This is a genomic window from uncultured Pseudomonas sp. (assembly GCF_913774235.1).
In the GTDB taxonomy this organism is placed as follows: domain Bacteria; phylum Pseudomonadota; class Gammaproteobacteria; order Pseudomonadales; family Pseudomonadaceae; genus Chryseomonas.
On sequence record NZ_CAJYDW010000019.1, the window covers coordinates 282,384 to 508,861 of the forward strand.

The 226,478-nt window shown below is 64.4% G+C and carries 205 protein-coding genes, 5 tRNA genes, 1 other RNA gene, 1 pseudogene and 1 riboswitch (2 of these 213 cut by a window edge); of the genes and pseudogenes, 123 read left to right on the forward strand and 89 right to left on the reverse strand.

What is annotated here, in order from left to right:
• Window positions 1-735, forward strand: the 3' portion of a protein-coding gene (locus QZ471_RS21845; RefSeq protein ID WP_295467807.1) for a RimK family protein. Its footprint begins 843 nt before the window's first position; the window shows 735 of its 1,578 coding nt (coding positions 844-1,578); its start codon lies beyond the left edge, outside the window; it ends in the stop codon at window positions 733-735.
• Between the two features lie 218 nt (window positions 736-953).
• On the opposite strand, the gene QZ471_RS21850 is transcribed toward QZ471_RS21845, so the two are convergent.
• From QZ471_RS21850 to QZ471_RS21860, 3 genes are read right to left on the reverse strand one after another with little or no spacing between them, the layout of a single operon-like run.
• The gene (locus tag QZ471_RS21850; RefSeq protein WP_295467809.1) at window positions 954-1,511 is read right to left on the reverse strand and encodes a DNA-3-methyladenine glycosylase; all 558 of its coding nucleotides are present in this window, start codon (window positions 1,509-1,511) and stop codon (window positions 954-956) included.
• A complete protein-coding gene (locus QZ471_RS21855) occupies window positions 1,508-1,933 on the reverse strand; it encodes a hypothetical protein (protein WP_295467811.1) in 426 nt (141 codons plus the stop codon). The genes QZ471_RS21850 and QZ471_RS21855 overlap by 4 nt, the downstream gene beginning before the upstream one ends.
• 5 nt (window positions 1,934-1,938) lie before the next feature.
• Entirely contained in the window at window positions 1,939-2,832 is an 894-nt protein-coding gene (locus QZ471_RS21860; protein ID WP_295467813.1) for an SDR family oxidoreductase, read from the reverse strand.
• Between the two features lie 222 nt (window positions 2,833-3,054).
• Here QZ471_RS21860 and QZ471_RS21865 point away from each other — a divergent pair, with 222 nt between their 5' ends.
• Window positions 3,055-3,219 carry a hypothetical protein gene (locus QZ471_RS21865; protein ID WP_295467814.1) on the forward strand — a complete coding sequence of 55 codons (165 nt, stop codon included), beginning with the start codon at window positions 3,055-3,057 and terminating at the stop codon, window positions 3,217-3,219.
• Here the strand turns inward: QZ471_RS21865 and QZ471_RS21870 are convergent.
• From QZ471_RS21870 to QZ471_RS21890, 5 genes are all read right to left on the reverse strand, one after another.
• A complete protein-coding gene (locus tag QZ471_RS21870) occupies window positions 3,216-3,470 on the reverse strand; it encodes a hypothetical protein (protein WP_295467815.1) in 255 nt (84 codons plus the stop codon). The genes QZ471_RS21865 and QZ471_RS21870 overlap by 4 nt on opposite strands.
• A 102-nt stretch (window positions 3,471-3,572) precedes the next feature.
• Window positions 3,573-5,213: a methyl-accepting chemotaxis protein gene (locus tag QZ471_RS21875; protein ID WP_295467817.1), complete on the reverse strand. Its 1,641-nt coding sequence runs from the start codon at window positions 5,211-5,213 to the stop codon at window positions 3,573-3,575.
• A 116-nt stretch (window positions 5,214-5,329) separates the two neighbouring features.
• Window positions 5,330-6,271 carry a Gfo/Idh/MocA family oxidoreductase gene (locus QZ471_RS21880; protein ID WP_295467819.1) on the reverse strand — a complete coding sequence of 314 codons (942 nt, stop codon included), beginning with the start codon at window positions 6,269-6,271 and terminating at the stop codon, window positions 5,330-5,332.
• Window positions 6,272-6,337: 66 nt separating this feature from the next.
• Entirely contained in the window at window positions 6,338-7,411 is a 1,074-nt protein-coding gene (locus QZ471_RS21885; RefSeq protein WP_295467821.1) for a saccharopine dehydrogenase C-terminal domain-containing protein, read from the reverse strand.
• A gap of 257 nt (window positions 7,412-7,668) precedes the next feature.
• Window positions 7,669-8,751: a PQQ-dependent sugar dehydrogenase gene (locus tag QZ471_RS21890; RefSeq protein ID WP_295468305.1), complete on the reverse strand. Its 1,083-nt coding sequence runs from the start codon at window positions 8,749-8,751 to the stop codon at window positions 7,669-7,671.
• A gap of 109 nt (window positions 8,752-8,860) precedes the next feature.
• On the opposite strand from QZ471_RS21890, the gene QZ471_RS21895 reads away from it, so the two are divergent.
• Window positions 8,861-9,352: a hypothetical protein gene (locus tag QZ471_RS21895; RefSeq protein WP_295467825.1), complete on the forward strand. Its 492-nt coding sequence runs from the start codon at window positions 8,861-8,863 to the stop codon at window positions 9,350-9,352.
• A gap of 6 nt (window positions 9,353-9,358) precedes the next feature.
• Here the strand turns inward: QZ471_RS21895 and sugE are convergent, their stop codons facing one another.
• The 3 genes from sugE to QZ471_RS21910 form a co-directional block, all read right to left on the reverse strand.
• A complete protein-coding gene (sugE, locus tag QZ471_RS21900) occupies window positions 9,359-9,676 on the reverse strand; it encodes a quaternary ammonium compound efflux SMR transporter SugE (protein ID WP_295467826.1) in 318 nt (105 codons plus the stop codon).
• Window positions 9,677-9,835: 159 nt separating this feature from the next.
• Window positions 9,836-10,222, reverse strand: a complete 387-nt coding sequence (locus QZ471_RS21905) for a hypothetical protein (protein ID WP_295467828.1) — start codon at window positions 10,220-10,222, stop codon at window positions 9,836-9,838.
• A 135-nt stretch (window positions 10,223-10,357) separates the two neighbouring features.
• Window positions 10,358-10,434 (reverse strand) — tRNA-Arg (locus QZ471_RS21910).
• A 340-nt stretch (window positions 10,435-10,774) separates the two neighbouring features.
• Here QZ471_RS21910 and gabD point away from each other — a divergent pair.
• The 3 genes from gabD to QZ471_RS21925 all read left to right on the forward strand — a co-directional run bounded on the left by gabD (window position 10,775) and on the right by QZ471_RS21925 (window position 14,982).
• Window positions 10,775-12,223, forward strand: a complete 1,449-nt coding sequence (gene gabD, locus QZ471_RS21915; RefSeq protein WP_295467830.1) for an NADP-dependent succinate-semialdehyde dehydrogenase — start codon at window positions 10,775-10,777, stop codon at window positions 12,221-12,223.
• 167 nt (window positions 12,224-12,390) lie between these two features.
• Window positions 12,391-13,671 (forward strand): 4-aminobutyrate--2-oxoglutarate transaminase, encoded by a 1,281-nt coding sequence (gene gabT, locus QZ471_RS21920; protein ID WP_295467832.1) that lies wholly within the window; start codon window positions 12,391-12,393, stop codon window positions 13,669-13,671.
• 114 nt (window positions 13,672-13,785) lie between these two features.
• Window positions 13,786-14,982, forward strand: coding sequence for an HDOD domain-containing protein (locus QZ471_RS21925; RefSeq protein WP_295467834.1), 1,197 nt, complete (start codon window positions 13,786-13,788; stop codon window positions 14,980-14,982).
• On the opposite strand, the gene QZ471_RS21930 is transcribed toward QZ471_RS21925, so the two are convergent.
• The 6 genes from QZ471_RS21930 to oscA form a co-directional block, all read right to left on the reverse strand.
• Window positions 14,979-16,532, reverse strand: coding sequence for a methyl-accepting chemotaxis protein (locus QZ471_RS21930; RefSeq protein WP_295467836.1), 1,554 nt, complete (start codon window positions 16,530-16,532; stop codon window positions 14,979-14,981). The two genes, QZ471_RS21925 and QZ471_RS21930, sit on opposite strands and share 4 nt — an antisense overlap.
• Window positions 16,533-16,676: 144 nt before the next feature.
• Complete coding sequence (locus QZ471_RS21935; RefSeq protein WP_295467839.1) at window positions 16,677-17,645, reverse strand: sulfate ABC transporter ATP-binding protein; 969 nt, start codon at window positions 17,643-17,645, stop codon at window positions 16,677-16,679.
• A 6-nt stretch (window positions 17,646-17,651) separates the two neighbouring features.
• Window positions 17,652-18,509 (reverse strand): sulfate ABC transporter permease subunit CysW, encoded by an 858-nt coding sequence (gene cysW / locus QZ471_RS21940; protein ID WP_295468307.1) that lies wholly within the window; start codon window positions 18,507-18,509, stop codon window positions 17,652-17,654.
• A 19-nt stretch (window positions 18,510-18,528) separates the two neighbouring features.
• Entirely contained in the window at window positions 18,529-19,341 is an 813-nt protein-coding gene (cysT, locus tag QZ471_RS21945) for a sulfate ABC transporter permease subunit CysT (protein WP_295467843.1), read from the reverse strand.
• Window positions 19,342-19,446: 105 nt separating this feature from the next.
• The gene (locus tag QZ471_RS21950; protein WP_295467844.1) at window positions 19,447-20,448 is read right to left on the reverse strand and encodes a sulfate ABC transporter substrate-binding protein; all 1,002 of its coding nucleotides are present in this window, start codon (window positions 20,446-20,448) and stop codon (window positions 19,447-19,449) included.
• A 77-nt stretch (window positions 20,449-20,525) separates the two neighbouring features.
• Window positions 20,526-20,711 (reverse strand): sulfur starvation response protein OscA, encoded by a 186-nt coding sequence (gene oscA / locus QZ471_RS21955; protein ID WP_295467846.1) that lies wholly within the window; start codon window positions 20,709-20,711, stop codon window positions 20,526-20,528.
• A gap of 252 nt (window positions 20,712-20,963) precedes the next feature.
• On the opposite strand from oscA, the gene desA reads away from it, so the two are divergent.
• The 3 genes from desA (at window position 20,964) to QZ471_RS21970 (ending at window position 24,833) form a co-directional block, all read left to right on the forward strand.
• Entirely contained in the window at window positions 20,964-22,157 is a 1,194-nt protein-coding gene (gene desA, locus QZ471_RS21960; protein WP_295467848.1) for a delta-9 fatty acid desaturase DesA, read from the forward strand.
• Window positions 22,158-22,271: 114 nt separating this feature from the next.
• Complete coding sequence (locus QZ471_RS21965) at window positions 22,272-23,249, forward strand: sensor domain-containing diguanylate cyclase (protein WP_295467849.1); 978 nt, start codon at window positions 22,272-22,274, stop codon at window positions 23,247-23,249.
• Between the two features lie 219 nt (window positions 23,250-23,468).
• Entirely contained in the window at window positions 23,469-24,833 is a 1,365-nt protein-coding gene (locus QZ471_RS21970) for an OprD family porin (protein WP_295467852.1), read from the forward strand.
• Between the two features lie 62 nt (window positions 24,834-24,895).
• Here QZ471_RS21970 and aguA read toward each other — a convergent pair whose 3' ends face one another.
• Window positions 24,896-25,993 (reverse strand): agmatine deiminase, encoded by a 1,098-nt coding sequence (aguA, locus tag QZ471_RS21975; RefSeq protein ID WP_295467855.1) that lies wholly within the window; start codon window positions 25,991-25,993, stop codon window positions 24,896-24,898.
• Window positions 25,994-26,213: 220 nt separating this feature from the next.
• Complete coding sequence (locus QZ471_RS21980) at window positions 26,214-27,590, reverse strand: glutamine synthetase family protein (protein ID WP_295467857.1); 1,377 nt, start codon at window positions 27,588-27,590, stop codon at window positions 26,214-26,216.
• A 406-nt stretch (window positions 27,591-27,996) separates the two neighbouring features.
• On the opposite strand from QZ471_RS21980, the gene QZ471_RS21985 reads away from it, so the two are divergent.
• From QZ471_RS21985 to QZ471_RS22025, 9 genes are all read left to right on the forward strand, one after another.
• On the forward strand, window positions 27,997-28,746 hold the full coding sequence (locus QZ471_RS21985; RefSeq protein WP_295467859.1) for a gamma-glutamyl-gamma-aminobutyrate hydrolase family protein: 750 nt from the start codon (window positions 27,997-27,999) through the stop codon (window positions 28,744-28,746).
• A 32-nt stretch (window positions 28,747-28,778) separates the two neighbouring features.
• Complete coding sequence (locus tag QZ471_RS21990; RefSeq protein WP_295467861.1) at window positions 28,779-30,137, forward strand: glutamine synthetase family protein; 1,359 nt, start codon at window positions 28,779-28,781, stop codon at window positions 30,135-30,137.
• 22 nt (window positions 30,138-30,159) lie between these two features.
• A complete protein-coding gene (locus QZ471_RS21995) occupies window positions 30,160-31,518 on the forward strand; it encodes an aspartate aminotransferase family protein (RefSeq protein WP_295467864.1) in 1,359 nt (452 codons plus the stop codon).
• 106 nt (window positions 31,519-31,624) lie between these two features.
• Window positions 31,625-32,722 (forward strand): polyamine ABC transporter substrate-binding protein, encoded by a 1,098-nt coding sequence (locus QZ471_RS22000; protein ID WP_295467866.1) that lies wholly within the window; start codon window positions 31,625-31,627, stop codon window positions 32,720-32,722.
• 167 nt (window positions 32,723-32,889) lie between these two features.
• Window positions 32,890-33,930 (forward strand): polyamine ABC transporter substrate-binding protein, encoded by a 1,041-nt coding sequence (locus QZ471_RS22005; protein WP_295468309.1) that lies wholly within the window; start codon window positions 32,890-32,892, stop codon window positions 33,928-33,930.
• Between the two features lie 55 nt (window positions 33,931-33,985).
• The gene (gene potA, locus QZ471_RS22010; protein WP_295467868.1) at window positions 33,986-35,140 is read left to right on the forward strand and encodes a polyamine ABC transporter ATP-binding protein; all 1,155 of its coding nucleotides are present in this window, start codon (window positions 33,986-33,988) and stop codon (window positions 35,138-35,140) included.
• Complete coding sequence (locus QZ471_RS22015; RefSeq protein ID WP_295467870.1) at window positions 35,137-36,045, forward strand: ABC transporter permease subunit; 909 nt, start codon at window positions 35,137-35,139, stop codon at window positions 36,043-36,045. The genes potA and QZ471_RS22015 overlap by 4 nt, the downstream gene beginning before the upstream one ends.
• Window positions 36,042-36,938, forward strand: coding sequence for an ABC transporter permease subunit (locus QZ471_RS22020; protein ID WP_295467873.1), 897 nt, complete (start codon window positions 36,042-36,044; stop codon window positions 36,936-36,938). Before QZ471_RS22015 ends, QZ471_RS22020 begins: the two co-directional genes overlap by 4 nt.
• Window positions 36,939-37,159: 221 nt before the next feature.
• Window positions 37,160-37,954, forward strand: a complete 795-nt coding sequence (locus QZ471_RS22025; protein WP_295467875.1) for a thymidylate synthase — start codon at window positions 37,160-37,162, stop codon at window positions 37,952-37,954.
• A gap of 18 nt (window positions 37,955-37,972) precedes the next feature.
• On the opposite strand, the gene QZ471_RS22030 is transcribed toward QZ471_RS22025, so the two are convergent.
• From QZ471_RS22030 to QZ471_RS22040, 3 genes are all read right to left on the reverse strand, one after another.
• The gene (locus QZ471_RS22030) at window positions 37,973-38,467 is read right to left on the reverse strand and encodes a gluconokinase (RefSeq protein ID WP_295467877.1); all 495 of its coding nucleotides are present in this window, start codon (window positions 38,465-38,467) and stop codon (window positions 37,973-37,975) included.
• A 41-nt stretch (window positions 38,468-38,508) separates the two neighbouring features.
• Window positions 38,509-39,372 carry an EamA family transporter gene (locus tag QZ471_RS22035; protein WP_295467879.1) on the reverse strand — a complete coding sequence of 288 codons (864 nt, stop codon included), beginning with the start codon at window positions 39,370-39,372 and terminating at the stop codon, window positions 38,509-38,511.
• Window positions 39,373-39,441: 69 nt separating this feature from the next.
• Complete coding sequence (locus QZ471_RS22040; protein ID WP_295467881.1) at window positions 39,442-39,786, reverse strand: hypothetical protein; 345 nt, start codon at window positions 39,784-39,786, stop codon at window positions 39,442-39,444.
• A gap of 216 nt (window positions 39,787-40,002) precedes the next feature.
• Here QZ471_RS22040 and QZ471_RS22045 point away from each other — a divergent pair, with 216 nt between their 5' ends.
• The 7 genes from QZ471_RS22045 to QZ471_RS22075 all read left to right on the forward strand — a co-directional run bounded on the left by QZ471_RS22045 (window position 40,003) and on the right by QZ471_RS22075 (window position 46,326).
• Window positions 40,003-42,441, forward strand: coding sequence for an ATP-binding protein (locus QZ471_RS22045; protein ID WP_295467884.1), 2,439 nt, complete (start codon window positions 40,003-40,005; stop codon window positions 42,439-42,441).
• Window positions 42,442-42,609: 168 nt separating this feature from the next.
• Window positions 42,610-42,951: a hypothetical protein gene (locus QZ471_RS22050; RefSeq protein WP_295467886.1), complete on the forward strand. Its 342-nt coding sequence runs from the start codon at window positions 42,610-42,612 to the stop codon at window positions 42,949-42,951.
• An 80-nt stretch (window positions 42,952-43,031) separates the two neighbouring features.
• Window positions 43,032-43,520: a TIGR00645 family protein gene (locus QZ471_RS22055; RefSeq protein WP_295467888.1), complete on the forward strand. Its 489-nt coding sequence runs from the start codon at window positions 43,032-43,034 to the stop codon at window positions 43,518-43,520.
• A gap of 141 nt (window positions 43,521-43,661) precedes the next feature.
• Window positions 43,662-43,967 (forward strand): DUF6482 family protein, encoded by a 306-nt coding sequence (locus QZ471_RS22060; protein WP_295467890.1) that lies wholly within the window; start codon window positions 43,662-43,664, stop codon window positions 43,965-43,967.
• On the forward strand, window positions 43,964-45,514 hold the full coding sequence (locus QZ471_RS22065) for a cryptochrome/photolyase family protein (RefSeq protein WP_295467892.1): 1,551 nt from the start codon (window positions 43,964-43,966) through the stop codon (window positions 45,512-45,514). The genes QZ471_RS22060 and QZ471_RS22065 overlap by 4 nt, the downstream gene beginning before the upstream one ends.
• Complete coding sequence (locus QZ471_RS22070) at window positions 45,511-45,666, forward strand: DUF2256 domain-containing protein (RefSeq protein WP_295467895.1); 156 nt, start codon at window positions 45,511-45,513, stop codon at window positions 45,664-45,666. Before QZ471_RS22065 ends, QZ471_RS22070 begins: the two co-directional genes overlap by 4 nt.
• Window positions 45,667-45,708: 42 nt before the next feature.
• On the forward strand, window positions 45,709-46,326 hold the full coding sequence (locus tag QZ471_RS22075) for an FKBP-type peptidyl-prolyl cis-trans isomerase (RefSeq protein WP_295467897.1): 618 nt from the start codon (window positions 45,709-45,711) through the stop codon (window positions 46,324-46,326).
• Window positions 46,327-46,330: 4 nt separating this feature from the next.
• Here the strand turns inward: QZ471_RS22075 and QZ471_RS22080 are convergent, their stop codons facing one another.
• Together QZ471_RS22080 and QZ471_RS22085 are read right to left on the reverse strand one after the other, a co-directional pair.
• Window positions 46,331-46,585, reverse strand: coding sequence for a hypothetical protein (locus QZ471_RS22080; protein WP_295467901.1), 255 nt, complete (start codon window positions 46,583-46,585; stop codon window positions 46,331-46,333).
• Window positions 46,586-46,720: 135 nt separating this feature from the next.
• The gene (locus QZ471_RS22085; RefSeq protein ID WP_295467905.1) at window positions 46,721-47,695 is read right to left on the reverse strand and encodes a polyprenyl synthetase family protein; all 975 of its coding nucleotides are present in this window, start codon (window positions 47,693-47,695) and stop codon (window positions 46,721-46,723) included.
• Window positions 47,696-48,086: 391 nt separating this feature from the next.
• Here QZ471_RS22085 and rplU point away from each other — a divergent pair, with 391 nt between their 5' ends.
• From rplU to proB, 4 genes are all read left to right on the forward strand, one after another.
• Entirely contained in the window at window positions 48,087-48,401 is a 315-nt protein-coding gene (gene rplU, locus QZ471_RS22090) for a 50S ribosomal protein L21 (protein WP_295467909.1), read from the forward strand.
• 26 nt (window positions 48,402-48,427) lie between these two features.
• A complete protein-coding gene (gene rpmA, locus QZ471_RS22095) occupies window positions 48,428-48,688 on the forward strand; it encodes a 50S ribosomal protein L27 (RefSeq protein WP_007160792.1) in 261 nt (86 codons plus the stop codon).
• 265 nt (window positions 48,689-48,953) lie between these two features.
• Window positions 48,954-50,165, forward strand: a complete 1,212-nt coding sequence (gene cgtA / locus QZ471_RS22100; protein WP_295467915.1) for an Obg family GTPase CgtA — start codon at window positions 48,954-48,956, stop codon at window positions 50,163-50,165.
• 15 nt (window positions 50,166-50,180) lie between these two features.
• On the forward strand, window positions 50,181-51,299 hold the full coding sequence (proB, locus tag QZ471_RS22105; RefSeq protein WP_295467916.1) for a glutamate 5-kinase: 1,119 nt from the start codon (window positions 50,181-50,183) through the stop codon (window positions 51,297-51,299).
• Window positions 51,300-51,394: 95 nt separating this feature from the next.
• Here the strand turns inward: proB and rpsT are convergent, their stop codons facing one another.
• Window positions 51,395-51,673 carry a 30S ribosomal protein S20 gene (rpsT, locus tag QZ471_RS22110; RefSeq protein ID WP_007160795.1) on the reverse strand — a complete coding sequence of 93 codons (279 nt, stop codon included), beginning with the start codon at window positions 51,671-51,673 and terminating at the stop codon, window positions 51,395-51,397.
• 243 nt (window positions 51,674-51,916) lie between these two features.
• Between rpsT and murJ the strand changes: the two genes are divergently transcribed.
• The 6 genes from murJ to ispH all read left to right on the forward strand — a co-directional run bounded on the left by murJ (window position 51,917) and on the right by ispH (window position 59,260).
• Window positions 51,917-53,455, forward strand: coding sequence for a murein biosynthesis integral membrane protein MurJ (gene murJ, locus QZ471_RS22115; RefSeq protein ID WP_295467919.1), 1,539 nt, complete (start codon window positions 51,917-51,919; stop codon window positions 53,453-53,455).
• A gap of 92 nt (window positions 53,456-53,547) precedes the next feature.
• Window positions 53,548-54,495, forward strand: coding sequence for a bifunctional riboflavin kinase/FAD synthetase (ribF, locus tag QZ471_RS22120; RefSeq protein WP_295467921.1), 948 nt, complete (start codon window positions 53,548-53,550; stop codon window positions 54,493-54,495).
• Window position 54,496: 1 nt separating this feature from the next.
• Window positions 54,497-57,346, forward strand: coding sequence for an isoleucine--tRNA ligase (gene ileS / locus QZ471_RS22125; protein WP_295467924.1), 2,850 nt, complete (start codon window positions 54,497-54,499; stop codon window positions 57,344-57,346).
• A complete protein-coding gene (gene lspA / locus QZ471_RS22130; RefSeq protein ID WP_017640851.1) occupies window positions 57,339-57,842 on the forward strand; it encodes a signal peptidase II in 504 nt (167 codons plus the stop codon). The genes ileS and lspA overlap by 8 nt, the downstream gene beginning before the upstream one ends.
• A complete protein-coding gene (gene fkpB, locus QZ471_RS22135) occupies window positions 57,835-58,281 on the forward strand; it encodes an FKBP-type peptidyl-prolyl cis-trans isomerase (protein WP_295467928.1) in 447 nt (148 codons plus the stop codon). Before lspA ends, fkpB begins: the two co-directional genes overlap by 8 nt.
• 34 nt (window positions 58,282-58,315) lie before the next feature.
• The gene (gene ispH, locus QZ471_RS22140; protein WP_295467930.1) at window positions 58,316-59,260 is read left to right on the forward strand and encodes a 4-hydroxy-3-methylbut-2-enyl diphosphate reductase; all 945 of its coding nucleotides are present in this window, start codon (window positions 58,316-58,318) and stop codon (window positions 59,258-59,260) included.
• Window positions 59,261-59,275: 15 nt separating this feature from the next.
• Here ispH and QZ471_RS22145 read toward each other — a convergent pair whose 3' ends face one another.
• The 7 genes from QZ471_RS22145 to QZ471_RS22175 form a co-directional block, all read right to left on the reverse strand.
• Window positions 59,276-59,719, reverse strand: coding sequence for a type IV pilin protein (locus tag QZ471_RS22145; protein WP_295467932.1), 444 nt, complete (start codon window positions 59,717-59,719; stop codon window positions 59,276-59,278).
• A 2-nt stretch (window positions 59,720-59,721) separates the two neighbouring features.
• Window positions 59,722-63,597 carry a PilC/PilY family type IV pilus protein gene (locus tag QZ471_RS22150; protein WP_295467934.1) on the reverse strand — a complete coding sequence of 1,292 codons (3,876 nt, stop codon included), beginning with the start codon at window positions 63,595-63,597 and terminating at the stop codon, window positions 59,722-59,724.
• Window positions 63,598-63,614: 17 nt separating this feature from the next.
• Window positions 63,615-64,091 carry a PilX N-terminal domain-containing pilus assembly protein gene (locus QZ471_RS22155; protein WP_295467936.1) on the reverse strand — a complete coding sequence of 159 codons (477 nt, stop codon included), beginning with the start codon at window positions 64,089-64,091 and terminating at the stop codon, window positions 63,615-63,617.
• On the reverse strand, window positions 64,088-65,113 hold the full coding sequence (locus QZ471_RS22160) for a PilW family protein (RefSeq protein WP_295467938.1): 1,026 nt from the start codon (window positions 65,111-65,113) through the stop codon (window positions 64,088-64,090). The genes QZ471_RS22155 and QZ471_RS22160 overlap by 4 nt, the downstream gene beginning before the upstream one ends.
• The gene (pilV, locus tag QZ471_RS22165) at window positions 65,110-65,613 is read right to left on the reverse strand and encodes a type IV pilus modification protein PilV (RefSeq protein WP_295467940.1); all 504 of its coding nucleotides are present in this window, start codon (window positions 65,611-65,613) and stop codon (window positions 65,110-65,112) included. The genes QZ471_RS22160 and pilV (QZ471_RS22165) overlap by 4 nt, the downstream gene beginning before the upstream one ends.
• The gene (locus QZ471_RS22170) at window positions 65,610-66,104 is read right to left on the reverse strand and encodes a GspH/FimT family pseudopilin (RefSeq protein WP_295467942.1); all 495 of its coding nucleotides are present in this window, start codon (window positions 66,102-66,104) and stop codon (window positions 65,610-65,612) included. Before QZ471_RS22170 ends, pilV (QZ471_RS22165) begins: the two co-directional genes overlap by 4 nt.
• A 90-nt stretch (window positions 66,105-66,194) precedes the next feature.
• On the reverse strand, window positions 66,195-66,719 hold the full coding sequence (locus QZ471_RS22175; RefSeq protein ID WP_295467944.1) for a GspH/FimT family pseudopilin: 525 nt from the start codon (window positions 66,717-66,719) through the stop codon (window positions 66,195-66,197).
• Between the two features lie 97 nt (window positions 66,720-66,816).
• Between QZ471_RS22175 and thiO the strand changes: the two genes are divergently transcribed.
• Window positions 66,817-67,920 (forward strand): glycine oxidase ThiO, encoded by a 1,104-nt coding sequence (gene thiO / locus QZ471_RS22180; RefSeq protein ID WP_295467946.1) that lies wholly within the window; start codon window positions 66,817-66,819, stop codon window positions 67,918-67,920.
• Here the strand turns inward: thiO and QZ471_RS22185 are convergent, their stop codons facing one another.
• Genes QZ471_RS22185 through QZ471_RS22195 form a run of 3 tightly spaced genes read right to left on the reverse strand, consistent with a single transcriptional unit; the run spans window position 67,921 to window position 71,058 of the window.
• Window positions 67,921-69,261: a sigma-54 dependent transcriptional regulator gene (locus QZ471_RS22185; RefSeq protein WP_295467948.1), complete on the reverse strand. Its 1,341-nt coding sequence runs from the start codon at window positions 69,259-69,261 to the stop codon at window positions 67,921-67,923. It abuts the gene before it with no gap.
• A 2-nt stretch (window positions 69,262-69,263) separates the two neighbouring features.
• On the reverse strand, window positions 69,264-70,826 hold the full coding sequence (locus QZ471_RS22190) for an ATP-binding protein (protein WP_295467950.1): 1,563 nt from the start codon (window positions 70,824-70,826) through the stop codon (window positions 69,264-69,266).
• The gene (locus QZ471_RS22195) at window positions 70,810-71,058 is read right to left on the reverse strand and encodes a PP0621 family protein (RefSeq protein ID WP_295467952.1); all 249 of its coding nucleotides are present in this window, start codon (window positions 71,056-71,058) and stop codon (window positions 70,810-70,812) included. The genes QZ471_RS22190 and QZ471_RS22195 overlap by 17 nt, the downstream gene beginning before the upstream one ends.
• 134 nt (window positions 71,059-71,192) lie before the next feature.
• On the opposite strand from QZ471_RS22195, the gene QZ471_RS22200 reads away from it, so the two are divergent.
• The gene (locus QZ471_RS22200; protein WP_295467954.1) at window positions 71,193-72,815 is read left to right on the forward strand and encodes an NAD+ synthase; all 1,623 of its coding nucleotides are present in this window, start codon (window positions 71,193-71,195) and stop codon (window positions 72,813-72,815) included.
• Between the two features lie 94 nt (window positions 72,816-72,909).
• On the opposite strand, the gene QZ471_RS22205 is transcribed toward QZ471_RS22200, so the two are convergent.
• Window positions 72,910-73,935 (reverse strand): outer membrane protein assembly factor BamD, encoded by a 1,026-nt coding sequence (locus QZ471_RS22205; RefSeq protein WP_295467956.1) that lies wholly within the window; start codon window positions 73,933-73,935, stop codon window positions 72,910-72,912.
• A 188-nt stretch (window positions 73,936-74,123) separates the two neighbouring features.
• On the opposite strand from QZ471_RS22205, the gene rluD reads away from it, so the two are divergent.
• The 6 genes from rluD to QZ471_RS22235 all read left to right on the forward strand — a co-directional run bounded on the left by rluD (window position 74,124) and on the right by QZ471_RS22235 (window position 78,912).
• Window positions 74,124-75,083 (forward strand): 23S rRNA pseudouridine(1911/1915/1917) synthase RluD, encoded by a 960-nt coding sequence (rluD, locus tag QZ471_RS22210; RefSeq protein ID WP_295467958.1) that lies wholly within the window; start codon window positions 74,124-74,126, stop codon window positions 75,081-75,083.
• On the forward strand, window positions 75,080-75,811 hold the full coding sequence (pgeF, locus tag QZ471_RS22215; protein ID WP_295467960.1) for a peptidoglycan editing factor PgeF: 732 nt from the start codon (window positions 75,080-75,082) through the stop codon (window positions 75,809-75,811). Before rluD ends, pgeF begins: the two co-directional genes overlap by 4 nt.
• A 129-nt stretch (window positions 75,812-75,940) precedes the next feature.
• On the forward strand, window positions 75,941-78,505 hold the full coding sequence (clpB, locus tag QZ471_RS22220) for an ATP-dependent chaperone ClpB (protein ID WP_295467962.1): 2,565 nt from the start codon (window positions 75,941-75,943) through the stop codon (window positions 78,503-78,505).
• A gap of 162 nt (window positions 78,506-78,667) precedes the next feature.
• Window positions 78,668-78,743: transfer RNA gene (locus QZ471_RS22225), tRNA-Asn, on the forward strand.
• 10 nt (window positions 78,744-78,753) lie between these two features.
• Window positions 78,754-78,830 (forward strand) — tRNA-Pro (locus QZ471_RS22230).
• Window positions 78,831-78,836: 6 nt separating this feature from the next.
• A tRNA-Lys gene (locus tag QZ471_RS22235) sits at window positions 78,837-78,912 on the forward strand.
• 415 nt (window positions 78,913-79,327) lie between these two features.
• Here QZ471_RS22235 and QZ471_RS22240 read toward each other — a convergent pair.
• Window positions 79,328-80,848 (reverse strand): carboxylesterase family protein, encoded by a 1,521-nt coding sequence (locus tag QZ471_RS22240; protein ID WP_295467964.1) that lies wholly within the window; start codon window positions 80,846-80,848, stop codon window positions 79,328-79,330.
• Window positions 80,849-81,555: 707 nt separating this feature from the next.
• On the opposite strand from QZ471_RS22240, the gene QZ471_RS22245 reads away from it, so the two are divergent.
• From QZ471_RS22245 to QZ471_RS22265, 5 genes are read left to right on the forward strand one after another with little or no spacing between them, the layout of a single operon-like run.
• Window positions 81,556-82,089 (forward strand): GspH/FimT family pseudopilin, encoded by a 534-nt coding sequence (locus QZ471_RS22245; protein WP_295467966.1) that lies wholly within the window; start codon window positions 81,556-81,558, stop codon window positions 82,087-82,089.
• On the forward strand, window positions 82,090-82,686 hold the full coding sequence (gene pilV / locus QZ471_RS22250; protein ID WP_295467968.1) for a type IV pilus modification protein PilV: 597 nt from the start codon (window positions 82,090-82,092) through the stop codon (window positions 82,684-82,686). It begins immediately after the preceding gene.
• 2 nt (window positions 82,687-82,688) lie between these two features.
• Entirely contained in the window at window positions 82,689-83,483 is a 795-nt protein-coding gene (locus QZ471_RS22255; protein ID WP_295467970.1) for a prepilin-type N-terminal cleavage/methylation domain-containing protein, read from the forward strand.
• The gene (locus QZ471_RS22260) at window positions 83,480-84,085 is read left to right on the forward strand and encodes a PilX N-terminal domain-containing pilus assembly protein (RefSeq protein WP_295467972.1); all 606 of its coding nucleotides are present in this window, start codon (window positions 83,480-83,482) and stop codon (window positions 84,083-84,085) included. Before QZ471_RS22255 ends, QZ471_RS22260 begins: the two co-directional genes overlap by 4 nt.
• A complete protein-coding gene (locus QZ471_RS22265; protein ID WP_295467974.1) occupies window positions 84,082-87,990 on the forward strand; it encodes a PilC/PilY family type IV pilus protein in 3,909 nt (1,302 codons plus the stop codon). Before QZ471_RS22260 ends, QZ471_RS22265 begins: the two co-directional genes overlap by 4 nt.
• Window positions 87,991-88,064: 74 nt before the next feature.
• On the opposite strand, the gene cyoE is transcribed toward QZ471_RS22265, so the two are convergent.
• The 6 genes from cyoE to QZ471_RS22295 all read right to left on the reverse strand — a co-directional run bounded on the left by cyoE (window position 88,065) and on the right by QZ471_RS22295 (window position 93,320).
• Window positions 88,065-88,952, reverse strand: a complete 888-nt coding sequence (gene cyoE / locus QZ471_RS22270) for a heme o synthase (RefSeq protein WP_295467976.1) — start codon at window positions 88,950-88,952, stop codon at window positions 88,065-88,067.
• A gap of 11 nt (window positions 88,953-88,963) precedes the next feature.
• Complete coding sequence (cyoD, locus tag QZ471_RS22275) at window positions 88,964-89,302, reverse strand: cytochrome o ubiquinol oxidase subunit IV (RefSeq protein WP_059226334.1); 339 nt, start codon at window positions 89,300-89,302, stop codon at window positions 88,964-88,966.
• Complete coding sequence (locus QZ471_RS22280; protein ID WP_059226333.1) at window positions 89,302-89,916, reverse strand: cytochrome o ubiquinol oxidase subunit III; 615 nt, start codon at window positions 89,914-89,916, stop codon at window positions 89,302-89,304. Before QZ471_RS22280 ends, cyoD begins: the two co-directional genes overlap by 1 nt.
• A gap of 4 nt (window positions 89,917-89,920) precedes the next feature.
• A complete protein-coding gene (cyoB, locus tag QZ471_RS22285; protein ID WP_295467979.1) occupies window positions 89,921-91,909 on the reverse strand; it encodes a cytochrome o ubiquinol oxidase subunit I in 1,989 nt (662 codons plus the stop codon).
• A gap of 3 nt (window positions 91,910-91,912) precedes the next feature.
• Window positions 91,913-92,836 carry a ubiquinol oxidase subunit II gene (cyoA, locus tag QZ471_RS22290; RefSeq protein WP_295467981.1) on the reverse strand — a complete coding sequence of 308 codons (924 nt, stop codon included), beginning with the start codon at window positions 92,834-92,836 and terminating at the stop codon, window positions 91,913-91,915.
• Between the two features lie 408 nt (window positions 92,837-93,244).
• A tRNA-Thr gene (locus QZ471_RS22295) sits at window positions 93,245-93,320 on the reverse strand.
• Between the two features lie 277 nt (window positions 93,321-93,597).
• Here QZ471_RS22295 and QZ471_RS22300 point away from each other — a divergent pair.
• Window positions 93,598-94,577 (forward strand): annotated as a pseudogene (locus tag QZ471_RS22300) (SDR family oxidoreductase).
• An 852-nt stretch (window positions 94,578-95,429) separates the two neighbouring features.
• Here the strand turns inward: QZ471_RS22300 and QZ471_RS22305 are convergent.
• The 3 genes from QZ471_RS22305 to QZ471_RS22315 form a co-directional block, all read right to left on the reverse strand.
• On the reverse strand, window positions 95,430-96,932 hold the full coding sequence (locus QZ471_RS22305) for a hypothetical protein (RefSeq protein ID WP_295467983.1): 1,503 nt from the start codon (window positions 96,930-96,932) through the stop codon (window positions 95,430-95,432).
• Window positions 96,933-97,041: 109 nt separating this feature from the next.
• Window positions 97,042-98,895, reverse strand: a complete 1,854-nt coding sequence (locus tag QZ471_RS22310) for a hypothetical protein (RefSeq protein WP_295467985.1) — start codon at window positions 98,893-98,895, stop codon at window positions 97,042-97,044.
• A gap of 38 nt (window positions 98,896-98,933) precedes the next feature.
• Entirely contained in the window at window positions 98,934-99,362 is a 429-nt protein-coding gene (locus tag QZ471_RS22315) for a pilin (RefSeq protein ID WP_295467987.1), read from the reverse strand.
• Window positions 99,363-99,573: 211 nt separating this feature from the next.
• Here QZ471_RS22315 and pilB point away from each other — a divergent pair, with 211 nt between their 5' ends.
• The 5 genes from pilB to yacG all read left to right on the forward strand — a co-directional run bounded on the left by pilB (window position 99,574) and on the right by yacG (window position 104,369).
• On the forward strand, window positions 99,574-101,268 hold the full coding sequence (gene pilB / locus QZ471_RS22320; RefSeq protein ID WP_295467989.1) for a type IV-A pilus assembly ATPase PilB: 1,695 nt from the start codon (window positions 99,574-99,576) through the stop codon (window positions 101,266-101,268).
• A 209-nt stretch (window positions 101,269-101,477) separates the two neighbouring features.
• Complete coding sequence (locus tag QZ471_RS22325) at window positions 101,478-102,695, forward strand: type II secretion system F family protein (RefSeq protein ID WP_295467991.1); 1,218 nt, start codon at window positions 101,478-101,480, stop codon at window positions 102,693-102,695.
• Window positions 102,695-103,567, forward strand: coding sequence for an A24 family peptidase (locus QZ471_RS22330; protein ID WP_295467993.1), 873 nt, complete (start codon window positions 102,695-102,697; stop codon window positions 103,565-103,567). The genes QZ471_RS22325 and QZ471_RS22330 overlap by 1 nt, the downstream gene beginning before the upstream one ends.
• Entirely contained in the window at window positions 103,564-104,175 is a 612-nt protein-coding gene (gene coaE / locus QZ471_RS22335; RefSeq protein ID WP_295467995.1) for a dephospho-CoA kinase, read from the forward strand. The genes QZ471_RS22330 and coaE overlap by 4 nt, the downstream gene beginning before the upstream one ends.
• Window positions 104,172-104,369 (forward strand): DNA gyrase inhibitor YacG, encoded by a 198-nt coding sequence (gene yacG / locus QZ471_RS22340; protein WP_058767413.1) that lies wholly within the window; start codon window positions 104,172-104,174, stop codon window positions 104,367-104,369. The genes coaE and yacG overlap by 4 nt, the downstream gene beginning before the upstream one ends.
• 14 nt (window positions 104,370-104,383) lie before the next feature.
• On the opposite strand, the gene QZ471_RS22345 is transcribed toward yacG, so the two are convergent.
• Window positions 104,384-104,884 (reverse strand): hypothetical protein, encoded by a 501-nt coding sequence (locus QZ471_RS22345; protein WP_295467999.1) that lies wholly within the window; start codon window positions 104,882-104,884, stop codon window positions 104,384-104,386.
• Window positions 104,885-105,065: 181 nt separating this feature from the next.
• On the opposite strand from QZ471_RS22345, the gene recC reads away from it, so the two are divergent.
• The 4 genes from recC to rmuC all read left to right on the forward strand — a co-directional run bounded on the left by recC (window position 105,066) and on the right by rmuC (window position 115,888).
• Window positions 105,066-108,497 carry an exodeoxyribonuclease V subunit gamma gene (recC, locus tag QZ471_RS22350; protein ID WP_295468001.1) on the forward strand — a complete coding sequence of 1,144 codons (3,432 nt, stop codon included), beginning with the start codon at window positions 105,066-105,068 and terminating at the stop codon, window positions 108,495-108,497.
• On the forward strand, window positions 108,494-112,156 hold the full coding sequence (recB, locus tag QZ471_RS22355; protein ID WP_295468003.1) for an exodeoxyribonuclease V subunit beta: 3,663 nt from the start codon (window positions 108,494-108,496) through the stop codon (window positions 112,154-112,156). Before recC ends, recB begins: the two co-directional genes overlap by 4 nt.
• Window positions 112,149-114,230, forward strand: a complete 2,082-nt coding sequence (gene recD, locus QZ471_RS22360; RefSeq protein ID WP_295468005.1) for an exodeoxyribonuclease V subunit alpha — start codon at window positions 112,149-112,151, stop codon at window positions 114,228-114,230. Before recB ends, recD begins: the two co-directional genes overlap by 8 nt.
• 74 nt (window positions 114,231-114,304) lie before the next feature.
• Entirely contained in the window at window positions 114,305-115,888 is a 1,584-nt protein-coding gene (gene rmuC, locus QZ471_RS22365; protein ID WP_295468007.1) for a DNA recombination protein RmuC, read from the forward strand.
• Window positions 115,889-115,963: 75 nt separating this feature from the next.
• Here rmuC and QZ471_RS22370 read toward each other — a convergent pair whose 3' ends face one another.
• From QZ471_RS22370 to QZ471_RS22395, 6 genes are all read right to left on the reverse strand, one after another.
• The gene (locus QZ471_RS22370; RefSeq protein WP_295468009.1) at window positions 115,964-117,547 is read right to left on the reverse strand and encodes a peptide chain release factor 3; all 1,584 of its coding nucleotides are present in this window, start codon (window positions 117,545-117,547) and stop codon (window positions 115,964-115,966) included.
• A gap of 110 nt (window positions 117,548-117,657) precedes the next feature.
• Window positions 117,658-118,404: a hypothetical protein gene (locus tag QZ471_RS22375; protein ID WP_295468011.1), complete on the reverse strand. Its 747-nt coding sequence runs from the start codon at window positions 118,402-118,404 to the stop codon at window positions 117,658-117,660.
• A 265-nt stretch (window positions 118,405-118,669) separates the two neighbouring features.
• The gene (locus QZ471_RS22380) at window positions 118,670-119,752 is read right to left on the reverse strand and encodes a helix-turn-helix transcriptional regulator (protein WP_295468012.1); all 1,083 of its coding nucleotides are present in this window, start codon (window positions 119,750-119,752) and stop codon (window positions 118,670-118,672) included.
• Window positions 119,753-119,892: 140 nt separating this feature from the next.
• Complete coding sequence (locus QZ471_RS22385; RefSeq protein ID WP_295468014.1) at window positions 119,893-121,068, reverse strand: acyltransferase; 1,176 nt, start codon at window positions 121,066-121,068, stop codon at window positions 119,893-119,895.
• Window positions 121,069-121,369: 301 nt separating this feature from the next.
• A complete protein-coding gene (locus tag QZ471_RS22390; RefSeq protein ID WP_295468016.1) occupies window positions 121,370-122,416 on the reverse strand; it encodes a glycoside hydrolase family 5 protein in 1,047 nt (348 codons plus the stop codon).
• 309 nt (window positions 122,417-122,725) lie between these two features.
• Window positions 122,726-122,917 carry a hypothetical protein gene (locus QZ471_RS22395; protein WP_295468018.1) on the reverse strand — a complete coding sequence of 64 codons (192 nt, stop codon included), beginning with the start codon at window positions 122,915-122,917 and terminating at the stop codon, window positions 122,726-122,728.
• A 724-nt stretch (window positions 122,918-123,641) separates the two neighbouring features.
• On the opposite strand from QZ471_RS22395, the gene QZ471_RS22400 reads away from it, so the two are divergent.
• Genes QZ471_RS22400 through QZ471_RS22415 form a run of 4 tightly spaced genes read left to right on the forward strand, consistent with a single transcriptional unit; the run spans window position 123,642 to window position 127,092 of the window.
• Entirely contained in the window at window positions 123,642-124,352 is a 711-nt protein-coding gene (locus tag QZ471_RS22400; protein WP_295468020.1) for an ABC transporter permease, read from the forward strand.
• Between the two features lie 9 nt (window positions 124,353-124,361).
• Window positions 124,362-125,264: a glycine betaine ABC transporter substrate-binding protein gene (locus QZ471_RS22405; RefSeq protein ID WP_288479564.1), complete on the forward strand. Its 903-nt coding sequence runs from the start codon at window positions 124,362-124,364 to the stop codon at window positions 125,262-125,264.
• Between the two features lie 3 nt (window positions 125,265-125,267).
• Window positions 125,268-125,927: an ABC transporter permease gene (locus tag QZ471_RS22410; protein ID WP_295468023.1), complete on the forward strand. Its 660-nt coding sequence runs from the start codon at window positions 125,268-125,270 to the stop codon at window positions 125,925-125,927.
• Window positions 125,928-125,937: 10 nt separating this feature from the next.
• The gene (locus QZ471_RS22415) at window positions 125,938-127,092 is read left to right on the forward strand and encodes an ABC transporter ATP-binding protein (protein WP_295468025.1); all 1,155 of its coding nucleotides are present in this window, start codon (window positions 125,938-125,940) and stop codon (window positions 127,090-127,092) included.
• 223 nt (window positions 127,093-127,315) lie between these two features.
• On the opposite strand, the gene QZ471_RS22420 is transcribed toward QZ471_RS22415, so the two are convergent.
• Window positions 127,316-127,852 carry a L,D-transpeptidase family protein gene (locus QZ471_RS22420; RefSeq protein ID WP_295468027.1) on the reverse strand — a complete coding sequence of 179 codons (537 nt, stop codon included), beginning with the start codon at window positions 127,850-127,852 and terminating at the stop codon, window positions 127,316-127,318.
• Window positions 127,853-127,875: 23 nt separating this feature from the next.
• Window positions 127,876-128,430, reverse strand: coding sequence for an NUDIX hydrolase (locus QZ471_RS22425; protein WP_295468029.1), 555 nt, complete (start codon window positions 128,428-128,430; stop codon window positions 127,876-127,878).
• Window positions 128,431-128,557: 127 nt separating this feature from the next.
• On the opposite strand from QZ471_RS22425, the gene QZ471_RS22430 reads away from it, so the two are divergent.
• The 3 genes from QZ471_RS22430 to purT all read left to right on the forward strand — a co-directional run bounded on the left by QZ471_RS22430 (window position 128,558) and on the right by purT (window position 130,624).
• Window positions 128,558-129,145: a CoA pyrophosphatase gene (locus tag QZ471_RS22430; RefSeq protein WP_295468031.1), complete on the forward strand. Its 588-nt coding sequence runs from the start codon at window positions 128,558-128,560 to the stop codon at window positions 129,143-129,145.
• Window positions 129,146-129,223: 78 nt separating this feature from the next.
• Window positions 129,224-129,421: a DUF1289 domain-containing protein gene (locus QZ471_RS22435; RefSeq protein ID WP_295468033.1), complete on the forward strand. Its 198-nt coding sequence runs from the start codon at window positions 129,224-129,226 to the stop codon at window positions 129,419-129,421.
• A 21-nt stretch (window positions 129,422-129,442) separates the two neighbouring features.
• Entirely contained in the window at window positions 129,443-130,624 is a 1,182-nt protein-coding gene (purT, locus tag QZ471_RS22440; RefSeq protein WP_295468035.1) for a formate-dependent phosphoribosylglycinamide formyltransferase, read from the forward strand.
• Window positions 130,625-130,685: 61 nt separating this feature from the next.
• On the opposite strand, the gene QZ471_RS22445 is transcribed toward purT, so the two are convergent.
• Window positions 130,686-131,990 carry an MFS transporter gene (locus tag QZ471_RS22445; RefSeq protein ID WP_295468037.1) on the reverse strand — a complete coding sequence of 435 codons (1,305 nt, stop codon included), beginning with the start codon at window positions 131,988-131,990 and terminating at the stop codon, window positions 130,686-130,688.
• Between the two features lie 189 nt (window positions 131,991-132,179).
• Window positions 132,180-132,980 (reverse strand): cytochrome c biogenesis protein CcsA, encoded by an 801-nt coding sequence (gene ccsA, locus QZ471_RS22450; protein WP_295468039.1) that lies wholly within the window; start codon window positions 132,978-132,980, stop codon window positions 132,180-132,182.
• A 136-nt stretch (window positions 132,981-133,116) separates the two neighbouring features.
• Between ccsA and ffh the strand changes: the two genes are divergently transcribed.
• The 13 genes from ffh to QZ471_RS22515 all read left to right on the forward strand — a co-directional run bounded on the left by ffh (window position 133,117) and on the right by QZ471_RS22515 (window position 145,481).
• Window positions 133,117-134,496, forward strand: a complete 1,380-nt coding sequence (gene ffh, locus QZ471_RS22455; protein WP_295468041.1) for a signal recognition particle protein — start codon at window positions 133,117-133,119, stop codon at window positions 134,494-134,496.
• 250 nt (window positions 134,497-134,746) lie between these two features.
• A complete protein-coding gene (rpsP, locus tag QZ471_RS22460) occupies window positions 134,747-134,995 on the forward strand; it encodes a 30S ribosomal protein S16 (RefSeq protein WP_059230136.1) in 249 nt (82 codons plus the stop codon).
• Window positions 134,996-135,000: 5 nt separating this feature from the next.
• A complete protein-coding gene (rimM, locus tag QZ471_RS22465) occupies window positions 135,001-135,537 on the forward strand; it encodes a ribosome maturation factor RimM (protein ID WP_295468044.1) in 537 nt (178 codons plus the stop codon).
• Between the two features lie 3 nt (window positions 135,538-135,540).
• Window positions 135,541-136,281: a tRNA (guanosine(37)-N1)-methyltransferase TrmD gene (gene trmD / locus QZ471_RS22470; RefSeq protein WP_295468046.1), complete on the forward strand. Its 741-nt coding sequence runs from the start codon at window positions 135,541-135,543 to the stop codon at window positions 136,279-136,281.
• A 42-nt stretch (window positions 136,282-136,323) separates the two neighbouring features.
• Window positions 136,324-136,674 carry a 50S ribosomal protein L19 gene (gene rplS, locus QZ471_RS22475; protein WP_059230133.1) on the forward strand — a complete coding sequence of 117 codons (351 nt, stop codon included), beginning with the start codon at window positions 136,324-136,326 and terminating at the stop codon, window positions 136,672-136,674.
• 65 nt (window positions 136,675-136,739) lie between these two features.
• Complete coding sequence (locus QZ471_RS22480; protein ID WP_295468048.1) at window positions 136,740-137,153, forward strand: acyl-CoA thioesterase; 414 nt, start codon at window positions 136,740-136,742, stop codon at window positions 137,151-137,153.
• The gene (gene xerD, locus QZ471_RS22485) at window positions 137,150-138,040 is read left to right on the forward strand and encodes a site-specific tyrosine recombinase XerD (protein WP_058768639.1); all 891 of its coding nucleotides are present in this window, start codon (window positions 137,150-137,152) and stop codon (window positions 138,038-138,040) included. The genes QZ471_RS22480 and xerD overlap by 4 nt, the downstream gene beginning before the upstream one ends.
• A 206-nt stretch (window positions 138,041-138,246) precedes the next feature.
• A complete protein-coding gene (locus tag QZ471_RS22490; protein ID WP_295468050.1) occupies window positions 138,247-138,972 on the forward strand; it encodes a thioredoxin fold domain-containing protein in 726 nt (241 codons plus the stop codon).
• Window positions 138,973-139,036: 64 nt separating this feature from the next.
• Window positions 139,037-140,341: a homoserine dehydrogenase gene (locus QZ471_RS22495; RefSeq protein ID WP_295468051.1), complete on the forward strand. Its 1,305-nt coding sequence runs from the start codon at window positions 139,037-139,039 to the stop codon at window positions 140,339-140,341.
• Window positions 140,342-140,387: 46 nt separating this feature from the next.
• Window positions 140,388-141,797 carry a threonine synthase gene (gene thrC / locus QZ471_RS22500; protein WP_295468053.1) on the forward strand — a complete coding sequence of 470 codons (1,410 nt, stop codon included), beginning with the start codon at window positions 140,388-140,390 and terminating at the stop codon, window positions 141,795-141,797.
• Between the two features lie 193 nt (window positions 141,798-141,990).
• The gene (locus tag QZ471_RS22505; protein WP_295468055.1) at window positions 141,991-142,530 is read left to right on the forward strand and encodes a YaeQ family protein; all 540 of its coding nucleotides are present in this window, start codon (window positions 141,991-141,993) and stop codon (window positions 142,528-142,530) included.
• The gene (recJ, locus tag QZ471_RS22510; protein ID WP_295468057.1) at window positions 142,530-144,251 is read left to right on the forward strand and encodes a single-stranded-DNA-specific exonuclease RecJ; all 1,722 of its coding nucleotides are present in this window, start codon (window positions 142,530-142,532) and stop codon (window positions 144,249-144,251) included. The genes QZ471_RS22505 and recJ overlap by 1 nt, the downstream gene beginning before the upstream one ends.
• Window positions 144,252-144,377: 126 nt before the next feature.
• Complete coding sequence (locus tag QZ471_RS22515; RefSeq protein ID WP_295468059.1) at window positions 144,378-145,481, forward strand: NADH:flavin oxidoreductase/NADH oxidase; 1,104 nt, start codon at window positions 144,378-144,380, stop codon at window positions 145,479-145,481.
• A gap of 37 nt (window positions 145,482-145,518) precedes the next feature.
• Here QZ471_RS22515 and QZ471_RS22520 read toward each other — a convergent pair whose 3' ends face one another.
• Entirely contained in the window at window positions 145,519-145,989 is a 471-nt protein-coding gene (locus QZ471_RS22520; protein WP_295468061.1) for a nuclear transport factor 2 family protein, read from the reverse strand.
• Between the two features lie 191 nt (window positions 145,990-146,180).
• Here QZ471_RS22520 and QZ471_RS22525 point away from each other — a divergent pair, with 191 nt between their 5' ends.
• The gene (locus QZ471_RS22525) at window positions 146,181-146,882 is read left to right on the forward strand and encodes a tellurite resistance TerB family protein (protein WP_295468063.1); all 702 of its coding nucleotides are present in this window, start codon (window positions 146,181-146,183) and stop codon (window positions 146,880-146,882) included.
• A gap of 3 nt (window positions 146,883-146,885) precedes the next feature.
• Here QZ471_RS22525 and QZ471_RS22530 read toward each other — a convergent pair whose 3' ends face one another.
• A complete protein-coding gene (locus tag QZ471_RS22530; RefSeq protein WP_295468065.1) occupies window positions 146,886-147,806 on the reverse strand; it encodes a LysR family transcriptional regulator in 921 nt (306 codons plus the stop codon).
• A gap of 143 nt (window positions 147,807-147,949) precedes the next feature.
• Here QZ471_RS22530 and QZ471_RS22535 point away from each other — a divergent pair, with 143 nt between their 5' ends.
• The 8 genes from QZ471_RS22535 to QZ471_RS22570 all read left to right on the forward strand — a co-directional run bounded on the left by QZ471_RS22535 (window position 147,950) and on the right by QZ471_RS22570 (window position 157,653).
• Window positions 147,950-149,623 (forward strand): GMC family oxidoreductase, encoded by a 1,674-nt coding sequence (locus QZ471_RS22535; protein ID WP_295468067.1) that lies wholly within the window; start codon window positions 147,950-147,952, stop codon window positions 149,621-149,623.
• Window positions 149,624-149,718: 95 nt separating this feature from the next.
• On the forward strand, window positions 149,719-151,341 hold the full coding sequence (locus tag QZ471_RS22540) for an MFS transporter (RefSeq protein WP_295468069.1): 1,623 nt from the start codon (window positions 149,719-149,721) through the stop codon (window positions 151,339-151,341).
• 100 nt (window positions 151,342-151,441) lie between these two features.
• A protein-coding gene (gene prfB, locus QZ471_RS22545; protein ID WP_295468071.1) for a peptide chain release factor 2 occupies window positions 151,442-152,537 on the forward strand; the annotation gives its coding sequence in 2 pieces (ribosomal slippage) (window positions 151,442-151,513 and window positions 151,515-152,537; 1,095 coding nt in all).
• 114 nt (window positions 152,538-152,651) lie between these two features.
• Window positions 152,652-154,154 (forward strand): lysine--tRNA ligase, encoded by a 1,503-nt coding sequence (gene lysS, locus QZ471_RS22550; RefSeq protein WP_058783524.1) that lies wholly within the window; start codon window positions 152,652-152,654, stop codon window positions 154,152-154,154.
• Window positions 154,155-154,270: 116 nt separating this feature from the next.
• Complete coding sequence (locus QZ471_RS22555; RefSeq protein ID WP_059230118.1) at window positions 154,271-155,278, forward strand: transporter; 1,008 nt, start codon at window positions 154,271-154,273, stop codon at window positions 155,276-155,278.
• 64 nt (window positions 155,279-155,342) lie between these two features.
• Window positions 155,343-156,287, forward strand: a complete 945-nt coding sequence (gene cbpA / locus QZ471_RS22560; RefSeq protein WP_295468075.1) for a curved DNA-binding protein — start codon at window positions 155,343-155,345, stop codon at window positions 156,285-156,287.
• The gene (locus QZ471_RS22565) at window positions 156,287-156,595 is read left to right on the forward strand and encodes a chaperone modulator CbpM (RefSeq protein WP_295468077.1); all 309 of its coding nucleotides are present in this window, start codon (window positions 156,287-156,289) and stop codon (window positions 156,593-156,595) included. The genes cbpA and QZ471_RS22565 overlap by 1 nt, the downstream gene beginning before the upstream one ends.
• Window positions 156,596-156,909: 314 nt before the next feature.
• Entirely contained in the window at window positions 156,910-157,653 is a 744-nt protein-coding gene (locus tag QZ471_RS22570; protein ID WP_295468079.1) for a TIGR00266 family protein, read from the forward strand.
• Window positions 157,654-157,657: 4 nt separating this feature from the next.
• Here QZ471_RS22570 and QZ471_RS22575 read toward each other — a convergent pair whose 3' ends face one another.
• The 4 genes from QZ471_RS22575 to QZ471_RS22590 all read right to left on the reverse strand — a co-directional run bounded on the left by QZ471_RS22575 (window position 157,658) and on the right by QZ471_RS22590 (window position 161,069).
• Window positions 157,658-158,554 carry a metal ABC transporter ATPase gene (locus QZ471_RS22575; protein WP_295468081.1) on the reverse strand — a complete coding sequence of 299 codons (897 nt, stop codon included), beginning with the start codon at window positions 158,552-158,554 and terminating at the stop codon, window positions 157,658-157,660.
• Window positions 158,555-158,653: 99 nt separating this feature from the next.
• The gene (locus QZ471_RS22580) at window positions 158,654-159,469 is read right to left on the reverse strand and encodes an aldo/keto reductase (protein ID WP_295468082.1); all 816 of its coding nucleotides are present in this window, start codon (window positions 159,467-159,469) and stop codon (window positions 158,654-158,656) included.
• Window positions 159,466-160,641 carry an FAD-dependent oxidoreductase gene (locus QZ471_RS22585; RefSeq protein ID WP_295468084.1) on the reverse strand — a complete coding sequence of 392 codons (1,176 nt, stop codon included), beginning with the start codon at window positions 160,639-160,641 and terminating at the stop codon, window positions 159,466-159,468. The genes QZ471_RS22580 and QZ471_RS22585 overlap by 4 nt, the downstream gene beginning before the upstream one ends.
• A gap of 95 nt (window positions 160,642-160,736) precedes the next feature.
• Window positions 160,737-161,069 (reverse strand): SMR family transporter, encoded by a 333-nt coding sequence (locus tag QZ471_RS22590; RefSeq protein ID WP_295468086.1) that lies wholly within the window; start codon window positions 161,067-161,069, stop codon window positions 160,737-160,739.
• A gap of 84 nt (window positions 161,070-161,153) precedes the next feature.
• On the opposite strand from QZ471_RS22590, the gene QZ471_RS22595 reads away from it, so the two are divergent.
• Both QZ471_RS22595 and QZ471_RS22600 read left to right on the forward strand, forming a co-directional pair.
• Window positions 161,154-162,038 (forward strand): LysR family transcriptional regulator, encoded by an 885-nt coding sequence (locus tag QZ471_RS22595; RefSeq protein WP_295468088.1) that lies wholly within the window; start codon window positions 161,154-161,156, stop codon window positions 162,036-162,038.
• Between the two features lie 140 nt (window positions 162,039-162,178).
• A complete protein-coding gene (locus QZ471_RS22600; protein ID WP_295468090.1) occupies window positions 162,179-163,456 on the forward strand; it encodes an MFS transporter in 1,278 nt (425 codons plus the stop codon).
• Here the strand turns inward: QZ471_RS22600 and QZ471_RS22605 are convergent.
• From QZ471_RS22605 to QZ471_RS22620, 4 genes are all read right to left on the reverse strand, one after another.
• Window positions 163,444-164,292, reverse strand: coding sequence for an ureidoglycolate lyase (locus tag QZ471_RS22605; RefSeq protein ID WP_295468093.1), 849 nt, complete (start codon window positions 164,290-164,292; stop codon window positions 163,444-163,446). The two genes, QZ471_RS22600 and QZ471_RS22605, sit on opposite strands and share 13 nt — an antisense overlap.
• Before the next feature lie 26 nt (window positions 164,293-164,318).
• The gene (locus tag QZ471_RS22610; RefSeq protein WP_295468095.1) at window positions 164,319-165,059 is read right to left on the reverse strand and encodes an SDR family oxidoreductase; all 741 of its coding nucleotides are present in this window, start codon (window positions 165,057-165,059) and stop codon (window positions 164,319-164,321) included.
• Window positions 165,056-166,429, reverse strand: coding sequence for an MFS transporter (locus QZ471_RS22615; RefSeq protein WP_295468097.1), 1,374 nt, complete (start codon window positions 166,427-166,429; stop codon window positions 165,056-165,058). The genes QZ471_RS22610 and QZ471_RS22615 overlap by 4 nt, the downstream gene beginning before the upstream one ends.
• Before the next feature lie 166 nt (window positions 166,430-166,595).
• Window positions 166,596-167,543, reverse strand: a complete 948-nt coding sequence (locus QZ471_RS22620) for a LysR family transcriptional regulator (RefSeq protein WP_295468099.1) — start codon at window positions 167,541-167,543, stop codon at window positions 166,596-166,598.
• Between the two features lie 109 nt (window positions 167,544-167,652).
• Here QZ471_RS22620 and QZ471_RS22625 point away from each other — a divergent pair, with 109 nt between their 5' ends.
• The 3 genes from QZ471_RS22625 to waaA are packed head-to-tail and all read left to right on the forward strand — an operon-like array spanning window position 167,653 to window position 171,966.
• Window positions 167,653-168,834, forward strand: a complete 1,182-nt coding sequence (locus tag QZ471_RS22625; protein ID WP_295468102.1) for a fumarylacetoacetate hydrolase family protein — start codon at window positions 167,653-167,655, stop codon at window positions 168,832-168,834.
• Window positions 168,835-168,867: 33 nt separating this feature from the next.
• Window positions 168,868-170,652 carry an IlvD/Edd family dehydratase gene (locus QZ471_RS22630; protein ID WP_295468104.1) on the forward strand — a complete coding sequence of 595 codons (1,785 nt, stop codon included), beginning with the start codon at window positions 168,868-168,870 and terminating at the stop codon, window positions 170,650-170,652.
• A gap of 48 nt (window positions 170,653-170,700) precedes the next feature.
• Window positions 170,701-171,966 (forward strand): lipid IV(A) 3-deoxy-D-manno-octulosonic acid transferase, encoded by a 1,266-nt coding sequence (gene waaA / locus QZ471_RS22635; protein WP_295468106.1) that lies wholly within the window; start codon window positions 170,701-170,703, stop codon window positions 171,964-171,966.
• Here waaA and QZ471_RS22640 read toward each other — a convergent pair.
• Entirely contained in the window at window positions 171,912-173,408 is a 1,497-nt protein-coding gene (locus QZ471_RS22640) for a TolC family outer membrane protein (RefSeq protein ID WP_295468108.1), read from the reverse strand. The two genes, waaA and QZ471_RS22640, sit on opposite strands and share 55 nt — an antisense overlap.
• Window positions 173,409-173,517: 109 nt before the next feature.
• Window positions 173,518-173,644: riboswitch (TPP riboswitch) on the forward strand.
• Window positions 173,645-173,746: 102 nt separating this feature from the next.
• On the opposite strand from QZ471_RS22640, the gene thiC reads away from it, so the two are divergent.
• Window positions 173,747-175,624 carry a phosphomethylpyrimidine synthase ThiC gene (gene thiC, locus QZ471_RS22645; RefSeq protein ID WP_295468110.1) on the forward strand — a complete coding sequence of 626 codons (1,878 nt, stop codon included), beginning with the start codon at window positions 173,747-173,749 and terminating at the stop codon, window positions 175,622-175,624.
• A 204-nt stretch (window positions 175,625-175,828) separates the two neighbouring features.
• A complete protein-coding gene (gene cytX, locus QZ471_RS22650) occupies window positions 175,829-177,091 on the forward strand; it encodes a putative hydroxymethylpyrimidine transporter CytX (RefSeq protein WP_295468112.1) in 1,263 nt (420 codons plus the stop codon).
• Window positions 177,092-177,377: 286 nt separating this feature from the next.
• On the opposite strand, the gene QZ471_RS22655 is transcribed toward cytX, so the two are convergent.
• On the reverse strand, window positions 177,378-178,127 hold the full coding sequence (locus QZ471_RS22655; RefSeq protein ID WP_295468114.1) for an RsiV family protein: 750 nt from the start codon (window positions 178,125-178,127) through the stop codon (window positions 177,378-177,380).
• Window positions 178,128-178,328: 201 nt separating this feature from the next.
• On the opposite strand from QZ471_RS22655, the gene QZ471_RS22660 reads away from it, so the two are divergent.
• From QZ471_RS22660 to QZ471_RS22695, 8 genes are all read left to right on the forward strand, one after another.
• A complete protein-coding gene (locus QZ471_RS22660) occupies window positions 178,329-178,949 on the forward strand; it encodes an NUDIX domain-containing protein (protein ID WP_295468116.1) in 621 nt (206 codons plus the stop codon).
• Entirely contained in the window at window positions 178,940-179,395 is a 456-nt protein-coding gene (locus QZ471_RS22665; RefSeq protein WP_059230096.1) for a DUF1249 domain-containing protein, read from the forward strand. The genes QZ471_RS22660 and QZ471_RS22665 overlap by 10 nt, the downstream gene beginning before the upstream one ends.
• 138 nt (window positions 179,396-179,533) lie before the next feature.
• Window positions 179,534-180,340, forward strand: coding sequence for a 3',5'-cyclic-AMP phosphodiesterase (gene cpdA, locus QZ471_RS22670; RefSeq protein WP_295468119.1), 807 nt, complete (start codon window positions 179,534-179,536; stop codon window positions 180,338-180,340).
• Window positions 180,341-180,455: 115 nt separating this feature from the next.
• Window positions 180,456-181,064, forward strand: coding sequence for a YqiA/YcfP family alpha/beta fold hydrolase (locus tag QZ471_RS22675; protein ID WP_295468121.1), 609 nt, complete (start codon window positions 180,456-180,458; stop codon window positions 181,062-181,064).
• Between the two features lie 7 nt (window positions 181,065-181,071).
• Entirely contained in the window at window positions 181,072-182,970 is a 1,899-nt protein-coding gene (gene parE, locus QZ471_RS22680; RefSeq protein WP_058788934.1) for a DNA topoisomerase IV subunit B, read from the forward strand.
• A 115-nt stretch (window positions 182,971-183,085) separates the two neighbouring features.
• Window positions 183,086-185,338 carry a DNA topoisomerase IV subunit A gene (gene parC, locus QZ471_RS22685; protein ID WP_295468124.1) on the forward strand — a complete coding sequence of 751 codons (2,253 nt, stop codon included), beginning with the start codon at window positions 183,086-183,088 and terminating at the stop codon, window positions 185,336-185,338.
• A gap of 85 nt (window positions 185,339-185,423) precedes the next feature.
• The gene (lptE, locus tag QZ471_RS22690) at window positions 185,424-186,131 is read left to right on the forward strand and encodes an LPS assembly lipoprotein LptE (RefSeq protein ID WP_295468126.1); all 708 of its coding nucleotides are present in this window, start codon (window positions 185,424-185,426) and stop codon (window positions 186,129-186,131) included.
• 87 nt (window positions 186,132-186,218) lie between these two features.
• On the forward strand, window positions 186,219-186,809 hold the full coding sequence (locus QZ471_RS22695; protein ID WP_295468128.1) for an LON peptidase substrate-binding domain-containing protein: 591 nt from the start codon (window positions 186,219-186,221) through the stop codon (window positions 186,807-186,809).
• A 301-nt stretch (window positions 186,810-187,110) separates the two neighbouring features.
• On the opposite strand, the gene QZ471_RS22700 is transcribed toward QZ471_RS22695, so the two are convergent.
• Window positions 187,111-187,650 carry a type 1 glutamine amidotransferase domain-containing protein gene (locus QZ471_RS22700; RefSeq protein WP_295468130.1) on the reverse strand — a complete coding sequence of 180 codons (540 nt, stop codon included), beginning with the start codon at window positions 187,648-187,650 and terminating at the stop codon, window positions 187,111-187,113.
• 223 nt (window positions 187,651-187,873) lie between these two features.
• Between QZ471_RS22700 and QZ471_RS22705 the strand changes: the two genes are divergently transcribed.
• The 3 genes from QZ471_RS22705 to QZ471_RS22715 all read left to right on the forward strand — a co-directional run bounded on the left by QZ471_RS22705 (window position 187,874) and on the right by QZ471_RS22715 (window position 190,132).
• Window positions 187,874-188,698, forward strand: a complete 825-nt coding sequence (locus tag QZ471_RS22705) for an HDOD domain-containing protein (RefSeq protein ID WP_295468311.1) — start codon at window positions 187,874-187,876, stop codon at window positions 188,696-188,698.
• A gap of 250 nt (window positions 188,699-188,948) precedes the next feature.
• On the forward strand, window positions 188,949-189,761 hold the full coding sequence (gene mutM / locus QZ471_RS22710) for a bifunctional DNA-formamidopyrimidine glycosylase/DNA-(apurinic or apyrimidinic site) lyase (RefSeq protein WP_295468132.1): 813 nt from the start codon (window positions 188,949-188,951) through the stop codon (window positions 189,759-189,761).
• Window positions 189,749-190,132 (forward strand): c-type cytochrome, encoded by a 384-nt coding sequence (locus QZ471_RS22715; RefSeq protein WP_295468134.1) that lies wholly within the window; start codon window positions 189,749-189,751, stop codon window positions 190,130-190,132. The genes mutM and QZ471_RS22715 overlap by 13 nt, the downstream gene beginning before the upstream one ends.
• An 8-nt stretch (window positions 190,133-190,140) precedes the next feature.
• Here the strand turns inward: QZ471_RS22715 and QZ471_RS22720 are convergent, their stop codons facing one another.
• Genes QZ471_RS22720 through QZ471_RS22735 form a run of 4 tightly spaced genes read right to left on the reverse strand, consistent with a single transcriptional unit; the run spans window position 190,141 to window position 194,879 of the window.
• On the reverse strand, window positions 190,141-191,667 hold the full coding sequence (locus tag QZ471_RS22720) for a DHA2 family efflux MFS transporter permease subunit (RefSeq protein ID WP_295468136.1): 1,527 nt from the start codon (window positions 191,665-191,667) through the stop codon (window positions 190,141-190,143).
• 55 nt (window positions 191,668-191,722) lie between these two features.
• Window positions 191,723-192,934 carry an efflux RND transporter periplasmic adaptor subunit gene (locus tag QZ471_RS22725; RefSeq protein WP_295468138.1) on the reverse strand — a complete coding sequence of 404 codons (1,212 nt, stop codon included), beginning with the start codon at window positions 192,932-192,934 and terminating at the stop codon, window positions 191,723-191,725.
• Window positions 192,935-192,950: 16 nt separating this feature from the next.
• Window positions 192,951-194,405, reverse strand: a complete 1,455-nt coding sequence (locus tag QZ471_RS22730) for an efflux transporter outer membrane subunit (RefSeq protein ID WP_295468140.1) — start codon at window positions 194,403-194,405, stop codon at window positions 192,951-192,953.
• A gap of 3 nt (window positions 194,406-194,408) precedes the next feature.
• A complete protein-coding gene (locus tag QZ471_RS22735) occupies window positions 194,409-194,879 on the reverse strand; it encodes a MarR family transcriptional regulator (RefSeq protein WP_295468142.1) in 471 nt (156 codons plus the stop codon).
• Between the two features lie 184 nt (window positions 194,880-195,063).
• Between QZ471_RS22735 and QZ471_RS22740 the strand changes: the two genes are divergently transcribed.
• Window positions 195,064-196,002 (forward strand): alpha/beta hydrolase, encoded by a 939-nt coding sequence (locus QZ471_RS22740; protein WP_295468144.1) that lies wholly within the window; start codon window positions 195,064-195,066, stop codon window positions 196,000-196,002.
• 6 nt (window positions 196,003-196,008) lie between these two features.
• Here QZ471_RS22740 and QZ471_RS22745 read toward each other — a convergent pair whose 3' ends face one another.
• Window positions 196,009-196,746: a DUF2059 domain-containing protein gene (locus tag QZ471_RS22745; RefSeq protein WP_295468146.1), complete on the reverse strand. Its 738-nt coding sequence runs from the start codon at window positions 196,744-196,746 to the stop codon at window positions 196,009-196,011.
• Between the two features lie 179 nt (window positions 196,747-196,925).
• On the opposite strand from QZ471_RS22745, the gene QZ471_RS22750 reads away from it, so the two are divergent.
• Both QZ471_RS22750 and QZ471_RS22755 read left to right on the forward strand, forming a co-directional pair.
• On the forward strand, window positions 196,926-197,558 hold the full coding sequence (locus QZ471_RS22750) for a 2OG-Fe(II) oxygenase (protein ID WP_295468148.1): 633 nt from the start codon (window positions 196,926-196,928) through the stop codon (window positions 197,556-197,558).
• A 32-nt stretch (window positions 197,559-197,590) separates the two neighbouring features.
• Window positions 197,591-198,085 (forward strand): DUF523 domain-containing protein, encoded by a 495-nt coding sequence (locus QZ471_RS22755; RefSeq protein WP_295468150.1) that lies wholly within the window; start codon window positions 197,591-197,593, stop codon window positions 198,083-198,085.
• On the opposite strand, the gene QZ471_RS22760 is transcribed toward QZ471_RS22755, so the two are convergent.
• The 9 genes from QZ471_RS22760 to osmE all read right to left on the reverse strand — a co-directional run bounded on the left by QZ471_RS22760 (window position 198,082) and on the right by osmE (window position 207,620).
• Window positions 198,082-198,282 carry a hypothetical protein gene (locus tag QZ471_RS22760; RefSeq protein ID WP_295468152.1) on the reverse strand — a complete coding sequence of 67 codons (201 nt, stop codon included), beginning with the start codon at window positions 198,280-198,282 and terminating at the stop codon, window positions 198,082-198,084. The genes QZ471_RS22755 and QZ471_RS22760 overlap by 4 nt on opposite strands.
• Window positions 198,283-198,404: 122 nt before the next feature.
• Window positions 198,405-199,763, reverse strand: coding sequence for a uracil-xanthine permease family protein (locus QZ471_RS22765; protein ID WP_295468154.1), 1,359 nt, complete (start codon window positions 199,761-199,763; stop codon window positions 198,405-198,407).
• 84 nt (window positions 199,764-199,847) lie between these two features.
• The gene (locus QZ471_RS22770; RefSeq protein ID WP_295468156.1) at window positions 199,848-200,615 is read right to left on the reverse strand and encodes an ATP-binding cassette domain-containing protein; all 768 of its coding nucleotides are present in this window, start codon (window positions 200,613-200,615) and stop codon (window positions 199,848-199,850) included.
• Window positions 200,615-201,697 carry an ABC transporter permease gene (locus tag QZ471_RS22775; protein ID WP_295468158.1) on the reverse strand — a complete coding sequence of 361 codons (1,083 nt, stop codon included), beginning with the start codon at window positions 201,695-201,697 and terminating at the stop codon, window positions 200,615-200,617. Before QZ471_RS22775 ends, QZ471_RS22770 begins: the two co-directional genes overlap by 1 nt.
• A 106-nt stretch (window positions 201,698-201,803) precedes the next feature.
• Window positions 201,804-202,832 (reverse strand): sugar ABC transporter substrate-binding protein, encoded by a 1,029-nt coding sequence (locus tag QZ471_RS22780; RefSeq protein WP_295468159.1) that lies wholly within the window; start codon window positions 202,830-202,832, stop codon window positions 201,804-201,806.
• A 64-nt stretch (window positions 202,833-202,896) separates the two neighbouring features.
• Window positions 202,897-204,141, reverse strand: a complete 1,245-nt coding sequence (locus tag QZ471_RS22785) for a carbohydrate porin (protein ID WP_295468161.1) — start codon at window positions 204,139-204,141, stop codon at window positions 202,897-202,899.
• A gap of 358 nt (window positions 204,142-204,499) precedes the next feature.
• The gene (ilvD, locus tag QZ471_RS22790; RefSeq protein ID WP_295468163.1) at window positions 204,500-206,335 is read right to left on the reverse strand and encodes a dihydroxy-acid dehydratase; all 1,836 of its coding nucleotides are present in this window, start codon (window positions 206,333-206,335) and stop codon (window positions 204,500-204,502) included.
• 232 nt (window positions 206,336-206,567) lie between these two features.
• Window positions 206,568-207,089, reverse strand: a complete 522-nt coding sequence (locus QZ471_RS22795; protein ID WP_295468165.1) for a hypothetical protein — start codon at window positions 207,087-207,089, stop codon at window positions 206,568-206,570.
• A 192-nt stretch (window positions 207,090-207,281) separates the two neighbouring features.
• Window positions 207,282-207,620 carry an osmotically-inducible lipoprotein OsmE gene (osmE, locus tag QZ471_RS22800; RefSeq protein ID WP_295468166.1) on the reverse strand — a complete coding sequence of 113 codons (339 nt, stop codon included), beginning with the start codon at window positions 207,618-207,620 and terminating at the stop codon, window positions 207,282-207,284.
• A 280-nt stretch (window positions 207,621-207,900) separates the two neighbouring features.
• On the opposite strand from osmE, the gene QZ471_RS22805 reads away from it, so the two are divergent.
• Together QZ471_RS22805 and QZ471_RS22810 are read left to right on the forward strand one after the other, a co-directional pair.
• Window positions 207,901-209,121, forward strand: coding sequence for an N-acetylmuramoyl-L-alanine amidase (locus QZ471_RS22805; RefSeq protein ID WP_295468168.1), 1,221 nt, complete (start codon window positions 207,901-207,903; stop codon window positions 209,119-209,121).
• Complete coding sequence (locus QZ471_RS22810; RefSeq protein ID WP_295468170.1) at window positions 209,118-209,522, forward strand: hypothetical protein; 405 nt, start codon at window positions 209,118-209,120, stop codon at window positions 209,520-209,522. Before QZ471_RS22805 ends, QZ471_RS22810 begins: the two co-directional genes overlap by 4 nt.
• A gap of 87 nt (window positions 209,523-209,609) precedes the next feature.
• On the opposite strand, the gene QZ471_RS22815 is transcribed toward QZ471_RS22810, so the two are convergent.
• Window positions 209,610-210,263: a sulfite oxidase-like oxidoreductase gene (locus QZ471_RS22815; RefSeq protein WP_295468172.1), complete on the reverse strand. Its 654-nt coding sequence runs from the start codon at window positions 210,261-210,263 to the stop codon at window positions 209,610-209,612.
• Between the two features lie 146 nt (window positions 210,264-210,409).
• Here QZ471_RS22815 and QZ471_RS22820 point away from each other — a divergent pair, with 146 nt between their 5' ends.
• A complete protein-coding gene (locus tag QZ471_RS22820) occupies window positions 210,410-210,646 on the forward strand; it encodes a DUF2171 domain-containing protein (protein ID WP_059230310.1) in 237 nt (78 codons plus the stop codon).
• 65 nt (window positions 210,647-210,711) lie between these two features.
• On the opposite strand, the gene QZ471_RS22825 is transcribed toward QZ471_RS22820, so the two are convergent.
• The 4 genes from QZ471_RS22825 to QZ471_RS22840 are packed head-to-tail and all read right to left on the reverse strand — an operon-like array spanning window position 210,712 to window position 214,065.
• A complete protein-coding gene (locus tag QZ471_RS22825) occupies window positions 210,712-211,284 on the reverse strand; it encodes a BON domain-containing protein (RefSeq protein WP_059230309.1) in 573 nt (190 codons plus the stop codon).
• The gene (locus tag QZ471_RS22830; protein ID WP_058763660.1) at window positions 211,281-211,874 is read right to left on the reverse strand and encodes a phosphoheptose isomerase; all 594 of its coding nucleotides are present in this window, start codon (window positions 211,872-211,874) and stop codon (window positions 211,281-211,283) included. Before QZ471_RS22830 ends, QZ471_RS22825 begins: the two co-directional genes overlap by 4 nt.
• Before the next feature lie 32 nt (window positions 211,875-211,906).
• Window positions 211,907-212,281 carry a YraN family protein gene (locus QZ471_RS22835; protein ID WP_295468177.1) on the reverse strand — a complete coding sequence of 125 codons (375 nt, stop codon included), beginning with the start codon at window positions 212,279-212,281 and terminating at the stop codon, window positions 211,907-211,909.
• Window positions 212,278-214,065 carry a penicillin-binding protein activator gene (locus tag QZ471_RS22840; RefSeq protein ID WP_295468179.1) on the reverse strand — a complete coding sequence of 596 codons (1,788 nt, stop codon included), beginning with the start codon at window positions 214,063-214,065 and terminating at the stop codon, window positions 212,278-212,280. Before QZ471_RS22840 ends, QZ471_RS22835 begins: the two co-directional genes overlap by 4 nt.
• 126 nt (window positions 214,066-214,191) lie before the next feature.
• Between QZ471_RS22840 and rsmI the strand changes: the two genes are divergently transcribed.
• From rsmI to murG, 12 genes are all read left to right on the forward strand, one after another.
• Window positions 214,192-215,034, forward strand: coding sequence for a 16S rRNA (cytidine(1402)-2'-O)-methyltransferase (rsmI, locus tag QZ471_RS22845; RefSeq protein WP_295468313.1), 843 nt, complete (start codon window positions 214,192-214,194; stop codon window positions 215,032-215,034).
• A 62-nt stretch (window positions 215,035-215,096) separates the two neighbouring features.
• Window positions 215,097-215,452, forward strand: an RNA gene (gene rnpB / locus QZ471_RS22850) — RNase P RNA component class A.
• Window positions 215,453-215,739: 287 nt separating this feature from the next.
• Entirely contained in the window at window positions 215,740-216,195 is a 456-nt protein-coding gene (gene mraZ, locus QZ471_RS22855; RefSeq protein ID WP_058763651.1) for a division/cell wall cluster transcriptional repressor MraZ, read from the forward strand.
• Between the two features lie 2 nt (window positions 216,196-216,197).
• Entirely contained in the window at window positions 216,198-217,139 is a 942-nt protein-coding gene (rsmH, locus tag QZ471_RS22860; RefSeq protein ID WP_295468181.1) for a 16S rRNA (cytosine(1402)-N(4))-methyltransferase RsmH, read from the forward strand.
• Window positions 217,136-217,429, forward strand: coding sequence for a cell division protein FtsL (gene ftsL / locus QZ471_RS22865; protein ID WP_059230304.1), 294 nt, complete (start codon window positions 217,136-217,138; stop codon window positions 217,427-217,429). The genes rsmH and ftsL overlap by 4 nt, the downstream gene beginning before the upstream one ends.
• Window positions 217,426-219,183 carry a penicillin-binding transpeptidase domain-containing protein gene (locus tag QZ471_RS22870; protein ID WP_295468184.1) on the forward strand — a complete coding sequence of 586 codons (1,758 nt, stop codon included), beginning with the start codon at window positions 217,426-217,428 and terminating at the stop codon, window positions 219,181-219,183. Before ftsL ends, QZ471_RS22870 begins: the two co-directional genes overlap by 4 nt.
• Window positions 219,180-220,649 (forward strand): UDP-N-acetylmuramoyl-L-alanyl-D-glutamate--2,6-diaminopimelate ligase, encoded by a 1,470-nt coding sequence (locus tag QZ471_RS22875; protein ID WP_295468186.1) that lies wholly within the window; start codon window positions 219,180-219,182, stop codon window positions 220,647-220,649. The genes QZ471_RS22870 and QZ471_RS22875 overlap by 4 nt, the downstream gene beginning before the upstream one ends.
• Window positions 220,642-222,009, forward strand: a complete 1,368-nt coding sequence (gene murF, locus QZ471_RS22880; protein ID WP_295468188.1) for a UDP-N-acetylmuramoyl-tripeptide--D-alanyl-D-alanine ligase — start codon at window positions 220,642-220,644, stop codon at window positions 222,007-222,009. Before QZ471_RS22875 ends, murF begins: the two co-directional genes overlap by 8 nt.
• Window positions 222,009-223,091, forward strand: coding sequence for a phospho-N-acetylmuramoyl-pentapeptide-transferase (mraY, locus tag QZ471_RS22885; protein WP_286734395.1), 1,083 nt, complete (start codon window positions 222,009-222,011; stop codon window positions 223,089-223,091). The genes murF and mraY overlap by 1 nt, the downstream gene beginning before the upstream one ends.
• Window positions 223,092-223,096: 5 nt before the next feature.
• A complete protein-coding gene (murD, locus tag QZ471_RS22890) occupies window positions 223,097-224,440 on the forward strand; it encodes a UDP-N-acetylmuramoyl-L-alanine--D-glutamate ligase (protein WP_295468192.1) in 1,344 nt (447 codons plus the stop codon).
• Complete coding sequence (gene ftsW, locus QZ471_RS22895) at window positions 224,440-225,639, forward strand: putative lipid II flippase FtsW (protein ID WP_295468315.1); 1,200 nt, start codon at window positions 224,440-224,442, stop codon at window positions 225,637-225,639. The genes murD and ftsW overlap by 1 nt, the downstream gene beginning before the upstream one ends.
• On the forward strand, window positions 225,629-226,478 hold the 5' portion of the coding sequence (murG, locus tag QZ471_RS22900; RefSeq protein ID WP_295468193.1) for an undecaprenyldiphospho-muramoylpentapeptide beta-N-acetylglucosaminyltransferase. Its footprint extends 221 nt past the window's final position; 850 of the gene's 1,071 nt are visible here — the first part of the coding sequence; its start codon is at window positions 225,629-225,631; the stop codon falls past the right edge of the window. The genes ftsW and murG overlap by 11 nt, the downstream gene beginning before the upstream one ends.

Consider the following 226,478-nt stretch of genomic DNA (forward strand, 5'->3'; position numbering starts at 1 on the left):
CGCGCCACCACCCGGGTCGACGACCACACCTACAGATTCGCCCGCAAGGCCGAGAGCGAGGGGCTGGTGGTACTCGACGATCCCACCTCCATCCTGCGCTGCACCAACAAGGTCTTTCTCAACGATCTGCTGGCCCAGCACGGCCTGGGCATGCCGCGCACCGAGATCCTCTATCGCGAGCGACCCGAGGAGCTGGAGGAGGTCGGCCGGCGCCTGGGCTATCCGCTGGTGCTGAAGATTCCCGATGGCTGTTTCTCGCGCGGCGTGCTCAAGGTGGCCGACGCCTTCGAGTTGCGGCAGGCGGCGACGGAGCTGTTCGAGCGCTCGGTGCTGCTGCTGGCGCAGGAATACCTCTACACCGAATTCGACTGGCGCATCGGCGTGCTCGCCGGCGAGCCGCTCTATGCCTGCCGCTACTTCATGTCCGCCGGGCACTGGCAGATCTACAACCACAAGGCCGCGCCGGGCAGCACTGGCGGACGCTGCGAGGCGGTGCCCATCGCCGCGGCGCCGCCTGCGGTGGTGGACCTGGCGGTCAAGGCGGCGGGGCTGATCGGCGATGGCCTCTATGGCGTCGACCTCAAGCAGGATGCCGAGCGCTTGGTGGTCATCGAGGTCAACGACAACCCCAACCTGGATGCCGGCATCGAAGACGGCGTGCTCGGCGAGGCCCTGTATCGACGGGTGCTGGAGGACTTCGTCCGCCGCCTGGAGCAACGGCGCCAGGGCTGGTAGGCGCGCCCTGAGCGAGTCCTGCTGTGCACCTTCCGCTGATCTCAATCCGGCGCCGCGCCTTGCGCCGCCGGCCCGAATCCGCCGCGCATGCGGCCTGGAGGTAATCATGGAAAGACAGCTGTTCGGCCTGGGCATCGTCCTGGCGATTCTGGCCTTTGGCCTGCTGACCCTGATCGTCGATCTGCGGCGCGGCTGGCGTCAGCAGCGGCAGCCAGTGGCTAACCCGGAAAACGCCGGCTCAGATAGCGCGAACCGGCCAGGCCGAAGCGCCAGGGCACCTCGACTGCGCGGGTGATGCCGATGCGTGGGCCTTGCACCACGGCCACGGCAGCGGTAGCCGGCTCCAGTTGGAAAGGCGATTCGCCCAGCGGCAGGCCATCGTGACGGGCATCGATACCCAGCGCCTGGCACACCCGCCCTGGGCCGGCACAGAGCAGTCGATCGGCCAGGCCGCCGCGGCGTTCGCGCATGGTTTCGATTCCCCACAGCGGCTCCAGGGCGCGGATTAGCACCCCAGCGCCATGGCCGGCTTCGCGGCAGACCAGGTTGAAGCACCAGTGGATGCCGTAGGAGCGATAGACATAGGCATGGCCGGGCGGACCGAACATGGCCCGGTTGCGCGGCGTGGGACCGGAAAAGCTGTGGGAGGCCGGGTCTTCGCCGTCGTAGGCCTCGGTCTCGACGATGAGGCCACCGACGCCCTGGACCCTGAGCGTGGCGCCGATCAGTTGCCGGGCGACCTCGTCCACCGGGCGGTTGAAATCCAGGTCGCTCACGCCTCTGGCTCCGGTTCTTCCAGGATCAGCGCGGCATGCATCCTGGCCAGGTGGCTCAGGCCCTGGGGGAAGTTGCCCAGCGCCGCGCCGTCACGGGGGGCGCGCATCTCGGTCATCAGGCCAACGCCATCGAGACTGGCGGCCAGGACCTCGCACATCAGTTCGCGCGCCTGATCCACTTCGCCCAGCACGGCATGGGCCTCGACCATCCAGTAGAAGCAGGCGAGAAAGGCGCTTTCCTCACGTTCGGCGCCAGCATAGAAGGTATAGGCCTGCTTGCGCCCGCTCCAGCAGTGCTGGTTGGCCCCGTCGCGGATGCGGTCGCGCTCGCGCTCCCAGCGGCCGCACAGGGCATCGGGGCTGTGACCGTCGCGGGCCAGGGGCGCATAGCCATCCTGGCGCGCAGGATCGCAGGCCGCCAAGGCCGTCAGCCCATGCCTCCGGTGGCGCCGTAGACCTCACCGGTCACGTAGCTCGACTCCTGGGAAGCCAGCAGCACATAGAGGGGCGCCAGTTCCGCCGGCTGTCCGGGACGCTTGAACACCGTCTCGCCACCGAAGGTGGGGATCTTTTCCTGGGGCTGGCCACCGCTGGGCTGCAGCGGTGTCCAGAAGGGGCCGGGAGCCACGGCATTGACGCGGATGCCCTTGCTGGCGACCTGCTTGGCCAGGGCCTTGGTGAAGTTGGTGATGGCCGCCTTGGTCGAGGCGTAGTCCAGCAGGAACTCCGAAGGCTGGGTGGCCTGGATCGAGGTGGTGTTGATGATGGTGGCGCCGGCCGGCAGGTGCGGCAGCGCGGCCTTGCACAGCCAGAACAGGGCGTAGACGTTGGTCTTGAAGGTGGCGTCGAATTGCTCGGTGGTCAGCTCGGCGATGTCCTCCACAGCGGTCTGCTTGCCAGCCACGTTGACCAGGATATCGAGACCGCCGAGAGCATCCTTTGCCTTGGCTACCAGCTGGTTGCAGAAGGCCTCGTCCTTCAGGTCGCCGGGCACGCAAAAGGCCTTGCGACCTTCGGCTTCCACCAGCGCCACCACCTCCTGGGCATCGGCCTCTTCCGCGGGCAGGTAGTTGAGCACCAGGTCAGCGCCCTCGCGGGCATAGGCGATGGCGGTCGCCCGCCCGATACCCGAGCCCGCGCCGGTGATCAGCGCCTTGCGCCCAGCCAAGCGGCCAAAGCCCTGGTAGCTGGTCTCGCCATGGTCGGGGCGCGGCTGCATCACCTGGGCCAGACCGGGCGCCTCCTGGGGCTGCTTGGGAAATTCCGGCTGGGGATACTGGGTGAGGGGGTTCTGCATGGCGTACTGGTTATCGCTGGGCATGACATCTCCTGAAGCGGTGAGAAGGGCACTGAATGAGCCCTTTTCGATGACGTTCAAGGAAATGGAAAGGCAAACCCTGGCCGAGGTTCCTTGCGGTCATCGGCAGACGTATCTATTTCGACAGCCTTCTTACCCAGGCTTTACTCCCGGCTACGGTTCTTTCGCCGACGCCAGGCGTCCAACGACAGGAAGGAGGGGAGGTCCCTCTGCAGGAGAAGGTCGATGTGGGTGAAGAGCTGCAAGGTGGCCGTACTGGCCGTACTGCTGTCGCTGTCCGGTTGCTGGTGGTTTATGCCACCGCCCGGCGGTGGCCATGGCGGCCCGGGTGGAGGGCCGGGGGGGCATGGTGGACCCGGCGGCGGTCCCGGCTTCGTCGGTCCGCGCTAGGACTCGACGGGCTCCAGGCGTAGGGCGGCGCCGGTACGCCTGAGAGTGAGGATGTCCGCCTCGCGACAGCCGATCAGGTCTCCCGCAGCGGTGCGCAGTTGGTCATCCGCGAGCTGGGCGTAGGGCATTGGCTGGGTGCCATCGCCCGCGACCATGATGTACAGCTGGCCGCAGAGCAGCTGACCCGCCAGCCGACCATCGTCCAGACTGATCAGGCGATAGCTGCGGCGGGCGTCGTAGGTAAAGCGCATGGGAGCATCCATTCAGGGTGTCCAGCTCAGAACCGCTGCGCTGCCCAATGTTCCCGCTGGCACCGTCAGCCCGTTGGGGCGACGGCGCTGCCGGGTCTTGGCTTAGAGACGGAATTGTGCCACCAGGCCCTGGAAGGAGGTCGCCAGACGCGACAGCTCCTGGCTGGAGGCGGCGGTCTGCTGGGCACCGGTGGCGGTCTGGGTCGACAGGTCCTGGATGTTCACCAGGTTGCGGTCCACCTCGCGGGCGACCTGGGCCTGCTCTTCCGCGGCGCTGGCGATCACCAGGTTGCGTTCCTCGATGCGGGCCACGCCTTCGGTGATCCGCTCCAGGGCCTCGCCAGCCCGGTTGGCGCGTTGCTGGGTGTCGTCGGCCAGGGTCTGGCTCTTGTGCATGGCGTTCACCGCCTCTTCGGCGCTGCCGCGCACGGCGTTCATCATGCGTTCGATCTCGCCGGTGGAACCCTGGGTTCGGTGGGCCAGGGCGCGGACCTCGTCCGCCACCACGGCGAAGCCGCGGCCTTGCTCGCCGGCACGGGCGGCCTCGATGGCGGCGTTGAGCGCCAGCAGATTGGTCTGCTCGGCGATGCCACGGATCACCGCCAGCACCTGGCCGATCTCACGAATCTGACCTTCCAGGGTCTGCACCTTGTGGGTGGAGTCGCCGAGCTCGGCAGTCATCACCGTCATGGCCTGGGCCGCCTGTCGCACCTGCTCGCGACCCAGCTGGGCCTCGCGGTTGGTTTCCTGGGAGGCGGTGGAGGTGGAGACGGCATTGCGCGCCACCTCTTCCACGGCGGCGGTCATCTCGTTGACGGCCGTTGCGGCTTGTTGCACCTCGTCATGCTGGCGCACCTGGCCACGGGAGGCTTCCTCGGTGACCGCATGTAGCTCTTCGGCAGCCGTGGCGAGCTGGCTGGAGGCCCCGGCCATCCGCTGTACAGTGTCCTTCAGGCTGCGCTGCATGCCGCCCAGGGCCTGCAGGAGTTGGCCGGCTTCATCGCGGCGCGCGCTCTGGATCGGCTGGGTCAGATCACCCTGGGCGACGCGCTCGGCGCTGGTCACGGCTTCGCGAATCGGCGCGACGATCATCCGGGTGATCACGATGCCCAGCGCCAGGGCGCAGACCAGGGCCAGCAGGATGCCACCGCCCAGGGTCCAGAGCGCCTGGCGGTAGGTCGCGATCGCCAGGACCCCGGATTCGGCGCCCTGGCGTTTGTTGGAATTCACCATGATCTTGAACGAAGCCATAGTCTTGCGATAGGTGGGCTGCACCTGGTCGTTGAGCAGCTGCGCCGCGCCATTCGTATCCTTGGCGGCCAGGCGCGCCAGGACGGTTTCCGTCCCGGCGAGATAGCTCTGCCAGTCCTGCACGAAGGCATCCCCGGCGGCCTTTTCATCGGGCTCCAGGGGAGTCTGCCGATAGTCGGCGAAAGGCGCCTCGGCATCGGCCTGGTTGCTGCGCAGGGAGGCGGTGATGCGGTCCTGCTCGGCCTGGGGCGCGTTGGCGTAGACCATGGACAGGAGACGGAACAGATCGCGGTTGTGGCCTATCACGTTGCTCTTGGTGTCGTTGAGCTGAGTGATGGACCTCATGTTGTTGTTCAACACCGAGTCCAGCAGGGTGTTGAGGCTGCCGATGCCGCGCAGGCCGATGGCCCCGATGCCGAGGGTGATGAGGGTGCACAGGCCGAAGGCGATGGCGAGCTTCTTTGCCAATGCCAGATTGTTGAACCAGACCATGAACGTGTCCTTTGAGCCGAGGAAAACCGAGTAGCGCGGTGGATGCCCTGGCTATCGGCACTCGTCAGACGAGCTTTAATTCAGTCAGACGATTAGCCGGGAGCATCGCTGGCCACTCAGGCTCGCAGGTAGAGGTCGTCCAACAGGCGATTGGTCGCCAGGGCGTCGGCCAGGCCGGCCAATTCCGGGCGTGAGGCTCCGAGCAGTTGGTCGAACACCGCCACGGCACCCTGAGGAACGCCAGGCGCCACGTCATGAGCCAGCACTCGATGGTTTCCCTGGGCGTCGTGCCGCACCAAGCGTCCCGCGGCAAGTTCCAGGGTCCCCACGCTGCCATCCAGGCGAATGGCCAGGCGCGGCCCGCGCAGGGTGGCGCTGGCGCGGAGATGGATCGGCAGGTCTCCTGCCCACAGCAGTGCCTCGCCGCCATGATCCAGCGGCCAGCGGGCGTCGCGCTCCAGTCGGCAATGCTCCACCGTCAGCGGCTGGTCGGTGAGCCAGGCGCTGAAGTCGAGCAGGTGCACCGCCAGATCGCCGAAGGCGCCATAGCCCATGCGCGCCTCGTCCAGATGGGCCGGCCATTCGCCGAGCCAGCCCTCCAGTAGCCCCGGATGGCCCGCGGTCAGCGACAGGTGCGAGAGGGTGCCGATGGCGCCATCGCGCGCGAGCTGCCGTAGCTGTTGCAAGGCCGGGTCGGTCCGCAGATAGAAGCCGCTGAAGCAGGAGTGATCAGCCAGGCGTTCGGCCAGGGGCGTGGCCCGCGCGGCCGAGACGGCCAGGGGCTTTTCCACGAACAGATGACGGGCACGAGGGAGCAGGGCGGTCACCGCCGCTTCGTGGTCATCGATGGCCGTGGTGACGAAGGCCAGGTCCACGTCGGGCAGTTGGTTGAAGTCGTCCAGCACCGGCAGGCCATGGGGCGCGGCCAGTCGCTGCGCCCGGGCGGGATCGCGCTCGCTGGCTACGGCCACCACGCGCACCCGCGGATCGGCCAGGCTGGTGTCCAGGTAGTCCTGGGCGTGGATCTGTTCGCAACCGACGATGGCGACGCTGAGCATGAAAAAGGGTCCTCTAACGGTGGTCGTACCGTTATGGACCCCAGGTGCGCCGCTGGGCTTCGTCGATCAGACCGGCTGGTAGGCCTTACCGAAACGGTTGGCCAGGAAGGCGTCCATGTCCACCTGCTCCTGGGCGATGAAGCCCTGTTGCGGCAGCTTGCCTTCGCGGAACAGGTCCAGGGCGGTGCAGATGCCGGCCGCGGTGGTGATCTGGATGGCGCTGGTCAGATGGCCGTCGCGCTCGGCGGCGAAGATCTTGCGGCTGAAAACATCCTGCACCAGCTTGCCATTGCGCAGACCACTCACGGTCACGAACACCAGCACCACGTCTTGCATGGTGGTGGGCACGGCGCCGCGCAGGATGTTCTTGAGCTGCTCCTGGTCACCCGCCAGGCGCAGGTCTTCCAGCAGGAACTTCATCAGGTCGCGGTGACCGGGGTAGCGCACAGTCTTGTAGTCGAGGGTCTCCACCTGGCCCTGCAGGGTCTCGCAGAGGGTGCCCAGGCCACCCGAGGTGTTGAAGGCCTCGTATTCCACGCCGTCCAGGGAGAAGTGCTCCAGGCCTTCCAGCGGCTGCACCAGTTGCAGCTCGCCGTTGCGCACCGCCTCGCAGGGGTGGCAGTACTCGTTGACCAGGCCGTCGACGCTCCAGGTCAGGTTGTACTTCAGCGCATTGGTGGGGAATTCCGGCAGGGCGCCGACGCGCATCTTCACTTCGCGCACGCTGTCGAAGCGCTTGGCCAGCGAATGAGCGGCAATGCCGATGAAACCGGGCGCCAGGCCACACTGGGGCATGAAGGCATTGCTCGCGCCCTCGGCCAGTTGGCGGATGGTCTTGGTGGCCTTCACGTCTTCGGTCAGGTCGAAGTAGTGGGTATTGGTGGCCTTGGCCGCCTGGGCCACGGGAATCGCCAGATGATAGGGCAGGGCGTTGAGCACCACGTCCTGATCGTCCAGGGCGGCAGTCAGGGCGCTGGCATCGGCGGTATCCAGGGTGCGGGTCTGCACGCCCAGGGCAGCGATGGTCGCCAGGGCGCGCTCGTCACGATCCGCCACCGTCACCTGATAGTCGCCACTGGCATGCAGCAATTGCGAAATGGTGTAGCCGATGTGGCCGGCGCCGAGCAGGGTGACTTTCATGGCGGATCCTCCGTGGTTGAAGGCTCCAGCTTAAGAAGCGGTGCTGTCGAATGTGAGTGTCAGAGCGTCGAATCGTTGTCTCTTATTTGACGATTCGTCGGTGTTTTCGTCGTTTCGACGAGACGTCTCGCTTAGGTTTCGAAGTACCGCCCCTAAGGACTGCCGATGCATCCCGTAGGAGCGGCCCATGGCCGCGATAAGATCCATTCGAGCGGCGGCCTCAACGGACCGCCATGGCCGCAACCAACTAGCTGCTCCTACCCCGGCACCACCCGCAACACCTGACCTTCCTCGCCATCCGTGAGCAACCAGAGATTGCCGTCCGGTCCGCCACGCACGTCGCGCAGGCGTTGATCCAGCTCCTGGAACAGCACCTCCTGCTCGCCGGGTTCGCCCTTCACCAAGGGCACCCGCCGCACCGACTTCTCCCGCAGCGCCGCGACGAAGAGACTGCCGCGCCAGGCGGGAAAGCCCACGCCGTCGTACCAGGTCAGACCGGCCGGGGCGATGGAGGGCGTCCACTCCAGCAACGGCGGGGTGATCCCCGGCAAATCGCGAAAAGGCGTGATGCGCGCACCGGTGTAGTCCACGCCGCCGGTGGTCAGCGGCCAGCCATAGTTGGCCCCGGCGCGGATCAGGTTCAGTTCATCGCCACCTTTGGAACCGTGCTCGTGCTCGTAAAGCGCCTGACGCTCGGGCACCCACACCAGACCCTGGGGATTGCGATGGCCGAGGCTGTAGATCTCCGGCAGGGCGCCAGGGCGATTGACGAAGGGATTGTCCGCCGGCACCCCACCGTCGCGGGTCACCCGCACGATCTTGCCCAGATGGGTATCCAGCCGCTGGGCGTCGGTACGTTCCACGTTGCCATCACCCAGGGCAATGGCCAGGGTGCCGTCGCCGAGCAGCGCCATCCGCGCTCCGAAGTGCTGGCCGAAGGCCTTGGCCGGTTGGCTGGTGAAGAGGATGCGGACGTCCTGCAGACGCGTACCGTCCAGCCTGGCCCTCATCACCTTGAGGTGATTGGCCTGGCGCGTGCCTGATGCGTAGGAAAGATAGAGCAATTGGTTCTTGCTGAAGTCCGGGTCCGGCAGCACCTCGAACAACCCGGCCTGGCCCTCGTTATATAGCTCGGGCAGTCCACTCACGGCCTCCGCCTGCAGACTGAGCCGGCCCTGGCCATCCGGCACCAGCACGCGCAGCCGTCCGGCACCCTCGGTCAACAGCGCCCGGCCATCGGGTAGAAAGGCCAGCGACCAGGGCCGTTCGAGTCCGGTCGCCACCGTCTCGATCCGGTAGGCGGGCGCCGCCTTGGCCAGCGGACCGCCCAGCACAACCATTAGCAACACAAACCCGGCCCAGTACCGGGAAGCTTTACGTAATGGCCGAGGTCTACCACAGGCACCCACGTTCGCGACCATCATTACCTCTCTTCGAGACCGACCGATCATGTCCAGACCGCTCTGGCGCGCCTTATTCAGACCCCGCCCGCTGCTGGCGTTCGCCGCTGCCCTGCTGCTCGCCACCGCCTGGGGCAGCCTGGTGCAGACCCAGTACAACCTGGCCGCGCTGCAGGGCCTGGGGCAGTCGATAAACGCTGCCACCCGCTGGCAGACCTCGTTACAGGATCTGCTGGGCTTCGGACCTGTCTATGCCGCCATCGTGCTCGCCGCTTGGTTACCAGCCTTTGCCGCCGCCTTCTGGCTGGGCCGTCGCAAGGGTGCCTACCGCGGCTGTCTGCTGCCGCTCGCCACCAGCGTCAGCCTGATCGCTGCCATCCGCCTGATCGATGCCTTCGCGCCCATGCCGGTGCTCATTTATGCCACTCGCACCCTGGATGGCCTGTTGGCGATGGCCGTGGGTGGCCTGCTCGGCGGCTTGCTGTTTATCTGGCTGATGCGCCCGCGACCCACACCGGCGCAGGTGGATGTAGCGCTCTGATTGGCGTCAGGACGAGGTCAGCTTCATCAGTACCAGCCCGCTGACAATCAGCGCCGCGGCCAGGATGCGCAACGGACTCGCCGCTTCGCCCAGCAGCAGGATGCCCACCACGAAGGCGCCCACCGCGCCGATGCCGGTCCAGATGGTATAGGCGGTGCCCAGCGGCAGGCTGCGCATGGAGATGGATAGCAGCGCCACGCTCGCCACCATGGCGACCAGGGTGATCACCGTCGGCGTAAGGCGGGTGAAGCCCGCTGACTGCTTCATGCAGAACGCCCAGAGCACCTCGAGCAATCCCGCACACACCAGATAGAACCAAGCCAAGAACGGCCTCCTATGACACCGGGCCGTCCCGGAACGCTGCCCACCGATCACCGGGGTCGTCCCCGCGGGCTATGGAAGAGGGTGGTGATCGGCGTCACCGCCTGATCGGCGCGGCTATCCTAGCCGTTCGCGCCCAGGTCTTTCGACCCGGCGCCGTCTCTAGGGGCGTTGGCAGATCTGCACGGCGATCTCATCGAACGCCCGGTCGAAGCTCGCGCGCTCCGCGGCACTGAGGAAGCCCTGCTGCTGCACCAGGGCATCGCTCTGGCCACGCACCTGGGCGATGCGCGCGCTGAACGCCGTCGCCTGCTCCTGGCTGATCCGTCGCGCCTTGCGCGCCGTGCTCACATCCGCCTGCAAGACATTGGCGCGCATCGACACATGCGCCTGCCGCGGATCGCTGATCGAGCCACCTAGCTCACCGGGCAGCGCACGCTGCTGCGCCAGATCGCAACTGGGCAGGCCGAGATCGTCGGGTCGAGCTTGCTGCAGGGTGCAGGCGCCGAGGGCGAGGGGCAGCAACAGGAAGGGAATCAGTGACTTCATCTTGGCCTCGTCAGCAGGTGAGACGTGCTTGAGAGCCTGCTCGAAGCGCTTGGTTCAGCGGCCAGAAACGACAAAGCCCGCTCAAGGGCGGGCTTCGCTGGCGTTCACGCGGCTGTCATGGCCGTGAACTGAAGATGGCGCACTCGGCGGGATTCGAACCCACGACCCCTGCCTTCGGAGGGCAGTACTCTATCCAGCTGAGCTACGAGTGCAGCGATTCGGTGACGCTGAATCGGTCGCCATCATACTCACCTTGCACCGGACCGTCCATGCCCGGATGCACGATGTTGTTGATTTTGAACGAGTGTTTCTTCGGCGGTGAACGAGCTTGGATAAACCGTGGAACAGCCGGTGAGAAAACCTCCCGATCGCTCTTGCACAGGGGTTCAGGATTCTCCTAGGATGCGTTCAATATTTCGAACGCTTGCGGCGATTCGAAGGTTTCATCGCTGGCACCGAACGGTGGTTTGACCATCGTTTCCAAGCCTGACCCTTTCGCAGGCGCAGGGGTTTTCGCCCTTGCTTCCGGCCCTTTCAGCCAAGGAGACCGTAATGCAGCTCAAAGATGCTTCCCTGTTCCGCCAGCAAGCCTATGTCGACGGCGTCTGGATCGATGCCGACAGCGGCGCCAGCGTCAAGGTGGACAACCCCGCCACCGGCGAGACCCTGGGTACCATTCCCAAGCTCGGCCGCGCCGAGACCAAGCGTGCCATCGACGCCGCCAACCGTGCCCTGCCGGCCTGGCGGGCGCTGACCGCCAAGGAGCGTTCGGCCAAGCTGCGTCGCTGGTACGAGCTGATGATCGAGAACCAGGACGACCTGGGTCGCCTGATGACCCTGGAGCAGGGCAAGCCGCTGGCCGAAGCCAAGGGCGAGATCGCCTACGCTGCCTCCTTCATCGAGTGGTTCGCCGAGGAAGCCAAGCGCATCTATGGCGACACCATCCCCGGCCATCAGGCCGACAAGCGCATCCTGGTGATCAAGCAGCCCATCGGCGTCACCGCCGCCATCACGCCGTGGAACTTCCCCACCGCGATGATCACCCGCAAGGCCGGCCCGGCCCTGGCCGCCGGCTGCACCATGGTCATCAAGCCCGCCAGCCAGACCCCGTACTCGGCGCTGGCCCTGGCCGAACTGGCCGAGCGCGCCGGCATTCCCAAGGGCGTGTTGAGCGTGGTCACCGGCTCCGCCACCGAGATCGGTGCCGAGCTGACCGAAAATCCCATCGTGCGCAAGATTTCCTTCACCGGCTCCACCGAGATCGGCGCCAAGCTGATGGAGCAGAGCGCGCCCACCATCAAGAAGCTGTCGCTGGAGCTGGGCGGCAACGCGCCCTTCATCGTTTTCGACGATGCCGACCTGGACAAGGCCGTGGAAGGCGCCATCGCCTCCAAGTACCGCAACGCCGGCCAGACCTGCGTCTGCGTCAATCGCCTCTATATCCAGGACGGCGTCTACGAGGCCTTCGCCGAGAAGTTCAAGGCCGCCGTGGCCAAGCTCAAGGTCGGTAACGGCCTGGAAGAGGGCGTCACCATCGGCCCGCTGATCGATGCCAAGGCCGCCGCCAAGGTCAAGGAGCACATCGACGACGCCGTGAGCCAGGGCGCCAAGGTCATCGCCGGCGGCAAGGCCCACGCCAACGGCGGCAGCTATTTCGAGCCGACCATTCTCGCCGAGGTGCCGCGCAGCGCCAAGGTGTCCAAGGAAGAGACCTTCGGCCCGCTGGCGCCGCTGTTCCGCTTCAAGGACGAGGCCGAGGTCATCGAGCTGGCCAACGACACCGAATTCGGCCTGGCCTCCTACTTCTATGCCCGCGACCTGTCCCGCGTGTTCCGCGTCGCCGAGGCGCTGGAGTACGGCATGGTCGGCATCAACACCGGCCTGATCTCCAACGAGGTCGCCCCCTTCGGTGGCGTCAAGGCCTCGGGCCTGGGCCGCGAAGGCTCCAAGTACGGCATCGAGGACTACCTGGAAATCAAGTACCTCTGCCTGGGTATCTGATCCACTCCCTGGATGGGGCCAAGACGGCTTTGGCGTCGAGGCCCCATCCCTGCTTTTCCCGGCGCGGATGCCGGGCCGTTGGCAGTCGATCATCGTATGCTGCCCGGAATCCAGTCCGCGCTTTTTCCCGTAGCCGGCCGCACGATGAGCGGCCATCGAGGACTGCAATGAGCCACACCAACGATTCCCTGATGCATCGCCGCAGTGCCGCCGTCGCCCGTGGCGTCGGCCAGACCCATCCGATCTTCGTCGCCCGTGCGGAGAACGCCAAGGTCTGGGACGTCGAGGGCAACGAGTTCCTGGACTTCGCCGGCGGCATCGCCGTGCTCAACACCGGCCACCTGCATCCGCGCGTGGTGGCGGCCGTGCAGGAGCAACTGACCAAGGTCTCCCATACCTGCTTCCAGGTGCTGGCCTACGAGCCCTACGTCGAGGTCTGCGAAAAGCTCAACGAGCTGGTGCCAGGCAACTTCCCCAAGAAGAGCGTGCTGTTCAACTCCGGCTCCGAAGCCGTGGAGAACGCCATCAAGATTGCCCGCGCTGCCACCCAGCGCGCCGGTGTCATCGCCTTCTCCAGCGCTTACCACGGTCGCACCATGATGACCCTGTCACTGACCGGCAAGGTCGCTCCCTATTCGGCCGGCATGGGCCTGATGCCCGGTGGCGTCTACCGCGCGCTCTATCCCTGCGAGCTGCACGGCATCAGCGTCGATGACGCCATCGCCAGCGTCGAGCGCATCTTCAAGAACGATGCCGCGCCCGGTGACGTGGCCGCCATCATCCTCGAGCCGGTGCAGGGCGAGGGCGGCTTCTACGCCGCGCCCAAGGACTTCATGCAGCGCCTGCGCAAGCTGTGCGACACCCACGGCATCCTCTTGATCGCCGACGAAGTACAGTCCGGCGCTGGTCGTACCGGTACCTTCTTCGCCATGGAGCAGATGGGCGTCGATGCCGACCTGGTGACCTTCGCCAAGTCCATCGCCGGCGGCTTCCCGCTGTCGGGCGTGACCGGCCGCGCCACGGTGATGGATGCCGTCGCTCCCGGTGGCCTGGGCGGTACCTACGCCGGCAGCCCCATCGCCTGTGCCGCGGCCCTGGCGGTGATCGAGACCTTCGAGCAGGAGAACCTGTTGGATCGCTCCAAGGCCGTGGGCGAACACCTCACCGCCGGGCTGCGCGAGCTGGCCGCCAAGCATCAGCAGATCTGCGATGTCCGTGGCCTGGGCGCCATGATCGCCGTTGAGCTGGGCAAGGGCGGTGACGTCGAGCAGCCCGACGCCGAGCTGACCAGCCAGATCGTGGTCCGCGCGCGGCAGAAGGGCCTGATCCTGCTCAGCTGTGGCAGCTATGGCAACGTGTTGCGCATCCTGGTACCCCTGACCGCCAGCGACGAAGAGCTGGATCGCGGCTTGGCCATTATCGGCGAGTGTTTCGCCGAATTGGCCTGAGTGCTAGCCGGCCGCCCTCGAAAGAGGGCGGTTCGGCTGTGACGGACTTGGCAAAAAGCCTGAATTTGACGCATCATCCGCCGCCTCGCTTGCCTCACGCAGGAGTGGGTTGGGATGCCGCCCCTGATACTGATCGTCGACGCCAATCCCTGGACCCGTGACCTGCTCAAGTCGCTCATCCTGGCCGTGCGCGCCGATGCCTTGGTCCACGAATACAGCCACGGCTACCAGGCGCTTGCCGAACTGGATCGGCGCAAGAGATGCGCCCTGGTCATCGTCGAAAGCCCCGCCGACTGCGATGGACTCGACCTGCTGCGACGCATTCGCCAGCGCGGTGTCCAGCCCCTGCAGCCAGTCATCCTGCTGTCCGACCAGGCCGATGCCGCCTATGTGCGCGCCGCGCTGCGTCTGGCGCCCACCGCTTATCTGGTAAAGCCATACGTTGCCGAAGAGGTGTTGCGCCGCCTGCGCAGCCTGTTGCCGCCCGCGGGCGACGATCCCCATGCCGACCAGGCCACGCCGCTGGGAACGCTGGATGACTATCTGCAACGGCTGGCAGCGGAAATCGACGCCGTGCCGCTGTTCGCCGACCTGCCCGGCATCATCCAGCGTTGTCGCGATAGCGAAAGCTGCAGCCTGGGCGAGTTGGAAACGGAGTTCGGTCAGGACCCGCTGGTCACCGCGACCCTGATCGCGGCGGCCAACAGCGCTTCCCAGCGCGTGGGGCAATCCTGCCAGACGCTCAGTCAGGCCCTGCCGCGCCTGGGCGTCGGCTTCACCCTCAATCTGGTCCTGGGCCTCAGCTTGAGGCGGGCGACTAGGCTCGACCATCCCTTGTTGGCCGAGCGCGCCGAGCGCTATCTGCAGTTTGCCCAGCGTGCCGCTGACTGCGCCAGGCTGCTCGCGCTGCGCTACACCCGTGAGGACGCCGAGCGCTGCTATACCGGTGCCCTGCTGCATCGCCTGGGTGAGCTGGCCGTGCTGCAGGGGCTGCAGCGCTGGTGCGACGGCGGCGGCCAGATCGATGAGGCAGCGGTGGAGCGTGCCCTGGTGAGCTACAGCCTGGAATTCTCCGCCGAGCTGCAACGCCATTGGCGCCTGCCGCTGGAGTTGCGCGAGCTGGTGGCGGCGGTGCACAGCCTGCACGGGGTGCTGCCCAAGCCGTCGCTGATCCTGCACCTGGCCGCCCAGGCCGCGAGCCTGGCCGCGGACGAAGAGCTCGAAGCCCTCGTCGAGCACAAGGCCGGGCGTATGCTCGGCCTGGAAGCGCCAGTGTGGAAGCTGGCCGTCAGCCAGCTCAGGCTCTCCTAGCTGGCTTCGTCGGGTCGATAACCCAGGCGCAGTCCGCCCCAGTGCCGACCGTTCACCAGGATCGGCACCGAGAGATCGTGCATCACCTCGCCGGTATCCCTCATGTAGGTCTGCAGCAGCAGTCGCTGCTGGTGGCTGCCGCAGCGTCGGCCGGTGCGATCAGCGAAGAGGCGCTTGCTGCGGCTGCGTGCCGTGTCCACCGCCAGGTCGCCAGTGGGCGCATGGGCGAAGGCGCGGTTGTGGGTGGGCACATAGCCCTCCGGCGTACAGGCGATGACGAACACCAGGCCTGGGTGCTGCTCCAGCAGCGGCTCCTGGATCGCCGGCAGCACGCCATCGGTGTAGCTGTCGAAGCGGGTGCGGTACTTGGGCGGCTGGCAGCCGGGGATGGGCTGGTACTGGCGGTCGAAGAGGGCATCCTGGGTGATGCGGCCGGCGGCCAGGTCTTCCTCGAAGCGCCGGGCGATGGCGTCCGCCCCCTGGCGCGCCAGTTCGAAGATGCGTTGGTGATAGCTGTCCAGGCCGATCTCGGCCAGGCGTTCGCTGCTGGCTTCGGCCATGTCCACCAGTTCGTCGGCGGCATGGCTCAGGCGATTGGTCTGCCGCTCGCTGTCGGCCAGGTCGGCGTGCACCTGATCCACCGCCTGGGCCAGGCTCTCCAGCTGGCTGAGATTGGCCGCGGTGCCCTGGGCGATATCCTCGGCCTGACGCTCGGCGGTCTGCGCCAGCTGGGCGATTTCCCGCAGGCCTTCGCCGGTGCGCTCCACTTGGTGCACGCCATCCTCGAGGGAAGCGGCCAACTGCTGGATCTGCTGGACCACCGCGCCGGTCTGCTGGCCGATGTCGGCGACGATCAATCCGACCTCGCCGGTGGCTTGGGACGTCCTCGCCGCCAGGCCACGCACCTCGTCGGCCACCACGGCGAAACCGCGGCCATGCTCGCCGGCGCGCGCGGCTTCGATGGCGGCATTGAGCGCGAGCAGGTTGGTCTGGCTGGCGATGGCCTGGATGACCTCGGTGACCTGCTGGATCTTGTCGGTGCGGGCGCTCAGGCCAGCGATCAGCTCCCGGCTTTCGCGGGCGTGTTCGCTCAGTGCCTGGATGGCGTGGATCGCCGAGTTCAAGGCCGTCTGGCCGGCCTCGCTGCGCTGGTGTACCTGTTGCACCACGTCCAGGGCTTGGCGCGCGCTGCCGGCGCTGTCCTGTTCGGTCTGGGTGAGGGCTGCCGCACTGCTGGAGATCTGCGCGGCGGCGCTGGCCTGGGACTGGACCTTGCCTGCCAGTTGCTGGGCGGCAAAGGCGACCCCGGCGATGGCCACGGCGTTACGCGCCGTGCTGCGCGAGAGATCGCGAGTGAGGTCATCGAGCCCTTGGGCGGGCGCGGATGCAGGCGGCGCGGGCACGCGTCGCAGCAGCCATGGCCAGAGTCCGGCTGCCAGCGTCAGGCCGATGCCCGCTGGGGTCGGCAAGGTCAGGAACTGCCAGAGCGACAAGGCGCCGGCGAGTGTCAGCAGATGCAATGGCAACGCCGTTTGCCAGCGAAGGGGCATGCGACCTCCTTGTTCTTGTGCTCAGGTCGAGGTCGACACCGTGATGGAGTCGATAGGGCTCGATCATGGAGCCAGCTTTCCAGAGGTTGCAATCCTTGTCTGACGATAGTGGCTACGACTTTCGTCGCAGCCTTGAGCCGCCCCTCAGGGCGTCCGCGGCAGGAAGTGCAGGGCGGTACCGCGCTGCAGACCGGCCAGCACCGGGTGATCCTTGACCAACTCCACCTCGATCATCTCGGTCTGCTCCGGCACCCGCAGGGTCACCCGGGTAATGGCGCCGAGCGGACGGATGTCCCGTACTTCGGCAGCGTGATAGCCCGGCCGCGCCTCCCGCTCGAGCTCCACCTCGTGGGGGCGGAACAGCAGCTCCTGCTCGCCCAGCGCCAGGCGATTGGAGTCGCCGAGGAAGTGGTAGACGAAGTCGCTCGCCGGCTGTTCGTAGACCTCGCCCGGCGAGCCGACCTGCTCGATCTGCCCCTTGTTCATCACCACGATGCGGTCGGCCACCTCCATGGCCTCCTCCTGATCGTGGGTGACGAACACCGAGGTCAGATGGATCTCTTCGTGCAGCCGCGCCAGCCAGCGGCGCAGCTCCTTGCGCACCTTGGCATCCAGCGCGCCGAAGGGTTCGTCGAGCAGCAGGATCTTGGGCTCCACCGCCAGGGCGCGGGCCAGGGCGATACGTTGGCGCTGACCACCGGAGAGCTGCTCGGGATAACGGTCGGCCAGCCAGTCGAGCTGCACCATGTTCAGCAGCTCGTGCACCTTGCTGGCGATCTGCGCCTCGCTCGGCCGCTCGCGGCGCGGCTTCATGCGCAGGCCGAAGGCCACGTTGTCGAACACCGTCATGTGGCGGAACAGCGCATAGTGCTGGAAGACGAAGCCGACGTTGCGATCGCGCACGTCGCGCCCGGAAACGTCCTCGCCATGGAAGCCGATGTTGCCGGCATCCGGCGCTTCCAGGCCGGCGATGATGCGCAGCAGGGTGGTCTTGCCGCAACCGGACGGGCCGAGCAGGGCGACCAGCTCGCCGCTCTCGATGTGCAGGTTGATGTCCTTGAGCGCCTGGAAGGCGCCGAAACGCTTATTGATACCCTGGATCTCGATGCTCATGGCGCCTTATTCCTCATCACGGTGCTGCAATTGATTGCTCAGCCGGCTTTCGCTCCACTGCCGCAGCAGCAGGATCACCAGGGCCATCAGCAACAGCAGGATCGCCACGCTGAAGGCGGCGACGATGTTGTATTCGTTGTAGAGAATCTCGATGTGCAGCGGCAGGGTGTTGGTCAGGCCGCGGATGTGGCCGGAGACCACCGATACCGCGCCGAACTCACCCATGGCCCGCGCGGTGCACAGCACCACCCCATAGATCAGCGCCCACTTCACGTTGGGCAGGGTCACGTGCCAGAACAGCTGCCAGCCATTGGCCCCCAGCAGCCGCGCCGCCTCTTCCTCCTGGGTGCCCTGTTCCTGCATCAGCGGGATCAGCTCGCGGGCCACATAGGGGAAGGTAACGAAGATGGTCGCCAGCACGATGCCGGGAACGGCGAAGACGATCTGCACGTTGACGCTCTGCAGGTAGGGGCCCATCAAGCCCTGGGCACCGAACAGCAGCACATAGATCAGGCCGGCGATCACCGGCGAGACCGAGAAAGGCAGGTCGATCAGGGTGATCAGCAGGCTCTTGCCGGTGAACTCGAACTTGGTCACGCACCAGGCCGCGGCCAGGCCGAAGGCCAGGTTCAAAGGCACCGAGATGGCGGTGGCGAAGAGCGTCAGCTTCAGCGCCGAGAGGGCATCCGGCTCGCTGATGGCATCCCAGAAGGCGCCTATGCCATTGGCCAGGCCCTGGGTCAGCACCATATATAGAGGTAGGACGAGTATCAGCAGAAAGATCAGCCAGGCGCTGGCGATCAGGGCGATGGCCACCGGCGTACGCTGCGCCCTGGCCCGTGCATCGGCTTTGGTCGAGGTCATGAGGCTCATGCGAACGTCCTTAGATATTGGGCTGGATGCGGCGCTGCAGGAGATTGATCAGCAGCAGCATGACGAAGGACACCAGCAGCATGAACACGCCGATGCCGGTGGCCCCGGTGTAGTCGTACTGGTCCAGCTTGGAGACGATGAGCAGCGGCAGGATCTCGGTCTTGAACGGGATGTTGCCGGCGATGAACACCACCGAGCCGTACTCGCCCACGCCGCGGGCGAAGGCCAGGGCGAAACCGGTCAACCAGGCCGGCAGCAGCGTTGGCACCAGCACGTAGCGGAACACCTGCCAGGGACGCGCGCCCAGGCAGGTGGCGGCTTCCTCGATCTCCTTGGGGATATCCGCCAGCACTGGCTGCAGGGTGCGGACCACGAAGGGCAGGGTGACAAAGATCAGCGCCAGGGTGATGCCGATGGGGGTGTAGGCGATCTTGAAGGGAAACAGCGAGCCGATCAGGCCATTGGGCGCGTAGAGGGCCGTCAGGGCGATGCCGGCCACCGCGGTGGGCAGGGCGAAGGGCAGATCGACCATGGCATCGATCAGCTTGCGACCGGGGAATTCATAGCGCACCAGCACCCAGGCCAGCAGGGTGCCGAGGATACCGTTGACGAAGGCGGCGAGCAGCGCGGTGCCGAAGGACAGCTGCAGCGCGGCCAGCACCTGGCGCCCGGTGATCAGTGACCAGAACTGCCCGAGGGTCAGCTGACTGGCGTGGAGAAACATGGCGCCCAGCGGGATCAGCACGATCAGCGCGAGGTAGGTCAGGGTGAATCCCAGGGTCAACCCGAAGCCGGGTATGACCGGGGAGAGACGACGAGACATGAGACGTCCTTCTGCAAGGCGCCCCGGCGAAACGTTCGCCAGGGCGCAGAGGGGGGAACGATACCTGTTCCGGGCCGGTCAGCGTGAGCCGTCCCGGCCAGCTGCTTACTTGTTGATGTCGGCGAAGATCTTGTCGAACACGCCGCCGTCGGCGAAGTACTTCGGTTGGGCTTCTTTCCAGCCACCGAACTCCTTATCGATGGTCACCAGCTTGACCGGCTTGAACTGGTCCTTGAAGTCCGCCGCTACCTTCGGATCGCGGGGGCGATAGAAGTTCTGTGCGGCGATGCGCTGACCCTCGGGGCTGTAGAGGTATTGCAGGTAGGCCTCGGCCTGCTTGCGGGTACCCTTCTTGTCGACCACCTTGTCCACCACCGCGACCGGCGGCTCGGCCAGGATCGACAGCGACGGGGTGACGATTTCCAGTTGATCGCCGCCTTCTTCCTTGAGCGACAGATAGGCCTCGTTCTCCCAGGCGATCAGCACGTCGCCCAACTGACGCTGCACGAAGCTGATGGTGGCGCCGCGAGCGCCGGTATCCAGCACCGGGGCGTGGCGATAGAGCTCGGTGACGAACTTCAACGCCTCGGCATCGCTGCCGTACTTGGCCTTGGCATAGGCCCAGGCGGCGAGGAAGTTCCAGCGGGCGCCGCCGGAGGTCTTGGGATTGGGGGTGATGACTTGGACGTCCTTCTTCACCAGATCGTCCCAGTCCTTGATGCCCTTGGGATTGCCCTTGCGTACCAGGAACACGATGGTGGAGGTGTAGGGCGTGCTGTTGTCCGCCAGACGCTTCTGCCAGTTCGGATCGACCAGTTGCTGGTGCAGATTCAGCGCATCGATGTCACCCGACAGCGCCAGAGTCACCACATCGGCCTGCAGGCCATCGATCACCGAGCGCGCCTGTTTGCCGGAGCCACCGTGGGAATTCTTGATGGTCACGTCTTCGCCAGTCTCGGCCTTCCAGTGCTTGGCGAAGGCCGCGTTGTACTGTTGGTAGAGCTCACGGGTCGGGTCGTAGGACACATTGAGCAGTTCGACGGCATGGACCTGGGTGGCGAACAGGGCGCTGGCCAGGGCGGCTAGGGCAAAACGGCGAATCGACATGAAAACGCTCCTTGAAGTGAGAAAGCCGGACACCGTCTGGCGGGCGTCTTGCCCGCTCGTCCGCTGACCTCGTGAACTCAGTGCTTGTTGGCTTGGCCGGTCTGGGGCCGGAATTTTTCCTTGCGCTCGATCTGCACCACCTGGCCGTTGTGCACGGTGATCTCGATGGCGCCGAACCTGAGGCCACGCAGGGCCTGCTGAATGTCGCGGAGCAGTGCGGTTTCGTCCTGGTTTTCCAGGCTGCGGAACGGAACGGGGCTCATGGGATGGCGTCCTCGGGCGAGGTGGTTGGCGAAGAGGTGGCGCCATCTTAGGGGGTCGATATTTATTTCTTAAAATTGCTAATAATGCTTTGTTTATGCAATTTTAGAATTAGCAGTCTGTGAGGGACACGTTGTGTAGCAAAAGGGAGGGGTGGATTTCTCCGCCACCCTGTCAATAATGCGCGAACGCCTGTTCACTGAACTTTCCGTGACAGCTGCACTACACCATCTCGCGCGAGGTCTTCTGCGTCCATGAGCTACAACGGCCTGCTCGACCTGACGGTCTGGCAACTGGTGCTGGTCACCCTGGTGCTGACCCACCTGACCATCGTCAGCGTCACCGTCTACCTGCATCGCTACTCCGCCCACCGATCGCTGGAGCTGCACCCTGCGCTCAAGCATGCCTTTCGCTTCTGGCTGTGGCTGACCACGGCGATGAACACTCGTGAGTGGACCGCCATCCACCGCAAGCACCACGCCAAATGCGAAACCGTGGACGATCCCCACAGCCCAGTGCACAAGGGGCTGGCCACGGTGGTTCGCCGTGGCGCCGAGCTGTACAAGGCCGAGGCGAGTAACGCCGAGACGCTGCGTATCTATGGCAAGAACTGCCCGGACGACTGGATCGAGCGCAAGCTCTATTCCAATCAGCGTACTCGCAACCTGGGCGTCGTGCTGATGCTGCTGATCGATGTCGCCCTGTTCGGTGCCCTGGGCCTCACCGTCTGGGCGATCCAGATGGTCTGGATTCCCTTCTGGGCCGCCGGTGTGGTCAATGGCCTGGGCCATGCGGTGGGTTATCGCAACTTCGAATGCCGCGACGCCGCGACCAACCTGGTGCCCTGGGGCATCGTCATTGGCGGTGAAGAGCTGCACAACAACCACCACACCTATCCGAATTCGGCCAAGCTGTCGGTCAAGCGCTGGGAATTCGACATGGGTTGGGCCTGGATCAAGCTGTTCACCTGGCTGCGTCTGGCCAAGGTCAATCGCATCGCGCCCATCGCCCATCGCATCGAGGGCAAGGGACAGCTGGACATGGATACCGCCATGGCCATCCTCAACAACCGTTTCCAGATCATGGCCCAGTACCGCAAGCAGGTGATCGGCCCGCTGCTGCGTCAGGAGCGTGGCAGCGCCGCCCCCGCCCAGCGTCCGCTGTTCCGCCGTGCCCGTGGCCTGCTGGCTCGCGAAACCAGCCTGCTAAAGGCCCGTCATCAGCTGCGCATCGACGAACTCCTCGAGCACAGCCAGGCGCTCAGGCTGATCTACGAAAAGCGCCTGGCGCTGCAACAGATCTGGGCGCGCACCAGCGCCAACGGACACGACATGCTGGCGGCGACCCGGCAGTGGATTGGCGAGGCGGAGGCCAGTGGCATCCAGTCCCTGCGTGAGTTCGCCGAGCAGCTGAAGACCTACTCCCTGAGGCCTGCCGGGACCGCCTGAGAAGGGCTTCACAAAAGCCCGCCGAAGCGGCGGGCGGCGCCGTGCACTGATTGAACCTGGCGGGCTCTGATCGGCTCTAATCCCCTCAGGACCCCGCGTAGGCGCATTTGTATTATGGACGAACAACCCCTGCTGTCTGCTCTTCCCACCCCGGAGGAGAATCTGCTGGCTCTGCTGCATGCCCGGGCCGAGACAGACCGCCTGCGTGATCGCGAGCAGCTGTTCAGCGCGCTCCTGGAAAGCGTCAACGCCGTGCTCTGGGCGCTGGATTGGCGCACCCGGCAGATCATCTACGTTAGCCCCGCCTACGAACAGATCTTCGGCCGCTCCCAGTCGCTGGTGTTGAGCGACTACAGCACCTGGCTCAACAACATCTATCCGGATGACCTCGAGTACGCCCAGCGCACGTTGGAGCAAGTGATCGACCAGGGTGCCGTGGAGTCGCGGGAGTACCGTATCATCCGCGCCGACGGGGAGATCCGCTGGCTCAGCGACAAGTGCTTCGTCAGCCAGCGCAGCGAGGCGGGCATGCCCCTGCTGGTGGTAGGCATCGCCGAAGACATCACCGAAAAGAAACGCATGGAGGAAGAGCTGCAGCGGCTCGCCACCACCGATGTCCTGACCCGTAGCAGCAACCGCCGGCATTTCTTCGAAAGCGCGCAACGCGCCTTCGAGTTCGCCCAGAGCGAAGGCGAGTCCCTGGCTTTCCTGTTGCTCGACATCGACGACTTCAAGAAGATCAACGACCGTTTCGGCCACCAGATGGGCGATCAGGTGTTACAGCGTGTTGCCGAATGCGGGGCCCAGACCACCCGGCGCGGCGACCTGTTCGGTCGCATCGGCGGTGAAGAGTTCGCGCTGCTGCTGCCCGGTTGCGATGCAGAACTCGCCCTGCAGATCGGAAGCCGTCTACAACGCGCGGTTCGGCAGCTCGCGGTCCCCACGACCGATGGTCCACTCAAAGTAACCATCAGTCAGGGTTTGGCGGTACTGCGTGAGGGTGATGTTTCGCTCGATACCCTCTACGTACGCGCGGACGAGGCCATGTACCAAGCCAAGCGGCAGGGTAAAGATCAGATCGTTCACGGCTAGACGAAATGCTTTTTTGCAATTAGCTTTCGCAACGTGGAAGACAGTGGCAGGGGGACTGTGCTGGAGATCGCAATCAAAAAGTCGATCAGGCACGGAAAATTCCTCAAATTGAAACAAAAGCCCTCTAGCTTTCCCTTCCGCATGGCCCGTCGGGCATTTCACCAGCAGGCGCTGACACCTCTGGTGACTGCATAACAACGATTTACCCTTGGAGCACATATGGTCAAGAAGCCCCTGGTGGTTGCGGTCTCCGCAGCCTGCCTGAACCTGTCCCTGATCGCCGCCTCGCAAGCCGCCGGCTTCATCGAGGACAGCAAAGCCACGCTGAGCCTGCGCAACTTCTACTACAACAACGACAACCGCAACGAAGCCTCCTACGCTGCCCGCAACCCCTCCAAGGTCGAGGAGTGGGGCCAGGGCTTCCTGCTGAACTATCAGTCGGGCTTCACCCAGGGCACCGTTGGTTTCGGTGTCGACGCCATCGGCATGCTGGGCCTGCGCCTTGATGGCAGCGGCCATGCCGGTCGTGCTACCAACTCCAACCAGCCGGGCACCATGTTCCCGCGCGAGACCGACAACAGCTCCGTCGACGAGTTCTCAAGCGTCGGTGCTACTGCCAAGATGAAGATCTCCGAAACCGAGTTCCGCTACGGCACCCTGATGCCCAAGCTGCCGGTTGTGGTCTTCAACGACGGTCGTCTGCTGCCGCAGACCTACCAAGGTGCTCAGGTGACGTCCAAGGACATCAAGAACCTGACCCTGACCGGCGGCCAGTTGCAGAGCGCGAAAAACCGTAACTCCACCGATCAGGACCAACTGTCCATCGCTGGCTCCAACAGCGGTACCACTGCACGTGACAGCAACAAGTTCAACTTCATCGGCGGTGATTACAAGGTCACCAAAGACCTGACCCTGCAGTACTACTTCGGTCAGCTGGAAGACTTCTACAACCAGCACTTCCTGGGTCTGACCCACAGCGTCAAGCTGGGCGACGGTACCTTCAAGACCGACCTGCGCTACTTCAATAGCAAAGGCAATGGCGATAACAAGGACGCCGATACCCAAGGCGCCTTTTATGCTTCTTCGGGCTACTACGGTGGCACCCGTACCCGTGGCGAAGTGGATAACCGTCTCTACAGCGGCCTGTTCACCTACTCCATCTACGGCCACACCCTGGGCCTGGGCTACCAGAACACCAGCGGCGACAGCAACTTCCCGTATCTGAACGAGGCTGGTGGTGCTTCGACCTACACCATCACCGATATTCAGATCAACAACTTCACCCGTTCCGGCGAAGACACCTGGCAAGCTCGCTACTCCTATGACTTCGGTCAGCTGGGCGTGAAGGGCCTGACCGCTGGTGTCATCTATCAGCGCGGCGACAACATCCGCACCTCCGCTGGTAGTGATTTCATGGAGTGGGAGCGCGACCTGACCGTCAGCTACGTCATTCCGGAAGGCCAGCTGAAAGGTCTGGGCTTCACCTGGCGTAACGCCATGCTGCGTACCGACCTGCCGGCCGCTACCCAGCGTGATCAGGACGAGAACCGTCTGATCGTCAGCTACACCCTGCCGCTGCTCTAAGCCGCGTCCAGGTCAAGAAAAAGCCCGTCGCAAGACGGGCTTTTTTATCGCCGCAAAAAACCTCAGCGACCGGTCGGCTGCTGCTGGGTGATGCAGTGGATGTTGCCGCCCCCCAGCAAGATCTCGCGACCGGGCACCTGCACCACTTCATGTTCCGGGAAGCAGGCCTGCAGGGTGCGCAAGGCCTCGGCGTCCTCAGGGACGTCGAAGGTCGGGGCGATGATGCCGCCGTTGACGATGAGGAAGTTGACGTAGGAAGCGGCCAGGCGCTCGCCGGCACGCCGAGGCTGGGTGCCCAGGCAGACGTCCACGTCGCGGCATTCCTCCTCGCGGGCGAACAGCGGGCCGGGGGTGACGATGCGGTGCACCTTGAAGGGACGGCCGCGGGCATCGGTCTCTCGCTCCAGCACGGCCAAGGCCTCGCGGCAGCGGCTGTAGTTGGGGTCCGCTGCGTCGTCGCACCAGCTCAGCAGTACCTCCCCGGGGCGCACGTAGCAGCAGAAGTTGTCCACGTGACCATTGGTCTCGTCGTTATAGAGGCCGTGGGGCAACCAGACGACCTTGTCCACCGCCAGGTAGTCGCTCAGGTAGCGCTCGATCTCGGAGCGATCCAGATGTGGATTGCGATTGGGATTGAGCAGGCATTCCTCGGTGGTGATCAGGGTGCCTTCGCCATCCACGTGGATGGAGCCGCCTTCGAGGACGAAGTCCGGTGTGCGGTAACCCGGCAGATTCTCGATCGCCAGGATCTTGCCGGCCACCTGGTCGTCGCGCTGCCAGGGAAAGTAGAGACCGCCATCCAGGCCGCCCCAGGCATTGAAGCTCCAGTCCACGCCGCGTACGCCGCCGTGGCCGTCGCTGACGAAGGTGGGGCCGGTGTCGCGGCACCAGGCGTCATCGTTGCTGATTTCCACCACGCGGATGTTCGGGTGCTGCAGGCGCGCCCGGGCATTCTCGTACTGGCCTGCGGAGGCACCGACGGTGACCGGCTCGAAGCGAGCGATGGCCTGGGCGACGGCGGTGAAGGCGGCCTGCGCTGGCTTGCCGCCGAGGCGCCAGTTATCGGCGCGCTCGGGCCAGACCATCCAGATCTGGCGCTGGTCGGCCCATTCGGCGGGCATGTGAAAGCCGTCGGCACGCGGCGTGGTGAGGGTGGTCATGGCAAGGCTCTCCGTCAGAGTCTTCGTGGCTTTGGAAGGTGCGGGACAGTTGGCGCGGGAGCGTCCGGGAGGGTTGCAGCCGGTACACCATGGGGCGCGCGAAGTCCGCAGTCTATCTTCTGAGTGGTACGGAGTGTCCGCGATGCGGGAGGCGGGGAGCCGCCGATCGCGAGTGGAGGAGCCTTGCCGATCAATTCCAGAGCGATCGGCAAGGCGCGGCTCACACGGTATGCAGGTACCAGTTGTACTCAAGGTCGGAGATGGAGTGTTCGAACTCCTCCAGCTCGTGCTCCTTGCAGGCGACGAAGATGTCGATGTACTTGGGATCTATGTACTCCGCCATCACCGAGCTGTCGTCCAGATAGCGTAGGGCGTCGCGTAGGTTGTTCGGCAGGCTCTGCTCGTGCTGCTCGTAGGAGTTGCCCTCGGTGACCGGGCCGGGCTCGATCTGCCGCGTGATGCCATGGTGCACGCCGGCCAGGACGCCAGCCAGCAGCAGATAGGGGTTGGCGTCGGCGCCCGCTACCCGATGCTCGATGCGATGGGCTTCCGGGGTGCCGGTCGGGACGCGCAGCGCAGTGGTGCGGTTGTCCAGGCCCCAGCTCGGGGCATTGGGCACGAAGAACTGTGAGCCGAAGCGGCGATAGCTGTTCACGTTGGGGCAGAGGAAGGCCATGCAGGCGGGCAGGGTCTCGAGCACACCGCCGATGGCGTGACGCAAGGCGGCGTTCTGCTCGGGATCCTCGCCGGCGAAGATGTTGCGACCTTCCTTGTCCAGCAGGGAAATATGCACGTGCAGGCCGTTGCCCGCCTGGCCCGGATAGGGCTTGGCCATGAAGGTGGTATCCATCTCATGGTCGTAGGCGACGTTCTTGATCAGGCGCTTGAGCAGCACGGCGTAGTCGCAGGCCTTGATCGGGTCGGCGACGTGGTTGAGGTTGACCTCGAATTGCGCCGGCGCCGATTCGGCGACGATGGCGTCGGCCGGAATACCCTGGGCACGAGCGCCGTCGATGATGTCCTGCAGGCAGTCGGCATATTCATCGAGGTCGTCCATGGAATAGACCTGGACCGACTGGGGCCGCTTGCCAGAAATGGGCGAGCGCGGTGGTTGCGGGCGGCCGTTGATGTTCTCCTGATCGATCAGATAGAACTCCAGCTCGAAGGCAGCGCAGACGGTTAGCCCGAGTTCGTCGAAGCGCTGGACGACCTGGCGGAGGACCTCACGGGGGTCGGCGAAGAAGGGCTCGCCTTCCATCTCGTGCATGGTCATCAGCAGTTGCGCGGTGGGGCGCTTCTGCCAGGGCTCCATGGAAAGGGTGCCGGTGATGGGGAAGCAGACGCGGTCGGCGTCGCCTATGTCGAGACCAAGACCGGTGCTTTCGACGGTGGAGCCGGTGATATCGAGGGCGAAGAGCGAAGCGGGGAGGTTGATTCCTTTCTCGAAGACTTTGGGCAGATTGTTGCGCTCGATGCGTTTGCCACGCACCACGCCATTCATATCCGCAATCAGAAGATCGACGAACTGGACCTCGGGGTGTTCCCTGAGGAAGTCGGTCGCTTCATCCAAACGAACGGCACGCGGGGGTACCGACATGATGAAACACCTTTGCTTTTGGCTGCGCTCGACAAAACGGTTAGCGCCTGACGCGCCTGTTTGCCCAGTGGGCCAACCGCAGTGAGGGCACGAGTGCCCGCTGTCGATCCGACAGCGACCTGAGAGTACGGTCTCGCCTGCGCTCCGACGCTTTGCCAGCGCCCCTGTTAAAAATATCAATCAGCGGAGTTACCACACTGGAGTCAATCCGAAAGGCAGGCCAAAGTCAACTGGGGTCGAGCTTGCCCGCCGGTGGTGCGCGAGCGCCTGTTTTTGGCGCATTCCCCGGCCATAAATGAGCCGCTTCAGAGCTCGTCTGTGCAGAATCTCGAAAGTTTTTGCCGGTGGTTGTGAAAAAAAACGAACAAGACTAGGCTCGGATGATCCCAGATCGCCCCGGTGTCCCATGTCCACGCTGCCGCTCATAGGTGTCACAGCCTGTACCAAGCAACTTGGCCTGCATCCCTTCCACATCGCCGGCGACAAGTACCTGCGCGCGGTGGTGGAGGGTGCCGGGGGCATGCCGCTGGTGATCCCGGCCCTGGCCGATCTCATCGCTACCCAGGCGCTGGTGGAGCGGCTCGATGGGCTGTTGTTCACCGGTTCGCCCTCCAATGTCGAACCCCACCACTACCAGGGTACGCCCAGCGAACCCGGTACCCTCCACGACGCCGCCCGGGATGCCGTGACCCTGCCGCTGCTGCGCGCCGCCGTGGCCGCGGGCGTGCCGGTGCTGGGCATCTGCCGTGGCTTCCAGGAGATGAACGTGGCCTTCGGCGGCAGCCTGCACCAGAAAGTCCACGAGGCCGGTCCGTTCATGGATCACCGCGAGCGGGGCGAGACGCTGGAAGAGCACTATGGCCTGCACCATCCGGTCGAGGTCCAGCCGGGTGGGGTATTCGAGGACCTGGACCTGCCGGCGAGTTTCGAGGTGAATTCCATCCATGGCCAGGGCATCGACCGGCTCGCCCCTGGACTGCGCGCCGAGGCGCTGGCCCCCGATGGCCTGATCGAAGCCGTTTCTGTGAAGGACGCCCGTGCCTTCGCCTGCGGTGTGCAGTGGCACCCGGAATGGCAGGTGCGCAGCCATCCCGTGTACCTTGCCCTGTTCAAGGCGTTCGGCACCGCTTGCCAGGAGCGCGCTGCCGGTCGTTGACTGTCTATCCCGCTCGAACCTTCGAGGTCTTTATGAGCACCCCCCTTGACCGGCTGACCGCCTGGTTGAAAGAACGCAAGATCACCGAAGTGGAATGTCTGGTCGCCGACCTGACCGGCATCGCCCGCGGCAAGATTTCACCCACCGCCAAGTTCCTCAACGAAAAGGGCATGCGCCTGCCGGAGAGCGTGCTCCTGCAGAGCGTGACCGGCGACTACGTCGACGACGACATCTACTACGAGTTGCTCGACCCGGCCGACATCGACATGCACTGCCGACCGGATGACCGGGCGATCTTCCTGGTGCCCTGGGCGCTGGAGCCTACCGCCCTGGTGATCCACGACACCTATGACAAGCGCGGCATCCCCATCGAACTGTCGCCGCGCAACCTGCTCAAGAAGGTGCTCAAGCTCTACGCCGAACGTGGCTGGCAGCCCATCGTCGCGCCGGAGATGGAGTTCTACCTGACCAAGCGCAGCGACGATCCCGACTATCCGCTGCAACCCCCGGTGGGTCGTTCCGGCCGCCAGGAGACCGGGCGCCAGTCTTTTTCCATCGACGCCGCCAACGAATTCGATCCGCTGTTCGAGGACATGTACGACTGGTGTGAAGCCCAGGAGCTGGATCTGGATACCCTGATCCATGAAGAAGGTACCGCCCAGATGGAGATCAACTTCCGTCATGGCGATCCGCTGCACCTGGCCGACCAGATCTTCGTCTTCAAGCGCACCCTGCGCGAGGCGGCCCTCAAGCACAATGTCACCGCCACCTTCATGGCCAAGCCCATGACAGGCGAGCCGGGCAGCGCCATGCACCTGCACCAGAGCGTGGTGGATCCCAAGACCGGTAAGACGGTCTTCTCCAACCCCGACGGCAGCATGAGCGAGCTGTTCCTGCACCATATCGGCGGACTGCAGAAGTACATCCCCGAGGCGTTGCCGCTGTTCGCGCCCAACGTCAATTCCTTCCGCCGCTTCCTGCCCGATACTTCGGCGCCGGTGAACGTGGAGTGGGGCGAGGAGAACCGCACCGTCGGCCTGCGGGTACCGGAATCCGATCCGCAGAATCGCCGGGTGGAGAACCGCCTGGCCGGAGCCGACGCCAATCCCTACCTGGCCCTCGCTGCTAGTCTGCTTTGCGGCTATCTGGGCATGGTGGAGGGCGTGGAGCCGAGCGCACCGGTGCAGGGGCGCGGCTACGAGCGTCGCAACTTGCGCCTGCCGCTGACCCTGGAGGCGGCGTTGGAGCGCATGGAACAGTCGGCGACCCTGGAACGCTACCTGGGCAATCGCTTCACCCGTGGCTACGTCGCGGTGAAGCGCGCCGAGCACGAGAACTACAAGCGCGTGATCAGTTCGTGGGAGCGGGAATTCCTGCTGCTGAGCGTCTGAGCGCGATCCGAGGAGAGGCTTCGTGAACAGCTACACCACCGCCCATTGGCAGGACCTGAGTCGCCGGCATCTGCTGGCGCCCTTCACCGACTACCGCCAGCTCAACGAAAAGGGCGCGCGCATCATCACCAAGGCCGAGGGCGTGCACCTTTGGGACAGCGATGGCCAGCGCATCCTCGACGGCATGGCCGGGCTGTGGTGCGTCAACGTCGGCTACGGGCGGGAGGAGCTGGTCGAGGCGGCCAGCCGCCAGATGCGCGAATTGCCCTACTACAACCTGTTCTTCCAGACCGCCCATCCGCCGGTGCTGGAGCTGGCCAAGACCATCGCCGAGCTGGCGCCGGAGGGCATGAACCATGTCTTCTTCACCGGTTCGGGGTCGGAAGCCAACGACACCGTGCTGCGCCTGGTGCGCCACTACTGGGCGATCAAGGGTCAGCCGGAGAAGCGAGTGGTCATCGGCCGCTGGAACGGCTACCACGGCTCGACCATGGCTGGCGCCAGCCTTGGCGGCATGGCGGCCATGCATGAGCAGGGCGGTCTGTTGCCCGACATCGTCCACATTCCGCAGCCCTACTGGTTCGGCGAAGGCGGCGAGAAGAGTCCAGAAGAATTCGGCATCTGGGCGGCCGATCAGCTGGAGCAGAAGATCCTCGAAGTCGGTGAAGAACGCGTCGCCGCCTTCATCGCCGAGCCGATCCAGGGCGCCGGTGGCGTGGTCATCCCGCCGGAAAGCTACTGGCCGCGGGTGCGCGAGATCCTTGCCAAGTACGACATTCTCTTCATCGCCGACGAGGTCATCTGCGGTTTCGGCCGTACCGGCGAATGGTTCGGCAGCCAATACTACGGCAATGCCCCAGACCTGATGCCCATCGCCAAGGGGCTCACGTCCGGCTACGTGCCCATGGGCGGGGTTATCGTGCGCGACGAAGTGGTCAAGGTGCTGGACGAGGGCGGCGAGTTCTATCACGGCTTCACCTATTCCGGGCATCCGGTGGCGGCGGCCGTAGCGTTGGAGAACATCCGCCTCCTGCGCGACGAGGGCATCGTCGAGCGGGTGCGCAGCAGCACGGCACCCTATTTGCAGAAACGCTGGGCGGAGCTGGCGGATCATCCCCTGGTGGGCGAGACCCGTGGCGTCGGCATGCTCGCCGCGCTGGAACTGGTGCGCGACAAGCGGACGCGGACTCGCTACGAGGGCGGGGCAGGCATGCTCTGCCGCGAGCACTGTTTCCGCAATGGCCTGGTGATGCGGGCGGTGGGCGATACCATGATCATCGCACCACCCCTGGTCATCACCCACGAGTCCATCGACGAGCTGGTCACCCTGGCTCGCCGGAGCCTCGATCAGACCCATGCGGTACTGCGTGACCGTGGCTAATGGCCGCAAGGCTTGAGCCGAGCGGCGGACCTTGCCAGACTGCGCGCGGGCGCTGGCCGCGCACCAAGAAAAACAGACCAAACGATGACCTGAGGAGCACCACCGCATGAATGTTTTTGGCAAGACTCTTCTAGCGCTGAGCCTGGCCGGCCTCTTCGCCGGCAACGCCTCGGCGGATCCCAAGGTGCTGCACGTCTACAACTGGAACGACTACATTGCCGAGGACACCATCGCCAACTTCGAGAAGGAGTCGGGCATCAAGGTGGTCTATGACGTCTACGACAGCAACGAGACCCTCGAGGCCAAGCTGCTGGCCGGCCGTTCCGGCTATGACGTGGTGGTGCCGTCCAACTCCTTCCTGGCCAAGCAGATCAAGGCCGGCGTCTACCAGCCGCTGGACAAATCCAAGCTGTCCAACTACGGCAACCTGGATCCGCAGCTGATGAAGACCCTGGAAGTCAGCGATCCGGGCAACAAGTACGCCATCCCCTACCTGTGGGGCACCATCGGCATCGGCTACAACCCGGCCAAGGTCAAGGCTGCGCTGGGTGACAACGCCCCGGTGGATTCCTGGGACCTGATCTTCAAGCCTGAGAACCTGTCCAAGCTCAAGGGCTGTGGTGTCGCCGTGCTGGATTCGCCCACCGAGATCATCCCGGCCGGCCTGCACTACCTCGGCTACAAGTCGGATAGCCAGGATCCCAAGGAGATCAAGGCCGCCGAGGACCTGTTCCTCAAGGTGCGTCCGTACATCACCTATTTCCACAGCTCCAAGTACATCTCGGACCTGGCCAACGGCAACGTCTGCGTGGCCGTCGGCTACTCCGGCGACATCGCCCAGGCCAAGGCCCGTGCGGCCGACGCCAAGAACGGCGTGACCGTGGCCTACAACATTCCCAAGGAAGGCGCCGGTACCTTCTTCGACACCATGGCCATTCCGAAGGACGCCGAGAACCCCGAGGGCGCGCTCAAGTTCATCAACTACATCATGGAGCCCAAGGTGATCGCCGCGATCAGCGACTACGTGCAGTATCCCAACGGCAACAAGGCGGCGACCCCGCTGGTGGCCGAAGAGATCCGCACCAATCCCGGCATCTACCCGACCCAGGAAACCATGACCAAGCTGTATGCCTTCCCGGACCTTCCGGCCAAGACTCAGCGTCTGATGACGCGTACCTGGACCACCATCAAGTCCGGCAAGTGATGTCTTCCGCCTCGCGCGGATGAAAGGACGGCACGCCGGATCGACTCCGGCGTGCCGTACGTCTGTATGGACCGCTGAAAGGGCATCGGTACCGATGCCCACCCACCAAGGAGCCGCCCGTGCTTTCGTTGCGTAAAACCCTGCTGGCCGTGACCACCCTGACCGTCATGGGCACTGCCGTCGCCGAGCCGACCGTACGTGTCTACAACTGGAGCGATTACGTCGGCGAGACCACCCTCGAAGACTTCCAGAAGGCCACCGGCATCACCCCGGTGTACGACGTGTTCGACTCCAACGAGACCCTCGAAGGCAAGCTGCTGGCAGGCCACACCGGGTACGACGTGGTGGTGCCCTCGAGCAACTTCCTGGCCAAGCAGATCAAGGCGGGCGCCTTCCAGAAGCTGGACAAAAGCCAGTTGCCGAATTGGCAGAATCTCGATCCGGCGCTGCTCAAGCAGCTGGAAAAGAGCGATCCGGGCAACCAGTACGGGGTTCCCTACCTGTGGGGTACCAACGGCATCGGCTACAACGTCGACAAGGTCAAGGCCGCGCTGGGCACCGACAAGCTCGATTCCTGGGCCATCCTGTTCGAACCCGAGAACCTCAAGAAGCTGAGCAAGTGCGGCGTCTCCTTCATGGATTCGCCCGATGAGGTCTATCCGGCCGTCCTGCAATACCTGGGGCTCGACCCCAACAGCACCAACCCTGAAGACTACAAGAAGGCCGAGGCGCAACTGCTCAAGGTGCGTCCGTACATCACCTACTTCCATTCCTCCAAGTACATCTCGGACCTGGCCAACGGCAATATCTGCGTGGCCTTCGGGTACTCCGGCGATGTGTTCCAGGCACGTTCGCGTGCCGCGGAGGCGAAGAAGGGCGTCAACATCGGCTACGCGATTCCCAAGGAAGGCGCGAACCTCTGGTTCGACCTGCTGGCCATCCCCAAGGATGCCAAGAACGTGAAGGAGGCCCATGCCTTCATCAACTATCTGCTGCAGCCCGAGGTGATCGCCAAGGTCAGTGACTACGTCGGCTACGCCAACCCCAATCCCAAGGCTGGCGAGTTGATGAATGCCGAATTGCGGCAGGACGAGACCGTCTATCCCCCGCAAGCGGTGATGGACAAGCTGTACGTCATGAAGGAGCTGCCCCCGCAGATCCTGCGCCTGGAGACCCGCAGCTGGACGCGGGTCAAGTCCGGTAAATAATCAACGCTAAGCGGACCGGCCGGGCCGGTCCCTCGATTTTCCTGGGGAGATGTACATGGCGACCGCCACCAGTGCCTTCAAGAAAGCCGCCACCGGCGACCAGAAAGCCAAGGAAGTCCTGGTCAAGATCGACCGGGTCACCAAGAAGTTCGATGAAACCGTCGCTGTCGACGACGTCTCCCTGACCATCAACAAGGGCGAGATCTTCGCCCTGCTCGGCGGCTCGGGTTCGGGCAAGTCGACCCTGCTGCGCATGCTGGCGGGCTTCGAGCGGCCGAGCGAAGGACGCATCTTCCTCGATGGCGTGGACATCACCGACATGCCGCCCTACGAGCGGCCGATCAATATGATGTTCCAGTCCTATGCGCTGTTCCCGCACATGAGCGTGGAGCAGAACATCGCCTTCGGCCTCAAGCAGGACAAGCTGCCCAAGGCCGAGATCGACGCCCGCGTGGCCGAGATGCTCAAGCTGGTGCACATGACCCAGTACGCCAAGCGCAAGCCGCACCAGCTCTCCGGTGGCCAGCGCCAGCGGGTAGCCCTGGCGCGCTCCCTGGCCAAGCGGCCCAAGCTGTTGCTGCTCGACGAGCCCATGGGCGCCCTGGACAAGAAGCTGCGCTCGCAGATGCAGCTGGAGTTGGTGGAGATCATTGAGCGCGTGGGCGTGACCTGCGTGATGGTAACCCACGACCAGGAAGAGGCCATGACCATGGCCGAGCGCATCGCCATCATGCACCTGGGCTGGATCGCCCAGGTGGGCAGCCCCATGGACATCTACGAAACCCCGGCGAGCCGGCTGGTCTGCGAGTTCATCGGCAGCGTCAATATCTTCGATGGCGAGCTGACCGACGACGGCGCCGACCACGCCATCATCCGGAGTCCGCAACTGGAGCGCCCGATCTACATCGGTCACGGCATCAGCACCCGCGCCCAGGAAAAGCAGATCACCTTCGCGGTGCGGCCCGAAAAGCTGCTGATGGGCACCAGCCTGCCGGCGGATCATGAACATCCGGATTACAACTGGTGCAGCGGCACCGTGCATGACATCGCCTACCTGGGCGGCCATTCGGTGTACTACGTCAAGCTGGTTACCGGGCCTATCGTCCAATGCTTCATCGCCAACGCCGAGCGCCTCGGCAAGCGGCCCACCTGGGACGATCCCGTGGTGGTGTACTGGGAAGACGACAGCGGCGTGGTACTGCAAGCATGACCAGACCTCCCTTGCTCAAGCGCCTGCTGGATGGCCGCCGCCTGACCATCGGCGTGCCCTTCGTCTGGCTGTTACTGTTCTTCCTGCTGCCGTTCCTGATCGTGCTGAAGATCAGCTTCTCGCTGGCGGACGTGGCCATCCCGCCCTATACCGAGCTGTTCAGCTACGCCGACCAGCAACTGGATATCGCGCTCAACTTCGGCAACTACCTGATGTTCGCCGGCGATCCGCTGTATCTGGACGCCTACCTCGGCTCGCTGAAGATGGCCGGCATCAGCACCCTGATCTGCCTGGTGGTGGGCTACCCGATGGCCTATGCCATCGCCCGTGCCAGCCGCGAGAAGCAGACGGTCCTGCTGCTGCTGATCATGATGCCGACCTGGACCGCCATCCTCATCCGCGTCTACGCCTGGATGGGGCTGCTTTCCACCAACGGCCTGATCAACAGCTTCCTGATGAGTCTCGGGATCATCAGCAATCCGCTGCAGATGCTCAACACCAACTTCGCGGTGTACCTGGGCATCGTCTATTCCTACCTGCCGTTCATGATCCTGCCGCTGTTCGCCAACTTGGTGAAGCACGACCTGACCCTGCTGGAAGCGGCGGGGGACCTCGGTGCCAGCCGTTTCACCAGCTTCTGGAAGATCACCGTGCCGCTGTCGAAGAACGGCATCATCGCCGGCTGCATGCTGGTGTTCATCCCGGCGGTGGGCGAATTCGTCATTCCCGAACTGCTCGGTGGCCCGGAGACCCTGATGATCGGCCGCGTGCTCTGGCAGGAATTCTTCAACAACCGCGACTGGCCGGTGGCCTCGGCCCTGGCGGTGGTGATGCTGCTGATCCTCATCGTGCCCATCGTGCTGTTCAACAAAAACCAGGCTAAAGAACTGGAGGGCAAACTATGAGAGGCCTCAAGTTCACCAACCTGATGCTGGTGCTGGGACTGCTGTTCATCTACCTGCCGATGGTCATCCTGGTCATCTACTCCTTCAACGAGTCGCGCCTGGTGACCGTCTGGGGCGGCTGGTCGGTGAAGTGGTACGTCGGCCTGCTGGACAACAATCAGCTGATGAGCGCGGTGTTCCGCTCCCTGGAGATCGCCTTCTACACGGCCATCTCCTCGGTGATCCTCGGTACCCTGGCGGCCTTCGTGCTGACCCGCATCCCGCGCTTCCGCGGCCGTACCCTGTTCGGCGGCATGGTCACGGCGCCGCTGGTCATGCCCGAGGTCATCACCGGCCTGTCGCTGCTGCTGTTGTTCGTCTCCATGGCGCAACTGATCGGCTGGCCCCAGGACCGAGGCGTGGTGACCATCTGGATCGCCCACACCAGCTTCTGCGCCTCCTATGTGGCGGTGGTGGTGTCCTCGCGCCTGCGCGAGCTGGACCTCTCTATCGAGGAAGCGGCCATGGACCTGGGCGCCCGGCCCTGGAAGGTGTTCCTGCTGATCACCATCCCCATGATCGCGCCCTCGCTGGCGGCGGGCGGCATGATGTCCTTCGCCCTGTCGCTGGATGATCTGGTGCTGGCGAGCTTCGTCTCCGGCCCCGGCTCGACCACCCTGCCGATGGAGGTGTTCTCCGCCGTGCGCCTGGGCGTGAAGCCGGAGATCAACGCCATCGCCAGCCTCATCCTGCTGGCGGTCTCGCTGTTCACCTTCCTGGCCTGGTACTTCACCCGCCGCGCCGAGAAGAAGCGTATCCAGGGGCTGCAGGAAGCCATGGATGCCACGACCTCCGAGATCACCCAGCGCGAACGCGAAACGACGACCCTCACAGCCCCGCCGGCCAACAGCTGAGTTGTGCTTCGTTTCCTCTCCCGCCGGGAGAGGGTCAGGGTGCGGGCCGCTGTTTGCCAACCGGCCATGCACTGCGAGGATGTGAGCACGGGAAACGGCGACCCCTCGGGCGCCGCCGGCTGGCAGCTAGGTGACGCTTCGTCCCTCTCCCTGTGGGAGAGGGTTAGGGTGAGGGCGGTTGTTTGCTAAAATTCGAAGCACTGCAACGATAAGCGGCCCCCATGAAACAGTACCTCGACCTGATGCGCCATGTGCGCGACCACGGCACCTTCAAGAGCGACCGCACCGGCACCGGCACCTATAGCGTGTTCGGCTACCAGATGAGATTCGATCTGGCCGATGGCTTCCCCCTGGTCACCACCAAGAAGTGCCACCTCAGATCCATCATCCACGAACTGCTGTGGTTCCTGCAGGGCGATACCAACATTCGCTACCTGAAGGACAACGGCGTCTCCATCTGGGACGAATGGGCCGACGAGAACGGCGAGCTTGGACCGGTCTACGGCTACCAGTGGCGCAGCTGGCCAGCACCGGACGGTCGCCACATCGACCAGATCGCCGGAGTGGTGGACATGATCCGCGCCAAGCCCGATTCACGCCGGCTGATCGTCTCGGCCTGGAATCCGGCGCTGGTGGATGAGATGGCCCTGCCGCCGTGCCATGCGCTGTTCCAGTTCTACGTGGCCGACGGTCGCCTGAGTTGCCAGCTGTATCAGAGGTCCGCCGACATCTTCCTTGGCGTGCCCTTCAACATCGCCAGCTATGCGCTGCTGACCCTGATGGTGGCCCAGGTCACCGGCCTGCAACCGGGTGAATTCATCTGGACCGGCGGCGACTGCCATCTCTACGCCAACCACCTGGAGCAGGCTGATCTGCAGCTGACTCGCGACCCCCTGCCGCTGCCGACCATGCAGCTCAATCCGGCGGTGCAGGATCTGTTCGCCTTTCGCTTCGAAGACTTCGAGCTGCAGGGCTACCAGGCCCATCCGCACATCAAGGCGCCAGTCGCCATCTGAGTCTGCGGCCGGATCGCTTCAGGCGGTCCGGTCGTGTGCCAGCACTTCATCCACCAGCTGTTCCGGCGGCTTGCGCACGTCCAGTACCTGGGCATCCAGGTTTCCAGGCGCTTCCAGGGTGTCGAGCTGACTCTGCAGCAGCTTGGGGTCGAAGAAGTGGCCACGGCGCTTGCCGATGCGCTCGGCCAGCAGTTCCGGCGAGCCCTTGAGGAACAGCAGGCGAACACCTGCGAGCCCGTCCAGCAGCCGATCGCGATAGACCTGCTTGAGTGCCGAGCAGGCGAACACCCGTGTCGTGCCCTCGGCCTGGGCCTGCTGCATGGCGGCGTGGATGGCGTCCAGCCAGGGCCAGCGATCTTCATCGGTGAGGGCGATGCCCTGGGCCATCTTGTCCTTGTTGGCCTGGCTGTGGAAGGTGTCGGCGTCGTCGAAACGACAGCCCAGTCGGCTGGCGAGCAATTCGCCCAGGGTGGTCTTGCCACTGCCCGAGACGCCCATTATCAGGTAGATCATCGTCGGCACTCCGCGTGAGGGTTCGCCTCGCTATAGAGTCCCTAGAGCGGCGTTTGCTCCGGCCGCAGACGACTGCTCCAGGTGGCACCGATGGAGGCGGCGATGATGCAGGCCAGTGCGAACCACTGCGGCAGGCCGAGAATCTCGCCGAGGAACACCCAGCCGGAGAGGGCGCCCAGTGCGGGCTCCAGACTCATCAGGGTGCCGAAGGTGGACGCGGGTAGGCGGGTCAGCGCCACCATTTCCAGGGCATAGGGAATCGCCGTGGACAGCAGTGCCAGGCCCAGTGCCAGGGGCCAGATGTCGGGTTGCAGCAGATGGGCACCGCTGTGGGCGATGCCGATGGGCAGGATGACCAGGGCGCCGATGGTGGCACCGAAGGCGACCGTCCCGGTGCCGTGTACCGCGCCCGCCCGCTTGCCCAGCACGATGTAGATCGCCCAGCAGGCCCCGGCGCCCAGGGCCAGGGCGGTACCCAGGGGATCGAGTGCCGAGGTGTTGTGGCCGAAGGGCAGCAGCACCGCCAGGCCGGCGATCACCAGGGCTATCCATAGCAGGTCCAGCCAGCGGCGCAGGGCGCAGATCGCCACCACCAGTGGCCCGACGAACTCCAGGCCCACGGCGATGCCGATCGGCAGGCGTTGCATGGCCAGGTAGATCGTCAGGTTCATCACGCCCATGGCGACGCCATAGCCCAGCAGGCTGCCCAGGGCCTCGCGGCGAAAGGTGCGCCAGGGCCGCAGCACGGCGAGTAGCACCAGGGCAGCGAAGATCAGTCGCAGGGTGGTGACGCCCACCGGATCGAGGCGCAGGAACAGCGTCTTGGCCAGGCTGGCACTGGCCTGGATCGAGGTCATGGCGACCAGCAGGAGGGCGACGGCGAACAGCGGAGAGCGGGCAGACATCGGCAGGGCTCGACTAGCGGGCCCGCCAGCATAGGTCATCCTACCTGTGCCGCAAGTTCAACTGCGACCTCAATGTGTTTTGGAGCGCAGGCGCAGCTGCTCGGGGCTATCGCGATTCTCGTGGACCTGCTCGAGGTAGCGCTGCTGCTCTTCGCTCTGCGCGACCTGCACGCAACGGGCGTAGCCGGCGTCCCAGCCTTGCTGGTAGGGCTTCTCCGCAGCGAAGCGGCGCAGGTCCTTGTGCACGTAGCCGATGCCGTTGACCGCCTGCTTGCCGGTCTGGCAACCGTCGCTGAAGCCGTCGGCGTAGGCGGGCGGATAGCCCTGGGCGATCAACTGATCGTGATAGCTGGCACAGGCCGTCAGAGCGGACAGCAACGCGGACAACAAGGCAACGCGACGGAAGATAGCCATGGGGCCTCCTCGCGGGATACTACAACCGATCCCTATACCTACAGCTTAGACAGCGCCCTGTGAGAAATTCGTCAAAAAACGCAGTGGCGACAACTTGCCGACGGGCGTGGTGGCGGGCGCCGACAAAATGCATGGCAGGGCGTTGCTCGCCTTGCCTCCGTCGTCGCCCCGGTCGCAGAATGCGGACACTGCCTGCATGCCTGACAAGGACTTACGATGCACGATCCCGTCGCGGCCGGTCTCCGGCTCGCTCCCGATGAGTTGACCCGCCCCTTCGCTCCCGAACAATTCTCCTTCACCGATACCGATCAACTCGAACCCTTCCGCGGCATCCTCGGCCAGGAGCGGGCGGTGGAAGCCTTGCAGTTCGGGGTGGCCATGCCGCGGCCTGGCTACAACGTCTTCGTCATGGGCGAGCCGGGCACCGGTCGCTTCTCCTTCGTCCAGCGCTATCTCAAGGCCGAGGCCAAGCGCCAGCCCACCCCCAACGACTGGGTCTACCTGAACCATTTCGACGAGCCCCGCGCGCCCAAGGTGCTGGAGCTGCCGCCGGGTGAGGGTGAAACCTTCGTCGCCGACATGGCGCATTTCATCGACAACCTGCTGGCTACCTTTCCGGCCGTGTTCGAGCACCCGGCGTTCCAGCAAAAGAAGAACGCCATCGAGCGGGCCTTCAACCAACGCTACGACCAGGCCCTGGATGTGGTGGAAAAGCTCGCCCTGGAAAAGGACATCGCGCTCTACCGCGATGCCAACAACGTCGCCTTTACCCCGATGAAAGAGGGCAAGGCGCTGGACGAGGCCGACTTCGCCCAGTTGCCGGAGGCCGAGCGCGAGCGCTTCCATGCCGACATCTCCAGTCTGGAAGAGCGCCTCAACGAAGAGCTGGCCAGCCTGCCGCAGTGGCGGCGCGAATCGAGCAATCAACTGCGGGCGCTCAACGAAGACACCATCATCCAGGCCCTGCAGCCGCTGCTGGCGCCGCTGTCGGAGAAGTACAACGATAACCCCGGGGTCTGCGCCTACCTGCAGGCCATGCAGGTGGACCTGCTCAAGACCGTGGTCGAGCAACTGGCTGACGACGCCAAGCCCGACATGCAGCGGCGCAAGGAGCTGCGCGAGCAGTACGAGCCCAATCTGATCATCGGCCACCACGCCACCGGTGGCGCCCCTGTGGTGTTCGAATCCCACCCGACCTACGACAATCTCTTCGGGCGCATCGAATACCAGTCCGACCAGGGCGCGCTCTACACCAACTATCGCCAACTGCGCCCGGGTGCGTTGCATCGCGCCAATGGCGGCTTCCTTATCGTCGAGGCGGAAAAGCTTCTGACCGAGCCCTTCGTCTGGGATGCCCTCAAGCGTGCCCTGCATTCCCGCCAGCTGAAGATGGAATCGCCGCTGGCCGAGCTGGGGCGCCTCACCGCCATGAGCCTGGCGCCGCAGCAGATTCCCCTTCAGCTCAAGGTCATCATCATCGGTTCGCGGAACATCTATTACACCCTGCAAGAGGTCGATTCGGACTTCCAGGAGATGTTCCGGGTGCTGGTGGACTTCGACGAAGAGCTGCCGCTGCGTGACGAAAGCCTCGAGCAGTTCGCCCAGTTGCTCAAGACCCGGACCTCGGAAGAGGGCATGGCGCCCCTGACGTCGGCTGCCGTGGCCCGGCTGGCCACCTACAGCGCCCGCCTGGCCGAGCACCAGGGGCGGCTGTCGGCGCGCATCGGTGATCTGTTCCAACTGGTCAGCGAGGCCGACTTCATTCGCCATCTGGCCGGAGACGCCCTTACCGACAAGGGGCACGTCGAGCGGGCGCTCAAGGCCAAGGAAACCCGTACCGGCCGCGTCTGCGCCAGGGTGCTGGACGACATGCTCACCGGGCTGATTCTCATCGATACCCAGGGCGCCGCGGTAGGCAAGTGCAACGGCCTCACCGTGCTGGAAGTGGCCGATTCCGCCTTCGGCATGCCGGCGCGGATTTCCGCCACCGTCTATCCGGGCGCCAGCGGCATCCTCGACATCGAGCGGGAGGTCAGCCTCGGCCAGCCGATCCACTCCAAGGGCGTGATGATCCTCACCGGCTACCTCGGCAGTCGCTATGCCCAGGAATTCCCCCTGTCGATCTCGGCCAGCATCGCCCTGGAGCAGTCCTATGGCTACGTGGATGGCGACAGCGCCTCCCTCGGCGAGGCCTGCACCCTGATCTCCGCCCTGTCGCGCACACCGCTCAAGCAGTGCTTCGCCATCACCGGTTCCATCAACCAGTTCGGCGAGGTGCAGCCGGTTGGCGGGGTGAACGAGAAGATCGAAGGCTTCTTCCGCCTCTGCCAGGCGCGAGGCCTCACCGGCGAGCAGGGCGTCATCATCCCCCGCGCCAACGTGACCAACCTGATGCTCGACGAGACGGTCCTGGAAGCCGTGCGCGAAGGCCGGTTCCACGTCTATGCCGTGCGTCAGGCGGACGAGGCCCTGTCGCTGCTGGTGGGCGAGCCCGCTGGTGCGCCGGATGCCAAGGGTCGCTTTCCCGCGGGCAGCGTCAATGCCCGGGTGGTACAGCGTCTCAAGGAAATCGCCGAGCTCGAGCTGGAAGATGAACTGGCCGACAAACTCAGTGATAACTCCAAGGCAAAAGGGAAAAACAACGAAGCGGAGTAGAACTGAGTCCCAGGGGGCCGGTCGGATTTTGTACAAGGCGCTGCAGCCCAAGTAGCACGGCGCCCAGACCCGCTTGCCCCCTGTCGACCAACAGGGTTGTCCACAGCTTGTGTGGATACCTCTGGTGCTAGGACCGGCGAGTATCCAGCGCTTCGAGAGGATGACGCCATGTCCCGTACCATCACCCTGATCCGTCCCTGCCTGGGCCTCGTCACCCGTATCGAATGCGAGATCAAGCCGCTCGGTCAGGAGCAGGGGCTCTGGACACTGCTGTGCGCCGCCGGCCTCAATGGCCAGCAGCCTACCGCCATCAAGGCTCAAGGCCCCTTCCACGGTCCCAAGGCTGCCGAAGGCGTGATGACGGCTATCGCCGAGAACCTGGTGGAGCAAGGTTACATCCAGGTCGAAGAGACCCAGATCTGGCGTCTGCACATGCAGGGCGAGCTGCGCAAGATGAACGGCGAGCGCACCCATCACCAGGTGCGTTTCCAGGTCGGTCCCGACGCCTGAACGGCGGTCAACCTGCCGCATTGGTCAGGCCTCAACGCCTCGGTATACTCGCCCGGCCCTGGTAAACCGAGCGAGATCGCATGGAACGTCTGATCGAAAAAGTCCTTTACGCCTCCCGTTGGCTGTTGGCACCCATCTATATGGGCCTGTCGCTAGCGCTCATTCTGCTGGCGCTGAAGTTCTTTCAGGAAGTCTTTCACGTCCTGCCGCACATCTTCGAATCCACCGAAGCCGAGCTTATTTTGCTGGTGCTATCGCTCATCGACATGGCCCTGGTGGGTGGTCTGCTGGTCATGGTGATGATCTCCGGCTACGAGAACTTCGTTTCCCAGCTGGACATCGACGAAGGCTCGGAGAAGCTCAGCTGGCTGGGCAAGATGGATTCGGGGTCGCTGAAGAACAAGGTCGCCGCCTCCATCGTCGCCATTTCTTCGATCCATCTGTTGCGCATCTTTATGGATGCCCAGAACACCAATCCCGAATACCTGAAGTGGTACGTGATCATTCACTTGGTGTTCGTGGTGTCGGCCTTCGCCATGGGCTATCTGGATCGCCTGACCAAGCACTGAAGGACGCCGCTCGTCTGGCGCTGGCATCTTTCGCTTACGCTTTGTGGATTGCGCCGCTGCGCTTGCCTGGCCTAGGTTGTCCAATGCTCGCAGCCGCCGCTCGGTGCCGCTCCCGGCTCCCAGCTCGACCCGGAGGTCCCCATGCAGTTGACGGAATTGACTCAGCGCGCCCAGGCCGGAGAGGTCCGGGAGCTCAACCTGCTGTCCATCGAGGGCGGTTTCTACGTGCTCGAGGTGCTCACCCAGGAAGGCCGCACGCAACTGACCGGCCGTGACGGCCACTTCTATCGCCTGGGCTCGGCCGCCCAGGCCCGCCGGCTATTGGCCGACCTGCCGGCGTTGCCGTGCTTTCTCATCCAGCACAGCGCCTACGACGAAATGGTCGGCATGGCGCCGCGCTCCAGCGAGCCCCTGAAGATTCCGCTGAACTACCGGAACGCCTCTTGAGGCCGGGCGCCGTTCGGCGCCTGCTGCCGGTCTTCGGCGACCAGCTCTCGCCCCGGCTGGCATCCCTGCGCCAGGCCGACCCTGCGCAGGACGTGCTGCTGCTGGCGGAAGTCCCCAGCGAAACCTCTTACGTACCCCACCATCCGCGCAAGATCGCCTTCATCTTCAGCGCCATGCGGCACTTCGCCGAAGAGCTACGGGAGCGTGGCTTCCGGGTCGTATACCGTACGCTGGACGATCCAGATAACCAGGGCTCACTGCCGGCCGAGATCGCCCACTGGAGCGCGGCTCTCCAGGCGGCCGAGGTGCATCTCACCGAGACCGGCGAGTGGCGGCTGGAGCAGGCCCTGCGCGAGCTGGAACTGCCTGTGCCGGTGCAGTGGCACCGTGATGACCGCTTCCTCTGCAGTCGCGCGGCCTTCGCCCGCTGGGCCGGGGCCAAGTCAAGTCTGCGCATGGAGAGCTTCTATCGCGGTATGCGCCGGCGCCATGGCTGGTTGATGGCCGGGCCGGACGAACCCTGCGGTGGCGCCTGGAATCTGGACAAGGACAATCGCAAGGCCCTGCCCAAAGCCTACGTCGTTCCGGAGACATTCGCGTCTCCCCCTGACGCCTGTACCCGCGAGGTCCTTGCCCTCGTCGGCCAGCGTTTCGCCCACCATTATGGCCGGCTGGAGGGATTCGACTATCCGGTGACGCGCGAAGACGCCGAACGTCTCTGGCAACACTTCCTCGATTCGGGCCTGCACGATTTTGGCGACTACCAAGACGCCATGGCCCGCGGCGAGCCCTATCTCTATCACGCCCGGATCAGCGCGGCGCTCAATGTCGGTCTGCTGGACGTGCGGCACCTGTGCGAAGACATCGACACGGCCTATCGCGAGGGGCGGGTACCGCTGAACAGTGCAGAAGGTTTCCTGCGGCAGCTCATCGGTTGGCGTGAGTACGTGCGCGGCATCTACTGGCTGCGCATGCCGGACTATGCCGAACTCAACGTCCTGGGTAACCACCGTGCTCTGCCGGAGTTCTACTGGACCGGCGATACCAGTATGGCCTGCATGCGCGAGAGCATCGGCCAGACCCTGGAGCTGGCCTATGCCCACCACATCCAGCGGCTGATGGTCACGGGTAATTTCGCCCTGCTCGCCGGCATTGCGCCCCAGGCCATCGGTGAATGGTACCTGGCGGTGTATCTCGATGCCTTCGAGTGGGTCGAGCTGCCCAATACCCAGGCGATGGTCATGCATGCGGACGGTGGCTATCTCGGCAGCAAACCCTATTGCGCGAGCGGCCAGTACATCCGCCGCCAGTCCAACTACTGCAAGGGCTGTCACTACCAGGTCAGCGAAGCGCTAGGCGAAACAGCCTGTCCCTTCAATGCCCTTTACTGGCACTTCCTGATCCGGCATCGCGGCCGCTTCGCCAGCTATCCGCGAATGCGTAACCTCTACCGCAATCTCGACCGCCAGGCCCCCGAGCGGCAGCAGGCCCTCTGGCAGCGGGGCCAAGCATTGCTGGCGCGGCTGGATGCGGGCGAATCCCTATGAAAAAGAGCGATCTGCCTACCAAACTCTGCCCGGTCTGCCAGCGTCCTTTCGCCTGGCGCAAGAAATGGGAGCGCAACTGGGACGAGGTGCGCTATTGCTCCGAGCGTTGTCGCCGCCAGCGCAGCGCCACCGGCGGCGAGGCCAGCCCCTGATGTGCTAGGCTCGGCTCTTTTTTCCGCCATGGACAAGCCGCTATGAACGACATCCTCCTCGACACCGACGAAGCCCGCGTCAGCTACGGTATCGGCCGCCAGCTGGGCGATCAGCTGCGCCAGAACCCGGTCCCGGGCATGCAACTGGCCGCCGTGCTCGCCGGTCTCACCGAGGCATTCGCCGGCCAGGCCTCCAAGGTGGACGTCGAGGCGTTGAACGCCAGCTTCCGCGTCATCCGCGAGCGCATGCAGGAAGAGGCCAAGGTCAAGGCCGCTGCCGCAGCCCAGGAAGGTGTCGACTACCTGAAGGCCAACGCCGAGCGCCCGGGTGTGGTGGTGTTGCCCTCGGGGCTGCAGTACGAGGTGCTGACGCAAGGGGAGGGCGCCACGCCCACCCGTGAAGACCAGGTGCGTACCCACTACCACGGTACCCTGATCGACGGCAGCGTCTTCGACAGCTCCTACGAGCGCGGCCAGCCCGCCGAGTTTCCGGTAGGTGGTGTCATCGCCGGCTGGACCGAGGCCCTGCAACTGATGCCGGCCGGTAGCAAGTGGCGCCTGCACGTGCCCAGCGAACTGGCCTATGGCGCCCAGGGCGTCGGTGGCATCCCGCCGCACAGCGTGCTGGTATTCGACGTCGAGTTGCTCGACGTCCTCTGAGATGTCAGGCGTCCAGGCGCAGCGTCTCGTTTTCCGGGCGCAGCGCCAGGGCGTAGCTGAAGAGGAAGACCTGGCGGATCTGTTCCTTCACCACCCGCGGCTCGCTGGAGGTGAGACTGTGCAGATCCAGCTCGCCCAGGTCCTTGAGTTCTTCCAGGGCCGTTTCGTCCAGCTCCGCGCAGACCTTGCCGGTTTCCCGGTTGAGGATGCGCAGATAGGGATGGGGTCGGTCCAGCCAGGCGTCGATCAGATAAGTCATGGTAGGCGCTCCTGTGTCGCTATTTATGAGAATAATTCTTATTATCTAAAAGGCAAGGGGATTACCTGACTTTTTTGGTCGGACATGAAAAAGCCCGCGGTCTTTCGACGGCGGGCTTTTCGTTGCAGTGAGCGGTCAGTGGGTACGTGCGACCGAGAACTGGCCAAGTTCAACCAGGGCGTCTCGATAGGGGCTGGCGGGCAGGACTTCCAGGCAGGCAATCGCGCGCTCGGCGAATTCCTGGGCCTTGCGTGCGGTGTAGTCGAGGGCACCGGCGGCTTCGACGGCGGCGCGCACGCTCTCCAGGTCCTGGCTACCGCCCTGGCGGATCGCCTGGCGTACCAGGGCGGCCTGCTCGGCAGTGCCTTCGCGCATGGTCACGATCAGCGGCAGGGTGGGCTTGCCTTCGGCCAGGTCGTCACCGACGTTCTTGCCCAAGGTAGCGGCGTCGCCTTGGTAGTCCAGCAGGTCGTCGACCAGCTGGAAGGCGACACCCAGGTGATCGCCATAGCGACGCAGGGCTTCCGCCTGCTCGGGGCTCGCCCCGGCCAGGATCGCCGCGCTGTGGGTGGAGGCTTCGAAGAGCATGGCGGTCTTGCCGCGGATGACCTCCATGTAGATCTCTTCGGTGGTGCTGGCGTCGCGAATCTTCGACAGCTGCAGCACTTCGCCCTCGGCGATGACACGGGTCGCCTGGGAGATGATGCGCATCACTTCCATCGAGCCGAGGGCCACCATCATCTCGAAGGAGCGGGCATAGAGGAAGTCGCCCACCAGCACGCTCGGCGCATTGCCCCAGAGGGCGTTGGCGGTGGAACGACCGCGGCGCATACCCGAGGCGTCGACCACATCGTCGTGCAGCAGGGTGGAGGTGTGCAGGAACTCGATGGTGGCCGCCAGCAACTGCAGGTCGTGATCCGCGCGCCCGAGGGCCTTGCCGGCCAGCAGCACCAGCAGCGGACGCAGGCGCTTGCCGCCGGCGGAGACGATGTAGTCGCCAATCTTCTCGACCAGCGGCACGCGCGAAGTCAGCTGCTGGCGGATGATGCCGTCTACGGCGGCGAAGTCGTCCGTCACCACGCGATAGAAGGACTGGGATTGCTGCGTCATTGAGAGGTGTCCACTGGAGTTCCGGGCAAGATTCAGGCGGCCGGATGGCGCATCACCGCCAGACTATGCCCTAGGGACCGGCCCGAGTGCCATGCCCAGGGAAAGCCTTCGCGCTCTCGCGGCTGCCGATTTCGGGCCAGCTCCGGCCCGGCATGGCTGCTGAACGAGGTTGCGCGGCATGCTAGGGGTGGGGTGGGGGCCTGTCAAGGCGCGGGCCGGCGGCTCTTGCCTCCTGCTCGCTGCTTGCGTAGAATCGCGGGCCCTGAACATTCCTAGGGTTAACCCCCTGTCTTACGCAATTGCGCGGCGCTCCTTCCGGTCCCGCGCAGCCATGCCGGTCGACGATACCTCCTATAAAGCACCGGGTGAGCAGGTTAAACGGAGATTTACCATGTCCTACGCAGTTATCGTTACCGGTGGCAAGCAATACAAGGTCGCCGAAGGCGAATACCTGAAGGTCGAGAAACTCGACATCGCCACCGGTGAAACCGTCACCTTCGACCAGGTTCTGCTGGTTGGCAACGGTGACGACGTCAAGATCGGTCTGCCGGTCGTTGATGGTGCCAAAGTGACCGCCGAAGTGACCGCCCAGGGCCGTCACAACAAGGTCACCATCATCAAATTCCGTCGTCGTAAGCATCACATGAAGCGTCAGGGCCACCGTCAGTGGTTCACTGAAATCAAGATCACTGGCATCCAGGCCTGATCTCGCCTCTAACGGAGAATTGACTCATGGCACACAAAAAAGCGGGTGGTTCTACTCGTAACGGTCGCGATTCCGAAAGCAAACGCCTTGGCGTGAAGCTGTACGGCGGCCAGGTCGTCAAGGCCGGCAACATCATCGTGCGTCAGCGCGGCACCCAGTACCATGCCGGTTACGGCGTGGGCCTCGGCAAGGATCACACCCTGTTCGCGAAAGTGGACGGCGTGATCAAGTTCGACGTGAAGGGCGCCTTCGGCCGTCGTTACGTGAGCATCGTCGCCGCCGCCTAAGGCTCGTGACGAAAGAAAAGCCCTGTCTACCCGACGGGGCTTTTTCGTTTGTAGTTAAGCTAGTGTGGTGTTTCAGAAATTACCTGCACAATTTTGGCGGCGCTTTTTCGGCCTAGGCGTTGTTGCCACTCCTCGCCATGGCCCTGCTATGACTCGTCACGGCGCCTAGCCCAGGGCAAAAAATCACTCGCCAATTCTTGCGCGAACTTCTGAAACACCACACTAGTTCCTTGTTTGCAGCGGCCCGCGAGCGCGGGAGGTCCAGATGAAATTCGTCGATGAAGTATCCATACACGTAAAAGCGGGTGACGGCGGCAACGGCATGATGAGTTTCCGCCGGGAGAAATTCATCGAAAAGGGTGGCCCCAATGGTGGTGATGGCGGCGATGGTGGGTCGATCTGGCTCGAAGCCGATATCAACCTGAACACCCTGGTCGATTACCGTTACACCCGCCGCTTCACCGCGCAGAACGGTGAAAAGGGCGGCAGTACCGAGTGCACGGGGGCCAAGGGTGAAGACCTGGTGCTGCCGGTGCCGGTAGGTACCACGGTGATCGATGCGGCGACCCAGGAAATCATCGGTGACCTGACTCAGCCCGGTCAGCGCATCCGCGTCGTCCAGGGCGGCTGGCACGGCCTGGGCAATACCCGGTTCAAGTCCAGCACCAATCGCGCGCCGCGGCAGACCACGCCCGGCAAGCCCGGGGAAGAGCGCGATCTCAAACTGGAGCTCAAGGTGCTGGCGGACATCGGTCTGCTCGGCCTGCCCAATGCCGGCAAGAGCACCTTCATTCGTGCGGTGTCGGCGGCCAAGCCCAAGGTGGCGGACTATCCCTTCACTACCCTGGTGCCAAACCTTGGCGTAGTCAGTGTGGGGCGCTTCAAGAGCTTCGTGGTCGCCGACATCCCCGGGCTGATCGAAGGCGCCTCCGAAGGTGCCGGCCTGGGCATCCGCTTCCTCAAGCACCTGGCGCGTACCCGCTTGCTGCTGCACCTGGTCGACATGGCGCCCCTGGACGAGAGCGATCCGGCCGAAGCCGCCGAGACCATCATCAATGAGCTGACCAAGTTCAGTCCGGCGTTGGGCGAGCGTGATCGCTGGCTGGTGCTGAACAAGGCCGACCAGTTGCTCGACGAGGAGCGCGACGAGCGTCTCAAGGCGGTCGTCGAGCGTCTGGATTGGCAAGGCCCGGTCTTCGTTATCTCCGCGCTGGAGCGCGAAGGCACCGAGCAACTCTGCCAGGCCATAATGCAGTACCTTGACGAGCGCTCGCTGCGTATCGCCGAGGACCCGGCCTATGCCGAGGCGCTGGAAGAGCTCGATCAGCGGATCGAAGATGAGGCGCGGGCACGGTTGCAGGCGCTGGACGACCAGCGTGCCCTGCGTCGTTCCGGTGTCAAGTCGGTGGACGAAGACGACGACTTCGACGATGACGAAGACGACGGTGACGGTCCGGAAATCTTCTACGTACGGTAAGAAAGGAGCTTGCCCATGCGTGATCAGGTGTCTGGCGCCCAGCGCTGGGTGGTGAAGATCGGCAGTGCCCTGCTGACCGATGATGGTCGTTGTCTGGATGGCGGGGCCATGGCTGGCTGGGTCGAGCAGATGGTGGCCCTGCACCAGGCGGGCATCGAGCTGGTGCTGGTGTCCTCGGGTGCCGTGGCGGCCGGCATGAGTCGGCTCGGCTGGGCGCAGCGTCCGACCGCTATCAACGAGTTGCAGGCAGCGGCGGCGGTGGGGCAGATGGGCTTGGTGCAGGCCTGGGAATCCAGCTTCGCCGAGCATCAGGTGCAGACCGCGCAGATCCTGCTCACTCATGACGACCTTTCCGACCGCAAGCGCTACCTCAATGCTCGCAGTACCTTGCGCACCCTGGTGAGCCTGGGCGTGGTGCCGGTGATCAACGAGAATGATACCGTCGTCACCGACGAGATCCGCTTCGGCGACAACGACACCCTGGCCGCCCTGGTGGCCAATCTGGTCGAGGCCGACCTGCTGGTGATCCTCACCGATCGCGACGGCATGTTCGACGCCGATCCGCGCAGCAATCCCGACGCCAGCCTCATCAGTGAGGCGCGGGCCGACGATCCGGCCCTGGATCTGGTCGCTGGCGGTACCGGTGGTGCCCTGGGGCGTGGCGGTATGCAGACCAAGCTGCGTGCTGCGCGGCTGGCGGCGCGGTCCGGTGCCTACACGGTCATCGTCGGTGGACGTATCCAGCAGGTACTCAGTCGCCTGCAGCAGGGCGAGCAGTTGGGTACCCTGCTGTCGCCCGAGCGCGGCCTGGTGGCGGCGCGCAAGCAATGGCTGGCGGGACACCTGCAGGTGCGCGGTACGCTGCGCCTGGACGCCGGTGCGGTCCAGGCCCTGGTTGGTGGGCATCGGAGTCTGCTACCCGTGGGCGTGCAGGACCTGGAAGGCAGCTTCCGTCGTGGCGAGATGGTCGCCTGCGTCGCGCCCGATGGGCGCGAGGTGGCGCGGGGGCTGGTCAACTACAGTGCAACCGAGGCGCGGCGCATCCTGGGGCGGCCTTCGGATGCCATCGTGGTCGAACTCGGCTACGTCTATGAGCCTGAACTGATCCACCGGGACAACCTCGTCCTGGTCTGACGATCATCGATCCTGGCGCCTCTCCGGAGGCGTTGGGCTCTCGAATCCCGGGCAATAAAAAACCGGCCGAAGCCGGTTTTTTACTTGAACGCTTATCAGGCAGCGGCGGGGGTAGCCAGGGCCTTGATGTGAGCGTTCAGGCGGCTCTTGTGGCGAGCGGCCTTGTTCTTGTCGATGATGCCCTTGTCGGCCATGCGGTCGATGACCGGAACGGCAGCAACATAAGCGGACTTGGCTTTTTCCAGGTCCTTGGCTTCGATCGCCTTGACGACGTTCTTGATGTAAGTACGCACCATGGAGCGCAGGCTCGCATTGTGGCTGCGACGCTTCTCAGCCTGTTTGGCGCGTTTTTTGGCGGAGGGGGAGTTAGCCACCGTGGAGCTCCTTCGAAAAAGACTGTATTAGGTACAGAGCGAACTCTGTAGCAAGTACAGAGCTAAATTAAGGTCGCGAATCTTGACGTCCCTGGCGGCGGCTGTCAAGGCTGTCTGGATGGATATCCGGCTGGTCGCCGATGAAGGGCCTCGTTACACTCGGCCTCTTGCGCAAACCGCGCGATCGCACCAACCCGCGCCTTTCGCTACGCCTCGCGGCGTTCACCGAGTCCTCTCCCTGCCATGAATCTGCTCAAGTCCCTGGCCGCCGTCAGCTCCATGACCATGTTGTCCCGCGTGCTGGGGTTCGTCCGCGACACCATCGTCGCCCGTACCTTCGGCGCCGGCATGGCCACCGATGCCTTTTTCGTCGCCTTCAAGCTGCCCAACCTCTTGCGGCGGATCTTCGCCGAAGGTGCCTTTTCCCAGGCCTTCGTGCCCATCCTGGCCGAGTACAAGGCCCAGCAGGGCGAGGAGGCCACCCGCACCTTCCTGGCCTACGTCAGTGGCCTGCTGACCCTGGTGCTGGCGGTGGTCACGGTGCTCGGCATGCTGGCGGCGCCACTGGTGATCTGGGTCACTGCGCCGGGCTTCGCCGATACGCCGGAAAAATTCGCCCTCACGTCCGATCTGCTGCGGGTGACCTTTCCTTACATCCTGCTGATCTCCCTGGCGTCCCTGGCCGGCGCCGTGCTCAACACCTGGAACAGGTTCAGCGTGCCGGCCTTCGTGCCAACGCTGCTCAACATCAGCATGATCGTCTTCGCGCTGTTCCTGACGCCCTATTTCAACCCGCCGATCATGGCCCTGGCCTGGGCGACGCTGGTGGGTGGCCTGGCACAGTTCCTCTATCAGCTGCCGCACCTGAAACGCATCGGCATGCTGGTGCTGCCGCGGCTGAATCTGCGCGACAGCGGCGTCTGGCGGGTCATGAAGCAGATGGGGCCGGCGATCCTCGGGGTGTCGGTCAGCCAGATCTCGCTGATCATCAACACCATCTTCGCCTCCTTCCTGGCCGCTGGCTCGGTGTCCTGGATGTACTACGCCGACCGTCTGATGGAGCTGCCCTCCGGCGTGCTGGGAGTGGCCCTGGGGACCATCCTGTTGCCGGCGCTGTCGCGCACCTATGCCAAGGCCGATCGCCAGGAGTACTCGCGCCTGCTCGACTGGGGCCTGCGACTGTGCTTCCTGCTGGTGCTGCCCTGTGCCGCCGCCCTGGCGCTGCTGTCCGAGCCGCTGACCGTCTCGCTGTTCCAATATGGGCGTTTCGATGCCCATGACGCCCTGATGACCCAGCGGGCGCTGGTCGCCTACGCCGTAGGTTTGCTCGGCATCATCCTGGTCAAGGTGCTGGCGCCCGGCTTTTATGCCCAGCAGAACATCAAGACGCCGGTGAAGATCGCGATCTTCACCCTGGCGGTCACCCAGGTGCTCAACCTGCTCCTGATCGGGCCGCTGCAGCACGTCGGCCTGGCACTCGCCATAGGGCTGGCGGCCTGTCTCAACGCGGGCCTTTTATTCTGGCAGTTGCGCCGCCATAACCTGTTCATCCCTCAGGCTGGCTGGGCGAGTTTCCTGTTGCGCCTGCTAGTGGCCGTGGGGGTGATGAGTGCGGTGCTGTTCGGCCTCATGCAACTGCTGCCCAACTGGAGCGAAGGCCTGATGTGGCACCGCCTGCTGCGCCTGGGCGCTCTGGTAGCGGCGGGTGTGTTGGCCTATTTCGCCAGCCTCTTCCTGCTCGGCTTCCGCCTGCGGGACTTCAATCGGAAGGCACTGATCTAGCCCGCCCGAGGATTGCACGAAGCCGGGGCGTGCGCCTGTCCTCGGCGCGGCCATCCAGATATAATCGATTAATTTCTGAGCAATACCTACCCATGCAGCTGTTTCGCGGTCTCCATCATCTCGATGCCCTGCCCAAGGGCTGCGTTGCCACCATCGGCAACTTCGACGGGGTTCACCTGGGGCACCAGGCCATCCTCGCGCGGTTGCGTGAGCGGGCGGCGGAGCTCGGTGTGCCCAGTTGCGTGGTGATCTTCGAACCGCAGCCGCGTGAATTCTTCCTGCCCGACGTGGCGCCGGTACGCCTGACCCGCCTGCGCGAGAAACTGGAATGCTTCGCGCGCCTGGGCGTGGACAACGTGCTGTGCCTGAACTTCAATCGCCGGCTGCGCGAGTTGTCTGCCGAGGCCTTCGTCCGGCAGGTGCTGGTGGAAGGCCTGGGGGTGAAACACCTGGAGATAGGTGACGACTTCCGCTTCGGCTGCGATCGCGCCGGCGACTTCACCTACCTGAACCTGGCTGCCCGCGACCACGGGTTCACCCTGGAGGCCGCCACCACCGTCGAGCTGGACGGGCTGCGGGTGAGCAGTACCCTGATCCGCAAGGCCCTGGCCGACGGCGATCTGGCCCTGGCCGCGCGCATGCTGGGCCGGCCCTACAGTCTCTCGGGGCGGGTGTTGCACGGCCAGAAGCTGGCGCGCCAGCTGGGTTGGCCCACGGCCAACGTTCAGCTCAAGCGGCGCCGCCCGCCACTGCGGGGCGTCTTCCTGGTCAGCAGCCTGATCGATGGGCGGGTGGTACCGGGCGTGGCCAATATCGGCCAACGGCCAACGGTGCAGGGCGATGGCCGTCCGCACCTGGAGATCCATCTGCTGGACTTTGCCGGCGACCTCTATGGCCGCCATCTCAGCGTGACCTTCGTGCAGAAGGTCCGCGACGAACAGAAATTCGCCTCTCTGGAGGCCCTCAAGGCGGCGATCGAAGCGGACGTCGCCACGGCCCGCGCCTTCTGGCAGGGGCAACCGTCAACGAGCCTGGACTGACATGACCGATTACAAAGCGACGCTCAACCTGCCGGAAACGGCATTCCCGATGAAAGCCGGCCTGCCGCAGCGCGAGCCGGAAGCGCTCAAGCGCTGGCAGGACATCGACCTGTACGGGAAGCTGCGCGCCATCGGCAAGGGCCGTCCGACCTTCATCCTGCATGACGGTCCGCCCTATGCCAACGGCAGCATCCACATCGGTCATGCGCTGAACAAGATCCTCAAGGACATCATCACCCGCTCCAAGACCCTGGCCGGCTTCGATGCCCCCTATGTGCCGGGCTGGGACTGCCATGGCCTGCCCATCGAGCACAAGGTGGAGACCACCTTCGGCAAGAATCAGCCGGCGGATCTGACCCGCGAGCGCTGCCGCGCCTATGCCAGCGAGCAGATCGAAGAGCAGAAGGCCGGCTTCGTCCGCCTGGGCGTGCTGGGTGATTGGAGCAATCCCTACCTGACCATGAACTTCGCCAACGAGGCCGGCGAGATCCGCGCCCTGGCGGAGATAGTCAAGAACGGCTTCGTGTTCAAGGGCCTCAAGCCGGTCAACTTCTGCTTCGACTGCGGCTCGGCCCTGGCCGAAGCCGAGGTGGAGTACCAGGACAAGCGTTCCGACGCCATCGACGTGGCCTTCCCGATCGCCGATGCCGACAAGCTGGCAGCCGCCTTCGGCCTCGGTGAGCTGGCCAAGCCCACTGCCATCGTCATCTGGACCACCACCCCCTGGACCATCCCGGCCAACCAGGCGCTCAACGTGCACCCTGAGTTCACCTATGCGCTGGTGGACGTCGGTGACCGCCTGCTGCTGCTGGCCGAAGAGCTGGTGGAAAGCTGCCTGGCGCGCTACGGCCTGCAGGGCGAGGTGATCGCCACTGCCCCCGGTACCGCCCTGGAGCTGATCAACTTCCGTCACCCGCTGTACGAGCGCCTGTCGCCCATCTACCTGGCCGAATACGTCGAGCTGGGCGCCGGTACGGGCATCGTGCACTGCTCGCCTGCCTATGGCGAAGACGACTTCCGCATCTGCAAGCAGTACGGTCTGAGCAACGACGACATCCTCAATCCGGTGCAGAGCAACGGCGTCTACGCCGAGTCGCTGCCGCTGTTTGGTGGCCAGTTCATCTGGAAGGCCAATCCGGTCATCGTCGCCGCCCTAAAAGAGGCGGGCGCCCTGCTCAAGCACGAGACGATCAACCACAGCTACATGCACTGCTGGCGCCACAAGACGCCGCTGATCTATCGCGCCACCGCCCAGTGGTTCGTTGGTATGGACCGGGCCGCGTCAGGCAAGCAGCCCAACGAGGGCGCCACCCTGCGTGAGCGCTCCCTGGCGGCCATCGAGCAGACTCAGTTCGTTCCGGCCTGGGGCCAGGCGCGGCTGCACGGCATGATCGCCGGCCGGCCCGACTGGTGCATCTCGCGCCAGCGCAACTGGGGCGTGCCCATTCCCTTCTTTACCCACAAGGCAAGCGGCGAGCTGCATCCGCGTACCGTCGAACTGATGGAAGAGGTCGCCCAGCGCGTCGAGCGTGAGGGTATCGAAGCCTGGTTCAAGCTCGATCCCGCTGAACTGCTCGGTGACGAAGCCGGCCAGTACGACAAGAGTCGCGATACCCTCGACGTCTGGTTCGATTCCGGCACCACCCATTGGCATGTGCTGCGCGGCTCCCACGCTGAGCTCGGCCATACCCAGGGTCCGGTGGCCGATCTCTACCTGGAAGGCTCCGACCAGCACCGTGGCTGGTTCCATTCCTCTCTGCTGACCGGCTGCGCCATCGACGGCCATGCCCCCTACAAGGAATTGCTGACCCACGGCTTCACCGTGGACGAGCAGGGTCGCAAGCAGTCCAAGTCGCTGGGCAACGTGGTCGCCCCGCAGAAGGTCATCGACAGCCTGGGCGCCGACATCCTGCGCCTCTGGGTCGCTTCCACCGACTACACCGGCGAGATGGCGGTCTCCGACCAGATCCTGCAGCGCAGCGCCGACTCCTATCGCCGCATCCGCAACACCGCGCGTTTCTTGCTTTCCAACCTCTCCGGCTTCGATCCGGCGGTCAATCGGGTCGCTCCCGAGGACATGATCGACCTGGATCGTTGGGCGGTGGATCGCGCCCTGCTGCTGCAGAAGGAAATCGAGCAGGCCTACGCCGAGTACCGTTTCCTCAACGTCTACCAGAAGGTGCACAACTTCTGCGTGCAGGAGCTGGGTGGTTTCTACCTCGACATCATCAAGGATCGCCAGTACACCACTGGCGCCGATAGCCTGCCGCGCCGCTCCTGCCAGACCGCGCTGTACCTCATCGCCGAGGCGCTGGTGCGCTGGATCGCGCCCATCCTGTCCTTCACCGCCGACGAGATCTGGCAGTACCTGCCGGGCGAGCGGGAAGAGTCGGTAATGCTGACTACCTGGTACGACGGCCTCTTCGCCCTGCCCGAAGGCGCGACCCTGGATCGCGCCTATTGGGATCAGGTGATGGCGGTCAAGGCCGCGGTCAACAAGGAGCTGGAGAACCAGCGCGCCGCCAAGACCCTGGGTGGCAGCCTGCAGGCGGAGATCACCCTCTATGCCGACAGCGCCCTGCAGGCCGTGCTGGAAGCCCTGGGCAACGAACTCAGGTTCGTGCTCATCTCGTCCCAGGCCGCTGTCCAGCCGCTGGAAAAGGCTCCGGAAGGCGCCGTGGCCAGCGAACTGAGCGGCCTCAAGCTGGTGGTCCGCAAGTCCGAGGCACCCAAGTGCGCCCGCTGCTGGCACCACAGCCACAGCGTCGGCCAGGATGCCGCGCACCCAGAGATCTGCGAGCGCTGCGTAACCAACGTCTACGGTGCCGGCGAGGTGCGCGAGCATGCGTGACGCCTCGCGTTTCGGTGCCTTGCCCTGGTTGGCCCTGAGTGTGCTGGTGATCCTGCTGGATCAGCTGACCAAGCTCTACTTCCAGGCCAACCTGTCGCTCTACCAGCAGGTGCCGGTGATTCCGGACATCCTCAGCTGGACCCTGGCCTACAACCCGGGCGCCGCCTTCAGCTTCCTGGCCGATCACTCCGGTTGGCAGCGCTGGTTCTTCGCCGGCATCGCGGCGGTGGTGAGCGTGGTCCTGGTGGTCTGGCTCAAGCGCCTGCGCAACGACACCTGGACCGCCATCGCCCTGGCCCTGATCCTCGGTGGCGCGCTGGGCAATCTCTATGACCGCCTGGTCCTGGGCCACGTCATCGACTTCATCCTGGTGCACTGGCGCCAGGAGTGGTACTACCCGGCCTTCAACCTGGCCGACAGCGCCATTACCGTCGGCGCCGTGATGCTGGCCCTGGACATGTTCCGCAAGAAAAAGCCCGAGGAAGCCCATGGCTGAGATCACCATCGGCCCGGATACCCGGGTCACTCTGCATTTCGCCATCAAGCTGCAGAATGGCGACGTGGTGGACAGCACCTTCGACAAGGCGCCGGCCACCTTCACCGTCGGCGATGGCAACCTGCTGCCCGGTTTCGAGCAGGCGCTGTTCGGCCTTGAGGCCGGCGCTAAGACCAGCCTGACCATCCCGCCGGAGCGCGGCTTCGGCCAGCCCAACGACGGTAACCTGCAGACCATGACGCGCGACGACTTCAGTGACATGGAGCTGTCGCCAGGTCTGCTGATCATCTTCAGCGACGCCGCCGGTGGCGAGATGCCCGGCGTGGTCAAGAGCTTCGACGACGAGCAGGTGGTCATCGACTTCAACCACCCGCTGGCCGGCCGTGTGCTGACCTTCGACGTGGAAATCCTGGCCATCGAGCCTGCCGTCTCCCATTGATCCAACGCCGCCCGTGAAGCGGGCAGAGGAGCCTATGCAGATCAAGCTCGCCAATCCCCGCGGCTTCTGCGCCGGCGTGGACCGCGCCATCGACATTGTCGACCGGGCGCTGGACGTCTTCGGCCCGCCTATCTATGTGCGTCACGAAGTGGTGCACAACAAGTTCGTGGTCGACAACTTGCGTGCCCGTGGCGCCGTCTTCGTCGAAGACGTGGCCGACGTACCAGATGACGTCATCCTCATCTTCAGCGCCCACGGCGTCTCCCAGGCCGTGCGCCGCGAGGCCGCCGAGCGTGGTCTGAAGGTGTTCGACGCCACCTGTCCGCTGGTGACCAAGGTGCACATGGAAGTGGCGCGCTATAGCCGCGACGGCCAGGAGTGCATCCTCATCGGCCACGCCGGGCATCCGGAAGTGGAGGGCACCATGGGTCAGTACGATGATCGTGCCGGTGGTGCCATCTATCTGGTGGAAGACGAGGAAGACGTGGAAAAGCTCGAGGTACGCAACCCCGAAGCCCTGTTCTACGTCTCCCAGACTACCCTGTCGATGGACGACACCCGCAAGGTGATCGACGCCCTGCGCGCCAAGTTTCCCCGCATCAATGGCCCGCGCAAGAACGACATCTGCTACGCCACCACCAACCGCCAGGACGCGGTAAAGACCCTGGCGCTGGAAAGCGACGTGGTGCTGGTAGTGGGCAGCCCCAGCAGCTCCAACTCCAATCGCCTGCGCGAACTCGCCGAACGCCTGGGCACCCCGGCCTACCTCATCGATGGCGCCGAGGATATGCAGCAGAGCTGGTTCGAAGGTGTACAACGCATCGGCGTCACCGCCGGCGCCTCGGCTCCCGAGGTGCTGGTGCGCGGCGTTATCGACCGGCTGCAGAGCTGGGGCGCCACCAGCGAAGTGGAGCTGGAAGGCGAGCCGGAGAACATCACCTTCACCCTGCCCCGGGAGCTCAGGGTAAAGGCGGTATAGGACGTCGCTGGCGCCCTAGCGGCGCCAGCAGTCGGCGGTAGTGGCGCCCGTGCCTGTCTGGCCTTTGAGGCCGGTATTGGTAAGCGTTAGATTGCCACACTTATCGTTGGCCATTACCCCCGAGCTGTTCGGCGTCGCCGTGGCGGTATAGGACGTGCCGGCGTTTCCGACCGTAATCGTGAAGGTGTAATTGGTTCCTGTAGGGTAGGGCGGGGCCGGGTTGTCCGGCACATCCGTCTGCCCGGCCGTCTTCGAATAACGCCCCGTCCCCGTGTAATAGCGTTCCATGAATTGCGACAGCTGCATAAGCGTCGCCTCGGCATCGGCCCGATTGCCCTTGCGGATGTGTTCCATATAGGACGGGTAGGCAATGGCGGCCAGAATGCCGACGATGGCCACCACGATCATTACTTCGATGAGGGTGAAGCCCCTTTGCAGGGGCTTGGTAGATTTCTTCATCGCTAATTCCTGACCTCTCGCCAAGACATTCGTCCGGAGGTGCGGCTGCCCTGCGGAATGACACTGCATTTTATCCCGCCATTGGCTTGAGAAACGCAGATCGTATCGGTTCCCGATTGAGTGTCGGTAGGTTGGTTGCCCAAAAAGACGCCTTTAGAGGCTCCCCCCTCATTGAGCACCCCTGACGCCGGTATCGACAGGTTGCCCTGGGTAATGTAATCGCTGGCGTTTAGCTGACCGTCTTTATTGAGATCAAAGTAGCTGTAGCTGAACCGGCTACCGTTCAGTGCATTGACCGCCATGACCCAACTGGTACCGCCCCCCGTACAGGGGTCGCTAGAGGGTGTCATGCTGGTGAAAACGACCGCCCCGCCGTGCAGTGAGGCCTTGGCTATCACCCTTTCACCGGTCAAGGCGCCTGTGCCTCCTTCCGCTGCTTTCCAGGTCAAATTCATGAACCAGCCTGCCTGCCCTGAGCCAAGAGCGAAATTGCTCGTTGCTCTTGCCTGGCTCGTGCCTACCGTTCCCTGGGCGATGATTCGCTGTTCGAGCAACTGATCACGGGTGACCGTCTGGCCCCGGTCGATGATGGCGTAAAAGCTTTCCAGACGTGGCTGGGCGGGGATGATGTTGTCGCCCACTCGATAATAGCTACCGGTACCGAAGAGGATGATGGCTTTGCCGTCCGTATTAAGCGCCGCACTAAGAGGAGCGGTAATGGGCTGTGGAATATTGCCATAGCTTGAGCCGGTGGTTGCGGTAAATAACGGAGTGGTGGGAGTCTGCCAATTGTTTGGGTCGGTGCTGGAAATATCGAATTTCCACAGATTGCCGACTGTATCGCCCACATAGAGAGAGTCGGCCATGCGATCGTTGTTCAGGTCGACGGCCAAAGGGGCGCCTAGCCCGCCCGTAGTCGTCAAGGTGAAATCCTTGAGAACTTGACCGTTACTCGCATCCAATATCCATACTTTGCCGCTGGTTAGGTCGCCATCGCTGAAGCCGCTGGTGATGATGACACCAAATTTGCCATTGGGTAGGGCAACGATAGCTGGCTTCTGAATAGGGTAATGCATGTCGGGAGAAGAAAATTCCCAGAGTACATTGGTACTGGCCATTTGGCCGTTACTGGGTAGGTCTAACGCGAACACGGAGTTGCCACCAGCACCCGTGGTACCCACTAGCAGAGTGTGCCAGCCACCGCTGTAATAAACATCGGAGGAAGCAGCAGGACCGTCGACGTAATACTTGTGGCTATAGTCCTGTCGAGTCAATTGATACAGGTTGCTCAGGACTCCTCGAGGAACATAAGCGAAGAGCTCATTGCCGCCCGAGGTGCCGAGGCTGGCATCGAACACGTGCAACATGCCGTCGTTGGCACCGACGGCCACCATAGGGGTACGGCTCGCATTGCCTGTACGAAACGTTATGTAGGCATCACCACCGCCCATAGCATCCGGCAATAGGTTGTAACCGTAATCCGGTTGCCCAATGTACAGGGGGTCGGAATTGACGATATCACCTAGACGGCTGGCCCTCTTGCGCAAGGGGCTCGTGGCAACGGTTTCTTGAGTGCGATCACCCTGCAGATACTCCAAGCGTCGCTGACCTTCGGCGTCGCTGGCCAAGGTACCGTCCCCATTATCACGTAATGCTGCCTTTGCATCGGCGTCTAGGCTAGCCCACTTGAAGGCGAGGCCTCCGGTTGCCACTAAGCTTCCATTAGTAGGTGCACTTATCGTGAAGATATGATTGGCACGCGAAGTTAAATCTTGGGTATCCAGTTTGGCTGCGGCGTTCCAAGTGCTAGTCGCGCTCAGGGTACCGTCTTGATTGAATGCCCGGGCAACCAAGTCGCCGCTCCAGTATTTGGGGCTGAAACTGGCCTGGAACAGGGCCGCGCCAGTATTAAGTTCGGTACCACTGGCCCCGAGTGCAGTACTGGTGGTGCTGGTTTCACTGGCGATCTGGGCGAAGGCTTTCTTCAAGCTGGTCGTCATGGCTTGAGCATCGCTGGCCACGAAGAAGTTATCGGGTCTTTTGTCCCCCGTTGCTAGGATGTCACCGCTAGTCCACCAGAGGTTGTCGGTAATGCTGGCGCTGGTGGCGTTACTCGAAGAAAAGTTCTGAGGAACGCTGAAGCCGCCGTACTTCGCGGCTAGCCAATACTGGTTGCTTGTGCGCCCGGCCAGTGTTTGGTTCTCACGCACATCCATCCAGTAGGTGGAAATTATCTGGCTGCCCGTAAGATCGCTGCGTTGGTCGTTAGTATGAGCGTCGTAGGCAAGACCGGCGATATAGGCAGAGTTGCCGCGGCCAGTGAAGGGTGTGTTGATCGTGATCCCTTCGAGCGATGCGACTTTCTGAGTGGCGGTTTCCACGTTAAGCGTATTGTCTGCAGCAACCTCTGCAGGCATCGCGGGCTCCCCGCCAGATGAAGTGTTCCCGCCTGGAAGATTCTTGTCGTCCCAGGTGTTGGTATCGCCGATGCCGAGAATCACGTTTTTCTGGCAGGAGTAAGTGATAGGGTCATCCCATCGAGTGACCACGGGAAAGCCGTCAGCCTGTGCATAGCGGCTGGTAGGATCATCTCCCGTAAGATTGCTATAGGCAGAAACGTTGCCTTGATGCTTGAAGTAGCGAAGGGCTGTGTAATAAAGCTCGCTAACCGGGTCATAGCTCTTCAGGGCACGATAATTATTTTGATTGTCATAGGGCATTGAGCCGAATTTATTCAGGTAATTTAGGACGCCACTATTGGTGATTCCAGTGGTGTTTGGCGTATCACTGGCCTCCGTTGGGTTGGGGTTTATATTTTGGATGCCAGTCGTGGCACTCCATTCGGCAAGGGGGTTGGTAGTCTGGTCTGGATTAAGAGGGGCAATAAATTTTTGTTTGGCGCGCAGTACCCCGCCATCTCGAAGTTGGTTTGAATCATTTAGGTAGCTGAATACTGAATAACGCAGTCTGTCGGAGTATTGCTGCAGTAGGCCTTCAGGTTTATAGTTCGTGGCGGAGTAGCGCTTGCAGTTGCTTTCTAGTCCAATGTTTGGGTCGCACACCTTTACTTGAATGCGAACTCTGTAGACGCTGTATCTTGGTTGTTGATTGTTGTTGTTTGGATAGTAGTCTTTATTTAACGTGTTTCCATTCCATTGGCCTGATGTGTCGTTGGGGTTGAAGTCTGTCCAGACACTCTGCATTTCTCCTTGGGAGCCACCGCCGCCAATCCGATCATTCCAATAGGAAAACAGCATGTCAAAGCCTTGGCCTTGAAGGCGAACATAAAGGCGGTCCCAAGTGGCTGCGAACGGAGTAGCTCCAGCAATCTCAGATTGAGGGATCAATCCTTGGTTGGAGTTGAGACGGTTGCCCGCATCGTTTTGACCATCGTGTCGGGCCTTCTGCAAGACAGTCAGACTTGTAGTGTCTCTGACGCGTGCGCCTCCCGTGAGGGCGCTACGAAAAGGGTCGATGGTAGGCGTCGCAACCCAATTGAGAAAATTACCGCTCCATTGTTTGGTACCAGTGCATTGACGGTTGGTGGCGGTAGAATTGGGTTGGAACCAGCTATTGTCTAAGTTAGAAGAGCCCGAGGGGCCGCCTGCGTTGGCGTAGGTATATAGGTAGCATTTGTTGGAATCGAAATAGCCACTATAGGTATTGGCAGAGCTATAGCTGCCTAAGTTGGCCACTGATAGCACGGTTGGCCACTCTACGGACGGTACCAGAGCGAGACTGCCCGGGATGTTGCCCCCGGTTGCCAAGGGCGTCTGAGAAACTGGCGGTTGAACGGCTTGGACGAGCGGGGTCAGAACCAGGCCGGCCAACAAGCTCAAAGGACGGAGGTAATCATGGAATGCGGAAGATCGATACATGAAATGCTCTCCGAAACCTAACGCCTGATATAGAGGGTGCTTATGTTGACGGTTGAGCTGGTAGTGGGTGTCGCGCTGATGCCCTGAGAGGCATCCTGAGCGGCGCCCTGACCACGACTGGTGATACGTATGACGCTAACCTTGCTAGGCTCCGTTGAGTCGATGCTTTCGCCTGCGGCTACAAATCTGACGCCTGGCAGTGGGACTAGACTGTAGGTCGCGGGCTGTAGGTCTGTCGGGTTCAGGGTGGTTGTCTGCGCAGTGGTCATTCCTTGCAGCTGTGCGACGCTGATACTCTTCAGCTGGACTTCCGCCGCTCGCTGCGCCATCTCCGCGGCCTGGAAGGCTTGGCTTTCGTCGCGCAGGTTACCGGCCATGCGCTCCTCCAGCGTGGTTCCACGCATGCTGCCCAAGGCCAGTAAGGTCAGCAGTAGGAGCATTACCAGGGTAACGATCAAGATCGCGCCGCGCTGGGATGAGGGAACGGGATTCATGGCAGGTGGTTTCGCAGGCTGACGGTCAGGGTGAATACCTGAGCAAGGCGGCCGTTGGGTATGGTCACCACGGCATTGTTGAAGAGCACCTGTTGATCAGGTGCGACGACGTTGGTGGCATTGCTGACCGCAATCAGGCTTATCTGGGCGGCGATCACGCTCTGCCAATCCGTGATGGTGCTTGCATCCTGGTAAGCCTGGCCGTTGGCGGCAAGGCCCACTTGACCGCTGGACTGGCCCACTGCATAGCGGATCTGCAGTTGTTGGATGCCTCCAACTAACTCCTCTGCAGGCTGATTAGGCGCGTAATAGACCTGTCTCCAGAGCGAGGGAATCCCCGCACCATTGTCCCGCAGATAGTAGACCGCGCTTTGGTAGAGCAGCAGATGAGCTGTGGTGCGGTATTGGCGGCCAAAACTTTGGCCTCCTCCCACAGATACGTTACTGTCGGTCGGCCCACTTTGGTTGGCGAACAAGAAGCAGGCACTTGGATCGTCAATGACCAGGAGCCTGTTCTGTGGTAACCCAGTTGCACCAGTGGTGGAAATCTGAGATGTAGTCGATCCATTGATAACCACACCAGTTGGTGCGTCCGCTGCGTGTTTGAGCAGTATCACATCGGAACCATTGGCCCGCGCGTTGAATATGGAAGTCAGCCACGCGGGCGTATTGGCTGGATTCTGTGCGTTACTCGCGGTGCTCCAACCTTGGATTCCCGCGCCCATGACGAGGCGAAGATCGTCTTGGCCGTTGGCTTGTTGAGTGAGCGTCGTAGGCAGAGGCTTTAGGGGACTCAGGCACTCACCTCTATAGCCCGCATTGCGTAGATCATAGGCGAGGAACTCGAGCGCAAAACGTCCGGACTCCTGTACCTGAGACAGTGCTGCGTTAGTCAGGTAGGTACGTTTGGATGAGAGGAACAGTTGGAGCACGCCTCCCATCAACAGCAACCCGAGCAGTAAGGCGATCATCAGTTCGATGATGGAAAGTCCGCGCTGAGCTTTAGCTGAGACTCTCCTCATAGCTGAGTCCTGTAGGTGAAGCGCTCAAGGCTACTGTTACTGCTTGCAGGGTTGTTGCAGGTGTCATTTGTCGCCGCCACGGCCTGAGCCGATTTGATGGCTGCTCGGCGATCATTCCAGCAGACGATGACAGTGACATTGTTTGTGTTATCAAGGCTAAGACTACCCGTGCCCTGAGGAAGAGTTAGAGCAAGGGCGTTCAACCAGCCGTTGACATCTTGCTGGGCGACGGTGCCAGCTATTGTGTTGTTACCGTTCGAGGTCGGAAAACTGACCGAATAGCTGCTGCGATTAGCCAGGGCCGCAACGCGGTTCGCGCGCATACGATCAACTATGTCATTGGCCAGGATAGTGGCTTGAGAGCGGAAGTAGGCCCCTTGATTGCTCTGGACACTGATGGTCTGCAAACCTGCCAGGCCAAGCAATCCGATGGCGAGTATGAGCATGGCAACCAGCACTTCGATCAGCGTGGCGCCGTTTTGTCGCCTGGGTCCAGTCATGGGCAGCCACCTGCGCTAACCGTGGCGTTGCCAGTCGTACTGACCTGGATGGTACGGCTGCACGTGGATGAGGTCGTTATGGTGAATGTCGCCTGGGTGCCGCCTGCAAGCGTGGTCAGGCCGTTACCCTGATAGGTCATGCCAGCATTGGGGCCCAGAAGAGTACCGCCACTGATTGGTTCCCAGGTCCGTAATACGGTGTTGCCCTGCATCAGGAGCCAGCCGGACGACCAGTCCGTACCGTTTACGCAGTTGCTGCTGCCTGTCGTGCTACGACACAGTACGACGTTGGTTCTCCGCTTGAGGGCTTCGGAACGAGCGATTTGCAGGGTTCCTAGCAGCTCATTACTTAGAACAGCTGCACGATTGCTTTGCAGCATGCGGGTAAAGGAAGGCGCAGCAATGCTGATCACGATCGCCAAGATGGCGATCGCTACCATCGTTTCGATAAGAGTGAAACCGTACTGGGTACGCATCGTCGACTTCACCATGTTGGGGTTCGTAGCATGGGGGATTCTGTGGCTCTGGAGTAGCGGGCTACGGACGTCCGGTCGAAACAGGAACGTGTCTGGTACGCGGGTTTAAGCGCAGCGGTCGCTCTCGCGGAGATTCGCCGGTTCGATCCGTCCCGCTTTGTTCAGGACGAGGCGGGCCAGTGGAGTGTCGCCTCGGCAGAGGATGAAACTGCCATTCAGTGAGTCGGTGGTGCCGTTGCCCAGGAAGGTGAGATGGGGCTGGGTGCGGAAGTTGTTCCAATACCAGTGCAGGCCTTCCGGCAGTTCGCTGACCAGTAGCGTCGCCTCTTCGGCGGACTGCTGCCCATCACGATCGAGATCGGGGAAGACGCGCGTCGCGGCTGACCAGCGACTGGTGGCTTCGCAGGCAGCCGCTGGCGCATGGCAGATGGTGACGCTGCCTTTCCTGGTGATGGCGGCGGTACGGGCGAAGTTGACCGTTTCCCTCAGGTGGTCGATGGCGATCTGCTGGCGATTACGTTGCAGCAGTTCGCCGAACGCGGGCGCCGCCAGCGCCGTGACGATGCCGAGTACACTGAGACAGCTGAGCAGTTCGAAGAGGCTGACGCCTCGTGCGTTGCGATATGCCATGTCGACGTCCTTGCGTGATCTTCCGGCCTTCCTGGCCGAAGAAGCGATTTAATGACGGCGTGCTGGCGAGTCAATTCCCAGGTGCTAGAGGTGTGACGTGAGTTTCGATGTGGCTGTGGTAGGGGCCGGTGCCATTGGCTTGTTGTCGGCCTATCACCTGTCCTTGAGCGGTCGGCGGGTAGTGTTGGTGGAGCGGGGCGAGCCTGGGCGGGAGGCGTCCTGGGCGGGTGGCGGGATCGTCTCGCCGCTCTATCCGTGGCGCTATCAGCCGGCTGTGACGGCGCTGGCGCACTGGTCGCAGGATTTCTATCCGGTGCTGGGCGAGCGCCTGCGGCAGGAGACGGACATCGACCCGGAGGTCGAGGTGACCGGCCTGTACTGGCTGGATCTGGAGGACGAAGCCGAGGCACTGGAGTGGGCGCGGCGTAATGTCAGGCCGCTCTCGTCGGTGTCGATGGACGAGGTGCGCGGCCGGGTACCGGTACTGGGGGCGGGCTACGAGCGCGCGGTGTTCATGGCCGGGGTGGCCAACGTCCGCAATCCGCGCTTGGTGCGCTCCCTGCGCGAAGCCTTGTTGCGCATGCCGAACGTGACGCTATTGCGCGAGTCGCCGGTGACCGGCTTCCTGCGCCAGGGCGAGCGTGTAACGGGGGTGCAGACGGCGCGCGAGGCCATCCATGCCGAGTCTGTGGTGGTCTGTGCCGGAGCCTGGAGTGGCGAGTTGTTGCGCACCCTGGGCCTGGCGGTGCCGGTGAGTCCGGTGAAGGGGCAGATGTTGCTCTATCGGCAGCCAGTGGGTTATCTGAGCAGCATGGTGCTGGCCAAGGGGCGCTACGCCATACCTCGTCGCGATGGTCATATCCTGATCGGCAGCACCCTGGAGCATGCCGAGTTCGACAAGACGCCGACGGCCGAGGCGCTGGCCAGTCTGCAGGCCTCGGCGATCGAGTTGCTGCCGGCGTTGTCTGGTCAGGAACCCGTGGCGCATTGGGCCGGCTTGCGACCGGGGTCGCCGGATGGCGTACCCTTCATCGGCCCGGTGCCGGACCTGCCTGGGCTCTGGCTGAATTGCGGTCACTATCGCAATGGCCTGGTGCTGGCACCGGCGTCCTGCCAGTTGCTCACCGACCTGCTCACCGCGCGCGCGCCCACCATCGATCCGGCACCCTACGCACCAGCGGCGCGGCTGACGCTGGGCTGATCAGTCGATGCCGAGCTTCTTCAGGCGATAGCGCATGGAGCGGAACGACAGACCCAGGCGTTCTGCCGCAGCGGTACGATTCCAGCGGGTTTCCTCGAGCGCCTGCATGATCAGCTGGCGCTCGATGGATTCCAAGTGGTCCTCGAGGTTGTCGATGTTGGCCAGACTGGCCTCGCCGTTGGTGGTCGCGGCCGGCGCGTCGGCCAGCCGCAGGTCGTTCGGCCGGATGACGTCACCCTCGCAGAGGGTGTAGGCGCGTTCCAGCATGTTTTCCAGCTCACGGACATTGCCCGGGAAGCGGTAGCTCTTGAGTTTGGCCAGGGCATCCTCACTCAGCGTTGCCGCAGCCAGCCCGGAATCGCGTGCCAGGCGTTCGAGCATGTGGTTGGCCAGCGCGCCGATGTCTTCACGGCGCTCGCGCAGGGCCGGTACCTGCAATTCGATGACGTTGAGGCGGTAGTAGAGATCCTGGCGGAAGTTGCCGGCGGCGACTTCGGCGGCCAGATCCTTGTGGGTGGCGCTGAGGATGCGCACGTCGAGGTTGATCTCCTGCTGGCTGCCCACCGGGCGCACGGCCTTTTCCTGGATGGCGCGTAGCAGCTTGACCTGCATCGGCAGCGGCAAATCGGCTACCTCGTCGAGGAACAGGGTGCCGCCATGGGCAGCCTGGAACAGGCCCTGCTTGTCTTCGATGGCGCCGGTGAAGCTGCCCTTGCGATGACCGAAGAATTCGCTCTCCATCAGCTCCGAGGGGATGGCACCGCAGTTGACCGGGACGAACGGCTTGCCAGAGCGGGGCCCCTGTTCATGGATCAGGCGCGCCACGCGCTCCTTGCCGCTGCCCGATTCACCGCTGATGTAAACCGGCGCCTGGCTGCGCGCCAGCTTGGCGATCTGGGTACGCAGGGCCTGCATGGGGGGCGACTCGCCGAGCAGTTGCGTCTCGCTGGAACCAGCGGCCGGACTGGCAGGGCCGGACAGGCGCAGGGCGGTACCCACCAGCTCGCGCAGGCGCGGCAGGTCCACGGGCTTGGTGAGGTAGTCGAAGGCACCGGCCTTGAGCGCCTGGACGGCGGTTTCCAGGCTGCCGAAGGCGGTGATCATGGCCACCGGCAACTGTGGCAGGCGCTGCTGGATGAACTGGATCAGCTCGAGGCCGGAGCCATCCGGCAGGCGCATGTCGGTCAGGCAGAGGTCGAAGCTTTCCCGTTCGAGGATGGCGCGCGCATCGGCGATGTTCTTGGCGCTGGCGGTATCGAGCTTCATCCGGCCGAGGGTGATTTCCAAGAGTTCGCGGATATCGGGTTCGTCATCGACGATCAGGACTTTCTGTCTGGCCATGCTCAGCTCATTGTGCGGGGATGGGCGAAGGTGATGCGGAAACAGCTGCCGCTCGCCAGGGGATGATAGCCAAGTCTGGCCTGGTTGCTTTCGCAAAGCTCACGGGAAATGTACAGCCCTAGCCCGGTGCCCTTGTTCTCCGTAGTGAAGAAGGGCTCGAAGAGGTGATCGAGCTGTTCGGCGGCGACGCCCGGGCCGTCGTCTACCACGTCGAGAATGGGCAGGTCGCTCTCGGGATCGCGGTACACGCTGAGCCAGACCTGACCGGTGACGCTGTAGCGCAGGCCGTTCTGCACCAGGTTGGTGAGGATCTGCCCCAACTGGTGAGGGTCCATGTGGGTCTGCAGGGTGCCGGGTTCGGTCTTGACGTGCAGCGTCTGGCCAGCGGGCAGGGTAGGGCGCAGCTCGCCAGCGAAACGGTGGGCCCAGTAGCGCAGGTCGATCAGTTGGGGGGCCGACTGGCGCCGCCGGGAAAGCTGCAGGACGTTTTCCACCACCCGGTTCATCCGCCGCGACTGGTCCTGGATGATCTGCGCCAGGCGCCGGTCTGGCGTGGTCAGCTCCTCGGATTCTTGCAGCAGTTGCGCCGCGTGGCTGATGGCGCCCAGCGGATTGCGGATCTCGTGGGCGATGCCTGCCGTCAGGCGGCCGAGGGAGGCGAGCTTGAGCTGCTGTGCCTGCTGGGCGATGCGCGAGACATCTTCGAGAAAGGTCAGGATGCGCTCGCCCTCGCCCTGTTGCAGGCGGGCGAAGGTCGGCTGCAAGGAGGGGCCATTGGCATAGGCGCGCAACGTCGCCGGGCGGATGCTGGGATTGCGTTCCCACTCCTCCAGACGCTGGGCCAGACCCGAGGTCAGCGGGGTGATGGCGGTATCGTCGTCGACCCCGAGCAGGCGGCGGGCAGCGGGGTTGGCCAGCAGCACCCGGTACTCGGTATCGAACACCAGGATGCCGGTGCGCATCCGCTCGAGGATGAGGGCGTTGAGCGCTTCCAGTTCGGCCACGGCGGTGGCCCGCGTCTCGGCCAGGGCCTGGCTGTCCAGCAGGCGCCGGACCAGGCCCTGGACCAGCAGTGCGGTGGCGAAGCAGAGCGTGCCCAGGCCGGCGGCCTGGACGTAGCCGCTGCCACCATCGCCACGGCGCAGGTCCAGATAGCCGGTCGCGAGCAGCAGGGCGATGGCCGCCAGCGCGGCGATGAGCAGGCCGCGCCGCCCGCGGATCAGGACGTTGGAGACCCCTACCGTCACCACCAGCAGGCTGCCCATGCCGCTGGCGATCCCGCCTGCCAGGAAGAACAGACCGCCGAGGGCGAGGATATCGAGCAGCGCCAGGGCGAAGGCATGGCTGCGCCAGTAGCGCTGGCTCAGCGCCAGGACGACGTTGATGGCGAGATAGGCCCAGCTGGACTGGCGGAACAGCTGGCCGTCCACCGTGCGCAGCCACTGCTGGTCCAGATCGCTGGAGATCAGCACCACCAGCGCCAGGCCGATGACGATGCGATAGAGGTGATAGAGCCGCAGGACTGCCTCGGCTCTCAGGAGGCTCGCGTCAGTTTCGCGGCTCATGCTGCAACCGGCGATGTTCGGCGCTGCAGTACCAGCGTTGGTGGTCGCCATCGGGCAGTGCGCGCTCCTGGGGCACATGGACCCCGCAATGGGCACAGCGCACCATGGGATTGGGCGGCAGTGGCCGGGCCTTGGTGGTCTGCGGCTGTGTCTTGCCGCGCCACCAGCGTCTGACCATCCAGAACAGCGCGCCCAGCAGGACGAGCCACAACAGCAGGCGAAGCAGACCCATGGATGATCTCGCGGCGTAAATGATGGGGCAGTTTAGCAGGGCGGCCCGGCGCCGGGAGCGCGCCGTGCGGCTGCGATTGTCCGGCTTGGCCGCATGCGGGAAAATGCCGCGATCAACCGGGCAAGGAAGTATGCATGAGTCAGCTGCTGAACGTCGTGATGGCGCAATTGAACCTCAAGGTGGGCGACATCCATGGCAACGTCGAGCGCATCATCGCGGCGGCCTGCGAGGCCCGCGACCAACTAGGAGGCGATCTGATCGTCTTTCCCGAGCTGTCGTTGTGTGGCTATCCGCCCGAGGATCTGCTGCTGCGTTCCAGCATGCAGCGGCGCATCGAGCAGGGCCTGCAGCGAATTCGCGCGGAAGTCGCCGGCATCCATGTGCTGGTGGGCTTTCCCTGGCAGGAGGACGGGCGGCGCTACAACGCCTGCGCGGTCTATCGCGATGGCGCCGAACTGGCCTTCTATCGCAAGCAGCAGTTGCCCAATTACCGGGTGTTCGACGAGAAACGCTATTTCGAGCCGGGCGACAGCGCTGCGGTGTTCGATTATCAAGGCGTACCCATCGGCGTCACCATCTGCGAGGACATCTGGTTCGCCGAGCCGATGGCCAAGGCGCGCGCCGCCGGGGCGCGGCTGATGCTCAATCTGAACGCCTCGCCCTTCCACGGCGGCAAGCAGCCCGAGCGCGAGGCGGTAGTGGCCGAGCGGGCCCGGGAGGGTGGCATGCCGGTGATCTACGTCAATCAGGTAGGAGGGCAGGACGAACTGGTGTTCGACGGCCATTCCTTCGTGGTGGATGCGACCGGCCAGGTCACCCAGCGAGCGCCGGCCTTCGTCGAGGGTCTCTATCCGGTGATCGTCGATGAGGACCTGCAACCGCAGCCGGCCGAACTCGCCCCCGTCGCCTCGCTGGAGGCCAGCGTCTACGACGCCCTGGTGCTCGGCGTGCGCGACTACGTGCGCAAGAACGGCTTCAAGGGCGTGGTGCTGGGCCTGTCCGGCGGGATCGACTCGGCGCTGGTGTTGGCAGTGGCCGCGGATGCCCTGGGCGCGGAGCAGGTGGAGGCGGTGATGATGCCCTACCACTACACCGCCCAGATCAGCCTGGAAGACGCCGAGGCCGAAGCCCGGGCGCTGGGCGTGCGCTACAGCGTGCTGCCCATCGCGCCCATGGTCGAGGCCTTCCAGCAGACCCTGGCCGGTGAATTCGCCGGACTCGGGCGGGATACCACCGAGGAGAATCTACAGGCGCGCTGCCGTGGCACCCTGTTGATGGCCATTTCCAACAAGAAGGGCTATCTGGTGCTGACCACCGGCAACAAGAGCGAGATGGCGGTGGGCTACGCGACCCTCTATGGCGACATGGCTGGGGGCTTCGACGTACTCAAGGACGTGCCCAAGACTCTGGTGTTCCGCCTGTGCGAGTACCGTAATCGTGGGGGCGTGGTGATCCCCCAGCGGGTGATCGACCGGCCGCCGTCCGCCGAGTTGTCGCCGGACCAGAAGGATGAGGACTCGCTACCGCCCTATCCGGTGCTCGACGAGATCCTGCGTCTGTACGTCGAGCAGGACCTCTCGGCGGTGGACATCGTCGCCGCCGGCTTCGCCGAGGAAACGGTGCGCAAGGTGCTGCGCCTGGTGGATCTCAACGAGTACAAGCGGCGCCAGGCCGCGGTCGGTGCGCGGGTGACCCAGCGCGGGTTCGGGCGGGACCGGCGCTACCCGATCACCTCGGGCTGGCGCATCGGCGACTGAGCCCCTTTTGCGCCGGGGCTCACGCCTCGGCACAAAAGGGCGCAACGAAAAAGGGGAAGCCGATTGGCTTCCCCTTTTCATATCCCGTCCGGGATCAGTCGAACAGGCCGAAGGTCAGGCGGCTGAACCAGGAGCGCTTGGCGGGCGCGGGCGTTGCGCCGCCGGCCTTCTCGGCTTCCGCCGGGTCGACGATGCGCAGCTCGGGCGCCAGGTTGTCACGCTCTTCCTGGTACTTGCGCTGGATGTCCTGGCTGGCGCGGGTCTCGCCGGGCGGCAGCGGATCGTTCGGGCGATCGATCAGGCCCAGGGTCGCGCGAGTCAGCCAGGAGCGCTGCTCGTCCTTGTCGTCCGGTTCGCGCAGCTGGAACTCGCCGTTCTTCAAGCTGACGTTGTCCGGATAGTTCAGCTTCAGGGTTTCCAGGCTGGAGGCCGCCAGGTCGTTCAGCCCCATGTGCTGGTAGGCTTCGGTCATCAGCGCCAGGCCATCGCCCACGGACGGGGTACCCTGGAAGTTCTCGACCACGTAGCGACCCCGGTTGGCGGCGGCGACGTAGGCCTTGCGGGTTAGGTAGTAGTGGCCGACGTGGATGTCGTAGGCCGCCAGCAGATTGCGCAGGTAGACCATGCGCGCCTTGGCGTCAGGGGCGTAGCGGCTGTTGGGGAAGCGGCTGGTGAACTGGGCGAAGTCGTTGAACGAATCGCGCGCGGCGCCCGGGTCACGCTTGGTCATGTCCAGCGGCAGGAAACGCGCCAGCAGGCCGCGGTCCTGTTCGAAGGAGGACACGCCCTTCATGTAGTAGGCGTAGTCGACGTTGGGGTGTTGCGGGTGTAGACGGATGAAGCGATCCGCCGCCGTGCGCGCCGCCTCGGGCTCGCCATTCTTATAGTTGGCGTAGATCAGCTCGAGCTGGGCCTGCTCGGCATAGCGACCGAAGGGATAGCGCGACTCGAGGGCCTTCAGCTTGCTGATGGCGTCGGTGTAGCTGCTGTTGGAGATATCGCGCTGAGCCTGGGTATAGAGCTCGCCCTCGGGCAGGTTCTCCGGAACCTCGGGTGCTTTCGAGGAGCAGGCGGCGGTGAGGACTAGGCTGGTGACCAGCAGCAGGTGCTTCAATTGCATGGCGGCTTGGATTCCCCGAAACGGTCGGCGGTGCAGGGATGAGGGCGGAGAGCTCTCACCTAGCCTGTGACGGGGCCGGAACCGTCCTGTTATGATGATCGACCCGGAATGCCGGGGCAAAAAAGTCGCCGTATTTAACCACAGGGTCGGGCCGATTCCAAAAGCCCTGCCATTGCCCGCGCAGATCCATGTCCGAATCCATCGTTCTCAATGCCGAAGTCCCCTCCGAACTCGGTGGCCAGCGCCTCGACCAGGTCGCTGCCCAGCTGTTCGCCGAACACTCCCGCTCGCGTCTCGCCGCCTGGATCAAAGACGGCAGCCTGACCGTCGACGGCGCCGTGCTGCGCCCGCGCGATACCGTCCATGGCGGTGCCCAGCTGGCGTTGCGCGCCGAGCGCGAGGCCCAGGGTGAATGGGTGGCCCAGGACATCGAGCTGGACATCGTCTACGAGGACGATCACCTGCTGGTGCTCGACAAGCCGGCCGGCCTGGTGGTCCATCCGGCTGCCGGCCATGCCGACGGTACCCTGCTCAACGCTCTGTTGCACCATGTGCCGGGTCTGGAGAGCGTACCGCGGGCCGGCATCGTCCATCGCCTGGACAAGGACACCACCGGCCTCATGGTGGTGGCCAAGACCCTGGAAGCCCATACCCATCTGGTCGCCCAGTTGCAGGCGCGCTCGGTGAGTCGCATCTATGAGGCCATCGTCGCCGGGGTAATCGTCGCCGGGGGCACGGTCAATGCGCCCATCGGCCGCCATTCCCAGCGGCGCCAGCAGATGGCAGTGATCGCTGGTGGCAAGCCCGCGGTCAGTCACTACCGGGTGCTGGAGCGCTTCCGCGCCTACACCCATACCCGGGTCAAACTGGAAACCGGGCGGACCCACCAGATCCGCGTGCACATGACCCACGTCGGCTTTCCGCTGGTGGGGGATCCGGTCTATGGCGGCCGCTTCAAGATCCCGCCGGCGACCAATCCGACCCTGATCAAGACCCTGCGCGAATTCCCTCGCCAGGCACTGCACGCCCGCTTCCTCGAACTGGATCATCCGGTGACCGGCGCGCGTCTGCGCTGGGAGTCGCCGCTGCCGGAGGACCTGGTCTGGCTGCTGGACCTGCTGCGGCAGGACCGGGAATCCTTCGAATGATCGGCGCCGACTGGCTGCGGCCGGACTGGCCGGCGCCGGTCGGCGTCCAGGCCTGCGTCACCACCCGCGCGGGGGGTGTCAGCCAAGGGCCGTTCGCCAGCTTCAACCTGGGTACCCATGTCGATGACGAGCCGGCCGCGGTCGCCGAGAATCGCCGCCGCCTGGGCGAGGCTCTGGGCTGTCGCCCCGCCTGGCTCGAACAGGTGCACGGGACCGACGTCGTCGAGGCCGATCCCGATCGGGTGCTACGCGCCGACGCGGCCTGGAGCGACACCCCGGGTATCGCCGTGACCATGATGACCGCCGATTGCCTGCCAGCACTGTTCTGTCGCCGCGACGGCTCCCGTGTCGCCGCCGCTCATGCTGGCTGGCGCGGTCTGGCCGGTGGCGTACTGGAAGCTGCCGCGGCCAGCCTTGCCGTAGCTCCGGCAGAGGTGCTGGTCTGGCTGGGGCCGGCCATCGGCCCGGCCAGTTTCGAAGTGGGCGCCGAGGTGCGTGCGGCCTTCATTGCCCAGCACGCCGCAGCCGAGCAATGTTTCGTGGCGCGGGGAGGGGACAAGTACCTGGGCGATCTCTATGCCCTGGCCCGCTTGCGCCTCGCCGCCCAAGGCATCACGGCGGTGTACGGCGGCGGTTTCGATACCTTCGCCGATCACCAGCGCTTCTTCTCCTATCGGCGTGCCGCCCGCACGGGACGCTTCGCCAGCCTGATCTGGATCAAGCCCTGAGTTCTTTTCCGACGTGGCGCATCATCGTGCTTGAATCGTCACGCATCGCCCCTATCTAAAGGTCATTCCCGCGGGTAATCGAAAGCGCCTTCTGCCGCGCCGTCCCGCGTCTCAGATAGGACCTTACCCATGCGTATAGATCGTTTCACCAGCAAATTGCAGCTCGCCCTGGCGGATGCCCAGTCCCTGGCCGTTGGCCACGACCATCCAGCCATCGAGCCCCTGCACCTGTTCTCTGCCTTGCTCGACCAGCAGGGCGGTTCCATTCCCCCACTGCTGCGCCAGGTCGGCTTCGACCTCGCCAGCCTGCGCAAGACCCTCGCCGAAGAGCTGGACAAGCTGCCCAAGATCCAGAATCCCACCGGCGACGTGAATCTCTCCCAAGACCTGGCGCGCCTGCTCAACCAGGCCGATCGCCTGGCTCAGCAGAAAGGTGATCAGTTCATTTCCAGCGAGCTGGTGCTGCTCGCCGCCATGGACGAGAACACCCGCCTCGGCAAGTTGCTGCTGGGGCAGGGCGTTTCGCGCAAGGCCCTGGAGAACGCCATCAACAACCTGCGCGGCGGCGAAGCGGTCAACGACCCCAATGCCGAGGACAGCCGCAAGGCCCTGGACAAGTTCACCGTCGACCTCACCAAACGCGCCGAGGACGGCAAGCTCGATCCGGTGATCGGTCGTGACGACGAGATCCGTCGTACCATTCAGGTCCTGCAGCGCCGGACCAAGAACAATCCGGTGCTGATCGGCGAACCCGGCGTGGGCAAGACGGCCATCGCCGAGGGCCTGGCCCAGCGCATCGTCAACGGCGAAGTGCCCGATGGCCTCAAGGACAAGCGCCTGCTGGCGCTGGACATGGGTGCCCTGATCGCCGGGGCCAAGTTCCGTGGCGAATTCGAGGAGCGCCTGAAAGGCGTGCTCAACGAACTGGGCAAGCAGGAAGGCCGCATCATCCTGTTCATCGACGAGCTGCACACCATGGTTGGCGCCGGCAAGGCCGAGGGCGCCATGGATGCTGGCAACATGCTCAAGCCGGCCCTGGCCCGCGGTGAGTTGCACTGCGTGGGCGCCACCACCCTCGACGAGTATCGCCAGTTCATCGAGAAGGACGCCGCCCTGGAACGACGCTTCCAAAAGGTGCTGGTGGACGAGCCGAGCGAGGAAGACACCATCGCCATCCTGCGTGGCCTCAAGGAGCGCTACGAGGTGCACCACAAGGTGGCCATCACCGACGGCGCCATCATCGCCGCGGCCAAGCTGTCCCATCGCTACATCACCGATCGCCAGTTGCCGGACAAGGCCATCGACCTGATCGACGAGGCCGCCAGCCGTATCCGCATGGAGATCGATTCCAAACCCGAGGCCCTGGATCGCCTGGATCGCCGGCTGATCCAGCTCAAGGTGGAACGCCAGGCGCTGAAGAAGGAAGAAGACGAAGCGGCGCGCAAGCGTCTGGAAAAGCTCGACGAGGACATCGCCCGTCTCGAGCAGGAGTACGCCGACCTAGAGGAAGTCTGGAAGGCCGAGAAGGCCGAGGTGCAGGATTCCGCCCAACTGCAGCAGCGCATCGAGCAGGCCCGTACCGAACTGGAGGCCGCCCGCCGCAAGGGGGACCTCAACCGCATGGCTGAACTGCAGTACGGCACCATTCCTGATCTGGAGCGCAGCCTGCAGATGGTCGACCAGCACGAGAAGCCGGCCAACCAGCTCCTGCGCAACAAGGTCACCGAAGACGAGATCGCCGAGGTGGTCTCCAAGTGGACCGGCATCCCGGTGAGCAAGATGCTCGAAGGCGAGCGCGACAAGCTCTTGCGCATGGAAGAAGCGCTGCACAACCGGGTGATCGGCCAGGACGAGGCGGTCACCGCCGTGGCCAACGCGGTGCGGCGTTCGCGGGCGGGGTTGTCCGATCCCAACAAGCCTAGTGGCTCCTTCCTCTTCCTCGGCCCGACCGGGGTGGGCAAGACCGAACTGTGCAAGTCGCTGGCGGAATTCCTCTTCGATACCGAGGACGCCATGGTGCGCATCGACATGTCCGAGTTCATGGAGAAGCACTCCGTCGCTCGCCTGATCGGCGCACCGCCCGGCTACGTCGGCTACGAGGAGGGGGGCTACCTGACCGAAGCCGTGCGGCGCAAACCTTACTCGGTGGTCCTGCTGGACGAGGTGGAGAAGGCTCATCCAGACGTCTTCAACATTCTCCTGCAGGTGCTGGACGACGGGCGCCTGACCGACAGCCAGGGCCGTACGGTGGACTTCCGCAATGCGGTGATCGTCATGACCTCCAACCTGGGCTCGGCGCAGATCCAGGAGCTGGTCGGCGATCCTGATGCCCAGCGCGCGGCAGTGATGGATGCGGTGGCGAGCCACTTCCGCCCCGAGTTCGTCAACCGTATCGACGAGGTGGTGGTGTTCGAGCCCCTAGGTCGCGAGCAGATCGCCGGTATCGCCGAGATCCAGCTGCAGCACCTGCGTCAGCGCCTGGCCGAGCGCGATCTGCAACTGGAGCTGTCGCCCGAGGCCTTGGACAAGCTGGTGGCCGTGGGTTACGACCCGGTCTATGGCGCGCGACCGCTCAAGCGGGCGATCCAGCGCTGGATCGAGAACCCGTTGGCCCAGCGCATCCTGTCCGGCGCCTTCGCGCCAGGCAGCCGTATCCAGGGCCGGGTGGAGGGCGACGAGATCGTCTTCGCCTGACGGAAGGCCGGGTGGCCCGAGCGTCGCCCGGCGTTTCGCATAATTTTGTGAAAAAACAGCAGGCTAGGTGTTGACGTCCGTTTCTACTTCCGTAAAATGGCGCACCTCACTTACGGCAAAGCCTGAAAGGCCTTGAAGTAAGAGGGGTTGGAAGAGAGAAATTCCGCGATAGCTCAGTCGGTAGAGCAAATGACTGTTAATCATTGGGTCCCTGGTTCGAGTCCAGGTCGCGGAGCCACTTCCATTCTCGGGGTATAGCGCAGCCCGGTAGCGCGCCTGCTTTGGGAGCAGGATGTCGGGAGTTCGAATCCCCCTACCCCGACCATCTTTTGGGTCGTTAGCTCAGTCGGTAGAGCAGTTGGCTTTTAACCAATTGGTCGTAGGTTCGAATCCTACACGACCCACCATTTTCACCAGAAACCCTCCGCAAGGAGGGTTTTTGCGTTTGTGGCAGCTGAATCAAGCCGCCGCCTTTCGTGAAACATCGTATCGCAATCGATGCGGTCAAACTGCGATCCTTATGCCGACTGCTTGCCCGTACCGCGTTTGAAGGCCAAGCAAGCTCGCCTGGCAGTCGTTGTGCGGTACGGATCTCCTGAGAGCTTACGTCTCTCGGAAGAGGCCCGAATCCCCGAATGGGGTATCTCCCCCGGAATCAGCGTGAGTACTCACGCGATGTCATCCCTGACGCGTCGGATCAAACCAGACTGCAGACATCAAATTTCTATCGACCTTGATTATAGGCCAGGCAGTGAAATCAGGATGAGTCCGTTTCTTGCCGGGCGCGGCCTCATAGCCAGCAAGGGCACGGTAGATGAATAGTCAGTATCGGAATCCATTCCACAGCGCCGAGATCTGCGGATCCTTTAGGGTTCCCATCCGGCTATTGGTATCAAAGATCATCGCCTCATTATCGTGCTCTGAATAAAGCGGCCATCCTGGATTGCCATCTTTGGCAAAGGCGGCCCAGGCATCATTCATGCTGTCGGACAAGGACTGAGGTGGGTTGGAACCGAGAAAATTTCCCGCTTCTTGTGTATGAATGGTTCCGAACTTGAAGGGCACATCCACGAAATGGGCGGCGCCCAGGCGACCGTTGTAGGCCGGTGACCGCCAGGAGAACTGGTAAAACCACGTGTTTTGGTTGCGGCTCAACAGGCGGGCTATGCTCAGCGCTGGCATCCTGAACGTATAGTCCGACATGATCTGAGCGTAGACGTCACCCGGACTCTCCGCGTTGATACTGTTTTCCCCATACTCCTGGAGCGCTTTTGCGGGGAGCCCCAACTCCTGGATGACCGTGCTCACATCCTTGCTGGTGATTTTTTGTAATCCGTCCCCAGGGACCATATAGAGTCTGGACTCGCTGTCGGTACTGCCGACAATAACGGGCACGCGGTTATTGTCATTCGATGCCAGATCTTCCATGGGGCTCTTGACGATGATTTTACCGTCCGCAACTGGCAAAAATGCCGTGCCGCCAAGGGAAAGTCTTCCCCAGTGGGCGGTATCTTTGATTTGCTCCCCGACTTTCAGGACGTTCTGAACCAGATCCTCAAAAGGCACCTTGGCGACGGCTTCGGGATCATCAGAAATCCCCAGATTGTCGGTAAATTGCCGGGTGACTCGGGTTGCATCGGCCTGGCTGATCCACTGCATCGGCGGGCTCTGCAGAATAGCCTGCTGGTAAAGCCCTTTGGTTTCTGCATTGCCTAGATGGATGGCGACGCTTCCCGCTCCCGCGGATTGTCCAAAGAGGGTCACTCTGCTCGGATCGCCTCCGAAGCTGGAGATGTTCCGCTGAACCCATTTAAGCGCGGCAATCTGGTCTGCGATGCCGCGGTTGTCTGGACGTTGGGCAAAATGCATGAAGCCATCTACGCCCACCCGGTAGTTTACCGTGACGACCATGACCCCCTTTTTAGCGAACACGCTTCCGTCATAAACCGCCTCCGTGGCGTCTTCTCGGATCCAGGCGCCTCCGGGAATCCATACCATGACGGGCAGCTTCTCTTCGGCATTGTCAGGCCGCCACAGGTTGAGCGTCAGATCGCCAGCCTGACCGACCAGAGGTTGCGCCTTGCTCCGCCCCGGTTGCGGCACAGGTGAGTCGGAGACGGTGGCTTTAATCCCCTCCCAGGGCTCCACGGGTTGAGGGTTCTTGAACCGTCGCTCCGGCGTAAAGGGGTTGGCTGCGTAAGGAATCCCTTTGTAAACGCTGATGCCCTCATCGGTACGGTATCCCTGGACTTTGCCTGACTCGGTGTCGATAACCGGCGCCGGAGTGCCGGCAAAAGATAAGGAGCTCGCGACGATCAAGGCGCTACCCAGTAAACGTTTCATTCCTATTCCTTTTAAATTCGCCCCGTGCAGTTCCGGGTCCGCTTGATTAGAGGTCGGGAAGAATAGATAACGCCTGCCTTGGAGGCTTATAAGCTCGGATCCTCCACTGGACAGCTCCATGTTTTAATCAATGCATAGAAGGGTGGCGTCGGCCCGACTCACAACTTGCGTTTATGCGGTTCGATGACCTCTGCGTGATTTGATGTATCTTCATAACCATTGAACGATACGATGCCGGTCTTTGCCATTTCAAGATCAGGGTGTCAGCCGCGGTCTCGTGATCGAAAAGCCGGCGGGGCTCACGCTCGGCGCCTTGCCAAGCAAAGGGTAAGGCGGATCCTGCTCCACCCTCATCACCGGAAACTCAGCGCAAGTAGGGTTTTGCAGTTCCAGACCAACCTTTGGTACTGCCTGTGTTCTCGGGAGTTCTGGCTTCATGCCGGTCCGCCATGGGGCGATGTACAGCCCTGGTCATCTCGCATAGGCGATTGATGGCCAATCCCGGCCGCTCGGCCTCGCTCCCTCAGTCCCTTCGCCCCTAAACCGTCGCTGGCGGTACGAGCAGGGGAAGGGCTCTACTCCGCTGATCTGCTTCGATCACCAGAATTCGAACGGCATCCAGCCGATAGCCAGGCGATAGTCGGTAGTAGTGACCCCCTATCGTCTGACTACTATCAAGACAGGAATCCGGTTTTCAGGGCGGTGGAATGCGGTCGAAACACCTCTCGGGCTTCACCCTCATCGAGGTCTTGGTCGTCGTCGCCTTGCTGGGCATCGTCACCGCTCTGGCGGCGCCGGGCTTCGCCAGCCTGGTGCAGAACAATCGTATCCAGGCCGCGGCGGGGGAGTTGCAGCGAGCCCTGTACTACGCCCGTAGCGAGGCCATGAGCAGGGGGGTGAACGTCATCGTCACCACCGATCCGGAGGACGCCAATGGCTGGACCGGCGCCCTGAAGATCAGCACCGTCAAGACCGTGGTGCTACCCACGGCCGAGGTGCTGCGCCAGTACAGCGGCGGCCTGGGCACTGGCGTCAACGGTACCGGCAGCGTGGGAGGAAGCCCCTTGACCAGCCTGACCTTCCAGCCCAATGGCAGCGTGCGCATCGCTGCGGACGCCACCCTGCGCGTCTGTGCCACCAATGCGCTCACCCCGGGCAAGCAATTCACCCTTAGCCTCGGTGGCGTCCTCACGGTGACCGACTTCGTGCCCACCCGGGCCAGTGCCGTGGGGTGCGGCTAGATGAGGCGGGTGCAGCGGGCGTTCAGCATGATCGAGGTGCTGGTTAGCTTGGTGATCATCTGCCTTGGGGTGCTGGGCATGGTCGCCTTGCAGACGCGCAGTGTCGCCCTGTCCCAGGATTCCATACAGCGCAGCAATGCCATGGTACTGGCCAATGATCTGCTCGAGCTGATGCGCAGCAATCGCGATCAGGTCCTGGCGAGCGACAAGGTCAAGCCCGATGGAGTCTATGCCAAGCAGGCGGGTGGCACCTTTCGTACCAAGACGCTGGATGCCGGCAAGACCTGCCTGACCCGGGATCGCTCGGCCGGTGGCGAGACGGTCGCCGGTCAGGATCTCGGCTGCTGGCTGGCGCAGGTCAAGGTGCTGCTGCCGGTGACCGATGCCCTGATCACTAGCAGTTTCGCCGTCTGCCCGGCGTCCGGTGTGCCTCCCTTGCCGGCCAGCGATACCTCGGGGAGCACCACGCCGCTTAACGCCTGCGAGACCACGGCGCGTGCAGCGATGATGGTGGTGATCGCCTGGCAGGACGTCAGCAACGACGCGGTGAACTGTCCCAAGGGCGTTTGCTATTACGCCCTACGCTCGGAGCTTTGAGCATGGATCATCGGTTTCTTAGGCGCGATCGGCTGCAGGGATTTTCGCTCATCGAGATGATGATCGCCCTGACCGTGGGCGCCTTCCTGGTACTGGGCGTTTCGCAGATCTACCTCGACAACAAACGCAGCTTTCTCTTCCAGCAGGGGCAGACCGGCAACCGGAACAATGCCCAACTGACCCTGCAGTTACTCGACCGCCAGTTGGCCCGCACCGGTTTTCGCGCCGATATCCGCTACCAGAGCAATCTGGCGACGGCCTTTCCTGCCACCAGTGCCGTGGCGGACACCGACGGTATCAGCTGTCCGGCCTTTGCTGCCGGGGTCACTTTCGCGGCCACCACCGATAGCGTCGACACCCCCACAGGGGTATGCATTCGCTACCAGGGCGCGCTGGATGGCAAGGATCTGGATTGCCTCGGCAACGTCATTCCTCGGGTGAATCTCAATACCGGTGGCAACGTCCTGCTCAAGCTGCGTTATCTGGCGAGCGCTACGCCCGGCGCCGGAACCCTGAGTTGCACCGTCTGGAGCGAGCAGGCAGGGGCGCTGACGCGCAAGGGCAGTGCCGTGCTGGTGCAGGGACTACGGGATTTTCGCTGGTCCATCCCGCCGAAGGCGGACGCCCCGGCCGTACGCTACGCCGCGCTGCTCAGCACCAGCGACGCGGTGCCAAGCGATGTCGCCAGCAACGCCGCGGCCAACTGGCAGACCCTGACCGGCCAGCAGCTCGACGAGACGACCCGGCCCATGCAGATGGTGCAGAGCACCGTCACCCTGAGGAATCTTGCGCTATGAGTCGTGTCCCGGTCGGGCAACGGGGCGCGACCTTGCTGGTCACCCTGGTGATGTTGCTCCTGTTGTCGCTGCTGGCGGCGTCCAGCATGCGCCAGACCCTGTTGCAGACCCGTAGCGGTGGCGCCGCCCTGGAGAATGTCCAGGCGTTCAATGCCGCGGAGGCCGCCTTGCGCGAAGGCGAGCGACGCCTGGTCGCGCTCAGCCAGCAGCCGGCCTTCACCGCCTTCAGCGCGGGCTTCGCCAGCTGTAGCGAAAGTGTGGCGGCGGTCCGCGGCGCCTTTGCCAAGCCGCCCAGTGGCGATCTGTGCATCCTGACCAAGGCCAGCGATCTCACTACCAGCGCCCAGACCCAGACCTGGGCGGCGACCGCGTTGCAGGCGACCGACAAGACACCGACGGCACGCTCGGTGGCCTACAGCGGCTCCGATGGCAGCGCGACGTTCGCCCGTACGCCGCGCTGGGTGGTGACCGCCATTGGTAGCAATTCTGTCGATATCTCCGCACCCGCCACCAAGCTATTCCGAGTCACCGCCATCGCCCAGGATCGCGGTGGCCGCTTCCCGGTGATCCTGCAGAGCGTCGTCTCCCTGGAGGTGCCATGAGCCGAGCCATACCGGCATCCATCGCTCTGTGGGCTGCCGTCGTCACCAGCGGCGTTCAGGGCGCGGCCCTGAATCTCAGTCAGCAGCCCCTGTTCCTCACCAACAGCGTCGGCCCCAATCTCTTCGTCACCCTGGACAACTCCACCAGCATGCAGATGGCCGTGGTGCCGGATGCCTCCAATACCGATACCATCCGCCCGACCCGACGCGCCAAGTCGGCGGCCTTCAACAGCCTCTACTACAATCCGGCGATCAGCTATCCCGCGCCCTATGCGGTGAGCTACAGCGCTACCACTGGCCTGACCCGCACACGCCTGAGCACCAGCTTTACCAGTGCCTACGTCAACGGCTATCGGCCTGGCCTGGGCAGCGTGAATCTCGCCAGCGACTATCGGGTGAGCTGGAGCTACAACCCCAACCTGGTGACCACCGATCCCAATGTGGCGCGCGGCAACACCTACGGCAATCCGGGATTGCAGAACAACAGTCCGAGCATGCTGGCGGAGAATCCGTCGCAGGATTTCCAAAGCACAGGTACCTACCAGGGCACCAGCAGCACCTATGGCAGCCTGACCCTGGTGAACATCCTGGTGGGGACGGGATTCACCGAGAGCATCAACGGTGCCCAGGTCAGCATCAGCGATCCTTCCCTGCTGGCCCGGCTGCTGTTCGGCGGCTCCCTGACCGGCGGCTGCACGGCGAGCATCGCCAACACCAGCAGCGTCACCTACAGCAACGTGACCTGCACCCGCAACGTCCAGTACGGGTTCGCTGGCGCCATCACTTCAGCCAACTATACGGTTACGGCGAACACCAGCACTTCCGGCGCCATCACCGGCGTGCCGGCCTACTACTACCTCTACGACACCACCCTGAGTACCTGCACCTCGGCCTCCCTGCAGACCGAAGGCTGCTATCGCCGCGTCCTCGTCAGCGCTTCCTCGGGGCCCAATGGCACGGACGAGCGGCAGAACTTCGCCAATTGGTACTCCTTCTATCGCAGTCGCGCCCTGGCCGCGCAGACCGCCACCAATCTGGCCCTGGCGGATGCTTCGGAAAACATCCGGGTCGGTTGGCAGGCCCTGGGCACCAGCGACAGCTGCATCCTGGTGACTACCAATGCCAACTGCCGCGGGATCAGCAGCACCAGCACGACGACCTACGACAATCGCCTGCGGCCGTTCACCGGCGCGCACCGGGCGGCCTTCTTCACCTGGCTGGGCGATGTCTATTACAACCAGAGCACGCCCCTGTTGCAGGCGGTCGCCCGGGTCGGAGAACTGCTCAAGACCAGTGGCAGCGAAAGTCCCTACGCCTTCCAGCCGGGTACCAGCGAAACGCCGGTCTACGGTTGCCGGGCCAGCTACAGTCTGGTGGTGACCGACGGCATCTGGAATGCGGCCTTCACCACCAGCAACGTCGATGGCACGGCCGCCACCCTGCCGGATGGCCAGCAATATTCCCCGCAGGCCCCGTTCCAGGACAGTACGGCCAGCACCCTGGCCGACCTGGCCTTCCTCTATTGGCGTACCGATGCCCAGCCCAACCTGGACAACAAGGTGCCGCCCTACAACACCGTGAGCAGCAACGAAGTTCAGGGCAGCCGCACCCTTACGCCCTACTGGAATCCGCGCAACGATCCCGCCACCTGGCAGCACCTCACCGGCTTCTACGTGGGCATCGGCCTGAGCAGCGCCCTGGTCAACCCGGCCTGGGGTGGCGATACCTTCTCCGGAGGCTATGCCGGGCTGGCGGCGGGCAGCACGGCCTGGCCGGTCGCCGGCGCGGACAATTCGGTCAACCAGAACAACGTCTACGATCTCTGGCATGCGGCGATCAACTCGCGAGGGGAATTCTTCAGCGCGGAAAACGCCAGCGATCTCATCACCTCTCTGAGCGAGGTGGTCTCGCGCATCAGCCAGTCCACCAGCGTCGGTGCCAGCCAGACCGTCTCGCCGACCCAGGAGGGCGACAGCACCGCGCTCTATACCTATGTGCCGTCCTTCTCCAGCACCGATTGGAGCGGCGATCTGATCAAGTACCAGCGCACGGCGACCAACCGGACGCGTATCTGGAGTGCGGGTCAACAGCTCGACAGCCGTTTCCCGGTGGGCAATACCGGCTACGCGAGCCGGACGATCTACTTCGCCAGCCGCGGCGCCCTTACTCCTTTCACCTGGGCAAGCCTGACCGCCACCCAGCAGGGTTATCTCAATCGCACCGCAGCTGGTAACCCCGATACCTACGGCAGCCGCCGGGTGGACTACCTGCGGGGTGACCGCAGCCAGGAGGCGCCTGGCGTGACGCCGTCCTTCCGCCCGCGCAACCACATCCTCGGCGACATGGTGAATTCTTCGCCCGTGGTGGTCGGTGCCCCCAACAGTCCCATCGCCCTGATGAACGCCACGGTCGGCGATACCTCCTACGCCGATTTCCGCAACGCCAACCTGGGACGCGAGCGGCGTATCTACGTGGGGGCCAACGACGGCATGTTGCACGCCTTCAACGATCAGGGGGCGGAAGTCTTCGCCTTCATCCCCAGTGCGGTCATCCCAGCGCTCAACAAGCTGACCGACCGTGGCTACAACGGTGGCCACCAGTCCTACGTCGACAACACGCCCGTGGTGGGTGACGTCTATAGCGGTGGCCGCTGGCGTACCGTACTGATCGGTACCCTGCGCGGGGGAGGGCAGGGCATCTTCGCCCTGGACATCACCGACCCGAACGCCCCCACGCTGCTCTGGGAAAAGTCCGCCAGCGATGCCGACTACGCTGATCTGGGCTTCACCTATGGCAAGCCCGTCATCACGCGGCTGCATACGGGCGGCTGGGGCGTAGTGCTGAGCAATGGCTACAACAGCGCCAGGGACAACGCCGTGCTGTACGTGATGAACGTCGCCGACGGCAGCCTGATCAAGGCCCTGCCGGTGAGCGATGCCCTGACTACGCCCAACGGCCTGGGTGCACCCTTCGTGGCCGATGTCGACGGCGATCTGATCGGCGACTACGCCTATGCCGGCGATCTGCGCGGCAACCTCTGGCGCTTCGACCTGACCGGTAGCTCCCTGACCGCGGTCGCCGCGGCGGACAACTTCCGGGTGGCCTTCGGCGGCAGTCCGCTCTATACCGCCCGGGCCAGCAGCCTGGCCTCCGGCACCACCAATCTGGTGCAGCCCATCACCGCCAGCCCGACAGTGATCGCCCATCCCACCGGCACGGGGCATCTGGTGATCTTCGGCACCGGCAAGTACCTGGAGCCCGGCGATGCCATCGCCAATCCCAGCAAGGCCATGACCCTCTATGGCATCTGGGATCGCCAGACCGATGGCTCGGCGGCGGGCAGCACGCCTAGTCTGACGGTGGCCAACCTGCAGCAGCAGACCCTGGGGGTCGACCAGCTCATCAGCTATACCGGTGCCGGTGGCTCCAGCGTCAGCAGCACGGCGAACATCGTGTCCACCAATTCGGTGAGTTGGTACGACCCCGCGACGGCCGCCAGTGGCAAGCAGGGCTGGTACCTCAACCTGCCGCTCAACGGCGAGCTGGTCATCAACAAGCCCCTGCTGTTCAGCGGCACCCTGCTGATGAGTTCGCTGATACCCAGCACCGATGCCTGTACCGCTGGCGTCACCACCTATCTCTATGCCTTGGACCCCTACACCGGCGGCAACAACAGTGGGCTGTTCAACCTGGGTGTGGACACGGCCTATGGCCGTATCCAGCTGGACGGCCTGCTGGGCGGCATCGTGCCCTTCGTCTACGGCAACGGCAACTTCAGCGTAGAAGGCACCCTGGCCGATGCGGTTCTCGGTGGTAGCGATGGTGGCCCCCAGCGGGAAGGCTTGACCGGCAAGCAGCCGCCCAGTCGGCGGCAGACCTGGCGGGTCATCAGCAACCAGGATTAGCCAGGGAGCTGGCATGACGAGCGCCCATGAAAAAGCCCGGCACTGGGCCGGGCTTTTTCATGGAACTAGGCGTCTCAACGCGCGTAGGTCAGCAGCACGTCGCCCGGGATCTGGAAGTCCACCGACATCATCACGGAAAGCGCGGTGATGGCGATGATGGAGAACCCGAACAGCTTGCGTGCCCACTGGACATCGTTCTCGGCCTGATAGCCCATGAACGCCAGGCGCAGCCACCAGGCGCCGATCACGAAAGCCACTGCCAGATAGACGTAGCCGGCGTAGCCGAGCACGGTCAGCAGCAGGGTGGCAGCCAGGAAGGCCACGGTATACCAGACGATGTGCCGCTTGGTCACCGAGATGCCCTTGGCCACCGGCAGGACCGGAATCGAGGCCGCGGTGTAGTCCTTGAGACGGAAGATGGCGATGGCGTAGGAGTGCGGCATCTGCCAGAGGCAGAAGATCAGCAGCAGCACCGCGGCGCCGCTGTCGAACTGGCCACTGGCGGCGCAGTAGCCGATCACCGGCGGGGCGGCACCGGACAGGCTGCCGACCAGGGTGCCGTACACCGAGGTGCGCTTGAGCCAGAGGCTGTAGAGCCCCACGTACACCACGAAACCCATCACCGCGAAGGCGGTGGCGACCAGATTGGTCGCCCCATACAGCAGCCCCACCCCGGCCAGGCCGAGGAGGGTGGCATAGGCCAGCGCCACCTTCGAGGAGATCGTGCCCTGGACCAGGGCACGATTGCGGGTCCTTTCCATCTTCTGATCGATGTCCCTGTCGATCACGTTGTTGAACACACAGCCGGAAGCAATGACCAACGATACCCCGATGGCCGTCGCCAGCAGCAACAGCGGGTCGATGCTTCCTTTGGAAGCCAGGAAGAACCCGCCGGCAACCGAGATCAGGTTGCCGAAGATGATGCCCGGCTTGGTCACGAGAAGGTACTTCTTGATCATCACGTCGGCCCGGTTCAGTGGATCATCATGTTCTGGTGCATGTGGTACATGATCCACAGGGACCCCACGACCACGATGCCGACGATAACCACGGTGAAACCGAAGGAGATCACGTTCCAACGCTGCTCTTCGGAGGTGTTCAGGTGCAGGAAGAAGTACAGGTGCACCAGCAGCTGTACCACCGCCATGATCACCACGATCGCCAGGGTCGCGCCCTTGGAGAAGGTGGGGAACATCACCAGGCCGAAGGGAATGACCGTCAGGATGACCGACAGGATGAAGCCGACCATGTAGCTCTTGAAAGTGCCATGGCTCTCGGCGGTGTGCCCGTGGGCGTTATGGTCGTGCGCCATTACAGCACCCCCATCAGATAGACGATGGTGAAGACGAAGATCCAGATGATGTCCAGGAAGTGCCAGAACAGGCTCAGGCACGACAGGCGGGTCACGTTGGTGGTGGTCAGGCCCTTGGAAGCGACCTGCAGCATCAACACGATCATCCAGATCAGACCGGAGCTCACGTGCAGACCGTGGGTGCCGACCAGCGCGAAGAAGGACGACAGGAAGGCACTGCGATCCGGACCGTAGCCCTCTTCGATCAGGTGATGGAACTCATAGACTTCCATGCCGATGAAGCCGGCACCGAACAACCAGGTGATCGCCAGCCAGCCCAGGACGCCGCCCTTGCTGCCCTTGTGCTGGGCAATCATGGCGAAGCCGTAGGTGATACTGGAGAACAGCAGGAGGAAGGTTTCCACCAGCACGAACGACAGTTCGAAGATGTCCTTCTGCGAGGGGCCATCGGCATGGGCCCCGCTCAGCACTGCATAGGTCGCGAACAGCGTCCCGAACAGAATGCAGTCGGTCATCAGGTAGGACCAGAAGCCGAATGTCTTCATCGATCCGGCATCGTGGTGCCCATGCTCCTCGGCATGGGCGACTTCGTTATGCATAACTTGATTCGCCATTGGGTTAGGCCTGCTTCAATTTCGCCAGGGACTGGATGCGGGCGGTTTCGATGCGCGCCACTTCTTCCGCTGGTACGTAGTAGTCGACGTCTTCGTCGTAGCTGCGGATGACCGCAGTGACGATGCAGCCCACGAAGCTGGCGATGGCCAGCCACCAGATGTGCCAGATCAGGGCGAAGCCGAGGATCAGGGCGAAGAGGCTGATCACGATGCCGGCGCCAGTGTTGCGCGGCATGTGGATCTGCTTGTAGTCCGCATCCTTCTTCTCGGTGATGCCTTTTTCCTTCATGCCCCAGTAGGCGTCGATGTCGTGCACTTCCGGCACTTCAGCGAAGTTGTAGAAGGGCGGCGGCGAGGAAGTCGACCATTCCAGGGTACGGCCATCCCACGGATCGCCGGTCACGTCCACGTTCTCCGGCAGATTGCGGTCGCGGATACTGACGTAGAACATCCACAGCTGGCTGAGGATGCCGATGGCGATGATGCCGGCGCCGATGGCGGCGGTCACCAGGAAGGGGTGCCAGTCGGGGTTGTCGTAGTGGTTCAGACGACGGGTCATGCCCATGAAGCCCAGCATGTACAGCGGCATGAAGGCGACATAGAAGCCGATCAGCCAGCACCAGAAGGCCTGCTTGTTCAGGCGCTCGTTCAGCTTGAAGCCGAACACCTTAGGGAACCAGTAGATCATGCCGGCGAAGTAGCCGAACACGGCGCCGCCGATGATCACGTTGTGGAAGTGAGCGATCAGGAACAGGCTGTTGTGCAGCACGAAGTCGGCACCCGGTACCGCCAGCAGGACGCCGGTCATGCCGCCGATGCTGAAGGTCACGATGAAGCCCAGGGTCCAGAGCATCGGCGAGGTGAACTGGATGCGGCCCTGGTACATGGTGAACAGCCAGGTGAAGATCTTCACACCCGTCGGGATCGCAATGATCATGGTCGCGATGCCGAAGAAGGCGTTGACGTTGCCGCCCGAGCCCATGGTGAAGAAGTGGTGCAGCCAAACGATGAAGGACAGCACGGTGATCGCCACGGTGGCCCAGACCATCGAGACGTAGCCGAACAGACGCTTCTTGCTGAAGGTGGAGGTCACTTCCGAGAACACACCGAAGGCCGGCAGGATCAGGATGTAAACCTCGGGGTGGCCCCAGGCCCAGATCAGGTTGGTGTACATCATCTGGTTGCCGCCGGCTTCCGCAGTGAAGAAGTGGAAGCCCAGGTAACGGTCCAGGGTCAGCAGTGCCAGGGTCACGGTCAGGATCGGGAACGCGGCCATGATCAGGATGGCGGTGCAGAACGAGGTCCAGGTGAAGATCGGCATACGCATCAGGGTCATGCCCTTGGTACGCATCTTCAGCACGGTGACGAAGAAGTTCACACCGGTCAGGGTCGTTCCGATACCCGATAGCTGTAGTGCCCAGATGTAGTAGTCAACCCCTACCCCTGGACTGTACTGAATGCCCGACAGCGGCGGATAGGCCACCCAGCCGGTCGCGGCGAACTCGCCCACGAACAGCGACAGCATCACCAGCACGGCACCGGCCACGAACAGCCAGAAGCTCAGCGAGTTCAGGAAGGGGAAGGCCACGTCGCGAGCACCGATTTGCAGCGGTGTCACCACGTTCATCAGGCCGGCCACGAAGGGCATCGCCACGAAGAAGATCATGATCACGCCGTGGGCGGTGAAGATCTGGTCGTAGTGATGCGGTGGCAGGTAGCCCTCGGCGCCGCCGGAGGCGATGGCTTGCTGGCTACGCATGAGGATGGCGTCGGAGAAGCCGCGCAGCAGCATGACGAGCGCGACGATGAAGTACATCACGCCGATTTTTTTGTGGTCGACGGTGGTCAGCCACTCTTTCCAGAGGTAGCCCCACTTGCCGTAGTAGCTGATCGCGCCGAGTAGCCCGAGGCCACCCAGGGCGACCACGACGAACGTCACGAGAATGATCGGCTCGTGATACGGAATATCCGCAAGAGTTAATTTACCGAACATAACTTATTCCTCGGTACCGTGTTGACCGGCGTGCTGGCTCATGTCCATCACGTGGTCGGTCTGCTTGCTGAAGTCGGACTTCATGAACTTCTTGATGACCGTTCTGAACAGGTCCGGCTCGACCGCCGAGTAGTAGGCGACCGGCTGCTTCTCGCTGGGCTTGGCCAGCTCGGTGTAGCTCGCCTGGTCCAGGGTCTTGCCACCCGACTGCTTGACCTTGGCCACCCAGGCGTCGAAGTCGCCGGCGGTGGGAACCGCGTGCACGGTGAAGATCATGTCGGAGAAACCGGCGCCGCTGTAGTTGGCCGAGCGACCTTCGAAGACGCCGGGATGATCGGCGATCAGGTGCAACTGGCTCTGCATGCCGGACATGGCGTAGATCATGCCGCCCAGGGCCGGGATCGACAGGGTGTTCATGACCGACTCGGAGGTGATCTTGAACTGCACCGGACGGTTGACCGGAATGGCGATCTCGTTGACCGAGGCGATGCCCTGCTCCGGATAGATGAACAGCCATTTCCAGTCCATCGAGACGGCTTCGATCACCAGCGGCTGCTCGGGATGATCCAGCGGCTTGAAGGGATCGAGTTCGTGGGAGGTCTTCCAGGACAGGATGCTCAGGAACACCACGATGGCCAGCGGGACCAGCCAGACCACGGCTTCGATCTTGTAGGAGTGAGCCCAGTTCGGGGTGTACTTGGCTTCCTTGTTATCAGCGCGGTACTTCCAGGCGAACAGGAAGGTCATCACGATGACCGGGATCACCACGATCAGCATGAGGCCGAACGCTGTGTAGATGAGGTTGCGTTCTTGCACGCCGATGGAGCCTTTCGGATCCAGCAGCACGGCGTCGCACCCGCTGAGCAGCAGCGCGGCGGCACCGGCTAGAAGCCAACCGGTTGGTTTTAGATACTTCGTTAGTTTCATCTCACGACCTCAGTAGAGCGGCTCATCGTGGTTATTCTCTCAACGTGCCTGTCGCCAGCCTCACGCTCCGCAACGGACAGGCATCCGTGCGGCAGGCTGATGGATTGCGGAAATTGCGGGATTTCGCAGCGCGGTATGGTGCCACAGAGGGGAGGGATATTCGACCCTTTGGTCAGCCGCCATTCAGGTATTGCCGGCCGTCAAGAAAGGCCCAAACCGCTGGCGTAAGGCACTGTCATGCGCCGGGTAAGAGTAGCTGAGCAGGCCGCGGCTGCCAGGTCGACGAGCGCTTTTTGCTCGGACCGATGCGGGGGGCTGGATAACGGGGAAACGCGCAGGAAGTCGCGCCCCAAGGCGGCTAAGGCCTTGAAGGCTCTGAAAAGGCAGAGGGAGGAAACAGCGGAAGGATGGTGCCGGAGATAGGAGTCGAACCTACGACCTTCGCATTACGAATGCGCCGCTCTACCAACTGAGCTACACCGGCACGAAGCTTTCAATGATAAAGCCCTAGCAGCTTTATGCGCAAGTCTGAGGATCCTGAGGTCGTGCATGCCTGTGGCGATGTGTCGCAGTGTTGTGCGGGCTGCCTCAAACCGCGTCTAAAGGCGCTTTTATGCCGGCCAGCGGTCGCTGCCGACCCGGTTCGTTGGTGTGGCGGATAGGGGAAACCTTCGGGCTAATCGTCATACCTACTCTTCGGCGGTCACGCGCGGCGCGATCCGTTCTCGATGCTCTGAGAACTCACCGCTCTGGAAATTCCGATGACCGACTACTCAATGACACGTCGTCACGTCCTCGTCGACTCCGCGGTAGGGCTCGCCACGCTGCGTCGGACGCTACCGTTGCCCAAGCGGCCAGTCGTCCAGCGAAGCCGCTGCAGGATCCGCGCACCTAGTACACCCGGGGACCATTCAAGGAGCAGCGCCAGGAATGGCCCGCCCTAACCTGCAGGATGGAGCCGCGTCCCGATCATGGCGAAACTAGCTACCACGGCTCGGGCCAGCTGGCCGTCTGCAAGGCGCTGATCACCGGCGTCGACAGCGGCATTGGTCGCGCAGTGGCCATCGCCTTCGCCCGCGGAGGGGCTAACGTCGCCATCAACTACCACCCTGACGAGGAGTCCGATGCCCAGGAGGTAGTCAAGCTGATCGTTACGGCCGGCCGCAAGGCCATCACCCTCCCGGCCGACATCCGCAGCCAGGCCGCCTGCGAAGAGGTGGTCGGCAAGGCCTTCGAGCAACTCGGCGGTCTGGATCTCTTGGTGAACAACGCGGCCTACCAGCAGAGCAAGGCCAATATCCTCAAAATCACCGACGAGCAGTTCGATCGCACCTTCAAGACCAACGTCTATCACGTCTTTCGCTTCAGCAAGGCGGCCATCCCCCACCTGCCGCCGGGCGCCAGCATCATCAACACCGTCTCGGTGAATTCCTACGATCCGGGCGAAGAGCTGATCGACTATGCGGCTACCAAGGCCGCCATCCTCAATCTCACCAAGGGCATGGCCAAGCAACTCGCCAAGAAGGGCATCCGTGTAAATGCCGTAGCACTAGGTCCGGTATGGACGCCGCTGCAAGTGGCGGGTGGGTAACTGGAAGGGCAGATAAAGGAGTTCGGTCAGGACACGCTGCTGGGACGGGCTGGGCAGCCGGCGGAGTTGGCGTCGCTGTATGTGGCTTTGGCGGAAGAAAATGCGAGCTTCAGTACGGGGACGGTGGTGGGGGCGTTTGGGGGAAGGTGATGCCGTGAAGCAAGTGACATGAAATCTGTTCCTGACTATAAGAACGGTGACCACGAATTGAAGGAGTCTCGCTATAAATGGCATCGCAATGCACTAGAAGTAGCTGCGTAGTCGTTTGCGTCGGACGCCCTTAGTTGATTGATTTTTAGTCATATGTTTCCGAAAGCTCGTTCGGAGAAAAGTAATATAGGCAAAGATATATTTTTTGGTTGATGCTGAAGTTTTGCATTGTTGGATTTTAACTATTCATGGCGGTTGTTCTAATCCAAGAGGATCGATTTCAGCCTGTTTCGCCAATACAGGTTAAATAGTGATTTGGCCCTCTTTCAAGCATGCTGTTCATTCCGGTCGCACAGGGGTTCTAGCAAATCGCGCCGCTATTTATACTGAATTAAGTTGGTCGGTGATGTGGCGTGAGTTTAGTCGCAATGATTTTTAGTAGTGCTAAAAGTATTGGGTCTATTGCCCTGTTAGTGTTGCAAGCAAGGTATGGGCGCATTCTGGTGAAATATGAGATTGCTTTGGTGTTTTTATAGTGGTTAATGTGCTTCTTTAGAGCTAAGTTTTATTGATTTTAGACTGTGCAAGTCGAATATCGGCTATGTTGGTTCGATAGAAATTTTAATCTTGAATAAAAGAGATCTTGTATTGTGGCTATGGCATGATATAAAGTGGTCAAGATGAATCTGCTCTAAACCTTCTAGGTCCGATGTCTCGATAATTGAAAAAATGAATAGGGCTCGTTGATTTGCTTCCTGTTAGAAGTTCTCTGGCGATATGCTTGGCACGGCGCGTTTGTACAGGGCGATGATTTTCCTAAACCATTTTGATTTGCGTCGATGTTGGTAATTTTTAATTAAAGTTGGGCTGGTCTTTGTCTTGCCAAGGCGTGGCCTGTGAATTATTTACTTTGAATAGCTTGTATTTCAGACCGGCAACGTCATTCACCGTCGATAGCTTCCAGTTAGTCATCTCTAAAGATCTGCTTATGCCAAATATTCTGTCCCAGTCTTCGGATACAATGACGTATTGGGGGGGGGGTCTTCTGGCTATTTCATCTATTGCTAAAGCATTTCGCATGTTGCAGATGGGTGTCGTGAGACGTTGATGGATCTCTATGCTGCTAGGGGTCTTTAATCCAACAATGTCAACCAGTCGATAGTTTCCAAAGAGTGAGATGTATCCCGCATCATGAACTAGGATGGTGTCGCCTTCATCGGTACGCTTTTCTAGCCAGCTTGCTATCTCAGATAAATCATGTACTTGCTCAACGCCGGCGCTATAGCCTTTGTACGAGTTTGGAATTGAAGTGCTGCAAACTATTACGGATAGCAAAAGCAGAACAGTTGAAGTTTTCGTGCTAAGGGGTAGTTTTTTGAATATTGCTGCAATTCCTAGCACTAAAAAAGGTGTCAATATGAACAGATATCTGAATCCATTGTGCCAAACCCCACCAGGTAAATTGAGGAGAAAGGATGTGAGTAGGGAGGCGGTAAAGAATAAAAACACTATTCGCTGCTTCAAAAGCAGTACACCACAAACACCGAATGCAAAAATTCCTATGGTTTTCAGAAATGCAAAAACTCCGAGCGATTCTAACTTGATTTTTGCTTGAAATGGCTGGCATGCTTCGTTAAAGAATATTTTTTTTGCATTGATGGTTGCAGGAAAGTAATTCCCGGTATTAGCCCATGTTAGTAGGAATACTGGGAGGGCGATGAGTAGTGAAAAAATAAATGGCTTGCAGAGTGCGCCTATATTGTCTTTTTTATGATAAATGGATTGGAGGGTAAAAAAAATAGAGACTATAATTAGTTCGGGTCTTATAAAGGGTAATGCCCATAGCAAAGAATACCAGTAAGGAGAGGGCTCGCGTTTGCTGAAGGCTATTAATGTCCAAGATAGGGCCGTTATTGCGAGGCCGGTTTCTAATCCATTGGAAAACTGAAAGATTATTGGCCCTGAAGCCATGGCGAGAATAGCTATGAGCATGGCTTGGATACTTCTAAGCCCTGCTAATATTCCCATTTCATAGCAGGCCAAGTTAAATAGTAGAAAAGAGAATAAAGCTATTGCCACTTGGGCTATCCATAGCGGCAGAATCAGGCTTGAGGCGAAAATTAGTGCTGCGTGAAGTGGGCTTGTTACACCAGACAGTGCGGGTGTACCGTATTTCGAGTCATGCCAATCCCAAAGTGATCTGGCGGAGTGTTGCGTTATATAGGCGTCGTCAAGAGGATAATTCGTCGGCCAAATGTAAAATGTTAGTAGCGAGGCTAGTATTATTCCAGAAAAAAGAGTTAGGTTTCGGTAAGTATTGTCTGGCTTCTTAAAGGTGTTTTCTATTGTAGTCATGGCTTCAACAGCTGGGGTTGCGCATCAAAGTGTTGTGAGGGTTTAAAGCGAAACTACGTTATGAATGCGATAGGTTAAAGGGTGGGGGTAGTCTTTTTTGGTTGTGTGTCTATTTCGGTGTTGTCGATTTGAGTATATCTTCGAGAGCTTTGGAGGAATGCAGTTTGTTGTTTTCTAGAAAGTCTTCTCGTGCTTTTCTTACCTGAGGCATGAATTTGGGGGCAAACTCTGCTTCTGCTTTTTCAAATTGTCTATTTCCCTCTTCAGTATTTCCAAGGCCATATTCTGCCAGGGACCTCATTAGTGAAACGACAGGGTAGCCTGGACCATAGAATTCGACTATCTCAAGGTTGGCTAATGCTTCGGGATAATTTCCAGACTTTAGATAGGCTTCTGCAAGAGATCCGTAGATGTATCTCAATAGCCACGCGTTTTGAACGTTGTCTCTAACTATTGTGGTTTGTGGTAAGGGAATGCCTTTTGATTGAACCTCCAAGTGCGGTTGGTATTCACCTTCAAGGGCCATGTTTAAGGTCTTTATTGCTTCTTTATAATTGCCTTGCCTAACCTGTAGTTGCCCCTCTACAGCTTTCAGTCGACCAAGCTCTTCGTGCGTGGATTTTATCTGCTCCAACGCTCTTTCCGCAGTTTCGAGTTGGCCCATGAAAATCGCAGAGGAAAGATAGTTGAATTGTACAAATTTTAAGTTTGGATGCTTTTCATAAGCCCAATACCAGAGTGAAAATTCGTTCCGCCAAAGCGGGATGGTAGTGGCTGTGGTTGCGAATGCAATAAATAACCAGCCAATTAGAAATAGGGCCGCAGCGGCTTTCCTTGCTTTTGCTATATCGATAATGACACTGGATGCTGCTATTGATGCGAATACCAGAGGAAGGGTAAGGAATCTTTCATGACCCAGATTTCCTCCAATATTTAAGGGTAGTATATTAAGAACCGGCGCGAGGCTTATTAAATAGCTGATGAGTAATGCTGTTGTTATTTTTAATGGTCTTTTTAATGCGGCCCAGAGAGCTAGGCTCAAAAAACAAATTAAACCTACGATGCTGAGTATGTTTTGCGATATGGATCTGTCTCGTACATCAAACGGGTGCATTGGGTTTATGTCTAAGAATGGAAGGAAGGTCATCCTTACGTAAAATTCTAAGCTGTAGGAGATGAAGCTTACCTTTTGTATAGGTGATAGCTCGGCTTGTAGGCTTTGATTTGCTACAAGGAGATTCGGGTGGGCTTGATACCTAATGGCTAAGTAAGCAAGGAGGGACAAAGTTATTGAGATTATGAGGGGTTTGTTTTCCTTCAATAGCTCTATCGGTTCAAGCTTTCTCGGTTTGACTATTTTGTTTTCTGCAAAAATCAAAGTAAAAATAATGGCTGGCAAAGTGATTGCCATTTCCTTCGAGCACAATGCAAGAAAGAAAAATGCGCCGATCAATATGTTTTTCGTTATGCCTTTCAAGTGATAAAAAGACACTAGTGCTAGCAGGAAAAAACTTGTGCATAGGAGGTCAAATCGGCCGGCCACCCAGACGGTCGGCTCTACGAGACTTGGATGGAGGCCATATATGGCCATGCTTAGAAGTGAAAAAGCATATTTTTTTGTTTGGTGCGAATAGGCTGCTAGTCTTAGCGCCAAGGTGCCGGTAAGTAAGGTGTTAAGTGCTAAGAGTAATACGTTTATGAGATGGGAGTATGTAGGGGTGGCGCCAAATAGTTTGAATTCCAAAATGAAGCTTAGTAACACCGCAGGTCTAAAATAAGTGGTGCCTGGTAGAATAGACTTGCTTAGGGCCTCCCAAAGGTCCGTAGGATTGCGCAAGCCAGAGTTGTCTAGGAAAAGTGCTACGTCGTCCCAGACATAATCGAACTGTAAGGTTTTTAAATAGGTTAAAAATAAAATCAGCAGGAGTGCAGAGCTTGAAATTAGGTAGATTTTTCTGGTCATGATCATAAAAAAAGCCCCCAGAGGGGGCTTTTGTCTTATTAGTGGCGGCATTCAGATGGTACGTACTTCATCGTCGTCGAGTTCGTTCCGCAAACCCAGGTTATTACGCCAGTAGGCACTGTGCCTGCGCTTAGCGCGCTTCCGCCAGACGAGGGCGTCAAAGTCAAGCTTACGTTTTGTGCGTTGGAGTTCATAACAACGCTAATCTGGCCGTTCGATGCGATAGTAACCGTAGAAACGTTTGTAGTAGGACCACTAAAGGCCCAACCAGTACTCAGCGAAGAGGCTCCGTTGGCTGCGTTCTCCGCAACCAGGGCTTTGGCGGCGGAAGCTTGCGTCAAACCCTCGGTAACACGTGCGCGGACGGTATAGTCTTGATAGGCAGGCAGAGCGATCGCCGCCAAAATACCGATGATCGCAACTACGATCATCAGTTCAATCAGGGTAAAGCCTTTCTGAGCGTTCATTTTAATCTCCGGGTTGGGTCAGGCCAACGTGCCTTTTTGAGGTATAGCATAGGCCGTGCCAAATAAAAGTGGCGACTACAGCACGTTCCTGATGTGATGCATTTCGGTAAAGGGGCAGGTCATGACAAAAAATGTCAGTCATCCGGCGCCATTTTGCGGGCGGAGCAGGGGGTGCTATAAGGCCAGCTAACGCAAGCGCAGGTGACGGATGATGAACGAGACAGTGATGCTGTCGGGGTTGGCGCGGCAGTTGGTGGATGCGCAGTTGCTGGCAGAGTCGGCCGCGCAGCAGGCAGTGGTCAAGGCCAAGCAGGCCAAGGTGCCGTTGGTCACCTACCTCGTTCAGCAACGCCTGGTGCAGAGCCGCCCGCTCGCGGAGCTGGCCGCTCAAGAGTTTGGCGTTCCTTTTCTCGATCTGGCTGCCATTGATAAGGAGCAATTGCCCAAGGACGTCGTCAATGAAAAGCTGATGCAACAGCACCACTTCTTGCCGCTAAGCAAGAGGGGCAACAAGCTGTTCATCGCGCTTTCCGATCCGACCAATCAGCAGGCCGTCAATGACGTTTCCTTTGGCAGCAAGCTGGCCGTGGAAGTGGTGCTGGTCGAGGACGACAAGCTCCACCAGGCGATCGAGAAGTATCTCGATGGCGGTACGGGGGGGCTGGATCTTGGCGAGATCGACCTGGACGTAGAGCTGGAGAGCGGCGAACGACCTCAGGAGGCGGTTACCGGCAACGATGCCGACGATGCGCCCGTTGTGAAATTCGTCAACAAGATGCTGCTCGATGCCATCAAGAAGGGTTCGTCCGATCTGCATTTCGAGCCCTATGAAAAGATGTACCGCGTGCGCTTCCGCACCGATGGCATCCTGCATGAGGTCGCACGGCCGCCGGTGCAGTTGGTGTCGCGTATCTCGGCACGGCTCAAGGTGATGTCCAATATGGACATCTCCGAGCGACGCAAGCCGCAGGATGGCCGCGTCAAGCTCAAGGTGTCCAAGACCAAGTCCATCGATTTCCGGGTCAATACCCTACCCACGCTCTGGGGCGAGAAGATCGTGATGCGGATTCTCGACTCTTCCAGCGCCCAGATGGGGATCGATGCGCTGGGCTACGAGGATGTGCAAAAGCAGCTCTATCTGCAGGCACTCAAGCAGCCGCAGGGGATGATCCTGGTGACCGGTCCCACGGGTTCGGGTAAGACGGTATCCCTCTATACCGGGCTCAATATTCTCAATACCGAAGACATCAATATTTCCACGGCGGAAGATCCGGTGGAAATCAACCTGGAAGGGATCAATCAGGTCAACGTCAATCCTCGTCAGGGCCTGGACTTTACCCAGGCACTGCGTGCCTTCTTGCGCCAGGATCCCGACGTGATCATGGTGGGTGAGATTCGCGATCTCGAGACGGCGGAGATCGCCATCAAGGCGGCCCAGACCGGCCACATGGTGATGTCGACCCTGCACACCAACAGCGCGGCGGAAACCCTGACGCGCCTGCGCAACATGGGCGTGCCCGCCTTCAACCTGGCGACCTCGGTCAACCTGATCATTGCCCAGCGTCTGGCCCGTAAGTTGTGCAACAAGTGCAAGCGCGTTCATGAGGTGCCCCAGGAGGCGCTGCTAGCCGAAGGATTCAGCGAGGATGAGGTGGGTAGTTTTACCCTCTACCAGCCCATTGGCTGCGAAGAGTGCAACGCCGGCTACCGTGGGCGAGTGGGGATCTATGAGGTGGTGAAGATCACCCCGGCGCTGCAGCAGATGATCATGGAGGAAGGCAACTCCATCGAGATATCGGCACGGATGAGAGCTGAGGGCTTCAATGACCTGCGGCGGTCTGGCCTGGTCAAGGCGATGCAGGGCATCACCAGTCTGGAAGAGATCAATCGGGTGACCAAGGATTGATGGGTTCCCTCACCCTAACCCTCTCCCAGAGGGAGAGGGGACTAGAACGGAGCTTTGGATAGCCATTTTCGCATGCGCCCGAGACTTCAAGGCGTTGAATACGCCGGCATTTGGCGCGATGCTTGCCTTTAAAGCCGCAACCCGCTCTGCAGAGAGCATTCTTTTGACGGGTCCGCTGCGGCGGGCCGAGTCTTCGATGAGTCGAGGCCATGGCCGATAAAGCTATCAAGTTGGGCAACTTCACCTGGGAGGGTACCGATCGCAAAGGGACCAAGGTGAAGGGCGAGATGACGGGCTTGAATCCCGCGCTGATCAAGGCGCAGTTGCGCAAGCAGGGGATCAATCCGACTCGGGTGCGCAAGAAGTCGGTGTCGCTGTTCAGCAAGGGCAAGAAGATCAAGCCCCTGGATATCGCGCTCTTCACCCGGCAGCTGGCGACCATGATGAGCGCGGGCGTACCCCTGTTGCAGGCCTTCGATATCATTGGCGAGGGTTTCGATAATCCCAACATGCGCAAGCTGGTGGACGATATCAAGCAGGATGTCGCAGCGGGTAACAGCCTGGCTAACTCCCTGCGCAAGCAGCCCCAGTATTTCGATGACCTCTATTGCAACCTGGTGGATGCCGGTGAGCAATCCGGTGCGCTGGAGACCTTGCTAGATCGTGTAGCAACCTACAAGGAAAAGACCGAAGCCCTGAAGAAGAAGATCAAGAAGGCCATGACCTATCCGGCGGCGGTGGTCGTCGTGGCGATCGTCGTGTCGGCCATTTTGCTAATCAAGGTAGTGCCGCAATTCCAATCCGTATTCGAAGGCTTTGGCGCCCAGCTACCGGCATTCACCCTGTTCGTCATCGGCATCTCCGAAATCCTGCAAGAGTGGTGGCTGCTGGTACTTGGTGCGTTGTTCGTGCTTGGCTTCGTGCTAAGGCACTTCTACAAGAAGTCGGAGAAATTCCGTGATGCCACGGATCGTGGTCTGCTGAAGATCCCGTTGATCGGCTCCATCCTCTATAAATCGGCTATCGCGCGTTACGCCCGTACCCTGGCTACCACCTTCGCTGCTGGTGTACCCCTTGTTGATGCACTTGATTCGGTTGCCGGTGCGACGGGCAACGTGGTGTTCCGCAATGCCGTGGAGAAGATCAAGGCCGATGTCTCCACTGGTATGCAGCTGAATTTTTCCATGCGCACCACCGGGGTGTTTTCCTCCATGGCCATTCAGATGACGGCCATCGGTGAGGAGTCGGGTTCGTTGGACGAGATGCTGTCCAAGGTCGCGACCTTCTATGAGGATGAGGTCGACAACATGGTCGACAACCTCACTACCCTGATGGAGCCGATGATCATGGCGGTGCTGGGGGTATTGGTGGGTGGTCTGATCATCGCCATGTACCTGCCGATCTTCCAGCTCGGCAACGTCGTCTGATGGCGCTGCTCGAGTTCCTGGCCAGCGCTCCGCTGGCCGCAGCCTTGTGTGCGCTGATCTTGGGGCTGCTAGTGGGAAGCTTTCTCAATGTAGTGGTCTATCGTTTGCCGGTAATGCTGAGACGCGATTGGCAGGCGGAGGCGCGCGAGGTGCTGGAGCTGCCGCCTGAGCCAGTCGGAGCCCCTTTCAATCTGGCACGACCTGCTTCGCGGTGTCCTCATTGCCAGCGCGCCGTGCGACCCTGGGAGAACGTGCCGGTGCTGAGCTATCTGCTCTTGCGCGGTCGTTGCAAGGGCTGTCAGGCGACCATCAGTCTGCGTTATCCGCTGGTCGAGCTTGCTTGTGGACTATTGTCGGCCTGGGTGATCTGGCATCTGGGTGTAACCTGGCAAGGCGGGACTTTTCTGCTGCTGACCTGGGGGTTGCTGGCGGCCAGTCTGATCGATGCCGATCATCAGCTCCTGCCGGATGTAATCGTCCTGCCATTATTGTGGCTTGGGCTGATCGTCAATCAGTTCGCGCTATTCGCCAGTTTGACTGACGCCGTCTGGGGCGCAGTGGCGGGCTACCTGAGCCTTTGGCTGGTGTTCCAGCTGTTCCGCCTGGTGACCGGCAAGGATGGCATGGGCTATGGCGATTTCAAGCTGCTGGCGCTGCTCGGCGCCTGGGGCGGTTGGCAGATCCTGCCTTTGACCATCCTGCTGTCGTCGCTGGTAGGCGCCATTCTGGGCATCATCACCCTGCGTTTACGCCGGGCGGAAACCAGTACGCCCTTGCCCTTCGGTCCCTATCTTGCCGTGGCGGGGTGGATTGCCTTGCTCTGGGGTGATCAAATAACCGGCCTGTACCTGAACTTCGCCGGATTCCGATGACTTCTGCCTGGACCCTCGGCCTGACCGGGGGTATCGGCAGTGGCAAGAGCGCCGCTGCCGAGCACTTCGCCCGTCTGGGTATTACCTGTGTCGACGCTGACCAGGCCGCCCGTTGGGTGGTCGAGCCGGGACGACCCGCGCTGGCCGAAATTGCCGGACACTTTTCGTCCGCAGTACTCCAACCGGATGGCAGCCTGAACCGGGCGGCGCTGCGGGCGGCGATCTTCGCCGATCCGGCCGAGCGGCGTTGGCTGGAAGCCTTGCTGCATCCGATCATTCGTCAGGAGATCCTGGCCGTTTTGGCCCAGGCAACGTCGCCCTATGCGATCCTGGTGTCGCCGCTGCTGTTCGAATCCGGGCAGCGGGCGCTGGTCCAGCGGGGGTTGGTGATAGATGCGCCGGAAGAGCTGCAGCTCGAACGGGCCATGCGCCGTGACGGGGTGGACGAAACCCAGGTGCGGGCCATCTTGGCGGCGCAGTTGCCGCGTACCGAGCGGCTGGCCAAGGCGGATGACGTCATTTGCAACGACGGTAATCTCGCCGCGCTCCACGCCGAAGTGGAACGCTTGCATTCCTTTTATCTGACCCTTGACGGAGGCCAAGCATGAGCACTCTCACCGTGGATTGCCCCACCTGCGGCGCACCCGTGGAATGGAGCGAGAAGAGTCCCAATCGACCCTTCTGCTCCGACCGTTGCAAGCTGATCGATCTGGGCGCCTGGGCGGCGGAAGAGCATGCCATTCCCGGCAATGAGCTCGAAGACGATCTTTATTCTGAAGATCTCAATCGGCGCGGCCACTAGGGCCTACGCCGTCTTTACAAGCGCTGCGCCCAGGCCTTGGCCGTCGCTAGGGCAGCCTGGTGCAACTTGGCTGCTAGTTCAGGCTTTTCGTATTCCAGTGGGCTGGAAGCCGTCACCGTATGGATGCGGTCGCGCTTGATGAAAAAGATCTGGGTACCCAGCAGCGGCTTGCTGCAAGCGCTGGCGCCTTCGCCGAGGCCGTCGATGGTTTTGCATTCCAGCTGTTCGCTGAGCGATTGCACCTGTCGCCGCAGCTTGGGTAGCGCCCGGCCGCCATTCTCGTAGCCCGCCGATAGCCCCAGCAGGTAGTTGGACGGTTGGCCGGTGTCGCGATCAGTGAAGGCACAACCACCAGCGATCTGGCGGGCATAGGCCAGGGGCAGGCCAGAGGTCTGCTGCAGCACTGGTAGCGGTAACTGGGCCTGCAGGCTGGCGCAGTCGATGGGCTCTCCGCCATCGGCGGCGTGGGCGAGGGCGGCGCTCAGGAGCAGGGGGAGAGCAGCGAAAAAACGCATGAAAACATCCTGTCGATGGCCGGCGGCCGATAGGCGGTGAGTCTACCGACTGGCGGCCCGTTGCAGGCGGGTGGAAGAGGCGGCTGTGCACTGCGTCATGCGCAGGCGACCACATTGCGGGCTGGTGTCCAGGGCGGGTGATCCTTACCCTTGCCACAGATAGCGAACAGCGAGGCGTAGGATGTCCGAGGTACTCACTCCCGGATTCATGGTGGTACACGGCAATCGGCTCGAAGAGCTGCGCAGCCTGGCGGTTGGCTGGATGCGTCGGTATCCCCTGGCACCGCTGGAAAACGAACAGGTGCTGGTGCAGAGCAACGGCATCGCCCAGTGGCTGAAGCTGGCGCTGGCCGAGGATCCGCGCGGTGACGACGAGGGCGGTTGCGGCGTGGCTGCGGCCCTCGAGGTGCAGTTGCCGGCGGCCTTTCTCTGGCGCACCTATCGTCAGGTGCTGGGCCGCGACAGCGTGCCGCCATCCTCGCCGCTGGATAGAGCGCCCCTCACCTGGCGGCTGATGCGCCTGCTGCCGACCCTGCTCATGCAGCCGGACTTCGCCGCGCTGCGGCGCTTTCTCGACGATGACGGCGATCTGCGCAAGAGATACCAACTGGCCGAGCGCCTGGCCGATCTCTACGATGGCTATCAGGTCTATCGCGCCGACTGGCTCAACGACTGGGCGGCAGGCCGGGATCTGCTGGCCAGCCTGCGTGACAGCCGGCGCCCCTTGCCGGAGAACTGCCGCTGGCAGGCGCAACTGTGGCGCGCCCTGCTGGCCGATGTCGGCGACGGCGGTCTGGCCCGTAGTCGGGCCGGAGTGCATCGGCGCTTTCTACAGGTGATGCAGGACGCGACCGAACCGCCGGTCGGCCTACCGCGGCGGGTAGTGATCTTCGGCCTGTCGGCGATTCCGGCGCAGACCCTCGAAGCCTTGGCGGCCCTGGCCCAATTTAGCCAGGTGCTGCTCTGTGTGCACAATCCCTGTCGCCATCACTGGTCCGATATCGTCGCCGACCAGGATCTGCTGCGGCAGAACTATCGCCGCCAGCAGCGCAAGCCGGGCATGCCGCAGACCCTGGATGCCGAGGCGCTGCACCAGCATGGTCAGCCGCTGCTGGCGAGCTGGGGCAAGCAGGGCCGCGACTATATCCATCTGCTGGACAAATTCGACGAACCGGACGGCTATCGCCGGCTGTTCGAAGACCTCAACGGCGGGCGCATCGACCTCTTCGCCGAGACCGAGCCGCAGCATCTGTTGGGCCAGTTGCAGGACGACATCCTCGAACTGCGTCCCCTGGCCGAGACGCGCCAGCGCTGGCCGGCGGTCGATCCGGCGCGGGACAGGTCCGTGCGTTTCCATGTGGCCCACAGTCCGCAACGCGAGGTGGAGATCCTCCACGACCAGTTGCTGGCGCGCTTCAACAGCGATGGGAGCCTCAGGCCGCGCGATGTCATCGTCATGGTGCCGGACATCGATGCCTATGCGCCGCATATCCGCGCGGTGTTTGGCCAGCTCGAGCGTGGCGATCCCCGCTTCATTCCCTTCAGCCTGGCCGACCAGCACCAGCGTGGCTTCCAGCCCTTGCTGATCGCCCTGGAGCATTTGCTGCAGTTGCCGGACAGTCGCTTCGCCCTGAGCGAGATCCTCGATCTGCTGGACGTACCGGCACTGCGTGCTCGCTTCGGCTTGCGCGAGACCGATCTGCCGACCCTGCACCTCTGGCTGGAAGGCGCCGGCGTGCGCTGGGGGCTGGATGCCGAACAGCGCAGTCGTCTCGACCTGCCCGAGGGCCTGACGCAGAACACCTGGCGCTTCGGCCTGAGGCGCATGCTGCTGGGCTATGCGGTCGGCGGCGGTGCGGCCCTCGGCGATATCGAACCCTTCGACGAGGTGGGTGGTCTTGATGCGGCCCTGGTCGGACCGCTGGTCGATCTGCTCGATGCGCTGGACGCAGCCCAGGCGGCGCTGGCGCAGCCGGCTCGGCCGGCCGAGTGGGGCGCCCGCCTGCAGGCGCTATTGGCGTTGTTCTTCAGCGCCCAGGACGAGCATGACGAATACCTGCTGGAGCAGATGGAAAATCTGCGCGAGCGCTGGCTGGAACTGTGCGAGGACGTGGCCCTGGACGAAGAGCTGCCGCTCACCGTGGTCCGCGAGGCCTGGCTGGCCGGGCTGGATGCCGGCGGCCTGGCCCAGCGCTTTCTCGCCGGGGCAGTCAATTTCTGCACCCTGATGCCCATGCGCGCCATTCCCTTCCGCGTGGTCTGCCTGCTGGGCATGCACGACGGCGCCTATCCGCGCATCCAGCCGCCGCTGGATTTCGACCTCATGGCCCAGGACTATCGCCCCGGCGACCGTTCGCGGCGCGAGGACGACCGCTATCTGCTGCTGGAGGCGCTGCTCTCGGCGCGCGATCAGTTCTATGCCAGCTGGGTGGGGCGCAGCATCCGCGACAACAGCGAGCGACCACCGTCGGTGCTGATCGCCCAGTTGCGTGATCATCTCCAGGCCGGTTGGCGGCTGGCCGGCCATGAAGAAGAGCCCGAGCGTCTGCTCGCGGCTCTGACTCAGGAGCATCCGTTGCAACCCTTCAGTGCCCGCTATTTCCGCGGCGAACGCGGTTATTTCAGCTTTGCCGCCGAGTGGTTGGGCGTGCACGACCGTACCACGCGGGATGAGGATGCCCTGTTGCCGCCGCTGGTATTGGAAGAGCCGCTGGGCCTCGACGACCTGGCGCGCTTTCTACGCGGGCCGGTAGATCTGTTCTTCGCCAATCGCCTCAAGGTGCATTTCGAGGCGCCCGACGCCCCGGCGGAAGACGAAGAACCCTTCGGTCTGGACGCCCTGACCCGTTACCAACTAGGCGAAGGCCTGCTGGCGGCGGCGCTGGCCGAGCCGGAAGCCGTCGACCGAGCGCTCACCGCGGCGGCTGAACGCCTGCGCGGCAGCGGTCGCCTGCCGCTGGCAGGTTTTGGCGAGCGAGCCGGGCGGGCGCTGCGCGAACCGCTGCCTGCCGTGGTCGCCCAGGTCGAGGCCCTGACGCTGCGCTGGCCCGAGCCCCTGGAGGAAGCCGTAACCCTGGATCTCGAACATCGCGAGTTGCAGCTGGTGGCCAACCTCGAACGCTTACGCCGGGGCCCCGAGGGGCTACTGGCCCTGACCGCCCAGGCCAATGGCCTGGGCAATGCCCGCACCCGCAAGTGGCATCGGCTGCTGCGACCCTGGGTGCAGCACCTGGTCGCGGCGGCCGGTGGTCTGCAGCTCACCACCGCGGTGGTGGCGACCGATCTGACCCTGCTGCTGGCGCCGTTGGACGCCGAGCTGGCCCGGCGTCAGCTCAACGAATTGCTCGATGCCTGGGCGCTGGGTCAGCGCCGGCCGCTACCCGTCGCACCCCGCACCGCCTTCGCCTGGCTGGCCAATGAACCGGAGAAGGCCTTAGCCGCCGCCGAGCAGGCCTATCAGGGCGAGGCGGCGACCCATCCGGCGTTGCGCCGGCAGTATCCGGACTTCGCTGCGCTGCTGGCCGACGAGGAATTCGATGGCTGGTGCCAGACCCTCTATGCGCCGGTGTATACCGCCGGTTGGCAGGTCATGGGCGGGGAGGGGCAGGCATGAGTCAACGTCCGCTCGCCCTGCGTTTTCCGCTGCAGGGCAATCAACTCATCGAGGCCAGTGCCGGCACCGGCAAGACCTTCACCATCTCTGCGCTCTATGTCCGCCTGGTGCTGGGCCATGGCACCCCTGAAACGGCTTTCGGCCGGGAGTTGCTGCCGCCACAGATTCTGGTGGTGACCTTTACCGAGGCCGCCACCCAGGAATTGCGTGACCGTATCCGCCATCGGCTGGCCGAGGCGGCGCGGTTCTTCCGTGACGAGATCGCAGCGCCCGATCCGCTGCTCGATGCCTTGCGCGAGGACTTCCCGGTCGAGCGCTGGGCCGACTGCGCCCGGCGCCTGGACATCGCCGCCCAGTGGATGGACGAGGCGGCGGTGTCCACCATCCACAGTTGGTGCCAGCGGATGCTGCGCGAGCACGCCTTCGACAGTGGCAGCCTCTTCGTACAGAACCTGGAGCAGGACCAGAGCGAATTGTTCGCCCAGGTGGTGCGCGACTACTGGCGACGCTTCTGCTATCCGCTGGATGGGGAGGCGCTGGACTGGGTCATCGAGCACTGGGGTGAGCCCCGCGCCCTGGCGGCGCGTCTGCGACCTCTGTTGAGCGAAGCGCTGGGTGAGCCCCAGGGCGATCCCACCACGCTGCTGGCCACCGCCCTGGCCGAACGTCAGGCGCGACTGGCAACACTCAAGGCGCCTTGGGCCCAATGGGCGGAAGAGCTGCGGGACCTCTGCCAGGCTGGTTGCGACGCCAAGGTGGTCGATGGTCGCAAGTTGCAGAAGAGATTCTTCGGGCCCTGGTGCGACAAGCTGGGCGCCTGGGCGGCAGATTCCGCCAGTGAGGAGTTGGATATCGGTACCGGTTTCACCCGGCTGACCGAGCAGGGCTTCGCCGAGGTCTGGACCAAGGCCAGCCCGCCGGATCACCCGGCCCTGGCGGCCATGGCGCGCCTGCCCGGGCAACTGGCCGAGCTGCCCAGCCCCGAGGTGCCGCTGCTGGAGCATGCCGCGGCCTGGGTGCAGCAGAAGTTCGAACGGGAGAAGCTGCGCCGCGCCGAGCTGGGTTTCGACGACATCCTCACCCGGCTGGATAAGGCGCTGCAGGCCGATGGCGCCGGCGCGCGGCTGGCGGCGCTGATCCGCGAGCAATTTCCGGTGGCGCTGATCGATGAGTTCCAGGACACCGATCCGGTGCAATACCGCATCTTCAGCGCCATCTACGGTGCGGGGGAGGGCACCGGGTTATTTCTCATCGGTGATCCCAAGCAGGCCATCTATGCCTTCCGGGGCGCCGATATCCATACCTATCTGCAGGCTCGCCGTGCTAATGCCGGCCACCTGCATTCGCTGGACACCAACTTCCGTTCCACCGCCGCCATGGTCGCCGCGGTCAACCAGGTGTTCCAGCATGGCGAGGCGACGGCGCCGCGCGCGGCCTTCCTGTTTCGCCAGGGCGCGGACAATCCGGTGCCCTTCGAGCCGGTCCGCGCCCAGGGGCGACGTGAGGTGCTGGAAATCGATGGCCTAGCGAGTGCAGTCCTGACCTTCTGGCATCTGGCCGGCGACGAGCCCCTGGCCGGCACCGCCTATCGCGCCAGCTTGGCCGAGAGCACCGCCAGCGAGATCGTCCGGCTGCTGACGCTGGCTGTCGAGGGGGGCGCGGGCTTTCGCCACCAAGACGGCGAGCTCAAGCCGCTGCGACCGGCCGATATCGCCATCCTGGTGCGCGCCGGCAGCGAGGCCCAGGCGGTGCGCCAGGCCCTGGTGCGGCGCGGGGTGCGCAGCGTCTATCTGTCGGACAAGGATTCGGTGTTCACTGCCCAGGAGGCCCGCTGCCTGCTGGACTGGCTCAAGGCCTGCGCCGAGCCCGACGTGGATCGCCGCCTGCGCGCCGCCCTGGGCAGCCTGACCCTCGATCTGCCATTGGCTGAACTGGATGCCCTCAACCACGACGAGCAGGCCTGGGAGGCGCGGGTGCTGCAATTCCGCGGCTATCGCCAGCTCTGGCGCACCCAGGGCGTGCTGCCCATGCTGCGCCGCCTGCTGCAGGACTTCCGCCTGCCGCAGCGGCTGATGGCCCGCGCCGACGGCGAGCGGGTGCTGACCAACCTGCTGCACCTCGCCGAACTCTTGCAGCGCGCCGCTGGCGAGCTGGATGGCGAGCAGGCGCTGATTCGGCACCTGGCCGAGCAACTGGCCGCCCAGGGCGCAGCCGACGAGCAGATCCTGCGGCTGGAAAGCGACGCCGAGCTGGTCAAGGTGGTGACGGTGCACAAGTCCAAGGGCCTGGAATACCCGCTGGTGTTCCTGCCCTTCGCCTGCGCCTACCGCGCCGAGGAGGGTGCCAGCCTGCCGCTGCGCTATCACGACGACCAGGGCCGGGTGCAACGGACCTTCCGCCCCTCCGCCGACGAACTGGCCCGCGCCGACGACGAGCGCCTGGCCGAAGACCTGCGGCTGCTCTATGTCGCCCTGACCCGCGCCCGGCATGCCTGCTGGGTTGGCGTGGCCGATCTCAAGCGCGGGCGCAGCAAGGACTCCGGCTTCGCCCGTAGTGCCCTGGGCTATTTGGCGACCGGTGGCGAGCCGCTGGCAAGTTCAGCGGCCCTGACCACCGCGCTGAGCACCCTGATCGGCGCGCAGCCCGACAGCCTCATCCTGCCGCTGCCGGAGGCCAGTGCTGACCGGCTACCGGAGGCGCGTGAAACTCCGGTGACCCTCAAGGCCCTGACCGCCCGGCGTGCGGCGCGCGAGGACTGGTGGATCGCCTCCTACAGTGCCCTGCGCATCGGTACTCGCCTAGGCGAGGCGCGGGAGGAGGGCCAGCTGACGCTGGAGCTGGACCTGGATACCCCCGCAGCCCAGAAGCTGTTCGACGACGACCGTCTCGCCCCGGACGAGGCCCGCCAGCCCGCCGCCGGCGAAGACCTGCATCGCTTCCCCCGCGGTCCCGGCCCGGGCACCTTCCTGCACAGCCTGCTGGAGTGGGTCGGCGAGGAGGGCTTCGCCGCCATCCAGACGGCGCCCGAGCGGCTCGACGACCTAATCGCCCGGCGCTGCCAGCGGCGCGGCTGGAATCACTGGATTCCCATCCTGCAGACCTGGCTGCGCCAGTTACTGGCCCTGCCACTACCCCTGCCAAGCGGCACTCAGCGCTTGGGTGAGCTGGCGTGCTACCAGGTGGAGATGGAGTTCTGGTTCGCCACCCACGGTGTCGATCTGGAACGTCTGGATGAACTGGTCCGTCGCGGTACTCATGGCGGCCAGGCGCGACCGGTACTCGAACCGGGGCAGCTCAACGGTCTGTTCAAGGGCTTCATCGACCTGGTCTTCGAGCACGAGGGGCGCTATTTCGTGGTGGACTACAAATCCAACTGGCTGGGGGCCGAGGCCGCGGCCTATACCCGCATGGCCATGGAAAGCGCCGTCCTGGCCAAGCGCTATGACCTGCAGTACGTGCTCTACAGCCTGGCCGTGCACCGCCTGCTCAAGGCGCGCTTACCCGACTACAGCTACGAGCGCCACTTCGGCGGCGCCGTCTATCTCTTCCTGCGCGGCTGCGACCCGGCTGGCCACGGTGTCTTCGTCGAGCGTCCCGCCCAGGCCCTGATCGAGACCCTGGATCTGCTGTTCAGCGGTGCGGAGAATGCTCATGTCTGACTTCAGCCCTGCCACCGAACGGCTCTTGCGCCTGGCGTCCCTGGTTGAAGAGCGCCCGCTTGCGCCCCTCAGCCAACGTGACGACCTCTTTCGTCTGCTGGAACTCTGGGTCCAGCGCGGCTGGCTACGCCAGGTCGACCGCGCCTTCACTAGCTTTCTCGGCGAGCTCGAAGCGAATGGCGAGGCGGCGGTGCTGCTAGCGGCGGCCCTGGCCAGTCATCAACTCGGCCATGGCCATGTCTGCCTGGATCTCGCCGCCACCCTGCGCAATCCCGATGCGGCCCTGTCGCTGCCGCCGGAGGGCGACGAGGCGCGCAGCTCGCTGCTGCCCTCGCAACTGCTCCAGGGTTACAGCCTGGAAGCCTGGCGCCAGGCGCTGCTGGCCAGCGCTCTGGTCGATGGCGATGGCAGCGCGCCGGAGCGACCCCTGGTGCTGGGCGGCGAGCGCCTCTATCTGCGCCGCTACTGGAACTACGAGCGCGAGGTGGCTGCCAGCCTGCGCCAGCGCCTAGCTACGTCGGAGCCATTGCCGGCGGATCTCGCCGCTCGCCTCGATCTCTTGTTTCCGCCGGATGCCGCGGCAGACGGCGAGCCCGACTGGCAAAAACTGGCCTGCGCCCTGGCGGTGCGGGGCGCCTTCAGCATCGTCACCGGCGGTCCCGGCACCGGCAAGACCACCACCGTGGTCCGCCTGCTGGCGCTGCTCCAAGCGCCAGCGGTGGCGGCCGGTCGGCCCCTGCGCATTCGCCTGGCTGCGCCTACCGGCAAGGCGGCCGCGCGCCTCACCGAATCCATCGGCGGCCAGGTCAGTCGCCTGCCGGTGGACGAGGAGCTGCGTCGGCATATCCCCACGGGAGTGACCACGGTCCACCGGCTGCTGGGCAGTCGGCCCAATACTCGCCATTTCCGCCATCACCGCGGTCATCCACTGCCGCTGGACGTGCTGGTGGTGGATGAGGCCTCGATGATCGACCTGGAGATGATGGCCAGCCTATTGGCGGCCTTGCCGCCGCGGGCGCGACTCATCCTGCTCGGTGACAAGGACCAGTTGGCCTCGGTGGAGGCGGGCGCGGTGCTGGGTGATCTCTGTCGCGACGCCGAGGCCGGGCGCTACAGCCCCGCTACCCGCGCCTGGCTGGAAGCGGTGAGTGGCCAGTCACTGGCGGCTACCACCCTGGCCGTGGGTGATGATCAAGCCGACGCCCTGGCCCAGCAGGTGGTGATGCTGCGCCGCTCACGCCGCTTCGGCGCCGGCAGCGGTATCGGCCAGTTGGCGCGGCGGGTCAATGCCCAGGATGGGCCGGGCGCCCAGCAGGTACTGGTCGACGGCGGCTACGCCGATCTGCATCGGGTACTGCTCAAGGGACCGGAGGATCGCGCTCTGGAGCGTCTGGTGCTGGAGGGCCGCGGGCGTGCTCGCGGTTATCGCCACTATCTGGAGCTCTTGCAGCAGGCACGGCCCCAGGCCGACACCGTGCAGGAAGATCCGGCCTGGGCGCTTTGGGCCGGCCAGGTACTGGCGGCTTTCGACGACTTTCAGCTGCTCTGCGCCGTGCGCAAGGGCCCCTGGGGTGTGGAAGGCCTCAACCTGCGTATCGCAAGCGCCCTGCTGGCGGCGGGCCTGCTCGCGGGTGAGCACGGCTGGTACGAGGGCCGCCCGGTGCTGGTGACGCGCAACGACTATAGCCTGGGGCTGATGAACGGTGACATCGGCATCACCCTCTGCCTGCCCGACGCCACCCAACCGGGGCGCAAGGTGCTGCGGGTCGTCTTTCCCCGGGGCGATGGCAGTGGCGGTCTGAGATTCGTCCTGCCCAGCCGCCTGGCGGCGGTGGAGACGGTGTTCGCCATGACGGTGCACAAGTCCCAGGGCTCGGAATTCGCCCACACCGCGCTGCTTTTGCCCGAGCAACTCAGCCCGGTGCTGACCAAGGAGCTGGTCTACACCGGCATCACCCGGGCGCGCGATGACTTCACCCTTATCGAGGCCCGTGGCGGCATCTTCGCCGAAGCGGTGGCGCGCCGGGTCCGTCGCGTCAGTGGGCTGGACCTGGATTTGCGAAATACTGTGTAAATATACAGATAAACGCTGGACGCTCCCGCCTGGCCTGCCTAAGGTGAGGGGGAGCCGTCCGTGATGAGAGCGCCATGACTTCCCTGCCTTTCGTTTCCCTTGTGCTTCCGCTGTTGCTACTGGCCGGCTGGGCCGGTTCGGCCATCTGGCTGACCGGCCGCCAGCGCTATCTGCAACAGCAGCTCGACAGCGCCGCCGAGCGCTACGACATGCTGCGCGACGACCTGCAACGGGCCGAACTGGCCAATGGTCGCCAGGTGGTGGAGCTGGGCGCCGAGCGCGAACGCACCGCCGCCCTGCAGCGCCAGCTGGAGGCCAATCGCGAGCTGGAGGCCGAGTTGCGCCAGCAGACCCGCCAGGCCCAGCTGCAGGCCGCCGAGCAGCACGCTCTGGCCGAGGCTAGCCGCGCCCAGTTGCAGGGTATCCAGGAGCAACTCGCCGAACTGCGTGAGCGCCAGCACCGTGAGCAGCAACTGCACGCCGAAGTGCAGGAGCGCCATGCGCGCCTGGCTGAAGAGCACGCTACCCTTAAGACCACCCTGGCGCAGAAGGAAGAGCACTTCCAGGCGCAGCACCAACTGCTGCGCGAGAGTCGCGAGCAGCTCAAGCTGGAGTTCGAGCAACTGGCCGGGCGCATCTTCGAGGCCAAGGGCCAGGCCTTCGCCCAGCACAGTCAGCAGTCGTTGGATGCTTTGCTACGCCCCTTCCGCGAGCAGATCGAAGGCTTTCGCGCCAAGGTCGAGGACATCCACCACAAGGACGTCCAACAGCAGGCCGCACTCGGCCAGCAGTTGCTCGACCTCAAGGAACTCAATCGCCAGATCACCCAGGAGGCCCATGACCTGGCCACTGCCCTGCGCGGCCAGAAGAAGGCCCAGGGCAACTGGGGCGAACTCATCCTGGAAAACGTGCTGGAACGCTCTGGCCTGCGCGAGGGGCGCGACTTCGTTCGCGAACGCAGCTTCACCACCGAGACCGGGCGGCGGCGGCCGGACGTGCTGGTCCATCTACCGCAGAAGAAGCACCTGGTGGTGGACGCCAAGGTGTCGCTCAACGCCTATACCCGCTACGTCAACAGCGAAGACGAGGGCGAGCGGCGCCTGGCCCTGGGCGAGCATGTGCGCGCCGTGGGCGAGCGCATCCGTGAACTGGCCGACCGCGAATACTTCAGCCTGCCGGGGCTGAATTCGCCGGAGATGGTCTTCCTGTTCATCCCCATCGAATCGGCCTTCGTCGAGGCCCTCAAGGCCGACGAGAGTCTGTTCCAGCGTGCTATCGAACAGAATGTCCTGGTAGCCACCCCGACCACCCTGCTCACCAGCCTCAACATCGTCCGCCAGCTCTGGCGCTTCGAGGACCAGAACCGTCACACCGCCGAACTGGCCGAGCGCGCGGCCAAGGTCTACGACAAGCTGCGCACCTTCCTCGGCAGCATGGATGGCATCGGCAAGAGCCTGGACAAGGCCGGCGAAGCCTATCGCAAGGCCTGCGGGCAACTGGTGGGTGGGCCGGGCAACCTGGTCAAGCAGGTGGCCGACTTCAAGGAGCTGGGCGTGGCGGTCCGCACCGAGCTGGATGGCCAGTGGACCGAGCGCGCGGAGCTGGAGTTGACGATGGTCGAGCTTGAAGCCGCGGCCGAGTCTTCCGACCAGAGCTGATCCGGCGCTTTGATTCCGGGAGGAGGACACAGCGCGCCTGACCGGTGCCAGGCGCACCGGTCAGGGCAGTAGCGCTTAGTGGTGCTCGCGAGTGGCGCGGAAAGTAATCTCCGGCCAGCGCTCTTCCATCAAGGCCAGGTTGACGCGGGTTGGCGCCAGGTAGGTGAGGTGGCCGCCACCGTCCACCGCTAGGTTCTCGAAGGCCTTGGTCTTGAAGTCTTCGAGCTTCTTCTTGTCGTCGCACTCGATCCAGCGCGCCGACCAGACGTTGATGGCCTCGTAGGCGCACTCCACCTTGTATTCCTCCTTCAGGCGGCTGGCGACCACGTCGAACTGCAGCACCCCCACCGCGCCGAGCACGATGTCGTTGTTGCGCTCCGGGAAGAACACCTGGGTAGCGCCTTCCTCGGCGAGCTCCTGCAGACCCTGGCGCAGCTGCTTGGATTTCAGCGGGTCCTTCAGCCGCACCCGGCGGAACAGTTCCGGGGCGAAGTGCGGGATGCCGGTGAAGCCCAGTTGCTCGCCTTCGGTGAAGGTGTCGCCGATCTGGATGGTGCCGTGGTTGTGCAGGCCGATGATGTCACCGGCGAAGGCCTCTTCCAGGTGCTCGCGCTCGCTGGAGAAGAAGGTCAGGGCGTCGGCGACCTTCAGATCCTTCTTGATCCGCACGTGGCGCAGCTTCATGCCCTTCTCGTACTTGCCCGAGCAGATGCGCATGAAGGCGATGCGGTCGCGATGCTTGGGATCCATGTTCGCCTGGATCTTGAACACGAAGCCGGAGAATTTCTCTTCCACCGGTTCCACCACGCGCTCGTGGGCGGCGCGCGACAGCGGACGCGGCGCCCAGTCGACCACGGCGTCGAGCACCTGGTCGACACCGAAGTTGCCCAGGGCGGTGCCGAAGAATACCGGGGTCATCTCGCCGCGCAGGAAGGCCTCGCCATCGAATTCGTGGCAGGCGCCCTGCACCAGCTCCAGTTCCTCGACGAATCTCTCGTAGAGATCGCCCAGGTGGGCGCGTGCCTCGTCGGAGTCCAGCTTATCGATGGTCTTGGTGGCGATGCGCTCGTGGCCATGGCCGGGGGTGTAGACGTAGATGCGGTCGTCCGAGAGGTGATAGACGCCCTTGAAGTCGCGATAGCTGCCGATCGGCCAGGTGATGGGCGCGGCCTTGATCTTGAGCACCGCCTCGATCTCGTCGAGCAGTTCGATGGGATCGCGGATGTCGCGGTCGAGCTTGTTGATGAAGCTGACGATGGGGGTATCGCGCAGGCGGCAGACATCCATCAGGGCGATGGTGCGGGGTTCGACGCCCTTACCACCGTCGAGCACCATCAGCGCCGAGTCCACCGCGGTCAGGGTGCGGTAGGTGTCTTCGGAGAAGTCCTCGTGGCCGGGGGTGTCGAGCAGGTTGATCATGTGCTCGCGGTAGGGGAACTGCATCACCGAGGTGGTGATGGAGATGCCGCGCTGCTTCTCCATCTCCATCCAGTCGGAGGTCGCATGGCGGTCGGACTTACGCGACTTCACCGTGCCCGCCACGGCGATGGCCTGGCCCATCAGCAGCAGCTTCTCGGTGATGGTGGTCTTGCCCGCGTCGGGGTGGGAGATGATGGCGAAGGTACGGCGCTTGGCGACTTCGGCGGCCTGGGTGGTCATGGATGAACCTGGGCGAGAGCGAAAAAAGAGGGGGCGGAGTATAGCAGAGAGGGTGGCGTGCGCCTGTCGCGTTTTGGCGAGCAGACGCATTTTTTACAAGTAGGGATCTTCTAAAAAGCTGATTTGGGTTTTTGTTGAATTTTAATCTCTCTGGCTTTGGCCGCTTCACCTTGTGCTGCTGACTGAATTGTTTTTTCAGTTTCCTCCCTTTCTTTAAAGAAGGTATTGCAGAAGTTGTAGAAGATTTCAATGCCGCTGCCCTTTGCGGGGATGCCGTTGTCTAGGGATTTCAAAAAATTCAGGCACAAATAGCCCTCGTCTCCCGCTCCCAATAGTGTAGTGATGGCTGATGCATACTCATTGCTTAGTTTTGCGGGTGTTGTTTGCTTTTGTGGCGAATCTTTCTTGTTCTCAGGCTTCGGTGGTTGCTTATCTTTATTCTCGGGAAGAGACGCGCCAATTTCTGTACTCGAGGTAGCGACTGTGGCGCTATCTATGAGTGCCAAGGCCACAGTGTATCTCTGGCTTCGAGTCATCATCATCTCGTACGTACCAGAATCTATGATCCCATTTGCATAAGCTTCACAGAGCCGATACATCTGATCTCGCAACAATTGAACGGTTTGAGTGCGGTTGCCCACATAAAGCCCTGTTGAATTGTAACTTGCTCCGGCGCTAATGGTTAAGCTCTCAGGTGCGCTCTTATTGGCATTGAAATTGGCAGCATAAACAGTCAGAGCATCCGGGCTTGGCTCAGCACAGACAATGGTTTCTGGTCGATTGCGTAGTATCCTTTTGGTTTCTCCTTTTTGGGTGTTTGGACTGACAAGCAGTAGGCGTGCATTGATATCGGTCAATAGCGAATCAGAGTGCTCATGACTGAGGTCTGGTTTTCTATATAGGGTGCTCCAATTAGCACAACCCGACAGCCCTATCACGACAATCAACGGAAGAAGATATCTCGCGCGCATGGTTCGTCCTCGGAAAGCTCTGGCGAGACGCTGGTCCAATTGTCCCAGCGTGTCCTTTCCCTGGCGGAACCTAGGCGCCGACTACCCAGGGAAGGCCAGGCTAGAGCGCTTCCCGACTGCAGTTCATCCTCCGTTTGGATGAAAGAAAGCTTCAGCCTCCCGCCACGCGCCCCAACAACGCCACCAGCTCCGCCTGGCGTTCGGTCTCCGTCTTGCGCAAGAGTGCGCGTAGCTGGCTGCGAATGGTGGTGATGCTCACCTTCAGCCGTATCGCGCAGGCCTCGGGTGTCAGGCCTTCCATCAGCAGTAGCGCTAGACGGGTCTCGGCGGGCGTGAGCTTGAACAGGTCACGCATTCTGTCCGGATCGATAGGCTGGCTGGAGAGCGTCAGCAAGACGAGGGGAGAGCGGGCGTCCGGCAGAATGCTGGGGGCTACGGGAACCACAAGGAGTAGTTGGCTGGCATGTTCTTCGAGCCTGATTAGGCCGGCGCTTGGCGGACCGCCGTGACCGGCTGCGCGTTGAATCGCCTTGCCGAGCGGCACGCCGTCACGCCGCGCTCTCAGCCCGCCCTGGTGGAGACGCAAGGGGGCGTCCGGCTGCCGTAACAGCGCCTCGCCGCGCGGGCTGGCGAACTCCAGGCGTCCCTGATCATCGACCAGCCAGCAGCAGGGGCCGGATTGGGCGAGCAGTAGCGATTGCTGATGAAGCTGTCTGGTCAGGGTCGCCAGGTGGCTGGCGAAGGCTCCCGCCAGCCGTAGATGCGGCGAAAGCCGTTCGAGTAGCTCTTGCTGTTCCGCTGCGGGTGTCCTGCAGTCCGTTTCGGTAATCAGGGTCAGATAGGCGTTGTGGCTGGGGGTTTCGTACAGCTTCACGTAGGAGTTGTGCCCCATGTCGACTGGCCGCATGAACTCCTGATAGTAGGGGTGGTGGCTCAGGGTCTTGGCGCTCAAGTGCTGCCAGTCGTGATACCAGAGCCCGATTTGGCGCTGGGGCATGCAGTCCAGCCCAGGGTCCAACTGATGAAAATATTCGGCGTAGCTCTGGAGTGCCGTTTCACTGCATCTATGGTACTGGGTGACCTTGCCATAGCGCTCGCCTCGCGCCTGGATCACCACCCCTCCTTGCTGTCGCCCGCTGAGCGGGATCAGGCGTTCCAGCAAGGCATCCCAGCGGCTCTCGTCCAGGACGCATTCGTAGCAGAGCCGTATCAGCTCGTCGTAGTGTCGCTGCATGTCAGGATCCATCCCTGTCGCGTCACCAGCGAAGACGTCTATCTCCTACCTTTCGCTGCCCGTCTCAAGGATGCATCCAGGCTTACATTCGCACAATGATGGCACTTGATGGGGATCATCGGCCCCGGAGCGGCTGTCGCTCACCGTTGCGCCGGAACCCTACCTTCACAGCGTGGCGCACCGCGTCTCTGGCGCACCAGGCGCTTGCCCAGGGCCATGCCAGGGATCTCGATGTATCTGTAGGTCAGGCAAGCCAGGGCGAAGACCACCACCAGTTCCAGCAGCACCAGCAGGTTGTCCAGCAGCGGACTGCCGGTGGCGATGTAGCGGATCATGAAGGGCACCGGGACGTCGTGAGAGGGGGCCACCACCGTGAAGTCCCGGTGCAGCAGCTTGCCTAGCACGATGACGGCGCTCTTGAATACGAAGATCACCGCGGCGTGGCCAAGGTAGATCGAGTAGGAGAGCACGCCCAGGCGGACGAAAACGCCCTGGTGCAGCACGCTGGAAATCAGCCCACGCTCGAAGGCGAAGGTGAGGATGGTGAAGCAGAACACCAGGCTGGCCAGTACGCCTTTCTTAGGGACCGGCAGGTCGGAGGTCATCACTGCGGTGGCGGCGATCAGGCAGGCCACCTCCAGCAGGGTGCCACCGAACTGCTCCGGCTGGCGGGTCTTGATCCAGACATAAAGGCGATAGGTGCAGGCGCCGCCGAAGAAGCACGACAGTCCACGGAAGATCTCGGTCTTCAGCGGCAGCACGGGGAACAGCAACTGCAGGAAGGCCAGCAGGGCGATCACCAGGAACCATTGGCGGTGGTGTCCCTGGCCTTTGAGGACCAGCAGGCCGAACATCAGGTAGAGGTAATACTCGATGCTGATGCTCCAGGATGGATAGTTGAACGAGCCGGTGATGGCTTCGCCCAGCCAGGACTGCAGCAACAGCAGGTTGGGCAGGAACTGTTCGGGGCCGGTGGCGCCGCTGAAGGCTGGATCGTTGAAGGTGATGCCCAGACGCTCGGCCAGCAGGCGGCCGGTCTCGAGCAGCACATAGAGCGCGAGCATGGCCAGATGCAACGGCAGGATGCGGGCTGAGCGACTGATGGCGAAGTCGCGGTAGTCGTTCGGGGAGCGCAGACGGGTTTCGTAGGTGTGCATCAGCACGAAACCGCTGAGCACGAAGAAGAACTCGACGAATAGATAGGCGTTGGCGATCAGCGGATTTTCCGAGGCGGCCTGGGCGACATAGGTGTGGAACAGGACCACCGCCACGGCCAGCAGGCCGCGAAAGCTATCCAAAGCGACGAATCTTTCCATGGGACTTCCCTGTGGGCACGACGAAGAAGGGCAGCGAGTGGGTGCGCTGGCGCTAGGGCGATGGGGATAGCGAATCGGGGAGGTAAACGAGGGGTGGCATGGCATCCTGGCTCTTGTGCATCGCAAGCGGCTTCCAATAGTCGAACTATTACTTGCTGTTACACTTTGATCACCAAAAGCCCACGAGTTCTTGCTAGGCCATCCGTGGCCAGGCTTTTTTGTGATTGCAGTCACCAATTTTTGGATAGGTTGTCGCACAACTGCAAGAAGACGCCGCCTGGCTTGGCTGGCGGCGCTTCGTTCAGCGGGGGCCGAGCGTCTGGCAGTCGGAGGGCTTGACGTACTTCTGCAGGACGGCCCATTGCGGGCGCGGCTTGCCATTCACCGGCTCGATGGCCAGCGCGTAGTTGCCCCAATTGGGACCAGCCGCCCAGTACATTGCCGGGATGCATTCCTGACGCAGGCGCGCCAGCAGCCGATCCATCGCCGCCAGCCAGCGTGGGTCATTGTCCGGCACGCCGAATTCGCCGATGTGGCCTCGCTTGCCATGCTGCTTGAGCCAGGTGAGGAAGGGCTCCACACGGCGGATGCCGACGTCCGGATCAAAGTCGGTCATATCCTTCTTGAGGTACTTGCCGCCGCCGTCGTTGTCGAAATAGACGTGCGCGGAATAGATCAGGTTGTCCGCCGGATCCTTGAGTTCGAGCAACTTGGCGTTGTAGCGCGGCCAAAGGTAGCTGCTGGACCAGCCATTGCCCTCGACCAGAATTGGCCGGGATTTATCCACCTGGCGCACGGCGTCGATGCCGTGCTGGGCAGCGATCGGCCATTGCTCAACCGCATCGTGGGGCTCGTTCATGATGTCGTAGGCGACCAGCGCGGGGTGCCCATGCCAGCGCTGGGCGAGACGCCGTAGCACGTCGGCATAGGCCTCGTAGGGCACGGCTGGGCTGCCGATGACCTGGCCGCGGTATCTCATGTAGTTGTGCAGATCGAGCACCACGCGCATGCGGTAGCGCTTGGCGTTGTCCAGCGTCTGGTCGATCAGCTTGGCGTAGGTCGGATCGAGGTCCGCGCCGAGACGGGGCTGCAAACGCTCCCAGATGATCGGGAAGCGGATGACTCGGATGCCCTTGGCCGCCCAGCGCCGGTAGTGGCCGGCATCGGGAAAGAAATAGTTGGTCCCGGGCTTGCCCGGCAGGACGTGGGGAGCGAAGCCGGCGCCGGAAAAATTCAGGCCGACCAGGTCGGTGGGAAATTCCCTGGCGTCGCTGGGAGCGGCTGACGCGGTACCGAGGCTGAACAGCAGGACGAGAGGCGCGAAAGCGAATTTCAGGCGAAGCGTCATCGGCTAGGTCCTTGGCAGTGACGGAGGACGGTGATCGCGGGCAGGCGCTGCCCGACTCGCCCATGAGGCCAGAATAGACGCCGGGAAGTTGCAGTCGTCGTGTTCAGAAGGTGAGGCAGGCAACGTTAATGCCGCGCCAAGACCGTGAAATTGCGAGCTGTGTTTTGGCGGAGGGGCAGGGGAGTTGTCGCGAAGGCGCCCGAAAGGCCATGGAACGGCGGACGTCGAGGGTATCGAGGCGATCGATGAACTGCCTGCGACGGCTTTCCGTCTGACGACGGCGCAGAGCAGATCATCCAGCGACGGTCTTCAGCGGCGCAGGCAGATGCCTGCCCATTGCTCGGCTTCGCGGCGGGCCGAAGCCTCGTCGCTGAATTCGGTGATCAGGCCGCCGTGGGCATATACCACCACCCAATTTTCCACCTTGGGTTGCAGCAGCAGGACGGGGGCAGGAGAGAGGGTAGCGGAGTCCAACGATGCACAAGCCGTCATGTCATTCATAACGTTCCCTTTGAAGTTAGCTCGTTAAATAGTCTGTTGTTATAGCGGCACCAGGAGCGGCATCGAGTGCTGTCACTGGGCCACCTATTGACCTTGGGATGGCTGAATGATCCCTCGATGCGTCAGCCACTCGTCAGAATGATAGAGAGGTGCCAAAAGCCCGGCGATGTACTGGTGCACAGAAAGATGTTTCAACCATGACCATACGTCAGCTGGGCTGTGTCCTCTTCCACGAAACCGAAACGGCCGTTTCAGTCATTCGTGAAAGTCTTCACGCCGCCAATGCCAACGCGATAACAGTAAGGCTATTAAGTTTGTGTGCTGCTACTCAAGGAAAGGGCGGCGCGGATGCCCACTGATCGTCCGGGCTGGCGGAGGCCTGCGCATGGGCGCGGGGCCGCCCGCCATCCTTCCGGCCAGCTGATCAGGGTTGGCATTGAGCCAGTCTATTGGGTTAGCCTGAAAAGGAGTTGGCGAACTATCGACTGCGATGGGCGTCAATCTCTTCGGTCGAGGCAAAGTGCCATGTCGCTACCTGCGTAGAGGACACCCAAGGGCGCTGCGGACTTTCGAGAGCCGCATCACCCCGTTGGTCCAGCCGGCATCCCCCCATGCCCCGCTGTGTCTCGACCCTGAATCCGGGCAGCCGTCGTGCACCTCGCCCTTGGCGCGAGTTCCGCCGTTGGAAGGCACGTGGCCTGTCCGCCCGTTGAAGGAGCCTGACATGGCGAAGTTCAAGACCCTCCTGCTCGGCACGGCCGTGGGAGTGGTGATCCTGGCACTGCTGGTGCACTGGATCGGTATGGATACGCTGCGTACCTATCGCGCAGACCTCTGGTTCTATCTCCAGGCTCATCTCTATCTGGTGGCGCTCTCCATGCTCGCGGCACTGCTGGTGGGCATTCCCGCGGGCGTGGTGCTCAGCCGGCCGCGCTTCGCCCGCAGCGCCGAGCGCTTCATGCAGGTATTCAACATCGGCAATACCGTACCGCCGCTGGCGGTGCTGGCCATCGCCCTGGGCATCGTCGGCATCGGTGACGGCCCCGCCATCCTGGCGCTGTTCCTCGCCTCGCTGCTGCCCATCGTGCGCAACACCTACGAGGGGCTGAAGAACGTGCCTGCCTCGCTCAAGGAGGCCGCTACGGGTATCGGCATGACGCCCACCCAGGTGCTGACCAAGGTGGAGCTGCCCAATGCCGTGCCCATCATCGTCGGCGGGGTACGGGTGGCCCTGGCGATCAACGTCGGCACCACGCCGCTGGTGTTCCTGATCGGCGCCAACAGCCTGGGCAGCCTGATCTTCCCCGCCATCGCCCTGGAGAACCAGTCGCAGCTGCTGCTGGGCGCCGCCGCCACCGCCCTGCTGGCGCTGCTGCTCGATGGCCTGGTGCTGCTCGCCAGTCGCCTCTGGCTGGAACGCGGCCTGGCCCGCTAAGGAGACGAGATGAAGAAGTTGCTTATCGCCCTGGGCGCCGCCTGGTTCAGTCTGACCCTGGCCAGTGGTGCCCAGGCCGACCCCATCCGTATCGGTGCCAAGGTCTTCACCGAGCAGGCCATCCTCGCCGAGCTCACCGGCCAGTACCTGGCCAAGCACGGCTACCAGCCGGAGATCGTCGGCGGCCTGGGCAGTACCATCGCCTGGAACGGCGTGAAGAACGCCCAGCTCGACCTCACCTGGGAATACACCGGGACCTCCCTGGTGGCCTATAACCACGTCACCGAACGATTGGACAAGGAGGCCTCCTACCAGAGGGTCAAGGAGCTGGACGCCAAGACCGGGCTGGCCTGGCTCGCGCCCACGCGCTTCAACAACACCTATGCCCTGGCGCTGCCGGAAAAGGTCGCCTTGGCCCATCCCGAGCTGAACACCATCAGCGACCTGGCTCGCCTGCTCGAGACCGAGGCCGGCAAGCGTCACTTGACCGCCCTGGACATCGAATTCGCCAACCGCTCCGACGGTCTCGCCGGCCTGGTCAAGGCCTATGGCCTGACCTACACCCGTGACGACATTCGTCAGATGGACCCGGGCCTGGTCTACACCGCGCTGCGCAACGGCCAGGTCTTCACCGGCCTGGTCTACACCACGGATGGCCGCCTGGATGCCTTCAGACTCAAGGTGCTGGAAGACGACAAGGGCTACTTCCCCGACTACACCGCTGCTCCCGTGGTGAACGCCGGATACCTGGCCAAGCACCCGGATCTCGCCGCCTTGCTCAAACCCCTGGCGGAAAGCCTGGACCAGGCCACCATGCGCCAGCTCAACGCCAAGGTGGACATCGAGCGGCAGACGCCAGCCCAGGTGGCCCGCGACTTCCTCGCCCAGCACCCCCTAGACGGAGGGCAATGACCCATGGATTTCGTCACCTCCTTCAATCATATCGACTGGCTGCAGGTCCTCGAATTGACCCGCCAGCACATCACCCTGGTGGGCATCGCCGTGACCCTGGCGATCCTGGTGGGCGTGCCCCTGGGTATCCTCATGACCCGCTACCCCTGGCTGGCCGGGCCGCTGCAGGCGGTGGCCACGGTGGTCATGACGCTGCCCTCCATCGCCCTGTTCGGGCTCCTGCTGCCGTTCTATTCCAAGTTCGGCCAGGGCCTCGGTCCGCTGCCGGCCATCACCGCGGTGTTCCTCTATTCGTTGCTGCCGATCCTGAGAAACACCTACCTGGCGCTGACCAATGTCGAGCCAGGCATCCGTGAGGCGGGTGCCGGTATCGGCATGACCTTCTGGCAGCGCTTGCGCATGGTCGAGCTGCCCATCGCCCTGCCGGTGATCCTCGCCGGGGTGCGTACGGCCGTGGTCATGAACATCGGCGTCATGACCATCGCCGCCACCATCGGCGCCGGTGGCCTAGGCGTGCTCATCCTTACCGCCATCAGCCGCAGCGACATGGCTACCCTCATCGTTGGTGCCGTGCTGGTCAGCCTACTGGCCATCGTCGCCGACCTCGTCCTGCAGTGGCTGCAGCGCCGCCTCACCCCGCGCGGCCTGCGCAACGCCCATTAAGGAGTCCCAGATGATCGAACTCGACCGCCTGACCAAGACCTTCAAGCAACACGGCAAGGACGTGACCGCAGTGGACGCCGTGAGCCTCACCGTGGAGGAGGGCCAGATCTGCGTCTTCCTCGGACCCTCCGGTTGCGGCAAGACCACCACCCTGAAGATGATCAACCGCCTCATCGAGCCCACCTCGGGGCGAGTGCTGATCAATGGCGAGGACACCACCGGCATCGACGAGGTGACGTTGCGGCGCCATATCGGCTACGTGATCCAGCAGATTGGTCTGTTCCCCAACATGACCATCGAGGAAAACATCACCGTGGTGCCCAAGCTCTTGGGCTGGGACAAGAAGAAATGCCGCGAACGCGCCACCGAGCTGATGAGCATGGTGCAGCTCGATCCCAAGCAGTACCTGTCGCGCTATCCGCGCGAGCTGTCCGGTGGTCAGCAGCAACGTATCGGGGTGATCCGCGCCCTGGCGGCCGAGGCGCCGCTGCTGCTGATGGACGAACCCTTCGGCGCGGTGGACCCGATCAACCGCGACGCCATCCAGAACGAGTTCTTCCAGATGCAGCGGGCGCTGAACAAGACGGTGATCATGGTCAGCCACGACATCGACGAGGCCATTCGCCTGGGCGACAAGATCGCCGTGTTCCGTGGTGGGCGCCTGGTGCAGTTCGATCACCCGGACACCCTGCTGGCCCATCCCAAGGACGAGTTCGTCAGCAACTTCGTTGGCCAGGACAGCACCCTCAAGCGCCTGCTGCTGATCCGCGCCGAGGATGCCGCCGACAATGCGCCTTCGATCCAGGCCGAGACCCTGATCGGCGATGCCGTGGAGTTGATGGAGGAGCATGACCGCCGCCATGTCGTGGTGACGGATGCCGCCAACAAGGGCCTGGGCTACGTGCGTCGCCGCGACCTGCGCGGCCAGAGCGGACCGGTGGCGCCCTTCATCACCCCGTTCAAGGCCACCGCGGCCTTCGACGAGCACCTGCGCATCCTCCTGTCGCGCATGTACCAGTTCAACAGCTCCTGGCTGCCGGTACTCAGCGCCGACAACGACTTCCTCGGCGAGGTAACCCAGGAATCCATCGCCGACTACCTGAGCAGTGGGCGGTCACGCGGCAAGACCAGCATCGTCTCGCCGGCGGAGCAGGTGGCGGGGTAGGGCGCGGTAAGCCTATCGGCACACAGTCTGTTCAAAGGCTCGCGAGCTAGAGCCAAACAAGGCCTAGGCGGCCCCGCGAAAAGGCCTGAGGAAGCGGATCGAACTCGCGCGCGAGTTTACGAGTTGTAAATGAGCATTCCGATGGGGCCGCCTAGGCCGGGCTGGCGACCCAGGGCCTTTTCAACTCGGTTTGGCCGACGCGCAACAGCCTTTGGATAGGCTCTCAGGGGCGGATCTCGATCAGGGTGCCATCCTTGACCAGGCCCCAGATCTCGCGCATGTCGTGGTTGGTCAGGGCAATGCAGCCATTGGTCCAGTTCAGCGTGTTGAAGTACCACTCCGGGTACTCCTCGTCGACGGGGGTACCGTGCAGCATGATCATACTGCCGGGTGGTACCCCAGCCTTGTGGGCGCGCGCCAGATCTTCCCGATTGGGATAGGAGATGTGCATGGCCAGGTTGAACTTGTCGCTGGTCTTGCGCCAATCGATCCAATAGAAGCCTTCCGGAGTGCGCTGGTCGCCCTCGCGCAACTTGGGTCCGCGGGGATTCTTGCCCAACGAGACGCGATAGGACTTCATCACGGTAGCGCCGCTGAGCAGTTGCAGCTGATTGCGCGACTTGATGACCAGCACCTTGTCGATCAGCGGTGCGGTGGGCTGGCGGATCACCGTGACGCTGGTACTGGCCTGGGCCAGGTGGGGAAGCAAGGAACCGCACAGCACATAGCAGAGCGCCAACAACAGGTGCAACGGACGCATGTCGGGTAGATCCTCGGAAGAGCTCAGGCAGGCTTGCGCTCGACCACCATGGGTGCCATGCCTTCATGGCGCAACGGGAAGACGCCCTGGCGTCGGTCGGCGAAAAAGCATTCTAGTGTTCGCGTGATGACCGGAAAAGCCAGAGACGACCAGGGGATGTCGGCTTCGTCCAGAAGGCGCACATCCAGGCTTTCCTCGCCCACGGCGAAGCGCCCATCGACCAGTTCGCCGCGAAACAGCATGTAGATCTGGTTGATGTGCGGCAGGTCGAAGAGGGTATAGAGCGCCAGACCCTGCACGGCGGCGCCGGCTTCCTCGAGGGTCTCGCGGGCGGCGGCCTCGGGGGTGGTCTCGCCGTTTTCCATGAAGCCTGCCGGCAGCGTCCAGTAGCCTCGGCGCGGTTCGATGGCGCGCTGGCAGAGCAACACCTTGCCTTCCCAGGTCGCCAGGCAGCCGGCCACCACGCGGGGATTCTGGTAATGCACCGCGCCACACTGACAGCAGACCAGGCGCATCCGGTTGTCGCCTGCCGGAATGCGTTCCTCCAGCAGCCCGCCACAGTGGTTGCAATGCTTCATCGTTCATCCTCGTTTTACTGCAGTGTGCCGGGGCCATCCCGCCGCCCGCAAGCGATGGCTGGACTTGGGATTGCCCCGCGGGCGTGCCATGATCCATCGGGATACGATGAGTTAGGAGAGTTCCGGCGTGGATGAGTTGCTCCAGCGCCTGCGTCACTACCAGCCGCGCACCCTGAGCGGCGCCGAGACCTACCAGGAAGCGGCGGTACTGGTGCCCATCATTCGGGGTGAGCATCCCGAGTTGCTGCTCACCCTGCGCGCCAGCAATCTGTCCACCCACGGCGGCGAGGTGGCGCTGCCCGGCGGGCGTCGCGATCCCGAGGACGTCGACCTGGTCGCCACTGCCCTGCGCGAGGCCCATGAAGAAGTCGGCCTGCCACCGGGCCTGGTGGAGGTGATCGCGCCGCTGAGTCCGCTGGTGTCGCGCTACGGCCTGGCGGTGACACCCATCGTCGCCCTCATCCCCGATCAGCTCGAGTACGTCCCCAGCGAAGCCGAGATCGCCGCGGTCTTCACCGTGCCGCTGCAGTTCTTCTGCGAGGTGCCACCGGACTACACCCTGAGGGTCGACCACGACGGTCTGCGCTGGCAGGTGCCCAGCTACCAGTACGGCGAGTACCGCATCTGGGGACTGACGGCGGTGATCATCGTCGAACTGGTCAATCTGCTGTACGACGCCGACATAGTGCTCAAGGCACCGCCCAGGCGCGGTTGAGCCGGGTACGGCAAGGTAAAGGCACATGCCAAGGCGGGCATTAACGGGCACAATGCGCGGCCATTCGAGGGAAGCCGCATGACCACCGCCGATTCACCCGTGCGTTCGCCCTGTGTCCATGTCTGTGCCCTGGACGAACAGGACATCTGCATCGGTTGCCAACGTAGCGCCGCCGAGATCACCCGCTGGATGACCATGAGCGACGCCGAGCGCCGCGAGGTGCTGCTGCGTTGTGACGAGCGCGCCCAGGCGAGCGGTGCGGCCTTCCTGACCTGACATCAGCCGGAGAGATCTGTCATGCCCCGTATCGGTACCCCCCTGTCCCCCAGCGCCACCCGCGTGCTGCTCTGCGGCTCCGGCGAGCTGGGCAAGGAAGTCGTCATCGAACTGCAGCGCCTGGGCGTCGAAGTCATCGCCGTGGATCGCTACGCCGATGCCCCGGCCATGCAGGTCGCCCACCGCAGCCACGTCATCGACATGCTCGACGGCGCCGCCCTGCGCGCGGTGATCGAGCGCGAGCAGCCGCACTTCATCGTGCCGGAAATCGAAGCCATCGCCACCGCCACCCTGGTGGAGCTGGAAGGCGAGGGCTACACCGTGGTGCCCACCGCCCGCGCCGCTCAGCTCACCATGAATCGCGAAGGCATCCGCCGCCTGGCCGCCGAGGAACTGGGCCTGCCCACCTCGCCCTATCATTTCGCCGACACCTACGAAGACTACGCCGCCGCGGCCGAAGCACTCGGCTATCCCTGCGTGGTCAAGCCGATCATGAGTTCCTCGGGCAAGGGGCAGAGCCTGCTGCGCAGCGCCGACGAGCTCCAGGCCGCCTGGCAGTACGCCCAGGAAGGCGGACGCGCCGGCAAGGGTCGGGTGATCGTCGAGGGCTTCGTCGATTTCGACTACGAGATCACCCTGCTCACCGTGCGTCACGTCGGCGGCACCGCCTTCTGCGCGCCGGTCGGCCATCGCCAGGTCAAGGGCGACTACCACGAGTCCTGGCAGCCCCAAGCGATGAGCGAGAAGGCCCTGGCCGAATCCGAGCGGGTCGCCCGTGCCGTCACCGAGGCTCTGGGCGGCCGTGGTCTATTCGGCGTGGAACTGTTCGTCAAGGGTGACCAGGTCTGGTTCAGCGAAGTCTCGCCGCGGCCACACGACACCGGTCTGGTAACCCTGATTTCCCAGGATCTCTCCGAATTCGCCCTGCATGCCCGGGCCATCCTCGGCTTGCCGATCCCGGCCATCCGCCAGTTCGGCCCCTCGGCCTCGGCTGTGATCCTGGTAGACGGCGAGTCGCGCCAGACTGCCTTCGCCAACCTGGGCGCGGCCCTGGCCGAGCCCGATACCGCGCTGCGCCTGTTCGGCAAGCCGGAGGTCAAGGGCCAGCGCCGCATGGGCGTGACCCTGGCGCGCGACGAAAGCATCGAGGCCGCTCGTGCCAAGGCCGTGCGCGCCTCCCAGGCGGTGAAGGTCGAACTGTAACGGCAGCTGCTCGCCACAAAAAAGGCCCCGCGGGGCCCTTTTTTACGCGCTGGAAAGCGCTCTACAGCGATTGATCGCGCGTTTCGCGCATGCAGAGCACCGCCACGAGGCTGATGACGGCCGCTGCCGAGACATAGCCGCCCACCCAGCTCAGGCCGCCGGCTTCCACCAGTTGCTGCGCCGCATAGGGTGCCAGCGAGGCACCGAGGATGCCGCCCAGGTTGTAGGCCGCCGAGGCGCCGGTGTAGCGCACCCGGGTCGGAAATATCTCCGGCAGCAGAGCGCCCATGGGGCCGAAGGTCATGCCCATGAGGAATAGCTCCAAGGCCAGGAACAGCCCCACCGCCTGGCTGGAGCCATGGGTCAGCAACGGTTCCATGGCGAAGCCCGACAGCAGGGCGGCGATGGCGCTCACCGCCAGCACCGGCTTGCGGCCGAAGCGATCGGCCAGCCAGGCCGACAGCGGCGTGGCCAGGGCCATGAACAGCACCGCGATGCACAGCAGGCCGAGGAATTCCTGCCGACTGTAGCCGAGGTTCTTCACCCCGTAGCTCAGCGAAAACACCGTGGAGATATAGAAGAGGGCGTAGCACACCACCATGCTCAGGGCGCCCAGCAGCACCGCCTTGCCATGCTTGCCGAAGGTCTCGGCCATGGGCAGGCGTAGCTTCTCGCGGCGGGCCATGGCCTCGGCGAACACCGGCGTCTCGTGCAGCGACAGTCGTACATAGAGGCCCACCACTACCAGCAGGGCGCTGAGCAGGAAGGGGATGCGCCAGCCCCAGGCGCGGAATTGCTCATCGTCCAACAGCAGCGCCAGGGCGAGGAACAGGCCGTTGGCCAGCAGGAAGCCGATGGAGGGGCCGAGCTGGGGGAACATGCCGAACCAGGCACGCTTGCCGGGTGGAGCATTCTCGGTGGCCAGCAGCGCTGCGCCGCCCCATTCGCCACCCAGGCCCAGCCCCTGGGCGAATCTCAGCACGCACAGGAGTATCGGCGCCCAGACGCCGATACTGGCGTAACCGGGCAAGAGGCCGATCAGGGTGGTGGAGATGCCCATCAGCAACAGCGACGCCACCAGGGTGGACTTACGACCGATGCGATCACCGAAATGGCCGAAAAGCAGCGAACCCAGCGGGCGCGCGAGGAAGGCGATGCCGAAGGTGATGAAGGCGCTCAGGGTCTGGGCCACGCCCGAGCCCTGGGGAAAGAACACCGGGCCGATCACCAGGGCGGCGGCCGTGGCGTAGACGTAGAAATCGTAGAACTCGATCGCGGTGCCGATGAAGCTGGCGGTGGCCACGCGGGTCGGGGAATTGCGCGGAGCGGGTGTAGACGCGTCGAAGGCGGCGGCGGTCGTGGACATGCAGAGTTACCGGGCAGTCGTTCTTGTAGGAGGCGTCTGCCGGAGCGGCCCGGTGGGGCAGCGGCTGTCCGAGGATGGGGACGGGCGGGACGACCGGATTATGACGTGCCGGGCGCGACGCGGCGGTTGGCCGGGGCGCGCCGAACGTGGTTCGGTCGTTCGATTATGCAGGCAGCGGAAGGACGGCTGTCAACGATGCAGGATGAATTCCCGCACCAGCTTGCTGCCGAAGTAGGCCAGCATCAGCAGGATGAAGCCGAGCAGCGTCCAGCGGATCGCTCTATGACCGCGCCAACCCAGGCGATGGCGACCCCATAGCAGGATGCCGAACACCACCCAGGCGATGCAGGAGAGCACCGTCTTGTGGATCAGGTGCTGGGCGAACATGTCCTCGACGAAGAACCAGCCGGAGATCAGTGCCAGCGACAGCACCACCCAGCCGGCCCAGAGAAAGCCGAACAGCAGGCTTTCCATGGTCTGCAGCGGTGGAAAGCTGCGAATCAGTCCGGAGGGATGCTTGTTCTTGAGTTGATGGTTCTGCAGCAGCACCAGGCAGGACTGCAACGCCGCCAGAGTGAGCAAGCCGTAGGCGATGATCGACAGCAGCACGTGCACCACGATCCTGGGCGAGACGTCCAGCGGTGCCACCGTGCCGGGCGGCACGAATTCCGCCAATAGCGCGGTCACCGCGCCAAGAGGATAGACCAGCACCAGCAGGGGCTGCAGCGGCATGCGCAGGCAGCCGATCAGCATCAGCGCGATGGCGGTCGCGGCGATCAGGCTGGAAGCGTCGAAGAAGTCCAGGCTGAGGGTCGGCTCGAGGGTCATCTGCAGATAGACCGCCAGCGCATGGGGCAGCAGGGCCAGGATGCCGGCGCCCAGCACCAGCGGTTTGTTCGAAGGCCGCTTGCGCAGCAGGCAACTGCCCTGGTAGAGGGTCGCGGCGAGGTACAGGACGGCGGCCAGGAGGGTGGGCAGCAGGGCGTGCATGGGTCCGTTTTCAGCAGAGCGGAAAGCAGGCGAGTGTGGCACAGACCGGCCGGCACAGAAAGCCTGGCGGATACCCTGGCCTGGCGGTCTTCGCTATACTCGGCGGTCAGCCGCCGTTTCCGCCCTGGATGTCCGCATGTTCGAGAATCTCACAGACCGCCTGTCACAAAGCCTGCGCCACATTACCGGCAAGGCCAAGCTCACCGAAGACAATATCAAGGACACCCTGCGCGAGGTGCGCATGGCGCTGCTCGAGGCGGACGTCGCCCTGCCGGTGGTCAAGGAATTCGTCAACCGGGTCAAGGAGCGTGCGGTCGGCACCGAGGTGTCCAAGAGCCTGACCCCGGGCCAGGCCTTCGTGAAGATCGTCCGCGCCGAGCTCGAAGCCATCATGGGCGCGGCCAACGAAGACCTGGCGCTCAATGTCACGCCGCCGGCGGTGATCCTCATGGCCGGCCTGCAGGGTGCGGGCAAGACCACCACCGCCGGCAAGCTGGCGCGCTTTCTCAAGGAACGCAAGAAGAAGACCGTCATGGTCGTCTCCGCCGACGTCTACCGTCCGGCCGCCATCAAGCAGCTGGAAACCCTGGCCGGCGAGGTGGGCGTCACCTTCTTCCCCTCCGACCTCAGCCAGAAGCCGGTGGACATTGCCCAGGCCGCCATCCGCGAGGCCAAGCTCAAGTTCATCGACGTGGTCATCGTCGACACCGCCGGTCGCCTGCACGTCGACAGTGAGATGATGGACGAGATCCAGCAGGTCCACGCCGCCACCAAGCCGGCCGAGACCTTGTTCGTGGTCGACGCCATGACCGGCCAGGACGCCGCCAATACCGCCAAGGCCTTCAACGACGCCCTGCCGCTCACCGGCGTGATCCTGACCAAGGTCGATGGTGACGCCCGCGGCGGTGCCGCCCTGTCGGTCCGCCACATCACCGGTAAGCCGATCAAGTTCATCGGCATGGGCGAGAAGAGCGAAGCCCTCGACCCCTTCCACCCGGATCGCGTCGCCTCGCGCATCCTCGGCATGGGCGACGTCCTCTCGCTGATCGAGCAGGCCGAGCAGACCCTGGATCGCGAGAAGGCTGACAAGCTGGCCAAGAAGCTCAAGAAGGGCAAGGGCTTCGATCTCGAAGACTTCCGCGACCAGTTGCGCCAGATGAAGAACATGGGTGGCCTGGGTTCTTTGATGGACAAGTTGCCGACCATGATGGGTGGCATGAACATCCAGCAGATGGGCAACGCCCAGGGCGCCGCGGAAAAGCATTTCAAGCAGATGGAAGCCATCATCGACTCCATGACCCCGGCCGAGCGTCGCGATCCGGAAATGATCAGCGGCTCGCGCAAGAAACGCATCGCCCTGGGTTCCGGTACCCAGGTGCAGGACGTCGGCCGCCTCATCAAGCAGCACAAGCAGATGCAGAAGATGATGAAGAAGGTCACCGCCAAGGGCGGCATGGCCAAGATGATGAGAGGCATGGGCAGTATGTTCCCCGGCGGCGGCATGCCCAAGATGTGATCCCCGCCTGCCGCCCGTCGCCAGATGGTCGGCAGCGGAACAGGCTCCGCGGAGCGTATCGGCGCCAGTGCTGGTGCGCCTTCGCGAGCGGCTCGGCGCAGGCGCGCGAGCTCGCGGTTCGTCCCATTGCCCCTGGTGCCATCGAAAGCCATTGGCAAACTGGGTAACAGCCCTTAGAATATGCGGCCTTTCGGGCCATGTGGCCCAGTGTGCCCACAGTTACAAGCACCGACTACAGGAACGAAGTTCAATGGTAACCATCCGTCTAGCCCGTGGCGGCTCCAAGAAGCGCCCCTTCTACCACCTGACCGTGACCAACAGCCGCAATGCGCGTGATGGTCGCTTCGTCGAGCGCATCGGTTTCTTCAACCCGATCGCCAGCGGCGCCGAAGTTCGTCTGTCGGTGGACCAAGAGCGCGCCAACTACTGGCTGTCGCAGGGCGCCCAGCCGTCCGAGCGCGTCGCTCAGCTGCTCAAGAGCGCTCAGGCTACCGCCTGAAGATCATGAGTACGCCGACCTCCGCCCCCGACCTGGTGGTCCTGGGCAAGATAGTTTCGGTCTTCGGCGTACGCGGTGAGCTCAAGATCTACTCCTTTACCGATCCGCTCGACAATCTGCTGGACTATCGGACCTGGACGCTGCGGCGCGAAGGCGAGATCCGGCAGGTCAAGGTGCTCGGCGGTCGGTTGCACGGCAAGGTCCTGACGGTTCGTCTGCAGGGCCTGGATGATCGCGAAGAAGCCCGCCTCATGGCTGGTTTCGAGATCTGCGTGCCGCGCAGTGAATTGCCCCAACTGGGCGCCGGTGACTACTACTGGCATCAGTTGGAAGGTCTCAAGGTGATCAATCGCGAAGGCCAGTGGCTGGGCGTGGTGGATCATCTGCTGGAGACCGGGGCCAACGACGTCATGCTGGTCAAGCCCTGTGCTGGCAGCCTCGACGATCGTGAGCGTCTGTTGCCCTATCTGCCCGACCAGTACGTACTGGCGGTGGATCTGGCCAAGGGTGAGATGCAGGTCGACTGGGACGCGGATTTCTAATCCATGCGTATCGATGTCATCAGCATCTTTCCCGAGATGTTCGAGGCCGTCAGCGCCTATGGCGTGAGCGGTCGCGCGATGAAGCAGGGGCTCCTGGAGCTGACCTGCTACAACCCGCGCAGCTATACCGAGGATCGCCACCAGACCGTGGACGACCGGCCTTTCGGCGGCGGTCCCGGGATGGTCATGAAGATCCAGCCGCTGGAGCGCGCCCTGGCCGATGCCAAGGGTGAGTCGGCGTCGGCGAAGGTGATCTACCTGTCCCCCCAGGGTCGCAAACTCGACCAAGCGGCGGTACGGGAACTGGCGCAGGAGGAACATCTGATCCTCATCGCCGGGCGTTACGAAGGCATCGACGAGCGTTTCATCGAGACGCACGTGGATGAGGAATGGTCGATTGGCGACTATGTGCTGTCCGGCGGTGAATTGCCGGCCATGGTGCTGATCGATGGGGTTACGCGACTGCTGCCCGGAGCCTTGGGGCATGTGGATTCCGCCGAGCAGGACTCGTTCACCGACGGCCTGCTCGATTGCCCGCACTACACCCGACCCGAGGTGTACGAGGGACGTCGCGTACCTGACGTGTTGCTCAGTGGTAACCACGAGCATATCCGGCGCTGGCGCCTGCAGCAGTCCCTGGGACGCACTGCGGAGCGCCGCGCCGATCTTCTGGATGGCCGCTCGCTTTCTGGAGAAGAGCAGAACCTGTTGGCGGAATATCTCCGTCAGCGGAACGATAGTTAGGTATCGATGGCGGGCCGCGGCCTGTCTTAGGAGCAGAGTGACATGACCAACAAAATCATTGCCCAGATCGAAGCTGAGCAGATGAACAAAGAAATCCCGGCGTTCGCCCCCGGCGACACCGTGATTGTCCAGGTGAAGGTGAAGGAAGGCGACCGTCAGCGTCTGCAAGCCTTCGAAGGCGTGGTGATCGGCAAGCGTAACCGCGGCCTGAACAGCGCCTTCACCGTACGCAAGATCTCCAGCGGTGTTGGCGTCGAGCGTACCTTCCAGACCTACAGCCCCCTGGTCGACAGCGTCAGCGTCAAGCGTCGCGGCGACGTGCGCAAGGCCAAGCTGTACTACCTGCGCGAACTGTCCGGCAAGGCCGCTCGCATCAAGGAAAAGCTTTCCTGATTGCAGCGTGACCAGAAAAAAGCAGCCTCGGCTGCTTTTTTCGTTTCTGAGGTTCGAGGTAAGCAATGACAACCCGCGAAGCGGAAATCCAGCGGCGCACCGCGCTGTCGGAAACCCGGGTGGCCAAGGCGGTGTTCCCGCCCACCACCAACCATCACGACACCCTGTTCGGCGGCACGGCCCTGGCCTGGATGGACGAGGTCTCCTTCATCACGGCGACGCGTTTCTGCCGTAAGCCACTGGTCACCGTCTCTACCGATCGCATCGACTTCAACCATCCGATTCCCGCCGGTTCCATCGTCGAACTGATCGGGCGGGTGGTGAAGGTCGGCAATACCAGCCTCAAGGTGCAGGTCGAGGTGTTCGTCGAAGGCATGCTGGCGGAAGGGCGCGAACGTGCCATCAACGGGGCGTTCAGCTTCGTCGCCGTCGATGAGGCGGGCAAGCCGACGCCGGTCCTGCCCGGATTCGCCGCGTGAGCAGCGAACGGCTGATCGAGGAATTCCTCGACGCCCTGTGGCTGGAAAAGGGCCTGTCGCCCCATACCCGTAGCGCCTACCGGACCGACCTGCTGGCCTTCGCCCGCTGGCTGGAGGCTAGGGGCCTGACCCTGGAGACGGTCGGCCGCGATGCCGTGCTCGATCACCTCGGCTGGCGGCTGAGCGAGGGCTACCAGGCGCGTTCCACCGCGCGCTTTCTCTCCGGTCTGCGCAGCTTCTATAAATACGCCGTGCGCGAGAACCGCATCGCCGAGGATCCCACGCTGCTGGTGAGCATGCCGCAGCTGGGCGCACCCTTGCCCAAGAGTCTGTCCGAAGCGGACGTGGAAGCCCTGCTGGCTGCGCCCGATACCGAGGACACCCTCGGCCTGCGTGATCGCACCATGCTCGAGGTGCTCTATGCCACCGGCCTGCGGGTGACCGAGCTGGTCAGCCTGACCCTGGACGAGGTCAATCTGCGCGAGGGGTCGCTGCGGGTATTCGGCAAGGGCAGCAAGGAGCGGCTGATTCCCCTGGGGGAGGAGGCCATCGCCTGGCTGGAGGATTACCTTAAGACCGCGCGACCGCTGCTGCTGGGTGGTCAGCCCGGCGACGTCCTCTTTCCCAGCCAGAGGGGCACGGTCATGACCCGCCAGACCTTTTGGCATCGCATCAAGCTGCACGCCCAGGTGGCCGGCATCCGCACCTCGCTGTCACCGCATACCCTGAGGCATGCCTTCGCCACCCATCTGCTCAACCACGGCGCCGACCTGCGTACCGTGCAGATGCTGCTCGGCCATACCAGTCTCTCCACCACCCAGATCTACACCCATGTCGCCCGGGTGCGGCTGCAGCAACTGCACGCGCAGCACCATCCGCGTGGCTAGGGCGGAATCGCCTTAGAGCCTGTTCAAAGTCTGCTGCGCGTCGGCCAAACGGCGTTGAAAATGGCTTCGGAATGCTCATTTACTACCTGTAAACTCCGCTTCCTCAGCCATTTTCGCCTTGTTTGGCTCTAGCTCGCGAGCCTTTGAACAGGCTCTTAGCCGGTGCGTCTGTGGTAGGCTTGCCGGCGTCTCAATAGGAGTCAAACATGCGTATTTCCCAACTGTTGCTCGCCGCTTGCCTGGGGCTCGGCGTGCAACTGGCTCAGGCCGAACCTGAGCAGGCCATTCGCCAGAGCCTGACCGCGCTGCAACCCAATCTCGCCATCGAGTCCATCGCCAAGAGTCCGCTGGAAGGCCTCTACCAGGTCCAGCTCAAGGGCGGCCGGGTGCTCTACGCCAGCGGCGATGGCCAGTTCGTCATGCAGGGCTATCTGTACCAGGTCAAGGACGGTAAGGCCGCCAACCTGACCGAGAAGGCCGAGAACGTCGCCGTGGCGCGGCAGATCAATGGCCTCGACCGCAGCCAGATGATCGTCTATCCCGCCCAAGGCGAGACCAAGGCGCACATCACCGTCTTCACCGACACCACCTGCCCCTATTGCCAGAAGCTGCACGCCGAGGTACCCGAGCTGAACAAGCGCGGCATCGAGGTGCGCTACCTGGCCTTCCCGCGCCAGGGCATGGGCTCGCCGGGCTCCAAGCAACTGGAGGCGGTGTGGTGTGCCAAGGACAAGCCGGCGGCGCTGAACCAGATGTTCACCGGCCGTGAGGTCAAGTCCGAGAGCTGCAAGGATCCGGTCGCCGAGCAGTTCGCGCTGGGGCAGAACATGGGTATCCAGGGTACGCCGGCGATCATCCTCGCCGATGGCCAGATGATCCCGGGCTACCAGCCGGCCGACCAGTTGGCGGAAGCGGCAATCGGCGCGCGTTGAGCGCCTTGAATTTGAGATTTCAACGGGGCCGCGGAGCGGCGCCACACGACATGGGGATAAGGGTGTGAAGCCGGTCAAAGTAGGCATCTGTGGTCTGGGTACCGTGGGCAGCGGGACCTTCAACGTACTCAAGCGCAACGCCGAGGAAATCGCCCGGCGCGCCGGACGGGGTATCGAGGTGGCGCAGATCGCCCAGCGTCGACCCAATCCCCAGTGCGATACCGGCAACACGCCGATCACTGCCGATGTGCTGGCCGTGGCGGACAACCCCGAGATCGACGTGGTCGTCGAATTGATCGGCGGCTACACCCTGGCCCGCGAACTGGTGCTGCGCGCCATCGCCAACGGCAAGCACGTGGTCACCGCCAACAAGGCGCTGATCGCCGTGCACGGTAACGAGATCTTCGCCAAGGCGCGCGAGCAGGGCGTGATCGTCGCCTTCGAGGCCTCGGTGGCCGGCGGCATCCCGGTGATCAAGGCGCTGCGCGAAGGCCTGGCGGCCAACCGCATCAACTGGGTGGCCGGCATCATCAACGGCACCGGCAACTTCATCCTCTCCGAGATGCGCGAGAAGGGTCGCACCTTTCCCGACGTCCTGGCCGAAGCCCAGGCGCTGGGCTATGCCGAGGCCGATCCGACCTTCGACGTGGAAGGCATCGATGCCGCCCACAAGCTGACCATCCTGGCTTCCATCGCCTTCGGCATCCCGCTGCAATTCGACAAGGCCTACACCGAGGGCATCACTCGCCTGACCACCGCCGACGTCGGCTATGCCGAGGCGCTGGGCTATCGCATCAAGCACCTGGGTGTGGCGCGCAGCACCGCCCAGGGCATCGAGCTGCGGGTGCACCCGACGCTGATCCCGGCCGATCGCCTGATCGCCAACGTCAATGGCGTGATGAACGCGGTCATGGTCAATGGCGACGCCGTTGGCTCGACGCTGTTCTATGGCGCCGGTGCCGGGCAGGAGCCGACCGCCTCGGCGGTGGTGGCCGACCTGGTGGACGTGGTTCGCGCCATGACCTCCGATCCGGAGAATCGCGTGCCGCACCTGGCCTTCCAGCCCGATGCGCTGTCCGACCATCCGGTGCTGCCGATCGACGCCTGCGAGAGCGCCTACTATCTACGCATCCAGGCCAAGGATCATCCCGGCGTGCTGGCCCAGGTGGCGAGCATCCTCTCGGCGCGCGGCATCAACATCGAGTCCATCATGCAGAAGGAAGCCGAGGAACATGACGGCCTGGTGCCCATGATCCTGCTGACCCATCGCGTGACCGAGCGCCACATGGTCGAAGCCATCGCCGCCCTGGAAGCCCTGGACGATGTCGTCGGCGATGTCGTCCGCATCCGCGTCGAGCACCTTAACTGAGCAGCCTGGCGGCGCCCGGCGCCGCCGTCTTTCCCGAGGTCGAGTCATGCGTTACATCAGTACCCGCGGCCAGGCGCCCGCGCTGAATTTCGAAGAAGTGCTGCTGGCGGGTCTCGCCAGCGATGGCGGTCTCTACGTACCGGAGAACCTGCCGCGCTTTTCCCTGGAGGAGATCGCCTCCTGGGCCGGTCTGCCCTACCACGAGCTGGCCTTCCGGGTGATGAAGCCCTTCGTCGCCGGCTCCATCGCCGATGCCGAATTCAAGGCCATCCTGGAAGAGACCTACGCCGGTTTTGCCCATAGCTCCATTGCGCCGCTGCGCCAGCTGGACGCCAACGAGTGGGTACTGGAGCTGTTCCACGGCCCGACCCTGGCCTTCAAGGACTTCGCCCTGCAACTGCTGGGGCGGCTGCTCGATCATGTGCTGGCCAAGCGCGGCGAGCGCGTGGTGATCATGGGCGCCACCTCCGGCGATACCGGCTCGGCGGCCATCGAAGGCTGTAAGCGCTGTGAGAACGTGGACATCTTCATCCTCCATCCGCACCAGCGGGTGTCGGAAGTGCAGCGTCGGCAGATGACCACGCTGCTGGGCGACAACATCCACAACATCGCCATCGAAGGCAACTTCGACGACTGCCAGGAGATGGTCAAGGCCAGCTTCGCCGCCCAGGGCTTCCTCAAGGGCACACCACTGGTGGCGGTCAACTCGATCAACTGGGCGCGGATCATGGCCCAGATCGTCTACTACTTCCATGCGGCCCTGCAGCTGGGCGCCCCGGCGCGCTCCATCGCCTTCTCGGTGCCCACCGGCAACTTCGGCGACATCTTCGCCGGTTACCTGGCGCGCAACATGGGCCTGCCGGTGAGCCAGCTGGTGGTGGCCACCAATCGCAACGACATCCTGCACCGCTTCATGTCCGGCAATCGCTACGACAAGCAGCAGCTGGAAGCCACCCTGTCGCCGTCCATGGACATCATGGTCTCGTCCAACTTCGAGCGCCTGTTGTTCGACCTGCACGGTCGCGATGGTCTGGCCCTGGCCGAGTTGATGGCGAACTTCCGCAGCAGCGGCACCCTGACGGTGGCGGACGATCGCTGGACCGAGGCACGCAAGCTGTTCGACTCCCTCGCCGTGAACGACGAAGAGACCTGCGCCACCATCGCCGAGGTCTATGCTGCCACCGGTGAAGTGCTGGACCCGCACACCGCCATCGGCGTGCGCGCGGCCCGCGAATGCCGCCGCAGCTTGGCCACCCCCATGGTGGTGCTGGGCACCGCCCACCCGGTGAAATTCCCCGAAGCGGTGGAACAGGCTGGCATCGGTGCGACCCTCAGCCTGCCGACCCACCTGGCCGACCTGCTGCAACGCGAAGAGCGCTGCACCGTGCTGCCCAACGACCTGGCCGCCGTTCAGGCCTTCGTCGCCCGCCACGGTAAGCGTGGTCAGCCGCTGTAACTGAATCGCTGCTGTGGTGGTCCGCCGATGCGGCCGATTCTGGTGTTCTGCTGATCGCGGCCACGGGCCGCTCCTACAGGTACGGATGCCTCTGTAGGAGCGGTCGCTACGGCGCACCGGCATGGCCGCGATGATCCCAAGCCTCTTCCCCTTTTCCGGTACAATGCCCGGCTTTCCCTGCCGGTGACCCGCCATGGCTCTGCAAGCCACGCCCTACAAAGTCGAACTCAACCTCACCGATCTGGATCGTGGGGTCTACGAGAATCTGCGCCTGACCGTGGCGCGGCATCCCTCCGAGACCGAGGAGCGGCTGGCGGTGCGGCTGCTGGCCTATGTGCTCTGGTACAACGAGCAACTGGCCTTCGGGCGCGGCCTGTCCGACGTCGACGAGCCGGCGCTGTGGGAAAAGAGTCTCGATGGCCGGGTGCTGCACTGGATCGAAGTCGGCCAGCCCGATGCCGAGCGCCTGACCTGGTGCAGCCGCCGCACCGAGCGCACCAGCCTGCTGGCCTACGGCAACCTGCGTGTCTGGCAGACCAAGGTGATGGACGCGGTCAAGGGCCTGAAGAATCTGCACATCGCCGCGGTCCCCGCCGAGCCCCTGGCCGAACTGGCCCGCGACCTGCCGCGCAGCATTTCCTGGCAGGTGATGATCAGCGAAGGCACCCTGTTCGTCACCGACGACCGCGGTCAGCACGAACTGCAGCTGGAATGGCTGCTGGGCGAGCGTTGATGCGTCTGGAGCCTCGCCCGCTACCGCCGGTATTGCCCGACCTGGGCGACCTGCCGCCGCTGCTCACCCGGCTCTATGCCGCCCGCGGCGTGACCCAGCCTGAAGAACTGGACAAGGGCCTGGCGCGACTGGTGCCCTATCACCAGCTCAAGGGCATCGAGGCAGCGGTGGACCTGCTGGCCCGCGCCCTGGAAGAGCGCCGGCGCATCCTCATCGTCGGTGACTTCGACGCCGATGGTGCCACCGCCAGTGCTGTGGGTGTGCTGGCGCTGCGCCGGCTGGGTGCGGCCTGGGTCGACTACCTGGTGCCCAATCGTTTCGAGTACGGCTACGGCCTGACGCCCGAGATCGTCGCCGTGGCCCTGCAGCGCGAACCCGAGGTGCTGCTCACCGTCGACAACGGCATCTCCAGCCTCGATGGCGTGGCCGCGGCCAAAGCCGCTGGCTTGCAAGTGGTCATCACCGACCACCACCTGCCTGGCGCCGAATTGCCCGCCGCCGATGCCATCGTCAATCCGAATCAGCCGGCCTGTGCCTTCCCCAGCAAGTGCATCGCCGGAGTGGGGGTGATCTTCTATGTGATGCTGGCCCTGCGCAGTCGCCTGCGCGAAAGCGGCTGGTTCAGCCGTCAGGGCCTCGCCGAGCCCAATCTGGCCGAGTTGCTCGATCTGGTCGCCCTCGGCAGCGTCGCCGATGTGGTGCCACTGGATGCCAACAACCGCATCCTGGTGCACCAAGGGCTGATGCGTATCCGCGCCGGCCGCGCACGGCCGGGGCTGAAGGCGCTGCTGGAAGTGGCGGGGCGCCAGCCGGGCAAGGTGGCCTCCAGCGACCTGGGCTTCATCCTCGGGCCGCGGCTCAATGCGGCGGGTCGCCTGGACGACATGTCCATCGGCATCGAGTTGCTACTCTGCGAAGACCCGCAGCTCGCGCAGGAATACGCTCAGCAGCTGGACGACTTCAACAAGGATCGCAAGAGCATCGAGCAGGGCATGCAGCGCGAGGCGCTCAAGCAGCTCAAGGAATTGCCGGAAGACAATCTGCCCTTCGGCCTTTGCCTGTTCGATCCGGAGTGGCACCAGGGCGTGATCGGCATCCTCGCCTCGCGACTCAAGGAGAAGTACCACCGCCCGGCGCTGGCCTTCGCCGACGACGGCAGCGGCACCGGCATGCTCAAGGGCTCGGCGCGCTCGGTAGCCGGACTGCACATCCGCGATGCCCTGGATGCCGTGGCGACCCGTCATCCGGGGCTGATCACCAAGTTCGGCGGTCACGCCATGGCGGCTGGTCTCAGCCTGCCCCAGGCGCACTACGAGACCTTCGCCGCGGCCTTCGATGCCGAGGTGCGCCGCCATCTGCAGGCCGATGACCTGAGCGGGCGGTTGCAGACCGATGGCTGCCTCGCCCCAACCGAATTCCAGCTCGACCTGGCCCAGGCCCTGCGTCAGGCCGGTCCCTGGGGCCAGCAATTTCCCGAGCCGCTGTTCCACGGTACCTTCGAGATCCTCTCCCAGCGTCTGCTCAAGGAACGGCATCTGAAGCTGACCCTGCGCAGCGAGCAGGGCGGACCCGAGCTGGACGGTATCGCCTTCAACATCGACCGCGAGACCTGGCCTGATCCCAACATCCGCTGGGCCGAACTGGCCTATCGGCTGGATGTGAACGAGTTTCGCGGCAACGAAAGCGTGCAGTTGTTGGTAGTGCATCTGGCGCCACGTTAGGCATCGCCGAGCGCTACTTGTGCTGGGTGGTGCTCGGCGACTTTTCAGACGAGTCTTGTCGGATCGGCGATCTATTCTGTTTGGTAGCACTCCAATGCCGTGCATACCGATCAGACGAGGTCCACCATGAGTCTCCTGTTCCAGCCCCTGACCCTGCGTCAGCTGACCCTGCCCAATCGGGTGGTGGTCTCCCCCATGTGCCAGTACTCCAGCGAAGACGGTTTCGCCAACGATTGGCACCTGGTCCACCTCGGCAGTCGCGCCGTCGGCGGCGCCGGCCTGGTGATCTTCGAGGCCACCGCGGTCACCCCCGACGGTCGTATCACGCCCCAGGATCTCGGCCTGTGGAAGGACGAGCAGATCGAGCCGCTGCGGCGCATCACCCAGTTCATCGAAGGCCAGGGCAGCGTCGCCGGTATCCAGCTGGCCCACGCCGGGCGCAAGGCCAGCACCTGGCAGCCGTGGGTCGGTAAGCACGGCAGCGTGCCCGTCGCCGAAGGCGGCTGGGTACCGGTAGCGCCTTCGGCCATCGCCTTCGATCCCCAGCACACCCGACCCACCACGCTGGATCGCGATGACATCGCCAGCATTCGCCGGGCCTTCGTCGCCACCGCCGAGCGCGCCCTGGCAGCCGGCTTCAAGGTGGCCGAGATCCACGCGGCCCACGGTTATCTGCTGCACCAGTTCCTCTCGCCACTCTCCAACCGCCGCGACGACGACTACGGCGGCAATTTCGAGAATCGCATCCGCCTGCTGCTGGAGGTGACTGCCGATGTGCGGGCGGTCTGGCCGGCGGAGTTGCCACTGTTCGTGCGGGTCTCGGCCACTGATTGGGTGGAGGACGGTTGGGACGTCGATGAAACGGTGGAACTGGCACGGCGGCTGAAGACGATCGGTGTCGATTTGATCGACGTTTCCTCAGGCGGCACCGCCGCCCAAGCCGATATCCCCACCGGGCCCGGCTACCAGACCCAGTTCGCCGAGCGGGTGCGCAAGGAAGCCGAGATTCCCAGTGGCGCGGTGGGCATGATCACTGACGCGGCCCAGGCCGAGCACGTGCTGCGCACCGGCCAGGCCGATCTCGTACTGCTGGCCCGTGAGCTGCTGCGCGATCCCTACTGGCCACTGAACGCCGCCGAAGCGCTGCGCGAGAAGGTCTCCTGGCCGCCGCAGTACGTCCGCGCTGCGCACCGGGATACGCCGCTGCGCAAGCCGTTCGGGGTGGAATAGGGGAGGAACGGAGCCATCCGTCCGGATGGCTCCCGGGTCAGGGCTTGACCGGTCGCAGTACCGCTTCCAAGGCGTCGCTGTCGTAGTAGTCGCCCAGGTACCAGATGCGACCGTCGCGGATTCTCATGATGCTGGCGCCGCGGATCTTCACCGGCTGCTTGCCAGTGGCAGTGGCAGTGTTGCCGGTAAGCTCCCATTCGAAGGCAATGCTGCGTGGGCCGATGACCGGTTTGTGCACCATCTTCACCTGCAGATCCGGCACGGCCTTGAGGGTGACCTTGACGATCCGGTCGCGGGCGGTGGTGCGGCTGGTCTCGGTGGTGGCGGCACCGCTGTCGAAATACTGCACCTTGGGATCGAGCAGGGCACTGGCGGCCTCGGCATCGTGATCGTTCCAGGCATCGAGATAGCGATTGGCGATGAGGCGGGCGTCCTCGGCAGCGGCCTGAACCTGGCCGGCGGTGAGGGCGAGCGAAAGCGCGAACAGCACAGCCAGACGCGAACGCATGGGGTGTCTCCGGCAACTGCGAGGGAAAGGCGCAAGAGTAGCGCCGAGCGCCCGTGTCGGTCAGCAATATTTTGTAGCGGCTCGCCAAGCGGGGCCTGGCAGGCTGCAACATCCGGTAAGCAGGAGGCTTGAGCCAGACGGTCCGCGAGGCGGTCTCAAGACGTTGAATCCCTTGCTCATGGAGTTCCTGCATGAACACCCGAGGTTTGCTCGATCAACTGCTCAAAGCTGGCCAGCAGGCCCTGGCCAAGAAGACTGGCCAGGCGACGGCGCGGCCCCATGTCGGCGCGGCGCCGGCCGGCAAGGACCCGCTCGGTGGTCTGCTCTCCGGTCTGGGCAACAGCGGCCTGGCCGCCGGCGCGCTAACGGCGCTGCTGGGCAGCAAGCGTGGCCGCAGCCTGGGTGGCAAGGCGGTCGGTTACGGCGGTCTGGCGGCGCTCGGCATGGTGGCCTACAAGGCCTATCAATCCTGGCAGGCCAATCAGGCGCAGGGCGGGCAGGTTGTCGAACCGCGCACCGTCGACCGGGTGCCCGAGCACGAAGCCGAGGCCCATGGCCGAGCGGTGCTCATCGCCCTGATCGCCGCGGCCAAGGCCGATGGCCATGTAGATGCCCAGGAGCGCCAGGCCATCGAGGCCGAGATGGCCAAGCTGCACGACGATCCCGAGTTGCGCAGCTGGTTGCAGCGCGAGCTGGAGCAGCCGCTGGACCCGGCCAAGGTAGCGACAGCGGCCGAGACACCGGAGATGGCCGCCGAGATGTATCTGGCCAGCCTGATGCTGATCGACGATCAGCAATACATGGAAAAGGCCTACCTGGAGGAGCTGGCGCGCCAGCTGCGGCTGGACCCTGGACTGCGCGCCGAGCTGGAGCGCCAGGCCGCGGGGGTCTGAAGGCTAATCCGTTGCCGGTCGTGCGTCGGCCGGTGGCGCCTCACCCAGTAGCAGAGCCCGCTCCGTGGCGCAGAGTTGCAGCAGGAAGTCCCAGACCACGCGCAGGCGCGCGGAGCGGTGTAGCTCCCGATGGGTCGAAATCCAGTACTCGCGGGTGAAGGAGCGTTCTGGCAGCACGCCTTCCAGTGCGCTGTCCCGGTCAACCAGGTAGCAAGGCAACACGGCCAGACCGACGCCGGCGCAGGCCGCCTCGCGTTGGGCGATGACACTGGTGCTGCGAAAGACGATGCGCGGATCGGGGCAGAGTCCCTGGATGAATTGCAGCTCTCGGGTGTATAGCAGGTCGTCGACGTAGCCAATGAAGGTCTGCTCGCCGAGATCGGCCTGGGCATCCAGGGGCGGAGCCCGGTCCAGATAGGCCCGACTGGCATAGAAGCGCAGCCGATAGGGCGTCAGTCGCCGACCGATCAGGCCTTCGGCGGTCGGGCGCTCCAGGGTGATGGCGATGTCCGCCTCGCGGTTGGTGACGCTGACGAAGCGCGGCACCGAGACCAGTTCTACTTCCAGACCAGGATAGCTCCTGAGTAGACCACCCAGGCGTTTGGCCAGGAAGCCCGTTCCCAGGCCCTCGGTCACCCCTACCCGGACCTGGCCCAGCGGGTTGAGTCTCTGGGTCACCGCCTCCTGGGCCAGCAACGCCGCCTCCTCCATTGCCTGGGCGTGGGTCAGCAGGGCCTGGCCCGCAGGGGTGAGCTGGTAGCCGCTGGCCTGCTGTACCAGCAACTGGCTGCCCAGGGCGCGTTCCAGTGCCTCCAGGTGGCGAGACACGGTAGCGTGGCTGACGCCCAGGCTGCGGGCGGCGGTCAGTAACCGACCATGGCGCTGTACTTCAAGGAAAACGCGCAGATCGTTCCAGTCGAACATGCCGCCTCTCTTGTTCTGGTCTAGCGGGCCGCTTCCCCGGTGCTGTGCAGAATTGCACAGCCATTGCCCGTTTTCGGCGACTGCTGTTCGCGGATGACCACACTAGGATAGGAGCCACAACAACAAAAAAGCGAGGGACGGTCATGCCCGGTTCTGCCCAGGAATATGACTTCATCATCGTCGGCGCCGGTCCGGCTGGCTGCCTGCTGGCCAATCGACTGTCCGCCGATCCGGCCCATCGCGTGCTGCTGCTGGAAGCCGGCGGACGCGACAACCATCCCTGGATCCATATCCCCGTCGGCTATTTGTTCTGCATCGGCAATCCACGCACCGACTGGTGCTTCAAGACCGAGGTGGAAGAGGGGTTGGGCGGCCGGGCGCTCAATTATCCGCGCGGTCGGGTGCTGGGTGGCTGTTCGTCCATTAATGGCATGATCTACATGCGTGGCCAGGCCCGCGACTATGACGGCTGGGCCGCTGCCGGCAATCCCGGCTGGGGCTGGAGCGACGTACTGCCACTGTTCAAGCGCATGGAGGATCACTGCGACGGCAATTCAGCGTTCCACGGTGCTGGCGGCGAATGGCGGGTGGAGCGCCAGCGCCTGCACTGGACGCTGCTCGATGCCTTCCGCGACGCCGCCGGCGAAACCGGCATCGCGCCGGTAGAGGACTTCAATACCGGTGACAACGAGGGCTGCGGCTATTTCCAGGTCAACCAGCGCAACGGGGTGCGTTGGAATGCGGCCAAGGCCTTTCTCCGGCCGATCCGCCAGCGCGCCAATCTGGAGGTGTTGACCGGCGTCCAGGTGGAGCGGGTGCTGCTGGAGGAGGGCAGGGCGCGAGCGGTACTGGCGCGGCTGCCGGGCCAGGCCGCAGCCCAGCGCCTGAGCGCACGGCGCGAGATCGTGCTCTGCGCCGGGGCCATCGGCTCGCCGACCTTGCTGCAGCGCTCCGGCATAGGGCCGCGGGCGTTGCTCGAAGGGCTCGGCATCGGGGTCCAGCATCGGCTGGAAGGTGTGGGCGGCAATCTGCAAGACCACCTGCAATTGCGGCTGATCTACCGGGTGCACGGCGTACCGACCCTTAATGCCCTGGCCGGCAGTCTCTGGGGCAAGCTGGGCATGGGCCTGGAATATCTCTGGCAGCGCAGCGGCCCCCTGGCCATGGCACCGAGTCAGCTGGGGGCCTTCGCCCGGTCCGATCCGGGCCAACCCTCGGCCAATCTGCAGTATCACGTGCAGCCGCTGTCGCTGGAGCGCTTCGGCGAGCCCCTGCACGGCTTTCCCGCCTTCACTGCCTCGGTGTGCAACCTACGCCCGGCCAGTCGCGGCCAAGTGGCCATCCGCAGTGCCGACCCGCTGGCGGCGCCGCTGATCCAGCCGCGTTATCTCAGTGCGCCGGAGGATCTCAAGGTCGCCGCCGACGCCATCCGCCTGACCCGGCGCATCGTCGCCGCGCCGGCCCTAGCCGCCTACCAACCCGAGGAATACCTGCCGGGGCTGGCCTACCAGAGCGAAGAGGACTTGCAGCAGGCTGCCGGGGCCATCGGCACCACCATCTTTCATCCCTCCGGCACCTGCCGCATGGGGCAGGATGCCGACGCCGTGGTCGATGCCCGCCTGCGGGTGCACGGCATTCCAGGCTTACGGGTGGCCGACGCCTCCATCATGCCGACCCTGGTGTCCGGCAACAGCTGTTCGCCAACGCTGATGATTGCCGAGCAGGCCGCCACCTTCATGCTGGCGGAAGCCCGGGAACAGGGCCGCAGCGAATTGCCCGCGGCGGTCGCCCGGACCAGCGCGGTCACGGCCGCCTAGTTTCATCCCGCGGCGGGGCCCCCGCCGTTTCCACCGTAGTAGCTGTCGCCCATAACAACAATCAGCCCGGCGCTCCCGGGCCAGGAGAACGTGCGATGTCCGACTATGCCCAACCCCGGGTACAACCCCGCGCGACCGTGAGTCGCCGCGAAGAACGCAAGGTGATCTTCGCCTCGTCCCTGGGAACCGTCTTCGAGTGGTACGACTTCTTTCTCTACGGCGCCCTGGCGGCGGTGATCAGCAAGCAATTCTTCGCCGGGGTCAACGACACCACCGCCTTCATCTTCGCCCTGTTGGCCTTCGCCGCCGGCTTCGTGGTGCGACCCTTCGGTGCCCTGGTGTTCGGCCGCCTGGGCGACCTGGTCGGGCGCAAGTACACCTTTCTCGCCACCATCATCCTCATGGGCATCGCCACCTTCGGCGTCGGTCTGCTGCCCACCTACGCCAGCATCGGCGTGGCCGCGCCCATCATCCTGGTGGTGCTGCGTCTCTTGCAGGGGCTGGCGCTGGGCGGCGAATACGGCGGCGCCGCCACTTACATCGCCGAGCACGCACCGCCCGGCAAGCGCGGCGCCCATACCAGCTGGCTGCAATCCACCGCGACCCTGGGCCTGTTGCTGTCGCTGGTGGTGATCCTGGTCTGCCGCTATCTGACCGGTGACCAGTTCGAGGTCTGGGGCTGGCGCCTGCCGTTCCTGCTGTCGATCTTCCTGCTGGCCATCTCCACCTGGATTCGCCTGTCCATGCACGAATCCCCGGCCTTCCTGCGCATGAAGGCCGAGGGCAAGCAGAGCAAGGCGCCGATCCGCGATTCCTTCACCAACTGGAGCAATCTCAAGGTGGTGCTGATCGCCCTGTTCAGCATCAACGGCGGCCAGGCGGTGACCTTTTACCTCGCGCAGTTCTACGTGATGTTCTTTCTCACCCAGACGCTCAAGCTGGACCCGGTGCTGGCCAACAACCTGCTCATCGTCAGCGTCATCCTCGGCGCGCCCTTCTTCGTCATCGCCGGCTGGCTGTCGGACAAGGTCGGTCGCAAGCCGATCCTCATGCTCGGCCTGCTGCTGGCCACGCTGCTCTACTTCCCGCTGTTCAAGGCCCTGACCCACTACGCCAATCCGCAGATCTACCAGGCCAGCCAGCAGGCACCCATCGTGGTGACCGCCGACCCGGCCACCTGCACCTTCCAGTTCGATCCGGTGGGCAAGGCCCGCTTCGACAGTCCCTGCGATCGGGTCAAGACGCTGCTGGCCAAGAGCGGGCTGCCCTATCGGAGCGTCGACGCGGCACCGGGCGATGCCGTGCAGGTCAGCGTCGGTGACAAGCTCATCGTCGGCTACGACGAGCCGGCCCTGCGCGCCGCCGTGCAGGCCGCCGGCTATCCGGCCAAGGCCGATGCCGCCCAGGTCAACAAGCCCATGGTGGTGGCGGTGATCTTCGCCCTGATCCTCATCGCCACCCTCTGCTACGGCCCCCTGGCGGCGCTGATGGTGGAGCTGTTTCCCACGCGCATCCGCTACACCTCCATGTCGTTGCCGTACCACATCGGCAATGGCTGGTTCGGCGGCTTCCTGCCCACGGTGTCCTTCGCCCTGGTGGTCTATACCGGCGACATCTTCTACGGCCTCTGGTATCCGGTGCTGGTGACCGGGATCAGCCTGGTGGTGGGACTGCTGTGCCTACCGGAAACCCGCCACCGCGACCTCGACGCCGATTGAGGTCCGGGCGGGCGGCTAACCCCGCTGCCCGCTGAGTTTCGCCGCCGATTGGGTTATACTCGCGAGCTTTTCCACAGCTTTTCTCGCGAGTGTTTCCCCCATGGAAATCAACCCGATCGTCACCAGCATCAAGGACCTCTCCAGCCGTACCCAGACCATTCGGGGGTATCTTTGACTACGATCTGAAAAAGGATCGGCTGGTCGAAGTCGAGCGTGAGCTCGAAGACCCGAATGTCTGGAACAAGCCCGAGTACGCCCAGAACCTCGGTCGCGAGCGCGCCCAACTGGCCCAGGTGGTCGGTACCCTGGACGAGCTGACCGGCGGCCTGGCCGATGCCAGCGACCTGCTGGAGATGGCGGCCGAAGAGGAAGACCAGGGCGCGGTCGATGACGTGGCGGCCGAGGTGGAGCGCCTGCGCGGCATCCTCGAGAAGCTGGAATTCCGCCGCATGTTCAGCGGCGAGATGGACCCCAACAACTGCTACCTGGACATCCAGGCCGGCTCCGGCGGCACCGAGGCCCAGGACTGGGCCAACATGCTCCTGCGCATGTACCTGCGCTGGGCCGACCAGCACGGCTTCAGCGCCGAGATCGTCGAACTCTCCGAAGGCGAGGTCGCCGGCATCAAGGGCGCCACCGTGCATATCAAGGGCGAATACGCCTTCGGCTGGCTGCGCACCGAGATCGGCGTGCACCGCCTGGTGCGCAAGAGTCCCTTCGACTCGGGCAACCGGCGCCACACCTCCTTCACCGCGGTGTTCGTCTCTCCCGAGATCGACGACAACATTGAGATCGAGATCAATCCGTCCGATCTGCGCGTCGACACCTACCGCTCCTCCGGCGCCGGTGGTCAGCACGTGAACACCACCGACTCCGCGGTGCGGATCACCCACGTGCCCACCAACACCGTGGTGGCCTGCCAGAACGAGCGCTCCCAGCACGCCAACCGCGACACCGCCATGAAGATGCTGCGGGCCAAGTTGTACGAGCTGGAGATGCAGAAGCGCAACGCCGCCTCCCAGGCGCTGGAAGATTCCAAGTCCGATATCGGCTGGGGCCACCAGATTCGCTCCTATGTGCTCGACGCCTCGCGGATCAAGGATCTGCGCACCGGTGTGGAACGCAGCGATTGCGACAAGGTGCTAGACGGCGATCTGGACGAATACCTCGAAGCCAGCCTCAAGCAGGGCATCTAACCAACTTATCTCTGTAGGAGCGGCCCATGGCCGCGATTCCCCCAGGCCGCGATCCTGCTAGTTATCGCGGCCATGGGCCGCTCCTACGGTCAGCTACCCAGGTAAACAGCAGACATGAGCGAACAACCCCTAGACCCCCAAGCCCAGGAACAGGAAGACAACAAGCTGATCGCCCAGCGCAAGGAAAAGCTCTCCGCGCTCCGCGACCAGCAGGCCATTCCCTTCCCCAACGACTTCCGTCGCGACAGCCTGGCCGGTGACCTGCAAAAGCAGTACGCCGACAAGACCAAGGAAGAGCTGGAAGCCGCGGGCATCAAGGTCAAGGTGGCCGGCCGCATCATGCTCAACCGCGGCGCCTTCATGGTGCTGCAGGACACCAGTGGGCGCATCCAGGTCTACGTCGACCGCAAGACCCTGCCGGCCGAGACCCTGGAAGCGGTCAAGACCTGGGACCTGGGCGACATCATCGCCACCGAGGGCACCCTGGCCCGCTCCGGCAAGGGCGATCTCTACGTCAACATGAGCGACGTGCGCCTGCTGACCAAGTCGCTGCGCCCGCTGCCCGACAAGCACCACGGCCTGACCGATACCGAGCTGCGCTATCGCCAGCGCTATGTCGACCTGATCGTCAACGAAGAGGTGCGCCAGACCTTCCGCGTGCGCTCCCAGGTCATCGCCCACATCCGCCGCTTCCTCATGGAGCGGGGTTTCCTCGAAGTGGAGACCCCCATGCTGCAGACCATCCCCGGCGGCGCGGCGGCCAAGCCCTTCGAGACCCACCACAACGCCCTGGACATGGCCATGTTCCTGCGTATCGCGCCGGAGCTGTACCTCAAGCGCCTGGTAGTGGGTGGCTTTGAGAAGGTCTTCGAGATCAACCGCAACTTCCGTAACGAAGGCGTCTCGACCCGGCACAACCCCGAGTTCACCATGCTCGAGTTCTACCAGGCCTACGCCGACTACGAAGACAACATGGACCTCACCGAGGAACTGTTCCGCGAGCTGGCCCAGGCCGTGCTCGGCAGCACCGACGTGCCCTATGGCGACAAGGTCTTCCACTTCGGCGAGCCCTTCGTGCGCCTGTCGGTGTACGACTCCATCCTCAAGTACAACCCGGACCTCACCGCGGCCGATCTCAACGACGTCGAGAAGGCCCGCGCCATCGCCAAGAAAGCCGGCGCCAAGGTGCTCGGCCACGAAGGCCTGGGCAAGCTGCAGGTGATGATTTTCGAGGAACTGGTGGAGAGCAAGCTGGAGCAGCCGCACTTCATCACCGAGTACCCCTTCGAGGTCTCGCCGCTGGCGCGCCGCAACGACCAGAATCCCAACGTCACCGACCGTTTCGAGCTGTTCATCGGTGGCCGCGAGATCGCCAACGCCTACTCCGAGCTCAACGACGCCGAAGACCAGGCCGCGCGCTTCATGCTGCAGGTCCAGGAAAAGGATGCCGGTGACGACGAGGCGATGCACTACGACGCCGACTTCATCAACGCCCTGGAATACGGCATGCCGCCCACCGCCGGCGAAGGCATCGGCATCGACCGCCTGGTAATGCTGCTGACCAACTCGCCGTCGATCCGCGACGTCATCCTCTTCCCGCACATGCGCCCGCAATAAGAGTGGCGCCCCGCCCGGGGCGTCGCTCCGGCTCCTGCCGACCGGGGCTCTGTCATCAAAGGTTCATTTGGACCTGCTAACAGAGCCCTGATGTCGCGTCCCCTCCGCAGGTAGCCATGACCAACACCCTGATTCCCCTGCATCCGGCCGCCGAACGGCTGGGGCTGCTCTACGCCTATCACTTCACCTCCGGTCAGCCTGGCCACGCCCTGACCATGGCCCCGGAAGACCCCTGGGAAGCAGAGGAGGGCGGCTTTCGCTGGCTGCATTTCAACCTGGCCCATGCTGCCGCCGAACGCTGGATGCGCGAGCACCTGGGGCTGCCCGAGGAATTCTTCGAATCCCTGCACGCGGGTTCCCATTCGACCCGCCTGGAGCCGGCCGACGACACCCTGCTCGGGGTGGTGAACGACGTGACCCTGGCCTACGGCCAGGTCTCGGTGGATGTCGCCACCCTTTGGGCCTGCGCCCGGCCTGGGCTGCTGGTGACCGCCCGCGCCCAGCCGCTGCGCTCGGTGGATCGCCTGCGCCATGCGGTGCGTCGTGGCGAGGGCTTCGGCTCGACCCTGGAACTGCTGGTGCATCTGCTGCGCGACCAGGCCGACGTGCTCACCGGCATCATCCGCGACACCACGGTCAAGGTGGATGCCATCGAGGATCGGCTGCTGTCCCAACGGCTGGCCGCCAGTCGCGCCGAACTGGGCAGCCTGAGGCGGGCCCTGGTGCGGCTGCAACGGCTGCTGGCCCTGGAACCGGGCTCCCTACTGCGGCTCCTGAACCGGCCGCCAGCCTGGCTGCGCCGCGACGACATCCAGACCCTGCGCGAAGCCACCGAGGAATTCGACCGGGTGCTGGACGACCTCGCCGCCCTGGTGGAGCGGCTCAAGCTCTTGCAGGAAGAGATCGCCGCCGCTTCCGCCGAGCAGACCAACCGCACCTTGTTCACCCTGACCCTGGTCACGGTGCTGGCCTTGCCGATCAACATCATCGCCGGTTTCTTCGGCATGAACGTCGGCGGCATCCCGCTGGCCAGCTCGCCCCATGGCTTCTGGATCCTGGTGGCGCTGGTGGCCACCTTTACGGTACTGGCTGGTACCTGGGCGTTCCGCAAGCGCGGCGACTGATCAGCCGCATGCAACCCCTGGGGGCACGCCGCGGTCTCTAGGGGAACCGTTACTGGAGACCGCAATGGACTTCAAGGACTACTACGAGGTACTCGGCGTCGCCCCCGACGTCGACGACAAGACGCTCAAGACCGCCTATCGCAAACTGGCGCGCAAGTACCATCCCGACGTGAGCAAGGAGGCCGACGCCGAGGCCCGCTTCAAGGAGGTGGCCGAGGCCTATGACGTCTTGCGCGATCCGCACAAGCGCGCCGAGTACGACCAGGTGCGCCTCTATCAGCAGCAGGGCGAGCGCTTCCAGGTGCCGCCGGACTGGCAGCCGGGGTCGGGCGATGACTACAGTGATCCCCACGCCGGCTTCGGCGAGGATTATTCCGACTTCTTCGAATCCCTGTTCGGTGCCGCCGGGCGCTCGCACCAGGGTGGCTTCGCCCGCCGCGGCCGCGACGTCGAGCTGGAATTGCCGCTGTTTCTCGAAGAGAGCCAGGCCGGCAGCACCAAGCCGCTGAGTTTCAGCTTGCCGCAGCGCGACGAGCTCGGCCGCCGGGTCGGCGAGACCACCAAGACCCTCAACGTCAAGATTCCCGCCGGCAGTACCGACGGCGAACGCATTCGCCTGAAAGGGCAGGGTGAACCGGGTATTGGCGGCGCGGAGGCGGGTGATCTCTATCTGGTCATCCGCCTGGTGCCCCATCCCCTGTTCGATGTGGATGGTCAGGACCTGGTGGTCACTGTACCGCTCGCCCCCTGGGAAGCTGCGTTGGGCGCCAAGGTGCAGGTGCCGACGCTGGATGGGCAGATCATGCTCAGTATCCCGGCCGGCAGCCAGAACGGTGCGCGGTTGCGGGTACGGGGCAAGGGCCTGGCGGGCAAAGCCAGGCAGGGCGATCTGCATGCCCTGCTCAAGGTGGTGATGCCGCCCAAAGGCGATGAAGAAACCCAGGCGCTGTGGCGCCAACTGGCCGAGCGGGCGGCCTTCGATCCCCGCCGCGACTGGAGGAAAGTCTGATGAGCAGTCTGATCGTCCTGCAGGAATTCTGCGTGCTCTGCGAGGTGAGCGAGCCCGTGGTGGTGGAAATCGTCGAGCACGGCATCCTGGCGCCGCAGCGGGGCAAGCGCCCGGCCGACTGGCACTTCGATACCAGCGCCCTGCACCGCGCCCGCCGCGCCGTGCGCCTGAGACGCGAACTGGAACTGGATTGGTCCGCTACCGCCCTGGCCCTACACCTGCTGGATGAGGTGGAAGAGCTGCGCCGCGAGAACCAGCGGCTGCGCCAGCGCTTGGCGCGTTTCGCCGGCGAGCTACGGGATGTTTGAGCGGAGCCTTAGGCAGGTTGAGACGGCTCCATTGTCGAGGCCCAACGGCCGGGCTTGAGCCTGGCCGGGTTGGGCTTTGCTGTGCTCGGCCCAACCTGCAGAACTTCCGTTCGCACCGAATCGCCCCCTCTCCCTCTGGGAGAGGGCGGGGGTGAGGGAGCCGGATGCGGGTTTCCAAGGTATGGTTCCATAATCGCGGCCATGGGCCGCTCCTACAGCTGCGGATGAGCCCTGTAAGAGCGGCCCATGGCCGCGATATTGTAGGGTGGAAAACCGCGCAGCGTTTTCCACGCTACACCAGGAGTTCGACAGCCATGCCCAGCCATATCCTCGACCATCGCATCCTCGGTGAATCCCTGCAGGCGGTGGAGATCGGCCTCGATCCGGGCGAGACGGTGATCGCCGAGGCCGGCGCTATGACCTACATGGAAGCCGACATCGACTTCACCGCGCGCATGGGCGACGGCTCCGCTGGCCTGCTCGGCAAACTCTGGGGCGCCGGCAAGCGCATGCTCGGTGGCGAATCGCTGTTCATGACCCACTTCACCAACCAGGGCCGCGAGAAACGCCACGTCGCCTTCGCCGCGCCCTATCCGGGGCAGGTGGTGCCGGTGGATCTCGCTGCCCTGGGCGGTACCCTGTTTTGCCAGCGCGATTCCTTTCTCTGCGCGGCCAAGGGCACCCGCCTCGGCGTGGCCTTCACCCGTCGCCTGGGCGCCGGTTTCTTCGGTGGCGAGGGCTTTATCCTGCAGCGCCTGGAAGGCGATGGCATGGCCTTCGTGCATGCCGGCGGCACGGTGATCCGTAAGGAGCTAAGGGGCGAGACCCTGCGCCTGGACACCGGTTGCCTGGTGGGATTCACCAATGGCATTGACTACAACATCAAGCTGGCGGGTGGCCTGCGCAGCATGCTGTTCGGCGGCGAAGGCCTGGTGCTGGCCACCCTGAGTGGCCACGGCACGGTGTGGATCCAGACGCTGCCTTTTTCTCGATTAGCCGGTCGGGTCCAGGCCGCGGCCGGCGGCACGGTAGGGGAGCGCCGTGCCGGCGGGGACTAGCCAGCTAGGCCCGTTGTAGCGCGCTCTGCGGCACCATGCGCTCCAGCCAGTCGCGCCAACGCACCCGGCTGTCGTGGACCAGCCAGCCGTCCTGGCGGGCGAAGCTTTCCGACAGCCAGAGGCCGCGGGTCGATACTGGCAGGCGTTGCCCGGCGGATAGGGTGTAGAGCTCGCCGGTAGGCTTGCCGTCGTCCAGGGCGACCAGATAGAGATCCGGGCGTTGCCGCGCCAGGCGGGCCAGCAACTGACCGTTCTCGATCTTCTCGTCGACGTGGAACAGGCTCGGCGCCTTGCACTCCTTGGGCAGTTCCAGCAGCAGGTCATAGACCAGCTGCAGTGAAGCGGTGGGCGTATGCACATAGGCGCGCGGGCGCTCCAGCAGCGCCAGGCTGCCACAGCGTACCGGGCGTGCCGCGCCCGAGCGCGGGGTCAGGCGGAAGGACACGTCCTCGCGATAGGGCAGGGCCGGGGCATAGGGTGTCGGCAGCCAGGTGTCGGCGAAGCGCCCGGCCAGCCAGCCGCGCGGCGTCTCGATCAGGCACTCCTCGGCCACCTCTTGCACGGCGGTGAGCAGCGGCAGCGCCAGTTCGTGGGTCGGGATGTAACCGGAGATCAGCTTGAGCACCACATCGCCGCGGTCGGGTCGGCGCTGGCGCACCAGCAGCCAGTGATCCTGGCCCTGCCAGTTCAGGGTCAGACGTACCGAGACGCCCAGGTTGGCGAGCTTGACGCTGAAGTGCTGAGCGTCGCCGATCTCGATGGGCTTGCGCCGCTCCAGCATCTCGCCGAAGTTCAGGGGTTGGCCGAGGGCCTGGTAGGTAAGGCCATCATGGTTGGCCTCCACCGTCAGAGGCAGGGTCTTGAACGCCTTGGGATTGTGGCGGGCGATGAGCTGGGGCATAGCCGACTCCTGTTGTAGTGTGCCGCGGACGCGTCGTCCCGGGCGACCCGGCAAGGGCGTCCAGCGGACGAAGGCAAGGGTTCAGCGAAACGCTCTGGATCAGGGCCGAGCGGTGATCACTTCGGCCAGAGTACGGACATTATGTGACAGGTGCAGGGGATCGATAGTGCCGACTATCGCACCGCTTACCCCGGGTTCGCCGAACACCCGGGCGAAGCTCGCCCGCACCGGGTCCTGGCCGGCGCCCAGCACGGCGTGACCGCTGGCCAGCGCCTTCTTGATCAGGATGCCCTTGCCCAGGGCGGCGGCGGCCCGAATCACCGGGATCTCGGCATCTTCGTTGAGATTGAAGGTGACCATGGCGCAATCGCCGCTCTCCAGGGCCTTGAGGCCACCGGCCACGGTCTTGCCGGAAAAGCCGAAGGCGCGGATCAATCCCTCACGTTTGAGCTCGGCCAGGGTCTCGTAGCAGCCGCTGTCCTGCAGGATGGCCAGGTCGTTGCCGTCGGAGTGCACCAGCACCAGGTCCAGCCATTCGGTTTCCAGGCGTTGCAGGCTGCGCTCCACCGAGCGGCGGGTGTGGGCCGGGCTGAAATCGAAGCTGGACAGGCCGCCTTCGAATTCCTCGCCGACTTTGCTAGCGATAACCCAGTGCTGGCGCTGGCCGCGCAACAGCGGACCCAGGCGTTCTTCACTGCGGCCATAGGCTGGCGCGGTGTCCAACAGGTTGATACCCAGGTCGCGGGCCAGGCTGAGCAGGTCGGCGGCGGCGCGGTCGTCGGGGATGGTGAAGCCGTTGGGGTATTTCACACCCTGGTCGCGGCCGAATTTGACCGTGCCCAGGCCCAGTGGGGAAATCTCGAGGCCGGTGCTGCCCAGGGGGCGGTGCAGACCATGCAGATCGCGCAGGCTCATGGCAGCAGCTCCTCCCAGAAGGGCGCCGCCACCGGTGGTTGCGGATGGACGGGCAGGGCGGGGTGCTGCCCGGGGGCGATGCCATCGCGGTCGAGATTGGCCAGGACGCGATCGGCCAGGTCCGGCGACAAGGCCAGTTTGGTCGGCCAGCCCACCAGCAGGCGACCTTCCTCGGCGACGAAGGCATTGTCCGGTCGCACCAGGCCGGATTGCGCCGGCTCGGCGCGGTCCACCCTCAGGGTCGCCCACTGGGCGCCAGCGAAATCGATCCAGGGCAGCAGGCGCTGCAATTCGTCCCGCGCCGTGGCGACCTGCGCCGCCGGCTCGCGGGCCACGCCTTCGGCCTCGGCCAGGTCGCCGCCCAGGTACCACAGCCACTGGCCGTCGGTGGTGGGGTGGCTGGTGATGGTCACCCTTGGCTTGGGACCGCCGCCCAGGCAATGGGCATAGAGGGGTTTGAGCATGGGGCCCTTGACCACCACCATGTGCAGCGGGCGGCGCTGCATGGCCGGTTGTTCGAGACCCAGGGCCCTGAGCAGATCGGCCATGCCGGCGCCGGCGGTGAGCACGATGCGCCGGGCGCGGATCGGCTGGCCGTCCACCACCAGGCCGGTCAACTCGCCGTCTTCGCGTAGCGGTTGCAGATCGCGTCCGGCCAGTAGGCTATCGCCGGCCAGCTCGGCCAGGCGCGCGACCAGACTGGGCACGTCCAGCACCAGTTCGGCCAGGCGATAGACCTTGCCCTTGAAGGCGCGGTCGCGCAGGGCGGGGGGCAGTTCGTCACCCTTGACCGCATCCACCCGGCCGCGCACCGCCTTGCTGGCGAAGAAGCTGGTGAGGTTGCCGGCCAGGCTGCCGGGCGACCAGAGGTAGTGGGCTTCGGAGAGCAGGCGCACGCCGGACAGATCCAGCTCGCCCGTGCCGGCCAGGCTCTCGCGCCAGCGCCGCGGCATGTCGGCGATAGCCTCGGAGGCGCCGGTGAGCATCCCGGTCAGGGCGTACTTGGTACCGCCATGGATGATGCCCTGGGACTTGCCGCTCTGGCCGCCACCCAGGGCGCCGCTTTCCACCAGCACGGTGGCGTAGCCGGCGCGCCTGAGGCGGGCGTTGAGCCAGAGGCCGGCGACGCCGCCGCCGACGATGAGGATATCGGTGGACCAGGGTTGGGACATGAACGGCCTGCTTGCGTTGAGAAACCACGAAATGCGGATTTTATTGGGAAAAAACCACAGATCGTGATTTTACACGCTCAACGCAACCGCTGGTCTCAATGCCCCGTGCTGCCCGAAAACAACTGGATCACCACCACCCCGGCGACGATCAGGCCCATGCCGAGCATGGCGGGTAGGTCCAGCTTCTGGTTGTAGAGGAAGGCCGCGGCGATGCTCACCAGCACGATGCCCAGCCCGGCCCAGATGGCATAGGCGATGCCGACGGGGATGCTGCGCACCACCAGGGTCAGCATCGAGAAGGCCAGAGCATAGCCACCGATGACCAGGATTAGCGGCAGCGGTTTGCTGAAGCCGCTCACGGCCTTCATCGAGGTGGTGGCGACGACTTCGGCGGCGATGGCGATGGCCAGGTAGATGTATCCGCTCATGGTGAGTCCTCCTGTCGAATGAGCCCATTGTGCCTCAAGCTTCGATAGGTAAAAGTTAATACCTATCTGCTGAGGAGATGGGTCATGCAGTGGAATCTGGAGCAGTTGGAAATCTTCGTCGGGATCGCCGAGGGCGCGAGTTTTTCCGCTATGGGCCGCCGTCTGGGGCGGTCCCAGTCGGCGGTCAGCTCGGCCATCGCCCTGTTGGAGACCGACCTGGGCGTCGAGTTGTTCGAGCGCAGCAATGGTCGCACCCCGGTCATCACCGCGGCCGGCCAGGCCCTGCTGGAAGAGGCCCGCGAGGTGTTGCGCCAGTGCCAGCGCCTGGACAGCCGCGCCCAGGCGCTCTGCGCCGGGCAGGAACCGCTGCTGCGCCTGGCGCTGGACGAGGCCATGCCCTATCAGCCGGTACTGGATGCCCTGGACGCCCTGGCCACCGCCTTTCCTCATCTGGAAGTCCAGCTCACCAGCAGCGCTCAGGGTGACGTGGCGCGCAAGCTGTTGACCAATCAGGCCGACCTTGGCCTGCTGTTCCGCCATGAGCACATGCCCCAGGCCCTGGAGCGCCAGGCGTTGGGCGATGTGGCCCAGGTCACCGCCTGCAGTGCCAGCCATCCCCTGGCGGGGCAGCGTGGGGTAGGGCGGCGCGAATTGGCCCGCCATCGGCAACTGCTCATCGCGCCGCTGGAGAATGCCTATCCCGGCGGCGAGCAGATCGCGCCCCAGGTCTGGCGTGCCGACAGCTTCTACCTCCTGGCCGAACTGCTGATGCGGGGTCTCGGCTGGGGCTGGCTGCCCCGCCACGTGGCGCGCTATCCCTCCTACCAGGGCCTGCTGGCCGAACTGGAGTGCGATTGGGTGCCGCCGGCGCTGGTGGTGGAGCTGGCCTGGCGCCGCAATGCCGCGCCCGGTCCGGCAGCGCGTTGGCTGGCGCAGCGGTTGGCGGAGGAGTTGCGGGCGATAGGATGAGGCCGACTGGTCGGGTTTCGCTGCACTCAGTACCCACCTACGACAGCCATATTCTGGCCAGATCCGTGGGGCAGCTTGGCCAGCGCCAGGGCCTGACCGCTGCGATACTCCGTTCATCCTTCTGACCTGCGATGATCGCCATGACCAGAATCCCCGCCCTCGGCCAGCGCTACGTCTTCGTCGTCCTGGCACTGATCTTTTTCGCCCTGCTGGTCTCGGCTGGAGTGAGGTCCACCCCCGGCGTGCTGCTCCTGCCACTGCAGGAGACCTTTGGCTGGAGCCGCGAAAGCGTGTCCTTCGCCGCCGCCGTGGGTATCTTCCTCTATGGCCTGGTCGGGCCCTTCGCCGCGGCCCTGATGCAGACCCTGGGTATCCGCCGCACCCTGCTCTGTGGCCTCGCCCTGATCAGCCTGGCCACCGCCCTGAGCACCCTGATGCGCGAACCCTGGCATCTGGTAGCCACCTGGGGCGTGCTCAGCGGCCTGGGCACCGGTTGCGTGGCCATGGTGCTGGGCGCCGCCATCGTCAATCGCTGGTTCGTCGCCCGCCGTGGGCTGATGATGGGCCTGCTGGCGGCCAGCACCGCCACCGGCAACCTGGTGTTCCTGCCGCTGCTGGCCCATCTCGCCAGTCACGAGGGCTGGCAGACGGTGGTACTGACGGTCGCCGTGGCCAGCGCTGCCCTGATCCCGCTGGTGGCCTGGCTGCTGCCGGAGCGCCCGGCAGACGTCGGCCTGCGGCCCCACGGTGCCCCGGCGGACTATCAGGCGCCGGCCGCTACTGCACCGGGCAATCTGTTTCGCGTGACCCTCGGCACCCTGGCCATGGCCAGCCGCCGGCGCGACTTCTGGCTGCTGTTCCTCACCTTCTTCGTCTGTGGCTTCACCACCAATGGCCTGATCGGCACCCACTTCATCGCCATGGGCCACGACCACGGCCTGTCCCAGGTCCAGGCCGCGGGCATCCTCGCGCTGATGGGCATCTTCGACCTGGTGGGTACCACCGCCTCCGGCTGGCTGACCGACCGTTACGATCCGCGCCGCCTGCTGTTCGTCTACTACAGCCTGCGCGGCCTCTCGCTGATCTACCTGCCGTTCTCCGGTTTCGCCCCCGAGCAGTTGTTGCTGTTCGGCATCTTCTACGGCCTGGACTGGATCGCCACCGTGCCGCCCACGGTCAAGCTGACCAACCAGAGCTTTGGTGAAAAGACCGCACCGGTGGTGTTCGGCTGGGTGTTCTGCGGCCACATGCTCGGCGCCGCCTGTGCCGCCTTCCTGGCCGGCGCCCTGCGCGAGCACTTCGGCTCCTATCAGGAGGCCCTGGTCCTGGCCGGCCTGACGGGCATCCTGGCGGCGTTGATGGCCTTGGGGATAGGACGCCGGCCGGCCCAGGTGGTGGGCGTCGCTCAGTCAGCCTGAACGGTGATCTGGCTCTGTTCGCCCAGGCCGGTGATGCCCAGGCGCATGGTCTGGCCGGGCTTGAGGAAGACCGGCTGCGGCTTGATGCCCATGCCGACGCCGGGGGGCGTGCCGGTGGAGATGACGTCGCCGGGTTGCAGGCTCATGCAGCGGCTGAGGTAGGCGATCAGTTGCGGGATCTTGAAGATCAGGGTGCGGGTATTGCCGTCCTGGTAGCGCTGGCCGTCCACTTCCAGCCAGAGGTCCAGGGCGTGCGGGTCGGGCACCTCGTCACGGGTCACCAGCCAGGGGCCGAGGGGGCCAAAGGTGTCGAAGCCCTTGCCCTTGTCCCAGGTGCCGCCGCGTTCGAGCTGCCATTCGCGCTCGGAGACGTCGTTGATCACGCAGTAACCGGCCACGTGCTCCAGGGCGTTCGCCTCGTCGATATAGCGCCCGCCCTTGCCGATCACCACGCCCAGCTCGACCTCCCAATCGGTCTTCTGCGAGCCGCGAGGAATCTCCACCGCATCGTTGGGGCCGCAGATGGCGCTGGTCCACTTGTTGAAGATGATCGGCTCCGTGGGGATGGCCATGCCGGCTTCGGCGGCGTGGTCGGCGTAGTTTAGGCCGATGCAGATGAACTTGCCGACATTACCGACGCAGGGGCCGAGGCGCGGCTGGCCCTCGACGCGCGGCAGGCTGGCCGGGTCGAGGCGGGCCAGTCGGTCCAGGGTGTCGGCCCCCAGTATCGAGCCGGTGATGTCGGGGATGTGAGCGGACAGATCGCGGAGGATGCCCTGCTCATCCAGCAGGCCCGGTTTCTCCTGGCCCTTTTCGCCATAGCGCAACAGTTTCATGGGGTTCTCCTGTCGGGATAAAGAAGCTAGAGACTCATGCCGCCATCGATCACCTGTACGGCACCGGTCATGTACTGGGAGGCATCGCTGGCCAGATAGAGGGCGAGCCTGGCGATTTCCTCGGTCTGACCGAAGCGTCCCATGGGCTGCCGGGCGATGAAGCGCTCCCGGACGGCCTCGAGGGGCAACTGTTCAGCCTGCGCTGCTGCCACGATACGCTGTTGCAGCGACGGTGAGTCGACCGTGCCGGGGCAGATGGCGTTGCAGCGGATGCCCTGGCGGACGTGATCGATGGCGATGGCCTTGGTCAGGCCGATCACCGCGGCCTTGCTGGCCGTGTAGGCCAGGCGATCCGGGACGGCTTTCACACTGGAGGCCACGGATGCCATGTTGATGATGGAGCCGCCGCCGCGTTCGATCATCGCCGGCAGGAAGGCGCGGATGAGGCGGTACATAGCGGTGACGTTGATGTCGAAGGAACGGTGCCAGGCGCTCTCATCGCAGTCCAGGATGGTGCCGGCATGCACGTAGCCGGCGCAGTTGAAGAGGACGTCGATGCCGCCCAGGGCGGCCGACAACTCGTCGATGGCCGCCGCCGAGGTGACGTCCAGTTCGCGTGGCTCGACGCCGGGTAGCTCTTGCAGGGCATCCAGGCGGATATCGGTGGCGATGACCTTGGCACCGGCCTCGGCGAACAGTCGGGCGCTGGCCAGGCCGATGCCCTGGCCAGCAGCGGTGATCAGGACGCGCTTGCCGTCGAGTCTCATGCGGCCTCCGGCGCCAGGGTCGGTTGGCGAGCCTGGCGGGACGACGCCTGCAGCATCGAGCGCGGAATCGCCAGGATCAGCAGACCGCTGACGAACAGGCAGGCACCGAGCACATAGGTGCCGTTGTTGATGTCGCCGGTGAGGGTTTCCATGGTCGCGGTGATCATGGAGCCGGTGAAGCCGGAGAGGTTGCCGATGGCGTTGATCATGCCGATGCCCGCCGCCGCGGCGACGCCGGAGAGCAGGGTGCCGGGCAGCGACCAGAAGATCGGCATCAGCGCCAGCAGCCCCGAGGCGGCCACGGTGAGGAAGAAGATCGACAGCACGATGTTGTGGATGAACCAGGCGCTCAGCACCAGGCCCAGGGCGCCGACGAAGGCCGGTACCGCGGCGTGTAGCCGTTGCTCGCCGGTCCGCGCCGAATGACGGGCGTTGAGCAGCATGACCACCAGGGCGACGCTGTAGGGGATGGCGGTGAGCAGACCGATCTGCAGGCTGCCGCTGACCCCGGCATTCTTGATGATCGAGGGCATCCAGAAGGCCAGGCCGTAGAAGCCGGTGTTGAAGGTCAGCAGGATGAACACCAGCAGCCAGACCCGCGGATTGAAGAACACCTCGCTGAGCCGCGACGCCTTGCCGGTGTTGTGCTGGTCCAGGTTGCGCTTGAGCAGGGCCTTTTCCCGTGCGTCCAGCCAGGGCGCCTTGTCGATGTTGTCGCTCAGGCAGCAGAACACCACCACCGCCATGATGATCGAGGGCACCCCTTCCACCAGCAGCATCCACTGCCAGCCGGCCAGGCCGTGCCAGTTGTGCAGGCTGCTCATCAGCCAGCCGGAGAGCACGCCGCCAAAGCTCAGGCTGAAGGGCAGGGCGATGAGGAAGCCCGACATCACCCGACTCTGCCGGCGGGTCGGGAACCAGTAGTTGAGATAGAGGATCACCCCGGGAAAGAAGCCCGCCTCGCAGACGCCCAGCAGGAAGCGCAGCACATAGAAGAGAGTGCTCGACTGCAGGCCGAAGAGCTGCGCCAGCGGCTGGGTGAAGGCCACCGCCATGGAGATGATCGCCCAACTGAGCATGATGCGGGCGATCCAGAAGCGCGCGCCGTAGCGGTGCAGCAGCAGGTTGCTGGGGACCTCGAAGAGGAAGTAGCCCCAGAAGAACATGCTGGCGCCGAGGGCGTAGACGGTGTTGCTGAAGCCGAGGTCGTCGAGCATGTCCAGCTTGGCGAAGCCGACGTTGAGGCGATCCAGGTAGGCGGCGATGTAGCACAGCAGCAGGATCGGCAGGATGCGCAGCACCACCTTGCGATAGGTGCGTTCTTCGAAGGCGTCGCCAGCGGCGCCCTGGGGAGCGGTGGTCTCGAACATGGGAATGACCTTCGGGGCCTTGGGGCCCGTTGTTGTTATGAGGAGGTCGAAGGCGGCCGGCGAAGCGGGACCGGTCGTCTGAAACGCCAGGCCACTCTAGGAGGACGAGCGATTCTTTCCCAATGGCATTTGCGGATCATTCGATAACGGCGCGTTATCGACTGCTCTAGCTGAGGGTTTGCTCGCGTCCGGCATGGCTGAGCAGGATGGCGGCGAATTCCCGCGCGGCCTCGCCCAGGGGTTCGTCCTTGCGGGTGAGGATGCCGTAGTCCTGGGCCGGCAGGTGCAGGGGCAGCTCCAGGATGCTCAGGGCGCCGCTGGCGAGATAGGGTTCCACCATGGCCTCGGGCAGCATGCCGATCATGGGGCCGGCGTGCAGCACCTGGAGAAAGGTCTGCATGGAGATGGTGTCGATGGTGTTGCTCGGCACCGGCAGGCCGGCGGCGGCGAAAGCCTGCTCCATGCGGCCGCGGATGGGGGTGCCCCGGGGATAGAGGATCCAGGGCCAGGCCAGCACCTGGTCGAGCGCCACGGGGCCGCTGCCTGCCAGCGGATGCTGTTCGTTGACCACGAAGCGGAAGGGCTCGGGTGCCAGCGGGCGGAAGTCGAAGCGCTGGGCCTGGGCCTCGTCGGTGAAGCGCGCCACCGCCAGGTGCAGCAGCTTGTCGTCGAGCATCTCCATCAGGTGATCGCTGGTCTGCTCCACCACCTCGATGGCCAGCAGCGGCCAGCGCTGCTTGATCGCGACGATGGCCTGCGGCAGCGCCACGGCGGTGGCGGCGAAGATGCCGCCCACCTTGAGCTGGCCATGGCCGCCACGCCTCAGGCTGTCGATCTGCTCGGCGAAGTCACGCGCCTCGTTGAGCGCCACCCGGGCATAGCGCAGCACGTGCTCGCCCAGGGCGGTGGGCGGCATGGCGCGCGGCAGGCGTTCGAACAGGGCGAAGCCCAGCAGGTGCTCGATCTCCTTGAGCATCTTGCTGACGGCCGGCTGGCTGAGATTCATCTGCTGCGCGGCCAGGTGCATGTTGCGGGTGCGCCCCAGGGTGTCGATCAGCAGCAGGTGGCGGAACTTGAGCCAGTGGCAGATATGGCTGAACGATGGCTCGGACATGGATGCCTTCCTGCGTGATAAACGCCGGTTATCGAATGATGAGATAAGCCCATTTGAGTTTATCAGTCTGCCTGCCTAGCGTGGACCCATCCCTTCCGGAGTCCTGCCCATGTCCCTTCGTCTCTCGCCCGCCAACACCCTTCCCATCGACGGCCTGGCCGGCACCCTGGTGGGCCGCGCCTGGGTGCCCGGCCCGCTGGCCGGACCCTCGCCCGTGGTGTTGCGCGAAGATGGCGTCTTCGACGTCTCCCAGCGTTTCGCCACCCTCAGCGCCCTGTTCGAAGAAGAGGCGCCGCTGCAGGCCCTGCGCGACACCCCCGGGCGCTACCTCGGCAGCCTTGAAGAGTTGCTGGCCAACAGTGGCGAACAAGCCGATCCGACCCGCCTGCACCTGTTGCCGCCCGCCGATCTGCAGGTGATCAAGGCCGCCGGGGTGACCTTCGCCGCCAGCATGCTGGAGCGAGTGATCGAAGAGCAGGCCGGCGGCGATGCCGGGCGCGCCGCGGCCATTCGTGAGCAGGTGCAGGCGGTGATCGGCATGGACCTGCAGGGCCTGGAGCCGGGCAGTCCCCGTGCCCAGGCGCTCAAGACGCTGCTGATCGAGCAGGGCCTGTGGTCGCAATACCTAGAGGTGGGCATCGGCCCGGACGCCGAGATCTTCACCAAGGCGCCGGTGCTGGCCGCGGTCGGCACGGGCAGCGCCATCGGCATCCATCCCGTCTCCCAGTGGAACAATCCCGAGCCCGAGGTGGTGCTGGTGGCGGACAGCCGCGGCCGCATCCATGGCGCCACCCTGGGCAATGACGTCAACCTGCGCGACATCGAGGGCCGCAGCGCCCTGCTGCTGAGCAAGGCCAAGGACAACAACGCCTCCTGCGCCCTGGGCCCCTTCATCCGCCTGTTCGACGAGACCTTCGATCTCGACCGGGTCCGCCAGTGCGTGGTGACCCTGGAAGTCCAGGGCGAAGACGGCTTCCGACTCCAGGGCAGCAGCTCCATGGCGCAGATCAGTCGCGATCCCGCCGATCTCGCCGCCCAGACCCTCAATGCCAACCACCAGTATCCCGACGGCTTCGTGCTGTTTCTCGGCACCCTGTTCGCCCCGACCCAGGACCGTGACGCACCCGGTGGTGGCTTCACCCACAAGGTGGGTGACCGGGTGAGCATCGCCAGCCCCTTGCTGGGTACCCTGCACAACCGGGTGACCACCAGCGACCAAGCCCCGCCCTGGCGCTTCGGCCTCGGCGCCCTGATGCACAACCTGGCCGCCCGTGGCCTGCTGGGTCGCTGATCCTTTCTTTCCTAATAACAACTAGAGACCATCATGACTTCCGCCAAACGCCCGCTGCGCAGCCAGCTCTGGTTCGACGACCCTGCCCACGCCGACATGACCGCGCTCTATGTCGAGCGCTACATGAACTACGGCCTGACCCGCGACGAACTCCAGTCCGGCCGCCCCATCATCGGCATCGCCCAGACCGGCAGCGATCTCACCCCCTGCAATCGCCACCACCTGGAACTGGCCCAGCGGGTCAAGGCCGGCATCCGCGACGCCGGTGGCATCCCCATGGAATTCCCGGTGCACCCCATCGCCGAGCAGAGTCGCCGGCCCACCGCAGCCCTGGATCGCAACCTGGCCTACCTCGGCCTGGTAGAGATCCTCCATGGCTTCCCGTTGGATGGCGTGGTGCTCACCACCGGCTGCGACAAGACCACCCCGGCCTGCCTGATGGCCGCGGCCACCACCGACCTGCCGGCCATCGTACTGTCCGGCGGACCCATGCTCGACGGGCACTTCAAGGGCGAGCTGATCGGCTCCGGCACGGTGCTCTGGCACGCGCGCAACCTGCTGGCGACCGGCGAGATCGACTACGAGGGCTTCATGGCCCTGACCACCGCCGCCTCGCCCTCGGTGGGTCACTGCAACACCATGGGCACGGCCCTGTCGATGAATGCCCTGGCCGAGACCCTGGGCATGTCGCTGCCCGGTTGCGCCAGCATCCCCGCGCCTTACCGTGAACGCGGCCAGATGGCCTATGCCACCGGCAAGCGCATCTGCCAGCTGGTGCTGGACGATGTCCGCCCCTCGCAGATCATGACCCGCGAGGCCTTCGAGAACGCCATCGTGGTGGCCTCGGCCCTGGGCGCCTCCAGCAACTGTCCGCCGCACCTGATCGCCATCGCCCGCCACATGGGTATCGAGCTATCGCTGGACGACTGGCAGCGCCTGGGCGAAGACATCCCGCTGCTGGCCAACTGCATGCCGGCCGGCAAATACCTGGGCGAGGGCTTCCATCGTGCTGGCGGGGTGCCGGCGGTGCTCCACGAACTGCTCAAGGCCGGTCGCCTGCACGGCGACTGCCTGACCGTCTCCGGTCGCACCATCGGTGCCATCGCCGAAGGCGCCGCCAGCGCCGACCCGGCGGTAATCCAGCCCTATGAGGCACCGCTCAAGCACCGTGCCGGCTTCATGGTGCTCAGCGGCAACTTCTTCGATAGTGCCATCATGAAGATGTCGGTAGTGGGCGAGGCCTTTCGCCAGACCTACCTGGCCGAACCCGGCAAGGAAAACAGCTTCGAGGCGCGGGCCATCGTCTTCGAAGGCCCGGAGGACTATCACGCACGCATCGACGATCCGGCGCTGGACATCGACGAGCGCTGCATCCTGGTGATCCGCGGTGCCGGCCCGGTGGGTTATCCGGGCAGCGCCGAGGTGGTCAACATGGCGCCACCGGCGGCCCTGATCAAGAAGGGTATCGACTCCCTGCCGTGCCTGGGCGACGGTCGCCAGAGCGGCACCTCTGCCAGCCCCTCGATCCTAAACATGTCACCCGAGGCGGCGGTGGGCGGTGGCCTGGCGCTGCTCCAGACCAATGATCGCCTGCGCGTGGACCTCAATGCCCGCCGCGTCGATGTGCTGCTCGACCCCGCCGAACTGGAGCGCCGCCGCGCCGAGTGGACACCCAACCTGCCGCCGTCCCAGACCCCCTGGCAGGAGCTCTACCGGCAACTGGTGGGCCAGCTCTCCACCGGCGGCTGCCTGGAGCCGGCGACCCTGCACCTGAAGGTGATCGCTCGCGAAGGCGGGGTGCCGCGGCATTCTCACTAGGTTGAACGGGCTCGCACTGGCGGCCCTGCTTCATTAAGCTCTGCCGCCATGAATCTTACCCTCTATACCCTGATCTTCACCCTGGCCTTGCCCTTCATCCTCCTGCGCCTGCTCTGGCGCGGACGCAAGGCTCCCGCCTATAGACACCGCATCGGCGAGCGCCTGGCGTTGGGCTTGCCTGCGGTGCCGCCCGGCGGCATCTGGGTGCATGCGGTGTCGGTAGGGGAGAGCATCGCCGCCGCGCCGGTGATCCGCGCCCTGCGCCAGCGCCATCCCGACCTGCCGATCACCGTGACCTGCATGACGCCCACCGGCTCGGAGCGCATTCGCGCCCTGTTCGGTGATGACGTCCACCACTGCTACCTGCCCTACGATCTGCCCTGGCTGGCCGGGCGCTTCCTCGACCGGCTAAGGCCGCGACTGGGGGTGGTGATGGAAACCGAACTCTGGCCCAACCTCATCCACCAGGCGGCGCGGCGCGACATTCCCATCGCCCTGGCCAACGGTCGGCTGTCCGAGCGTTCCGCCCGCGGCTACGGCAAACTGGGCGGGGTGACCGGGCCGATGCTGGCGGAGCTGGCCTGGCTGGCGGTGCAGACGCCGGTGGAAGCCGAGCGCTTCCGTGCCCTCGGCGCCCGCGCCGAGCGCGTCTCGGTGACTGGCTCCATCAAGTTCGACCTGCGCATCGACCCCGAGCTGCCGGTCCGCGCCGCTGCGCTGCGCCAGAGCTGGGGCCGGCGCCCGGTATGGATCGCCGCCAGTACCCATGCCGGCGAAGACGAGATCCTGCTCCAGGCCCATCGCCAACTGCTGGCCGCGCGCCCCGATGCGCTGCTGATCCTGGTGCCGCGTCATCCCGAACGCTTTCCCGACGTATTGGCCGAGGTGCGGGGTGAAGGTTTCGGCGTGGTGCAGCGCTCGACGGGAGAGGCGGTGCAGCCGCATACCCAGGTGCTGCTGGGCGACACCATGGGCGAATTGCTGTTTCTCTACGCCCTGGCGGACGTCGCCTTCGTCGGCGGCAGTCTGATCGAGCGGGGTGGTCACAATCCGCTGGAGCCGGCCGCCCTCGGCGTGCCGGTGCTCAGCGGTCCCCACGTGTTCAACTTTCTCGACATCGTCGCCCAGCTGCGCGACGCCGGCGCCCTGGAAACCGTGGCGGAAGCCCCGGCCATCGCTGCCGCCGTGGCCCGCCTCTGGGCCGCGCCGGCGGAGGTCGCGCGGCGCCGGCAGGCGGGCCTGGCGGTGCTGGCCGCCAATCAGGGCGCGCTGGAGCGCCTGCTCTCCGGACTGGATAAATTGCTCACCCCCTGAGCCGAGCGCGCCGGGAGCACGTCGGCGCGAGTCTTGGCCAGGTCCGGCGGCAGGAAGTCGCGATCCGGGTCGTAGTGGGGATCGAGATAGCCGGACAGCGCCAGCAGGTCGTTGGGCGCCAGGGTGCCGGCCGCCTGCTTGAGTCTCAGATTGTCCAGGATGTAGTTGTAGCGGGCGTCGTTGTACTGGCGCACGGCGTTGTACAGCAGCCGCTGGGCGTCGAGCACGTCGACGATGGTGCGGCTGCCCACTTGGTAGGCGATCTCGGTGGCTCTCAGGGCGCGCTGGCTGGAGGCGATGGACAGCCGCCGGGCGCGCACCTGCTCGATGTCGGTGTTGATCGCGCGGTGGGCGTTGCGGGTGTTCTGCACCACTTGGCGGCGCAGACTCTCCTGGCGCTGTTCGCTCTGGTCCAGTTGCTGATAGGCCTGGCGCGCCTGGGAGCTGGTGGCGCCGCCGCTGTACAGCGGCACCTCCACCTGGATGCCGATGCTGCGGCTGTTGACCGGGCTGCCGAACAGGGACAGCTGCTCGGCGTTGGGCAGATTCACCGCATCGTTGTCGCTGTGGCTGTAGCGCGCCACCGCATCCACCGTCGGCAGGTGCCCGGCACGGCGCTGGCGCAGGGTCTCCTGGGCGGCGTTGACGCCCTGGCCGGCGGCGAGCAGCTGCAGATTCTGGCGCATGGCGGTGTCCACCCACAGCCGTGCATCGTTGGGTTGCGGCGGCAGGATCGGCAGGTCGTGGCGGATGCCGGCGATGCTGCCGTAGTCGCGATCGGTCAGCCGGGTCAGGGCCTGGAAGGCGTCGGCCACCTGCTGCTCGCTCTGGGAGCGGTTGGCCTGGGCGTTGTCGAAACTGGCCTGGGCCTGGAGCACGTCGGTGTCATCGGTCAGGCCGACCTTGTAGCGCTCGCGAGACTGGTCCAGCTGGCGGTACAGCGCCTTTTCCTCGGCGCGGGCGGTGGCCAGGGCGTCCTGGGCACGCAGGGCGCTGAAATAGCCCTCGGCGGTCTGCAGGATGAGTTGCTGCTGGGCGGCGGAGAATTGCAGCTCGGCCTGCTCGGTGGCGGCCTGGGCGGCCTTGAGCTGGAACCAGCGGTCGGCGCGGAACAGCGGCTGGCTGAGGGTGGCCTGGATCAGCTGGCTGCTCCGATCGCTATCGTAGCGGCCACCCTGGACGCCCAGCGCCGGGTTGTCCTTGAGCTGCAGGCTGGTGTGGGTGTCGTTGAACTGGGCGCCGAGGCCGAGTTGCGGCAACAGACCGGCGCGCGCCTGAGGTACCGCCTCACGCTGGGCGCCGAGCCCGGCGCGCTCGGCGGCGAGGTCGGCGTTGTTGTCCAGCGCCTCGCGATAGACGTCGAGCAGGCCGCTGCCGGCCACCTGGGCCTGGGCCAGGCCGGCAGCGCTGCAGAGCGCCGCGAGCAGCAGGAATAGTCGCATTATTGGAGCCTTCCTTGAGGGACCGCCCCAGTGTAGGGACTTCGTCCGAATCCGCCATAGGAGAAGAAATAGCGGTCGAAGTTTCTGCTGCTCTGGGTTTACACTGGCCGCGTTCTTGTCGGGGTGCGCTACGAGGCGCTGAGATCGGGTAGTCCCGGATCCCGTTGAACCTGATCAGGCTAGGCGCGTCGCATGGCGGTGCGTCAACCTGCGTAGGGAACAAGAGGGCGTCCGCAGCCTTATTCCGTGGTCGCCATCCGTCCGGGCTTGCCTCTTCTTGCGTGCCCACCCTTCGTCCAGGTTCTTCCCTCGGCAACGCGCCCACCAGGAGAGCCTCGATGAACAAGCAGAACAACGTCACCGACTTCACCCGCGTCGACCGCCAGTCCACCCAGCCGCTGCCCAATTCGCGCAAGGTCTATCTGGCCGGCTCGCGTCCCGACATCCGCGTGCCGGTGCGGGAAATTTCCCTTGCCGACACCCCCACCGCCTTTGGCGGCGAGAAGAACGCTCCGGTGTTCGTCTATGACACCTCCGGCCCCTACACCGACCCGGCGGCTCGCATCGACCTGCGCAAGGGCCTGCCGGACGTACGTTCGCGCTGGATCGAAGAGCGCGGCGACACCGAGCTGCTGGCCGGGCTGTCCTCCGAATTCGGCCAGGCGCGCCTGGCCGATCCGAGTCTCGCCGCCCTGAGATTCGACCTGGCGCGCCAGCCGCGGCGGGCCAAGGCCGGGCGCAACGTCTCCCAGATGCACTATGCCCGCCAGGGCATCGTCACCCCGGAGATGGAATACATCGCCATTCGCGAGAACATGAAGCTGCAGGAGGCCCGCGCCGCCGGCCTGCTCGGCAACCAGCACCGTGGCCAGAGTTTCGGCGCCAGCATCCCCCAGGAGATCACCCCGGAGTTCGTCCGCGACGAGGTGGCCCGTGGCCGCGCCATCATTCCGGCCAACATCAACCACCTGGAGCTGGAGCCGATGATCATCGGCCGCAACTTCCTGGTGAAGATCAACGGCAACATCGGCAACAGCGCCCTGGGCTCCTCCATCGAAGAAGAGGTGGAAAAGCTGACCTGGGGCATCCGCTGGGGCGCCGATACCGTGATGGACCTGTCCACCGGCAAGCACATCCACGAGACCCGCGAGTGGATCATCCGCAACTCGCCGGTCCCGATCGGCACCGTGCCCATCTACCAGGCCCTGGAAAAGGTCGGCGGCGTCGCCGAGGAACTGACCTGGGAGCTGTTCCGCGACACCCTCATCGAGCAGGCGGAGCAGGGCGTGGACTACTTCACCATCCACGCCGGGGTGCGCCTGCACTACGTGCCCCTGACCGCCAAGCGTGTCACCGGCATCGTCTCCCGCGGCGGCTCCATCATGGCCAAGTGGTGCCTGGCGCATCATAAGGAGAACTTCCTCTACACCCACTTCGAAGACATCTGCGAGATCATGCAGGCCTACGACGTGAGCTTCTCCCTGGGTGACGGCCTGCGCCCGGGCTCCATCGCCGATGCCAACGACGCCGCCCAGTTCGGTGAGCTGGAAACCCTCGGCGAGCTGACCAAGATCGCCTGGAAGCATGACGTCCAGACCATGATCGAAGGCCCGGGCCACGTACCCATGCAACTGATCAAGGAGAACATGGACAAGCAGCTGGAGTGCTGCGACGAGGCGCCGTTCTATACCCTCGGCCCGCTGACCACCGACATCGCCCCCGGCTACGACCACATCACCAGCGGCATCGGCGCTGCCATGATCGGCTGGTTCGGCTGTGCCATGCTCTGCTACGTGACGCCCAAGGAGCACCTCGGCCTGCCCAACAAGGACGACGTCAAGACCGGCATCATCACCTACAAGATCGCCGCCCATGCCGCCGACCTGGCCAAGGGGCATCCGGGCGCCCAGATCCGCGACAACGCCCTGTCCAAGGCGCGTTTCGAATTCCGCTGGGAAGACCAGTTCAACCTGGGCCTGGACCCGGACACGGCGCGCGCCTTCCACGACGAGACTCTGCCTAAGGACTCGGCCAAGGTGGCGCACTTCTGCTCCATGTGCGGACCCAAGTTCTGCTCCATGAAGATCACCCAGGAAGTCCGTGACTACGCCAAGGAAAACGGCCTGACCGACGAGCAGAAGGCCATCGAGGCCGGCTTCCAGGAACAGGCGGCGCGCTTCAAGGACGAAGGCGGCGTCATCTACAAGCAGGTCTGATGCCGCTGTTGGCCGGGCAGGTACAGGCCCAGCCGCGTCCCGCGCTTTCATGTATCGGCGAGCTTCAAGGATGAAGCCGCCGCTGTTTCCTCGGTAGGCTGGGCGCGGCCTGACAGGACCACCCCGAGCCCGAGGTAGCGGGCTCGAGAGTGCCGTCTCGCGCTGACCTCCATTTTCCCTAATCCCTCTTGCACGAGATTCATCATGGCTCAGGCCCCCGGCCTCTATACCCCCACCGTCCCCGTACCAGCGGAGCGCCGCGTCCTCGGCGGGCGTGACCTCTTCACCCTCTGGTTCTCCCTCGGCATCGGCCTCATGGTCGCCCAGGCCGGCGCCCTGCTGGCGCCCGGACTGGGCCTGGCCGATGGCCTGCTGGTACTGGTGCTCGGCACCCTCGTCGGGGTGCTGCTGCTGGCGGCCGCCGGCCTGGTGGGCAGCGACACCGGCCTCGCCGGCATGACCGCCCTGGGGCAGAGCCTCGGCCAGCGCGGGGCGCTGTTGCCGGCGGTGCTCAACATCACCCAACTGATCGGCTGGGGCGCCTTCGAACTGGTGGTGATGCGCGAAGCGGCCAGCGTGCTGCTGGGCAGCTGGGGCCTGCAGAGTTGGGCCTCGCCCGTCCTCTGGACCCTGGTCTTCGGCGCCCTGGCCACGGCGCTGGCGGTGGCCGGTCCCTTGACCTTTGTTCGCCGCTTTCTCAGCCGCTGGGGCATCTGGCTGCTGCTCGCCGCCTGCACCTGGCTGACCCTGGATCTAATCCTGCGTGCCGACCTGACCGCGCTCTGGCAGCGTCCCGGCGACGGCTCCCTGACCCAGGCCCTGGGCTTCGACCTGGTGGTGGCCATGCCGCTGTCCTGGCTGCCGGTGATCGCCGACTACACCCGTTTCGCCCGTACCGGCCGCAGCGCCGGTCGCGGCGTCATGCTGGGCTACTTCTGCGGCAACCTCTGGCTGATGGGCCTGGGCTTCGCCTACACCCTGGCCTTCGCCAGCGGTGGTGAAGCCGACGCCCTGCTGCGCGCCCTGGCCGTGGCCGGCCTGGGGCTGCCGCTGCTGCTGATCCTGCTGGACGAGTCGGAAAACGCCTTCGCCGCCTATCACTCGGCGGCGGTCGCCACCGGCATCCTCGCCCAGGTAAAAATCTGGCAGCTGACCCTGGCCATCGGCATCCTCTGCACCCTGCTGGCGCTCTTGGTGCCCCTGGCCCAGTACGAGCACTTCCTGCTGCTGATCGGCTCGGTGTTCGCCCCGCTGTTCGGTGTGGTGCTGGTGGATCATTTCCTGCTGCGCCGCCGCCGGGCACCCGCGCAGGTGAAGGCGCTGCGCCTGGAGTCCCTGATCGCCTGGGCCTTGGGCGTGGCCGTCTACCACCTGCTGCCGACGCTGCTGCCGGCCTGGGGCGCGACCCTGCCAGCCATCGTGGTGGCGGGGACTGCGCAGGCGGTATTGGGCTTGAAGCGGGTATAGGCCGAGCTATTGGGCTTCGCGGTGTTCAGCCCAACCTGTGCGAGCTGTAATCCAGCGCGGAAAGGTTATCCCGAATGCCGACCGGCCCTCTCTCCCGCGTGCGGGGGAGGGTTGGGGTGGGGGTATCGCGGCCATGGCGGTCCGCCGATGCGGCCGCTCCTACGGCGCTGGTCACCTTTGCCAATCGCGGCCATGGGCCGCTCCTACAGGGCGTGATGCTCTTGTAGGAGCGGCCCATGGCCGCGATCAAACCCGATTGCGGCAGATGATTTCGGTTGACCAATTCCTACGGCTGTCGCGCCTTGCCCCGGCCCGGGAAATACTCGGGCTTGAGAATGCCATTGAGCTTCGGATAGGGGATCTTCAGCTCTGGATGGCCCATGGCGTAGGGCGCGATGCTGCCGATGTCGTACTTCAGCGTCAGGGCGCCGAAGTCCAGGGCCACGTTGTTGGTCTTGAGGAAGGGCCACTGCTGGCGGAATTCGGCATCGCCGACATTGTTGCTGAGCATCCAGGCCTCGCGGGACAGCTGCGCCAGCCGCCAGAACTCGGCTTCCTGCCCGGGGACCAGCATGTCGCCGAGGGTGATCTGTCGATTCAGATGACGATCCCAGGTGACGAAGTCGCGTCCGGCCAGGCCATGGGCGCCGCCATTGGCCAGGTAGCTGGAGAACTCGATGATCACCAGACCGTCATGCTGTTCGCGCACCTTGGCCTGCAGATAGCTGCTCCAGCGCGGCTGGGCCTTACCGAGAAAGTCATGCTCATAGCTCGCCAGGGAGGCGGGGATGGGCGCACCCGGTTCGGCCCGGGCCAGGCCGAGTAGGTGGCGTTGCACCAGGGCGTCCAGCGCCGGTTCGCCGAATTCCACATAGTCGATGTTGACCAGCGGGCAGTCTTCGCCCTGGCAGCCGGCGGGCCGGTGTTCCCAGGCCTGGTGGCGCGGCGTGAGGGGTTTGTCGAGATTCGGACCGAAGACACTTTGGCAACCACCGAGCAGCAGGGCGGCGAGCAGGAGGAACGGGCGGATACGCATGGGATTCCTTTTCGTTGAAACCTTTTTTGGCGAAACAGGACGCGACGGCTTTCGAACCCGTCTGGCGCCATAAGTTTGCCAGGACCGGGCGCAGGATTCCCGGCTTGTTGCCCGTTTCGCGACTTGTCCCGCCAGGGGCTGCACGAGTGCAGGCGGCGCGCTAGGATGATCTGATTACCTGTCACCAGCGCTGGAGCGTCCATGAACCAAGCCAACGAGTCCCAGGCGCCCGCCGTCGACATCCTGAGTCGCGAGATCTGCTTCCAGGGCTTCTACCGCATGGCCCGTTTCCGGCTGCGTCACCGGCAGTTTTCCGGCGGGATGGGGCCGGAACTGGAGCGCGAGGTCTTCGTGCGGCCCGATGCCGTCTGCGTGCTGCCTTACGACGCCGTGCGCGACGAGGTGGTGCTGATCGAGCAGTTTCGCGTCGGCGTCATGGAAAAGACCGCTCATCCCTGGCTGCTTGAGCCGGTGGCTGGCTTGGTGGACAAGCAGGGCGAAGACGTCGAGGCGGTCGCTCATCGGGAAGCCGAGGAAGAAGCCGGCCTGACCTTGCAATCGCTCTGGCCGATCTCCACCTACTTCCCCTCGCCCGGTGGCAGCAACGAACAGGTCTATCTTTACCTGGGGCGCTGCAGCACCGCCCAGGCCGGTGGCGTCCACGGCCTGGAAGAAGAGGGCGAAGACATTCGCGTGCATGTCTGGTCCCTGGACGAGGCACTGGCGGGGGTACGAGACGGTCGAATCAATAACGCGGCGGCGATCATCGCCCTGCAATGGCTGGCGCTCAATCGCGCCGAGGTAAGAGGGTTATGGGGCTGAAACTGCGAGATCGCTACCGGGTTGACCTGCCGGGCCTGCAGGCCACGTGCGAGGCCAACTACGTGCGGCTGATGCGGCTTCTGCCCAAGATGCGCGAGGCGGTGATCTCACGGCGCGTCATGCTGTCGCAGGGCGAGCGCCCCTTGGGGGTGCTGGCACTGGAAGTCACCGAGGCCTGTCCCTACACGACGGCGCTGCGGGTGCGCCAGGAACTGGGGCTGCCCTGGCTGCCGGTTCCCGAACTCGAGGTGCGGGTGTACCACGACGCGCGCATGGCGGAAGTGGTGTCGGCCGGCGCCTCCCGGCACCTGCTCGGGCGCTATCCCTATCCGAACCAGGCGATGCACCAGCCGGACGAGAAGAGCCAGCTCAATCTATTCCTCGGCGAGTGGCTCAGCCATTGCCTCGCCTGCGGTCACGAAGCCGAGCCGATCCTGCAGCGGTGAGCACCAAGGCGCAACGCCGACAGCCGCATCTTCCATCGCGATAACCAAACTGCGAAAATGTGAGCTGTGCACGCAAGTTTTCGGGAACTTTTCTGCACCCTGCCTGCGCTCGTTGTTCTCTTTGCCTAGGAGGCTTTGGTGAGTTCGCCGGATAGTGTCAATGCTCCCCTCGTCGTCCAATTGACCGACAGCCATCTGTTCGCCCGGGCGGATGGCAAGTTGTTGGGCATCGACACCGCCGCTAGTTTGCGGCAGGTCGTCGCCCAGGTCATGGCGGAACAGCCACGCATCGACCTGCTGCTGGCCAGTGGTGACCTCTCCCAGGACGGCTCGGTGGCCTCCTATCAACGCTTCTGCGAACTGACCGAGCCCCTCGGCGCCCCCATGCGCTGGCTGGCGGGCAATCACGACGAGAACGCGCCCATGGCCAAGGCCTGCGGCGACCGCGATTTCATGGAGACGGTCACCGACCTGGGCGCCTGGCGCCTCATCCTGCTCGACAGCACCGTGCGGGGCTGCGTGTTCGGCGAACTGGAGCAGGGGCAACTCGCTGCCCTGGACCAGGCCCTGGCTGCCGCGCCCGAGCGGCCGGCGCTGATCTGCCTGCACCATCACCCGGTGCCCGTGGGCTGCGGCTGGATGGAGCCCCTGGGCCTGCATCGCCCGGACGAGCTGTTCGCCGTGCTGGATCGCCATCCGCAGGTCAGGGTGGTGCTTTGGGGTCATATCCACCAGGAATTCGATCAGCTGCGCAACGGGGTACGGCTGCTGGCGTCGCCTTCCACCGGCCTGCAGTTCGAGCCGGGCAGCCAGGATTTCAAGGCCGGCGACCAGGCGCCAGGCTATCGCTGGTTGCGGCTGCTGCCCGATGGCGAGCTGGAAACCGGTGTCTCGCGCCTGCAACAGCACGGGTTCACTGTGGACCACAACGCGGCGGGCTATTGAGGCGAGCGCGCCTCGCGCGGACGGATTCCAGGCCGAACACGGGTCGGCCACCTTGGTGTCGGGGTCGAAACGGGTTACTCTTTTACCTGTTTTTTTATCCAGTAGGAGCGGCCCGATGCCGTCGATCCTCTACATCCATGGCTTCAACAGTTCACCTGCGTCCCACAAGGCGCAGCAGCTGACCGCCTGCATGACCCGGCTGGGTCTGGCCGATCGGCTGCGGGCTCCCGCGCTGCCCAACAACGCCAGCGCCGCCTGCGCCCTGCTGGAGCGCCAACTGACCGAGCTGGACGCCCCCTTGCTGGTCGGCAGCTCCCTGGGCGGCTACTATGCCACCGTCCTGGCCGAGCGCCACGGGCTCAAGGCCGTGCTGATCAACCCGGCGGTCCGCCCCTGGCGCTTCATGGAGCACTACCTGGGGCCGCAGCGCAATCACTACACCGGCGAGACCTGGACCCTCACCGAGGCCCACGTCGAGGCCCTGCGGGCACTGGAAGTCGCCGCGCCGGCGGATCCGGAGCGGTTTCACGTCTGGCTGCAGACCGGTGACGAGACCCTCGACTACCGCGACGCCGAGCGTTACTACGGTGCCTGTACCCTGCGCATCGAGCAGGGCGGCGACCATGGCTTCCAGGGCTTCCACCGCCAGTTGCCGCTGCTGCTGGAACTGGCCGGCTTCGCCCCGTCGCTCTGGCGCGACCTGGATTTCACCACCTTCGAATAGAGACCCCATGGCCACGCAAAACGCCTACAACGCCGACGCCATCGAAGTCCTCTCCGGACTCGACCCGGTGCGCAAGCGCCCCGGCATGTACACCGACACCTCCCGGCCCAACCACCTGGCCCAGGAAGTCATCGACAACAGCGTCGACGAGGCCCTGGCGGGCCATGCCCGCGCGGTGCAGGTGATCCTGCACGCCGACAACTCCCTCGAGGTGATCGACGACGGCCGTGGCATGCCAGTGGACATCCACCCGGAAGAGGGCGTCTCCGGCGTCGAACTGATCCTCACCAAGCTGCACGCCGGCGGTAAGTTCTCCAACAAGAACTACCAGTTCTCCGGTGGTCTGCACGGCGTGGGCATCTCCGTGGTGAACGCCCTGTCGACCCGCGTCGAGGTACGCGTCCGGCGGGAAGGCAACGAATACGCCATGGCCTTCGCCGACGGCTTCAAGGCCAGCGAGCTGGCCGTGGTCGGTAGCGTCGGCAAGCGCAATACCGGCACCAGCGTGCACTTCTGGCCGGACCCCAAGTATTTCGATTCGCCCAAGTTCTCCGTCAGCCGCCTGAAGCACGTACTCAAGGCCAAGGCAGTGCTCTGCCCGGGCCTGGCCGTGAGCTTCCACGACGAAGCCAGCGGTGAGCGCAGCGAGTGGCACTACGAAGACGGCCTGAGATCCTACCTGGTGGACACTGTGGGCGATGCCCTGCGGCTGCCCGAGGCGCCTTTCCATGGCAGCCTGGCTTCGGCCCGGGAAGCGGTGGACTGGGCACTGTTCTGGCTGCCCGAAGGTGGCGAGTCGGTGCAGGAAAGCTACGTCAACCTGATCCCCACTGCCCAGGGCGGCACCCACGTCAATGGCCTGCGCCAGGGCCTGCTGGACGCCATCCGTGAATTCTGCGAATTCCGCAACCTGCTGCCGCGCGGGCTCAAGCTGGCGCCGGAAGATGTCTGGGAGCGCATCGCCTTCGTCCTCTCGATGAAGATGCAGGAGCCGCAGTTCTCCGGCCAGACCAAGGAGCGCCTGTCCTCCCGCGAGGCCGCGGCTTTCGTCGCCGGGGTGGTCAAGGATGCCTTCAGCCTCTGGCTCAACGCCCATCCCGAACTGGGGCAGCAGATCGCCGAACTGGCCATCAACAACGCCGGCCGCCGCCTCAAGGCGGGCAAGAAGGTCGAGCGCAAGAAGATCACCCAGGGCCCGGCGCTGCCCGGCAAGCTGGCCGATTGCGCCGGCCAGGACCCGATGAGATCCGAGCTGTTCCTGGTGGAGGGTGACTCCGCCGGCGGCAGCGCCAAGCAGGCGCGCAGCAAGGAATTCCAGGCCATCATGCCGCTGCGCGGCAAGATCCTGAACACCTGGGAAGTGGACGGCAGCGAGGTGCTGGGCAGCCAGGAGGTGCACGACATCGCCGTGGCCATCGGCATCGACCCGGGCAGCGCCGACCTGAGCGGTCTCAGATACGGCAAGATCTGCATCCTCGCCGACGCCGACTCCGACGGCCTGCACATCGCCACCCTGCTGTGCGCCCTGTTCGTGCAGCACTTCCGCCCGCTGGTGGATGCCGGTCACGTCTACGTGGCCATGCCGCCGCTGTATCGCATCGACCTCGGCAAGGAGGTCCACTACGCCCTCGACGAAGCCGAGCGCGATGGCATCCTCGATCGCCTGGCGGCGGAGAAGAAGCGCGGCAAGCCCCAGGTCACCCGCTTCAAAGGTCTCGGCGAGATGAATCCGCTGCAACTGCGCGAGACCACCATGGACCCCAACACCCGCCGCCTGGTGCAGCTCACCCTCGAGGACGTGCCCGGCACCCTCGAGATGATGGACATGCTGCTGGCCAAGAAAAGGTCCAGCGACCGCAAGAGCTGGCTGGAGTCCAAGGGCGACCGCGCGGAAGTGCTGCTCTAAATATGTTGGCTGCGCCTATCGCGGCCATGGGCCGCTCCTACAGGGGCCGTAGGAGCGGCCCATGGCCGCGATGGACACGACACCCCGATTACCGACGTAACACCAAAGGATTCCCATGAGTGCACCCCTCGACCTGAGCCTGGACGGCGTCGAACGCCGCTCGCTGGCCGACTTCACCGAGCAGGCGTACCTGAACTACTCCATGTACGTCATCATGGACCGCGCCCTGCCGCACATCGGCGACGGCCTCAAGCCGGTGCAGCGCCGCATCGTCTATGCCATGAGCGAGCTGGGCCTGGACGCCGACGCCAAGCACAAGAAATCCGCCCGTACCGTCGGTGACGTGCTCGGTAAGTACCATCCCCACGGCGACTCGGCCTGCTACGAAGCCATGGTGCTCATGGCCCAGCCGTTCTCCTACCGCTATCCGCTGGTGGACGGCCAGGGCAACTGGGGCGCGCCCGACGATCCCAAGTCCTTCGCCGCTATGCGCTACACCGAGGCGCGGCTGTCACGCTATTCCGAGGTGTTGCTCAGCGAACTGGGGCAGGGCACCGTCGACTGGGTACCCAACTTCGACGGCACCCTGAACGAGCCGGCGGTGCTGCCGGCGCGGCTGCCCAACCTGCTGCTCAACGGCACCACCGGCATCGCCGTGGGCATGGCCACCGACATTCCACCGCACAACCTGCGCGAGGTGGCGGCCGCCTGCATTCGCCTGCTGGACGATCCCATCGCCGGGGTACCGGAACTGCTCGAACACTTGCCCGGTCCGGACTTCCCCACCGAGGCCGAGATCGTCACGCCGCGCGCCGACCTGCGCAAGATCTACGAGACCGGCCGCGGCTCGGTGCGCATGCGCGCCGTCTATCGCCGCGAGGATGGTGACGTGATCATCACCGCGCTGCCGCACCAGGTCTCCGGCTCCAAGGTGCTGGAACAGATCGCCGCCCAGATGCAGGCCAAGAAGCTGCCCATGGTAGCCGACCTGCGCGACGAGTCGGACCACGAGAATCCGACCCGTATCGTCATCGTGCCGCGCTCCAACCGTATCGATGCCGACGAGCTGATGCAGCACCTGTTCGCCACCACCGATCTGGAGTCCAGCTACCGGGTCAATCTCAACGTCATCGGTCTGGACGGCAAGCCCCAGGTCAAGGACCTGCGGCAGATCCTCCAGGAGTGGCTGATCTATCGCATCGGCACGGTGCGCCGCCGGCTGCAATTCCGCTTGGACAAGGTCGAGCGCCGCCTGCACCTGCTGGACGGCCTGCTGATCGCCTTCCTCAACCTGGACGAGGTGATCCACATCATCCGTACCGAGGAGCATCCCAAGCAGGCGCTGATGGCCCGCTTCGAACTCTCCGAAGAGCAAGCCGACTACATCCTGGAAACTCGCCTGCGCCAGCTGGCGCGGCTGGAAGAGATGAAGATCCGCGGCGAGCAGGCCGAGCTGCTCAAGGAGCAGAAGCGCCTGCAGACCCTGCTGGGTAGCGACAAGAAGCTGCGCGGCCTGGTCCGTGACGAACTGCTCAAGGACGCCGAGACCTATGGCGACGACCGTCGCTCGCCCATCGTCGAGCGCGCCGAGGCCAAGGCGCTGTCCGAAACCGAGCTGATGCCCACCGAGCCGGTCACCGTGGTGCTCTCCGAGAAGGGCTGGGTACGCCAGGCCAAGGGCCACGACGTCGACCCGACCGGGCTGTCCTACAAGGCCGGCGACGGTTTCAAGGCGGCGGCCCTGGGGCGCTCCAACCAGTTCGCGGTATTCATCGATTCCACCGGCCGCAGCTATTCGGTGGCCGCCCATTCGCTGCCCTCGGCCCGCGGCCAAGGCGAGCCCCTGACCGGACGCCTGACACCGCCGCCGGGCGCCAGCTTCGAATGCCTGCTGCTGCCGGACGACAGCGGCCTCTATGTCCTGGCCTCGGATGCCGGCTACGGCTTCGTGGTCAAGGGCGAGGACCTGCAGGCCAAGAACAAGGCCGGCAAGGCACTGATCAGCCTGCCCAACGGTGCCAAGGTGTTGCCGCCCAAGCCCGTGGCTTCCCTGGATGACACCTCCATCGCGGTGGTCACCAACGAAGGTCGCCTGCTGGTGTTCGCCATCAGCGAGCTACCGCAACTGGCCAAGGGCAAGGGCAACAAGCTGATCTCCATCCCCGGCGAGCGGGTTGCCAAGCGCGAGGAATACGTGGTCGACCTGGCCGTGGTACCGGCAGGCGCGTCCTTAACGCTGCAGGCGGGCAAGCGACCCTACACGCTCAAGGGCAGCGACCTGGAACACTATCGTGCCGAGCGGGGCCGACGCGGCAACAAGCTGCCGCGGGGCTTCCAGCGGGTGGACTCGCTACAGGTGGAAACTTGAGCCGCCTGCGGTCAGCCGCTAGCATAGGCCCGATTTTTTCGACCAGGACTCGCAGGGCCACTGGGCCCGTCGAGAGCGATCTTCGATGAAACGGATGCGTCTCGCCAGGTTGGCGTTGGTGGCTGTGCTGGCTGGCCTGGGTGGTTGTGCCAGCCTCGGCCCCACTCATTATTACCAGCTCGATGGCGGCAACGTCCGGGCGCCGGCCGGCAAGGACAAGGGCGTTGCGGTGTGGATCGAAAGTCTGCAACTGGCCGACTACCTGCAGCGTGACGTGCTGCTGGAGCGTCAGCCCGATGGCAGCTTGGCGACCACCCGCGATCACTGGGCCGGTCCGCTCAATGCCAACGTACGCCAGTTGCTGCAACGCCAGCTCGCCAGTCGCCTGAACAGCGGCCGGGTGGTGGTGGGCGAACCGCCGGAAGGCTTCGAGCCCCAGTACCGGCTGGAACTCAACGTCACCCGCCTCGATGCGGGCGACCGCGCGCCGGCCGTGCTCGATGCCGGCTGGCAGTTGCGCGATGCCCAGGGCAAGCTGCTGGATACCCAGGTGGTCCATCTGCAGGCCCGTCATGACGGCGACCGCGCAGCCCAGGTGCGCGCCCAGGGTGAGCTGCTGCAGCAATTGGCGGCACGACTGGCCACCGATCTCACCAAGGTGGCCCAGCGCAGCAGGCGTGACAACGAGACGGTCCGCAAGGAGCCCAAGCAACTCGTGGAAGAGGCCCAGGCCAAGCCGGCCTTGCCGGCCGTGGTGCCCATCCGTACCGGCGCGGAGGTCTACCGCTTCTGACCCGGCATTCCCCGTGCGTCGCCGCGCGGGGAATGCTCGTGGCGTTCGACGATCCATCCAGCAGGACCCGTTGTCCTCGGAGGTTCCATGTCGCTCCCCCTGTTTCCGCTGAATACCACCCTGTTTCCTGGCTGCCGTCTCGATCTGCAGCTGTTCGAGGCCCGTTACCTGGACATGCTCGGGCGCTGCCTCAAGCAGGGAACCGGCTTCGGCGTGGTGACCATTCTCGAGGGCCGCGAGACCGGTGCAGCACCCAATCGGCTGGGCGCCTACGGTTGCGAAGCCCTGATCCGTGACTGGCAACAGCAGAGCAACGGCCTGCTCGGCATCCGCGTCGAAGGCGGGCGGCGGTTTCGCCTGCTGAGCCAGGAGGAGCAGGCCGATCATCTGGTGGTGGGCGAGGTGGAGTGGCTACCCGAAGCGGCGCCCCAGCCGTTGCGCGATGCCGATGGTGATCTAGTGGCGCTGCTGGTGGCCCTGGCCCAGCATCCCATGGTGGCCGGCCTGGACATGGGCGGAGAGGTCGCCGACCGTCAGGCCCTGGGCTGCCAGCTGGCCTATCTGCTGCCCTTCGAGCCCCGCCTCAAGCTTGCCTGGCTGGGCATGGACGACCAGGGCCAGCGCCTGGCCGACATCGAGCGTCATCTGGTGGATTTGCAAGGTGATTTCCAGGCCTAAGAGCCTGTTCACAATCTACTGAGCGTCGGCCAAACCGCGTTGAAAACACCCTGGATCGCCAGCCCGGTCGGAATGCTCATTTACTCTACGTAAATCCGAGCGCGGATCCGATCCGCTTCCTCAGGCGTTTTCACCTTGTTTGACTCTAGCTCGCAAGATTCTGAACAGGCTCCGGGCCAAACGCCGGGCAAAAGAAAGCCCGCCGGGCAGGGCGGGCTAAAAGTGCTTTGGGGGCATTCGTTAAGACCTGGCACTTTGCCACGAGTTCAGTCTTATGAGATCAAAGTGCCATTCTTCGGCGTCAGCCTGCCAGTAGCTTGATGAATTCGCGATTGAAGGCTGGAATGTCGTCTGGCTTGCGGCTGCTGACCAGTTTGCCGTCGACGATGACCTCGCGATCCTGCCAGGTGGCACCGGCGTTCTGCAGGTCATCGGTCAGCGACGGCCAACTGGTCAGGGTCTTGCCCTGCACCAGGCCGGCGGAGATCAGCAGCCAGGCACCATGGCAGATGACGGCCACCGGCTTGCCGGCGTCGGCGATCTGCTTGGTCAGCTGCTGGGCCTTGGCGTCGGTGCGGATGGTGTCGGCATTGACCACGCCACCGGGCAGCAGCACGGCATCGTAGTCACCGGCATTGGCGGCGGCGAAGGTCAGGTCGACCGCGAAGGAATCGGCCGGGTCGGTGTGGTTCCAGCCCTGTACCTGGCCAGCTTCGGCGGAAATGATGTGGGTCTGGGCGCCCGCCTGCTCCAAGGCCTGCTTGGGGCCGGTAAGTTCAGCCTGTTCGAAGCCATCGGTGACCAGAATGGCGATTTTCTTGCCGTTCAGGGATGCAGCCATGATGAGATACCTCGGAGTCGGAAATTCGGAGTTCGGCTAGCCTTGTGCCAGCGCTCCTCATTCGGGCTCCTGGGAGGCAGACGAAGTTCCTTCGTCGCGCCCGATGGCATCCGGCGACGCCGCGGAGTAAATTTGCGACATCCATCGCAGAGTAGTCCCCATGTCCCAAGCCTCCCCGCAGCTGACCGAGGAGCAGATCCGCCAGGCTCTGCAAGGCATCAGCATCCCACCGCAACCGCAGATCATGGTGGACCTGCAACTTGAGCAGATCATGCCGAACCCCGATCTCAAGGTCATCGCCCGCCTGATCGGGCAGGACCCGGGGCTGTCGGGTGCCCTGCTCAAGCTGGTCAACTCGCCGTACTTCGGCCTGAGCAACCGCATCACTTCCATCCAGCGAGCGGTCAATCTGCTGGGCAGCCAGTCGGTCATCAATCTGATCAACGCCCAGTCGATCAAGGGCGAACTCACCGACGAGACCATCGTCATCCTCAACCGCTTCTGGGACACCGCCCAGGACGTGGCCGAGACCTGCCTGAGCCTGGCCAAGAAGACCGGTTATCCGACCCCCGATGAGGCCTATGCCCTGGGACTGTTCCACAACTGCGGCATCCCGCTGATGCTCAAGCGCTTCCCCAACTACATGGCGGTGCTGGAAGAGGCCTACGCCAGCGTCAACGAACAGGTGCGGGTGGTGGACGTGGAGAACCGCCTGTACAACACCAACCATGCCGTGGTGGGCTATTTCATCTCGCGCTCCTGGCGCCTGCCGGAACACGTTGGCCAGGCCATCGCCAACCACCACAATGCCCAGTCGGTGTTCGACGAGGAGTCGACCACTGACATCCAGATCAAGAATCTGCTGGCCCTGCTGAAGATGGCCGAGCATATCTGTGGCTGCTATCGCGCCCTGGGCGGCCAGGACGAGGATCGCGAGTGGGTGGCCATCGCCCCGCGGGTGCTGGATCATGTGGGGTTGTCCGAATACGACTTCGAGTCGCTCAAGGAGACCATCCTTGAGATGGGCAGCGGTCGGATCAATTACTAGATTTGGTTAAAAGGGCCTGCGCTCGGCCATGCGGCGTTGAAAACCAGCTGGTTCGCCAGCCCGGTCGGAATGCTCATTTACCTTTGTAAACTCGTGCGCGAGCCCGGTCCGCTTCCTCGCTGTTTTGATTCGCTGGCGCTCACCCTTCGGGCCAGCCTTCGGCTGTTACTCCCGTTGGTCGTTGCGCCTTGCCTGACCTTCGCTCGGCGCCTTTTAAGCCAAATCTCTGGAATAAACCCCCTGGATCTCCATGCCCGAACTACCTGAAGTCGAAACCACCCGCCGGGGCATCGAGCCCCATGTCGTCGGTCAGCGTGTGCGCCGGGTTATCGTCCGCGATGCCCGGCTGCGCTGGCCGGTGCCCGAGGACCTGGACGTGCGCCTGTCCGGACAGCGCATCGAGGCCGTCGAGCGGCGGGCCAAGTACCTGCTGATCCGCGCCGAGAGCGGCACCCTGATCGGTCACCTGGGCATGTCCGGCAGTCTGCGCCTGGTACCGGCCGACCAGCCGCCGGCCAAGCACGAGCATGTCGACATCGAACTGGAGTCCGGGCTGTCGCTGCGCTATACCGATCCGCGGCGGTTCGGCGCGCTGCTCTGGACCCAGGACCCCCATGCCCATGTACTGCTCAGCAAGCTGGGCCCCGAGCCGCTGACCGCGGCCTTCGACGGCGGCCGCCTGTTCGAGTTGTCCCGTGGGCGCAGCATGGCGGTGAAGCCCTTCATCATGGACAACGCCGTGGTGGTGGGGGTGGGCAATATCTACGCCGCCGAGGCGCTGTTCGCTGCCGGCATCGATCCCCGCCGTGCCGCCGGCAGCATTTCCCGGGCGCGCTACGATCGCCTGGCCGAAGAGATCAAGAAGGTGTTGGCGCGCTCCATCGAGAGTGGCGGCACCACCCTGCGCGACTTCATCGGCGGCGACGGCGCGCCGGGCTATTTCAAGCAGGAGCTGTTCGTCTACGGCCGCAAGGGCGAGTTCTGCAAGATCTGCGGCACCGGCCTGCAGGAGATCCGCCTTGGCCAGCGGGCCAGCGTCTACTGCCGGAAATGCCAGCGGTGAAGATCCTGGCCGGTGTGGTCCTGCTGACGCTGCTGGGCGGTGAGGCGGCCTGGGCCGATGCCGACAATGGCCGCAATCTGTTCCTGCGGCGCTGCCACAACTGCCATTCCGTCGGGCCGGGTGCCCAATCGGGCTTCGGGCCCCAGCTCAACGACCTCTTCGGTCGCCAGGCCGGCAGCCTGGCCGGCTATAACTACTCCGACGCCATGCGTAACGCCGGCTTCGCCTGGGATCGCGAGGCCCTGGCGGCCTTCCTGCGCGATCCCGAGGCGAAGGTGCCGGGCACCAAGATGAGATTCTGGGGCATCGGCGACGCCGACGACCTGGGCGATATCGCCGACTATCTGCAGACCCAGCATCGCGCGCCCTAGAGCCTTTTCTAGTGGTCGCCGCCACCTGCCCCCGGCTTGGCCGCAAAGGGCGGCTTGGCCAGCCAGATGATCAGGAACAGCCCCATGAAGATCCAGCCGAGCAGGGTGAAGTAGTCCACCGTGGAGAGCATGTACGCCTGGCTTTCCACCACCTTGTCCAACTGGGCATAGGCCTGCTGCGACGGCCCGCCGAGGGCGTCCAGGTAGTGCTGGGTGGCCGGGCTGTAGAGGGTCACGTCCTCGGTCAGCTGGGCGTGGTGATGGATGGCACGGCGCTGCCACAGCCAGGTGGTCAGGGAGGACGCGAAGCTGCCGCCCAGGACCCGCAGGAAGGTGGCCAGGCCGCCGCCGTCCGCCAGTTCCGAAGGCTTGAGGCTGGACAGCAGGATGCTGGTGGTGGGCATGAAGAACAGCGCCACGCCCAGGCCCATGAAGGTCTGCACCTCGGCGATGTGGCGATAGTCGACCTCGTTGTTGAAGGTGGCTCTCATGAAGCAGGAGGCGCCGATCACCAGGAAGGAGCCCCCGGCCAGCAGCCGCAGGTCGGTCTTGTGCGCGAACTTGCCCACCAGCGGAGAGAGCATCACTGGCAGGATGCCAATGGGTGCCGCGGCCAGGCCCGCCCACACCGGGGTGTAGCCGAGCTGGGTCTGCAGCCACTGGGGTAGCAGCAGGTTGATGCCGAAGAAGCCCGAATAGCCCAGTACCAGGGCCAGGGTGCCGAAGCTGAAGTTGCGATAGCGGAACAGCCGCAGGTTGATGATGGGGTGCTTGTCCGTCAGCTCCCAGATCACCAGGGCGGTCAGGGCCACGGCGGAGACGGCGGCGCCCAGGCAGATCAGGTTGGATTCGAACCAGTCCAGGTCGTTGCCCTTGTCCAACACCACCTGCAGCACACCGACGCCGATTACCAGCAGGATCAGTCCGACGTAGTCGATGGGCTGGCTCACCAGTTTTTCCGGCTTCTTGCCCAGTTGGCTCCAGACCACCAGGGTGGCGAAGATGCCGATGGGCACATTGATGAAGAAGATCCAGGGCCAGCTGTAGTTGTCGGTGATCCAGCCGCCGGCGATGGGGCCGATGATGGGCGCTACCACCGTCACCATGGCCAGCAACGCCAGAGCCATGCCGCGCTTGGCGGCAGGAAAGATCGCCAGCAGCAGGGTCTGGGCCATGGGGTAGAGCGGCCCGGCGACGAAGCCCTGCATGGCGCGGAAGATCACCAGCTCGGGCATGGAGGTGGCGATGCCGCAGAGGAAGGAGGTGATGACGAACAGCACCACGGCGGCCATGAACAGCTTGACCTCGCCGAAGCGGCGCGCCATCCAGCCGGTCAGCGGCAGGGCGATGGCGTTGCTCACGGCGAAGGCGGTGATGACCCAGGTGCCCTGTTCCGAACTCACCCCGAGGTTGCCGGAAATGGTGGTCAGGGCGACGTTGGCGATGGTGGTGTCGAGCACCTGCATGAAGGTGGCCAGGGACAGGCCCACCGTGGCGAGCACCAGGCTCGCCGGGCGAAAGGCGTTATCGCTCATGACGGATTACCAGAAGGGGTGGACGGGGAGGCTCAGCGGCGAGCCTCCTTGGCTGTCAGCGCTTGGCGACGCCGGCGGCGCGGGCGGCCGGACCGTTGTTGTGGACGATCTGCTGGATCAGCTGATCGGCCTCGGCCAACTGATGGTCGTAGACGTCGGTGCTGTAGCGCGGCTGCTTCGGCGTGGTGGTGGGCAGGCGAGCGCCGTCCTGGTCGTGCAGGTCGACATCGACCACCGTCGACAGGCCGATGCGCAGCGGATGCTTGTCCAGGTTGTCGCCTTCCAGGCGAATCCGCACGGGCAGGCGCTGGACGATCTTGATCCAGTTGCCGGTGGCGTTCTGCGCCGGTAGTAGCGAGAAGGCACTGCCAGTACCCACGCCCAGGCTCTCCACGGTGCCGCGATAGCGCACGTCGTCGCCATAGAGGTCGGAGTGGATTTCCACCGGCTGGCCGATGCGCATCTCGGCGAGCTGGGTTTCCTTGAAGTTGGCGTCAATCCAGATCTGGTCCAGGGGGACCACGGCCATTAGCGCCGCGCCGGGTTGCACGCGACTGCCCACCTGCACGGAGCGCTTGGCGACGTAGCCACTGACCGGTGCCACCAGGGTGCTGCGGGCGTGGTTCAGATAGGCCTGGCGCAGTTGGGCGGCGGCGGCCTTGACGTCCGGGTGCGAGGCGATTTCGGTGTCGTCCACCAGCGCCTGGTTGGTGTCCAGCTGCTGCTGGGCGGAGGTCAGGGAGCTCTGGGCTGCCACCAGGGTGTCGCGGGCGTGGGCCAGCTCTTCCTTGGAGATGGCACCGCCCTTGGCCAGTTGCTGGCGCCGGGCGTAATCGGCGCGGGCGCGATCCACCTCGACGCGACGGGCGGCGACCTGGGCCTTGTAGCTGTCGACGTTGCTGTACAGGCCGCGCACCTGGCGCACGGTCTTGGCCAGGTTAGCCTCGGCGCTCTGCTGGGCCACGGCGGTGTCGCTGGGATCGAATTCCACCAGCGGCTGGCCTTCGCGGACGAAATCACCGTCGTCCACGGCGATGCTGATGACGGTGCCTGTGACCTGGGGCGTGATCTGCACCAGGTTGCCGTTGACGTAGGCGTCGTCGGTGCTGGCGTGGAAGCGGCCATAGAACAGGTGGTAGCAGTAGACGCCCACGCCAGCCAGGATCACCACCAGCAGCAGGAGCAACAGGAGGAACTTGCGTTTGCCGGAGCGCTGCGGCTGCTGCTGCTGGGCGTTGTCTTGGGGGGGTGCGGCAGTATCGGCCATGATCGCGACCTCGGTATCAGTGAGTGGCCGCGGCGGCGGGCGCCGGCGGCAGTTTGGACGGTTGGAAGCCGCCACCCAGGGCTTGCATCAGCAGCACGCCGCTGTCGATGCGGTCGGCCTGGAGGCTGGCGAGTTGGCGATCGGCCTGCAGCAACTGCTGCTCGACGGTCAGGGCGTCGAGGTAGTTGCCGATGCCGGCGCCATAGCGCTGCATGGCGATGTCGAAGGAGCTCTTGGCGATATCCCTCGCCCGTTGCTGGTCGACCAGCTGCTGCTCCAGCGAGCGCTGGCGGGTGATGGCGTCGGCGATGTCGCCCAGCGCCTGCACCAGGGTCTGGTTGTACTGGGCCACGGCCAGGTCGTAGTCGGCATCCCGGCTGGCCAGATCGGCGCGGCGCCGTCCGCCGTCGAAGATCGGCAGCGACAGCGCCGGACCGACGTTGAAGAAGCGCGCTGGAGCACCGAACAGCGCATCGCCGAGGATGGCCTTGCTGCCGGCGGCCACCGTCAGGTTCAGGTTGGGGTAGAAATTGGTCTTGCTCGCGGCGATATCCTTGCTCGCGGCTTCCACGCGCCAGCGGGCGGCGATCAGGTCCGGGCGGCGCCCTACCAGTTCGGCGGGCAGCTGGGCCGGCAGGCTCACCGCTGCGGGGGCGATCAGCCTGGGGCGCGGGATCTCGGCGCCGCGGTCGGGCCCCTTGCCCAGCAGCACGGCGAGACGGATCTGGGCACTGCGCACCTGTTGCGCGGCGGCCGTGTGCGAAGACGCCGCACTGGCTTCCAGGCTCTGGGTCTGTTGCAGCTGATAGTCGCTGTCGAGGCCGGCATCCACCCGGCGCTGGGCCAGATCGAGCATACCGCGGGTGCGCTCCAGGTCCTGCTGGGCCACGTCCAGGTTGGCATAGGCCAGGCCGAGTTGGTTGTAGGCGCGGCTGACATTGGCGGCCAGGGTCAGGCGTGCGGCCTGGCGATCCACTTCGCCGGCGCGAGCCCGACCGAGGGCCGCTTCCCAGGCGGCGCGCTGGCCACCCCAGAGGTCGAAGCTGTAGCTGCCGCTGAGGTCGAGCTGGCGCAAGGTGCTGTAGCGGTCGCCCTGGCCCAGCGGGTCGTCCGGCCGCGCCAGGCGCGAGCGGGTCACGCCCCCGTTGGCGTCGATCTGCGGATAGCGGTCGGCATCGGCGGCGAGCACCGCGGCATCTGCCTGGCGGCTGCGGGCATCGGCTTCCTGCAGCGAGGGGCTGTCACGCAGGGCCTCGCGGATCAGGCTGTCCAATTGCGGATCGCCCAGGCGGGTCCACCAGTCGGCGCTCGGCCAGTGGGCAGGCGAGAGACGGTCGCTGGCGAAGGTGGCCTCACCCTTGAGGGTCGCCGGATCCACGGCGTGCCCCTGGGGATTCAGACCCGCGGACGACACGCAACCTGCCAGCAGCAGGGCGGTGCAGAGGGCGGTCAACGGCAGGCGGAAGGTCATGGTTCAGAGGTCTCCAGAGTTCTCCGGCAACAGGCCGGAGGGGCCGAGTACGCGGCGTAGCAGGCGTTCCAGTTCATCCAGCTCCTGGCGATCCAGGCACTGGGTGAGGTCGTTGAGGGCATCCACGCCGATCTGCATGAGTTCGCTGCTCAGCGCCTTGCCCTGGTCGGTCAGCTCCAGGCGCACCTGGCGGCGATCGCTCAGGCTGCGCACCCGGCGCAACAGGTCCTTGGCTTCGAGGCGGTCGAGCATGCGGGTCATGGCGCCGCTGTCGAGGGACAGGCAGCGGCTGAGTTCGGCGGGGGTATCGGTCAGGTCACGGGCGAGCAGCAGCAACACCTTGAACTGGGCGGCGGTGATGTCATAGGGCGCGAGGTGACTGTCCAGCAGGCGATCCTTGTACTGGTTCGCGAGGTGGATGAGATGGCCCACGGAATAGCGCAGGGGAAAGTTGCTTCGGTCGAAATGTGACATTGCAGTATCTGCCCAGGCAATCAAGCGGTTCCAGAATACTGCCTAGGCAGTGAAATATTCAGTCATCATTGCGGGCAACTGTCTTACGATTATTGAAACAATTGGTAATGGTCGCCGCCGGGTCTTGTCGTCGACCATCCTGGCCACCGATCATGGTCGGCCCTTGCCTGAACGATCTGCTGTGATGACCGCTTCCTTCGATCTAGACCGACTGCGCCAGGCGTTGGTGCCGTTGCGCTTCGATCTGCCGCCCGATGCCGAACACCAGGGCTATCGCCGCTATTACCGGCTCGCCGACAGTCTGGTACGACCGGAGGTGACGGTGGCCCTGGGTAGCCTGGCGGCGGGCGACTACCAGCTGGCGGTACAGGGCTGGTGGCCGTCCGCGCCGCGGGGCAGCGTGCTGATGCTGCACGGCTACTACGATCACATGGGGCTCTATGGCCACGTGGTGGACTGGGCGCTGTCGAGGCAACTGGCGGTACTGGCCTGCGACCTGCCCGGACATGGGCTGTCGAGCGGCGCGCGCGCCAGCATCAATGACTTCGCCGAATACCAGAGCGCCTTGGCGGCGCTGATCGCCGAGGCCCGTCGCCTGGACCTGCCACGCCCCTGGCATCTGCTCGGCCAGAGCACCGGTGGCGCCATCCTGCTGGACTATCTGCTACGGGGAACGCCGGCGCCCGAGGTGGGGGAGACGGTGCTGCTGGCGCCCCTGGTGCGCCCCCATGCCTGGCGGCAGGGGCTCTGGACCTATCGCCTGGTGAAACCCTTCGTGCGCGCGCTGCCGCGGCGCTTCTCGGTGAATTCCGGCGATCCGGCCTTTCTCGATTTCCTGCAGCGCGATGGCTTGCAGCCTCGGGAACTGCCTGCCCAGTGGGTCGGTGCCCTGGCGCGCTGGATTCCCCAGCTGGAGGCCGCGGCGCCCAGTACCCGCACGCCCCTGGTGATCCAGGGCGAGCAGGATTTCACCGTCGACTGGCGGCATAATCTGGGGGTGCTGGAGGCCAAGTTCGTCCGGCCCGAGGTTCTGCGCCTGCCCGAGGCGCGGCACCACCTGGTCAACGAAACCGAGACGCTGCGCCAGCGTTACTTCCGCTGGCTGGACGAGCGCCTCGCCTGAGCTGTCCTACTGACCGCCGCCGCCCAGACCGGCGCGCAGGGCGGCCACTGCCGCCCGGTAGTAGGCCGTGCCATTGGGCGAGCTGGCGAAGTCGGCGAACTGGCCGAGTTCGTTGTCGTTCAGGGTGCGATAGACATAGAGCAGGGTATTTTCCAGATCGCCGGCGTTCATCTGCTGGATGAATCTCTGGCGCTGCTGCTCGATCATCCCGCCGGACTGCTGCTGGCCCAGCAGGCCCGGCAGCATCGAACTCAAGCTGTCGGCCGCGAGGCCCGCCAGGGCCACGCTCACCTCGGCACCGGCTTCACGCACCGGCAGGGCGGTGGCCAGGCGCTTGGCCAGGGCCCGGCGTGCCGGACTGGCCTGCATCTGGGGGACGCCATTGGCGTTCTTGGCCAACTGGTCGCTGCGGGTCGCGGCGATCTCCGCTGCGACCACCTTCTGGCCCACCGGCGACTGGAAAAACTGCAAAGCGGGCCCTTCGGCCGGCAGGTTTTGCCGTAGGGCGGCGAGGGCGCGCTGGTCGATGGCCGCGGCGGTGTAGCGTTTGTTGCTGTTGTCCACCAGGCTCTGGTAGAGCGCCGGCGGCAGGCTGTTCTGGTAGCGCTGCTGCGCAGCCTGCAGGGCATCGCGGAAGTGTCCGCGCTGCTCGGGCCAGCCTGCGGCCTGGTAGAGGCTGACCGTGTCGTCGGCGAGGGTCGGCAGGGCGACGGCGAAAAGCAGGGAAGCGAACAGAACGCGCATGGACACCTCGAGCAGCGGCGCAGAGCCGGAAAGTCCGCCATTGTCGGCAACCCCAGGCTGGCTGTCGAGGCGCTCGTCCCGGGCATTCGTCGCCTGGTCCTGGCGGACGCGCAGGAGTGGCGGACTTCTCTTACACTCTCCCTCCCGCCGGCTGCGTCCGGTTACTCACGGTTTTCCCGATGGCGCTGCACCCCGAGCATCCCCTGTTGCAACGTATCGTCGACGATCTCGCCGAGCACGGCTGGTCACGGCAGAGCATCTTCCTGCCGCTGGAGCTGACCGCCGACCTGGCTGCCGAGTGCCGGCTGCGTCATGCGCGGGGCGAGCTGGAACGTGCCGGCATCGGCCGGGGCGAGAGTCCGCTGATTCGCGAAGGGGTGCGCGGCGATCACATCGCCTGGCTGGAGCCGGACGACGCCCATCCGGGCGTGCAACGCTATCTGCAACTCATGGATATCCTGCGCGAGGCCTTCAATCGCACCCTGTTCCTCGGGCTCGAGGACTACGAGAGCCATTTCGCCCTCTATCCGCCGGGCGCCTTCTATGCCCGTCATCTGGATCGCTTTCGCGACGATGACCGGCGTATGGTCTCCCTGGTGCTCTATCTCAACGACGCCTGGCTGCCGGAGCAGGGCGGCGAGCTGCGTCTTTACCTGGACGAGCAGCGCCACCAGGACGTGTTGCCCCTCGGTGGCAGCCTGGTGTGCTTCCTGTCCGGCCAACTGCCCCATGAGGTGCTACCCGCCACACGCGAGCGGCTGTCGCTCACCGGCTGGTTCCGCCGCCGTGGCGACAATCCGTTGCAGGGCTGAGGCGTACCGAGGCTTCTGCTCGTGGAGGACGCATGGAAAAGATTCTGGTGAGTCGTTGCCTGCTGGGTCACCGGGTGCGCTATGACGGCGGCGCCCATGGCCCCTTCGATCTGCTGGGCCTCTGGCAGGCCGAAGGCCGCATCGTGCCGCTGTGTCCGGAGGTGGCGGGCGGCCTGCCCACGCCGCGGCCACCGGCGGAGATCCCCGGTGGCCAGGGTGGGGCGGTGCTGGATGGCCAGCGGCCGGTCATGACCGATGGCGGCGCGGACGTGACCGCCGCCTTCGTCGCCGGGGCCGCGGCCGCGCTCGAACTGGTCGCCCGTCATGGCATCCGCCTGGCGGTACTCAAGGCGCGCAGTCCGTCCTGCGGCAACCTGGAAAACTACGATGGCACCTTCAGCGGTACCCGGGTCGCTGGCGAGGGGGTCACGGCGGCGGCGCTGAAGCGTGCGGGTGTCAGAGTGTTCAATGAGGACGAACTGGCCGCGGCGCAACAGGCGCTGACGGCGCTGGAGGCCAACGCCTAGAGGGTGTCCGGCTGGCGCCCCAGCAGGCACTGGAAGTGTGCCTTCTGCACGAAGCAACCCTTGGGAAAGCGCCAACCCACCAGCTCGCCGGGCTGCTTCTCAAGGTGCTGCGCGAAGACGGTGGCCCCCATGGCACGGGCCAGGGCCGCATACTCGCGCAGCGGGACCTTAACGACAGGAACATCCGGGCTGATCATGGGCGCTCTGCTGGGTGGAGCGCCGGCGCGCGAAACGACGCACGTGGGCGAGTCCACAGGTGACTTGCCCAAGCTATCGGCACCTCTTTTTGGAACTTCAGCGCCGGGATGAAAAAGTTGGGCTAGTCAGCAGCCCTGGGGCTTTCCGGCAGGAACCAGTTCAGCAGCAGGGCGCATAGGCCGCCGGTGGCGACGCCAGACTCCAGCACCGCGCGCAGGCCGGCGGGCAGGTGGGCGAGAAATTCCGGCACCTGGGAGATGCCCAGGCCCAGTGCCAGGGACACGGCGATGATCAGCAGCGCCCGGCGATCCAGCTCGACCCCGGCGAGGATGTTGATGCCCGAGGCGGCCACCGCGCCGAACATCACCATGGCCGCGCCGCCGAGCACCGGCTCGGGTACTGCCTGGATCACGCCCGCCACTGCCGGGAACAGTCCCAGCAGCACCAGGATGACGGCGATCCACAGGCCGACGTGGCGGCTGGCGATGCCGGTCAGTTGGATCACCCCGTTGTTCTGGGCGAACACCGAGCTGGGAAAGGTATTGAACAGCCCGGCCAGCAGCGAATTGGCGCCGTTGACCAGCACCCCGCCCTTGATCCGCTGCATCCACCGCGGGCCTTCCACCGGTTCGCGGGAGACCTTGCTGGTGGCGGTGATGTCGCCGATGGCCTCCAGGGAGGTCACCAGATAGATCACCAGCAGCGGCACGAACAGCGACCAGGAAAAGCCCAGGCCGAAATGCAGGGGCATAGGGATCTGCACCCAGGCCGCTGCATGCATGCCGGTGAAGTCCAGCCGACCCAGCCAGGCGGCCAGGGCATAGCCCAGCAGCAGGGCGACGACGATGGCACTGCTGCGCAGGCCTCGCAGCGGGAGGCGGTTGAGCACCACGATGGTCGCCAGCACCGTGCCGGACAGCAGCAGGTTCTCGCCGTTGGCAAAGGTACCGTTACCCAGGGCCGCGAAGCCGCCGCCCATGCTGATCAGGCCGACCTTGATCAGCGTCAGGCCGATCATCAGCACCACGATGCCGGTCACCAGCGGGGTGATCAGTCTTTTGACGAAGGGCAGTACCCGCGACACGCCCATCTCGACGAAGGAACCGGCCATGACCACGCCGAAGATGGCGGCCATCACCGCTTCCACCGGGGTACCACTCTTCACCATCAGGGCACCGCCGGCGATCAGCGGGCCGACGAAGTTGAAGCTGGTGCCCTGGACGATCAGCAGCCCGGCGCCGAAGGGGCCGAAGCGCCGGCATTGGACGAAGGTGGCGATGCCGGAGATCACCAGCGACATGGAGACGATCAGGTTGGTGTCGCGCGGCGCGACGCCCAGGGCCTGGCAGATCAGCAGGCCGGGGGTGACGATGGGCACGATGATCGCCAGCAGGTGCTGGATGGCGGCCAGCAGGGCGATCAGCGGACGCGGCCGGTCCTGGGGACCGTAGAGCAGTTCGGGGCGGGAGGACTGGGACATCGGCGGGCCGTCGCGGAAAAAGCGCCGATCTTACCCGAGCTGAGGGTTCGGCGCAGGCGAAGGGCGACGCCCCTCGCCTGGGCTTCAGGCCGCTACACTCTGGGCGCCGGTCATCAGCGCCACGGCGTCGGCCATGGAGTGCTCGCGGGGATCTATCACCGTCAGCCGACGACCGAGCCGGTGAATATGGATGCGATCGGCGATCTCGAACACATGGGGCATGTTGTGGGAGATCAGCACGATGGCGATGCCCCGGGCGCGCACGTCGAGGATCAGCTCCAGCACCTTGCGACTTTCCTTCACCCCCAGCGCCGCGGTCGGTTCGTCGAGGATGATCACCTTGGAGCCGAAGGCCGCCGCCCGCGCCACCGCCACCCCCTGGCGCTGACCGCCCGAGAGCGTCTCCACCGCCTGGTTGATGTTCTGGATGGTCATCAGGCCCAGCTCGGACAGCTTCTCCCGGGCGATGCGTTCCATGGCCTTGCGGTCCAGGGTGCGGAACAGGCTGCCCACCAGTCCTGGCTTGCGCAACTCGCGGCCGAGGAAGAGATTGTCGGCGATGGACAGCGCCGGCGACAGCGCCAGGTTCTGGTACACCGTCTCGATGCCGGCGCGGCGGGCCTCGATGGGGGAGGCGAACTGGATCGGCTTACCCTCGAAGCGGATCTCGCCCTCGTCCGGGCGCAGGGCGCCGGAGATAGCCTTGATCAGCGAGGACTTGCCGGCGCCGTTGTCGCCGATCACGGCGAGGATCTCGCCCGGCAGCAGGTCGAAATCGGCATGGTCGAGGGCCGTGACGCGGCCGTAGCGCTTCACCAGGCCGCGGGCCATCAGCAGGGGTTCGGTCGTCATCAGCTCGCCGCCTTTCTGATCCATTGGTCGATAGCCACGGCCGCGATGATGAGCGTGCCGATCAGCAGATAGGTCCATTGCACGTCGGTGCCCAGCAGCCGCAGGCCGAGGGCGAAGACGCCGACGATCAGGGCACCGAACAGCATGCCGAGGATCGAGCCGCGGCCGCCGAACAGCGAGATGCCACCGATCACCACAGCGGTGATGGACTCGATGTTGGCGAACTGGCCGGCCGTGGGCGAGACCGAGCCGATGCGGCCGATCAGCACCCAGCCGGCGAAGGCGCAGATGAGGCCGGACAGTCCGTACACGGTGATCAGCATGCGCCGCACATTGACCCCGGCCAGGGCCGCCGCCTCCGGGTCGTCGCCCACGGCATAGAGATGCCGACCCCAGGCGGTGTGGTTGAGCACGTACCAGAGCAGGGCGACCAGCGCCACCAGGGCGATCACGCCGTAGGTGAAGACGGCGCCACCTACGCGGAAGTTCTCGCCGAACACCTGTAGCAGCGGCGCCGTCGCGCCGATTTCCTGGGCGCGGATGGTCTCGTTGCGCGAATAGAGGAAATTCGCCGCCAGCACGATCTGCCACATCCCCAGGGTGACGATGAAGGGCGGCAACTTGATGCGCGCCACCAGCCAGCCGTTGGCCATGCCGCACAGGGCGCCCACCACCAGGCCACAGAGGATCGACAGCTCCACCGGCAGGCCGTAGCGGAAGGTGAATTGGCCCATGACCACCGAGGACAGCACCATGATGGCGCCCACCGAGAGGTCGATACCGGCGGTGACCACCACCAGCGTCTGGGCCGCGCCGACGATGCCGGTGATGGCGACCTGCTGGAGGATCAGGGTGAGGGCGAAGGCGGAAAAGAACTTGCCGCCCAGCAGGGCGCCGAAGATGCCCAGGGACAGCAGCAACACCAGCAGCGACACGGCTGAGGGGCGCGAATGCAGGAAGTGGCGGAATTTGAGCAGCGCGCTGCGCTCGTCGCGTTGGAAGGAGGCGACCTCCGTCGCGCTGTGCTTGAGCACCTGCTCGAACGGCTGACCGGCCGAGGAGGGCGGGATCGGATCGCTCATGGCAATCTCCTGATGGCGGGAAAACGGGCCGAGGGGCGGGCGTCCGCACCGGCGCCTCGGGCTGCCGGTGTGGACGACCTGCCTGGTCAGCCTTGACGCCGGGTCACTAGCCCCAGCACTTCTTCAGGCCGGCCTTGCTGTCGATGGAGCGTACGCCCGGCACCGGCTTGTCGGTCACCAGCTGGACACCGGTGTTGACGTAGTCCTTGCCCTGGGTGGGGACCGGCTTGGCACCGGTGTCGGCGAAGGTCTTCACCGCGTCGATGCCCAGTGCCGCCATCTGCAGCGGGTACTGCTGGGAGGTGGCGCCGATCACGCCGTCCGCCACGTTGCGCACGCCGGGGCAACCGCCATCGATGGAGACGATGAGCACGTCCTTCTCGCGGCCGACGGCCTTGAGCGCCTCGTAGGCACCGGCGGCGGCCGGTTCGTTGATGGTATGCACCACGTTGATATTGGGGTCTTTTTGCAGCAGGTTCTCCATCGCTGCCCGGCCGCCTTCCTCGTTGCCGTTGGTCACGTCGTGGCCGACGATGCGCGGATCGCTTTCGTCGCCGATGACGTTCGGGTCCTTGGGATCTATGCCGAAGCCGAGCATGAAGCCCTGATCGCGCAAGACGTCCACCGACGGTTGCGAAGCGTTCAGGTCGAGAAAGGCCACCCGGGCGTCCTTGGCCTTGTCGCCCAGGGTTTCCTTCGCCCACTGGCCGATCAGCTTGCCGGCCAACAGGTTGTCGGTGGCGAAGGTCATATCGGCGGCGCTCGCCGGGTCCAGCGGCGTATCCAGGGCGATCACCAGGATGCCGGCCTCTCGGGCCTTCTGCAGGTTGGGCACGATGCCCTTGGTGTCCGAGGCGGTGATCAGAATGCCCTTTACCCCATCGGCGATGCAGGTTTCGATGGCGGCCACCTGGCTTTCGCTGTCGCCGTCGATCTTGCCGGCGTAGGTCTTGAGCGTCATGCCCAGTTCCTTGGCCTTGGCGGTGGCGCCTTCCTTCATCTTCACGAAGAAGGGGTTGGTGTCGGTCTTGGTGATGAGGCAGGCGGAAACCGGCGCGGCCTGGGCGGTGCCGACGCTCAGGGCCGCTGCCAGCACGCAGCCGGCGAAGGAAGACAGGGAGACGGTTCTTTTCATTGTTGTGCGCTCGGATGGGACGAAGAGAGAGCGACCGGCACTGCAGCCGGTCGCCACCGCGTGGTTACCACCACTGCTCGATCTGGAAGCCGACGTTGGAGCCGTGCAGATCGTTGCCGAAGGTGCCGGTGCTGGACAGCGCCGAACCCGGATCGAACTGGTCGGCTGCGTTCTGCGCCGCCCGGTTCCACACAGCATAGGTGTAGAACAGGCGGAATTCCGGACGGCTTTTGAATTCCGGTCCCTTGGGCGACCAGGTAGGCGCCAGGGTCAGCTTGGTCAGCTTGCGGGTGCCACCGGGGGCTTCCACCTGGTCGTGGCCCAGTTCGGTGGAGAACTTGAATTGGTCGCTGATGCCGTACACCAGGCGCCCACCGAGGGAGGTCCAGCGCAGGTCGTTACCGTTGGGACGTTCGTCCTTCTGGTACACGGCGGCCACCTGACCACCCCAGTAGCGGCTGATCTGCCAGTCGAAGAAGTCCACCACCCGGTAGGACACGTCCGAGCTGCTCAGGGTCGGGTCGCCGGTACTGCCCAGGGCGGTACCCGGACCCTGGCCACGCTGCACGGCGAAGGTGTTGACGCCGCCCCAGCCCAGGAAGTTGGCCTGCTTGTGCTGCAAGGTCACGGCGAAGCCGCTGTTGGCGTTGGGCTGGTTGGTGGGCTTGTCCAAGTAGCTGACGCCGATCTCCAGCGAGCCGTTGGGGTTGGTGTTGAAGCCGGCGACGTTGAAGTCGAAGCGGTTCTGGAAGTCCTTCTGGTTCTGGTTGTCCTTGCGCGAGAAGGCCACGCTGTATTTCAGGCCGCCGATGTTGACGTCCTCGATACCGCCGCCGGTGGCGCTCTGGTTCCAGTAGAAGAAGTCGGAGATATGGATGTCGTTACGCTTGTAGTAACGACGGCCTGCCCAGACGTTACCGCCGTTGAGGGCGGCGATGTTGTTCCAGTAGGCGTAGGCCTGCGGCAGCCGGATCTGGCCGTTGTCGCCATGGAAGGTCGGAGTGCGGTCGTACTGGTTGTACAGGCTGGCCATGCCGTAGACGCCGACGGCGGAGCCATCGTCCAGCGTCAGCACGTCCTGCTTGGCGGCGAATTCGCCGTATTGCTCGCATTCGTTACCCAGGCGGTACTTGGATTGGGCTCCCGGCAACTTGAAGCAGCGCATCGAATCGGAACCGGATGAATCACCCAGGCCGGTACGGAAGTAGCCGGTGGTTTCGAAGGCGTGAGCGGAGGGGACGAGGAGGAGAGTGCCTAGCAGGGACGCAGCGGAAACCCTGGCCAGCGGGACAGCCTTTTTCTTCTTCATGTTTTTCCCTGAATTATTGTTTTTGTGTTCAGCAATGCAGCCTGGTCACGCCGAGTTGTGCTCCAGAAGCAGCTCTAAGGTGTGACCATTGGCGGTAACCAGACTACAAACCGGTCGCTGAATCAATTCAGCGGCAGACGGAGGGTAGCCTTTGATCACTCAACGGCCTAGCGGGCGACTTGAAAGGAAATGTGAGCTGAATCACAGGTTGCGCTTCTACACGCATAGCTAGCCAAGCAACGGTGGAACCGCTCTGGAATGGGGTAGAGCAACGCCAGAAGGAGGGGGTGAAGCGGGAGGAAGAAACACGGAGGCGCGGGCAGGGCGACGGCAGGAGCCGTCGCCCGGGTGTCGCGGGTCAGCCCAGCAGGGCCTTGTCGCGGACCCCGCCCTTGTCGGCACTGGTGGCCAGCAGGGCATAGGCCTTGAGCGCGGTGGTGACGCGGCGCGCGCGCGGCTGGACGGGTTTCCAGCCCAGCTTGTCCTGCTCGATGCGGCGATGGGACAGCTCTTCGTCGCTCACCAGCAGGTTGATGCTGCGCTGGGGAATGTCGATGAGCACCTTGTCGCCGTCGCGCACCAGGCCGATGGCGCCCCCCGCGGCCGCTTCCGGCGAGGCGTGGCCGATGGACAGACCCGAGGTGCCGCCGGAGAAGCGCCCGTCGGTGAGCAGGGCGCATTGCTTGCCCAGCCCCTTGGACTTCAGGTAGCTGGTGGGATAGAGCATTTCCTGCATGCCCGGACCGCCCTTGGGGCCTTCGTAGCGGATGATGACGATGTCGCCAGCCTTGACCTCGTCGGCCAGGATACCCCTTACCGCGGCGTCCTGGCTCTCGAACACCTTGGCGGTGCCCTCGAAGACGTGGATGGACTCATCCACCCCGGCGGTCTTCACCACGCAGCCGTCCAGGGCGATGTTGCCGTACAGCACGGCCAGGCCGCCTTCCTGGGAATAGGCGTGCGCGACGCTGCGGATGCAGCCCTCGGCGCGGTCGTCGTCCAGGGTGTCATAGCGAGTCGCCTGGCTGAAGGCTTCCTGGGTCGGGATACCGGCTGGACCGGCGCGGAAGAAGGTCTTCACCGCCTCGTCCTGAGTCAGGGTGATGTCCCATTGCTCGATGGCTTCACCGAGGCTACGGCTGTGCACGGTGGGCAGGTCGGTATGCAGCAGGCCACCCCGGGCCAGCTCGCCGAGGATGCTGAAGATGCCACCGGCACGGTGCACGTCTTCCATGTGGTATTTCTGGATGTTCGGCGCCACCTTGCACAGCTGGGGCACCTTGCGCGACAGGGCATCGATGTTGCGCAGGTCGAAGTCCACCTCGGCTTCCTGGGCCGCGGCCAGCAGGTGCAGGATGGTGTTGGTCGAGCCGCCCATGGCGATGTCCAGGGTCATGGCGTTCTCGAAGGCCGCGTAGGAGGCGATGTTGCGCGGCAGCGCCGACTCATCGTTCTCCTGGTAGTAGCGGCGGCATAGCTCGACGATGGTCCGGCCGGCCCGCAGGAACAGCTCCTTGCGGTCGGCATGGGTGGCCAGGGTCGAGCCGTTGCCCGGCAGCGCCAGGCCCAGGGCCTCGACCAGGCAGTTCATGGAATTGGCGGTGAACATGCCCGAGCAGCTGCCACAGGTGGGGCAGGCACTGCGCTCGTACTCGGCGACCTTCTCGTCGCTGGCCGAGCTGTCGGCGGCGATGACCATGGCGTCCACCAGGTCCAGGCCGTGGCTGGCGAGCTTGGTCTTGCCGGCTTCCATGGGGCCGCCGGAGACGAACACCACGGGAATGTTCAGGCGCAACGCGGCCATCAGCATGCCGGGGGTGATCTTGTCGCAGTTGGAGATGCACACCAGGGCATCAGCGCAGTGGGCGTTGACCATGTACTCCACGGCGTCGGCGATGATCTCGCGACTCGGCAGCGAATAGAGCATGCCGTCGTGGCCCATGGCGATGCCGTCGTCCACGGCGATGGTGTTGAATTCCTTGGCCACGCCGCCGACCTTCTCGATCTCCCGGGCGACCAGTTGGCCGAGGTCCTTGAGGTGGACATGGCCGGGCACGAACTGAGTGAAGGAGTTGGCTATGGCGATGATGGGTTTCTTGAAGTCTTCGTCCTTCATCCCGGTGGCGCGCCAGAGCGCCCGGGCGCCAGCCATGTTGCGGCCCTGGGTGGAGGTTTTCGAACGATAGTCAGGCATGAAGCGGCACTCCGAGGCGGCTTTCTAGGTCACGGTTCTGCTCATCGTGAGCGCAGGCGGGGCACGGTGCAAACGCGGAGTGACGAATGCCGGGCCGGAGGGCAACACCGTCATGCGGGATCTCCGCAGGGGCTGCCAGGGCTCACGAACCCGCCGGAGGATGCTGGCGGAGGGGAACTCGGATCATACACGCGGGCGCCGGGGCTGCACAGCAGGGCCGGCGCCCGGCAGATCAGGGGGCTTCCTGTTCGCCGTCGGGAGCGTCTTCCAGGTACTCGTCCATCGGCTCCTGGCCGGCCAGGGTCTTCAGACTCAGCTCCACGGCCTCGGGCAGGGTGATATCGACCTGCTGCTTGTCGCCGCCTTCCAGGGACGACTCATAGCTGAGGGCATGGCGCAGGTGTCCATTCTCGAGGATGGCGCCGACACTGGCCAGCTGGGCGGTCGCCGGGGTCAGACGCTCCAACGCAGCCTTGGGCCAGGTCGCCTCGACGGTGGCATTGCAGGTGTAGAAGCCTGCATCGCCGCTGTCCGAAGGTTCTTCCTGGGTCTTGATGTCCACCAGCGAGACCTGGCTGGCATCCAGCGGCGGCTGGCCGGCGGCGATGTCGTCCGCATAGATCTCGTTGATGGTCTGGGCGTACTGCTGACGAACCTGTTCGGCGGTCTTGGCCGCATCGCAGCTGTAGTCATAGCCACCGCAGCCAGTCAGGGAAAGCACCGCAGCTGTGAGTATGAGGTGACGTCTGGACATGCCTGAATTCCTTGGAACGATGGGTGAAGCTTGGCGGCGTTGGCCGTGCACGCGTCGCTCCGCAGTGCAGGGCATCGGCGCAACGGTCGTGGACGGGAGAGCCCATGGTGATACCGCTCTCCCGTCCTGTCCATCAGACGCCGCCAGCGTCCTTCAGGACACCCGGCCCGAATGGCCGGTCCAAGCCAGGCCTCAGGCGCGGTCGGCGCTTTCGCAGGTCTCGAAATCCTTGCTGTCGACGCGGTTCATGCTGTCGAAGCCGATCGAGTAGACCTGCTCCTTGCCATCCTTGTTGAGCACATAGTTGTTGCAGGTGCCCGGACGGTACTTGCGGGTGTAGGTGCTCGACGGGGTGCCGCCGATGCGCAGAACGTCGGCCTTGGACATGCCTTTTTCCACCTGCTTCACCAGGGGCTGCTCGCGAAATTCCACGCGACCCACGGTGTAGTCGGCGGTGTTCTTCACCGAGGCGCAACCGGCCAGGACGGTGCCGGCCAACAGGGCGGTCGCGACTGCAATCTTTTTGTTCATGGTGGTGATCCCTTCAAAGGCGGAAGTGCCTGACCCTTCGACGATGACGGCGCCGATAAATTCGCTCTCCGCCGCACTTCTCGCCGTTCATCCCTGACGCCGGATCATCTGGTGCTTCGGCAAGTGACTGTATCTAAAGCTGATTCTGCAAACGAACGCTATATGTCGGTTTTTTAAGGAGTATTTTGTCCGAACGGCAGTTGACAGGAGACCGGCGGCGAGCGATCTTTGCCGTTATGTTGTAACCCTTTCCCTGTTTCTCGTTTCTCGCGAGGACTCCATGAACCGCCGTCGTTTGCTCAATCTGATCCTGGCCGGCATGACCTTGCCCGTCGGGCTGCCGGTATTTGCTGCGCGTCAGCAACTCAAAGGGGCCCGGGCCTGGCAGGATGCCGACAAGCTCCGCCTGGTCTTCGATCTCACCGGCCCGGTGCGCTACAAGACCTTCACTCTGGTGGCGCCGGATCGCATCATTCTCGATCTCGCCGATACCCAGGCGCCCGCGGTGCTCAATCATCTGGCCCTCCAGGGGTCGCCGGTGAAGGCCGTGCGCAGCGCCCGCTATGGCGCCCAGGACACCCGTGTGGTGCTGGAGCTGGCGCATCCGGTGGACATGGAAAGTTTCATCCTCGGCCCGGGCGAAGGCGCGGCCAATCGCCTGGTGCTGGATCTCAAGCGTGCCGGTGCGCCGGCCGTGGCGGCGCGCAAGCCGGTGGATGCGGAACCGCCGCTGGAAGTGAAGCGTGGCAAGGGCCTCGCCAGCGGGCGCGACATCGTGGTGGTAGTCGACGCCGGTCATGGTGGCAAGGACCCCGGGGCCTTGAGCGCGCGCGGCGATCGCGAGAAGGACATCGCCCTGATCGTGGCGCAGAACCTGGCGCGCCGCATCAACCTGCAGAAGGGTTTCAAGGCCAAGCTGGTGCGCAACGACGACTTCTTCGTGCCGCTACGCAAGCGCGTCGAGGTCGCCCGCAGCTACAACGCTGACATGTTCGTCTCGGTGCATGCCGACGCGGCACCGCGGCGTACGGCCTACGGCGCCTCGGTCTACGCCCTGTCCGAGCGTGGCGCGACGTCCACCACAGCGCGTTTCCTGGCCGACAGCGAGAACAACGTCGACCTGATCGGCGCCAACGAGATCCTCAAGGGGCGCGACCCCATGCTCGCCGGCGTGCTGCTGGACATGTCGATGAACGCCACCATCTCCTCGAGCCTGGATCTGGGCCACAAGGTGCTGGGGCAATTGTCGAGCATCACCAACCTGCACCAGAAACGAGTGGAGCAGGCGGGCTTCGCCGTGCTCAAATCGCCGGACATCCCCTCGATCCTGGTCGAGACGGGCTTCATCTCCAATGATCGCGACTGCCGCCGCCTGCTCGACAGCCGGCACCAGAAGCAGCTGGCCGATTCGATCTTCGCCGGTCTGCACGGCTACTTCCAGGAGCGGCCACCGCTGGGCAGCTATCTGGCCAGCCTGAAGAACACCCAAGGAGTGACATGAGTTTGCAGGACAAGGCGCGGCGCTACTGGCGTGTAGTGGTACTGGCGATAGGCGCCCTGTGCGTGGTGGCTGGCTTGATCGGCTACGGCAAGAGCGGGGGCGACAAGTCCGGCACCGCCCAGGAAAGCTTCGTTAACAAGGTGTGGCAGATCAAGACCAGCAACAGCATCGAACCGGGCATGCTGTACGTCTTCCTCAGCGACGGCACCCTGGTGATGGCCTCGCCGAGCAGCCAGCCCTCGCTGGGGCGCTGGGCGCGTACCGAGAAAGGCCTCAACCTCATCGAGGAAGGCATCACCTACCCGACGGAAATCCTCAGTCTCAAGCGCGACGAGTTCCGCATTCGCAGTCTCAATCCCGGTGAACCGGTGGAGCTGCAACTGGCTCCGGCAGCGCCCTGAATATTGCTCGAAGACAGCAGTGCAAAAAGGCCTGGACTCTTCGTCCAGGCCTTTTTGTTTTCGGCTCCACAAAGCTTGGTGCGGGCTTCAGGCGTCATCTGAGTAGCGCTGTTCCTGCCAGGGATCGCCGCGGTCGTGGTAGCCGCGCATCTCCCAGAAGCCTGGCGTATCGCCCACACGGAAGTCGATGCGCCTGAGCCACTTGGCGCTTTTCCACAGATAGAGGTGCGGGATCAGTGCCCGTACCGGGCCACCGTGCTCGGCGGTCAGCGGCTGACCTTCCCAGCTGTGCACCAGCATGGCGCCGGGCGCCGCGAAATCGGCCAGCGGCAGGTTGGTGATGTAGCCGTCGTAGCTGTGCAGCAGTACATGGGTGGCCTCGTCCCGCGGCTGGACTTCCTCCAGCAATTCGCTGACCGGCAGGCCGACCCAGCGATTGTCGTAGCGGGACCAGGTGGTGACGCAATGCATATCGCTGACCGCCTGGGTGGTGGCGCGTGCGGCGAACGTCTCCCAGTCCCAGCGCAGGGTCCGCTGGACCGCCCCGGTCACCGCCAGTTGCCAGCGTGCGTGGCTGACCTCCGGTCGTACGCCCAGGTCCAGTACCGGCCAGTTGTTGACCCGGTGCTGGCCGGGCGGCAGGCGCTCGCTTTCCGGGCGCGCGGTATGACCGGTGAGAAAGCGGCCTTCCTCGGCCCAGCGCTGCTTGGCGCGGGTCAGCTTGCTTGGCTCGTCGCTCATTTAGGCATCCTCGTTGACGGGGCTGAAGGTCTGACCATGCCGATGGCCTTTCGTCGGCAAGAGGCGAACCCAGGCGGCGCTCCATGCCTCCTATCCTGCAGGCACTCGCGAGAGGCCTTCTTGTTCAAACTGCCGGAGAAACGACCATGGTAGATGCAACCCAGATCAAAGAGCATGCGGAAGTCGTCGGTTCGGACGGCCAGCACGTCGGCACCGTCGACCACATGGAAGGCGCCGATCGCATCAAGCTGACCAAGCGCGATCAGGATGCCCAGGGCAAGCACCACTACATCCCGCTGAGCTGGGTGAAGTCGGTAGACGGCACCCAGGTGCGCCTGGTCAAGACGCGCGACGAAGCCGAGCGCGAGTGGCAAGCCGCCTGACGCCTGCCGCCGCCCAAACAAAAGCCCCGCAACTGCGGGGCTTTTGTTTGGGCGTGGATCGAGCTTCAGTTGATGTATTCGAACAACTTCACGATGCGCTGGACACCCGAGACGCTCTGGATCAACTGCACGGCGTGGTTGGCTTCCTGCTGGGTCACCAGGCCCAGCAGATAGACGATGCCGTTTTCCGTCACCACCTTGATGCGCGAGCCGGGAATGTCTTCGTCGGCGAACATCTGTGTCTTGATGCGCGTGGTCAGCCAGGAATCGTTGCTACGTGCCAGCAGCGAGGAGTTGGCGGTCACCTGCAGCTCGTTGTGGACCGTCTTGACCCGCTGCACGCTGCGTACCGCCTGCTCGGCCAAGGCCTTGAGGTCGGCCCGCGGCGTCTGGCCGGCGATCAGCACCACGCCGTTGTAGCTCACCACCACGATGTGCGAGCTGGCGAGATCGGGGCTGGCCTTGGAGATGTTGACCGAGGCCTTGGTCTCGATCAGGGCATCGTCCACGGTGCTGCCCAGGGTACGGGTGCCACGGTTGTCGTCGATGGGCTTGTCGCGGCTGGCGGTGACCACGTTGCTGCAGCCGGCCACGACGAAGGACAGCGCCAGGAGGGCGAGCAGGGGAGCTTTCTTCATTCTTCGCTTCCGAACAGTTGCTGATCGATCTGGTCGCACAGGCAGTGGATCACCAGCAGGTGCACTTCCTGGATGCGGGCGGTGACCTTGGACGGTACGCGGATCTCCACGTCTTCGGGCAGTAGCAGTGAGGCCATGCCGCCGCCGTCGCGACCGGTGAGGGCGACCACGGTCATCTCGCGGTCGTGGGCAGCCTGGATCGCCTGGATGACGTTGGCCGAGTTGCCACTGGTGGAGATGGCCAGGAGGATGTCACCGGGCTGGCCCAGGGCGCGGATCTGCTTGGAGAACACCTCGTTGTAGCTGTAGTCGTTGGCGATGGAGGTCAGCGTCGAGGTGTCAGTGGTCAGCGCCAAGGCGGGCAGGCTGGGGCGTTCGCGTTCGAAGCGGTTCAGCAGTTCGGAGGAGAAGTGCTGGGCGTCGCCGGCGGAGCCGCCATTGCCACAGGTGAGGATCTTACCTTCGTTGAGCAGGGCCGCGACCATGACTTGGCTGGCCAGATCGATATGAGGAATCAGGACTTCCATGGCCTGACGCTTGGTTTCGATGCTGTCCCGGAAGAGTTTCTGGATGCGGGCGTGGGTGTCCATCGCGATATCTTTGACCTGTGCAGTGGAGGGCCTCAGGCCTCGAAGGCCTGTTTGATCCATTCGAGCGCCTGAGGGGATGCGCCGGCCGCGGGGCCGATCGCGATCACGTCGAACCGGCAGGGCCGCTTGGCCCAGCGCGCTTCGGATTGCAGAAAGAGGGCGGCGCTGTTGACCAGTCGCTGCCGCTTGCGGGCATCTATGCTTTCCGCGGCGCCGCCCCAGGCGGTGTGCCTGCGGGCGCGTACCTCGACGAATACTACTGTATCGCCGTCGAGCATGACCAGATCGAGCTCACCACCGCGCCAGCGCCAGTTGCGCGCGATCGGTTGCAGGCCGCGCGCCTGGAGGTATTGCAGGGCGCGTTCTTCGCCCTGCCTGCCGCGCTTGAGATGCGGGGCCTCGGTCACGGCGTGCTGAGCGACGGTGGCACAGCGGTGGCCGGCAGCGGCGCAGTGCTGGCGGGCAGCGGCTGGGCCGTGCCGTTGCGGAATTCCGCCCAGGGCAGGTGGCGCACCACACGCTGATCGGCCGCGACGCTGAGGTTGCCGGACAGGCCGGGCAGCTCGGAGTTGGGCAGCGCCTTGAGCTGCTGCAGGTGCAGCGCCAGCAGGTAGGCGTCGGCGCCCATGGCATAGAGGCGCCCGATGCTGGTACCGGCCTGGGGCCACTGGGCGGTGATCTTGGCGCGCAACGGATTGCTCGGGTCGAGCAGCCAGGGCGTTTCGCAGAACAGGATGCCGTTCAGATCCTGGTTGACCCCGGGTTCGTTAACCCCGCTGTTGAGGTTGGAGGTGGCGTACACCGGCAGGTCGCGGGCGTTCTGATAGGCCAGGATGGGGTTGATCTGCCGCGCCTGCGCCGGGGTCGCCGCGAGGAAAATGAAATCCATGCCCTGGCGCATCTGCAGCAGACTGGTGATGCGATTGGCGATCTCCACCGGCTGGCCGATCCGCTCGGCGGCGACCAGGCGGCCGCCCAGCTTCTGCCATTCGTCCTGGAAGGCGGCCAGCACGCGGGTGCCCCAGTCACCCTGGGGCACCATGGCACCGGCACTGCGCTTGCCGTCGGCCCAGGCCCGGCGCGCGGCTTCGCGGGCTTCGTCCTCGGCGGCCAGGCCGAACTGGAAGAGCTGTGGCGGCTGGGCGCCCTGGCTGTCGCCATAGTTCAGCGCCAGGGTGTTGATCGGCAACTGCGGGCGATCGCTCAGCTGCTTGACCAGATTCTTCTCCAGCGGACCTACCACCAACTGAATGCCCGCGGCCTGAGCCTGGCGATAGAAGTTGTCCAGGGTGCCGATCTGGGAGCTGTCGTAGACGGTCACGGCCGGTGCGGCCTGGCCGGCGGCCAGCGCCTCGTAGCGGGCGGCCATGAAGCCATCCTGCAGGGCGCGGGAGACCCCGGCAAGCTGCCCCTGCAGCGGCAGCAGCAGGGCGACGCGGTTGAGCGGCTCGCGGGCCAGGGTCTTCAGGCGTTCCAGGTCATCGGGCAACTGCCGTGCGGCGGGATGGCCGGGATGCTGCTTCTGCCATTCCTCGATGGCGGCCAGTTGCTGGTCCAGGGCCAGATTGCCGCGGGTGGCGGCGGCGAGGGCCAGCCAGCCGTTGAGGTCGGCGTCCTTGACGCTCTGGCGCAACTGGGCGTCCGGCAGGCTGGTGACCAACTGCCAGATCTGCTCGCGGTTGTCATGGGCGGCATCGCCGTCGAGCAGCGGGCCGAGGAAGATCCGCTCCTGGGCCGCGGCCAACGCCTGATTATTGGCTGCCAGGGCATCGGCCTTGATCAGGCCGCTGCGAAGCTGCTGCTGAACGGGCAATTCGCCCAGCTGGGCGAAGCTCAGGTGGTCGAAGCGCTTGAGTGCCTGCGCCGGTTGCTTGTCCAGTAGGTCGAGTTGGGCCAGCAGGGTCTGGGCGAACATCTGCTGCGCCGGCTTGAGGCCTTCCAGATTGATGGAGCCGAGGATCTGCCGTGCCTCGCGGGAATTCTGCTGGGCATAGGCCTTGTCGGCCGCGGTCAGGCGCAACAGGTTGGCCTGTTCGGACTGACTGGCGCCGGCCTGGTTCAGCAGTTGCTCGATGCTGGCTTGGCTGGGCTGAGGCAGCTCTCCGAGGCTACTCGTCATGGGCGTGCTGCTGCACGCGGCGAGCAGGGCGAAGGCGGTGGCGCAGAGCAGCGGACGCAGGCGGAACTTCATGCGGTGGTTCCTGAGCAAGGGTCGGGAAAGAGGCCGATTGTCTCACAGCACCCGGGTGCTGCGAACGCCGAGGGCGAGAGCGGCGTACACTGTTGGGCTATTTCCAGTCCATCAGGTTTCATCATGATTTCGCCGGGTACTCTTTATGTGGTTGCCACCCCCATCGGCAACCTGGACGACATCACCGCACGCGCGCTGAAGGTCTTGCGCGAAGTCGCCCTGATCGCCGCCGAAGACACCCGGCATTCGTCCCGCTTGCTGCGTCATTTCGGCATCGAAACGCCGCTGGCGGCCTGTCACGATCACAACGAGCGCGATGCCGGCGGCCGCTTCATCACCCGTCTGCAGGCGGGGGACGACGTCGCCCTGATCTCCGATGCAGGCACGCCGCTGATTTCCGATCCGGGCTTCCACCTGGTGCGGGCGGCCCGCGCCCAGGGCATCCGGGTCTCACCGATACCGGGCGCCTGTGCCCTGATCGCGGCACTGTCGGCGGCCGGGCTGCCGTCGGATCGCTTCAGCTTCGAGGGCTTCCTGCCGGCCAAGGCGGTGGGTCGCCAGGGGCGACTGGCCGCGCTGCGCGAAGATCCGCGCACCCTCATCTTCTATGAGGCGCCCCATCGCCTCGAAGAATGCGTCGCCGACATGGTGACCACCTTCGGCCCCGACCGGCACCTCGTGCTCGGTCGCGAGCTGACCAAGACCTTCGAAACCCTGCGGGGCCTGCCCGCAGGGGAACTGCTCGCCTGGATTCGCGAAGACCTCGATCAGCAGCGCGGCGAATGCGTGCTGCTGGTGGCCGGCTGGGCGGCGCCCGAAGATGCCGAGATCGACGCCGAGACACTGCGCATCCTCGACCTGCTGCTGGCCGAGCTGCCGGTCAAGCGCGCCGCGGCCCTGGCCGCGCAGATCACCGGTGCCCGCAAGAACCTGCTCTATCAGCTGGCGCTGGAACGCAAGGCGGAGTGATCGGCGTCCGGGTGACATCTTTCCTTGTTATCTCGCGGCACTCTCTATACCCTTGCGCCGCGAGAGCCGACCGGGCAGTCGCTGTCGTGATCCGCAAGGATCGCGAGGGAGGAAAGTCCGGGCTCCATAGGGCGAGGTGCCAGGTAACGCCTGGGAGGCGTGAGCCTACGGAAAGTGCCACAGAAAATAACCGCCTAAGCGCGCAAGCGCCGGTAAGGGTGAAAAGGTGCGGTAAGAGCGCACCGCACGGCTGGCAACAGTTCGTGGCTAGGTAAACCCCACCTGGAGCAAGACCAAATAGGAATCCATAGGCGTGGCCCGCGCTGGATTCGGGTAGGTCGCTAGAGGCAGCCAGCGATGGCTGTCCCAGAGGAATGACTGTCCTCGACAGAACCCGGCTTACAGGTCGGCTCTCGCACTCCCTCTTTCCAGGCCGCTGCGCCTGGCGTCAAAACTCCCTCTTCACACATCACTTTAATCAATTGCGCCAATTGATTGACTTCATTTCCGTTTGTCGGAAATCGATGTCGTCCGTCTTGGTCGTGAACTCGTGCAATTTGCTTGAAATCCGCGCCCCACGCGGCCTGGGAACCCCCTCACTTACCTTGACTGAAAGTGGGCCTCCTCAATATAGTGGCGTCCGGTGGTACGAAGTGGGGCGAAGTGGGATTAAATGGCAAGGACAGCCTATTAGAGGACGCGAAATTGTTCCGGGGAGCGAACGCCATCAGTCTCGACGCCAAAGGGCGCGCCGCGATGCCGAGCCGGTATCGCGACGAGCTCATGGAGCGTTGTGCCGGCCAGCTCATCGTGACGATCGATGCCGTCGACCCCTGCCTCTGCGTCTATCCGCTACCCGAATGGGAAATCATCGAAAGCAAGCTGCGGCAGTTGCCCTCGCTACGTGAGGAGACTCGCCGCTTGCAGCGCTTGCTGATCGGCAACGCGGTGGACCTGGAACTCGACGGCAGTGGCCGTTTCCTGGTGCCACCGCGTCTGCGTGACTACGCCAAGCTGGACCGGCGCGTGATGCTGGTCGGCCAGCTCAACAAGTTCCAGTTATGGGATGAGGACGCCTGGAGCGCCGTGTGCGATGCGGATCTCCAGGCAATTAAGGAACCCGGCGGTATGCCGGATGAAATGCGCGATTTGATCCTGTGACCATGAACCCAGTCTTCCAGCACGTCTCCGTTCTCCTGGACGAGGCCGTACAGGCATTGGCGATCCAGCCTGCCGGCCGCTACCTGGACGGAACCTTCGGCCGCGGCGGTCACAGCCGGGCCGTGCTGCGCCTGCTGGGTGGGGAAGGGCGCCTGCTGGGTTTCGACAAGGATCCCCAGGCGATCGCCGCCGGCCAGGCGCTGGCTGTGGAAGACTCCCGTTTCGAGATCGTCCAGCGCAGCTTCGCCGAATTGGGCGATGAACTCGCCGCCCGCGGCTGGTCCGGCCAGGTCGACGGTGTATTGCTGGATCTCGGCGTCTCCTCGCCCCAGCTCGACGACCCCGAACGCGGCTTCAGCTTCATGCAGGACGGTCCGCTGGACATGCGCATGGATCCCAGTCGTGGCCAGAGCGCTGCGGCCTGGATCGCCACGGCGCCCGAGGCCGACATCGCCCAGGTATTCAAGGACTTCGGCGAAGAGCGTTTCGCCAAGCGCATGGCCCGCGCCGTGGTCCAGCGACGTGACGTCCAGCCCTTCGAGCGCACCGGCGATCTGGCCAAGGTGCTCACCGAGGCCAATCCGGCCTGGGAAAAGGGCAAGCATCCCGCCACCCGTGCCTTCCAGGGCCTGCGCATCTATATCAACCGCGAACTGAGCGATCTGGAGCAGGGGCTGCAAGCGGCCTACGAGCAACTGGCGGTGGGTGGCCGGCTGGTGGTGATCAGCTTCCATTCCCTCGAAGACCGCATCGTCAAGCAGTTCATGCGTCGGCTGGCCAAGGGCGAGGCCGATCAACTGCCGCGCAATCTGCCCATCCGCGTTACCCCCTTCGAACCCTGTCTGCGCCTGCTGGGCAAGCCGGTCTATGCCAGCGAAGGCGAACTTGCCGCTAATCCCCGTGCCCGTAGCGCGGTGATGCGCGTTGCCGAGAAACTGAAATGAGCCGCCTCTTCGTGAAGAAACTGCCCCTGGGCAGCAGCGTCATGCTGATCCTCTTCGCGGGCGTGCTGCTCTCGGCGGTGGCCGTGGCCTACAGCGCCCACTGGAATCGCCAGCTACTCAATACCCTCTATGGCGAGATGGCCATCCGCGACAAGGCTCAGGCCGAGTACGGCCGGCTGCTGCTGGAGCAGAGCACCTGGACCGCCCACAGCCGGGTCGAGGCCCTGGCCAGCGGTCAACTACAGATGCGCATTCCCGATCCCACCGAAATTCGGATGGTCAATCCGTGAAAGGCCTGATCGCGCGCCTGCCCTGGCGCTTCAGCCTGATCATCGGGCTGTTGCTGGTCATGGTCGGTACCATCGTCTGGCGCATCGTCGACCTGCACGTGATCGATCGCGCCTTCCTCAAGGGACAGGGCGATGCGCGCAGCGTGCGCACCATTCCGATTCCGGCTCACCGTGGCCTGATCACCGATCGCAACGGCGAGCCGCTGGCCGTGAGCACCCCGGTCACCACCCTGTGGATCAATCCCAAGGAGTTGATCGGCGCCGAGGATCGCTGGGCGATCCTGGCCGATGCCGTGGGGCAACCGCGGGGGGAGCTGGCCAAGCGCATCGAGCAGAATGCCAGCAAGGAATTCCTCTACCTCGCCCGCGGGCTGACGCCCGAACAGGGCGAGGCGGTGATGACGCACGTCAAGGCGCACAAGATTCCTGGTGTCTACGACATCGAGGAATTTCGTCGTTTCTACCCGGCGGGCGAGGTGGCGGCCCATGTGGTTGGCTTCACCGACATCGACGACCACGGCCGCGAAGGCATCGAATTGGCCTTCAACGACTGGCTGGCCGGCGTGCCGGGTCGTCGCCAGGTGGTCAAGGATCGCCGCGGTCGCCTGATCCGCGATGTCCAGGTCGCCAAGAACGCCAAGCCGGGCAACACCCTGGCGCTGTCCATCGACCTGCGCCTGCAGTACCTGGCGGCCCGCGAATTGCGTAATGCCCTGACCCAGTTCGAAGCCGAGGCCGGCAGCCTGACCATCGTCGACGTCAAGACCGGTGAGGTCCTGGCCATGGTCAACATGCCCACCTACAACCCCAACAACCGTCGCAGCCTCGAACCGGCCGCCATGCGCAACCGGGCGATGATCGACGTCATGGAGCCCGGCTCGGTGATGAAGCCGATCTCCATGACCGCCGCGCTGGCCAGCGGCCGCTGGAAACCCACCGACAAGGTCAACGTCTATCCCGGCTCGCTGCAGATCGGTCGCTACACCATCAAGGACGTCTCCCACAGCGATGGCGTCCTGGACCTGACCGGCATCCTCATCAAGTCCAGCAACGTCGGCATGAGCAAGATCGCCTTCGACGTCGGTGGCGAGAACATCTACAACGCCATGCGCGCCGTGGGGCTGGGCCAGGACACCGGCCTGGGCTTCCCCGGCGAACGCGTCGGCAATCTGCCCAACCACCGCAACTGGCGTCCGGCCGAGACGGCAACCCTGTCTTATGGCTACGGCCTGGCGGTGACCGCCGTGCAACTGGCCCATGCCTATTCGGTGCTGGCCAACGACGGCCGTTCGGTTCCGCTGTCCATGGTCCGCCTGGACGAGGCCCCTGCCAGCGACCAGGTGGTGGAAGCGCGCGTCGCCAAGACCCTGCAGGGCATGCTGCAACAGGTGGTGGAAGCCCCCGGCGGTGCCTTCCGCGCCCAGGTGCCTGGCTATCACGTCGCCGGCAAGAGCGGCACCGCGCGCAAGACCAGCACTGGCACCCGTGGCTATGCCGAGAATTCCTATCGCTCCCTGTTCGCCGGTTTCGGTCCTACCAGCAATCCGCGCCTGGCCGCGGTGGTGGTGATCGATCGTCCGAGCAAGGGCGGCTACTACGGTGGCGTGGTCTCGGCGCCGGTGTTCAGCCGGGTGATGTCCGGCGCCCTGCGCCTGATGAACATCCAGCCGGACAACCTCCAGCCGCTGCCAGTGCAACAGCAGCAGGCCCAGGTGGCCGCCAAGACCTTGCTGGTCGGGGAGCGTGATCGATGAGCCGTCTGCTGCCCGATCTTCTGCCAGGTGCCACTGCCGCCGTCGAGATCGTCGGTCTGGCGCTGGACAGTCGCGAAGTCCAGCCGGGCTTCCTGTTCCTCGCCATCCCCGGTTTGCATAGCGACGGTCGTGCCCATATCGCCAGTGCCGCCGAGCGGGGTGCCGCGGCTATCGCCTATGAAGCCGAGAACGCGCCCGCGCTGCCGGTGCTGGACATTCCCCTCGTTCCCGTTCAGGGGTTGGCCGGGCAACTGTCCGCCATCGCCGGTCGTTATCACGGCGAACCCAGCCAGCGCCTGACCCTGGTCGGGGTGACCGGTACCAATGGCAAGACCAGCGTCAGCCAACTGATCGCCCAGGGCTGTGACCTGCTCGGCCAGCGCTGCGGTATCGTCGGTACCATGGGTAGCGGCTTCCATGGTGCCCTCGCCGAAGGCCGCCACACCACGCCTGACGCCATCAAATTACAGGCGACCCTGGCCGAGCTGGCCGCTGCCGGTGCCGCTAACGTGGCCATGGAAGTCTCTTCCCATGGTCTGGCCCAGGGGCGAGTGGCAGCGCTAGCCTTCAAGGTGGCGGTGTTCACCAACCTGACCCGCGACCACCTCGATTTCCACGGCACCATGGAAGCCTATGGCGAAGCCAAGGCCAGATTGTTCGCCTGGCCGGCACTTGGTACCCGCGTCCTCAATCTGGACGATGCCTTCGGCCGGGAACTGGCAGGGCGTCCCAGCACGGCGGCGACCCAGACCTATAGCCTGAGCGATCCGGCGGCCAGTCTCTATTGCCAGGATATCCAGTTCGATGATCACGGCGTGCGTGCCCGTCTGGTCACCGTCCAGGGCGCGGGTGAACTGCGCAGCCAGTTGATCGGGCGTTTCAACCTGAGCAACCTGCTGGCCGCCATCGGCGCCTTGCTGGGCCTGGGCCATCGTCTCGACGACATTCTCGCCATCCTCCCACAACTGCAGGGTCCTGCCGGACGCATGCAGCGCCTGGGCGGCGCCGGTCGGCCACTGGTGGTGGTGGACTACGCCCATACACCCGATGCCCTGGACAAGGTGCTCACCGCGCTGCGCCCTCATGTGGGCGCCGCTGGCCGGCTGGTCTGCGTCTTCGGTTGCGGCGGCGATCGCGATCGCGGCAAGCGTCCGGAGATGGCCGCGCTGGCCGAGCGGCTGGCCGACCAGGTGGTGGTGACCGACGACAATCCTCGTACGGAAGATCCCGCCACCATCATCGCCGACATTCGCGCCGGTTTTCAGCATCCTGAGCGGGTGCGCTTCGCCGGTGGTCGCGAGGCGGCCATCGCTCTGGCAATCGCCGAGGCCAAGCCGCAAGACGTCGTGGTGCTGGCCGGCAAGGGCCATGAGCCCTATCAGGAAATCGCCGGTGTCCGTCATTACTTTTCCGATCTGGACCAGGCCGAGCGGGCCCTGACCGCCTGGGAGCAAGAGCATGCTTAGATCCTTCACCCTCACCGAAGTGGCCGAGGCCCTGACCGGCAATCTGCTGGGCGCCGATGCCCTGTTCGATGGCGTCGGTACCGACAGCCGCAAGGCGGTCGCCGGGCAGCTGTTCGTCGCCCTGACTGGCCCACGCTTCGATGGACATGCCTACCTGGCCGACGTGGCCGCCCAAGGGGCTGCCGCGGCCCTGGTCGAGCGTGCCGTGCCCGAAGTTCATCTGCCCCAGCTGGTGGTGGCGGATACGCGCCTGGCGCTCGGCCGCCTGGGCGCCTTCAACCGTGATCTGTTCCATGGCCAGGTTGCCGCCGTGACCGGTTCCAGTGGCAAGACCACGGTCAAGGAACTGCTCGCGGCCGTCCTGCGTCAACGGGGTCCGACGCTGGCCACCCAGGGCAACCTGAACAACGACCTGGGCGCGCCCCTGACCCTGCTGCAGCTGGCCGCCGAGCACGCCTTCGGCGTCATCGAGCTGGGTGCTTCCCATGTCGGCGACATTGCCTACACCGTGAGCCTGACACGCCCGGATGTCGTTATCATTACCAACGCCGGCCAGGCCCATGTGGGCGAATTCGGCGGCGTCGACCGCATCATCGAGGCCAAGGGCGAAATCATCGAAGGCGTGGGCGAGGCGGGCACCGTGGTGCTTAACCGCGACGACGCGGCCTTCGAGACCTGGCAGCGCCGCGCGGCTGGTCGCAAGGTCGTCGCCTTCGGCCTGGATGTCCGCGCCGATGTCCGCGCGTCAGACGTGAGCCTGGACAGCCAGGGCCGTCCGAGCTTCACCCTGCACACGGCCCAAGGCGAGGCGCGCATCACCCTGCAACTGCTGGGTGCCCACAACGTCGGCAATGCCCTGGCGGCCGCCGCCGCGGCCCTCAGCCTGGGCCTCGACCTGCCCACCGTCGCCCACGGTCTCGCCGAGGCCGCGCCGGTGCAGGGTCGCACCCTGACCCGGACCAGCCAGCGCGGCGCCCAGGTCATCGACGACAGCTATAACGCCAACCCCGCATCGGTTAAGGCCGGTATCGACCTGCTGGCCGCCCTGGCGGGCCGCCGGGTGGTGGTCCTGGGCGACATCGCCGAACTGGGCGAGTGGACCGAAGAGGGCCATCGCGAGGTGGGCGAGCACGCCCGCGGCAAGGTCGACGCCTTCTATAGCGTCGGTCCCTCGATGGCCCATGCGGCCCGCGCCTATGGCGCCGAGGCTCGGCACTTCGCTGATCGTGAACAGTTGATCGAGGCCCTGGCGGACGAGGACCGGGCCGGAACCACCCTGCTGATCAAGGGATCCCGCAGTGCCGCGATGGATAAGGTCGTCGCTGCGCTCTGCGCCATCAATACCGAGGAGAAACACTGATGCTGCTGCTGTTGGCGGAGTTCCTGCAACAGTTCTACAAAGGCTTCGCCGTCTTTCAATACCTCAGCCTGCGCGGCATTCTGGGCGTGCTCACCGCTCTGTTGCTGTCGTTGTGGCTCGGCCCCTGGATGATCCGCACCCTGCAGATCCGCCAGATCGGCCAGGCCGTGCGCAACGATGGTCCCCAGTCGCACCTGTCCAAATCCGGCACCCCCACCATGGGCGGCGCCCTGATCCTCACCACCATCGGCATCAGCACTCTGCTGTGGGCCGATCTGCACAACCGCTATGTCTGGACCGTGCTGGCCGTGACCTTCCTGTTCGGCGCCATCGGTTGGGTCGATGACTATCGCAAGGTGATCGAGAAGAATTCCCGGGGCCTGCCCAGCCGCTGGAAGTACTTCTGGCAATCGGTATTCGGCCTGGGGGCGGCGATCTTCCTCTACCTGACGGCCAAGGCGCCGATCGAAACGACGCTGATCCTGCCGCTGCTGAAGAACATCGAAATCCCGCTGGGGATTTTCTTCGTTGTGCTGACCTACTTCGTCATCGTCGGCTCGAGCAACGCGGTCAACCTCACCGACGGCCTCGACGGCCTGGCGATCATGCCCACCGTGATGGTCGGTGGCGCCCTGGGCATCTTCTGCTACCTGTCGGGCAACGTGAAGTTCGCCGACTACCTGCTGATCCCCTATGTGGAAGGCTCCGGCGAACTGATCGTGTTCTGCGGCGCCCTGATCGGGGCGGGCCTGGGTTTCCTCTGGTTCAACACCTATCCGGCCATGGTCTTTATGGGTGACGTTGGCGCCCTGGCGCTGGGCGCCGCCCTTGGCACCATCGCCGTTATCGTCCGCCAGGAAGTGGTGCTGTTCATCATGGGCGGCGTCTTCGTCATGGAGACCCTCTCGGTGGTCATCCAGGTCGCCTCCTTCAAGTTGACCGGCAAGCGCGTCTTCCGCATGGCGCCGATCCACCACCATTTCGAACTGAAGGGCTGGCCCGAACCCCGGGTCATCGTGCGCTTCTGGATCATCACCGTGATCCTGGTGCTGTTCGGTCTCGCCACCCTGAAGCTGAGGTAATCCCAGTGCTCATCGCTTCCGACCAGTTCCGTATCGTCGTCGGCCTCGGCAAGAGTGGCATGTCGCTGGTGCGCTTCCTCGCGCGCCGCGGCGTGCCCTTTGCCGTGGCCGACACGCGGGAACAGCCGCCGGAACTTGCGACCCTGAGAACCCAGTATCCCCAGGTAGAGGTGCGTTGCGGCGAGCTGGATGTCGACTTCCTCTGCCGCGCGTCGGAGCTCTATGTAAGCCCTGGTCTGGCATTGGAAACTCCCGCCTTGCAGGAGGCCGCTGCCCGTGGCGTTCGGCTGTCGGGCGATATCGACCTGTTCGTGCGCCACGCCAAGGCGCCCCTGGTCGCCATTACCGGTTCCAATGCCAAGAGCACCGTCACCACCCTGGTCGGCGACATGGCACAACGCGCCGGCAAGCGCGTCGCCGTGGGCGGCAACCTCGGTACCCCGGCGCTGGATCTGCTGGCCGATGACGTCGAGCTCTACGTTCTGGAGTTGTCGAGCTTCCAACTGGAAACCTGCGAGCGCCTGAACGCCGAGGTGGCCACAGTGCTCAACGTCAGCGAAGACCACATGGACCGCTACACCGGCATGCCGGCCTACCATCAGGCCAAGCACCGCATCTTCCGCGGCGCCCGCCAGGTCGTGGTCAATCGCGACGATCCGCTGTCGCGGCCGCTGATCGCTGATGGCGTGCCCTGCCTGACCTTCGGCCTGGGGCGCCCGGATTTCCGTGCCTTCGGCATTCGCGAGGAGGAGGGTCGCCGCTACCTGGCGCTGGCCTTCGACAACCTGCTGGATGTCGAAGAGCTCAAGATCCGTGGCACCCACAACCACAGCAATGCCCTGGCTGCGCTGGCCCTGGGCCAGGCGGCTGGCTTGCCGCTAGAGCCCATGCTGGAGGCGCTGCGTGCCTTCCCCGGTCTCGAACACCGCTGCCAGTGGGTGGGCGAGGTGGCAGGCGTCAACTATTACAACGACTCCAAGGCGACCAATGTCGGCGCGGCCCTGGCCGCTGTCGAAGGCCTGGGCGACGACATCGCCGGCCAGTTGGTGCTGATCGCCGGTGGCGATGGCAAGGGCGCCGACTTCACTGCCCTGCGCGAGCCCATCGGCCGGCACTGCCGCGCCGTGGTGCTGCTGGGTCGCGATGCGGCACGGATCGCCGAGATCCTGCCGGCCACCGTACAGCAGGTGCGTGTCACCACCCTGGAAGAAGCCGTGGCCGAGAGCCGCCGGCTGGCCCAGCCGGGCGACGCCGTGCTGCTGTCGCCGGCCTGCGCCAGCCTCGACATGTTCCGCAATTTCGAAGAGCGCGGACGCCTGTTCGCCCAGGCCGTGGGGGACTTGGCATGATCCTCAGCCTGCTGCGTCCCTATCCTTCGCCACTGGCCAGTCGCCAAGGCATCGACCTCGACTTCCCATTGCTGGCCGGCTGCCTGCTGCTGCTCGGCCTGGGCCTGGTCATGGTCACTTCGGCGTCGTCCGAGGTCGCCGCCGCCCAGTCCGGCAACCCGCTGTACTTCATGTACCGCCACCTCATCTACCTGGCCATCGGCTTCGTCTCCTGCGGCGTGGTGATGCTGATCCCCATGGCCACCTGGCAGCGATTCGGCTTTCCGTTGCTGATCATCGCCTTCCTGCTGCTGGTGGCGGTGCTGGTGCCGGGCATCGGTCGCGAGGTGAACGGCTCCCTGCGCTGGATCGGCTTCGGCTTCTTCAACGTGCAGCCGTCCGAGGTCGCCAAGGTCTTCGTGGTGCTCTACCTGGCCGGCTATCTGGTCCGTCGCCAGCATGAGGTACGTCACACCTGGGCGGGCTTCTTCAAGCCCTTCATCGTGCTCTTGCCGATGGCCATGCTGCTGCTGCGCGAACCCGACTTCGGCGCCACCGTGGTGATGATGGGCGCTGCCGGCGCCATGCTGTTCCTTGGCGGCGTCGGCCTGTTCCGCTTCCTGCTGATGGTCGCCCTGGCGGTGCTGGCGGTATTCGTCCTGGTGCAGACCCAGTCCTACCGGATGCAGCGCCTGATCACCTTCACCGACCCCTGGGCCGACCAGTTCGGCTCAGGCTACCAGCTGACCCAGGCGCTGATCGCCTTCGGCCGTGGCGGCTGGACCGGCCTGGGCCTGGGCAACAGCATCCAGAAGCAGTTCTACCTGCCCGAAGCCCATACCGACTTCCTCTTCGCCGTACTGGCCGAAGAGCTCGGCCTGATCGGCGCCATGGCCACCGTCGGCCTGTTCCTCTTCGTCTGCGTCCGCGGCCTGTTCATCGGTCACTGGGCGGAGCAGTCCAAGCAGTTCTTCTCGGCCTACGTCGCCTACGGCCTGTCGATGCTCTGGATCGGCCAGTTCCTGATCAACATCGGCGTGAACGTCGGCCTGCTGCCTACCAAGGGTCTGACGCTGCCCTTCCTCAGCTACGGCGGCAGCTCCCTGGTGATCTGCTGCGTGAGCATGGGCTTGCTGCTGCGCATCGAGTGGGAGCGCCGAACGCTGGTGGATACCGAGGATGTGGAATTCACCGAAGAGGATTTCGCCGATGTCCGCTAACGTCCTGATCATGGCCGGTGGCACCGGCGGGCACGTCTTCCCCGCACTGGCCTGCGCCCGAGAATTCCAGGCCCGCGGCTACACCGTGCACTGGCTCGGCACCCCGCGCGGCATCGAGAACGACGTGGTGCCCAAGGCCGGCATTCCCCTGCATCACATCCAGGTCACCGGCCTGCGGGGCAAGGGGGTGCGCTCCCTGGTGAAGGCACCGCTGCAACTGAGCGGTGCGCTGTTGCAGGCCGTCGGCCTGATGCGCCGGCTCAAGCCGGTCTGCGTGCTGGGCCTGGGCGGCTTCGTCACCGGTCCCGGCGGCCTGGCGGCCAAGCTGTGCAACGTCCCGCTGGTGATCCACGAACAGAACGCCCATGCCGGTACCGCCAACCGCATGCTGGTGCCCCTGGCCGCGCGCGTCTGCGAAGGCTTCCCCGAGACCTTCCCGGCCTCGGCCAAGCGCCTGTCCACCGGCAATCCGGTACGGGCCGAACTCTTCAACCCGGTCACTCGTGCGCCGCTGGACGAGCGTCCGGCCAACCTGCTGGTGCTGGGTGGCAGCCTGGGCGCCGAGCCGCTGAACAAGCTGCTGCCCGAGGCCCTGGCGCAACTGCCGGCCGGACTGCGCCCGCAGGTTCGCCACCAGGCCGGTCGCCAGCATGCCGAGGTCACCGCCGAGCGTTATGCCCAGGCCGCCGTCGAGGCCGAGGTCCAGCCTTTTATCGGCGACATGGCCGCCGCCTACGCCTGGGCTGACTTGGTGATCTGCCGCGCTGGCGCCCTGACCGTGGCCGAACTCACCGCCACCGGCCTGCCGGCGCTGCTGATTCCCTTGCCCCACGCCATCG

Coding starts and splice junctions, on each gene's coding strand:
- QZ471_RS21860 (WP_295467813.1), bottom strand. CDS start 2,832: ATGCCCAGCGATAACCAGTACGCCATGCAGAACCCCCTCACCCAGTAT.
- QZ471_RS21865 (WP_295467814.1), top strand. CDS start 3,055: ATGTGGGTGAAGAGCTGCAAGGTGGCCGTACTGGCCGTACTGCTGTCG.
- QZ471_RS21870 (WP_295467815.1), bottom strand. CDS start 3,470: ATGCGCTTTACCTACGACGCCCGCCGCAGCTATCGCCTGATCAGTCTG.
- QZ471_RS21875 (WP_295467817.1), bottom strand. CDS start 5,213: ATGGTCTGGTTCAACAATCTGGCATTGGCAAAGAAGCTCGCCATCGCC.
- QZ471_RS21880 (WP_295467819.1), bottom strand. CDS start 6,271: ATGCTCAGCGTCGCCATCGTCGGTTGCGAACAGATCCACGCCCAGGAC.
- QZ471_RS21885 (WP_295467821.1), bottom strand. CDS start 7,411: ATGAAAGTCACCCTGCTCGGCGCCGGCCACATCGGCTACACCATTTCG.
- QZ471_RS21890 (WP_295468305.1), bottom strand. CDS start 8,751: ATGGTTGTGCTGGGCGGTCCGCTGGCCAAGGCGGCGCCCGCCTACCGG.
- QZ471_RS21895 (WP_295467825.1), top strand. CDS start 8,861: ATGTCCAGACCGCTCTGGCGCGCCTTATTCAGACCCCGCCCGCTGCTG.
- QZ471_RS21905 (WP_295467828.1), bottom strand. CDS start 10,222: ATGAAGTCACTGATTCCCTTCCTGTTGCTGCCCCTCGCCCTCGGCGCC.
- gabD (WP_295467830.1), top strand. CDS start 10,775: ATGCAGCTCAAAGATGCTTCCCTGTTCCGCCAGCAAGCCTATGTCGAC.
- gabT (WP_295467832.1), top strand. CDS start 12,391: ATGAGCCACACCAACGATTCCCTGATGCATCGCCGCAGTGCCGCCGTC.
- QZ471_RS21925 (WP_295467834.1), top strand. CDS start 13,786: ATGCCGCCCCTGATACTGATCGTCGACGCCAATCCCTGGACCCGTGAC.
- QZ471_RS21930 (WP_295467836.1), bottom strand. CDS start 16,532: ATGCCCCTTCGCTGGCAAACGGCGTTGCCATTGCATCTGCTGACACTC.
- QZ471_RS21935 (WP_295467839.1), bottom strand. CDS start 17,645: ATGAGCATCGAGATCCAGGGTATCAATAAGCGTTTCGGCGCCTTCCAG.
- cysW (WP_295468307.1), bottom strand. CDS start 18,509: ATGACCTCGACCAAAGCCGATGCACGGGCCAGGGCGCAGCGTACGCCG.
- cysT (WP_295467843.1), bottom strand. CDS start 19,341: ATGTCTCGTCGTCTCTCCCCGGTCATACCCGGCTTCGGGTTGACCCTG.
- QZ471_RS21950 (WP_295467844.1), bottom strand. CDS start 20,448: ATGTCGATTCGCCGTTTTGCCCTAGCCGCCCTGGCCAGCGCCCTGTTC.
- oscA (WP_295467846.1), bottom strand. CDS start 20,711: ATGAGCCCCGTTCCGTTCCGCAGCCTGGAAAACCAGGACGAAACCGCA.
- desA (WP_295467848.1), top strand. CDS start 20,964: ATGAGCTACAACGGCCTGCTCGACCTGACGGTCTGGCAACTGGTGCTG.
- QZ471_RS21965 (WP_295467849.1), top strand. CDS start 22,272: ATGGACGAACAACCCCTGCTGTCTGCTCTTCCCACCCCGGAGGAGAAT.
- QZ471_RS21970 (WP_295467852.1), top strand. CDS start 23,469: ATGGTCAAGAAGCCCCTGGTGGTTGCGGTCTCCGCAGCCTGCCTGAAC.
- aguA (WP_295467855.1), bottom strand. CDS start 25,993: ATGACCACCCTCACCACGCCGCGTGCCGACGGCTTTCACATGCCCGCC.
- QZ471_RS21980 (WP_295467857.1), bottom strand. CDS start 27,590: ATGTCGGTACCCCCGCGTGCCGTTCGTTTGGATGAAGCGACCGACTTC.
- QZ471_RS21985 (WP_295467859.1), top strand. CDS start 27,997: ATGTCCACGCTGCCGCTCATAGGTGTCACAGCCTGTACCAAGCAACTT.
- QZ471_RS21990 (WP_295467861.1), top strand. CDS start 28,779: ATGAGCACCCCCCTTGACCGGCTGACCGCCTGGTTGAAAGAACGCAAG.
- QZ471_RS22000 (WP_295467866.1), top strand. CDS start 31,625: ATGAATGTTTTTGGCAAGACTCTTCTAGCGCTGAGCCTGGCCGGCCTC.
- QZ471_RS22005 (WP_295468309.1), top strand. CDS start 32,890: ATGGGCACTGCCGTCGCCGAGCCGACCGTACGTGTCTACAACTGGAGC.
- potA (WP_295467868.1), top strand. CDS start 33,986: ATGGCGACCGCCACCAGTGCCTTCAAGAAAGCCGCCACCGGCGACCAG.
- QZ471_RS22015 (WP_295467870.1), top strand. CDS start 35,137: ATGACCAGACCTCCCTTGCTCAAGCGCCTGCTGGATGGCCGCCGCCTG.
- QZ471_RS22020 (WP_295467873.1), top strand. CDS start 36,042: ATGAGAGGCCTCAAGTTCACCAACCTGATGCTGGTGCTGGGACTGCTG.
- QZ471_RS22025 (WP_295467875.1), top strand. CDS start 37,160: ATGAAACAGTACCTCGACCTGATGCGCCATGTGCGCGACCACGGCACC.
- QZ471_RS22030 (WP_295467877.1), bottom strand. CDS start 38,467: ATGATCTACCTGATAATGGGCGTCTCGGGCAGTGGCAAGACCACCCTG.
- QZ471_RS22035 (WP_295467879.1), bottom strand. CDS start 39,372: ATGTCTGCCCGCTCTCCGCTGTTCGCCGTCGCCCTCCTGCTGGTCGCC.
- QZ471_RS22040 (WP_295467881.1), bottom strand. CDS start 39,786: ATGGCTATCTTCCGTCGCGTTGCCTTGTTGTCCGCGTTGCTGTCCGCT.
- QZ471_RS22045 (WP_295467884.1), top strand. CDS start 40,003: ATGCACGATCCCGTCGCGGCCGGTCTCCGGCTCGCTCCCGATGAGTTG.
- QZ471_RS22050 (WP_295467886.1), top strand. CDS start 42,610: ATGTCCCGTACCATCACCCTGATCCGTCCCTGCCTGGGCCTCGTCACC.
- QZ471_RS22055 (WP_295467888.1), top strand. CDS start 43,032: ATGGAACGTCTGATCGAAAAAGTCCTTTACGCCTCCCGTTGGCTGTTG.
- QZ471_RS22060 (WP_295467890.1), top strand. CDS start 43,662: ATGCAGTTGACGGAATTGACTCAGCGCGCCCAGGCCGGAGAGGTCCGG.
- QZ471_RS22070 (WP_295467895.1), top strand. CDS start 45,511: ATGAAAAAGAGCGATCTGCCTACCAAACTCTGCCCGGTCTGCCAGCGT.
- QZ471_RS22075 (WP_295467897.1), top strand. CDS start 45,709: ATGAACGACATCCTCCTCGACACCGACGAAGCCCGCGTCAGCTACGGT.
- QZ471_RS22080 (WP_295467901.1), bottom strand. CDS start 46,585: ATGACTTATCTGATCGACGCCTGGCTGGACCGACCCCATCCCTATCTG.
- QZ471_RS22085 (WP_295467905.1), bottom strand. CDS start 47,695: ATGACGCAGCAATCCCAGTCCTTCTATCGCGTGGTGACGGACGACTTC.
- rplU (WP_295467909.1), top strand. CDS start 48,087: ATGTCCTACGCAGTTATCGTTACCGGTGGCAAGCAATACAAGGTCGCC.
- rpmA (WP_007160792.1), top strand. CDS start 48,428: ATGGCACACAAAAAAGCGGGTGGTTCTACTCGTAACGGTCGCGATTCC.
- cgtA (WP_295467915.1), top strand. CDS start 48,954: ATGAAATTCGTCGATGAAGTATCCATACACGTAAAAGCGGGTGACGGC.
- proB (WP_295467916.1), top strand. CDS start 50,181: ATGCGTGATCAGGTGTCTGGCGCCCAGCGCTGGGTGGTGAAGATCGGC.
- murJ (WP_295467919.1), top strand. CDS start 51,917: ATGAATCTGCTCAAGTCCCTGGCCGCCGTCAGCTCCATGACCATGTTG.
- ribF (WP_295467921.1), top strand. CDS start 53,548: ATGCAGCTGTTTCGCGGTCTCCATCATCTCGATGCCCTGCCCAAGGGC.
- ileS (WP_295467924.1), top strand. CDS start 54,497: ATGACCGATTACAAAGCGACGCTCAACCTGCCGGAAACGGCATTCCCG.
- lspA (WP_017640851.1), top strand. CDS start 57,339: ATGCGTGACGCCTCGCGTTTCGGTGCCTTGCCCTGGTTGGCCCTGAGT.
- fkpB (WP_295467928.1), top strand. CDS start 57,835: ATGGCTGAGATCACCATCGGCCCGGATACCCGGGTCACTCTGCATTTC.
- ispH (WP_295467930.1), top strand. CDS start 58,316: ATGCAGATCAAGCTCGCCAATCCCCGCGGCTTCTGCGCCGGCGTGGAC.
- QZ471_RS22145 (WP_295467932.1), bottom strand. CDS start 59,719: ATGAAGAAATCTACCAAGCCCCTGCAAAGGGGCTTCACCCTCATCGAA.
- QZ471_RS22150 (WP_295467934.1), bottom strand. CDS start 63,597: ATGTATCGATCTTCCGCATTCCATGATTACCTCCGTCCTTTGAGCTTG.
- QZ471_RS22155 (WP_295467936.1), bottom strand. CDS start 64,091: ATGAATCCCGTTCCCTCATCCCAGCGCGGCGCGATCTTGATCGTTACC.
- QZ471_RS22160 (WP_295467938.1), bottom strand. CDS start 65,113: ATGAGGAGAGTCTCAGCTAAAGCTCAGCGCGGACTTTCCATCATCGAA.
- pilV (WP_295467940.1), bottom strand. CDS start 65,613: ATGACTGGACCCAGGCGACAAAACGGCGCCACGCTGATCGAAGTGCTG.
- QZ471_RS22170 (WP_295467942.1), bottom strand. CDS start 66,104: ATGGTGAAGTCGACGATGCGTACCCAGTACGGTTTCACTCTTATCGAA.
- QZ471_RS22175 (WP_295467944.1), bottom strand. CDS start 66,719: ATGGCATATCGCAACGCACGAGGCGTCAGCCTCTTCGAACTGCTCAGC.
- QZ471_RS22185 (WP_295467948.1), bottom strand. CDS start 69,261: ATGGCCAGACAGAAAGTCCTGATCGTCGATGACGAACCCGATATCCGC.
- QZ471_RS22190 (WP_295467950.1), bottom strand. CDS start 70,826: ATGAGCCGCGAAACTGACGCGAGCCTCCTGAGAGCCGAGGCAGTCCTG.
- QZ471_RS22195 (WP_295467952.1), bottom strand. CDS start 71,058: ATGGGTCTGCTTCGCCTGCTGTTGTGGCTCGTCCTGCTGGGCGCGCTG.
- QZ471_RS22200 (WP_295467954.1), top strand. CDS start 71,193: ATGAGTCAGCTGCTGAACGTCGTGATGGCGCAATTGAACCTCAAGGTG.
- QZ471_RS22205 (WP_295467956.1), bottom strand. CDS start 73,935: ATGCAATTGAAGCACCTGCTGCTGGTCACCAGCCTAGTCCTCACCGCC.
- rluD (WP_295467958.1), top strand. CDS start 74,124: ATGTCCGAATCCATCGTTCTCAATGCCGAAGTCCCCTCCGAACTCGGT.
- pgeF (WP_295467960.1), top strand. CDS start 75,080: ATGATCGGCGCCGACTGGCTGCGGCCGGACTGGCCGGCGCCGGTCGGC.
- clpB (WP_295467962.1), top strand. CDS start 75,941: ATGCGTATAGATCGTTTCACCAGCAAATTGCAGCTCGCCCTGGCGGAT.
- QZ471_RS22240 (WP_295467964.1), bottom strand. CDS start 80,848: ATGAAACGTTTACTGGGTAGCGCCTTGATCGTCGCGAGCTCCTTATCT.
- QZ471_RS22245 (WP_295467966.1), top strand. CDS start 81,556: ATGCGGTCGAAACACCTCTCGGGCTTCACCCTCATCGAGGTCTTGGTC.
- pilV (WP_295467968.1), top strand. CDS start 82,090: ATGAGGCGGGTGCAGCGGGCGTTCAGCATGATCGAGGTGCTGGTTAGC.
- QZ471_RS22255 (WP_295467970.1), top strand. CDS start 82,689: ATGGATCATCGGTTTCTTAGGCGCGATCGGCTGCAGGGATTTTCGCTC.
- QZ471_RS22260 (WP_295467972.1), top strand. CDS start 83,480: ATGAGTCGTGTCCCGGTCGGGCAACGGGGCGCGACCTTGCTGGTCACC.
- QZ471_RS22265 (WP_295467974.1), top strand. CDS start 84,082: ATGAGCCGAGCCATACCGGCATCCATCGCTCTGTGGGCTGCCGTCGTC.
- cyoD (WP_059226334.1), bottom strand. CDS start 89,302: ATGGCGCACGACCATAACGCCCACGGGCACACCGCCGAGAGCCATGGC.
- QZ471_RS22280 (WP_059226333.1), bottom strand. CDS start 89,916: ATGGCGAATCAAGTTATGCATAACGAAGTCGCCCATGCCGAGGAGCAT.
- cyoB (WP_295467979.1), bottom strand. CDS start 91,909: ATGTTCGGTAAATTAACTCTTGCGGATATTCCGTATCACGAGCCGATC.
- cyoA (WP_295467981.1), bottom strand. CDS start 92,836: ATGAAACTAACGAAGTATCTAAAACCAACCGGTTGGCTTCTAGCCGGT.
- QZ471_RS22305 (WP_295467983.1), bottom strand. CDS start 96,932: ATGACTACAATAGAAAACACCTTTAAGAAGCCAGACAATACTTACCGA.
- QZ471_RS22310 (WP_295467985.1), bottom strand. CDS start 98,895: ATGACCAGAAAAATCTACCTAATTTCAAGCTCTGCACTCCTGCTGATT.
- QZ471_RS22315 (WP_295467987.1), bottom strand. CDS start 99,362: ATGAACGCTCAGAAAGGCTTTACCCTGATTGAACTGATGATCGTAGTT.
- pilB (WP_295467989.1), top strand. CDS start 99,574: ATGAACGAGACAGTGATGCTGTCGGGGTTGGCGCGGCAGTTGGTGGAT.
- QZ471_RS22325 (WP_295467991.1), top strand. CDS start 101,478: ATGGCCGATAAAGCTATCAAGTTGGGCAACTTCACCTGGGAGGGTACC.
- QZ471_RS22330 (WP_295467993.1), top strand. CDS start 102,695: ATGGCGCTGCTCGAGTTCCTGGCCAGCGCTCCGCTGGCCGCAGCCTTG.
- coaE (WP_295467995.1), top strand. CDS start 103,564: ATGACTTCTGCCTGGACCCTCGGCCTGACCGGGGGTATCGGCAGTGGC.
- yacG (WP_058767413.1), top strand. CDS start 104,172: ATGAGCACTCTCACCGTGGATTGCCCCACCTGCGGCGCACCCGTGGAA.
- QZ471_RS22345 (WP_295467999.1), bottom strand. CDS start 104,884: ATGCGTTTTTTCGCTGCTCTCCCCCTGCTCCTGAGCGCCGCCCTCGCC.
- recC (WP_295468001.1), top strand. CDS start 105,066: ATGTCCGAGGTACTCACTCCCGGATTCATGGTGGTACACGGCAATCGG.
- recB (WP_295468003.1), top strand. CDS start 108,494: ATGAGTCAACGTCCGCTCGCCCTGCGTTTTCCGCTGCAGGGCAATCAA.
- recD (WP_295468005.1), top strand. CDS start 112,149: ATGTCTGACTTCAGCCCTGCCACCGAACGGCTCTTGCGCCTGGCGTCC.
- rmuC (WP_295468007.1), top strand. CDS start 114,305: ATGACTTCCCTGCCTTTCGTTTCCCTTGTGCTTCCGCTGTTGCTACTG.
- QZ471_RS22370 (WP_295468009.1), bottom strand. CDS start 117,547: ATGACCACCCAGGCCGCCGAAGTCGCCAAGCGCCGTACCTTCGCCATC.
- QZ471_RS22380 (WP_295468012.1), bottom strand. CDS start 119,752: ATGCAGCGACACTACGACGAGCTGATACGGCTCTGCTACGAATGCGTC.
- QZ471_RS22385 (WP_295468014.1), bottom strand. CDS start 121,068: ATGGAAAGATTCGTCGCTTTGGATAGCTTTCGCGGCCTGCTGGCCGTG.
- QZ471_RS22390 (WP_295468016.1), bottom strand. CDS start 122,416: ATGACGCTTCGCCTGAAATTCGCTTTCGCGCCTCTCGTCCTGCTGTTC.
- QZ471_RS22395 (WP_295468018.1), bottom strand. CDS start 122,917: ATGAATGACATGACGGCTTGTGCATCGTTGGACTCCGCTACCCTCTCT.
- QZ471_RS22400 (WP_295468020.1), top strand. CDS start 123,642: ATGGCGAAGTTCAAGACCCTCCTGCTCGGCACGGCCGTGGGAGTGGTG.
- QZ471_RS22405 (WP_288479564.1), top strand. CDS start 124,362: ATGAAGAAGTTGCTTATCGCCCTGGGCGCCGCCTGGTTCAGTCTGACC.
- QZ471_RS22410 (WP_295468023.1), top strand. CDS start 125,268: ATGGATTTCGTCACCTCCTTCAATCATATCGACTGGCTGCAGGTCCTC.
- QZ471_RS22415 (WP_295468025.1), top strand. CDS start 125,938: ATGATCGAACTCGACCGCCTGACCAAGACCTTCAAGCAACACGGCAAG.
- QZ471_RS22420 (WP_295468027.1), bottom strand. CDS start 127,852: ATGCGTCCGTTGCACCTGTTGTTGGCGCTCTGCTATGTGCTGTGCGGT.
- QZ471_RS22425 (WP_295468029.1), bottom strand. CDS start 128,430: ATGAAGCATTGCAACCACTGTGGCGGGCTGCTGGAGGAACGCATTCCG.
- QZ471_RS22435 (WP_295468033.1), top strand. CDS start 129,224: ATGACCACCGCCGATTCACCCGTGCGTTCGCCCTGTGTCCATGTCTGT.
- purT (WP_295468035.1), top strand. CDS start 129,443: ATGCCCCGTATCGGTACCCCCCTGTCCCCCAGCGCCACCCGCGTGCTG.
- QZ471_RS22445 (WP_295468037.1), bottom strand. CDS start 131,990: ATGTCCACGACCGCCGCCGCCTTCGACGCGTCTACACCCGCTCCGCGC.
- ccsA (WP_295468039.1), bottom strand. CDS start 132,980: ATGCACGCCCTGCTGCCCACCCTCCTGGCCGCCGTCCTGTACCTCGCC.
- ffh (WP_295468041.1), top strand. CDS start 133,117: ATGTTCGAGAATCTCACAGACCGCCTGTCACAAAGCCTGCGCCACATT.
- rpsP (WP_059230136.1), top strand. CDS start 134,747: ATGGTAACCATCCGTCTAGCCCGTGGCGGCTCCAAGAAGCGCCCCTTC.
- rimM (WP_295468044.1), top strand. CDS start 135,001: ATGAGTACGCCGACCTCCGCCCCCGACCTGGTGGTCCTGGGCAAGATA.
- trmD (WP_295468046.1), top strand. CDS start 135,541: ATGCGTATCGATGTCATCAGCATCTTTCCCGAGATGTTCGAGGCCGTC.
- rplS (WP_059230133.1), top strand. CDS start 136,324: ATGACCAACAAAATCATTGCCCAGATCGAAGCTGAGCAGATGAACAAA.
- QZ471_RS22480 (WP_295468048.1), top strand. CDS start 136,740: ATGACAACCCGCGAAGCGGAAATCCAGCGGCGCACCGCGCTGTCGGAA.
- QZ471_RS22490 (WP_295468050.1), top strand. CDS start 138,247: ATGCGTATTTCCCAACTGTTGCTCGCCGCTTGCCTGGGGCTCGGCGTG.
- thrC (WP_295468053.1), top strand. CDS start 140,388: ATGCGTTACATCAGTACCCGCGGCCAGGCGCCCGCGCTGAATTTCGAA.
- QZ471_RS22505 (WP_295468055.1), top strand. CDS start 141,991: ATGGCTCTGCAAGCCACGCCCTACAAAGTCGAACTCAACCTCACCGAT.
- recJ (WP_295468057.1), top strand. CDS start 142,530: ATGCGTCTGGAGCCTCGCCCGCTACCGCCGGTATTGCCCGACCTGGGC.
- QZ471_RS22515 (WP_295468059.1), top strand. CDS start 144,378: ATGAGTCTCCTGTTCCAGCCCCTGACCCTGCGTCAGCTGACCCTGCCC.
- QZ471_RS22520 (WP_295468061.1), bottom strand. CDS start 145,989: ATGCGTTCGCGTCTGGCTGTGCTGTTCGCGCTTTCGCTCGCCCTCACC.
- QZ471_RS22525 (WP_295468063.1), top strand. CDS start 146,181: ATGAACACCCGAGGTTTGCTCGATCAACTGCTCAAAGCTGGCCAGCAG.
- QZ471_RS22530 (WP_295468065.1), bottom strand. CDS start 147,806: ATGTTCGACTGGAACGATCTGCGCGTTTTCCTTGAAGTACAGCGCCAT.
- QZ471_RS22535 (WP_295468067.1), top strand. CDS start 147,950: ATGCCCGGTTCTGCCCAGGAATATGACTTCATCATCGTCGGCGCCGGT.
- QZ471_RS22540 (WP_295468069.1), top strand. CDS start 149,719: ATGTCCGACTATGCCCAACCCCGGGTACAACCCCGCGCGACCGTGAGT.
- lysS (WP_058783524.1), top strand. CDS start 152,652: ATGAGCGAACAACCCCTAGACCCCCAAGCCCAGGAACAGGAAGACAAC.
- QZ471_RS22555 (WP_059230118.1), top strand. CDS start 154,271: ATGACCAACACCCTGATTCCCCTGCATCCGGCCGCCGAACGGCTGGGG.
- cbpA (WP_295468075.1), top strand. CDS start 155,343: ATGGACTTCAAGGACTACTACGAGGTACTCGGCGTCGCCCCCGACGTC.
- QZ471_RS22565 (WP_295468077.1), top strand. CDS start 156,287: ATGAGCAGTCTGATCGTCCTGCAGGAATTCTGCGTGCTCTGCGAGGTG.
- QZ471_RS22570 (WP_295468079.1), top strand. CDS start 156,910: ATGCCCAGCCATATCCTCGACCATCGCATCCTCGGTGAATCCCTGCAG.
- QZ471_RS22575 (WP_295468081.1), bottom strand. CDS start 158,554: ATGCCCCAGCTCATCGCCCGCCACAATCCCAAGGCGTTCAAGACCCTG.
- QZ471_RS22580 (WP_295468082.1), bottom strand. CDS start 159,469: ATGAGCCTGCGCGATCTGCATGGTCTGCACCGCCCCCTGGGCAGCACC.
- QZ471_RS22585 (WP_295468084.1), bottom strand. CDS start 160,641: ATGTCCCAACCCTGGTCCACCGATATCCTCATCGTCGGCGGCGGCGTC.
- QZ471_RS22590 (WP_295468086.1), bottom strand. CDS start 161,069: ATGAGCGGATACATCTACCTGGCCATCGCCATCGCCGCCGAAGTCGTC.
- QZ471_RS22595 (WP_295468088.1), top strand. CDS start 161,154: ATGCAGTGGAATCTGGAGCAGTTGGAAATCTTCGTCGGGATCGCCGAG.
- QZ471_RS22600 (WP_295468090.1), top strand. CDS start 162,179: ATGACCAGAATCCCCGCCCTCGGCCAGCGCTACGTCTTCGTCGTCCTG.
- QZ471_RS22605 (WP_295468093.1), bottom strand. CDS start 164,292: ATGAAACTGTTGCGCTATGGCGAAAAGGGCCAGGAGAAACCGGGCCTG.
- QZ471_RS22610 (WP_295468095.1), bottom strand. CDS start 165,059: ATGAGACTCGACGGCAAGCGCGTCCTGATCACCGCTGCTGGCCAGGGC.
- QZ471_RS22615 (WP_295468097.1), bottom strand. CDS start 166,429: ATGTTCGAGACCACCGCTCCCCAGGGCGCCGCTGGCGACGCCTTCGAA.
- QZ471_RS22620 (WP_295468099.1), bottom strand. CDS start 167,543: ATGTCCGAGCCATCGTTCAGCCATATCTGCCACTGGCTCAAGTTCCGC.
- QZ471_RS22625 (WP_295468102.1), top strand. CDS start 167,653: ATGTCCCTTCGTCTCTCGCCCGCCAACACCCTTCCCATCGACGGCCTG.
- QZ471_RS22630 (WP_295468104.1), top strand. CDS start 168,868: ATGACTTCCGCCAAACGCCCGCTGCGCAGCCAGCTCTGGTTCGACGAC.
- waaA (WP_295468106.1), top strand. CDS start 170,701: ATGAATCTTACCCTCTATACCCTGATCTTCACCCTGGCCTTGCCCTTC.
- QZ471_RS22640 (WP_295468108.1), bottom strand. CDS start 173,408: ATGCGACTATTCCTGCTGCTCGCGGCGCTCTGCAGCGCTGCCGGCCTG.
- thiC (WP_295468110.1), top strand. CDS start 173,747: ATGAACAAGCAGAACAACGTCACCGACTTCACCCGCGTCGACCGCCAG.
- cytX (WP_295468112.1), top strand. CDS start 175,829: ATGGCTCAGGCCCCCGGCCTCTATACCCCCACCGTCCCCGTACCAGCG.
- QZ471_RS22655 (WP_295468114.1), bottom strand. CDS start 178,127: ATGCGTATCCGCCCGTTCCTCCTGCTCGCCGCCCTGCTGCTCGGTGGT.
- QZ471_RS22660 (WP_295468116.1), top strand. CDS start 178,329: ATGAACCAAGCCAACGAGTCCCAGGCGCCCGCCGTCGACATCCTGAGT.
- QZ471_RS22665 (WP_059230096.1), top strand. CDS start 178,940: ATGGGGCTGAAACTGCGAGATCGCTACCGGGTTGACCTGCCGGGCCTG.
- QZ471_RS22675 (WP_295468121.1), top strand. CDS start 180,456: ATGCCGTCGATCCTCTACATCCATGGCTTCAACAGTTCACCTGCGTCC.
- parE (WP_058788934.1), top strand. CDS start 181,072: ATGGCCACGCAAAACGCCTACAACGCCGACGCCATCGAAGTCCTCTCC.
- parC (WP_295468124.1), top strand. CDS start 183,086: ATGAGTGCACCCCTCGACCTGAGCCTGGACGGCGTCGAACGCCGCTCG.
- lptE (WP_295468126.1), top strand. CDS start 185,424: ATGAAACGGATGCGTCTCGCCAGGTTGGCGTTGGTGGCTGTGCTGGCT.
- QZ471_RS22695 (WP_295468128.1), top strand. CDS start 186,219: ATGTCGCTCCCCCTGTTTCCGCTGAATACCACCCTGTTTCCTGGCTGC.
- QZ471_RS22700 (WP_295468130.1), bottom strand. CDS start 187,650: ATGGCTGCATCCCTGAACGGCAAGAAAATCGCCATTCTGGTCACCGAT.
- mutM (WP_295468132.1), top strand. CDS start 188,949: ATGCCCGAACTACCTGAAGTCGAAACCACCCGCCGGGGCATCGAGCCC.
- QZ471_RS22715 (WP_295468134.1), top strand. CDS start 189,749: ATGCCAGCGGTGAAGATCCTGGCCGGTGTGGTCCTGCTGACGCTGCTG.
- QZ471_RS22720 (WP_295468136.1), bottom strand. CDS start 191,667: ATGAGCGATAACGCCTTTCGCCCGGCGAGCCTGGTGCTCGCCACGGTG.
- QZ471_RS22725 (WP_295468138.1), bottom strand. CDS start 192,934: ATGGCCGATACTGCCGCACCCCCCCAAGACAACGCCCAGCAGCAGCAG.
- QZ471_RS22730 (WP_295468140.1), bottom strand. CDS start 194,405: ATGACCTTCCGCCTGCCGTTGACCGCCCTCTGCACCGCCCTGCTGCTG.
- QZ471_RS22735 (WP_295468142.1), bottom strand. CDS start 194,879: ATGTCACATTTCGACCGAAGCAACTTTCCCCTGCGCTATTCCGTGGGC.
- QZ471_RS22740 (WP_295468144.1), top strand. CDS start 195,064: ATGACCGCTTCCTTCGATCTAGACCGACTGCGCCAGGCGTTGGTGCCG.
- QZ471_RS22745 (WP_295468146.1), bottom strand. CDS start 196,746: ATGCGCGTTCTGTTCGCTTCCCTGCTTTTCGCCGTCGCCCTGCCGACC.
- QZ471_RS22750 (WP_295468148.1), top strand. CDS start 196,926: ATGGCGCTGCACCCCGAGCATCCCCTGTTGCAACGTATCGTCGACGAT.
- QZ471_RS22755 (WP_295468150.1), top strand. CDS start 197,591: ATGGAAAAGATTCTGGTGAGTCGTTGCCTGCTGGGTCACCGGGTGCGC.
- QZ471_RS22760 (WP_295468152.1), bottom strand. CDS start 198,282: ATGATCAGCCCGGATGTTCCTGTCGTTAAGGTCCCGCTGCGCGAGTAT.
- QZ471_RS22765 (WP_295468154.1), bottom strand. CDS start 199,763: ATGTCCCAGTCCTCCCGCCCCGAACTGCTCTACGGTCCCCAGGACCGG.
- QZ471_RS22770 (WP_295468156.1), bottom strand. CDS start 200,615: ATGACGACCGAACCCCTGCTGATGGCCCGCGGCCTGGTGAAGCGCTAC.
- QZ471_RS22775 (WP_295468158.1), bottom strand. CDS start 201,697: ATGAGCGATCCGATCCCGCCCTCCTCGGCCGGTCAGCCGTTCGAGCAG.
- QZ471_RS22780 (WP_295468159.1), bottom strand. CDS start 202,832: ATGAAAAGAACCGTCTCCCTGTCTTCCTTCGCCGGCTGCGTGCTGGCA.
- QZ471_RS22785 (WP_295468161.1), bottom strand. CDS start 204,141: ATGAAGAAGAAAAAGGCTGTCCCGCTGGCCAGGGTTTCCGCTGCGTCC.
- ilvD (WP_295468163.1), bottom strand. CDS start 206,335: ATGCCTGACTATCGTTCGAAAACCTCCACCCAGGGCCGCAACATGGCT.
- QZ471_RS22795 (WP_295468165.1), bottom strand. CDS start 207,089: ATGTCCAGACGTCACCTCATACTCACAGCTGCGGTGCTTTCCCTGACT.
- osmE (WP_295468166.1), bottom strand. CDS start 207,620: ATGAACAAAAAGATTGCAGTCGCGACCGCCCTGTTGGCCGGCACCGTC.
- QZ471_RS22805 (WP_295468168.1), top strand. CDS start 207,901: ATGAACCGCCGTCGTTTGCTCAATCTGATCCTGGCCGGCATGACCTTG.
- QZ471_RS22810 (WP_295468170.1), top strand. CDS start 209,118: ATGAGTTTGCAGGACAAGGCGCGGCGCTACTGGCGTGTAGTGGTACTG.
- QZ471_RS22815 (WP_295468172.1), bottom strand. CDS start 210,263: ATGAGCGACGAGCCAAGCAAGCTGACCCGCGCCAAGCAGCGCTGGGCC.
- QZ471_RS22820 (WP_059230310.1), top strand. CDS start 210,410: ATGGTAGATGCAACCCAGATCAAAGAGCATGCGGAAGTCGTCGGTTCG.
- QZ471_RS22825 (WP_059230309.1), bottom strand. CDS start 211,284: ATGAAGAAAGCTCCCCTGCTCGCCCTCCTGGCGCTGTCCTTCGTCGTG.
- QZ471_RS22830 (WP_058763660.1), bottom strand. CDS start 211,874: ATGGACACCCACGCCCGCATCCAGAAACTCTTCCGGGACAGCATCGAA.
- QZ471_RS22840 (WP_295468179.1), bottom strand. CDS start 214,065: ATGAAGTTCCGCCTGCGTCCGCTGCTCTGCGCCACCGCCTTCGCCCTG.
- rsmH (WP_295468181.1), top strand. CDS start 216,198: ATGAACCCAGTCTTCCAGCACGTCTCCGTTCTCCTGGACGAGGCCGTA.
- ftsL (WP_059230304.1), top strand. CDS start 217,136: ATGAGCCGCCTCTTCGTGAAGAAACTGCCCCTGGGCAGCAGCGTCATG.
- QZ471_RS22875 (WP_295468186.1), top strand. CDS start 219,180: ATGAGCCGTCTGCTGCCCGATCTTCTGCCAGGTGCCACTGCCGCCGTC.
- murF (WP_295468188.1), top strand. CDS start 220,642: ATGCTTAGATCCTTCACCCTCACCGAAGTGGCCGAGGCCCTGACCGGC.
- mraY (WP_286734395.1), top strand. CDS start 222,009: ATGCTGCTGCTGTTGGCGGAGTTCCTGCAACAGTTCTACAAAGGCTTC.